The organism is Ramlibacter humi, assembly GCF_004681975.1.
Lineage (GTDB): Bacteria > Pseudomonadota > Gammaproteobacteria > Burkholderiales > Burkholderiaceae_C > Ramlibacter > Ramlibacter humi.
The window spans coordinates 1-204,542 of sequence record NZ_SMLK01000007.1 but is presented as its reverse complement, the minus strand read 5'-3'; the positions used below and the strand labels follow the sequence as shown (position 1 = coordinate 204,542).

Sequence of the window (204,542 nt, the reverse complement as noted above, 5' to 3'; positions counted from 1 at the left end):
TGGTCTTCTTCTCCGCATCCACACTCCTTCTGCTTACGCAGGGTAGCGTGTTGCATTGACCGGTTGAATCCGCCGCCGAAAGCGGTCATGTTAGCGGCTAGAACGAGCGGAGGCTGCTTGGTCGCCTGCCCGGAGTGGGAACGGCCGAAAGACAAACTTCGCCCACCGAAACAGCGGCGCCGCGCTACTCGCTCTTCAGGTGATAGCCCCGGCCCGCGTAGTCGAAGTCGAACAGCTCGTTGATCTTCACGCCCTTGTCCGCCGGCGCCGCGTAGTACGCGCGAATCTCGGCGATCTTCCCCGTGTCGGGATCGAAGCGGTACCACTCGTCGCCGCGCAGCGCGGTGCCGCTCTTGTTCTTCCAATGTGTCCACTCGATCACGGCTTCGGGGCTGTCGTGGCCGACCAGGATCTTCTCGATGGTCCACTGCGAGCCGAGTTCGCTCACGCACCAGATCCACTTCTTCGCGATGGTGTCGGCCGTGCGCCAGGGAATCTCCGGCAGGCCCGGCGGGAAGTAGTGCACCGCGTCCGGCGTGAAGCAGTCGACCAGCGCCTGGTAATCGGCGTCGTTGCAGGCCTTGAAGTAGCGGCGGATCAGGGCAGCGTGGTCGGCGGGGGTGAACTTCGGCATCTCGGTTGTCTCCTCGGGTTCCTTAGGCCGCGGGGCCTTGCGGCTCGATCTCCGGCTGGCCTGCGGCCAGCCAGGCCTGGTACTCGGCGCGCGTCTTCTCGCTGGGCGGGTACACGCCCCACAGGGGCTCGCCCGCCTTCACGCGCATGGCGAGGTAAGCCTCGATGCCGTCGCGCTTCTCGCACAGGTCGGCCATCTCCTGCGCCCACTGCGCCGGGATGATGGTGATGTTGTCGCCGTCGCCGTGCACCACGTCGCCTGGATACACCGCCACACCGGCGCAGCCAATCGGGACGTTGAGGTCGGCCACGTGGTGGTACGAGAGGCGCGTGGTGTTGGTGACGCCGGTGCACCAGACGGGGAAGTCCATGGCGGCCAGCTCCTGGCCGTCGCGGAAGCTGCCGTCGGTGACCACGCCGCGCGCGCCGCGCATCATCATGCGCGTGACCAGCATGTTGCCCATCGAGGCGGCACGGCCGTCGCGGTTGCTGTCGATCACCAGCACGTCGCCGGGCTGCAGCTGCTCCACGCCCACCCACTGCAGGTGGTCGTGATGCGGCTGCGTCACCAGGTTGCCGTACGCGTCGATGTCCTCGCGCGCCGGGATGAAGCGCATGGTGTAGGCACGGCCGGCGAAGGGTTTCGTCTTGCCCAGCGGCGTGATGCCATGCAGCACCGGCTGGCGGATGCCCTTGATGTACAGCTGCGTGGTCAGCGACCCGGCGGTGCAGCGCGCCAGGCGCTCCAGCACTTCGTCGGACACGCGCGGCTGCGGCGGCCGCTTCGGGATGTCGCCGGCAGGCAGCGGGGGCGGGTGGTTGAAGAACTGCGTCATCGCGGCAACCTCAGGGACGCTTGCCGAACTCGGTCTTCTCGGCGCGCCAGGCGATGGCCTGCTCCGACAGCGAGAAGCCCAGGCCCGGCCGGTCGGGCACGTGCATGCGGCCGTTCTTCAGCTGCAGTTGCTCGTTGAAGAGGGGGCCCAGCCACTCGAAGTGCTCCAGCCACGGCTCGATGCCGTAGGCCGCCGCCAGGTGCAGGTGGATCTCCATCGCGAAGTGCGGCGCCAGCTTGCGGCGCTGGTACTCGCCCAGCGCCATGATCTTCAGGAAAGGCGTGATGCCGCCCACGCGCGGCGCGTCGGGCTGGATGAAGTCGGTGCCCGCCATGATCAGCTGCGCGTGCTCGTCGAAGCTGGTGAGCATCTCGCCGGTGGCGATGGCGGTGTCGAAGCGCTCGGCCAGCTGGCCATGGCCTTCGAAGTCGTGCGCGTCCAGCGGCTCCTCGATCCACGTCAGGTCGAAAGCCTCGAACTGGCGGCAGGCGCGCGTGGCCTTCTGTCGGTCCCACTGCTGGTTGGCGTCCACCATCAGCGGGAAGTTGTCGCCCAGCAGTCTGCGCACCTCGCCCACGCGCTTGACGTCGATGCCGAGGTCGGGCTGGCCTACCTTGATCTTGATGCCGCCGATGCCGCTCTCACGCGAGGTCTCGACATTCTTCAGCACCTGCGGCAGCTCGGTGTGCAGATAGCCGCCCGAGGTGTTGTAGCACTGCACGGAATCGCGCTGCGCGCCCAGCAGCTTGGCCAGCGGCAGCTTCGCGCGCCTGGCCTTCATGTCCCACAGCGCGATGTCGAAAGGCGAGATGGCCTGCGTGGTCAGGCCGGCGCGGCCCATGGAGGCGCCGGCCCAGATCAGCTTGGTGAAGATCTTCTGGATGTCGTTCGGGTCTTCGCCGATCAGGTTGGGCGCCAGCTCCTTGGCGTGCGCGTACATGCCGGGGCCGCCCGCGCGCTTGGAGTAGCCGAAGCCGAGGCCCTCGTGGCCGTCGCGCGTGCGGATCTCCGCGAAGATGAAGGCGATCTCGGTCAGCGGCTTCTGCACGCCGGTGAGCACCTTGGCGTCGCTGACCGGCGTGGCCAGCGGCAGGTACACCAGCGACAGCTGCACCCAGTCGATGCGGTCCGCGCTGTCGGCCGCGGTGCGCGCGCCGGCGGCCACCTTGGCATAGGAAACGACGTTGGATTCGACGGCCATGTCCAGGCTCTCCTTGGGTTCGATCTTCATTCGGGTTTGATGCCGGCGGTCTGGATGACCTTGGCCCAGCGGTTGATCTCGTCCTGCACGAACCTGGTGTAGTCGGCCGACTTCGACGCGACGACGACGAAACCATTGGACTCCAGCTTCTGGCGCGCGGCCGGTTCGTTGAAGGCTTTCACCATGGCCGCTTCCAGCTTGTCCACGATGTCCTTGGGCGTGCCCTTGGGCGCCGACAGGCCGGTCCACGACACGGCGGTGAAGCCAGGGTAGCCCGATTCCGCGATGGTGGGCACGTCCGGGAACAGCGGGTTGCGCTGCGCGCTGGTGACCGCCAGCGCGCGCAGCTTGCCCGCCTTCACGTGCGGCAGCACGGCGTCCTGGTTGGTGAACATCAGCGGGATCTGCCCGGCCAGCACGTCGGTGAGCGCGGGCGCGCCGCCCTTGTACGCGATGCCCACCATGTTCAGCCCCGCCACCTGCTTCAGGTATTCGGTGGTCAGGTGGCCCGACGAAGCCGTGACCTGCCCGTAGTCCACCTTGCCGGGGTTGGCCTTCACGTAGGCGATGAATTCCTTGAACGTCTTCGCCGGGAAGGCGGGGCTCACCACCAGCACGTTCGGGCCCGCGGCCAGCTGCGAGATGTGCACGAAGTCGCGCATCGAGTCGTAGTTGGGCTTGGGCGCGCTGAAGCCGTGGATGACCGCGTTGCTGCCGATGCCCGACAGCAGCAGCGTGTAGCCGTCCGGCGCCGACTTGACCACCTGGTCGGTGCCTATGGCGCCGCCCGCCCCCGCCTTGTTGTCCACCACGAAAGGTTGCTTGAACTGCTTGCCCAACTCCTCGGCGATGGCGCGTCCCATGATGTCGCTGGTGCCGCCGGCAGGGAAGGGCACGATCAGTTTCACGGGCCGGCTCGGGTAGTCGGCCTGGGCGAACGCGGTCCAAGGCGCGCCGCAAGCGGCGGCGGCGACGGACGCGGACAGCAGGGTGCGTCTGCGCATGGTGTCTCCTGTGTGAAAGCGCTTTCATATTATCTTGAAAGCGCTTTCATCGGCAAGCCCCTTCTGCGACAATGGCCGGCCATGAAGCCCCGCTCATCCGTCCGTATGGCCGACGTCGCGCAAGCCGCGGGCGTCGCGCCGGCCACGGTGTCGCGCGCGATCAACGAGCCCGACAAGGTGGCCCCGGAGACGCGCGCGCAGGTGGAAGCGGCGGTGCGCAAGCTGGGCTACGTGCCCGACCGCACGGCCAGCAGCCTGGCTTCGTCGCGCTCGAAGATCGTGGGCGCCATCGTGCCCACGCTGGCCAACGTCTGGTTCGCGGAGACGATGGAAGGGCTGGCGGCCGAGTTGGGCAAGGCCGGCTATCAGTTGATGCTGTCCCAATCCAGCTATGTCGCGCGCACCGAGGCGGGCCTGATCGACGGCTTCCTCGGCCGCCGCGTCGATGCGCTGGTGCTGACGGGCGCGCTGCGCGACACGGCCACGCGCGCGAAGCTGCGGGCAGTGAAGCTGCCCGTGGTCGAAACCTGGGACCTGCCCGCGCGGCCGGTCGACATGGCGGTTGGGTTCTCCAATCAGGAGGTGGGCGCGGAAGTCGCGCGGCGGCTGCTGAAGGCGGGGCGGCGGCGCATCGCTTTTCTTGGCGCCGATGAACATCGCTCACTGATGCGGCGCACCGGGTTCGAGCGCGAACTGCAGGCCGCGGGCCGGCCGCTGATCGCGTCGGAGTTCACGCAGCCGCCTTCGACCATCGCCGCGGGGCGCGTGCTGATGGAGCAGCTGGTGGCTGCGCATCCCGATGTGGATGCCGTGTTTTGCGGGAACGATTTCCTCGCCATCGGCGCGCTGATGTGGGCGCGCGCGCATGGGTGGGATGTTCCCGGACGGGTCGCCGTGGTGGGCTTCTCCGATTTGCCGGTGGCCGAAGCCACCTGGCCGCCGTTGACCACGGTGAAGGTGCGGGGGGCGGAGATGGGGCGGCGCGCCGGCGAGATGGTGCTTGCGCGGCTGCGCGGTGAGGAGCCTGCGCGCAAGTCGGTGGATGTGGGGTTTGAGTTCGTCGAGCGTTCGACGCTCTGAGTTCGCGGGTCTTGACCGGTGCGGGCGCGGCGGGTGGCGCCTGTCGCGGCCTCATGCTCCAGCGGCCGTGCTTCGCTGCGCTCGCACAGGCTTCCCGCCGAATCGGCCGGGCCCGGGACGGCCGGCGCAACTCGTTGCGAGCTACGCTCGCCACTCAGACACTCACCGGAGCTAGAGGACAGTCGCATCACGCGCTGTCGCGCGCGATGCTGTCCCGGGCCCGGCCGATTCGGCGGCGCTTCCAAAATCGGCCGCGCCAGGCGCCACCCGCCGCGCTGGAACGAGCGTGCGGGTGCGATGAGGGCTCGTCACCGGCGGCGCGATCCAAGTGCGTCATCCCCGCGGAGGCGGGGATCCACGGCTCCCACTCCGCGCGCGCCGGGAAAGCGGAAGCCGTGGATTCCCGCCTTCGCGAGAATGACGCCGAAGGACGCACCCCCGGACCGCTGCCGATGACTTTTCCCGCCCGCGCGGCTAGCATGCCTCGCACATAAAGACGCGGCCCAAGCAGGCCGCGGAGGGGGGAACATGAATGTCGGCGGCATCGTCGTCGAGGAGGCGTGCGTCGTCTCCGACCTGCATCTCGGGGGCCAGGCCCCTTTCCAGATTTTCCAGCAAGGCGCCGCGCTCGCCGCGCTGATCGACGATCTGCGAAGCCGGGCCGCGCCGGGCGCGCGCAGGGCCTTCGTCATCAACGGCGACTTCGTCGACTTCCTGGCCGAGTCGCCTTCGCTGCATTTCGATCCCATCGGTGCCGGCACCAAGCTGCGCCGCATCGCGGCCGATCCCGCCTTCGCGATGGTGTTCCAGGCCTTGCAGCGGTTCGTGCGCCAGCCCGGCTGCCTGCTGGGCATCGTGCTGGGCAACCACGACATCGAGCTGGCGCTGCCCTGGGTGCGGCAGGAACTGCAGGATCTGCTGTGCGGTGCCGATGAAGCCGCCTCGGGCCGCATCGCCTGGGCGCTGGACGGGCAGGGCCTGCTGCTGCGCATCCACGGTCCCGACGGCCCCCGCGTGCTGTGCACGCACGGCAACGAGGTGGACGGCTGGAATGTGGTGGAGCACGAGGCGCTGCGCAAGATCGGGCGCGCCGGCCAGCGCGACCAAGCGCTGGACCTGGACTACAAGCCCAACCCGGGCTCGCGCATGGTGGTGGACGTGATGAACGCGGTGAAGCGCCGCTTCCCGTTCGTGGACCTGCTGAAGCCGGAGACGGAAGCGGTGATCCCCATCCTCGGGACGCTGGACCCGTCGCTGCTGAAGAAGTTGAGCGACATCGCGGAATTCAAGGTGCGCAAGGCGGCCAACGATGCGCGCATCGCGGCCGGGTTGCTGGGCGATGACGGCCGTGAAGCGCTGGCGCCGCAAGAGGGCGCGGCGTCGCTCCTGGTGCAGCCGGCCGCGTTGAAGGCGGCCACGGCCGGCGAGAAGCAGGCGGCGGGCCGGCAGTTGCTGGACGCCGCCGAGGAACGCCTGCAGGCCGGGCACGCGGCCATCGACCTGGTGGAAGCCGCCGAGCGCGGCGTGAGCCTGGGCCTGTGGAGCACCGCCGTGCGCTACGCCACCAGCGGCGGCGACAAGGTGGAAGCCTTGCGCGGCCGCCTGCGCGACCTGGCGAAGGACCGCTCGTTCGAGCTGCAGGACGAGGACGAAACCTACCGCGGCTTGTGCGAGAGGGTGTCGCCTTCCATCGACTACCTGGTGACGGGCCACACGCACCTGGCGCGTGCCATCACGCGCGATTTCCCGCGCTCGTACTACTTCAACACGGGCACGTGGGCGCGCGTGTTCCGGATGGATCCCGCGGTGCTGGAGGCACCCGACGCCTTCCGCGGCGTCTACACGGCGCTGGGCGCGGGCAACATCGCCGCGCTGGACCGCGCGCCCGGGCTGGTGCCGGTGCGGCCGCACTACGCGGCGTTCTGGTGCGACGCGGCCGGCGGCACGCACGGCGAGCTGCGGCAGGTGAAGGACACCGCGCCGTTCGCTTTCGAAGCGGTGCCGGGCACCTCGTTCTCGAGGAGCTGAAAGCCATGCGCACCATCACCCTCGAGCTGCTGCGCCACGGGCCTTCGCACAACCAGCTGCTGTCGCCGCTGACGCCCTACCTGGCGCTGTGCGACAACCACGCGCCGGTCACCGTCAACATCCCCTTCGAGCACAACCAGTTCCTGCACCGTCTCACGGCGCTGACCTACGAGTTCGGCGACAGCCGCATCGCCGACGAGCAGCGCAAGTTCCAGCTGCAGGACACCGGGCGCGAGCTGAGCCGCATCCTCTGCGCCATCCCCGGCCTGACGGCGGAACTGAACCGGCATGGCGAGGACTCGAACGAGGCCATCCACCTGCGGCTGGTGCTCTCCGCTTCGGAACTCGCGCTGCTGCCTTTCGAGCTGGTGCTCGCGGGCAACGGCTCGCCGGGATTCGGCCAGCCGCTGCTGTTGCAGAACGAGGCGCCGGTCTGTCTCACCCGCGAAACGCGCCGCGTGCGGGAACCGCAGCTGGCATGGGACGCCGACGCGAAGGTGCTGTTCGTGTGCGCTTCGCCGCCCGGCCTGGCGCCGGTGCCGGTCGATGCGCACCTGCTGGCGCTGCGCCGGGCCGTCGATCCCTGGGTGGGGTACTTCCGCAAGGGCGACGACGCGGCGCGCCGCGGCCGCGTGGAAGAGCGCCTGCGCGTGCTGACGAACGCCACCATCGACGACATCCAGGCCGCGTGCGCCGAAGGCGAGTACACGCACGTGCACATCCTGGCGCACGGCGTGACGCGGCCCGACGGGTTCGACCTGCGCTTCGGGCTGGCGCTGCACGCGCCCGGCAACGGCGGCGGCATCGACGTGGCCGGCGGCGACCGTCTCGCGTCGGCGCTGCGGCCGCTGCTCAAGCCGGGGCGCGACGGCTTCGCGCGCCCGCTGGTCGTCACGCTGGCCAGCTGCAACGCGGCCAACCAGGGCTCGGTGGTGGGCGCCGGCGCCAGCATCGCGCACGCGCTGCAAAGCGCGGGCATCCCGCTGGTGATCGCGGGCCAGTTCCCGCTCGGTTTCGCGGGTTCGGTGGAGCTGGTGGAGACGCTCTATGACGGCTTGCTGTGGGGCGCCGACCCGCGCGCGCTGCTGCTGGACCTGCGCCGGCGCATGCACGTGCTGTACCCGCAGCGGCACGACTGGGCGGCGCTGACCGCCTACGCCTCGCTCGCGCCCGACTTCGAGCAGCAGCTGCGGCGCCTGCAGGTGGAGCGCGCGCAACGCGCCCTCTACACGGCCATGGACCACGCCGACAGCGTGCTGACCGAGTTCCTGCCGGCCTTCGGCGGCAGGTCCGATCCGCCGCCGGACTGGACACCGGCGCAGAAGGACCAGGCTTTCCAGGCGGCGGTGCAGCGCATCGAGCAGCCCTGGCAGCGCATGCAGCGGTTCGCCGCGGAAGCGGGCAGCGAAGTGGAGATTCGCGGCCACCTCGCCAGCCTGGCCAAGCGCCGCGCGGAGCTGGTGCTGCTGGCGCTGCGCCTGATCGGGCTGGACGAAGAGGAGCAGGCACGCCGGCGCGAGGAGTGCCGCGGCTTCCTGGCGTTCAGCCGGCGCATGTACGCCGAATGCTTCGCCATCGACCGCGACGCGGCCTGGGCCGCGGTGCAACAGGCGTGCCTGTCGCTGCTGCTGGAACCGCAGGAGCAGGACGGCTCGCAGGCATCGCCCGTGGCGGCGGGGCTGCGCGAGAAGGAAGTCGCCGGCCTGTGGAAGGCCGCGTGGTTCCAGTCGCTGCTGGACGCGCAGGGGTCGGACGCGCGGGCCGGCTGGGCGCTGGGCAACCTGATCGAGCTGCCGCTGCTGGCCGTGCTGATGGAATTGCCGGCCGACGAGGTGCTGGGTGCCGGCACCGGTGCCGGCGTGCGCTCCGAAGCACGCTGGTTCGCCGAAGCCGAAAGCCGCGTCGACGAACTGGTGCGGCGCGCGGGCGAATTCGATTCGCAGGACTACAGCACGTACTGGCAGCTGCAGCGGTACGCGTTCTGGTTCGACGACATCAATTTCCGCTTCGGCCGGGTCGTGCAGCACGCGCGGGCCCTGCTGGCCCGCATGCCCACGCCGCGGCGCTCCCGGGAGTGAAGCCATGAACAGCGCCGACATCCTCTGGTTCAAGACGCAGTTCGCGCCTGCCATGCGGGCGGCGGTGGCGGGCACGCCGCTCACCGCCGACTTCCTCACCGCCATCGCCTGCCAGGAGACGGGCTCCATCTGGGCCCGGCTGCGGCGCGACGGCCTCGCGCCGGCGCTCATCGCGTCGCTGTGCGTCGGCGACACGCTGGACGACGACCGGGGCCGCAAGGCTTTCCCGCGCAACTACTTCCTGGACCGCGAGTGGGCGACGTTCGAAGGCTCGCTGCGGTGCTGCGTGGACGAGCTCCGGCGCGCGCTCGACCGCCTGGGCTTCGCCACCCGCGTGGCGCTCACCGACCTGGAACTGGCCGCCGTGGGCATCGCCTACAACACCGGCGGCTACAACCCCGCCAAGGGGCTGAAGCAAGGCTACTTCGACGGCCAGCGCCATTGCGGCGAAGCCGTCTTCGACTACCTGCGCGCCGCGCATTCGGCCGGCTGAAGTCAAAAAGGCCCGCACCGCCTGTGGGCGGATGCGGGCCTGGTCGCGGTGGGGCGCGTGCTTACAGGATGCCGCGCATCGTCGAACCCCAGGTGTTGCCGCCTTGCAGGTTCAGCTGGGCGTTCCAGCAGAACGCGCCGCGGATGTTCGGGTGCGCCGCCTTGATGGCGTTGTATTCGCGGATGCAATCCTGCAGCGACGGGCCGTTGCTGTAGTTGGCCGACAGGCCGATCACCACCTGCTCTTCGCCGATGTCGGCGATCCAGTCGTTGGTGCGCGTGGCGATGAAGCCGTCGGCGTTGAAGCCCGACCAGTCGTAGTACTGCGGGGCGGCCCAGGTCAGCACGCCGGCGTCGTGCATGGCCTTGAGCATCGCGCGGTCGTCGGGCGAGTTGGGCTGCGGCGGCGCGGTGATGGCGAAGTCGGCGCCGAACATGGCCTTCAGCTGCTGGGCGATCCAGATCATCTCGGTGGCCGACGAGCCGATGTTGGCTTCGAAGTTGTTGAAGTCGCAGCCGTCCACGCCGCCCAGGTTGTCGTGCATGACCTTGAACGAGTTGACGAAATTCTGGCTCTGGGTGCGGTTGGCGAAGTTGAAGCCCTGGCCGGCGCCGCCCACCGTCAGCAGCACCTTCTGGCCGCGCGCGCGGCAGGCCTGGATGTCGGCCACGGGCACGTCGGCGTAGTTCTCGAACCTGAACGAGCCGTCGCCGTTCGGCTTGGCTTGGAACAGGTAGATGACGTTGAAGTCCGTCGGCACGTCGGTGATGCGGTAGCCCTGCGTGTCGTACGCCGTGAAGTAGCAGCCGAGCACCTTGGCGGGGAAGGACGAGCCGCCCGCGCTGGCCACCGAGACGCCGGTGGCGGTGGCGTCCAGTGCAGCGCTGCCGGTGCCGCCGGAAGAGGCACCGTCGCCGCCACCGCCGCCACCACCGCAACCCACGAGGGCCAGGGCCGCAGCAGCAGAGCCGGAGATAAAGAGACGTCGTTTCATGTTCAGCTTTCCGTTGAAGGTGGTCATGGGGCCGGTGGGCCTTGCGAGGACCTGTTGGCAGATGAGCTGGTCACTTCGAAAACGGCGGGCCCTTGGGTCCCGGCGCGGCACAGCGGTTGAACCGTCTGCGCAGAAGCACTCAGCGCGAAGGACCGGACTATGTCGTCCGGCTCCTACATCCGTGTAGGAGAGGCACTACAGCCGTAACCGAACATGAGCTTGGGAAATCCGTGACGGGCGTCACGGCTGCGCGTGGCCGAGCCAGCGGCTTGTAGGAGCAGGCGTACGCGCTTGTAGGCGCCTGCCCCTCTGGCAGAGCACCGCTGCTCGGCCATTCCGATGCGGGCCGCTGCCTCAGCCGTGAGGTGTTGTTCAGGCGGGAATCGCTGGCTCAGCAGCGCGCAACGGTCCAGTCAATCGTTACGTTTTCGTTGAGCCAGGAGGCCGTTTCCGTGCTGGTGGCTCAACCATACGGTGCCGTGCACCCCGCGCGTGCGTGATGCACCAACGGCGGTGTGGCTCATCCATTCCAGTGCACGATCGCGGCGCGATCCCGCTGCGATCCAGGCCCGCGGCATTGGCACGGTGCTTGCGACACCGACGGCGTCTGACCTCGGAAGACTGCGGCACCCAGCGAAGAGCTTCGGTGCCACCCGCGCACAACGGCGTGCGCCCCCAGATGCACAGCGCCGTGCATCCAGGAGACCGGGTCGGCGGTGATCCCTCCGCGCTCGCGGCCGGGAGGCCGCCTGCAGCAGTTGGGGGAAATCCGCATGAAGATCGTCGTCGTGGGCCACGGCATGGTGGGCCACAAGTTCCTGGAAAGCCTGGAAGAGGCGGGTGTGCCCGTGCAGGTCACGGTGCTGTGCGAAGAGCCGCGGCCCGCGTACGACCGGGTGCACCTGTCGGAGTTTTTCGCCGGGCGCAGCGCGCAGGACCTTTCACTGGTGGAAGAAGGCTTCTTCCAGCGCACCGGACACGCACTGATGCTCAATGCGCGCGCCACGGCCATCGACCCGCACGCCCGCACGGTGGCCACCAGCACCGGCGACGTGCTGCCCTATGACAAGCTGGTGCTGGCCACCGGCTCCTATCCCTTCGTGCCGCCGGTGCCGGGCAAGGACCGGCCCGGCTGCTTCGTCTACCGCACGATCGAAGACCTGGAAGCGATGCGCGACTTCGCGGCGCACTGCGCCAGCGGTGTCGTCATCGGCGGCGGCCTGCTGGGACTGGAATGCGCCAAGGCGCTGCGCGACCTGGGCTTGCAGGCGCACGTGGTGGAGTTCTCGCCGCGCCTGATGGCGCTGCAGGTGGACGAGGCGGGCGGTCGCACGCTGCGCCGCAAGATCGAGGCGCTGGGCGTGGGCGTGCACACGTCGAAGAACACGTTGGCCATCGAGGACGGCGAGCACTCGCGCCACCGCCTGCGCTTCGCCGACGGCACGCAGCTGGAGACCGACATGCTGGTGTTCTCCGCCGGCATCCGCCCGCGCGACGAGCTGGCGCGGCAGGCCGGGCTGGCGCTGGGCCCGCGCGGCGGCGTGGCCATCGACAACGAGTGCCGCACCAGCGACCCGCACATCCACGCCATCGGCGAGTGCGCCGCTTGGAACGGCAACGTGTACGGCCTGGTGGCGCCGGGGTATGAGATGGCGCGTGTCGTGGCGCGCCAGCTGGCGGGGCAGGAGAGCGCCTTCGCCGGCGCCGGCATGAGCACCAGGCTGAAGCTGCTGGGCGTGGACGTGGCCAGCATCGGCGACGCGCAAGGCGCCACGCCCGGGTCGCGCAGCTGCCAGTACAGCGACGAGCGCCGCGAGACCTACAAGAAGATCGTCGTATCGGGATGCGGCAGGAAGCTGCTGGGCGCGGTGCTGGTGGGCGACGCCGCCGAGTACGGCACGCTGCTGCAGATGGCGCTGAACGGCATCGCGCTGCCGGCCGCGCCCGAGTTCCTGATCCTTCCGCAGGCGGATGGCGCCGCCCGCCCGGGCCTGGGCCCGGACCTGCTGCCCGATGCGGCCGTGCTGTGCTCGTGCAACAGCGTGACCAAAGGCCAGGTGTGCGGCGCGGTGCGCGAGGGCGTGGCGGGCATCGGCGAGATCAAGGCCTGCACCAAGGCCGGCACCACCTGCGGCGGTTGCGTGGCGCTGGTGACGCAGGTGATGAAGGCCGAGATGAAGAAGCAGGGCCTGGCCGTCGACAACCACGTCTGCGAGCACTTCGCGCATTCGCGTCAGGAGCTTTTCCACCTGATGAAGGTCGGGCGCATCCGCACCTTCGGCGAGCTGCTGGCACGGCATGGCCGCGGCCTGGGCTGCGACGTCTGCAAGCCGGTGGCGGCCAGCATCTTCGCTTCGTGCTGGAACGATTTCGTGCTGAGCCGCGAGCACGCCTCGCTGCAGGATTCCAACGACTACTTCCTCGGCAACATCCAGAAGGACGGCACCTACTCGGTGGTGCCGCGCATGCCCGGCGGCGAAGTGACGCCCGACGGCTTGATGGCCGTGGCGCAGGTGGCCAAGAAGTACGGCCTGTACACCAAGGTCACCGGCGGCCAGCGTGTGGACCTGTTCGGCGCGCGCGTCGACCAGCTGCCCGCCATCTGGGAAGAGCTGATCGCGGCCGGCTTCGAATCGGGCCACGCGTACGGCAAGGCGCTGCGCACGGTGAAGTCGTGCGTCGGTTCCACCTGGTGCCGCTACGGCGTGGGCGACAGCGCCGGCCTGGCCGTGGAACTGGAGAACCGCTACAAGGGCCTGCGCGCGCCGCACAAGATCAAGTTCGGCGTGTCCGGCTGCACGCGCGAATGCGCGGAGGCGCAAGGCAAGGACGTCGGCGTCATCGCCACCGACAAGGGCTGGAACCTGTACGTCTGCGGCAACGGCGGCATGAAGCCGCGCCATGCCGAGCTGCTGGCGCAGGACCTGACGAAGGCGCAGCTGGTCCGTCTCATCGACCGCTTCCTGATGCTCTACGTGCGCACGGCCGACCGCCTGCAGCGCACCAGCACCTGGCGCGAAAGCCTGGAAGGCGGCCTGGACTACCTGAAGGACGTCGTCGTGAACGACAGCCTGGGGCTGGCCGCCGAGCTGGAAGCCGACATGCAGCACGTGGTGGACACGTATGCGTGCGAGTGGAAGGCCGCCGTCACCAACCCGGAGACGCGCAAGCGCTTCCGTCAGTTCGTCAACACCGACCAGCCCGACCCGCACGTGGTCTTCGTCACCGAGCGCGGGCAGATCCGTCCCGCGCGGCCCGAGGAACGCGCCGCCCGCGCCGAACAGCAACCCGCCTGAAGGAGAAAGCGATGTCTCAAGCCATCCCCGAGAGCGTTCGCGCCGAGCGCCATCAAACCGTTCTCGCTGGACACCACCAAACCGTTCTCGCTGAGCTCGTCGAAGCGCCTGCCCAGGCTTCGACAAGCTCAGCCCGAACGGGACTTGGCGCCTGGCAGCGCGTCTGCGCCGTCGGCGACATCCTGCCCAACACCGGCATCTGCGCGCTGGTGGGCGGCCGCCACGTGGCCGTCTTCCACGTGGACGGCGGCGACCAACCCATCGAGCGCCTCTTCGCCATCGACAACGTCGACCCGCATGCCAATGCCAGCGTGCTGTCGCGCGGGCTTGTCGGCAGCCTGGGCAACCGCGTGGTCGTGGCGTCGCCGCTCTACAAGCACCACTTCGACCTGCGCAGCGGCGAATGCCTGGAGATGCCCGAGCGCTCCGTCGCCGCGTACCCGGTGCGCGTGGAGGACGACGCCGTCCTCGTCGCGGTCTGACCCTCTTCCCCGAACCAGGAGCTTCCCCATGGCCTACCTCGCGCCTTCCGAATTCGTCAGCAAGATGATCGACGCCGGCGAATCCAAGATCTTCATGTCCACCCGCGACACGCTGGTGCGCGCCTACATGGCCGGCGCCATCCTGGCGCTGGCCGCGTGGTTCGCGGTCACCATCAACGTCAACACCGGCCAGCCGCTGCTGGGCGCGGTGCTGTTCCCGGTGGGTTTCTGCATCCTGTACCTGTTCGGCTTCGACCTGCTCACCGGCGTGTTCGTGCTGGCGCCGCTGGCGCTGATCGACAAGCGTCCCGGCGTCACGCTCAAGGGCGTGCTGCGCAACTGGGGGCTGGTGTTCTGCGGCAACTTCATGGGCGCGTTCACCGTGGCCGTGATGATGGCCATCTACGTGACCTACGGCTTCTCCACCGAGCCCAACGCGGTGGGCAAGGCCATCGGCGTGGTCGGCGAGAACCGCACGCTGGGCTACCAGAAGTACGGCGCGTCCGGCATGCTGACGCTGTTCGTGCGCGGCATGCTTTGCAACTGGATGGTGTCGGCGGGCGTGGTGGGCGCGATGATCTCCACGCACGTCAGCGGCAAGGTGATCGCGATGTGGATGCCCATCATGCTGTTCTTCTACATGGTGTTCGAGCACTCCATCGTGAACATGTTCCTGTTCCCTTCGGGCCTGCTGCTGGGCGCGCACTTCACGATCATGGATTACCTGATCTGGAACGAGATCCCCACCGTGCTGGGCAACCTGGTCGGCGGCCTGGCGTTCACCGGCCTCACGCTGTACGCCACCCACGCGCGCACCGCGCCGAAGCGCGTGCCCGCCGCCGAAGCGCAAGGCGTGCTCAAGCGCGTCGCGTGAAGGAGGCGCTTCCTTGCTGAAGGTCCGCGTCGGCCAATACTCCGGCGCGGGCCGCCAGCCCGCCAACCAGGACTTCTGCGGCGCCACCGCTCCGGGTGGCGCGCCGCTTTCCACCAAGGGCGTGGCCGTCGCACTGGCCGACGGCATCGGCAGCAGCGAGTTCGGCCGCCTGGCCAGCCAGGCGGCGGTGAGCGGCTTCCTCGAGGACTACTACTGCACGTCGGATGCGTGGTCGGTGAAGCACTCCGCCGAGCGCGTGCTGGCCGCCACCAATTCCTGGCTGTTCGCGCAGACGCAGCAGGGCGCGGGCCGCTGGGACAAGGACCGCGGCTGGGTGTGCACCTTCAGCGCGCTGGTGGTTCGCTCGCGCACCGCGCATCTCTTCCACGTCGGCGACGCGCGCGTCTGGCAGGTGCAGGGCGCGACGCTGGAGCAGCTGACCAACGACCACCGCGTGCACGCCGGCGGCGGCCGCAGCTACCTGGGCCGCGCGCTGGGCGTGGCAGGGCAGGTGGAGATCGACTACCGCAGCCTGCCGCTGGCCGAGGGCGACACGTTCGTGCTCACCACCGACGGCGTGCACGAGCACGTGCGGGCGGAGGCCATCGCCGCCGCGATCGCGGAACACGCCGACGACCTCGATGCGGCCGCACGTGCGGTGGCGCAAGTGGCCGAGGCGGCGGGCAGCGAAGACAACCTCACCGTGCAGGTGGTGAGCATCGAGCAGTTGCCTGCGGCTGACCGCGGCGAACTGCATCGGCTGGCCAACGAGCTGCCGCTGCCGCCGCCTCTCGCGCCGCGCATGGACTTCGAAGGGCTGCGCATCGTGCGGCAGCTACATGCTTCCAGCCGCAGCCATGTGTGGCTCGCGGTGGACGAGCAGACCGGCGAACGCCTGGCGCTGAAGGCGCCCTCCACCGAAGCCGGCGCCGACGCGCGCTGGCGCGAGCGCTTCCTGCTGGAGGAGTGGGTGGCGCGGCGGGTGGACAGCCCGCACCTGCTGAAACCGCGCGGCACTGCCATGCCGCGCCACTCGCTGCACGTCGCCTTCGAGTACCTGGAAGGCGCGACGCTGGCGCAGTGGATGGTGGACCATCCGCGCCCGCCGCTGGACGCGGTGAGGGCAGTCGTCACGCAGCTTGCACGCGGCCTGCGCGCGCTGCACCGCCTGGAGATGTTCCACCAGGACCTGCGGCCCGAGAACGTGATGGTCGATGCCACCGGCACCGCGCGCATCATCGATTACGGCGCGGTGCGGGTGGCCGGCATAGCCGAGGAGAACGATCCCGTGCCGCCCGGCACGCTGCAGTACATGGCGCCGGAATGCCTGCGCGGCGCGCCGGGGTCGGCCCGCGCCGACCTGTACTCGCTGGCGGCCATCGCCTACCAGATGCTGTCGGGCCGGCTGCCTTACGGCGTGGAGATGGCGCGCGAACGCAGCGAAGCCGCGCAGCGCCGCATGCGTTACCGCCCGCTGGCGCTGCTGCGGCCTGACGTGCCCGCATGGGTGGATGAAGCGCTGGAGAAGGCGCTGCATCCCGACGCGTTCAAGCGATTCGACGACACGGCCGAATTCGTCCATGCGCTCGGGCAGCCCGCGCCGGGTTCGCGCGCGCGGCGGCGGCTGCCGCTGGCCGAGCGCAATCCGCTGCTGTTCTGGAAAGCGGTGTCGCTGCTGCTGGCAGTGGCCTGCGTCGCGCTGCTGGGGCTGCGCGCGTCAGGCCACTGAAGCGCGGGTCAGTTCCCGCCGCCCTGCGCAACGATGTTGCCGCCACCCTGGGCGACGATGTTCCCACCGCCTTGCGCGACGATGTTGCCGCCGCCTTGCGCCACGATCTTGCCGGTGGACGTGCTGATCACCGTGCCGGGTGCGGCGGACGTGGCGTTCTTCAGGAACTCGGCACGCACCTGCGGGTTGGCGATCTTCGCGGCCGCGGCCTGCGCGGTCTCGGTGTAGTGCGAACGCCATTGCTGGTTGACCGCGCCGGTGCAGTCCCAGGCCAGCACCGGCACGCCTGCGCCGCCGCGGTTGCCCTGCACGTCGGCGCACCAGCCGCCTTCGTTCTTCAGGCGGCCGCCGCTCAGCGACCACTTCTGCGGCTGGTCGCCCTTGCAGGCCTCCCACGTCAGCGGCGCGTGCGCGGCGCGGCCGGTGAGGCAGCGGCCGTTCACCTGGATCGTGCCGTAGCCCGAGAACCCCTGGATCGGCGCCTGTCCCTGCCAGTTGGCGGTCACCGCCGAATTGCCGCTCATGTGCAGCATGTAGCCGCTGGACGACGAGATGTAGTTGACCGGTCCGCCCGCGTGCGCGGTGGCGGCGGCAAAGGCAAGGAGTGCGATGGAAGAGGCGAGGGAACGCATGCTGCGGGTACTCCAGTGATTCCGCCCCGGCGCGGTGGCACCGTGCCGCCGCTCGCCGTTGACGCCAAACCAAAGTAGCACGCGAACGTTACCGAGTGTTTCAGGACCAACCCTTTGGTCGAGGGGGCAGCCTGAGGTCAGGGGTAAGTCTGGACCAGCATGGAAGGCTTTCGCATGGATGGGCTGCCGGGGCGCATGTCACGAGTTCACACGTTCGCGGCGCCGCGTGCCTACGATGCATTCATGCCGGCAACGTTGCACAGCTTCTTCCTGGCGATCCGTCCCTCCGGTCGCAAGGTGGCGATCGGCGCTTGCGCGGCCGCCGCCGCGGCGACCGGCGCCTTCCTCGCCGTCGAGAAGATGGCTGCCGAGCCGCCGACACTGGAGGCGCTGGTGACGGCACGACCCGCGCGTCAGCTGTCGCCGCAGGATCTCTGCGTCGAAGGCGCGCTCATGACGTACGACGTGCAGTGGGCGGCCGCTTGCAGCCGCCTGGCCGAGAGTGGCCAGTCCGACGGTTACGCCGAATGCGACCTGCCGCCGCAGGAGTCGGAGCGCATCAACCAGCAGCTGCAGCAGGCCGAGCGGCAATGCGCGGCGGACTGGGCGCGGGTGCGCTGAACGTTCATCGGCAGCGCTCGTCAGCAAAAGGCGCGGTCGAGGGCGCGGGTGCGGGCGCGGCGGGTGGCGCCTGGCGCGGCCTCATGCTCCAGCGGCCGTGCTTCGCTGGCGCTCGCACAGGCTTCCCGCCGAATCGGCCGGGCCCGGGACGGCCGGCGCAACTCGTTGCGAGCTGCGCTCGCCACTCAGACACTCACCGGAGCCAGAGGACAGTCGCATGCTGCGCTCACGCGCAGCACGCTGTCCCGGGCCCGGCCGATTCGGCGGCGCTTCCGAAATCGGCCGCGCCAGGCGCCACCCGCCGCGCTGGGACCAGCGTGCGGGTTCGAAGAAGGCATTCCACCTGCAGCGCGCGGCCCCTCAACGGCGTCATTCCCGCGAAGTGTTTGAGCGCGACAGCGCTCAAACATCGCCGGAGAATGAGCCCAGGCCGGGCACCGCCTGGCGCGAGGGCGCAGCCGCCACCTTCAACGAAAACAGGATGAACCAATGAACCGGCGTGATTTCCACCAGTTGCTCGCCACGCTGCCGGCACTGAGCGCGCTGCCCGCCTGGGCACAACAGAAAAACGGTGACCCCTGGGCCGCGATCGAGGCCAGCGCCAGGGGCCGTTTGGGCGTGGCCGTGATGCAGGCCGACGGCTCGGTGCACGGCCACCGCCTGGACGAACGCTTCCCGATGTGCAGCACCTTCAAGTGGCTGGCCGCCGCGCACGTGCTGCGGCGTGTGGACCGGGGCCAGGAGCGGCTGGACCGCCGCATCCGCTACGGACGCGAAGTGCTCAAGCCTCATTCGCCGATCACGCGGCAGCAAGTGGGTGAGGGCATGACGCTGGGCGAGCTTTGCCACGCGACCATCACCGTCAGCGACAACGCCGCGGCCAACCTGATCCTCGGCACGTTCGGCGGGCCGCAGGGGCTGACGCGTTTCGCGCGCGGACTGGGCGACAAGGCGACGCGGCTCGACCGCTGGGAGCCGGAACTGAATGAGGCCAGGCCCGGCGATCCTCGCGACACGACCTCGCCGCGGGCGATGGCAGGCCTGTTGCACGCGACGCTGGTGGGCGACGCGCTGTCACCACGCAGCCGCGAGCAACTGGCCGCGTGGCTGCAGGCCACCACGACCAACGGCCAGCGCCTGCGCGCGGACCTTCCCGCGGGCTGGCGCATGGGCAGCAAGACGGGCACCGGCGCGCGCGGCACGACGAACGACGCCGGCATCTTCTGGCCGCCCGGGCGGCCGCCGGTGATCGTGGCCGTGTACCTGACGCAAAGCGATGCGCCGGAAGCGGCGCGCAACGGGGCGGCGGCGCAGGTGGCCCGGTGGGTGACGGGCCGCTGAAGCGGGCGCGCGCTTGATCAGTTCGCGCGTAAGGGCGCTGTCCTACCCGCGTTTGGGAAACTTTCACATTCGCGGTATGCGGCGCCATTCATAACATGCGCCCATGCCAGCCGCCGCCAGCACCGAATCCCTCCAGCCGGGCCACGCCTACCTCGACGCGCACGGGCGCCATTGGGAGATCGAGGCGATCGGCAAACGGGAAGACGGCTCGATCGGGTTCGTGCGCGTGCTGCTGGCATTCCCCACCGCGCAGACGCCCAACGCCCACCTGGTGATGACGACGCAGGAGTTCGACCTGCTGCTGCAGCGCTCGGGCATGCGAAGGGCACGAAACCATGGATCCCACTAAGCTGGCCAGCTGGCTGTTGTTCCTGGCGCTGCTGGCGGTGGTCGCCACCTGACAACGGCGGCACCGTCATCGCGGCGCAGGCCTTGATCTGGCCGCAGGACGGCAACGCGTCCTGAAGTTCAGGTTCGGCCCGTCACCGGCAGCAGCGCGCCCGTGACGGCGCCCGCATCCGCCGACATCAGGAAAGCGATCACGCGCGCGATCTCCACCGGCTGTACCCAGCGGCTGAAGTCGGCCTGGGGCATGTCGGCGCGGTTCTGCGGCGTGTCGATGATGCTGGGCAGGACGGCGTTGACGGTGATGCCGTCCAGCTTCAGCTCGTCGGCCAGCGCTTCGGTCAGCCGCATCACGCCGGCTTTCGACGCGGCATAGGCGCCCATCCCGGACGCGCCCTTCACCGCGCCCATGGCGCCGACGTTGACGATGCGGCCCGCGCCCGACTTCTTCAGGTGCGGCAGCGCGGCCTTGCACGCGTTGGCGCAGGTGCGCAGGTTCAGCGCGTGCATCCTGTCGAATTCCGAAAGGTCCGCGCTCTGCGCCAGCGTCTGCCAGCGGAACCCGCCGGCGACGTTGGCCAGCGCGTCGATGCGGCCGAAATGTGCGGCAACCTCCTCGACCGCGCGCGTGGCGTCGGGCAGCGACGTCAGGTCGGCCTTGAAGGCGCGTCCGCCCGCGGGGAAGGCACTGTCGGCGTGGTGGTCGATGAGGGCGACGCGTGCGCCGCGCGCGGCGGCTTCGTCCACTACCGCACGGCCCAGCTGGCCGGCGGCGCCGGTGACGATGACGACCTGGTCCTTCAACTGCATGGCGGTGCTCCTGGATCGGCCGCCATCTTCGCAAACCCGCCGAATGCCCGCACGAATATGACGATCATCATATTCGCGGCTACAGTGGCGGCCATGGACACGGCGCCCACCCGCAAGCAGCTGACCCACGACCGCATCGTGCGCACCGCCGCGCATGCCATCCGCGGCGCGGGCTTCGCCGGCATCGGCGTGGCCGACGTGATGAAGCGCGCCGGCCTCACGCACGGCGGCTTCTACGCCCACTTTCCCTCGCGTGACGACCTGCTGGCCGAAGCGCTGGAGCAGGCCGGCCACGACAGCCGCGAAAGGCTGAAGGCCGGCATGGAAGCTTCCGTCGCCAAGGGCCACAGCCGTTTCCGCGCGCTGGTGGACAACTACCTGGCCGACCGCCACCTGCGCTCGCCCGACACCGGCTGCCCGGTGGCGGCGCTGGGCTCCGAGATGCCGCGGCAGACGGCGCAGGTGCGCGACGCCGCCGTGGTGCGCGTCGAGGCGCTGCTGTCCGGCGTGGCCGATGCGCTCGGCCCCAAGGCGCCGGCTGGAGCCGCCGGCGTGGTGGCCGGCCAGCTGGTCGGCACGCTGCAGCTGGCGCGCACGCTGGGCGACAACGCCCGCGGCCGCGCGCTGCTGGTCGCCACGCGGCGCTCGCTGCTCGAGCAATTCGATTCCCCTCCCGCCCGGAAACGCTGACGCGTCCCATCGACGCACCGCGCCCGATTCCTTCGACCTGAAATATGACGACCGTCATATCCCTGGAGACCGCCATGCAGCTGAAAGACAAGACCCTTCTCATCACCGGTGCCAACCGCGGCATCGGCCTGGCGTTCGCGCGCGAGGCGCTGGCCCGTGGCGCGAAACGCGTCTATGCCGCCGCGCGGGACCCTGGCACGGTGACGCTGCCCGGCGTCGTGCCCATCCGGCTGGACGTGAACGACGCGGAGCAGGTCGCGGCCGCCGCGCGCGAGTGCGGCGACGTGCAGATCCTGGTGAACAACGCCGGCATCGCCACGGCCGGCGGCTTCCTGGCCGAAGGCGCCATCGATTCGGCGCGGCGCCAGCTGGAGACCAACTTCTTCGGCACCCTCCGCATGGCGCAGGCCTTCGCGCCGGTGCTGGCGCGCAACGGCGGCGGCGGCGCCATCCTCAACGTGCTGTCGATCGCCAGCTGGATCAACCGGCCATTGCTCGGTGTGTACGGCGCCACCAAGTCGGCGGCGTGGGCGTTGACCAACGGCCTGCGGCACGAACTGCGCGGGCAAGGCACCAGGGTCGCGGGCATGCACATGGGCTTCGTGGACACGGACCTCACCAGGGGGCTGGACGCGCCCAAGTCCACGCCGCAGGACATCGTGCGCCGGGCGTTCGACGAATTCGAGGCGGGCGCCGAGGAGATCATCGCGGACGACCTGACGCGGCAGGTGAAGCGCAGCCTGTCGTCGGAGCAGCCCGCGTACCTGGCGGCCGCATGAACACGGCCACGATGGTCGCGGCCGCCACCACCGCCGCGCCCACGCAGCGCATGCTGCACGGCGCGGTGGTGCCCACGCTGATGCGGCTGTCCACGCCCAACGTGGTGGGCCTGTTCGCCAGCACGGTGGTGATCGGCTACGACGGTTTCATCCTCGGCCGCCTGGGGTCCGAGGCGCTGGCCGGTGTCGCGCTCGTGCTGCCGCTCGCGATGTTGATGCTGCAGATGTCCGCGGGCGGCATGGGCGCCGCCACCACCGGCGCGGTGGCGCGCGCGCTGGGTGCGGGCGACCGCGCGCTGGCCTCGCGCCTGGCGCAGCACGCGATGCTGATCGCCATCGCCGCTTCGCTGCTGTTCACCGTGCTGGGCACCAGCGGCGTGGTGTTCACGGCGATGGGCGGCCGCGGCTCCGTGCTGGAGACGGCCGGCCGCTATGCGGGCGTGCTGTTCGGCGGCGCGGCCGTCGTGTGGCTCACCAATGTGATGGCGGGCATCGTGCGCGGCACGGGCGAGATGCTGGCCGCGGCGCTGGCGCTGCTCACCACGACGGCGGTGCACCTGCTGCTGTGCCCCGCGCTCGTGTTCGGCGCCGGACCTTTGCCCGCGCTGGGGGTGGCCGGCGCGGCCACCAGCACGCTGGTCTCCAACGGCGTCGCGGGCATCGGGCTCGCCTTGTGGCTGTCGCGTCGCGCCGGCGCGGTGGACATCCTGCGCACGCGCTGGAACCTGGACCGCGAGCTGTTCCACCGCATCCTGCGCGTAGGGCTGCCCGCTTCCCTGAGCCCGGTGATCAGCAACACCTCCATCGCGCTGGCGACCGCGTGGATGGCGGCGTTCGGTCCCGCGGTCGTGGCGGGTTACGGCATCGCCGCCCGGCTGGAATACATCCTGGTGCCCATCGCCTTCGGCGTCGGCAGCGCGCTGACAGCGATGGTCGCCACCAATCTCGGCGCGGGACAGTCCGTGCGTGCGAAGCAGGTGACGTGGCTCGGCTCCGCGCTGGTGTTCGCCATCACGGGAGCGATCGGCGCGTGGGCGGCCCTCTTCCCGGCGGCGTGGATGAACCTGTTCACCAACGACGCGGCGATCCGCGGCGCGGGCACCGGCTACCTGCGCGTGGTGGGCGCCTGCTACGGCTTCTTCGGCCTGGGCCTCGCGCTGTTCTTCGCGTCCCAGGGCGCGGGGCGGTTGCTGTGGCCGCTGGTGGCGACGGCCACTCGCATGGCCGTGGTGGCCACGGGCGGCTGGCTGGCCGTGCGCGGGCTCGCCGCGCCTTCCATGCCGGCGCTGACCGCCGTCATCGCGGTGAGCTTCGCCGCGATGGGGTTGACGGTGGGCATCGCCACCGCGCGCAGCGACTGGAGCCGGTAGGCGGCTTGCGCCACACTACGGCGATGACGTTCGAATATTCCCCCTTCGGCTGGCCCGAACCCGGTGCCGCGTGGCTGGAGGCCACGGAGTTCCTCGACCACGAACATCCCGCGGTGCGGGCTTTCGCCCACGACGCCGTGGGTGACGCGCGCGGCACGCGTGAGAAGGCGGTGCGGCTCTTCGACGCGGTGCGCGACCGCATCCGCTACGACCCGTACCACATCCGGATGAAGCCCGAGTGGTTCCGTGCCAGCACGGTGCTGCAGGACGGGCGCGCGTTCTGCATTCCCAAGGCCGTGCTGCTGGCGGCGGCGGCGCGTGCCGTCGGCATCCCCAGCGCGGTGGGCCTGTCGGACGTGACCAACCACCTCAACTCACCCAAGCTGCGCGAGCGCATGGGCGGACGCGAGATCTTCCTGGACCACGGCTGGGCCGCGCTGTGCATCGACGGCAAGTGGCTCAAGGCTTCGCCCGCGTTCAACGCCGAACTGTGCGCCCGCATGAAAGTGCCGCCGACCGACTTCGACGGCGAACACGACGCGGTGCTGCAGGCCATGGATGCGCAGGGCCGCCAGCAGATGACCTACCTGCGCGACCACGGCGTCTGGTCGGACCTGCCGTACGAACGCATCCGCCTCGACTTCGAGGGCTACTACCCCGGCTCGCTGTGGCTGGCCGGCCCTTCGGCCACGGAGTTCGGCGCCGGGAACTGAAGCACCTATCATGGGCCGATGAGCTTCCCACTCTTCGACCTGACAGGGCGCACGGCGCTCATCACCGGCTCCAGCAAGGGCATCGGCTTCGCGCTCGCGCAGGCGCTGGCGCAAGCGGGCGCCCGCGTGGTGCTCAATGCGCGCGATGCGGTGAAGCTGGAGGAAGCGCGCGCGGCGCTCGCGGCCCAGGGCCACGACGTGCGCGCCGCCGCCTTCGACGTCACCGACGAAGCCGCGGTGGAGCAGGGCGTGGCGCGGATCGAAGCCCAAGGGCCGATCGACATCCTGGTGAACAACGCCGGCATGCAGCACCGCTCGCCGTTCGCGGAGTTCCCGGTGGACGCGTGGCGCCGGCTGTCGTCCACCAACATCGACAGCGTGTTCCTCGCCGGCCGCGCGGTGGCGCAGCGCATGATCCCGCGCGGCAGGGGCAAGATCATCAACATCTGCTCGGTGCAGAGCGAACTGGGCCGCCCCGGTATCGCGCCTTACGCCGCCACCAAGGGCGCGGTGAAGATGCTCACCAAGGGCATGGCCATCGACCTGGGCCGCTTCGGCATCCAGGTCAACGGGCTGGGGCCCGGCTACTTCAAGACCGAGCTGACGCAGGCGCTGGTGCAGGACGCCGCGTTCACCGACTGGCTGTCGAAGCGCACGCCCGCGGGCCGCTGGGGCGAGGTGCACGAGCTGGCCGGCGCGGCCATCTTCCTGGCCAGCGACGCTTCCAGCTTCGTCAGCGGCCACATCCTCTACGTCGACGGCGGCATCACCGCCAGCCTGTGAGGTCCGCGATGCAAGACGAAGGCAAGCCGCTGCAGCAGGCGAATCGGCTGACGTGCCCGTGCGTGGTGATCCACGCGCCGCACGACCTGCGCGTGGACGAACGCGAAGTGGAACCGCTGGGTCCCGGGCAGGTGCGCGTGCAGGTCGGCTACGGCGGCATCTGCGGGTCGGACCTGCACTACTACCATCAGGGCGGCTTCGGCACGGTGCGCATCAAGCGGCCGATGACGCTGGGGCACGAGGTGGCGGGCACGGTGATCGCGGTCGCCGGCGGCGTGACGCGCGTGCGCGTGGGGGATCGTGTGGCGGTGAATCCCAGCCGCCCCTGCGGCCGTTGCAGATACTGCCTGGAAGGCTTGCCCAACCAGTGCCTGGACATGCGCTTCTACGGCAGCGCGATGCGCGACCCGCACGTCGAAGGTGCTTTTCGCGCGGTGCTGACGTGCGACGCGGTGCAGTGCGAAGCCATCGCCAGGGGTGTGGCCCTGCAGCACGCGGCGCTGGCGGAACCGTTCTCCGTCGCGCTGCACGGCGTGTCGCGCGCCGGTCCGTTGCTGGGCAAGAAGGTGCTGGTGTCCGGTTGCGGCCCCATCGGCGCGTTGTCCGTCGCCGCCGCGCTGGTGCACGGCGCCGCCGAGATCACCGCCGTCGACCTCACGGACGAGACGCTGGCCATCGCGCGGGCGATGGGGGCGCACCACACCATCAACGCGGCCAGCGAACCGGATTGGCCGCAGCGCTTCAGCGCCGACAAAGGCACCTTCGACGTGATGCTGGAATGCAGCGGCAGCGAACGTGCGCTGCGGGCCGGGCTGGACGCGATGCGCCCCCGCGGCACGGTGGTGCAGCTGGGCCTGGGCGGCGACGTCAGCCTGCCGCAGAACCTGGTGGTGGCGAAGGAGCTGACCGTGTGCGGCAGCTTCCGCTTCCACGCGGAGTTCGCGCTGGCCGTGCGCCTGATCAACGAAGGCCGCGTCGACATGAAGCCGATGGTGACCGGCGCCTTCCCGATCGCGAAGGCCCGCGAGGCTTTCGAGCTGGCCAGCGACCGCAAGCGGGCGATGAAGGTGCTGCTCGCGTTCGACGAAGCGGCGGCTTAAGCGCGCGCGCCGCGCACCGCCGCGGCCAGCTCGCGCAGCACCGTCCCGGTCTCCTCCCAGCCGATGCAGCCGTCGGTGATGGACACGCCGTGCGCCAGCGGCACGCCGGGCTTCAGGTCCTGCCGCCCCGCCTGCAGGTGGCTTTCGATCATCACGCCCAGGATGCGTTTCTCGCCCGCCGCGATCTGCTTCGCGACGTCGCGCGCCGCTTCGCTTTGCCGGCGATAGTCCTTCTGTGAATTCGCGTGCGAGCAGTCGACCATCACGCGCTGCGTGACGCCGCTTTTTGCCAGGCGCGCGCAGGCCGCCTCGATGTCGGGGGCCGAGTAGTTGGGCCCGCCGGTGCCGCCGCGCAGGATGATGTGGCAGTCGTCGTTGCCCGCGGTTTCGAACACCGCGGCCACGCCCATCTTGGTCATGCCCATGAACGCGTGCGGCGCGCGGCAGGCCACCAGCGCGTCGGCCGCCATCTGCACGCCGCCGTCGGTGCCGTTCTTGAACCCGATGGGGCAGCTCAGGCCGGAAGCCAGCTGGCGGTGGCTGGGGCTTTCGGTGGTGCGCGCGCCGATGGCGCCCCAGCTCACCAGGTCGGCGATGTATTGCGGGCTCAGCAGGTCCAGGAACTCGGTGCCGGCGGGCACGCCCAGCTTCTGCAGGTCCAGCAGCAGCGACCGCGCGCGGCGCAGGCCTTCGTTGATGCGGAAGCTGCCGTCCAGGCGGGGGTCGTTGATGAAGCCCTTCCAGCCGACGGTCGTGCGCGGCTTCTCGAAATAGACGCGCATGACGACGAACAGGTCGTCCTTCAGCTCGGCCGCCAGGGCGCGCAGCTTGTGCGCGTACTCGATGGCCTGGGCCGCGTCGTGGATGGAGCAGGGGCCCACCATGGCCAGCAGGCGGTGGTCGCGGCCGTGCACGATGTCCGCGGCCTGCTTGCGGCTGCGCTCGACGAAGTCCTGCACGGCGGTATCGGCGGGCATGTCGTCCTGCAGCAGGGCGGGCGAGATGAGCGGGCGTACCTCGCGGATGCGCACGTCGTCCAGGCGTGTGGACTGCGGCATCTCCTCGGCACCCTCGGGGCGAAAGGCGTGTTCCATGGGGACGAAGTATCGCCTGCGGCCACGTGGGCCTTCGGCCGCTTCAGATCGTGGGCCGCTGCTCGAAGCCGTCCAGGTGGGGAACGGGCGGGGCGTCGAGCACTTCCAGCTGGTCCACTTGCGCGGAGGGCACCTCGTCGCGCATCCACGCGCACATCTGTTCGACATGCGAGGCGGGGCCTTGCAGCAGGGCTTCGACGGTGCCGTCGCCGCGGTTGCGCACCCAGCCGAGAAGGCCCAGCGCCCGGGCATGCTGCACGCAGGCCCAGCGGTAGCCCACGCCTTGCACGAGGCCGTGCACGCGGACGAGCCGGGTGGCGCTGGTTTCGGCGGCGGACATGGGCCGCCACTTTAATCCCGCAGCGCGGATGCGCGGATACATGAGCTTTGCAGGCGCGCGGGACAATCGCGCGCATGCAGCCCATCCACTGTCTTGATCGCCGGCGCGTGCTGGCGCAACTCGCGGCGCTGCCGCTTGGCGCGGCCGGCGCTGCTTTTGCGCAAGCCTGGCCGGCGCGCCCCATCCACCTGATCGTGCCGTTCACGCCGGGTGGCTCGGCCGACGTGCTGGGCCGCGCCATCGGCCAGGAATTGGGGCGCGCGCTGCGCCAGCCGGTGGTCATCGACAACGTGCCCGGCGCGGGTGGCTCCATCGCCGGCGAGCGCGCGGCCAAGTCGCCGGCCGACGGCTACACGCTGTTCATGGGCCACACCGGCACGCTGGCGGCCAATCCCTCCCTCTACCCGAAGCTGGGCTACGACCCGCTCAAGAGCTTCACGCCGGTGGCGTGGGTCGCGCGCGTGCCCAACGTGCTGGTGGTCAATGCGGCCGTGCCCGCGAAGACGCTGCGGGAACTGGTGGCGCTGGCGAAGGCGAAACCGGGCAGCCTGGCCTACGGCTCGGGCGGCAACGGCAGCGCCGCGCACATGACGATGGAGTACTTCAAGGTACAGACGGGCAGCTCGTTCCTGCACATCCCGTACCGCGGCACCGCGCCTTCGGTCACCGACCTGCTGGCCGGCCAGGTGCAGGTGCTGTTCACCGGCGCGCCCGCGCTGCTGCCGCACATCAAGTCGGGCCGCATGCGCGCGCTGGCCGTGTCCAGTCCGAAGCGCCTGCCGCTGCTGCCGGACGTGCCGGCCGTTGCCGAGAGCGGCGTGCCCGGCACCCAGGGCTTCGAGGCGGACCAGTGGTACGGCATCGTCGCGCCCGCGGGCACGCCGGCCGATGTCGTGGCCTTGCTGAACAAGCAGGTGAACGACGCGCTGGGCTCGGAGGAGGTGCGCAGCCGGCTGGCTTCCGAAGGCGCGGAGCCCACGCCGGCGACGCCGCAGGCTTTCGGCGAGCTGATCGCGCGCGAGATCCCGCGCTGGGGCCGCGTGGTGAAGGCGGCGAAGATCACGCTGGACTGAGCGCCGGTGGTGGGTGCCGGGTCAAGCCCGGCATGACAACACTCACCGCAGCGGCGTCCACTTCGTTTCGCTCTTCGCGGAAGCCAGCACGGCTTCGAGGAACTCGACACCGCGCACGCCGGCTTCGATGCCGGGGAAGTCGGCGTCGATGGGATCGGCCGGTTGCCCCGTCTCGCGCGCGCGCACCGCGGCGGCGATGCCCAGGTAGACGTTGGCGAAAGCCTCCAGAAAGCCTTCCGGATGCCCCGGCGGGATGCGGCTGGCGCGGCGCGCGGCTTCGCACAGCCAGGGCGCGTTGCGCGTCAGCACGCGCGGCGGGCCGTCGATGGGGCTGTGCAGCAGGCGGTTGGGTTCTTCCTGGTGCCATTCCAGCGTGCCCTGCGTGCCGGACACACGCAGGCGCAGGCCGTTCTCCACGCCCGCCATCACCTGCGACGCGGACAGGATGCCGCGCGCGCCGCCTTCGAAATGCATCAGCACCGCGGCGTCGTCGTCCACCGCGCGGCCCGGCACCAGCGTGCCCAGGTCGGCGCAGAGGCGCTCCAGCTTCAGGCCGGTGACGGTGGCCACCAGGTTCTCGGCATGCGAGCCGATGTCGCCGATGGCGCCACCCGGGCCGCCGCGCGAGGGGTCGGCGCGCCACTCGGCCTGCTTGTTGCCGCTGGTTTCCTCGGCGGTGGACAGCCAGCCCTGGTGGTATTCGACGTGCACCTTGCGCAACGTGCCGAGCGTGCCCGCGCGGATCATCTCGCGCGCCTGCCGCACCATGGGGTAGCCGGTGTAGTTGTAGGTGACGCCGAACACCACGCCGCTCTTCACGACGGCCTGCGCCAGTTCGCGCGCCTGCGCGCCGGTCTGCACCAGGGGCTTGTCGCAGGCCACGTTGAAGCCGGCTTGGACGAAGGCCATGGCCACCGGGTGATGCAGGAAGTTGGGCGTGACGATGCAGACCAGCTGCGCGCGTTCGGACACGTCGCGCTTCAACTCGTCCGCCAGCAGCGTGCGCCAGTCGGCGTGGTTGCGGTCGTCGCGCAAGCCCAGTTCACGGCCCGAGGCGCGCGACTTTTCCGGCGTCGACGAGAGCGCGCCGGCGACCATCTCGAACTGGCCGTCCAGCGCCATCGCCTTGCGGTGCACCGCGCCGATGAAAGCGCCCTGGCCGCCGCCGACCATCGCATAGCGGATTCGGGAGCTCACTGGTTCTCCCGCGCGAACACCGCGTCGAAGGCGCCGGCCGCGGCGGGGAAGTCCAGGCGCTTGCAGAACGCGGCGCTTTCGGTGGCGCCGTGCACGCGGTCCATGCGGCTGTCTTCCCATTCCACCGACAGCGGGCCGGCGTAGCCGGCGTCGTTGAGCGCGACGATGATGGCTTCGAAGTCCACCATGCCGCGGCCCACGCTGCGGAAGTCCCAGAAGCGGCGCGCGTCGCCGAAGCTGGTATGGCCGCCGAACACGCCGACCGTGCCGTCGCCCTTGCCCCACCAGACGTCCTTCATGTGGGCGTTGTAGATGCGGTCCGGGAAGGTGCGGATGAACTTCACGTAGTCCACGCCCTGGTAGGCCAGGTGGCTGGGGTCGAAGTTGAAGCCGAAGCGCTGGTGGCCCTTCACGGCTTCGATCGCGCGCTGGCTGCTGGCGATGTCGAACGCGATCTCCGTCGGGTGCACTTCCAGCGCGAAGTTGACGTCCGACTTCTCGAAGGTGTCGAGGATGGGCGTGAAGCGCCTGCCGAAGTCGGCGAAACCCTTGTCCCAGAAGTCCTGCGAGGTGGGCGGGAAGGCGTAGGTCGCGTGCCAGATCGAGGAGCCGGTGAAACCGGTGACGGTCTTCACGCCGAACTTCTTCGCCGCGCGAGCGGTGTCCGACAACTCTTTCGCCGCGCGCTGGCGCACGCCTTCAGGATCGCCGTCGCCCCACACGTGCTGGGGCAGGATGGACTGGTGGCGCTCGTCGATCAGGTCGCACACGGCCTGGCCGACCAGGTGGTTGCCGATGGCCAGGGAAGTGAGGCCATGCTCTTCCAGCAACGCCCACTTGTCGCGCACGTAGCTGTCGCTGGCGAGGGCTTCCTGCACGTTGAAGTGGTCGCCCCAGCAGGCCAGCTCCAGGCCGTCGTAGCCCATGCGCCTGGCGAGCGGCGCGAGTTCGGCGAGGGGGAGGTCGGCCCACTGGCCGGTGAAGAGGGTGACGGGTCTGGGCATGTCGTCTCCAGCGAAGATGGGTTGGGGTCAGGGCGCCATGCGTGCCCTCACCCCAACCCTCTCCCAGGGGGAGAGGGAGGAAGACAGGAACTCAGAAAGGAGAGTTCGGGAAGTAGAACTCCTTGGCGTTCTGCTTGGTGATCAGCACCGACGGGACGATGTTGGTCGCCGGCAGCTTCTGGCCCTTCAGCCGCGCCTCGCCGGTCATCTTGATGGCGTCGTACATGAACTTGGGCGAGTAGGACACGTTGGCCTGGATCAGCGGGTCGCTGCCGTCCATCAGGGTCTTGATCGCGCCCTTGGCGCCCGCGCCGCCGAACACCAGCTTGATGTCCTTGCGCTTGGCCTGGTCGATGGCCTTGAGCACGCCCACGGCCATGTCGTCGTCGGCGGCCCAGATCGCGTCGATGTGCTTGAAGCGCGTCAGGAAGTCCTGCGTCACCTTGAACGCGTCGTCGCGGTTCCAGTTGGCGTGCTTGGCGTCCAGCAGCTTGATGCCGGGATAGTTCTTCATCACGGCGTTGAAGGCGTCCATGCGCTCGTTGTCCAGCGTGGTCGGGATGCCGCGCAGCGCGACGATCTCGCCCTTGCCGCCCAGCGCCTTGGCGATGTACTCGGCGGGGATTTTGCCGAACGCGGTGTTGTCGCCGGACACGTAGGCGTCCTGCGCGCTGGTGTCGGTCAGGCCGCGGTCGACCACGGTGACGTACACGCCTTTGGCCTTCACCTGCGCCACCGGCTTGGTCAGCGCGGCCGACTCGAACGGGAACACCACCAGCGAGGTGATCTTGTTGACCGTCACCAGGTCCTGCAGCTGGTTGGCCTGCTCCGAAGCGTCCTTGGCCGTCTTCACGATCACCTGGATGTTCGGGTTGTTCTTCTCCAGGTCCTTCTTCGCCTCGTTGGCCCAGTACACGGCGCCGGCCATGAAGCTGTGCGTGGCGGCGGGCATGGAAACGCCCAGCACCTCCTTCTTGGCTTGCGCCATCGCGGGGATGGCGGCGGCGGCCAGCGCCAGGGTTGCGGCGGCCACGGCCAGCCGGCGGGTCACTCGTTGCATCTTTGTCTCCTTGGATGGGTGTGTCAGCGGGGGAAGGAACTGTTCATCGCCGGCCCCGCTGGAGGAAAGCCACGGCGATGATCACGAAACCCTGCACCGCCGCGTTGAGGTACACGCTGATGATGCTGGTGAGGTTCAGGATGTTGCTGATGACCGAGAGCAGGATCGCGCCCACCACGGTGCCGGTGATGCTGCCCGCGCCGCCCTTCAGCGCGGTGCCGCCCACGATGACGGCCGCGATCGCCTCCAGCTCCCACAGCAGGCCGGTGGTCGGCGAGGCCGATCCCAGGCGCGGGACATACAGGAGCGTCGCGATGCCCACGCAAAGGCCCAGCAGCACGTAGGTGAGGATCTTCACCTTGTCCACGTCGACGGCGGCGTAGCGCGCCACCTGCTCGTTGCTGCCGATGGCCTGCACGTAGCGGCCGTAGGCGGTGCGGTTGAGGATGAAGCCGCCGAGCACCGCCACCAGCCCGAAGAACCACACGGGGACCGGCAGGCCGAGCAGGCTGCCGTAGTACACCGGGGCGTAGACGTCGGCCAACGCGTTGTCCAGCGTGATGGCGCCGCCGTCGGCGAAGTAGGTGAGGTACGCGCGGAAGATGCCCAGCGTGCCCAGGGTCACGATGAAAGGCTCGATGCGCCCCTTGGTGATCAGCAGCCCGTGCGCCAGCCCGAACGCGGCGCCCAGGACGAGCGCCAGCGCCATGCCGAGCGCCACCACCAGCACGGGCGAGGATGCCATCGACTGCCCCAGCCAGTTCATCAGCAGGATCACGCAGCCCGCGATCAGCGCCGCCATCGACCCGACGGACAGGTCGATGCCGCCGGAGATGATCACGAAGCACATGCCCACCGCGATGATCCCGATGAAGGCGGTGCGCGTCAGCACGTTCAGCGCGTTGCCCCAGGTGGCGAAATCGCCGTTCAGCGCCGTGCCCGCGATGCACAGCAGCACCAGGCCCAGCACCGGCCCCATGCCGTGCAGGCGGCCCCACCAGGGCCGGCGGGCCTGGTGCCGCGGCGATGCCGTGGCGGCGTCAGCGTGTTCCGGTGGCATGGCCGATCAGCTCCTCTTCGTTCAGTTGGGCGCGGTCCAGCGTGGCGGTGATGCGGCCGGCGCGCATGACGGCCACGCGGTGGCACAGCCCGATCAGCTCCGGCAGTTCGGAGGAGATCACCACCACCGCGCGGCCCTGCGCGGCGAGCCTGTGCACCAGGAAGTAGATGTCGCGCTTGGCGCCCACGTCCACGCCGCGCGTGGGTTCGTCCAGCACCACCACGCGCGGGTCGGTGTGCAGCACCTTGGCCAGCGCCAGCTTCTGCTGGTTGCCGCCCGAGAGCTGCGACGCACGCGCGTCGAGGTCGCCGGTACGGATGCCGAATTCATCGACCGCCTGCTTCAGCGCCTGGCGCTCGGCCGCGGGCGAGAGGAAGGGCCGCAGGTAGCGGCGCAGGTTCATCAGCGTCAGGTTTTCGGCGAGACCGAAGTGCACGTGCAGGCCCTTGCCCTTGCGGTCTTCGCTCAGGTAGGTGAGGCCCGCGTCCGCTGCGTCGCGCGGATTGCCGGGACGCACGTTGCGCGAGACGATCTCGATGGCATCGGCCTGGCAGCGGCGCAGCCCGAGCAGGCCTTCGAACAGCTCGGTGCGGCCCGCGCCTACCAGGCCGGCGAAGCCGAAAATCTCGCCCGCGCGCACCTCGAAGCTGGCCTGCGAAGCCCAGCCTTCGACGCTGAGGTTGCGCACGCGCAGCAGCACGGGGGCGCCGGCCGGCACCGGGTCCAGCGGCGGGAACAGGTCGGCGAGCTCGCGGCCCACCATCAGGTTGGCCATCTCGCGGCGCGGTACTTCCCGCGTGGGGCGCCGTGTGACGAATCGGCCGTCGCGCATCACCACGATGTCGTCGGTGATGCGCTCCACCTCGTCCAGCTTGTGCGAGATGTAGACGATGGTGGTGCCCGCCGCCTTCAGCCGCGCCATCAGCGCGAACAGGCGCTCGGTCTCGCCGGGCGTCAGCGTCGCGGTGGGCTCGTCCATGATCAGCAGGCGCGCGTTGCGTGCCAGGGCGCGGGCGATCTCCACCAGCTGCTTCTCGGCGACGATCAGGTCCCGCACGCGCGTGGCGGGCGAAGCCTGCAAGCCGACTTCGGCGAGCACGCGCTGCGCTTCCCGCGCCATGGTTTCGTCGTCCAGCAGCCAGCCGCGCTTTTTTTCGTGGCCGAGGAAGATGTTCTGCGCGATGGTCAGGTCTTCCGCCAGGTTGAATTCCTGGTGGATCAGCACGATGCCGCGCTGCTCCGCTTCGCGCGACGTGGCCAGCTGGACCGCTTCGCCGCCGACGCGCAGCGTGCCGCTCGTGGGCTGTTCGTAGCCCGCCAGGATCTTCATCAGCGTGGACTTGCCCGCGCCGTTCTCGCCCAGCAGGCCGTAGATGCGCCCAGGCTCCAGCGCGAAGCTCACGCCGTGAAGAACCTCCACCGGGCCGAAAGCCTTGCGGATGTCCTCGAAGGCCACGGCCAGGCTCATGCGGGAGCTCCCGAGAGACGCAGTGCTTCCTGCATCGCCAGCACGCCGGTGCCGGTGACGCCCGCGTGCGTGCCCAGCGGCGTGTACTGGATCTCCAGATGCCGCGTGGAAAGCGCCAGCGAGCGGTGATACACGCTCTGTCGCACCGACGCGAGGAACAGCGGCCCCACCTGCGTGACGCCGCCGCCGATGAACACGTGCGATGGGTTGAAGAAGTTCACCACCGACGCGAGCATCTGGCCCACCAGGCTGCCCGCGCGCTGGATGATGGCGTTGGCCGCGGCGTCGCCGTTGCGGCTGGCCTGGCCGACGTCCGCCGCGGTGAGCCGGCCGGTGGCACGCAGCGCTTCGGCCAGCGAGCGGCTCTCGCCACGTTCCGCGGCCTGCTGCGCCATGGCCGCGATGGCGGGGCCGGCGGCCATGGCTTCCAGGCAGCCGACGTTGCCGCAGTGGCAGCGCGGCCCGGCCTGGTCGACGCAGATGTGGCCCACGTCGCCGGCCGAGCCGTTGGCGCCGCGGTAAACCTCGCCGTGGCACACGATGCCGCAGCCGATGCCGGTGCCCACCTTGATCACCAGGAAGTTCTGCAGGCTGCGTTGCAGCCGCCACAGTTCTCCCAGCGCCATGAGGTTGACGTCGTTGTCGACGAACACCGGCGCGTCGAAAGCCTCGCCCAGGTAGTCGCGGATGGAGAAGGCGTCCCACTCGGGCATGAGCGGCGGGTTCACCAGCTGGCCGCTGGCGAAGTCCACCGGGCCGGGCACGCCCAGGCCGATGGCGATCACCTGCCTGGGCGACAGCCCGTTCATGGCGAGCAGTTCGCGCATCAACTGCCGCACGCGCGCCAGCACCACGCCGGGACCCGCGCGCACGTCGGCTTCTTCCGAACGGCTGGCGATGATGCGCAGGTCGGGCCGCATCACGGCGACGTCGAGGCTGGTGGCGCCGAGGTCGGCGCCGATCACCACGCCCAGTTCGCCCGCGAGCTGCAGCGTCTCGGGCCGGCGGCCGCCGGACGAAGCCTGCAGCCCGGCCTCCTGCACCAGGCCCTGTTCGATCAGCCCCGCGATCAGGCTGTTGGCCTTGGTGCGCGAATAGGCGAGGCGGCTCGCCAGGCCCGTGCGCGAAGTGGCCGCCGACCAGAACACGGTCTGCAGCACTTCCATTTCCGCGGTGGACAGTCCGTCCCAGGCGGGCACCTGTCGTCTCCTTTTTGTCTTGCCTCAAGTGACAGCGCATGCATCGTAGGCAGGCTGACTTCGGCCCGACAAGCGCGAACTTCGAACGTCTTCAGTTCAAAGTCAGGCCGGAGACGGGAAAAAGAATTCTTAAGGCCTCGCTTTCGCCTGCGTTGCCGCGGCTCTGCGAGAAAACCCCTAGGCGTTCTCGGCTCAGCGCTTGCGGGCCAGGGTGATGCCGTCGCTGATGGGCAGAAGCGAGATGTCGACGCGTTCGTCGCGGTGAAGCTTGTCGTTCAGCGCCTGGATGGCGCGGACGTCGGCATGCGTGGACGGCCGCGCCACATCGCCGTTGCGCAGCATGTTGTCCAACAGGACAAGGCCGCCGGGCCGCAGCAGTTGCAGCACCGCTTCGTAGTACGCGTCGTAGCCGGTCTTGTCGGCGTCGATGAAGGCGAAGTCGTAGCGGCCCGCCTCGCCGGCCGAGAGGCAGGCGGCGAGGGTCTGCGAAGCGGGCGCGATGCGCAGGTCGATCTTGTGGGCGACGCCGGCGCTTTGCCAGTGCGGGCGGCCCTGGGCGACGTCCTCATCGGAGATGTCGCAAGCCAGGAGGCGGCCGTCTTCGGGCAGTGCCAGCGCGACGGCCAGCGCGCTGTAGCCGGTGAACACGCCGATCTCGATCGCGCGCCGTGCGCCCACCAGTTTCGCGAGCAGCGCCATGAACTGGCCTTGCTCGGGCGAGATCTGCATGCCGCGGTGCGGGTGGTGGCGCGTCGCTTCGCGGATGGCCGCCAGTTGCGGATGCTCGCGCAGCGAGTGGTCCAGCACGTAGCCGTACAGCGTGTCGTCGAGATTGAGCGTGCGGATGCTCATGCGCCTACTCCAGGTTTTCGTGGTGGCCCGCGGCGCCCAGCTTCCAGTACGCCGCGATGCGCGCGGCTTCGCGCGGGTGGCCCTTCTCGTTCAGCAAGACGTCGCGCAAGCGCTTCATCACCGCGCCTTCGCCGGCGCATCAGGCGTAGCCTTCGCCCTCGGGCAATTGCAGTGCCTGCACGGATCGCACCAGTGCTTCGGGCGTGTCGACCCACTCCAGGTCGAGCGAAGCGGCCGTGGGCAGCGCGCGGCCGGCGAAGGTGACGGCCGTAAAGCCGGGGCTGAGGTGTTCGACGCGCGCGACGGCCACGTCGCGGCGCTTGAGTTCGTGGCGCACGCGCTGGATGCGGCGGGCGGCTGTGGTTTCCAAAGCGCTTCCCGCATCCGCGCCAACCTCGAAGCGGAGCGCGGCGAAAGCTGACTGCCTCAGCCGGCGGAAATCTCTTCCAGCAGTTCCTGTAGTTGCTGCAGGTCGAGCGGCTTGGCGAAGTGCCGCACGAAGCCGGCTTCCTTGCCGCGCGCCACGGCCGCCGGGTCGGCGTAGCCGGACAGCGCCACCAGCACGGTCTGCGGCACCTCGTCGCGGATGGCTTCGGCGGCCAGGTAGCCGTTCAGTCGCGGCATGCCGATGTCCAGGATGGCCAGGTCGGGCCGGACGCGGCCGGCGGCTTCCACCGCTTCCTGGCCGTCGGCCACCTGGCACACCGAATGCCCATCCATCTCCAGCAGGACCCGCAGCGTGTCGGCGGCATCGCGGTTGTCGTCGGCGACCAGGATGTTCAGGGGGCGCAAAGCGGGCACGCCCCCATTCTAGGGAGGCGGCATCTTGGATGTGCCTTGGATGTGCCAGCGCCGCTTCGGCAACGCCATCGGTTGCATTTCGGATGCGCCACTGTTGAGTTGGTCATTACAATGACATTACCCTACGCCGCGCCGTACCCATGTCCACCAAGCCCGCCGCCCGCTTCACCTTCCTGCTCGATCCCGAGCTGAAGCAGCAGTTCGAGGAGCTCTGCGCCTCGCAGGACATCACGCCTTCCCAGCTGATGCGCCAGATGATCAAGGCGCAGCTGCAGCAACATGCCAGGCCCGCGCGCCCGGCGCTCGCGCGCAAGACTAAAGGCTGACATTCCCCGCGCGCTTGGGGCGCAGTCCTGATCCGATTAGAATCGGATTAACATTTGCGCTGCGCCCCGAATGGAACTCAAGACTGCCCGGATCACGGTCCTGCTCGACCCCACGCGAAAGCGTGAGTTCGAAAGGGTCTGCCGCGAGAACGACATGACGCCGTCGCAGGTCATGCGCCGCCTGATCCGCGAGTACATGGACCGCTTCGAGCCGGCGCCCCGCCTGCTGGCCAAGGTCCCCAAGGCGCCCAAGGCAGGCAGCACCGCCCGGCTCGTGAAGGCCGCCCGCGCGCGCAAGCAGGCCGCGGCGCCCGCGCCCAAGCCGGCCCGCCGCGCCGCGGGCCGCTGACCTTCGCGGCTTCAGGCCGCCTGCCCGATCTCCACCTGCGGCAACGCCAGCAGAAGGTCCTCGCCCGTGCGCGAGCGCGCCTCCAGGCGGGCTTCGGGCCGCCCGGCGACGCCCAGCCGCACGCGCGTGGGCCCATGGCGAAGGCTCATGATGTAGTGCCCCGCCTGGACGGCGGACAAGGCGTCCTGCATCGACAGCCGCCACGGGCGGCCGCCGCGGTAGACGCCGTGCAGGTGCGTGACGGAGCCGTCGCCGGACCGCTCGATCGCGGTCACCGTGAGCGGCACCCCGCTGTGGGTACTGCGTGTCTTCATGGAAGCTCAGGCTAAGGTGCGCGCGGTGGCTCGTGTGTAGGCGCGGGACGGAACAGCCACGCGGACCAGTCCGTCAGCGCGCACGCACTTGCGAGCGCCGGCAAGGTAAGGAAGGGCGCGCGCGTGCAGCATGCGCGCGGCGGGCTGGTGATGACTGTCGACGCCGTGGCCGGCGTGCAGGCGCACGGCACCTGGTACGAGGCGGAGCTGCAGCACGAGGGCGCCTTCGAACTGGCGGCGCTCAAGGTGGTCGATGACAGCCGCCGCACATGGGCGACTGCGCAGGACCCGCGCGGCGACGGCGCCGCCCATTGAAGGGCTCGCGCCCCATCCGTGCAGGCGCCAGGCGCGCGAGGCTGTAGGCGCAAACCCACAGCTGCGGTGGACAACTCTGTGGGAAAGGCCGGTCCTTCCGGGGCAAGGGGGCGTGGACATTCGCTTTCCACGGATTGCTGAAAAAAAAGGCAACCCGGGAACACGCCGTGCGCACGCCGCGAGGTCCACGCGACGGCGCAACGCCCCAATGCGGGACTCGCCGCCGTCCTACAGCCGAGCCATCCCGAGCGCGTGAGCATGCGTCGCATCGAGGGAAAGCTTCAGCCATGGAACACACACCCGAACCCCGCGTCGAAGAGCGCACGCGGCCCGGCCGCATCGCCGCTCTTTGGCATCGCCTGCGCGCGCAGCAGCCGCCGGAGCCGTTTCGCGACAGCGACTTCGAAAGTTCGGAATGGACCTGGTCGACGTTCGACCCGCAGCCCGGGCCGGCGGACTGAGCGGCTGGTCCCGCCGCTAATCCAGGAACATGGTCAGCAGCACGCCGGCGCCCGGCGCGAGCGCCAGCAGCACGATCAGCGCCCACAAGCCGAAGCCGCCGGGGTGGCGGTCGTCGTCGACGCCGGAATCGGCCCACCAGCTGTCGCTGAAATGCGCTTGAACGGGCGTGGTCATGCGCCGCATGCTCGCGAAAGGCGCCTCTCCCGCGTGTAGGAAATTTCAGGGCGGGCAGGTCAGCCGGTTGCCTGAGCCATATGCACCGCGTTGCGGTTGCAACGGCAGCTGATCAAAACCGGCCTGCGCCATCCCTCGCGGCGGAACTACAAGGCGCGCCGCCGGGCACCTAGGTTGCACGGCGTGAGCACCATCGCAGTCCCCTCCCGCGACCCGACTGACCGCGTCGCGCGAAGCACTCCCACAAGCCCTGAGACGGCCGCTTCCCACAATCGGCAGGCTGCGGGCGTCGTCCCGCAGTTGCAACCGTGACGAGGAGCAGCGATGGTCGAGACTCCCAAGCACCGCCCCGGCGGCACTGAACCGCAGCCCTGGCATGCGGCGGATGAGAAGAAGCCGGCGCGCGGCGGCCATGCGCCCGCAGGCACGCACAGCCTGACCGGCGGGGGCGCGCAGGTGGGCATGCCGGAAGCGCAGGCCGCCGAACGCGGCGAAGCCCGCGACGAACAGGGGCCGGCCGAGCCCGACCCGTTGCTGGAACCGCGCGCCAACATCGGCGAGATCCTGGGCCGCAAGCCGTGAAGCGGCTGGCCGCGGCGGTGCTGGGCGGTTGCGCCGCGTGCGGCGCCCTGGCCGTGCCGCCGTGGCTGCCGGTGCCCGGCGCGCCCGAACTGGCGATCGAAGCCTCCAGCATCGAAGTGCGCGGCCCCGTCGTCGCGGTGTCGGTGCGCGGTTCGCCTTCGCAGTTGCTCAAGCGCACCTCGTCCGATGCGGCCGCGACGGGCCCGCGTTGGCACAACGCCGTGTTGCGACTGCAGTTCGATTGCGCGCAGCGGCAGGTGCGCACCGCGGGCGTGCTCGGCTATGACGCCGCGGGCAAGGCCGTGCACTCCTCGGCTTTGCCGTCCACCGCGGTGCCGGTGCCGAACGACGGCGTGCTGGACGTGCTGTACGACGCCGGCTGCGAACTGGGCCGCGCGCTGCGCGTCAACTAAGCGGCCGCTACGGCGATCCGCATGCCCGCGGTGAGCGTCTCGCCGGGTGCCAGCTCGGTGATGCCCAGGTCATGCTGCGTCTGTGAAGCGATCGCCGGATCGCCGTAGATGTTGTTCGCGTGCGTGACCGGCTCGATGGCGATGATGTCGCGGCTGGGGTGCGTGAACACCACGATGTGCCGCAACGCCGAGCTCACCGTGATGCGCAGCAGGTGGTCGCCGAGTTCCGCCTCGCCGTCCCAGCCGTCGAAGCAGTGGTCCACGTCCAGCGCGTCGGTGACCGTGTCCAGGCCCGTGTGGGAAACGTGCTGCGTCGGCAGCTTGCCGGCCGACATCTCCCAGCGGCCTTTCGCGCGCACCCGCACGCGCGCGCCTGGGCGCTTGGCGAAGAACGGATGCCAGCCCAGTCCCGCGGGCATGGGCTCATGCGACCGGTTGGTGACGGAGAGCGTCATGTCCAGTCCGCTCTCACTCACGGCCAGCGCCTGCGATGCTTCGAAAGCGAACGGCCAACGCGCGTCCGCGCGATGCGCCAGCGAAAGCTCCACGCGATCCGCATGCTGCGCGACAACCTGCCATGCGTCCTGCCACCCGGTGCCATGGATCGCGTGCGGCTCCGGCGCGTTGTTGCGCTCGATCCGCACGGTGCGCCCGCGCCAGCGCAGCAAGCCTTCGCCGATGCGATTGGACCAAGGCACCAGCGGGTAGCTGGACGACTGGCGCGCCGTGGCCACGCTGCCGGGCGTCGGCCGCAGCACGTCGATGCCGTGCAAGCGCAGCGACTTCAGGCAGCCGCCCATCGCCGGCTCGATGTCGCAGGCCATGGCGCCGGCGGCGATGCGCAGCATGCTTACTGCGGGCCCAGTTGGGCGATCAGCGCGCGCAGCTGCTCCACCTCGCCGGCCTTCAGGTCGGTGAGCGGCGCGCGCACGGGGCCGGCGTCGTGGCCGGCGATCTTCGCGCCTGCCTTCACGATGCTCACCGCGTAGCCGGCACCCTTGTTGCGGATGTCGAGGTAAGGCATGAAGAACTGCTTCAGCAGGCGGTGCTGCGTGGCCTGGTCGTCGTCGCGCACGGCCTTGTAGAAGTCCATCGCGGTCTTCGGGATGAAGTTGAAGACGGCCGACGAATACACCGGCGTGCCCAGCGCCTTGTACGCGGCGGCATACACCTCCGCGGTGGGCAGGCCGCCCAGGTACGCGAAGCGGTCGCCCATCTTCTGGTAGATGGCGACCATCAGCTCGATGTCGCCGATGCCGTCCTTGAAGCCCACCAGGTTCGGGCAGCGGTCGGCCAGCTTCGCCAGCGTGGCGGGCTGCAGCTTGCAGACGCCGCGGTTGTAGACGATGACGCCGGACTTCACGCTCCTGCACACCGCCTCGACGTGCGCGGCCAGGCCTTCCTGCGAAGCCTCGGTCAGGTAGTGCGGCAGCAGCAGCACGCCTTGCGCGCCGGCCTGCTCGGCCGCTTGCGCGCAGGCGATGGCGAAGCGCGTGGGGCCGCCGGCGCCCGCGATGATGGGCACCTTGCCGCGGCAGGTGTCGACGGCCGTCTTGATCACGCGCGGGTACTCGTCGCCGGTCAGCGAGAAGAACTCGCCGGTGCCGCCGGCGGCGAAGAGGGCGGTGGCGCCATACGGCGCCAGCCATTCCAGGCGGGCCGTGTAGCCGCGTGGATCGAAATCGCCCTGGGCGTCGAAGTCGGTGAGGGGGAAAGACAGCAGGCCGGATGCGAGCGTGCTCTTGAGTTCTTGCGGAGTGGTCATGTCTTGCGGGAGGGGGGATTCGGTTCAATCGGGCTTGATGCCGGCCTGCGCCACCACCTGGGCCCAGCGCTTGCGCTCGGCTTCGAAGAAGCGGTCCTGCTCGGCCGGTTCCATGGCGACGACTTCGGCGCCCTGGCCGCAGAGGCGGGCGCGCACGTGGGGCCGCGAAGGCCATTGACCCTGCGCCAGGACGGTCGGTGCCGCCAACGCGGCGGGCAGGGTGGACAGCAGGCGGCGGCTCCAGGTCATTGGTTCTTGTTTCCGGAAGAAGTTAGTCATCGTACAACTAGGCTGACGACTGAGCAAACCTGCCGACGCGGCGGTGCTCAGTCCTTGTCTTCGGTGGCTTCCTGCGCGCGGCGCAGGCGTTCGCGGCTGTTCGTCAGGTGCAGCCGCATGGCGGCGCGCGCCGATTCAGCGTCGCGCCGCGCGATGGCTTCGTAGATTTCCTCGTGCTCGCGGTTCACGCGCCGCAGGTACTGCGGCAGGTCCTCCATCGCGATGCGGGGCGAGTTGATGCGCGCGCGCGGGATCAGCGTGGCGCCCAGGTAGGCCATGATGTCCGCGAAGTAGCGGTTGCCCGTGGCTTCGGCGATGGCGATGTGGAAGCGCAGGTCCGGGCCGATGGCGTCGCCCTGCGTGGAGGCGTTCTCCAGGTCGTCCAGCGCCGCGCGCAATCCCTGCAGCTGCCAGTCGGTTCTCCTCTGGGCGGCCAGGCCCGCGGACTCCGTTTCCAGGCTGATTCGCAGTTCCAGCACGGCCAGCACGTCGACCGCGGTGGCCAGTTCCGCAGGGTCGATGCGGAAGCCCTGGCCGGCGGCCGGCGCCAGCACGAAGGTGCCGATGCCGTGCCGCGTTTCCACCGCGCCGGCGGCCTGCAGGCGGGACAGGGCTTCGCGCACGACGGTGCGGCTGACGCCCCAGGTCTTCATGAATTCCGACTCGGTCGGCAGCTTGTCGCCGGGCCGCAAGCGGCCCGCGCGGATCTCGCCGGCCAGACTGTCCACCAGGTCATGGGCCAGGCTGCGGCCGCGCCGGCGCAGCGGCGTCGGCCGGTCGGCGGACTCGGGATTTTCCGGAGTCGGGGCGGTTGACACGGCTGTCATCGGCTCATGATAATCAATCCACATGTTGTATGACAACTGACCACATGGCGCAACAGGACAAATTCGGGCGGCTGCTGCTCACCGGTGCGGCCGGCGGGCTGGGCAAGGTGCTGCGCGACCGGCTCAAGCCGTTCGCGGACGTGCTGCGCCTGTCCGACATCGCGCAGATGTCCCCGGCCGGCCGGGGCGAGGAAGTGGTGCGTTGCGACCTCGCGGACAAGAAGGCGGTCGATGCGCTGGTGCAAGGCTGCGAAGCCATCGTCCACCTGGGCGGCATCTCGGTGGAGCGCCCGTTCGAAGAGATCGTCGAAGCCAACATCAAGGGCGTCTTCAACCTCTATGAGGCGGCGCGGCGCCACGGTGCGAGGCGCGTGGTGTTCGCCAGCTCCAACCACGTCATCGGCTTCCACCCGCAGGGCGAGATGCTGGACGCCGACTCGCCGCGCCGCCCCGACGGCTACTACGGCCTGTCGAAGTCGTTCGGCGAAGACCTCTCGCGCTTCTACTTCGACCGCTACGGCATCGAGACCGCCTGCCTGCGCATCGGCTCGTCGTTCCCCGAGCCGAAGGACCGCCGCATGATGGTCACCTGGCTCAGCTACGCCGACCTCACGGAACTGGTGCGCTGCTGCCTCTTCACGCCCAAGCTGGGCCACGCCATCGTCTACGGCATGTCGGCCAACCGCACCGTGTGGTGGGAGAACTCGAAAGCCGCGCATTTGGGCTTCACGCCGCGCGACAGCTCCGAGCAGTTCAGGGCGAAGGTGGAAGCGCAGCCCGCGCTCGATCCTTCGGACCCGGCCGCGCAGTACCAGGGGGGCGCCTTCGTGAAAGCCGGCCCCTTCGAGACCCTTTAGCCACCGATGCAAGCCGAACTCGTCCTGGATGCGCGCCACGGGGTCGGCGAAAGCCCGGTGTGGATCGCCGCCGAGCAGGCTTTGCATTGGGTGGACATCCCCGGCCGCGGCATCTTCCGCTGGCATGCGCCCACCGCGCGCGTGACCTCGTGGTCCACCGAGGAGATGCCCGCGTGCATCGCGCCGCACGTCGCCGGCGGCTGGGTCTGCGGCATGGAAAGCGGCGTGTTCCACCTGCAGCTGCCGCAAGGCGAGGGCAAGGCGCAGGCTCGCCGCATCGCCGCCGTGCAGCATGCCGAAGCGGGCATGCGCTTCAACGACGGCCGTTGCGACCGGCAGGGCCGCCTGCGCGCCGGCACGATGGTGATGGACATGTCGCTGGCCCGCGCTGCCGGCCAGGTGTACGCACTCGATGAAGGCCCTTCGCTGCGCGCGCTGGTGCCCGGCCTCATCACGCCCAACGGCATGGCGTTCAGCCCCGACGGTCGCACCATGTACCTGAGCGACTCGCACCCCGATTCGCAGCAGGTCTGGGCCTTCGACTACGACCTGGACGGCGGCACACCGACCAACCACCGCCTGTTCATCGACATGCGCCCGCTGCCCGGCCGCCCCGACGGCGCCGCGGTGGACGAGGACGGCTGCTACTGGGTGTGCGGCAACGACGCCGGGCTGGTGCACCGCTTCACGCCGCGCGGGCAGCTGGACCGCTCGCTGCCCGTGCCGGTGAAGAAGCCCGCGATGTGCGCCTTCGGCGGCGCGGGCCTCGACACGCTGTTCGTCACATCCATCCGCCCCGGTGGCGACCTTTCGGACCAGCCGCTGGCGGGCGGCGTGTTCGCGTTGCGCCCCGGCGTGCGCGGGCTGCCCGAGCCGGCGTGCCGCCTCCCCCTTTGACCGTGACCTTCCCAGGAGACAAAACGATGAAGAAGCTCAAGACCCTCGCCGTCGCCGCGGCCGCACTGTGCGCTTTCGCCGCGCAGGCGACCGAGTTCCGCTCCTCCGACATCCACCCGGACGGCTACCCCACGGTGGAAGCCGTCAAGTTCATGGGCGAGCGGCTGAAGGCGCTGACCAACGGCAAGCACAGCATCCGCGTGTTCAACAACAGCGCGCTGGGCAGCGAGAAGGACACCATCGAACAGACCAAGATCGGCGCCCTGGCGATGACGCGCGTGAACATCGCGCCGATGAACAACATCTGCCCCGAGACGCAGGTGCCCACCATGCCGTTCCTGTTCCACAGCAAGGAGCACATGCGCAAGGTGCTGGACGGCGCCATCGGCGAGCAGATCCTCGCTTCCTGCGCGCCGCAGGGGTTCATCGGCCTGGCGTACTACGACAGCGGCGCGCGCAGCCTTTACACCGCGAAGAAGCCCGTGCGCACGCTGGCCGACGCCAAGGGCCTGAAAGTGCGCGTGCAGCAGTCCGACCTGTGGGTGGCGCTGCTGGAGGCGATGGGCGCCAACGCCACGCCCATGCCTTACGGCGAGGTCTACACCGCGCTGAAGACCGGCCTGGTGGACGGCGCCGAGAACAACTGGCCTTCGTACGAAAGCTCGCGCCACTTCGAGGTGGCGAAGTACTACTCGGTGACCGAGCACTCGATGGCGCCGGAGATGCTGCTGTTCTCCAAGCGCGTGTGGGACACGCTGACGCCGGACGACCAGAAGGCCATCCGCCAGGCCGCGAAGGAATCGGTGCCCTACATGCGCAAGCTGTGGGACGAGCGCGAGGCCAAGTCCATGGCCATCGTCAAGCAGGGCGGCGCCGAGATCATCCAGGTCGACAAGGCCTCGTTCCAGGCCGCGATGAAGCCGGTGTACGACAAGTTCATCACCGACCCGAAGCTGAAGGCGATGATCAAGCAGGTGCAGGACACCAAGTGACGAGCGGCGCCGACGCCACGGCCGGCCGCGCGCCGGCCACCATGCCGCCCGACGCGGCGCAGGCCACGCAGGCCGCGGGCACGGAGGGCGTGCCCGCCGGCGCGCTGGCGGGCTGGTACACGCGCCTGTGCCGCCGCCTGGCGCGCGGCTGCATGTGGCTGGGCATCTTCGGCATCGTGGCGCTGATCTGCGCCGTGAGCTGGCAGGTGTTCGGCCGCTACGTCCTGAACAGCACGCCCACCTGGGCCGAGAGCCTGGCGCTGCTGCTGGTGCTGTACGTCACGATGCTGGGCACCGCCGTCGGCGTGCGCGACGCGGGCCACATCGGCCTGGAATCCTTCCTCGTGCTGGCGCCCGAGGGCGTGCGCCTGAAGATGGAATACCTGATCCACGCGCTGGTCCTCGCGTTCGGCGCGGCGATGGCGTGGAACTGCGTCTACCTCGCGCAGTCGGTGTGGTCCTACCGCCTGCCCACGCTGTGGATCAGCGAAGGCTGGAAGTACGTGCCGGCCGCAGTTTCCGGCGTGCTGATCGTCCTGTTCTCCATCGAGCACCTCGTCGCGCTGGCCCGCGGCACCGAGGTGGAACCTTCCTGGTCATGACCCTTGCGCTCCTCATCCTCTCGGGCAGCTTCTTCGGGCTGCTGGTGCTGGGCGTGCCCGTGGCCTTCGCCATCGGGCTGTCCGCGCTGTCGACGCTGCTGTACGAAGGGCTGCCGCTGGCCGTCGGTTTCCAGCAGATGACGTCGGGCATGAACGTGTTTTCGTTCCTGGCCATCCCGTTCTTCATCTTCGCGGGCGAGCTGATGCTGTATGGCGGCATCGCCGACCGCATCGTCAACTTCGCCAAGAGCCTGATCGGCCACGTGCGCGGCGGCCTGGGCATGTCCAACGTGGTGGCGTGCACGCTGTTCGGCGGCGTGTCCGGCTCGCCCGTCGCCGACGTCTCGGCCATGGGCGCCGTGATGATCCCGATGATGAAGAAGGAGGGCTACCACGCCGATTACGCGGTGAACGTCACCACGCACGCGGCGCTGGTCGGGGCGCTGATGCCCACCAGCCACAACATGATCATCTACACGCTGGCGGCGGGCGGCAAGGTGTCCATCGCGGCGCTGATCCTCGCGGGCCTGCTGCCGGCGCTGATCCTCACCGTCTGCAATCTCGCCGCGGCCTACCTGGTGGCGGTAAAGCGCGGCTACCCGGCAGGCACATTCCCGGGCTGGTCGATCGTGGGCCGCTCGTTCGCGGCGGCGCTGCCGGGCCTGTTCGTCGTCGCGCTGATCCTGGTGGGCATCCTCTCGGGCGTGTTCACCGCCACCGAGTCGGCCGCCATCGCGGTGCTGTACGCGCTGGCGCTGACGGTGTTTTTGTACCGCACGCTGGACTGGGCGCATTTCGTCAAGGCGGCGTCCAAGGCGGTCAAGACCACCGGCGTCATTCTGCTGCTGATCGGCATCTCTTCGACCTTCGGCTACCTGATCTCGCTGTACGGCGTGGCGGAACTCACCGGCCAGATGCTGTCCACCGTGACCACCGAGCCCTGGCTGATCTTCCTTCTGGTGAACGTCATCCTGTTCGTGCTGGGCACCTTCCTGGACATGGCCGCCACCATCCTGCTGTGCACGCCCATCTTCCTGCCGATCTGCCAGCAGTACGGCATGAGCTCGGTGCAGTTCGGCATGGTGATGCTGATCAACTGCGCGCTGGGGCTGAACACGCCGCCCGTGGGCACGACACAGTTCGTCGGCTGCGCCATCGGCGGCGTCTCGGTGGGCTACGTCATGCGCACCATCTGGCCGTTCTACGGCGCCTTGATCGCCGCACTGCTCATCGTCACCTACGTGCCGGCCTTTTCGCTGTGGCTGCCGTCTGTGGTGCTGGGGAAATAGGGGGCGAGCAGCGGATGAACAGGCCGAACATCAAGGCTTGATCCGCCGCGCGGCCGTGGCCGCGTCCAGCACGGCTTCCTGCCCGGCCTTGCGCCGGCGCGCGCCGTCCAGGTGCTGGCGCAGGTAGTGCGCCGCTTCCATGCGCTCGTCGCGCCGCACCAGGTCGATCAGCACCAGGTGTTCCTCGCACTGCTCGCGCATGCGGGTGCGGTCCAGCTTGGCACGGTATTCCACCAGGCGGCGCAGCTGGTTCACCTTGCGCAGCGAATCCAGCAGCAGCCGGTTGTGCGCGCCGGCCACGATGACTTCGTGCAACTGCACGCCCGGCGGGAACAGCTGCGATCGCGGCCACTTGTCCAGGCCGCCTTCCAGCAGCTCCATCTGCTCGCGGTAGCACTTCTCCAGTTCCGCCTTGTCCACCGCGTAGCCGGGTTCCAGCAGCGAAGCCGGCTCGATGATCATGCGGAAGCGATAGCTCTCGCGGTAAGCCTCGGGCGTGTTCAGCATGGGCTCGAACGCCCAGCCGCGGCCTGCCTTGCGTTCCACGATGCCTTCGCGCGCCATGCGGTTCAACACGCGCTGCACCTGCAGCCGCGTGGTGCCGTAGCGGTCCATCAGCTCGCTCTCGGTCACCTCGTCGCCCAGCTTCGCCGCCAGGCGTTCGTCGGCGACCAGCATGTAGATGGCTTCGTCGGAATCCGAAGGCTGCGGCAGCGAGAGGGAAGCCAGCGCCGACGCGGGCTTGGCGACCTGGAAGCCCTTGTTCGGTTCCGAGCGCACGACGCCGGTGGTGGCCAGGTACTGCAATGCCTTGCGCACCGGCGAGCGCGACACGCCGAGTTCGTCGCACAGCGCCTGCTCGGTCAGGCGATGGCCGATGGGGAAGCCTTCGCGCCGGATCATGCCGGCGATGCGGCCCGCCAGCGCGGGCGCCAGCCGGCTGACGTTGGACGGCGGTTCGGCCCGTTTCACCATGACGCGCCGAAAGCTTCGCGCAGCTGCGCGATGGCGTCCTCGTGAAGCGGCGCGGGGCGGCCGCCGGTGATGCGCCACAGCTTGGCGGTCTCTTCCAGTTCCTCCAGCACCGCCATCGCGTTCGCGGGCGCCGTGTGCCACACGTTGGGGCCCAGGCGGTCGAGCATCACCGCGCGGATGGGCGTGCCGCTCGCCTGGCGCCGCTGGATCTCCGCCGCGACGAGATCGCCCACGGCGGGATCGCCGGGACGGTGATAGGGGATGACGGGCACGTGCCCGACCTTCATCACGAAATACGGCGTCACCGGCGGCAGCAGCTCGGGGCCGGCGCCTTCCAGCGTCAGCGCCACGCAATGCGTGCTGTGGGTGTGGATGACGCAGCGCGCCGCGTCGCCGGCCGCCGCGTAGATGCGCCGGTGCAGCGTGAGCGTCTTGCTGGCGCGATCGCCGCTGATCTGCTGTCCGCTGCCGTCCACCTTGGCCAGCGCCGCGGGATCCAGGAAGCCCAGGCAGGCATCGGTGGGCGTGATGAGGAAGCCGTCGTCCAGCCGCACGCTGATGTTCCCGGCCGTCGCATGCACATAGCCGCGCTCGAACAGGCTGCGGCCGACGCGGCAGATCTCGTGGCGCGCTTGTTCCTCGTTCATGGCAGTCGCTGGAAGGCTTTGGTGAAGAAATCGTGCGTGCCGAAGTTACCCGATTTCAGCGCCAGGTGAACCTGCGCGCCGCACGCGGGCGCGTCGGCGAAGCACCACGGCACGCCGGGATCAATCTGCGGGCCGATGCGCATCTGCCGGATGCCCAGCGCTTGCACCACCGCGCCCGAAGTCTCGCCGCCGGCCACCACCAGCTGACGCACGCCACGTTCCACCAGCCCGCGAGCGATGGCCGCCAGCGCCTGCTCCACCATGTCGCCGGCCTTCGAAGCGCCGAGCGATTGCTGGATGTCGCGCACCACTTCCGGCGGCGCGCTGGAATACACGAGCACAGGCTGCTCGCCGAGCTTGCCATCGGCCCATGCGAGCGCCTCGGTGACGATGTCGTGGCCCGCCGCGATGCGCAGAGGATCGACCGCGAGCGCGGGGCGGCCGGCCGCGAGGAATTCCTTCACCTGCTGGTTGGTGGCGACCGAGCAGCTGCCCGACACCACGGCGCGCGTCCCTTGCGCACGCGGCAGTTCGGCCGCCTGGGCGGAAGGCTGCAGCCCATGGTTCTGTGGCAGTCCGATGGCAACGCCGGACCCCGCCACCACCAGCGGCGCGTCGCGCAGCGCGCGGCCCAGCGCGAGCAGGTCGCGGTTGTCGATGGCATCGACGATGGCGAAGCGCGCGCCCTCTGCCCGCAGCGCCGCGATGCGCGCGCAGATCGCCTGCTCGCCCGCCGCCACCTGCGCGTGCTCGATGAGCCCCACGCGGCCTTGCGACTGCGCCTGCATCACGCGCACCAGGCTGGCGTCGGTCATCGGCGTCAGCGGGTGGTGGCGTATGCCCGAATCGCTGAGCAGAACGTCGCCGACGAACAGGTGGCCCTTGTAGACGGTGCGGCCGTTCTCTGGGAAGGCCGGCGTCACGCAGCAGAAGTCCGCGCCCAGCGCCTGCAGCAGGGCTTCGGCCACCGGCCCGATGTTGCCCTTGGGCGTGGAGTCGAAGGTGGAGCAGACCTTGAAGTAGAACTGCCCGCAGCCCTGGCCCTGCAGCCAGCGCAGCGCGGCCAGCGATTGCGCCACCGCTTCGGCCGCGGGGATGGTGCGCGACTTCAGCGCGACCACCACCGCGTCGGCGCTCCGCACCGGCTCTTCGGGCACGCCGATGGCCTGCACGACGCGCATGCCGGCGCGCACCAGGTTGTTGGCCAGGTCGGTGGCCCCGGTGAAGTCGTCGGCGATGCAGCCGAGCAGGAGCGGGGTGGTGGGCATGCGGCGTGTCAGGCGGCTTCGACGGCGCGGGCGACGGCCTGGCCGAAGGCTTCGCAGCCGATGGTGCCACCGATGTCGCGGGTGCGGGTGGCCGGGTTCTCCAGCACGCGGTCCACCGCGGCGGTCATCGCGTCACCGGCCTTGCGCAGGCCATCATGGCCGCGCTTGTCGCCCACCCAGCGGACCATCATCGCCACCGACAGGATCATGGACACCGGGTTGGCGATGTCCTGGCCGGCGATGCCGGGCGCGGAGCCGTGCTGCGCCTGCGCGCAGCACAGGTCGTCGCTGGCCATCACGGAGCCGGCCAGTCCCAGGCTGCCGGACAGTTCGCTCGCCAGGTCCGACAGGATGTCGCCGTAGAAGTTGGTGGCCACCAGCACGTCGAAGCGCTCGGGCTCGCGCACCAGGTGCGCGGTGGAAGCGTCCACCAGCAGGTCGTCCAGTTTCACCTCGGGGAAGTCTTTCGCCACGTGGCGCACGGCTTCCAGGAACAGGCCGTCGGTCATGTGGAAGCTGTTGGCCTTGTGGATGGCCGTGACTTTCTTGCGGCGGGTCATCGCCAGTTCGAACGCGCGGCGCGCGATGCGTTCGCTGCAATGCCGCGTGATCTTGCGGGTGGACAGCGCCATGTCGGGGCTGGGCATCACCTCGCCCCAGCCGCGCGTCATGTTGCGGTCGGGGTAGAAGCCTTCGGTGGCCTCGCGCATGATCACCAGGTCCATGCTGCGGCCCGGCTTCATGTTCGATTCCAGGAAGGGGCGGGTGCGGGCGGGGCGCACGTTGGCGTACAGGTCCAGGCCGACGCGGAAGCCCGCCGACACGTTGCGGCCGCCCTTCTCCGGCACCGGGTAGTCGGCATGCGACTGCGTGCCCAGGATGATGCCGTCGCAAGTGCGGGCGCGCTGCAGCACCTCGTCGCGCAGCGTGGTGCCGAACTCGCGCAGGCTGTCGAAGCCCACCTTCTCGTAGTCGAGTTTCACGCCCAGGCCGAAGCGGCGGTCCGCCGCTTCCAGCACGCGCACGGACGCGCCAACGATTTCGGGGCCGATGCCGTCGCACGGCAGGACGATGAACTTCATGAGAATCTCCGGTTCAGGTGACATGTACCAAGGCAGCTCTGCGGCCCGGCGGATGGAGGAGGATCGTTCTAGGGGTCAGTCCCAAGATTGTATCGGATAAGCATTGGGTACATTTTACGGCATCGTTCCTGACCGGAGGCCGACATGCACCCACCCGCTTTCCTACGCCGCGCCGCGTGCGCCGTCCTGCTCGCCGCATCTTTCGGCGCGTGGGCGCAAACACCCGCCAGTTACCCCGGCAAGCCCATCACGCTGATCGTTCCCTATGCCGCCGGCGGCAGCTCCGACGTGCGGGCGCGCCAGGTGGGGCAGAAGATCGCGGCGTACCTGGGGCAATCGGTGGTGGTGGACAACAAGCCGGGCGGCAACGGCAACATCGGCACCGCCGCCATCGCCAAGGCGGCGCCTGACGGCTACACCATCGGCGTGGGCAACCTCGCGCCGCTGACGGTGAACCGCACGCTGCTGCCCCAGGCCACGCCGTTCGATCCGGCCATCGACCTGATGCCGGTGGCCTTGCTGGAGCGCGGCCCGCTGGTGCTGGTGGTGAACGCGGACAAGTCGCCGCACAAGACGTTGCCCGAACTGATGGCCGCCCTGAAGGCCAGGCCCGGCCAGATGAGCTACGCGTCCGCCGGTTCCGGCGGCGCCTTCCACCTGGCCGGCGAGATGTTCAAGTCGGTGACGGGCACTTCGTCCACCCATATCCCGTACCGCGGCGGCAGCCAGGCCGCCAACGACCTGCTGGCCGGGCAGGTGGACTACATGTTCGAGATGCTGCCTTCGGTGATGCCGTACCTGAAGTCGTCGCCCGCGAAGATGCGCGCGCTGGCGGTGGCGCACGAGAAGCGCCTGCCTTCGCTGCCCGACGTGCCCACCTTCGCCGAGCTGGGCATCCGCGACATGGAGATCTCCAACTGGTTCGGCATCGTCGCGCCCAAAGGCACGCCCAGGCCCGTCATCGACAAGCTGAACCAGGCGATCAACCGCGCGCTGCAGGACCCGGACATCTCGCAGCGCATCACCACGCCGGGCAACGTGGTGGGTGGCGGCACGCCGGAAGACTTCGCCGCGCTGGTGGGCAGCGAGACGAAGCGCTGGTCGGCCCTGATCAGGGACAAGGGCATCAAGCCCGAATAGTTCACTCCATGCGGATGTGGGCCGTCTTCACCACGTCGGCCCACTTGCGGTTCTCGGCCGCGATGAAGGCGGCGAACTCCTCGGGCGTGCCGCCGCCGATCTCGTTGCCGGGACCGGCGATCTTGGCCTTGATGTCCGGCATGGCCAGCACCTTGTTGAAGGCTTCGTTCAGCTTCTTCACGGTCGCGGGTGACATGCCCTTGGGCCCGACGAGGCCCAGCCAGTTGGACACCGTGGCCTTGGGGTAACCCAGCTCCGCCATCGTCGGCACGCCGGGCAGCGAAGGCAGCCGCTTCTCGCTGGTGACCGCCAGCGGGCGCGTCTTGCCGGCCTGGATGGAGGGCAGGGCGGCGTAGGTCTGCTCGAACATCATGTCGACCTCGCCGGACAGCAGCGCATTGGACGCGGGGCCGCCACCCTTGTACGGCACGGAGAGGGCGAAGACGCCGGCCTGCTGCTTGAACAGCTCGGCGCTCAGGTGGTGCGCGCCGCCGGTGCCGGCGTTGCCGATGCTCAGCGAACCCGGCTTGGCCTTCGCGGCGGCGATCACGTCGGCCAGGCTCTTGTACGGCTTGTCCACGCGCGTGACCAGCACCAGCGGCGCCTTCTCGATCAGCACGATGGGCGTGAAGTCCTTCTGCGGATCGAAGTTCATCTTCGGGTAGATCGACGGGTTCACCGCCAGCGGGCCCATGGCGCCGATGCCCAGCGTGTAGCCGTCGGCGGCGGCGCGTGCCACGAAGTCGTGCCCGATGTTGCCGCTGGCGCCCGGCTTGTTGTCCACGATGATGGACTGGCCGATCAGCTTCGAGACTTCCTGCCCCAGCTGGCGCGCGCGGATGTCGTTGTTGCCGCCGGCGGAGAACGACACGACCACGGTCACCGGCTTGGCCGGGTAGTCCTGCGCGAAGGCGGCGAGCGGGGTGAGCGCGGCGGCGCCGAGCTGGACGAAGGTTCTGCGTTGCATGCGGGTGGTCTCCTTGATCGTTGGCGGGAGTCTGGGTTTGAGAATTGCATATTAGCGCTTAAAAATGCAAAATGGCAAGCATGGATGAACACGGGGCCGAAAGGCCGGGCTGGTTGCGCGCGGGTGACCGCGAGCTGCGCATCGCCGATCTGCGAGCGGTGGAAGGGGACGTGGCGCACCTGCCGGTGGTGCTGCGCCTGCTGCTGGAGAACGTGCTGCGTCACCAGCAAGGCGCGGAGCGCGATGCATCGATGGCGGCCTTGCTTGCGTGGGCCGATCACGGCGCCAGCGAAGCGGAAGTCGCCTTCCAGCCGGGCCGCGTGCTGATGCACGACACCACCAGCACGCCGGCGCTGGTGGACATCGCCGCGATGCGCGACGCGGTGGCCGAGGCGGGCGGCGATCCCACTTCGCTGAACCCGGTGCTGCCGGTGGACGTGTCGGTCGACCACTCGCTGGCGGTGGAGGCGTACGCGCGGCCCGACGCGCCCGCGCTGAACATGGCGCACGAGATCCGCCGCAATGCGGAGCGCTACCGCTTCCTGCGCTGGGCCGCGGCCAGCCTGCGCGGCGTGCGCGTGCACGCGCCGGGCACCGGGATCATGCACACCATCAACCTCGAGCAGCTGGCGACGGTGGTCACCGTCGAAGAGCGCGAGGGCGAGGCCTGGGCCGTGCCCGACACGCTCATCGGCACCGACAGCCACACGCCCATGGTCAACGGCATCGGCGTGCTCGGCTGGGGCGTCGGCGGGCTGGAAGCGCAGACCGTGATGTTCGGCATGCCGACCATGCTGCGGATCCCGGACGTCGTGGGTGTGCGCCTGACCGGCGCTCTCGCGCCTGGTGTCACGGCGACCGACCTTGCGCTGACCGTCACGCAGCGGCTGCGCGCGCTGGACGTGACCGGCGCGTTCGTCGAATTCTTCGGGCCCGGCGTGTCGACGCTTCGCGCGGACGAGCGCAGCGTGGTCGCCAACATGGCGCCGGAGTACGGCGCGACGATCGGGTTCTTCCCTGTGGACGGCGAGACGCTGGCTTACCTGCGCCGCACTGGACGCAGCGACAGGGCCATCGCTCTCGTCGAAGCCTATTGCCGCCGCAACCTGCTGTGGTTCGAGCCGGATGCCGTGCCGCGCTGCACGCGCAGCATCGAGATCGACCTGTCTGCCATCGGCCTGCACATCGCGGGGCCGCGCCGGCCGCAGGACCTGCGCCATTTCAGCGAAGCGGCCGAAGTGCTGCGCGGCGAAGCGTTCGAGCCGGTGGTGCGAAGCGATCTGCCGGAGCATCCGGTTGCGATCGCGGCGATCACCAGCTGCACCAACACCTCCGATCCGGGCCTGCTCGTCGCCGCGGGCCTGGTCGCGCGGCGCGCGCGCGCGCTGGGACTGAAGCCTGCCGCGTGGGTGAAGACCTCGCTGTCCCCCGGCTCGCCCGCAGCCGCCGCGTACCTGGCGCGTGCGGGATTGCTCGAGGACCTGTCCGCCGTCGGCTTCGACATCGTGGGCCATGGCTGCGCGACGTGCATCGGCAACCCCGGGCCGTTGCCGCCGCAGGTGCGCGACGCGCAAGCGCGCGGCGAGTGCCAGGGCGTGGCGGTGCTCTCCGGCAACCGCAATTTTCCCGGCCGCGTGCACCCGGACCTGGAGCTCAGTTTCATCATGTCGCCGCCGCTGGTGATCGCGTTCGCGCTCGCCGGCGATGCGCAGGTTGACCTGCGCGCGCAGCCGGTGGCGCACACACCCGAAGGCCGTCCGGTGTTCCTGCCCGAACTGTGGCCCACGCGCGAGGAAGTGCAGGCCATCCTGCGCGACGCGGTGCAGCCTGCGGACTTCGCGGCACGCTTCGCCGTCGCCGCGGCCAACCCGCTGTGGCATCAACTCGACGCGCCCGCGTCACCGCTGTTTCCGTGGGACCCGAAGTCGACGGCACTGCGCCGTCCGCCGTTCGCCGCGGCAACCGAAGGCAGCCTGCTCGGCGAGTACACCGCGTGGCCGCTGCTGGTGCTGGGCGACGACGTGACCACCGACCACATCTCGCCCGCCAGCGCCATCCCGCCCGACAGCCTGGTGGCCGACCACCTGGTGGCGCGCGGCGAAAAGCGCGACGACCTGAACGTGTTCGCGTCGCGGCGCGGCAACTGGGAGGTGATGCTGCGCGCGGCCTTCCACAGCAAGACGCTGCGCAACCGGCTGGCGCCCGGCGCGCCGGTGGCGCACACGCTGCACGTGCCCAGCGGCGAAGTGATGCCGGTGTGGGAAGCGGCGCGCCGCTACCGCGACGCGGGCGAGTCCGTCGTGCTGGTCGCGGGCGAGCGTTACGGCATGGGGTCGTCGCGCGACTGGGCCGCGAAGGGCCAGCGGCTGCTGGGCATCCGCGCCGTGCTGGCGGCGGGTTTCGAGCGCATCCACCGCTCCAACCTGATCGGCATGGGCATCCTGCCGCTGCTGTTCCCACCGGGCCTGCATCCCGACACGCTGGGCCTGGAAGCCGGCGATCGCTGGCACGTCGACGCGCCGGCCGAAGCCATCGCGCCGCGGGCCGCGATCCGCGTGCGGCTGTTGCGAAAGGGCGGGGCGGAGACGGTGTTCGAAGCCACCGCGGCGGTGGAAACGCAGCTGGAGGCCGGGCTCCTGCGGTATGGTGGCGTCATTCCGTCCATCCTGCGCCGCCAGCTCGCCCCATGCTGAATGTCGACAAGCCCATCGCCGCCAAGATCGTCGAGCTGATCGGCACCGAAGGCCTGGCCGAGGGCGCGCACCTGCCCGCGCAATGGCTGGCCGACCGCCTGCGCGTTTCGCGCTCGCCGGTGAACGAGGCGCTGGGCCTGCTGCACGAGCAGGGCATCGTGCGGCGCGAGCCGAACCGCGGCTACTTCCTCGCGCAACCCGCGCGCGCCACTGCGCCGGAACTGGCCGGCGCGCTGGCGCAGGAAGACGCGCTGGCCGGCATCTACTTCCGCATCGCCGAAGACCGGCTGGCCGGCCACCTGCCCAACGAGTTCAACGAGTCGCAGCTGCGCCGCCTGTACGGCCTGACCGCCGCGCAGGCGCAGTCGTTGCTGACGCGCATGGCGCACGAAGGCTGGGTGGAGAAGAAGCCGGGCTACGGCTGGGCGTTCTCCCCCATGCTCACCACCGCCGAGAGCCTGCTGCAGTCGTACCGCCTGCGGCTGGCGCTGGAGCCCGCCGCGCTGCTGGAGCCGGGCTACCGCATCGACCCCCTGGTGCTGCAGCGCTGCCGCGCGGCCGAGATGCACCTGCTGAAAGGCGGCATCGAAACCGACACGGCCGACCAGCTGCACGAGCGCGGCGTGCGCTTCCACGAAGCCATCGTGGAAGGCTCGGGCAACCCGTTCTTCATCGACGCCATCCGGCGCGTCAACCGCGTGCGGCGCCTTCTGTCGTACCGCGCGATGAAGGACCGCAAGCGCTACAAGCAGCACTGCCGCCAGCACCTGGAAGTGCTGGACCTGCTGGAGCAGCAGCGCAACGAGGAGGCTTCCGCCATGCTGCGCGAGCACCTGCAAAGCACCCTGCGAAACTTCGCCCGCCTCACCGACATCCTTCGCGACAAGCCATGACCGTGACCCCCGACGTCGTCCGCGCCTTCACACCCACCGGCCCGCTGAGGGCTTCCATCAACACGGGCAACCCCATCCTCGCCGGCCGCGACAGGGCGACCGGCGATGTCAACGGTGTGTCCGTCGACCTGGCGCGCGCTTTCGCCGAGCGCCTGGGTGTGCCGCTGGACCTGGTGGTGTTCCAGACCGCCGCGGCGTCGGTGGACGCGGTGGCCAACGGCAAGGCCGACATCGGCTTCTTCGCCATCGACCCCAAGCGCGGCGAGCACATCGCCTTCACGCCACCGTACGTGCTGATCGAAGGCGCGTACCTGGTGCACGAACATTCGCCGCTGCAATCCAACATCGAAGTGGACCAGCCGGGGCACCGCGTGGTGGTGGGGCAGGGCAGCGCCTACGACCTGCACCTGTCGCGCGAGCTGAAACAGGCCACCATCGAACGCGCGGTGTCGTCGCCAGCCGTCGTCGACCACTTCATCGCCACCAGGGCCGACGTGGCCGCCGGCGTGAAGCAGCAGCTGGAAGCCGACGCCAGCCGCATCGGCGGCCTGCGCCTGCTGCCCGGCCGCTTCATGGTGATCCGCCAGGCGATGGGCTGCCCGCGCTCCCTCGGCGGCGCGGCCGTCGCGGCGCTGGAACTGTTCGTCGAACAGATGAAAGCCGACGGCTTCGTCGCCGAAGCCCTGAAGCGGCACCGCATCGAAGGCGCTAGCGTGGCGCCGGCTGGGAACTGAAGACACGGACTCCCTTACGCAGAGTTCGCAGAGGTTTCGCAGAGTTCACGGAGGGAATCAAAAGAATTTTCCTCTGCGTCCTCCGCGCGCTTGCTCTGCGAACTCTGCGTAAGGGAGTCCGCCTTCAGCGAGCCATGCGGGCCCGCTGCGTGAACAAAGGCGACGTACTGCTCGCCATCGCCAGCTCCGAAGCCGCCGACAGCAGCGCCGGGCCCAGGTCCTGCATGCGCTGGACGGTCAGGCGTTGGAGCGGGCCCGCGATGGTGATCACGCCGATGGCTTCCTGGCCGCGGCGCAGGACCGGCGCCGCCATCGCGGTCATGCCGGGCGAATACTGCTCGGCGATCATCGAGAAGCCGCGCCGGCGGTCTTCCTCCAGCAGCTTCGTCAGCGCCTTGAACGTGGTTGGCGCCTGCGGGCCGAATTCCCTGGGCGCGCCGAACCCCTGAAGCGCGACCAGCTCGGTCGCGCGCTCCTCCGACAACGTCATCAGCCACGCATGCCCGCCCGCGCTGCACGACAGCCGCACGTCGATGCCCATGTCCGGGTCGTAGCGCAGGCCGTAGCGCGCGCCCTGCGCTTTCGCCACGAACGTCAGGCGGTCGCCGTCGACGATGGCCAGGCGAACCAGCTCGCCGGACGTTTCCGCCAGCCGGTCGATGATCGGCTGCGCGATGTCCACGATGCCCGCGGAGCCGAGAAAGGCCAGCCCGATCGCGGGCAGCTTGGTGGTGAGCGCGTAGTCGCCCTGCGCGCGCAGCTGCCGCACGTAGCCGCAGCGCACCAGTTCGTTCAGCAGCCGGTGCGCGGCGCTGCGCGGCAGCGCCAGTTCGTCGGCGACGGCCACCAGCGGCAACCCCTCGGGCTGCGCGGCCAGCGTCTCCAGGATGCGCAGGGCGCGGTCGACGGTGCCCGTCGTGACGGCGGTCGAGTTTGTCATGTGAAACAGGTTTCCAGTCTGGAACGATGTTCTGGTGATGTGCCTATCCTGCCGCACTTTCCATCGAATCAGGAGACAAGCTTGAAACCGATCACCCGCCGCGGGCTTGCGGCCTTCGCTTTCCTGGTGGCCGCGACCGGCGCCGGCGCCCAGGACATCCAGGAGCGCACGATCAAGTTCGGGCACCTCAACAACCCGGACCACCCCACCAGCCTGGGCGTGCGGAAGTTCGCCGAGATCGTGGCCGCGAAAACCGGCGGCAAGATCAAGGTGCAGGAATTCCCGTCGTCCCAGCTGGGCAACGAACTGCAGCAGCAGTCGGCGCTGCAGGGCGGGGTGCAGGAGATGCTGGTCGCCTCCACGACGTCGCTGAACGGCATCGTGAAGGAATTCGGCCTGCTGGATTTCCCGTTCCTGTTCGCCAACGCCCGCCAGGCCGATGCGATGGTCGACGGTCCCCTGGGCAAGGCCCTCGCCGCCAGGCTGCCCGAGAAGGGCGTGGTCGTGCTGGGCTTCTTCGACCTGGGCTTCCGCAACGTGACCAACAGCAAGCGGCCGATCACCAAGGGCTCCGACCTCGAAGGCCTGAAGCTGCGCGTGATCCCGAACCCGGTGTTCCTGGAGACGTTCAAGACCTTCCACGCGAACCCGCTGCCGATGCCGTTCGCCGAGCTCTATGGCGCCCTCGAGAGCAAGGCGGTGGACGGCGAGGAGAACCCGTTCGCGGTCATCGCATCGAGCAAGTTCTACGAAGTGCAGAAGTACGTGAGCGGCACCAACCACGTCTACGCGACCAACCCGGTGCAGATCAGCAAGAAGTTCTGGGACCGGCTGTCGCCGGTGGAGCAGAAGATCCTGCAGGAAGCCGCGATCGAGGCGCAGAACTGGCAGCGCACGGTCAGCCGCGAGGTGTCCAGCAAGGCGCTGGGCGAGCTGCAGGCCAAGGGCATGGTCTACAACGAAGTGCCGCCCGCGGAACTGGCGAAGATGCGCGCCGCGGTGAAGCCGGTGTACGACAAGTTCTCGGCGGCCTACGACCCGGCCATCGTCAATCTCTTCAGGTCCGAGCTCGACCGCGTCTCCAAGCTCTGACGGCCGGCGATGCCATTGAAGATCCTCGTTCTCCACGGCCCGAACCTGAACCTGTTCGGGCGCCGCGAACCGCACATCTACGGCAGCACCACGCTGGCGCAGATCGACGCCATGCTCGCCGCCCTGGCGCGCGAGCTGGACGTCGAGCTGGCCACCGTGCAGTCCAACCACGAGGGCGCGCTGGTGGATTTCCTGCACCAGCACATCGACTCGGCGCAAGGCGCGCTGGTCAACCCCGCGGGGCTGACGCAGCACGGCGTGCCGCTGCACGACGCGATCAAGGCGATGCCTTTCCCGGTGCTGGAGGTGCACATGTCCAACCTCGCGACGCGCGAGGCGTGGCGCACCCACTCGATCATCTCGCCAGCGGTCCGCGGCACGATCCAGGGGCTGGGGCCGCAGTCGTACCTGCTCGGGCTGCGGGGGGTGGCCGCGCTCGCGCGCGCCTGAAAACGAGATACGACCGAGGAGGCAAAGCGTGCTTGATCGCTGGCTGGACCGGCTGGACCGGCTCTTTTCGTTCCTCATGGTGGCCTGCCTCGCCCTGATGGTGGTGATGGTGTTCGGCAACGTCGTCCTGCGCTACGGCTTCAACTCCGGCATCACGGCGTCGGAGGAGTTGTCGCGCTGGCTGTTCGTCTGGATGACGTTCCTGGGCGCGGTGGTGGCCATGCGGTCGCACGCGCACCTCGGCACCGACTCGCTGGTGTCGCGCCTGCCGCTGGCCGGCAAGAAGGCCTGCTTCGTGGCCTCCCACCTGCTGATGCTCGCCATCTGCGCGCTGATGGCGCGCGGCGCGTGGCAGCAGACCGTCATCAACGCCGGCAGCACCAGCGCCGTGATGGAGGTGTCCATGGCGTGGTTCTACGTGAGCGGGCTGATGTTCGCGGTCCTGGCCGGCCTTGTCGCGGTGCACGAACTGGTGAAGCTGTTCGCGGGCCGCCTCGACGAGGCGCGGCTGGTGGCGGTGAGCGAGTCGGACGACCCGCCGCACGCCGGCACGCAAGCGGCCGGCACCCTGAAAGCGCGCCCATGACGATCACCATCTTCCTGGGCGCGCTGCTCGGCGCCATGGCGCTGGGCGTGCCCATCGCGTTCTCGCTGCTGGTGTGCGGGGCGGCGCTGATGTGGCACATGGACATGTTCGACCCGCAGATCCTGGCGCAGAACACCATCGAAGGCGCGAACAGCTTCCCGCTGCTGGCCGTGCCCTTCTTCATGCTGGCCGGCGAGATCATGAACGCGGGCGGCCTGTCGCGCCGCATCGTCAACTTCGCGATGACGCTGGTGGGCCACGTGCGCGGCGGCCTGGGCTACGTGGCGATCATGGCCGCCATCATCATGGCCGCCCTGTCCGGTTCCGCCGTGGCGGACGCCGCGGCACTCGCCGCGCTGCTGCTGCCCATGATGAACCGCGCCGGCTACGACACGCCGCGCGCGGCGGGCCTGCTGTCGGCGGCCAGCATCATCGCGCCCATCATTCCCCCCAGCATCGGCTTCGTGGTGTTCGGCGTCGCGGCCAACGTCTCCATCTCTCGCCTGTTCATGGCCGGCATCGTGCCCGGCCTGATGCTGGGCGCCGCGCTGTGGGTCACCTGGTGGTGGCTGGTGCGCAAGGAAGACATCCGGGCGTCGCCGCGCGCCCCGGCGGCCGAAGTCCTGAAGTCGCTGCGCGAAGCCACGTTCGCGCTGGGCATGCCGGTCATCGTGGTGGTGGGGCTGAAGCTGGGCGTGTTCACGCCCACCGAAGCGGCCGTGGTCGCCGCGGTTTACGCGCTGTTCGTGTCGACGGCCATCTATCGCGAGCTGAAGCTGAACCAGCTGTACGGCCTGTTCCTGTCGGCGGCGCAGACCACGGCAGTCATCATGTTCCTGGTCGCGGCGGCAATGGTCTCGGCCTGGATGATCACCGTGGCCAGCCTGCCGGCGGAACTGGTGGCGATGCTCCATCCGCTGCTGGACCGGCCCGTCCTGCTGATGTTCATGATCATGGTCGTGACGATGCTGGTGGGCACGGCGATGGACATGACGCCCACCATCCTGATCCTCACGCCCGTGTTCATGCCGCTGGTGAAGGCGGCCGGCATCGACCCGGTCTACTTCGGCGTGCTGTTCATCATCAACAACGCCATCGGACTGATCACCCCGCCGGTGGGCACGGTGCTCAGCACGGTGGCCGGTGTCGGCAAGGTGAGCATGGACGCGGTCACCAAGGGCGTTTGGCCGTTCATGGTGGCGCAGTTCGCCGTGATGTTCCTGATGGTGTTCTTCCCGCAGCTGGTCACCGTGCCGGCGAGATGGTTCTACGGCTGATGCACATCGACGGTCTCACGCAGCTGATCGCCCACCTGGGGCACCCGACGCACTCGTTCAAGGCGCCGATGATCTACAACCCGTACTTCGAGTCGGTGGGGGTCAACGCGGTGGTGGTGCCGATGGATTGCCGGGCGGAAGATTTCCCGCAGGTGCTGCGCAGCGTGTTCGCGCTGGACAACGTTCGCGGCGCCCTCATCACCATGCCGCTCAAGGTCAGTGTCGTGCCGCTGCTGGACGAAGTGACGCCGACGGTGAAGGTCGCGGGCGCGTGCAATGCGGTCAGGCGCGGCGCGTCGGGCCGCCTGGCCGGCGACATGTTCGACGGCGAAGGTTTCGTGCGCGGGCTGCGCGGCAAGGACTTCCGCGTCGAAGGCGCGCAGGCGCTGGTCGTGGGTTGCGGCGGCGTGGGCAGCGCCATCGCGGCTTCGCTGGCCGCTGCGGGAGTGGGCTCCCTGGCACTGTTCGACGTCGATGCTGCCGCGATGGACCGATTGGCGGCTCGGCTGCGCGAGCACTACCCCGCGCTTCGCGTGACGACGGGCGACCGCGACCCCGCCGGCCGCGACCTCGCCGTCAACGCCAGCCCGCTCGGCATGGAACCCGGCGATCCGCTGCCGATGGACGCCTCGCGGCTGGAAGCGCGCACCTTCGTCGGCGAGGTCGTGATGAAGACGGAGACCACACCCCTCCTCGCGGCGGCGCAGGCGCGCGGCTGTCGCGTGCAGGTGGGCACCGACATGCTGTTCGAAATGATTCCGGCGTACCTGGAATTCTTCGGCTTCCCCACCACCGATGCGCAAACGCTGCGGTCCGTGGCGCGCGTGAGGTACTGACGATGGCGTTGCTGGGCACCGCGGCGCTGGCGATGTGGTGGGACATCGCGCCCGAATGGCGCGAAGAGTTCGAGCACTGGCACACGCACGAGCATTTCCCGGAGAGGCTGGGCATCCCCGGCTTCCTGCGCGCCTCGCGGTTCGCGCAAGCCGATGGCGGCGAAGGCTTCTTCATCCTGTACGAACTGGCCTCGCACGACGTGCTGGGCTCGCCCGCGTACGCGGCGCGGCTGAACGCGCCGACGCCGTGGTCGAAGAAGCTGATGCCGCACCACCGCAACATGGTGCGCACGCAGTGCCGCGTGCTGGGAAGCGCAGGCGGTATCGCGGCCCGGCACGTGCTGACCTTCCGTCTTGCGCAGGCGCAGGACGACGTGCTGGCGGCGCTGTCCGGGCAGCTGCGCGGCCTGGCGCAAAAGCCCGGCCTGGCCGGCGTGCACGTGCTCAAGCACCAGCCGCCGGCGCTGGCGCCCACCACCGAGCAGAAGATCCGCGGGCTGGCGGACGGCGCCGCCGCCGCGGCGGTCGTCATTGCGGGCCACGACCGCGACGCGCTGCAGACCGCCGAGACGGTATTGCTCAACGCGTTGCCCGCCGGCGTGCAGCGCGGGGCCTATTCGCTGTCACTGTCGATGGCGGCCGGCGATCCGGCATGATGCGCGGCCACCATGGCCGACATCACCATCTTCCACAACCCCGCGTGCGGCACGTCGCGCAACACGCTGGGCCTCATCCGCAACAGCGGCGCCGAGCCGCGTGTCGTCGAGTACCTGAAGACGCCGCCGTCGCGCGATGAACTCTCGGCGCTGATCGCCGATGCCGGGCTGACGGTGCGCGACGCCCTGCGCCGCAAGGGCACGCCCTACGACGAACTGGGCCTGGACGACCCGAAGTGGACCGACGGCCAACTGCTGGATTTCATGCTGGCGCATCCCATCCTGATCAACCGGCCGTTCGTGCGCACGCCGCTGGGCGTTCGCCTGTGCCGGCCTTCGTCGGAGGCGGTGCTGGACATCCTGCCGGACCCGCAGAAGGGCGAGTTCCGCAAGGAAGACGGTGAACTGGTGGTCGACGCGGCGGGCCGCCGCGTCAAGCCCGCGGGCTAAACCTGCGCCGGCGCGCCGTTCGGGTGCGCCTTCTCCCAGGCTTCCTCGTCGCGCAGGCAGAAGCGCGCTTCGGGCCGGGCCTGCAGGCGCTGGAAGCCGATCGGCTCGCCGCACTGCTCGCACCAGCCGTATTCGCCCTGGTGCATGCGGTCGCGCGCGCGGCGCACCTCCAGCAGTTCGTCCTCGCGCCGCCGCAGCTGCGCCAGGTCCAGGCTGGCCATCATGCGGGCGTCGCCGTCCTCCACCGGATCGCGCACGTCGGTACCGCCGTCCGAGGCAGGCTCGGTCACGGCGTCGCGCGAGGCGCGGATCGCTTCCTCCAGTTCCTGTTCGCGGCGGTCCAGGCGGGCCTTCAGGTCCTTCAGTTGCGCCGCATCGAGTGCCTTGGCTTGCATGCGGTCCATTCTGGGCGGTGCACCCCTTGCGCGGCGTCGGCGCCCAGGCCTGTTACGTGCGCTTGCTCACGGCCTGGCGGGCGGGAAACCCTGAGCCGATGCACACGAAGGATTTAACGCTGCCGGTGGTACGGCCCTGTCCGACCTGTTCTGGGCGGCTGCCGACGGACATGCGAGGCGCTGTCCTACACAGAGCCGGCTGAGCTTGCCCAAGGATGGGCATCTTCTCAACCAGGAGCCCACCAGATGACGACGCCCTCGGACACCACCCCCCGCAAGCGCGGTTTCGCCCTGCTCGACGCAGAGAAGATGAAACAGGTAGCGGCCCTCGGCGGCCGCACCGCTCACGCTGCCGGCCGTGCCCACCAGTTCTCCCGCGAGGAGGCCCGCGCGGCCGCCCGCCGCAGCGTGGAAGTGCGCACCCGCCGCGCCGCCGAGCAGCGTGCCGGCTCTTCCACCTCGGAAAGCCCCAGCGCCTGATGTCCCGCCCGGGCGCTGACCCGCCCGCCGCGAACGTGAGAGCCCCGCACTGCGGGGCTTTTGCTTTCAGACGGGGTAAACCGATTCCGGCTCCGCGTCCATCAGCGGCTCGCCCGCGCGCTGGCGCAGGCGTTCGGCCAGCGCGTGCACGGCTTCGCGGTGCTCGCTCCACAGCAGCATGAACTGGGCGTCGTGGTCCGATTCCAGCCAGGCTTCCGGGTCGCGCGTGCGCAGCAGCTGCTGGCGCCACAGGAAGTCCAGCAACCGCGCGTGCAGCGCCAGCAGGGCGGCCATCGCGGGCGCGAACTCGGGAAAGGCCGCCTGCTGGCAGCGCCGCACCTGCGCCAGCGGCGAGCGGTCGCCGCCGAACGCCGTGCCGCGGCGCTGCGCGGCCAGCCATTCGGAATAGCCTGCCAGCGCGTCCAAGGCCTCCTCGGCTTGCGCGCGGCGGAACTCGCGCAGCTTCAGCCAGCGCGTGATGAAGCCGCTGGCGATGGCGATCACCGCCAGCGCCGTGGCGATCCAGAGCGCGTGGTACAGCGGCAGCGTCATCTCAGGCGGCTTTGCGGGTGCGGCCTTTGGCCGCGGTCTTGCCGGGGGCGCTCTTGCGAGCGGTGCTTTTCGCGGCGGTCTTGTGCGCGGCGGCCTTCTTCGCCGCGGGCGCTTCCGCGGCATTGCCGCCGCCGCGCAGGCTGCGCTTGAGCAGCTCGGTCAGGTCGATCACATCGGCGCCGCCTTCGGGCGCCTTCTCCACCGCCTCGACGTGCTCGGTCTCGCCGGACTTCGCGCGCTCGTGCACCAGCTTCATGATCTCGTCCTTGAACGAGTCGCGGAAGTCGTCGGCGCTCCAGTGGGCCGACATGCCGTCGATCAGCTGCCTGGCCATCTTCATCTCGGCGTCCTTCACGCCGGCGGCCTTGGCCGTGGCCGGCGGCAGCTTCAGGTCTTCCCACGAGCGGATCTCGCCGCCCCAGCGCAGCAGGTTCAGCACCAGCGCCGGCCCGCAGGGGATGACCACGGCCAGGTGCTGCCTGGTCTGGATCACCACCTTGGCGATGCCCACCTTGCCGGTGTCCTTCAGCGCCTCGCGCAGCAGCGCGTAGACCTTGTCGCCCTTGTTCACCGGCGCGACGTAGTAGGGCCGCTCCAGGTAGACGAAGGGCACCTCGTCGGCGTCGACGAAGGCTTCGATCTCGATGGTCTGCGTGGTGCGCGGGTAGGCTTCCTGGATTTCCTCGGGTGACAGCACGACGTAGTCGCCGCCTTCCACCTTCACGCCCTTGACGATGTCGTCCTTGTCGACTTCCTTGCCGGTCTTCTTGTTGACGCGCTTGTAGCCCACCGGGTCCATGGTGCGCTTGTCCAGCCAGTCGAAGTCGACGCCGCCGGTGGCGGTGGCCGAGTACAGGCCGATGGGGATGTGCACCAGCCCGAAGGTGATCGCGCCTTTCCACAAGGCGCGGGTGGACGTGGGCGCCATGCCCTTCGAATCAGTCGGCTTGGGGGACGCAGCCATAGGTCGGCCGAGTGTGGCGGCGCGAGTGAGCAGCGTTTGTCGGCACGCGGCTTTGCGCGGCGTAGGCACGTGCGTACAGGCCCGGCCGTGGGCGGCGCACTCAGCGCAAGCCGAGCGTTCGCTGCACGCGCGCGAAAAACGTCCCGGGTCCGCGGCCTTGCAGGGAGTCGGCGCGCCGATGCCAGCGCGTGCCCAGCCGGGCGAACCGCTGCCGGCAGTCCTGCGAGAAGCATTCCTGCTCGCCCAGCGTGTCGAAGTTGCGCGCGATGCGGCGCGCCATCAGGCAGCGGTGCGCCGGCGCCTGCGTCTGCATGAAGGCGGCCATCAGCGACAGCGTGGCCAGCCACAGGGCGCGGCTGGCTTCGTGCAGCGAGGGCAGGGCGGCGGCGGGTGAGGTCTGCATGGCGGAAGCGGTGTCTTGCTTCCGGCATGCTCGCCACGCCCCGCGCGGCTTCCTGTCAGCGCGCGGTGCCGTCCGCGCGCCGCGCGCTCCTACGCGGGCAGGCGCCCGCCGACAGCTTCAGCGCGCCGCGCCGTTCGCGCTGCGCATCGCGTGCCGCTTCTTGCCGGCCGCGCGCGCTTCCTCGGTGGTGAATTCGTGCGCGTGGCCGCTCTGGTGGGCGGCGCGCCCGCCAAGGCTGGCGATCTCGCGCTGGCGTTGCGGGTCCATGGCGGCGAAGCCGCGCAGGCTGCGCTTGCTGCCGGCACCGGCGGTGCCGTCCTGGCGCTGGGGAGAGGTGTCCTGGGTTGCCATAAGTCCTTCCTTTCGGTGCTGAGTGGGATCAGGACTCATGCTTGGCAACGGGCGTGCCCGGCCGCATCGGGCGCGCGGGCATTGCACCCGCGCCGGCGCTCAGACGCCGTATTCCTTCAGGCGGTTGTAGAGCGTCTTGAGGCTGACGCCCAGCGCGGCGGCGGTGCGCTCCTTGTGGTGGCCGTAGTGGTTGAGCGTGGCCAGGATCACCTGCTTCTCGATGTCGGCCAGGGGCGACCCCAGGATGACCTGGATGACGGGCGCGCCGGGCTCCCCGGCCGCGGCCGGCGCAACGGCCGGCGTGCCCGGTGTGTCGGCGCACGCGGCAGCCGGCTCGCGCGGCAGCCACTGCTCGGTGATCTCGGGGCCGGTGGCCATCACGTAGGCGCGCTGCAGCACGTTGCGCAGCTCGCGCACGTTGCCGGGCCAGCGGTGCAAGGCCAGCCGGGCCATCGCCTCGGGCGTGGCGCGCTTGATGACGCCCTCGCGCTTGCCAATCTCCTGCAGAAAGTACCGCACCAGCAGCGGCAGGTCTTCCAGCCGCTCGCGCAGCGGCGGCAGGTCGAGCGGAAACACGTTCAGGCGGTAGAGCAGGTCCTCGCGCAGCTTGCCTTGCGCGGCCGCCTGCGCGGGATCGCGGTTGGATGCCGCGATGACGCGCACGTCCGTCTCCTGCGGCGTGGTGGAACCGACGCGCATGAAGGTGCCCGTTTCCAGGACGCGCAGCAGCTTGACCTGCAGCTCCATGGGCATCTCGGTGATCTCGTCCAGGAACAGCGTGCCGCCGTGCGCGCGCTCGAAGAAGCCCTGGTGCTGCCGCTCGGCGCCGGTGAAGCTGCCCTTCTCGTGGCCGAAGATCTCGCTTTCGATCAGGTTGGGCGAGATGGCGCCGCAGTTGACGGCCAGGAAAGGCTTGGCGCGCCGCCGGCTCAGGTCGTGCACGGTGCGCGCGACCAGTTCCTTGCCGGTGCCGCTCTCGCCCGTGACGAACACGGTGACCGAGGTGCCCGCCACGCGCGCGATCTGCTCGTACACCTGCGCCATGGGCGCGGAGGTGCCCACCAGGTGGCCGAAGCGGCCGTTGCGCTGCAGCTCCTCCTGCAGCGAGCGCACTTCGTCCTTCAGCACCGAAGGCTTCATCACCCGCGAGAGGATGCTGTGCAGCTGCCGCGCGCTGACCGGCTTGATGAGGTAGTCGGCGGCGCCGTAGCGAAGCGCCTGGATGGACGTCTCCAGGCTCGCGTGCCCGGTCATGAGCACCACTTCCGAATTGCCGATGAGGTCGGTCTCGTCCAGCAAGGCCATGCCGTTGCCATCGGGCAGGCGCAGGTCCAGCAGCACCACGTCGGGAGGCTGCATTGCCATCTGCTTGCGCGCTTCGCCCAAAGACTGCGCCGTGGCCGCCGAGAAGCCCTCGTTGGCCACCAGCTGCGCCATCATGCGCGCGGCGTCGGCGTCGTCCTCGACGATCAGTGCATGGCCCATCGAACTCCCTGTGGTCCTTGCGGCGGTTGCCCGTGAAATGCCCAGCTGATTATTCGCCAGCGCGGGTCAACCGTGGTGTAAAGATCGGCGCCATCCGCTACGGCCGCGCTCGCAGGCGCTCACGGTCGAGCTGCGGCAGCCACTCGTTCAGGCGGGCCGTGAGGATGCGCGCCTGCCGCGCGATGACTTCGCGCGCCTCGCCCGCCGCGGCGCTGCCGGGCGGCATGGCTTCCAGCACGTCGGCCGCGACGCTGAGGGTGCCCAGGCGATTGCGCAGGTCGTGGTCCAGGCGGGCGAGCAGCTCGTCGCGGTCGCGCAGCGCCAGTTCGAGCCGGCGGCAGCGGCCGTCCAGGTCGCCCTGTTCCACGCTCTCGAACGTGCTGGTCTCGTTCATCGCTTCCTTCCGGACAAGCTGACAGCCTAGCGCTACTTGCGCCTGCTCCGCGTTTTATTTGTCGCCGCGCGCAACCTGCGGCAAGACCGACAGGGCTGCCCATCAATTTACCGACTGCCGCGCAACATTTGCAGCAGGAGCGACAGGCCTTGCGTGTGCGGCCTAACCCAGCGCCGCGCAGGAGAAGGCCGCAGGTGTCCGCGGCATGCGGCCGTGGCGCTTTGCCACGGTTGGGTTGCGGCGGCACAGGCCTTGCGTCCGGCCCGCGGCAACACGTTCAAGGAAGTCCCATGCAAAGCCTGAGCCTGCAGCTTGGAACGGCGCTGCAGCCCACCCTCTCGCCGCGATTGCAGCGGGCGGTGCGGTTGTTGCAGATGTCGTCGCTCGATTTTTCGCAGACCGTGCGCGACGCGCTCGACACCAACCCGTTCCTCGAAACCGACGAAAGCACCCCGCCGGCGGACCTGCCGGTGGCCGAAGCCGACGGCGCGGCGGAAGCGCCGCTGGCCGAAGCGCAGGGCTGGGGGGCCGAGCCCCTGGCCCGCGCGCGCGTGGCCGACAGCGACGGGGTGTTCGACACGCTGACCGCGCAGCCCACGCTGGCCGAGCACCTGGTGGGCCAGCTGCAGCTGCTGCCGCTGACGCACCGCGACGCGGTGCTGGCCGCCACGGTGGCGGAATCGCTGGACGAGGACGGCTACCTGCGCACGCCGCTGCGCGAGCTGGTGCCGCTGCTCGCGCTGGACCCGCCCGCCGAGCCCGACGAATGGCTGATCGCGCTGCGCCACGTGCAGGCGCTGGAGCCGGCCGGGGTCGGCGCGCGCGACGTGGTGGAGTGCCTGCGGCTGCAGCTGTCCTCCATCCCTTGCGAGCACAAGCGCGCGCTGGCCGCGCGCATCCTGCGCGACTGCGTGCAGTGCCTGGCCAGCCATGACGGCCAGGCGGTGGCGCGCCGGCTGGGCATCACGCCCGAGGAGGCGGAAGCCGCCTGCGCCGCGATCCGCCGGCTGGACCCGCGGCCCGGCTGGCGCTTCGGCTCGCCTTCCATCCAGTACGTGACGCCCGACGTCATCGTGAAGAAAGTGCGCGGGCAGTGGACCGCGATGCTGAACGAGGCGGTGGTGCCCAGGGTGCGCCTGAACCGCAGCTACGCCGAGATGTTCCGCCGCCACCGCGGCGCCGAGCACGCGGAGCTGGGCGCCCACCTGCAGGAAGCGCGCTGGACCGTGCGCAACGTGGAGCAGCGCTTTTCCACCATCCTCTCGGTGGCGCAGGCCATCCTCAAGCGGCAGCACCGCTTCCTGGCCTACGGCGCGATGGCGATGAAGCCGCTGGCGCTGCGCGAGATCGCGCAGGAGGTGGGCGTGCACGAGTCCACCGTCTCGCGCGTCACCAACAACAAGTTCATGGCCACGCCGGTCGGCGTGTTCGAGCTGAAGTACTTCTTCTCGCGCGGGCTCGCGACGGCCAGCGGCGGCGAGTGTTCGCCGACGGCGATCCGCGGCCTGATCCAGGAAATGATCGCGGCCGAGGACAACGCGCGCCCCATGTCGGACGTGGACCTCGCCCGGCAGCTGTCGGTGCAGGGCCTGAAAGTGGCGCGGCGCACGGTCACCAAGTACCGGCAGCTGCTGAAGATCGAGCCGGCGGAGCGGCGCCGCCGCTAGGAGCGGGGTCCTCAGGGCGCGACAATGGCGCGGTGAAACCCGACACCACGCCGCCCAACGCCACGCCCGCCGAGTCGCAGTGGGTGGACGGCGAGCTGGTGCGCAGCCTGATGCGCACCCAGCGCACCACCCAGCCGCTCGGGCTGGCGCTGATCCCCATCTTCCTCGCGGTGCTGTGGAACGACGCGTCGCGCGCGGCGCTGCTGCTCTGGGCCGCGGCGACGGTGGCGGCCGCCGGGCTGCGGCTGTGGGTGGTGCGGCGCTACGAGCGGAATGTGATCCATGCCGGTCCGGAGAGCCAGCTCGCCTTCCTGCGCGAGTGGGGCCTGGCATGGCCCGCGTCCGCCGCGCTGTGGGGCCTGACCACGGCGCTCTTCTTCCTGCGCGCGCCGCTGGCCGACCAGTTCGTCTGCTGGCTGGTGCTGGCCGGACTGGCGATGTTCTCGATCAACACGCTGTCTAGCCACCTGCCGACGATGCGGCGGTACCTGGATGCCCTGGCCGTCACGTCGGTGGCCGTGATGCTGTGGCGCATCCTCGATCCATTGCCGCCCGTGGCTTACGAATGGTGGATGGTGCTGCTGCTGGTGGTGTTCTGGCAGGTGCTGCGGCAGGCCGGGCTGCGCCTGCACACCACGCACCGCCGCAACTTCGAGCTGCAGTACCGCAACAACCAGCTCATCGACTCGCTGACGCGCCAGACGCAGGCCGCGCTGGACGCGGTGGAGATCAAGAACCGCTTCCTCGCCAGCGCGGCGCACGACATCCGCCAGCCGGTGCATGCGCTGGGGCTTTACGCGGACTGGCTGGGCAGCGAACCGGAACTGGTGCACGACATCGCGCCCAAGATCGTGGAATCGACCAAGGCGGTGAACGCGCTGTTCGACTCGTTGTTCGACCTGGTGCGGCTGGACTCCGGCAAGATCAAGCTGAACATCGAGGAACTGCGGCTGGACAAGCTGCTGCACGACCTGGAACTGCAGTACCGGCCTTTGGCCGAAGCCAAGGGCCTGCAGCTGCGCGTGCACGCGGTGCCGGGCACCGTGGTGTCCGATCCCATCCTGCTGCAGCGCATCGTGGGCAACCTGATCTCCAACGCGGTGAAGTACACGCGCAAGGGCGGCGTGCTGGTGGCCGCGCGCATGACGCGGCGCGGGCCGCGCATCGAGATCTGGGACACCGGCGTGGGCATCGCGCCGGCGCACCAGCGCGAGATCTTCCGCGAGTTCTTCAAGGTGCCCGGCCACTCGGGCACGGAAGACGGCTTCGGCCTGGGCCTGTACATCGTGGCGCGCCTGTCGCACATCCTGGGCCACCCGCTGCACCTGTCGTCGCGGCCCGGGCGTGGGTCGGTGTTCCGCCTGCACGTGAATCCCACGGACGCGAACCTGGCCGCTTCACGCGCGGCGGCGGCGATCGACTTGCGGGCCAATCAGCCGGCGAGGGTGGATGCGGTGGCGGCGGAGCCGGTCGACCCCGCATCGCGTCATTCCCGCGAAGGCGGCAATCCATGGCGTCCGCTTTCGCGGCCCGCTTTGGAAAGCCATGGATCCCCGCCTGCGCGGGGATGACGCCAGAAAGATCGCGGGGCGGCCAGGGAACCCGTCATTCCCGCGAAGGCGGGAATCCACGCCTTCGCGCGGGTTCAGTTACTCAGCAACCCGTGAGTGCGGGCGTAGTGGATCGTCTGCGTCCGGCTCTTCACGCCCAGCCGGCGGAACAGGCGCCACAGGTGCACCTTCACCGTGTGCTCGCTGATGCCCAGCTCGTCGGCGATCTCGCGGTTGGACAGGCCGCGGTCCAGCATCACGATCAGCTGCTTCTGGCGCTTGGACAGCTTGTTGTCCGTGGGCGCGAGCTCCTCGAAGCTGCCGTCGGTGTTCAGCAGCGCGCGCAGCGCGTTGCCGATCTCCTGGGCGCCCGAGGACTTCTCGATGTAGATGTCGGCGCCGGCCTCGATGCACGCTTCCTCGGCGTCGGCCGCGGGCGATGCGGACAGCACGGCCAGCGGCGCTTCGGGGAAGCGGTTCTTCATCTCGTGCACGCCGGACGTGCCGGTGGTGTCCGGCAGCTTCAGGTCCAGGCAGACCAGGTCGGGAAAGCCGTGCTGCTTGACGGCGGACTCCATGCCGCCGATGCGGTCCAGCTCGATGACGTGGGCGCCGGGGCGCAGGCGCCGCAGCAGCATCACCACCGCTTCGCGCATGAGCGGGTGGTCGTCGATCACGTAAAGGGTCGCGGGGTTCGGATTGGGTTTCATCGGGAACTCGAGGATACCGGCATTGCCGGGCCCGCCTAGGCTGCCGTCAGCTTCGTGAGAGCCGCGGCGGCCTGCGATTCGGTAGCGCCGGACGCCAGCTCGGCCGTGCCGGCCGCGGCCGCCCAGCCTTCCTGCTTCAGCCGGGCAACCGCCTTGCCCGCGTCCTGCGGCGAGTCGAAGCCGCGGCTTTGCAGCAGCAGCGCGCCGTCGGCGTCGACGAACTTGAAGTAGTGCTTGCCGTCGGCTTCGCGGTACTGCTTGAACGAGGGCAGCGCGGCCTTCGCCTTCGCCTTGCCCGCGGCCTGCGGCTGGTCGGCGAGGTTGCGCAGCCCCACCGCGTGCCGCAGCTTCGCGATGAAGGGCGTGGCGATGCCGCGCGCCTTGTCGGCGCCGCGGCGCAGGATCTTCTCCAGCTCCTGCGGGTTGTTCACCAGCGACTCGTAGCGCTCGCGCATCGGGCCGATCTCGCGGTCGATGCGGTCGAACAGCACCTGCTTGGCGTCGGCCCACGAGATGCCTTCGGCGTACGCCTTGCGCAGCGCGGCGGTCTCGGCTTCGTCGGCGAAGGCCTGGTAGATCTGGAACAGCGCGGAGCCTTCGGTGTCCTTGGGCTCGCCGGGCGCGCGCGAGTCGGTGACGATGGAGAAGATCTGCTTGCGCACCTGCTCGCGCGGGCCGAACAGCGCGATGGTGTTGTCGTAGCTCTTGCTCATCTTGCGGCCGTCCAGGCCGGGCAGGGTGGCCACCGACTCGTCGACTTCGGCCTCGGGCAGCGTGAAGTGCTCGCCGTACAGGTGGTTGAAGCTGGACGCCATGTCGCGCGCCATCTCCAGGTGCTGCACCTGGTCGCGGCCCACCGGCACCTTGTGCGCGTTGAACAGCACGATGTCGGCGGCCATCAGCACCGGGTACATGAACAGGCCCGCGGTGACGTCGTTGTCCTGGTCCACGCCGGCGGCGGCGTTCTTGTCCACCTGCGCCTTGTACGCGTGGGCGCGATTGAGCAGGCCCTTGCCCGTCACGCACGTGAGCAGCCAGGTGAGCTCGGGGATCTCGGGGATGTCCGACTGCCGGTAGAAGAACACGTGCTCCGGGTCCAGGCCCGCGGCCAGCCAGCAGGCGGCGATCTCCAGCGTGCTGCGCTGCACGCGCGCGGGCTCGTCGATCTTGATCAGCGCGTGGTAGTCGGCCAGGAAGTAGAAGTTCCGCGTGCCGGGACGGCGGCTGGCCTGCACGGCGGGCCGGATGGCGCCGACGTAGTTGCCCAGGTGCGGCGTGCCGCTGGTGGTGATGCCGGTGAGGTAGCGGACGACGGGCGCGTTCATTGGCGGGAGGTTTGGTTCGATCAGGAAAGCAGCGCCGTGAGCGGCGTGAGCAGCAGGTCCAGCACCTGGTAGCCGAAGCCGATGAGCGGACGCAGCCACAGGTTGCCCACGATGCCGGCGATGACCAGGCCCATGACGATGAAGAAGCCGTAAGGCTCGATGCGGCTGAACGTCCAGGCCGCGCGCGGTGGCAGCAGGCCCGTGAGCACGCGCCCGCCGTCCAGCGGCGGCAGCGGGAACAGGTTGAAGGCCCACATCACCAGGTTGACCAGGATGCCGGCCTTGGCCATCTCGAGGAAGAAGCGCTCCTGCACGCCGCTGCCCACCAGCACGGTGAACGCCACGGCCCACAGGAAAGCCTGGATGAAGTTGGAAGCCGGTCCGGCCAGCGCCACCCACACCATGTCCCGCTTGGGTTTGCGCAGCCGGCCGAAGTTCACCGGCACGGGCTTGGCGTACCCGAAGAGGAAGGCGCCGTTGGTGGCGAAGTACAGCAGCAACGGCATGACGATGGTGCCGATCGGATCGATGTGCTTGATCGGGTTGAGCGTCACCCGGCCCAGCATGTAGGCCGTGTTGTCGCCCAGGTACCGCGCGACGTAGCCGTGGGCCGCTTCGTGGATGGTGATGGCGAAGAGGACCGGCAGCGCGTAGATGAGGACCGTCTGGATCAGGTTTTCCATGAGCTTCGGGATTGTCTCAGACCCGTGAATGCGGGGTCCGCAGCGCAGAGAACGCAGAGATGCGCCGAGGACGCAGAGAAATCAATGGTTGATGCAGTCCTTCTCCGCGATTTCTGCGGATCTCTGCGCTCTCTGCGTTGCGGACCCCGTATTCCTAGAGTCCCAGCTTGGCAGGCTCACCCCGTCCCAGCCGGACGATCTCCGCGTCGCCGCCGGTGCCCATCGGCGTGAGGTCGACCACCGTCGTGGGCTCGTGCGGGCAGGGGCCGGCGTCGATGACGCCCGCCAGCTGGTGCTGCCAGCGCTGGCGGATTTCCTGCGCGTCGTTGGTGGGCTCGGTCTCGTGCGGCGGGATCAGCGTGGTGGCCAGCAGCGGCTCGCCGTGCAGTTCCAGCAACTGCTGCAGCACGTGGTGGTCGGGCACGCGCAGGCCGATGGTCTTGCGCGAAGGGTGGCTGACGCGGCGCGGCACTTCGCGCGTGGCTTCCAGGATGAAGGTGTACGGCCCGGGCGTGGCGCCCTTGAGCAGGCGGTACTGGCGGTTGTCGACGCGCGCGTAGTTCGACAGCTCGCTCAGGTCGCGGCAAAGCAGGGTGAGGTGGTGCCGCTCGTCCACGCCGCGCACCTGGCGCAGGTGGTCCACCGCGGCCTTGTCGTCCAGGTGGCAGGCGAGGGCGTAGCTGGAGTCGGTGGGCACGGCCAGCAGCCCGCCTTGCTGCAGCAGGGCCACGGCCTGCTTCAGCAGGCGCAGCTGGGGGTTGTCGGGGTGGAGTTCGAAATACTGGGCCATGTCAGTTCACCTCGGCGGCACGGGGCACGGCGCGTGCCTCCTGCACGGTCAGCCACGCGCCGCCCGCGCCGCACATGGCGATCAGCACCATGCCCATCAGCGACCAGCCGTCGGGCACGTGCTCGAACACCAGCCAGCCGCCGATCATGGCGAAGGCGATCTGCGCGTAAAGGTAGGGCGTGAGCGTGGCGGCTGGCGCGTTGCGGTAGGCCAGGATCAGCAGGAAGTGGCCGACGGTGGCCGCGGCGCCCATCAGGCCCATCGCGGCCCACCACCATGGGCTGAAGTCCGGCGTCCAGACGAAAGGCACGGCCAGCGATGCGAGCGCGGTGCCCACCCAGCCCGTGTACAGGTGCATGGTCACCGGGTCTTCGGTGCGCGCCATGCGGCTGGTGAGCACCTGGAACCAGGCGTTGCTGGCCACCAGCCCCAGCGGCAGCAGCATGGCCCAGGTGAAAGTCTCGCCACCCGGGCGGATGATGACCATGGTGCCCGCGAAGCCGCCGGCCACCAGGGTCCAGCGCATGGGCGAGACGTGTTCCTTCAGCACCGTGGCCGCGAGCAGCGTCACGGCCAGCGGCGCCATCATCACGATGGCCGTGAACTCGCCGACGGGCATGTAGCGCAGGCTGAGGAAGGCCAGCAGGCTGGTGGTGAGCAGCAGCAGGCCGCGCAGCAGCTGGAAGGCGAGATGGCGGGTGCGCAGCACGGCCACGCCGCGCCAGGGCAGCACGATGGCCGTGGTGGCGACGGCCTGGAACGCGTAGCGGAACCACAGCGCCATCAGCAGCGGAACGGCCGCGCTGACGGCCTTGGTGGTGGTGTCCAGCGTGGAGAAGCAGGCGCCGGCGCCCAGCACCAGCGCGATGCCGGCGAGTTCGCGGCGGGCGTCGTGCGGCCGCGGCGGCGCGGCGGTCACCGGATGCGGTCCGCCAGCAGCTCCCACACGGGCGTCAGGCCCTCGGGCAGCGGCGGCAGCTTGCCGAGGTCGGTGTGGCTTTCGTCCGGGCTGTGGAAGTCGCTGCCGCGCGAGGCGGCCAGGCCGAATTCCTTCGCCGTCCCGGCGTAGCGCGTGGCTTCGGCCGCGGTGTGGCTGCCGGTGACCACTTCCACCCCGCGCCCGCCATGGGCCTTGAACTCGGAGAAGAGCGCGTACTCCTCGTTGGCGGTGAACTTGTAGCGCGCGGGGTGCGCGATGACGGCGATGCCGCCGCCCAGCGTGATCCACTGCACCGCGTCCTTCAGCGACGCCCAGCGGTGCGGCACGTAACCGGGCTTGCCTTCGGTGAGGTACTTGCGGAACACCTCGGGCGTGTCCTTGCACGCGCCCACTTCCACCAGGAAGCGCGCGAAGTGCGTGCGCGAGATCAGCTCGGGGTTGCCCACGTACTTCAGCGCGCCTTCGTAGGCACCCGGGATGCCGACCTGCGCCAGCTGCGCGGCCATTTCCCGCGCCCGCGCCTCACGCCCGCCGCGCGTGGCCGTCAGGCCTTCGAGCATGCGCGTGTCGCCGGCGTCGAAGCCCAGGCCGACGATGTGCACCGTCTCACCGGCGAAAGTGACCGAAATCTCGGTGCCGGTGAGGTATTTCATGCCGTTGGCGCGCGCCGCGGCGGCGGCACGGTGCTGGCCGCCGATCTCGTCGTGGTCGGTCAGCGCCCACAGCTCCACCCCGTTGCCCGCGGCGCGCTCGGCCAGTTCCTCCGGCGTGAGCGTGCCGTCGGAGACGACCGAGTGACAGTGGAGGTCGGCGTTCATCACAGCCGTGATTTTCGCTCAGGTGGGAAAACCGGGGCGCGAAAGCGGGCACCCTTACGCAGAGCGCGCAGAGGTTTCGCAGAGATCGCGGAGAAGAAAATGAAAATGACTTCAAGGTTCTCCTCTGCGATCTCTGCGAAACCTCCGCGACCTCTGCGCAAGGGTGTCCGCATTCAGCTGATGGCTCCCGCCTGCAGCTTGACGTCGCGATGCGTGCGCAATGCGCAGAGCAGCGCCACCTCCAGCCCGCGCGACACCTGTTCCAGTGTCATCGAGGGCTGCCCCTGCTGCGGCAGCCAGGGCACGTGCACCAGGCCGCCGCGGATGTGGCGGAAGCGGCCTTCGGTCGCCAGCAGGTGCATCAGCGCGTAGAACACATGGTTGCAAACGAAGGTGCCGGCGGTCTGCGAGACGTCCGCGCGGATGCCTTCGGCCAGCAGGGCGGCCAGCATGGCCTTGATGGGCAGGCCGGTGAAGTACGCGGCGGGACCGCCGGGCACCACGGGCGTGTCCACCGGCTGCGCGCCGGCGTTGTCGGGGATGCGGGCGTCGTTGACGTTGATGGCCACGCGCTCCAGCGAGATGGCGGCGCGCCCGCCCGCCTGGCCGGTGCACAGCACCAGGTCGGGCTCGTGGCGGCCCAGCAGCTGGGCGAGCACCTTGGCGGAATCGTCGAAGCGCGTGGGCAGCTGGGCCGCGACGACCACGTGGCCGTCGAGCTCGTGCCCCTGAAGAGCCTCCACGGCGAGCCAGCTGGGGTTGACCGGCTGGCCGCCGAACGGGTCGAAGCCGGTGAGCAGGATGCGGCGCGGACCGACAGCCACCGCGCTGGTTGGGCTTAGCATCCGGTCACTGTAATGCAGGGGTGAGTGCCATGCGCTGGGAAGGCGAACGCGAATCGGACAACGTGGAGGACTACCGCGGCGGCGGTGGCGGCGGAGGTGGTTTCGGCGGCTTCGGCGCCGGCGGGCTGTCCATCGGCGCCATCGTCGTCGCGCTGGTCGGCGGCGCCATCTTCGGCATCAACCCGCTCACCATCCTGTCGCTGCTGAGCGGCGGGCCCGCGCCGGTGCACCAGCAACAGCAGGCCCCGCACCAGCCGCCGGCGCAGGACCGCACCGCGAAGTTCGTCTCCACCGTGCTGGCGGACACCGAGGACGTGTGGAAGAACGTGTTCGCGCGAGGCGGCGCGACCTACCAGGACCCGAAGCTGGCCCTTTACACCGGCACCATCCGCACCGCCTGCGGCGCGGGCCAGTCGGCGATGGGCCCTTTCTACTGCCCGGCCGATTCCAAGGTGTACATCGACCTGGACTTCTACCGCACGCTGGCCGGCCAGCTGGGTTCGCCCGGCGAGTTCGCGCAGGCGTACGTGGTGGCGCACGAGGTGGGGCACCACGTGCAGCACCTGCTGGGCATCACCGATCGCGTCGACCAGCTGCGCGCGCGCAGCAGCCAGCAGCAGGCCAACGCCATGAGCGTGCGACTGGAGCTGCAGGCCGACTGCTTCGCCGGCGTGTGGGCGCATTGGTCGCAGCAGTCCAAGCAGTGGCTGGACCCGGGCGACATCGAGGCGGCGATGAACGCCGCTTCGCACATCGGCGACGACACCCTGCAGCGCAGCGCCGGCCGCGCCGTCGTCCCCGAAAGCTTCACGCACGGCAGCAGCGCCCAGCGCCAGCGCTGGTTCACCACCGGCTGGAAGACCGGCAGCGTGAAGTCCTGCGACACGTTCTCGGCGGCTTCGCTTTGATGGCGTAGAAAGCGGACTCCCTTGCGCGGAGTGCGCAGAGGATTCGCGGAGGACGCTGAGAAGACAAATTGGATGGAGTTCCTCTGCGGACTCTGCGAATCCTCAGTGTCCTCTGCGCAAGGGCGTCCGCGTTGGACTGCCTCCGTTCTGTCACGGACGAGGCGTAGGATGGGTTGGCCCCGCCTTCCGCCTCGAGATGTCCAGCACTTTCGGCAGCCTGCCTGCTTCGCCCGCCGCCGCGCGTGAAGCACGCGCCTCCGCCGCCCTCTCCGCCGCTTCCGTCACCGTGCCGCACGCCGTCGGCCTGGGGCTGCTGGCGTTCGCGCCGCTGGCGGGGCAGGTCAACGTGGCCGCGCTGGCGCTGTGGTCCGCCGCGGTGCCGGGGGCGCTGCTGGCGGTGTTCGCGGGACGGCCCGGCGTGGTGCACGCGCCGACCACCGTGGTCGCCTTGCTGTTCGCCACCGTGGTGGCCACGGCCACGCAGTTCGGCCGCGAACTCGGGCTGCAGGCGCCGCAGGTGCTGGCCGTGGCCGGCGCGACGGTCGCCCTGGCGTTCGCGGTGCAGTGGCTGTTCGGCGTGCTTCGCCTCGCGGTGCTGGCGCGCTTCCTGCCGATCTCGGTGACGCACGGCTTCGCGGCGGGCGTGGGCCTGTCGATGGTGGCCGGCCAGGTGGCGCACGGTTTCGGCGCGGGCGGCTGGCAGGCGGGCCTTCCCGCGCTGGCCTGGCATGCGGTGTTCGCCCTCGGCGTGGCGGTCGGCGCCGTGGCGGTGCAAAGGCGCTGGCCGCAGATGCCGGGACTGCTGCCGGCCGTGGCGCTGGCGGCCGTCGCCGCGGCCGTTTTCGCGGGCTCGGCGCCGCTGCAGTCCGCGGTGCCCGCCGGCAACTTCGGCTGGGTGCCGTGGCCGGACTGGGACGGCGTGCCGTGGGGCGCGGTGGTCAACGGCCTCGGGCTGAAGCTGGCTTCGCTGGCGATCCTGATGGCCATCGTCAACAGCCTGGACATCGTGGTGTTCAACCAGGAACTGGAGCTGGAACACGGCGTGCGCGGCGACCCCGACGCGGCGCTTCGGCGCGAAAGCCTGGTCGGCGTGCTGTGCGCGCTGGTGGGGCTGATCCCGGCTTCCACCAGCGCTTCCCGCTCGCGCATCGCGCTGGCGCAGGGCCGGCCTTCGCAGCAGGTGGGCCGCGTGCACGCCATCGTGATGCTGCTGGTGGCCGCCACCGGCCACCTGTGGCTGCATTGCGTGCCGATGGCGGCGCTGGCCGGCGCGCTGCTGCTCGCCGGCTTCAACCAGGTGCCGCGCGCGCTGTGGTCGCGCGGCTATGCGCGCGCCGCGCCGGCCATCTGGGCCCAGAGCTGGATGGTCGCGCTGGTGTTCGCCTCGTCCGGCGGCGTCGGCGCGCTCATTGCCGGGCTGGTGGTGGCCACCTTCGTGCTGCTGCATTCCTCGGCCAGTACCGCGCTGCGGCGCACCCACCTGGACGGCCAGCTGCGATCGCGGCGCTTGAGGCGCGGGGCGGCCGAGGCCTGGCTGGCGGGCCGCATGCCGACACTGGCCGTGTTCGAGCTGCAGGGCGTGATGTCGTTCGGCGTCGCGGCGCACCTGTCCGAACAGGTGCGCGCGACGCTGCAGCCGCGGCACACGCGCGTGATCCTGGACGCCAGCCGCGTCGCGGCCTGGGATGCCACGGCCCTGGCGCGGCTGTCGGCGCTGGCCCGCGACCTGGGCCAGCAGGGCATCGAGGCCGCCGCCTGCGGGCTGGACGAAGCCAGCGCGCAGTCGCTGGGCGAATCGATGCAGGTGTTCGCCGACCTCGACCGCGCGATGGAATGGGCCGAGGAAGCGATGCTGCAGGACTGGCCGCAGGCCGCCGCTGCCGCGCCGCTTTCCGATGTGCTGGGTGAGTTGGGCGAAGGGCTCAGCGAAGCTGGGCGGCACGCGCTGGAAGCGCGGCTGCAGCGCACCGAACTGCAGCCGCACAGCCAGGTGTTCGCCTCGGGCGACACCGGCAGCGAGCTGTCGGTGGTGCAGGGCGGCCGCATCACGATGAGCACCGCGTGGCCGCCGGCCCGCGGGATGCGGCTGGCGACCGTCGGCCGCGGCATGGCCTTCGGCGAGATGGCCTTCCTCAACGGCCAGCCGCGCACCGCCTGTGCCGGCACCGAAGACGCCCCGGCCCAGCTGGTGCGGCTGGGCCGCCGGGACTTCGAGCAGTGGGCGCGCGAGCACCCGGACGATGGGCTGCGGTTCATGAACAACCTGGCCCAGATCGGCGCGCGCCGGCTGGCGGCCACCACCCGGCAGCTTCGCGCCGTGCTGGAGTGAGCCCCAGCCGTTTGGGTGCTGAAAAAGGGCTGTCACGGGCCGGAAATGCGCATCCAGCCCCGCGATGCGACAATCCGCGGTTCGCATGAGTGATTCCTTTTCGAGCCTGGGGCTGGCCGAGCCCCTGAAGCGTGCCGTGGCCGAGATGGGCTACGAGCAGATGACGCCCATCCAGGCGCAGGCCATCCCCGTGGTGCTGACCGGCCGCGACGTCATGGGCGCCGCCCAGACGGGCACCGGCAAGACTGCCGCCTTCTCGCTGCCGCTGCTGCAGCGGCTGCTGAAGCACGAGAACTCGTCCACCTCGCCCGCGCGGCACCCGGTGCGCGCGCTGGTGCTGCTGCCCACGCGCGAGTTGGCCGACCAGGTGGCGCAGCAGGTCAAGCTGTACGCCAAGCACACCAACCTGCGCAGCACGGTGGTGTTCGGCGGCATGGACATGAAGCCGCAGACGGCCGAACTGAAGAAAGGCGTCGAGGTCCTCGTGGCCACGCCGGGCCGCCTGCTGGACCACATCGAGGCCAAGAACGCCGTCCTCAACCAGGTCGAGTACGTGGTGCTGGACGAAGCCGACCGCATGCTGGACATCGGCTTCCTGCCGGACCTGCAGCGCATCCTGTCGTACCTGCCCAAGCAGCGCACCACGCTGCTGTTCTCCGCCACGTTCTCGCCCGAGATCAAGCGGCTGGCCAACAGCTACCTGCACGACCCCACCACCATCGAGGTGTCGCGGCCCAACGCCACCGCGTCCACGGTGGAACAGCATTTCTTCAGCGTGGGCGACGACGACAAGCGCCGCGCGGTGCGGCAGCTGGTGCGCCAGCGCGGCATCTCGCAGGCCTTCGTGTTCGTCAACAGCAAGCTGGGCTGCGCCCGGCTGGCGCGCTCGCTGGAGCGCGACGGCCTGAAGGCCGTGGCCATGCACGGCGACAAGAGCCAGGACGAGCGCCTGAAGGCGCTGGCCGCGTTCAAGGCCGGCGAGGTCGACCTGCTGGTGGCCACCGACGTCGCCGCGCGCGGCCTGGACATCAAGGACGTGCCGGCGGTCTTCAACTTCGACGTGCCGTTCAACCCCGAGGACTACGTTCACCGCATCGGCCGCACCGGCCGGGCGGGTGCTTCGGGCCTGGCCATCACGCTGGTGTCGCCCGGCGACGGCCGGCTGGTGGCCGACCTCGAGAAGCTGCTGAAGAAGAAGCTGGAGATCGAGCCGATCGAGTTCGAGGAAGACCGCCCGCGCGGCCGCATCAACGACGGCCGCCGCACCTGGCGCGACCGCGGCGAACTCGGCGACGACCGCGACGTGATGGAACGCTCGCGCGAGCGGGAACGCAGTGAACGTCCTCCACGCCGCGAGGCTTATGCCGCCGCCCCGGCCGCGCCGAAGGACCCGTTCTTCGAGCAGCCTTACGAAGCGCCTGCCGAGGGCGCCGCTCCCGCCTGGGAGACCGCGAAGAAGGAACCCGTGAGCCGGGTGTCCTCGAACATCAAGACCAAGCGCAAGGTCGCGGCGCTGTTCAAGACCCCGCAGTGAGGCGCGGGTCAATCCCCGCCCGGCACCTGCGCCTGTTCGCACTTCACCTGGATCACCTCGCGCGTCTTCGCCGCCGGGTCCCAGCGCACCGCGCTGAGGCAGCCGCCCCACACGCAGCCTGAATCCAGCGACAGCACGTCGTCGCGCAGCATCAGCCCCAGCTGCGACCAGTGGCCGAAGGCGATCGCCGTGCCGGCGCTGCGGCGCCCGGGGACGTCGAACCACGCGCAAGTCCCCGCGGGCGCGTCCGCCAGCCCGCCGCCCGCCTTCAGCCGCATCTCGCCTTCCGCCGTGCAGAAGCGCAGCCGGGTCAGCGCATTCACGATCACGCGCAGCCGCGTGGCCCCCGTGAGCGACTCGTCCCAGCGCGCCGGTTCGTTGCCGTACATCTGCGAGAGGAAGTCGCGCAGGCCGGGCCCGCGCAGCACCGCTTCCACCTCGCCGGCCAGCCGCATCACGTCGGCCGCGTCCCACTGCGGCAGCACGCCGCCGTGCACCATCAGCAGCCCATGCGCCTGGATCGCCATGGCCTGCGCCCGCACCCACGCCAGCATCGCCTCGCGGTCGGGGGCTAGCAGGATGGAGTCCATGGTGTCGTTGCGGTGCGGCGCGCGCAGGCCTTCCGCCACCGCCAGCAGGCTCAGGTCGTGGTTGCCCAGCAGGCAGCTCACCGAACCCGCCATCCCCATCAGCCGCCGCAGCACCTGCGCCGACTCGGGACCGCGGTTCACCAGGTCCCCCAGCAGGTACGCGTGGTCGCGGCTGGGAGAGAAGTCCACCGCCTGCAGCAGGCGCCCCAGCGCGCTGTCGCAGCCCTGCACATCCCCGATCAAGTACAGTGACATTCGTGTTCTTTCCTGCCCGTGACCCATGGATTTTCTGCTGATCGCGCTGCTGACGCTTCTCAACGGCGTGTTCGCGATGTCCGAGATGGCCCTGGCCTCCAGCCGCAAGGCGCGGCTGCTGGCGCTGCAGGAAGAGGGCGACAACGGCGCGGGCACCGCGCTGCGCCTGCTGGAACACCCCACCGTCTTCCTGTCCACCGTGCAGGTGGGCATCACCTCCATCAGCATGCTCACCGGCATCGTGGGCGAGGCGGCTTTCAGCGCCCGCCTGGGGGCCTGGCTGCAAACCTACGGCGTCTCCGAGGGCGCGGCGTCCATCGCGGCCACCGTCGTGGTGGTGGTGACCATCACCTTCGTGAACATCATCTTCGGCGAGCTGGTGCCCAAGCGCATCGGCCAGCTGTACCCCGAGAACGTCGCGCGCGTGCTGTCGCGCCCCATGGCCTGGCTGGCGCGCGCCGCTTCGCCTTTCGTCAAGCTGCTGTCGGCCAGCACGCAGCTGGTGCTGAAGCTGCTGCGCATCGATTCCACGCAGGTGCGCGGCATGACCGAGGAAGAGATCGCGCACAGCCTGGAGGAAGGCGTGGACGCCGGCGTGATCGAGGAGCACGAGCACCGCATGGTGCGCAACGTGTTCCACCTGGACGACCGGCCGCTCACCTCGATGATGGTGCCGCGGTCCGACATCGAGTGGCTGGACTCGTCCCTGCCCGTGGCGCAGGCGCTGCGCGAGGCGGGGCAGGGCGGCGCGCATTCGTGGTACCCGGTGTGCCGCACCTCGCTGGACGACGTGGTGGGCGTGGTCAGCGTGGCCCGCCTGCTGTCGCTGGGCCCGGAACACCGCGGCACGGTGGAAGAACAGGTGGTGCCCGCCGCCTTCGTGCCCGAAACCCTTTCCGGCATGGAGCTGCTGGAACAGTTCCGCCGCCAGTCGCACCGGGTGGTGTTCGTGGTGGACGAATACGGCGTGGTGCAGGGGCTGCTGACGCCGCGCGACCTGCTGGAAGCCATCACCGGCGAACTGCGGCCGGAAGCCCAGGCCGAGGCCTGGGCCACGCCCCGGGACGACGGTTCCTGGCTGCTGGATGGCCTGATGCCGGTGGCGGAGCTGAAGTCGCGCCTGGACATCAAGGAATTGCCGGAAGAGGAGCGCGGACGCTACAACACCGTGGCGGGGTTGCTGCTGGCGGTGTCCGGCCACCTGCCCGGGGTGGGTGAGCGGATAGAGTGCGGTGACTGGACGTTCGAGGTGGTGGACCTGGACGGCAAGCGCATCGACAAGGTGCTGGCGGCCCGAAACGGAGCGAGAAAGGACTAGGACATGTCGGAGACCCTGTACTACGAGAAGCCCGTTCTCCTGAACCGGGACAAGCACCGCGCGCGCCGCATCAGGCCGGCGCCGGGTTTCGGCTTCGCGCGCAACGCCAACTCGCTGTACCTGGCCGGCGTGGAATTCACCGAGGCGTGCAAGGAATACGCGATCGTCTTCACCCGCCAGGCGGGCGGCAGGGTCGCCCCGGTGGTGGTGCTGGGCCTTCGCAACAAGGAAAACCTGTTCGTCGACGGCGGCGAGCGCTGGACGGCCGCCTACATCCCGGCGTTCGTGCGCCGCTACCCGTTCGTGCTGGCGGAACTGCCCGGCGAGCAGATGGGCGTGTGCATCGACGAAGCCTTCCCCGGCCTGAACGACGCGCAAGGCGAAGCGCTGTTCGACGACAAGGGCGGCAACACGCCCTTCCTGCAGAACGCGCTGGACTTCCTGCAGCGCTACCAGGTGGAGTACCTGCGCACCGAGAACTTCTGCCGCAAGCTGGAAGAGGCGGGCCTGCTCACCGAGATGAGCGCGCGCGCCGACCTGCTGGACGGCCGCACCTTCACCGTGGCCGGCCTGATGATCGTGGACGAGAAGAAGCTGGCGGAACTGCCGGACGACAAGGCGCTGGCGCTCTTCCGCACCGGCGAGCTGCACCTCATCTCCATGCACCTGCTGTCGCTGTCCAACCTGTCGAAGCTGGTGGATCGCATGGCGCAGCGTGCCGCGTCGGAGTCCGGTGCAGGCACGCCAGCCGCATCGGCTCCCGCGCCTTCGCCGGCCCCCACCGCGCCGGCGCCCGCACCGGCGGCCAAGTCGTCCGGCGGCGGCGCGGCCAAGGCTTCGAAGAAATCGGGCTGACCTTCTTCAGCCCGCCGGCCGCGCGGCAGGCGTGTCCTCCTCCTTGCCGCCATTGCCGATAATCGCCGCCGTGCCGTTCGTGCTGCTCATCGATGACGATCCCCACCAGCGGGCGCTGGCCGCCCTCGTGCTGTCCAGCGAGGGCCACGAGATCCGCGAGGCGTCCGACGGGACCGAGGGCCTGAAGCTCGCGCGCGGCAAGCGCCCCGACCTGATCGTCTGCGACGTCGTCATGCCGGGCATGAACGGCTACCAGTTCGTCACCGCGCTGCGCGCCGAGCCTTCGGCGCTGTGCACCACGCCCGTGATCTTGCTGACCTCGCTGTCCGAGCGCGCGCAGGTGCGCGTGGGCATGAATTCCGGCGCCGACGACTACCTGCCCAAGCCCTTCCGCCCGGAAGAGCTGACCGAAGCCGTGTCCTCGCTGCTCAGGCGCCGGCAGGCGCAGTACGAGGTGATCGCGGGCAAGGTGAAGCGGGACGTGGACACCGCGCTCGCCCGCCAGCGCGAGCTGCTGGCTTCGCGCTACGAAGACCGGCTGCTGCAGGAACTCAATTCCAAGTGGAACCTGGACATGCAGGCCGGCCAGGAAGCCGCGTTCCCGGACGCGGTGGTGCTGGCGGCCGACCTGTTCGAAGCCGTCGGCCGCGCGGCGCCCGCGCATGCCGACCCCGCGGCGCTGCTCAGGCGCGCGCACGAAGCCGCACGCGACGCGTTGTACCTGTTCGGCGCCGCGCACCTGCTGCACCAGGGGCCGGACCTGGTAGCGCTGTTCCCGTTTGCCGCCGGAGAGGCGCCCACGCTGGGCAACCCCTTGCGCGCGGCGTTCGCGATGCAGGCGGCGATGGCGCACGTGCTGGGCGGCGACACCCCGGGCGCGCAGCCCGTGGCGATGGCGCTGGACCTCGGTGGGTTCTCGATGGTGCGGCTGCAGGATCCGCTGCATGGCGACGGCGGCTTCGCGGCGGTGCCGGGGCCCACCCTGCACCGGGTGCAGTCGCTGCGTGCCCTGGCGCGCGAGCAGGGCTGGGCGCTGGCGGTCTCGCCCGATGCGCTGGCCGTGATGCCCGAAAGCCTGGCCGTCGCCGGCCGTGAAGCGACCGTGGATGCGCTGCGCGCGGTGGAACTGCTGCGGCCCGCCGTCGCCGGCCGCTGAACCCGTCCTTCAGTCGTCGCGCGGCTGGGCCAGCCAGGACATGGCCATGTCCTCGTCGGCGAACACGCGGAAATCGGGGCCCAGCTGGCGCCGCCGCGCCGCGCCCGTGTGGTGTTCCGCCGGGGCCAGCAGCGCGCAGCGCAGGCCCGACAGGCGGGCCGCCGCGTGGCGCGCCAGCCGCGCGTACTCGGCCGCGCACAGCTCGCCGCTGGACACCAGCTTCACCACGATGAGGACGCGGTGGAACGATTGCCGGTGCGCTTCCCCGGCCACCTGGTCGACCAGCGCGATCGCATCGTCCAGCCGCGCTCCGCCGGCCACGATGGCCTTGAGCACCGCGCCGTCCGGCACGAAAGTCATGAGCAGACGCGTGCGCACCATCGGTCCACTCTAAATCGCGCACGCTCGCGCAGGGGCCGGGTCAACGGCGCCGCCCGCCACAAATTTCACGCAACCCGGCGTTCGTTCCGCCGCTGAGCCGAGGTTTCAGTGCGCGCCCGAGTCCTGGCTGCGGCTGGCTTCGAACAGGAACCAGGTGCGGCGCTCGGTCTCGTCGATCCAGTTCTCGATGAGGCTGGCGCTGGCCACGTCGCGGTGCTCGTCGCACAGGTCGTGCGCCTCGCGCAGCTGCGCCGCCATCGCCCGGTTGTCCTCGCGCAGCTCGGCCAGCATGTCCTGGGGCTCGACGTAGTCCGCGTCGTTGTCCAGCACCCGCTGCAGGCGCGCGATGTTGCCGATGGAGTGCAGCGTCATGCCCCCGATCTTGCGCACCCGCTCCGCGAGCGGATCGGTCATCGCGAACACCTGCGAGGCCTGCTCGTCCAGCAGCAGGTGGTAGTCGCGGAAGTGCGGGCCGCTCATGTGCCAGTGGAAGTTCTTCGTTTTCAGGTACAGCGCGAAAGCGTCGGCGAGCAGGGCATTCAGCGCCGGGCCGATGGCGGCCACCGCGCCGGGATGCAGGTCCGTGCGGGTGGCCAGCGGGGCCCGCTGGCGCGCCTTGGCCGAGGGATTCGCGCTGGAAGTCTTGTCCATGGTGGGTGCCTTTCGTCTTCTGGGGTCGAACGGCGGACCATAGGTAGCTCACGCGCGCGATGCAACACGCGCGCCGCGCCGGGCGCGTATCAGGCGCAACGATCGGAACGGTCGCGCAGCCGCAGCCGCGCCCTAGGCTTTCACGTCGATGTGGTACAGGCCCCAGGGACACTGGGCGAAGCGCTGGTCCACGGGCTTGGCCGCCATGTCGGCGAACCTGTCCGCGTCATACACCGCCCACAACGGCCCCAGGCCGCCCAGCGGGATGGGCTGGCCATCCAGGTGCGTGGCGACGATGAAGCGGTACTTCTGCGCATCGGCCACGCCGATCTCCGGCGCATAGCCGTCGACGGCCCGCATCGCGAGCTTGCTGCCGGTGGCCCCCGCGGCCTTCAGCACGTCGGCAAGCAGCGGGCCGCGCAGCTCGTGCTGCTTCTTGTCGTATTCGAGCGTGGGCCTGATGGTCACCGCGGGCAGGGCGGCCAGCGCGGCGAAGTCGAACGCGTGCGCCTTGTCGAACGCCAGCTTCTGCTTGGCCATCATCTGGTCCAGCACCGGGTCCAGCGGCCCCCGGTTGGTCTTGGTGACCGCACCGGTCACCGTCAGCAGGACCGGGCCCTTGAGGCCCTTGGCTTGCTGCGCGCCGGCGCCCAGCGGCAGTGCCGCCGCACCTGCGCCCATCGAAACCAGGAAGTGTCGCTTTTGCATGCGTGACCTCGGCGGGTGTGGATGAGCTGCGGATGATAGGCGGGTGGGGGAAAACAGAGCGCGCGGCGCGTGCCGGGCGGGTTTGTTGAGAGCCGCGTCGCCACCCGAGGCTGAGGAGCGCGCTGAACGGTGCAGCAATGAACCCGCTTAGGGCTTCAATTGAAACGTGGACGCGGCGTGCTTGGACAGCAGGTCGTACACGTAGATGGTCTTCACTTTGAATTCGTCTGCCGCATTCGGCAGCGGAATCCTGTTCTTCTTTTCAGGATTGGGCAGTTCTTGCGAGACGATGGTGTAAGAATGCGCCTTGGCGACGGCTACGAGGAAGGCGTCAGCCTCGTCAGCGCCTGCAAACTCCTTCTTCGCGGCAGGGAGGTAGTGCTTAGATCCCTCAGCCCACTTGATGACGTCTTTGTAAGCCTGCATGACTCGGGCGTCTGCCATGTCCGGCACGAAGAAGCCGGTAGGTAGCCCCTTCGCCCAGGCTTTGCATTCGTCCTTGTCCTCGCCCTTGTTCAACTCGGCCTGTACCTTCTTGCAAGAGAAGAACAATCCTGCTCCGTGCCCGGCTTTAACCCAGTCCCAGAAGCCGCCGCAGAACCCGAACCGGTAGTGAATGTTCTTGGCTTGAATGAACACGCTGGAATCGAACAGGTATTTGTCCTGCGGCTTAGGCATCGAGCGCGCCCTCCTCAGGGTTCTGCTCACTATGGCGGCGGTGAAGCTCAACGACAGTGTTCGGTGTCGAGTTAAGGAGGCGTGCAGCCTCTCTAAGCAGCGTTTCTCCAGCGATGGCGCTATTCACCACGGCGGAAGTGAATCGGCGACTGCTGCGAATCGGGATGGTTGCGTAAGGGTTTCCGCCCGAGGACTTTCGGGTCACAGTCGAAGCCGCAGCAACCGCGTCGTACGTATCCTGCTCAATGAGGGCGAAATCCAAGGCGCGGCGGGCTACAACCAAGCGGCTCACTCCAAAGTGGCGCGCTAGAAAAACGATGGAGTCCTCGGGGGAATGCTGCTTCCAAAGCGCGCGGAACTCGCGTTCAGGTGTCAGCACCTCGGCTGCTACTTGGTTGCAGAACGCCTCTGTGCCCTTGTAGCGGTTCCGCGTGGATGCGGACACATCAGAGATGCCGCTCTGTCCAATCCAAATGTGCGCAGCTTCGTGGATTAGGGTGAAAACCCACGCTGCCGGGCTGTCTCTTCCGTTGATAAAAACAACCGGAACTTCTTCGTCCGCGACCGCAAAGCCTCTGAACTCCGTCAGTGGAAGTGGCCTATGCGGGTTCCCTTTTGCAACACCGCTCCTGAATACCAGCACTCCAACACTTTCCAGGCGTGCAGCGAGGAAGTTGAACAGCTCTTCAGATGTCTGGCCGCCTTGCCTGTGTTCTGCGCTGTCAAGTCGAAGGGTCTTCGTAATGTCCTTCGCCACGGCCTCGGGGGTGCTGTTAGCTACGTTGAAGGAACCGACGAAGGTCGGAGGGTCGATGTCGTGAACACGCAGGTACTGACGAAACCACGCCACCTTGGAATCAAGGTCGTCGAGCACATCGAAGAAGGTGCTGCCTAACGGTTCCGCGCTCGGAAGTTGCCGCAAGTCTGGTATGTCCGACCGGCGCTCCTCCGCCGGTGGCTTGTCCAAAAACAGGTAGCCGAACGGGATTCCAACTTTCGACGCAAGTTTCGTTGCCTGCGTTGCGGTGAGTTCCCCCCGAACGAACTTGTCTGTTCTCGAAGGTGCCGCGTAGTCGGTTGCGAGCCCCTGAATGCTCGTCCCCAGCTTCTCCGCTGCCCAGCGAAGCATCTCAACAGAAACGCTGAGGGAACTCATTGCGGCAGCCATCTTATCGGGCGAGGGTATTCGTGTGGCCCGCGCAGCGCAGAGGTGCTGCTATGGGCGCCGCATCGTAGCAAGCAAAGCTCATCGTTGAAAGGAGCTCGCGTACAACAACCTAGGGGGTGGTACGAGCGCGTACGCCAGGTGGTTGGTTACCGGCTAGACGCCTCCAAAAGCAAAAAAGGCCTGCTGCACTTTTCATAGCGGCAAACCCTTTGCTCGGATGGTGCCGGAGAGAGGAATCGAACCCCCGACCTTCTCATTACGAATGAGCTGCTCTACCGACTGAGCTACTCCGGCGACCGAAGCCCAAGATTATAGCGTCGGGCTGGGGGCCGGTTCCGGCTCTAGTGCCGCGGGGATCCTTTCGGGTGGCGAGCTGTGGGTTCCGTGCGGTGGCGGCAGGCGGGAAGCCAGGTGCCGCAGCAGCTCCGACAGCACGTATTCCTGGTTCCCCGGCCGCGAGAAGGTGTGGTCCGCCTCCGGCACGTAGGCCATGCGGAAGTTGTTTGCGCGCACCCGCCGGCCTTCGGGGCCGAAGTGGAACTCCACGTAGTCGCGGCCGTCGTCGGCGTCCGAAACCAGCATCAGCACGTCGGTGCCTCGGCGGCACAGCTTCTTCATCTTGCGCTGCAGGCTCTCCTCGTGCTCGCTGTCCAGCGACAGCAGCCGCTGCGCGCGCGCCGCGCCCAGCGAGAGGAAGCGGCCCGCGATCAGGCGCACGTTCACCTCGCCGGCCAGCAGCCGCTTCCAGGTCTCGGGACGGAACAGCGCCTGCCGGTACCACGCGGTGGACTTGGCGTACTGCTGCATGGAGTTCTGCCAGGTGTCGCCGGGCTGGCCGGGCGTCCATTCCAGCAGGCGCGAGTTCATCAGCACCAGGCCGTCCACGCGCGTGTCCACCAGCGCGGCCTGGAAGGCGAGGTACGAGCCCGAGCAGATGCCCATCAGCACGAACTCGCGGCAGCCGCGCGCGGCCAGCGCGTCCATCGCGGCGCGCACGTCGGCGGCCGATTCGCGCTGGTACAGGTTGGCCCAGGGCTGGCCGTCCACCGGCGGGCTGTCGCCGATGCCCGCGACGTCGAGGCGAAGCACGCGATAGCCCGCGGCGGCCATCGCGCGCGCCGCCGAGACGTAGAACCGGTGCGGCCCGATGCGGTAGTTGCCGCCCACGTTGAGCAGCAGCACGCCGGTGCGTCCGCGCCGGTGCGGGGCGGCGCCGTCCGCGGGTTCGGCCAGCACACCGCACAGCGCGCCGGCGGGGCCCATCATCAACACGGTTTCCTGCACTTCGCCGGTGACGCGCGCCGAGTTCTGCGCGGCCGCGGGCGCCGGCGTTTCGGCCTGCGTGCCGGCCGCGCGCGAGTGCAGCAGCCACTGCGTCAGCAGCGCCAGCGTCTGCGGCGACAGCACGCCTTCGCGCGGCTCGCCCACCATGGCCTGGTAGCCGGGCCAGGTGTCGTGGTGCGTGTCCACGCCCGCCTTGCGCAGCGCCACGGGCAGCGGACTTTCCACGCGCAGGTCGTCGCGGCCGATGACGAGGGCGCGCTTCGCCGGCCGGATTTGCGGCCGCGTCGCGTCCAGCGCCTGCAGGTCCTTCACGGTCTGCGTCGAATACGGGTAGCCGAAAGCCAGCAGGTGGCCTTCTTCCTCCGTGGCGCCGCCCGCACGCAGCTCGCGCAGGAACGACTTGCCGGTGGGACAGGGCGCCCACAGCAGCAGGCTGTCCACGCCGCCGATGCGCGCGGCCACGTCGATGGCCAGCGTGCCGCCCACGCGCAGGCCGAACAGCGCGATCTGCGACGCACCGCTGTGCTCGCGAACCTGCTCCACCGCCGCCACGGTGCTCTGGCGCCAGGCTTCGACGCGCGAAGGCTCGTGGTCGTCGCCGGCCGAGTCGGCCGTGCCGTGGTAGTCGAACCGCAGCACCGGGAAACCTTGCGCGGCGAAGGCGCGCGCCAGCTGGTGGTACGTGGGATAGCTGCAGATGGCTTCGTAGCCGATGGGCGGGCACATCACCACGGCCAGGCCGCGCGCGGCGCCCGCCGGTGGGTGGTACCAGCCGCGGCACCAGGCGCCGGCCGCGTCGAAGACGATGGGATGGGCCGCCGGCGCGACCGGCGCTGGCGTTGCGCTCTCTGCGCTCATTCGAATGCCTCCACTGGAACCGCCGTGGATTGGTTGAGGGCCGACACGCTGCCGGCCAGCCCTGAAGTGCGCTGGTCCACGCGGCGCAGGCGAATCTCGCGCCGCGCGCCGGGGACCAGGTGGAAATGTTCGTCGTCGGCGCACCAGCCGGGAAAGTCGAAGTGCACGCCGATCGCCAGTTGGCGCGTGGACAGGCGCAGCAGTGCCTCGCCTTCGTTCGCCAGTGATGCGGTGGCTTCCATGTCGAGGCTTGCGCGCGGCATGCGGCACAGGCCGGCCATGCCCAGCGGCAGGTGCACGCTCTCCGCCAGCATGCCACTTCCGGTATCGACGAGGCGCGCGGCGACCGCGTCGCACAGGGCCGGGCCGAAGCGGTAGGCGTGGTTCAGGTCCAGGAACTGGCCCAGCACTTCGGCCGCGGGGAACGTCCGCGACTCTCGCGCTGCCAGTTGCACGGGCACGGCGCCTTGCGCGACGGCGGTGCCGTCGGCACGCCAGCAGGTGAGTTCCAGCTTCGCGTCCAGCAGGCGCGCCGTCTCGTTCACCGCATGCACGGCCAGGCCGTTGCCGCCTTCATCGGTCACGAACACCGCGACCGGCGCCAGCGCGCGGCGCAGCGCGTGCCAGCCCGACTTCGGCAGACCCTGGTCGTCGAGCACGCCCCAGCCCGCGCCGGCCCACAGGTCGCGCAGGAACAGCAGCAGCGCGCCGCCGCACGCCGATCCGGGCCGCCGCCATTCGGCGAAAGCGGCACGCATCACTTCCGCCACCGCGGTGCGGCCGAGCGCGAGATAGCGGTCGTGGTCCGCGTGCCGCAGCCGCATGGGGTCAACGTCGAAAAGGCGCTGCACGTAGTGGTCGCGCACGTCGTCGAAATCCCAGCCGGCGCCCAGGTCGCGCGGCGAGCGCGCCTTCCACGCCGGGTGATGCACGCGCGTGTTCAGCCCGCCCGGCAGGCGAGACAACGTGGCGGGCGCCGGCACGTTGGCGAAGGCCAGGCATTCGGTCGCGAACTTCAGCCCGCTGCGCCGCGCGTCATCCGGCGGCCGCTCATACGCGCCCACGCCGTAGTAGGAGGTCGTGCCTTGGTCGGCCACGTGCGGGAAAGCGCCGCCGTGCGCGCTCGACGGCCAGTACGGCACGCCCGGCGCGTGCTCGCCGCACAGCCCCGCCAGCGTCTCGTGGAAGAAGCGCGGCTGCCACTGCTCGCGCGGCGCGCCCCACATCGCGGCCTGCTGCTCCACTTCGCTGTTGCCGCACAGCACGGCCAGGCAGGCGTGCGGCGACAGCCGTGCCAGCTGCTGCCTGGCTTCCAGCGAGCACGACTCGGCGAACGCCGCGTCATCGAACGGGTAGTCCATGCTCGCGAACATGAAGTCCTGCCAGACCAGCAGGCCCAGCTCGTCGCAAGCGTCGTAGAAGTGGTCTTCCTCGTAGGCCATGGTGCCGGCCAGGCGCAGCATGTTCATGCCCGCGTCGCGCGCCTGCAGCAGGGCGGTTTTGCACGCCGCAGGATCGGATCGCAGCCCTGCCGCATCCAGCGGTGTCCAGCCGGCGCCGCGGCAGAACACGGGTTCGCCGTTCACGCGCAGACGGAAACCACCGCCTTCCGTGTCGATGACGATGCGGCGGAAGCCGGCGCGGCCCAGGTCTTGCTCTTCCCAGCTGCCGTCGCGGCGCATGACACGCAGCGCGGCGGCATGGAGGTGCGGTTCACCGTGCGTGTGCGGCCACCACAGCGCCGGCGCATCCACCTCGACGGTGGCGTGGAAGCGGCCCGCGCCTTCGCCACCCAACAGCGACTGCCGCCATTCGCGGCCCGCATGGCGCAAGACGACTTCGGCGGCCTCGACCTGGCTGGCCCACCCGGCCGGCGCCTGCAGCGCAACCTCGACCCGCCCTTTGCCTTCGTCCAGCATCACCTTCACGCGAGCGGAGAGCGCTTCCGCGGCCGAACACCAGGTGATGCCGCGCCACGGCCCCACCGGCGCGGCCGGCGGCGACCAACCCGGCGTGCGTCCCAGCAGCGTCGTGCGCAGCCACCGAAGCTGCTGGTGCGCCACCATCGGCGTGCGCCATCGCGGGCGCGGCCTGCGCTGCGCCAGCTCCGGGGCCAGCGACGAGCAGCGGATGAGCAATTCGTTGCCTTGCTCTCGCAGCAGGTACTCATCCACGGGCACCTGGTGCCGCAGGAACATGTTCCGGCTGGCCAGCAGCGGCCGGCCGTTGATGGAGACTTCGGCCAGCGTGGCCAGGCCATCGAAGCCCAGGATGCCGGCACGCTTGCCCTCGGGCAGGTCGAACGACGCGTGGAACCACCAGTCCTGCGCGTCGAAGTCCAGTGGTGGCACATCCAGCGACCACTCGCCGCGCGCGCGCAACGCGGCGGCGGCGGTCAGCGGCCCGTCGCACTCGCGCCAGCCTTCGGTGGGCGGCTGCTCCGAGCCGGGCGGTGCGGCGCAGATGCGCCATCGCGCGGCGAGCGGCGCGCGCGCGATCGGGCGAAATCCGGCCTCGCCCATGGCGCCGCTCTCAGGCCGCGATCAGCTCTTGCAGCGCACGTTCGATCGAGCGGATGCTGCGGAACACGTTGCGCTTGAGCATGTGGTCCGGAAACTCGACGTCGAACTCGCCTTCGAGCGCCAGCATGACGTTCACGCTGGCGTGCGACGTCATGCCCGATTGGTAAAGGTCCGCGTCGGGCGACAGGGACTCGGCGTCCACGCCGAGCCGGCCATGCTCGCGCAGCACGCGGCGGATCGCGGTATCGGTTTGTAGCAGTGTGGTCATGCGGCGGATTTTTCTCGCCGCCACGCAGGCTCAGGTGTCGGACATTGCCGCGACCATGGCCGCAGCGTACTCCCCGTCATGGCTCAAACAGACTAGTACGCGATGGATGCGCAACGCATCGGCCGCTTCGCGGGCCTTTCCCTGCAACGCAAGTTCGCATGAGCCGTCGTCGCGCCGCACCACTTCGATGTCTTTCCAGTCCACGCCCGCTTCGCTCAGCGACAGTGCCTTGATCGCGGCTTCCTTCGCCGCGAATCGCGCGGCGAACCGCTCGTTGCGGTGCGCGGGCGATTCGTTCGCGTACGCAACTTCGGCATCGGTGAACAGCTTGCTCTGGAAGCGCTCGCCGAACTCGCGCAGCGATTCCTGGATGCGCGGAACGTGGACGAGATCGATGCCGATGCGCGAAGCGCGCGGACCTGTTTCGGATAGTCCGAACGAGAGTCCATGGATGAGTTTTTCGGCGTGCAATTTCACCTCGGAGCGCCACACGGCCCAGTAACGCGGTGCTATTGTCACCTCGCCTTTCCCAACCATGGGAACGAAAGAGAAGTCGATGGATCTTTCTTCACCCCCGGGCTTTGTCCAGCTGTTCGAAGCCACCAGGAAGGTCGCTTCGGAAGTCGCGGCGGCGCATGCCGCCGACGTGGACGCCAAGGCCCGCTTTCCGATCGAGACGCTCGCCGCGCTGCGCGAATATGGCGTGCTCTCCGCGGCCGTGCCGCGCGAACTGGGCGGCGCCGGCTGCAACATGCAGGAGCTATCGCAGCTGTGCGCCACGCTGGCGCAGCACTGCGCGTCCAGCGCCATGGTGCTGGCGATGCACTACATCCAGCTGGCCTGCCTGGCGCGCCACGGCATGGAGAGCGAGTTCTTCCGTGGCTACCTGTCGGAGCTGGTGCGCCGCCAGTACCTGCTGGCTTCGATGACCTCGGAAGTCGGCACGTTCGGCGACACGCGTTCCAGCATCTGCGCGGTGCGCTGCGGCGACGGCTGCTTCCAGCTCGACAAGGACGCGACCACGGGCTCGTACTGCGCGCACGCCGACGCCATCCTGGTCACCTGCCGCCGCGACGAGGAAGCGGCCAACAGCGACCAGGTGCTGGTGCTGGTGCGGCGCGAGGACTGCACGCTGACGCAGACCACCAGCTGGGACACCATGGGCATGCGCGGCACGTGCAGCCCCGGGTTCAAGCTGGTGTCCGCCGGCGACGAAGCCCAGGTGCTGCCCGGCTCGTTCGCCGACAGCTCGGCGCAGACGATGGTGCCGTATTCGCACATCCTGTGGGCCTCGCTGTGGTGGGGCATCGCGGCGGGCGCAGTGGCCAAGGCCGCCAACTTCGTGCGCAGCCAGGCCCGGCAGAAGCCCGGCAGCGTGCCGCCCACCGCTTCGCGCCTGGCCGAAGTGTCGGTCGAACTGCAGGCCTTCAAGCAGAACTGGATGTCCGCGGCGCGCGACTTCGACGCGCTGGGCGACGGTCCGCAGGGCCGCGAGGAACTGCTCAGCCTGGGCTGGGCGCTGCGCCTGAACAACCTGAAGATCGCTTCCTCGGAAGCGGCGCCGGAGATCGTGCATCGCGCGCTGAAGATCGTCGGCATCCTGGGCTACAAGAACGACAGCCCGTACAGCCTGGGCCGCCACCTGCGCGACTCGCTGTCGGGCGCGCTGATGATTTCCAACGATCGCATCGCGGCCAAGAACGCCTCGATGCTGCTGGTGCACAAGGAGGCCGCCTGAATGGACGCGCGCACGTACGACATCGAGGGTTTCACGGAAGGGTTGATCGAGAATGGCCTGATGGTGCCCACGGGCATCCGCGGCGCCTGGGGCCGCGGCCCGGTGTTCGAGGACATCCTGCGCGGCTTCGACGACCTGGTGACCCGCACCGCCGCGCCCGACAACGCGCAGGTGCTGATGTTCCCGCCGATCCTGGCGCGCGCCATGATCGAGAAGGTCGGCTACATGGACAACTTCCCGCAGCTGGCGGGGTCGGTGCACAGCTTCATGGGCAGCGACAAGCAGGCGCGCGAGCTGTCGGCCAAGGTGCATGCCGGCGAGCGCTGGGAAGACATGCTGTCGCCCACCGACGTCATGCTCACGCCGGCGGCCTGCTATCCGGTGTACCCCACGTTCACGGGCCTGCTGCCCGAAGGCGGCAAGCTGGTGACGGTGGTGAACTGGGTGTTCCGCCACGAGCCGTCCGACGAGCCGACGCGGCTGCAGCACTTCCGCATGCGCGAGTACATCCGCGTGGGCCGGCCCGACGACGTGGTGCAGTGGCGCGACGCGTGGCTGGAGCGCGGCCTGGCGCTGCTCAAGGGCCTGGGCCTGCCGGTGGAAAGCGACGTGGCTTCGGATCCGTTCTTCGGCCGCGCCGGCAAGATGATGGCCGCGGGCCAGCTCGACCAGCGGCTGAAGTTCGAGATCCTGTGCCCGGTCATCTCGCGCGAGAAGCCCACGGCCATCTGCTCGTTCAACTGGCACCAGGACCACTTCAGCTCGAAGTTCGGCATCCGCAACGCCGACAAGTCCGTGGCGCACACCGCCTGCCTGGGCTTCGGCCTGGAACGCGTAACCCTGGCGCTGGTCAAGGCGCACGGATTCGACCCGGCCGACTGGCCGCAGGCGGTGCGCTCGCAGCTCTGGCCGTGAAGGAGGGGAAGGCGACGACATGACCATCGCCGTCCTGCCCGGGCTCATGCCCGAGAGCTACCGCCGCCATGCGCTGCATGGCGACACGGCGGCCTGGCCCGAGAAGAACTGCTACGCCGACCTGTGGATCGGCTTCCTGCACACGCTGGGGCTGGAACCGCTGGCGCTGATGCCTTTCACCGTCGCCGTCGACTTCGAAGGCGACCAGTGGACCTTCTTCAAGCCGTCTTCGGACGAGCTGCGCAGCCTGTACGGCATCGACGTGCAGGAACTCACCGTGTGGCGCCCGCTGCTGGAACACGCGAAGGAACACCTCGCGGCCGGCAAGCTCATCGCCACCGAGTCCGACGCGTTCTGGCTGCCCGACACCGCGGGCACCGACTACCGCCGCAGCCACACCAAGACGACCATCCTGATGGCGGAACTGGACGTGCAGGCCGAGCGGCTGGGCTACTTCCACAACGCCGGCTACTTCGAACTGCAGGGCGAGGACTTCCGCCAGCTGTTCCGCCTGGACGCGCCGCCCGATCCGGCGTTCATGCCGTTCTTCGCCGAGGTGGTGCGCATCGACCGGCTGGTGCGGCACAACGCATCGGAGCTGTCGGACCTGTCGTTCGAGCTGCTGCGGCGGCATTTCCCGTGGCGGCCGCGCAGCAACCCGTTCTCGCGCTTCGCCGCGCGCATCGCGCAGGACCTGCCGGGGATGCGTGAACAAGGCCTGGCGCACTACCACCAGTGGGCTTTCGCTTCCGTCCGGCAGGCGGGCGCGGCTTTCGAACTGCTCGGCGCCAACCTGCGCTGGCTGGCGACCCAGGGCTACCCCGAACTGTCCGAGCCCGCCGAATGCTTCGATGCCATCGGCCAGGCGAACAAGACGCTGATCCTCAAGGGCGCGCGCTCGGTGAACAGCGGCAAGCCGCTGAACGCCGACGAGATGCTGCAGGCGATGGGGGCGGATTGGGAAAAGGGGATGGGACTGCTGGCGCCACTGGTGGCTTAGCGGCGTCATCCCCGCGGAGGCGGGGATCCATGGCTTCCAGCAGCGTCCGCGAAAGCGGACGCCATGGATTTCCGCCTGCGCGGGAATGACGCCTAGCGGGCCTCGAGGTGGTACTGCGTCACCCGCTCCACCTCGTTCTTCGACCCCAGCACCACGCTCACCCTCTCATGCAGCGCCTTGGGCTGGAGGTCCAGGATGCGCTCGCGGCCGTTGGTGGCGGCGCCGCCGGCCTGTTCCACCAGCCAGCTCATGGGATTGGCTTCGTACATCAGGCGCAGCTTGCCCGGCTTGCCCGGTTCGCGCTTGTCCCAGGGGTACATGAAGATGCCGCCGCGCGTCAGGATGCGGTGCACGTCCGCCACCATCGACGCGATCCAGCGCATGTTGAAGTCCTTGCCGCGCGGGCCTTCCTTGCCGGCCAGGCATTCGTCGACGTAGCGCTTCACCGGCGCGTCCCAGTGGCGCATGTTCGACATGTTGATGGCGAACTCCTTCGTGTCCTCGGGGATGCGCACGTTCTCCTGCGTCAGCACGAAGGAGCCCTGCTCGCGGTCGAGCGTGAACATCGCCACGCCGTCGCCCACGGTCAGCACCAGCGTGGTCTGCGGGCCGTAGATGCAGTAGCCAGCCGCCACCTGCTTCGCGCCGGCCTGCAGGAAATCTTCCTCCGTCACGCCGGGGTGGCCTTCGGGCTTGCGCAGCACGCTGAAGATGGTGCCGATGCTGACGTTGACGTCGATGTTGGACGAGCCGTCCAGCGGGTCGAACAGCAGCAGGTACTCGCCCTGCGGATAGCGGTTGGGCACCACGTAGATGCTGTCCATCTCCTCGCTGCCCATGGCGGCCAGGTGGCCGCCCCATTCGTTGGCCTCGATCAGCACCTCGTTGGCGATGATGTCCAGCTTCTTCTGCACCTCGCCCTGCACGTTCTCGCTTTCCGCGCTGCCCAGCACGCCGCCGAGCGCGCCCTTGTTCACGGCGTGGCTGATGCTCTTGCAGGCGCGCGCCACCACTTCGATGAGCAGGCGCAGCTGGGCGGGGATGCGGTCGTCGACGCGCTGTTCCTCGACGAGGTAGCGGGTGAGCGAGATCTTCTTGGCGGTCATCGGGTCTCTCGGGAAAGGAATCAGCGCAGCTCGAACGGGGGCAGCTTGCGCGGGACGGGAACGTTCTTCAGCGTGGCGTACACCGGCAGGCCGTTACGGAAGGCCGGTGCGTCCTCGCCCTTGATCAGCGGCGACAGGTAGCGCCGGCAGGCCGGCGTGATGCCGAAGCCGTCGGCGGTGATGAGGTGGCGCGGCATGGGCTTTTCCACGTTGGCCACCTTGGCCAGCGGCGCGACGCCGATGCGCCAGCGGTAGGGCGAGTCGCTGGTGCGCTCGATGGTGGGCATGACCGCGTTGTGGCCCTTCAGCGCGAGCTTCACGGCCGCCGCGCCGACGTCGTAGGCCTGCTTGACGTCGGTGGCGGAAGCGATGTGCCGCGCGGCGCGCTGCAGGTAGTCGGCCACGGCCCAATGGAACTTGTACCCCAGCGCCTGCTTCACCATGTTGGCCACCACCGGTGCCGCGCCGCCCAGTTGCTGGTGGCCGAAGGCGTCCTGGCTGCCCTGGTCGGCCAGGAACTTGCCGTCGGCGCCCTTGCAGCCTTCGGACACGATGACGGTGCAGAAGCCGTGCTTCTTCACCAGCGTGTCGACGCGCGCGGTGAACTTTTTCTCGTCGAACTCGACCTCGGGGAAGAGGATGACGACGGGGATGCCGTGGTCCTCGACCAGCCCGCCCGCGGCCGCGATCCAGCCGGCGTGGCGGCCCATCACCTCCATGACGAACACCTTGGTGGACGTGCGGGCCATGGAGCACACGTCGAAGGAAGCTTCCAGCGCCGACACGGCCACGTACTTGGCGACCGAGCCGAAGCCCGGGCAGCAGTCGGTGATGGGCAGGTCGTTGTCCACGGTCTTGGGCACGTGGATGGCCTGGATGGGGTAGCCCATCGCCTCGGACAGCTGGCTCACCTTGTAGCAGGTATCGGCCGAGTCGCCGCCGCCGTTGTAGAAGAAGTAGCCGATGTCGTGCGCGCGGAACACCTCGATCAGCCGCTCGTACTCGCGCCGGTGCGTGTCCAGCGACTTGAGCTTGTAGCGGCACGAGCCGAAGGCGCCCGAAGGCGTGGAGCGCAGCAGCGCGATGGCCGCGGCGCTTTCCTTGCCGGTGTCGATCAGGTCTTCGGTCAGCGCGCCGATGATGCCGTCGCGGCCGGCGTAGACCTTGCCGATGCGGTCGCGGTGGGCGCGCGCCGTCTCGATGACGCCGCACGCGCTGGCATTGATCACCGCCGTGACGCCGCCGGACTGGGCGTAGAAGGCATTTTTCTTCAGCGGCATTTTCGACCTCCTATGACAAATGACTTCGCCTGCGGCGGTGATGACAAATGACAAAGATGCGTGCGGTCATTCGTCATTGCGCCGGCGCAGCCGCGCGTCATTCGTCATTCGTCATTCAGCCAACGCGCGTGTGACCACCTCACGCACGTCGTTGGACAGGTCCGGCTTGGCGGCCACGCGCGCGATGGCTTCGCGCGCGGCGCCGCGCATCGGCTCGGCCAGCTTGCGCCAGCGGTCCAGCGCGCGGGCCAGGCGGGCGGCCACCTGCGGGTTGATGGCGTCCAGCTCCATCACGCGGTCGCTCCAGAACACGTAGCCGGCGGCGTCCGCGCGATGGAACGCGCCCGGGTTGGCGCTGCAGTAGCTGAAGATCAGGCTGCGCGCGCGGTTGGGGTTGCGGACGTTGAAGTCCGGGTGCTGCATCAGCTGCTTCACCGCGGGCAGCACGTTGCCGCCGCGGTCGGGCGCGCCGGCCTGCAGCGCGAACCATTTGTCCAGCACCAGCGCCTCGTCCTTGAACATGGCGTGGAACTTCTGCAGCGCGGGGCGTGCGAGGTCGGAGCCGCCGACCACCAGCGCCGAGAGGGCGTTGAAGCGGTCGGTCATGTTGGAAGCGTCCTTGAAGCGCTGGTACGCCTTGCCCGGCCACACGGTGTCAGAGGAGAGGCGCGCCGCGATGCACAGGTGCGTGAGCGCCAGGCCCGCCAGCGCGCGGCGGCCCGAAGACACCGGGTCGGGCGAGTACGCGCCGCTGTCCTTGTTCGCCTCGTAGGCCGCTTCCCAATCGGGCTGCAGCGCGGTGGCCAGCTGCTGGCGCATGCTTTCGCGCACGGCGTGCACGTGCTGCGGGTCCACCACGTCCAGCTGCTCGGCGATGTAGGTTTCGGCGGGCAGGGTGAGCACCAGTTCCTTGAACGCGGAATCCAGCGTGGGATGGCGCAGGATGTGGCGCATGGCTTCGACGAAGTGCGCGTCCAGCGTCACTTCCCCGCCATGGTGGATGGCCGCGAGCGCGCTCCTCACCGCCAGCCGCTGCGCCGCTTCCCAGCGGTTGAACGGGTCGGTGTCGTGCTCCAGCAGGGCGAGCAGCTGCCCGTCGCTGTAGTCGAAGTCCAGGATCACCGGCGCGGAGAAACCGCGCAGCAGCGAAGGCACCGGTTCGGACGCTAGGTTTTCGACCACCAGCGTGTCGTGCGCCTCGGTCAGCACGTGCATGCCCGAAGCCAGCTCGCGGCCGTCCTGGCCGATCAGTCCCCAGGCGATGGGAATGACCTGCGGCTGCTTGTCGGCCTGCCCCGGCGTGGGCGGGTTGCTTTGCGACAGCTGCAGGCGCCAGGTGCCCGTGCCCGCTTCCCACTGCGGCACCGCGCGCACGCGCGGCGTGCCGGCCTGGCTGTACCAGCGCTTGAACTGGCCCAGCTTCTCGTACAGCGGCGACTGCGTGTTGGCGTCGGCGATGGCCTGCGCGAAGTCGTCGCAGGTGACGGCGTGGCCGTCGTGCCGCTGGAAGTACAGCGTCATGCCGCGCTCGAAGCCTTCCCGGCCCACCAGCGTCTGCATCATGCGCACGACTTCGGCGCCCTTCTCATACACCGTGACGGTGTAGAAGTTGTTGATCTCCAGGTACTGGTCGGGGCGCACCGGGTGCGCCATGGGGCCGGCGTCCTCGGGGAACTGCGCGGTGCGCAGCACGCGCACGTCCTCGATGCGCTTGACCGCGCGGGCCGAGGCTTCGCCCGCCAGGTCCTGGCTGAATTCCTGGTCGCGGAAGACCGTCAGGCCTTCCTTCAGCGACAGCTGGAACCAGTCGCGGCAGGTGACGCGGTTGCCGGTCCAGTTGTGGAAGTACTCGTGGCCCACCACCGACTCGATGTTGCCGAAGTCGGTGTCGGTGGCGGTGGCCTGGTTCGCCAACACGTACTTGGTGTTGAAGATGTTCAGGCCCTTGTTCTCCATGGCGCCCATGTTGAAGTCGCTGGTGGCGACGATCATGAAGCGTTCCAGGTCCAGCGGCAGGCCGAAGCGCGCCTCGTCCCAGGCCACCGAAGCCATGAGCGAATTCATCGCGTGCTCGGTCTTGTCCAGGTCGCCGGGCCGCACGAACACCTGCAGCAGGTGCTCCTTGCCGTTGCGCGCGACGATCTTCTGCTCGCGCGCCACCAGCTGGCCGGCCACCAGCGCGAACAGGTAGCAGGGCTTGCGGAAGGGGTCCACCCACTTGGCGAAGTGGCGGCCGTCCTCCAGGTCGCCGTGGTCCACCAGGTTGCCGTTGGACAGCAGCACGGGGTACTTGCGCTTGTCCGCGCGCAGCAGCACCGTGTAGCTGGCCATCACGTCGGGACGGTCCAGGAAGTAGGTGATGCGGCGGAAGCCCTCGGCTTCGCACTGCGTGAAGAACGAGTCGTTGCTGACGTACAGGCCCATCAGCTTGCTGTTCTTGGCCGGGCAGCAGGTGGTGAAGATTTCCAGCTCGAAGGGCTCGCTGCCTTCCGGCAGGTTTTCCAGCACCAGGCGCCCGCCTTCCATCTTGAACGAGGTGCCCTGGCCGTTGACCAGCACGCGCGCCAGGTTCAGCTCGTCGCCGTCCAGTTTCAGCGGCTGCGGCGGCACGTCGGGGTTGCGGCGGATGCGCATGCGGTTGAGCACGCGGGTCTTGGCCGGGTCGAGGTCGAAGCAGAGTTCGACGGTGTCGATCCAGTACGCCGGGGCCTGGTAGTCGGCGCGGTGGATCACCGCGGTTTGTCCTTCACGCATGGAGGCTCTCCAGAAAGTTCTTCTTCGTCAGTTCTTCGAAATCCGCGGCCTGCGCGATCACGTGGGCGCCCGCGAGCTCGCGGGCGGAATGGGTGGTGCAGATGGCGACCGCGCGCATGCCGGCGCGGGCGGCGGCTTCGATGCCGAAAGGAGCGTCCTCGAACACGATGCACTCGGCCGGCGCAACGCCCAGGCGCCGCGCCGCTTCCAGGAAGATCGCCGGATCGGGCTTGCCGGGCAGGCCCATGTCGCCGCGCACTTCCGCGCCCACTTCCAGCCGCAGGCGCTGCAGCACGAAATGCAGGTTATCGCGGTCGCCACCGGTCGCCACGGCCAGTTTCAGCCCACGCTCGCGCGCCTGGCGCGCGAACGCGGTGAAGCCGGCGACTTCGCGGAACTCGCGGCCGAAGATCTCGCGGTAATCCGCCTCCTTCTGCGCCATCAGCTCCCAGGCGCGCTGCTCCGGCACCTGCGGCCCCAGCACCTCGCGCGCGCATTCCAGGCCGTTGCGTCCCGTGGTGCGGCGCAGGATCTCCTCGGTGGACATCGCCACGCCGTGCCGCCGGCGGAACAGGTCCCACGACTTGGCGTGCGCGGGCATGGAGTCGACCATGGTGCCGTCCATGTCCAGGATGAAGGCGTGGGCCACGTTCGTCATACGCCCTGCTTGAGCGAAGCCTCGATGAACGGGTCGAGGTCGCCGTCCAGCACCTTCTGGGTGTTGGAGATCTCGACGCTGGTGCGCAGGTCCTTGATGCGGCTCTGGTCCAGCACGTAGCTGCGGATCTGGTGGCCCCAGCCGACGTCGGTCTTGGTGTCTTCCAGCTTCTGCTGCTCTTCCATGCGCTTGCGCATCTCGTGGTCGTACAGGCGCGAGCGCAGGCGCTGCCAGGCGACGTCGCGGTTGCTGTGCTGGCTGCGGCTGTCCTGGCACTGCACCACGATGCCGGTGGGCACGTGCGTCAGGCGCACCGCCGAGTCGGTCTTGTTGATGTGCTGGCCGCCCGCGCCGGAAGCGCGGAAGGTGTCGACGCGCACGTCGGCGGGGTTGATGTTGATCTCCACCGAGTCGTCGATCTCGGGGTAGACGAACACGCTGGCGAAGCTGGTGTGGCGGCCGCCCGCGCTGTCGAACGGCGACTTGCGCACCAGGCGGTGCACGCCGGTTTCGGTGCGCAGCAGGCCGTAGGCGTAGTCGCCTTCCACCTTGATGGTGGCGCTCTTGATGCCCGCCACGTCACCGGCCGTCTCGTCCTCGACGTTGGCCTTGAAGCCCTTGCGCTCGGCGTACTTCAGGTACTGGCGCAGCAGCATGCTGGCCCAGTCGCAGGCTTCCGTGCCGCCGGCGCCGGCCTGGATGTCCAGGAAGGCGTTCATCGGGTCGGCCGGCTTGTCGAACATGCGCCGGAACTCCAGGTCCTCGACGACCTTGGTGAGCTTGGCGGTCTCGCCTTCGATGGTGAGCAGCCCGGCTTCGTCGCCGTCGGCCTTGCTCATCTCCCACAGCTCCAGGTTGTCGGCCAGCTCGCGGTCCAGGTCCTGGATGACGAGCACGATGCCGTCCAGCTGCTTCTTTTCCTTGCCCAGCTCCTGGGCCTTCTTCGGGTCGTTCCAGACCGCGGGGTCTTCCAGCGAGGCGTTGACGGTCCTCAGGCGCTCCGATTTGGCATCGAAGTCAAAGATACCTCCGGAGATCCGCGCACCGCGACTGCAGGTCGGTGAGGGTGCTGCCGATGAGGTTGGTGCGTTCTGCGTCCATGGTGCTTGTCTTCTTCCGGGGCCAAAGGGCGGGATTTTCTCATGCCCCCGCGGCCGGCAGCGGCAGCCGGAGCGTGAATTCGGCCCCGTCGCCAGGGTCGCTGCGCAGCTCCAGCCGGCCGCCGTGGGCTTCCACGATCTGCCGGCTGATGAACAGGCCCAGCCCCAGGCCGGCCACCTGCCCGCCGGTGGAGCCGCGCTCGAACTGCTGGAAGATGCGTTCCTGCTCCGCGGCGGGCACGCCGGGGCCCTGGTCGCGCACCGACAGCAGCGCCTCGCGCCCTTCGGTGCGAAGCCGCACCGCCACTGGTTGGCCGCGCCCGTAGCGCAGCGCGTTGGTCAGCAGGTTCAGCACCACCTGTTCCAGCCGGAACTCGTCGCCGACGAAGCCCATGGCCGCGGGCGCCTCCACGGAGATCTGCACGCCCGCGGTGCGGGCCTGGTCGTGCACCGCTTCCACGGCGCGCCGCGCCGCCAGCGCCAGGTCCATCTCGCTGGGCGACATCGCCAGCCGCCCGGTGCGTGCGCGCGAGATGTCCAGCAGGTCGTCCAGCAGCCGGATCATGCTGCGGATCTGGTGCTCGTCGCGCGACACCATCTTCTGGAAAGCCGCCAGGTCTGGCGGCTGGCCCTTGGCCGCCATGCGCTGGCGCAGCTGCGCCTGCAGGTACAGCGCGTTCAGCGGATTGCGCAGCTCGTGCGACACCATCGACAGGAAGTCGTCGCGCATCTTCACCGCGCGTTCCAGCTGCTCCTGCATGCGCAGCAGCTCCTGGCGCTGGCGGTACAGGTCGACGAAGACGTCCACCTTGCTGCGCACCGCCACGGGGTCCAGCGGCTTGTAGAGGAAATCGACGGCGCCGGTCTCGTAGCCGCGGAAGGCGTAGTTCAGCTCGCGGCCCGCCGCGGTGACGAAGACGATGGGGATGTGGCGCGTGCGCTCGGTGCCGCGCATCAGCTCGGCCAGTTCGAAGCCGTCCATCGAAGGCATCTGCACGTCGACGATGGCCAGCGCGAACGGGTGTTCCAGCATCAGCGACAGCGCCTCTTCGCCGCCGCGCGCGCTGAACACGCGCCGGCCGCTGCCGCGCACCAGCGCTTCCAGGGCGACCAGGTTCTCCCGCAGGTCGTCGACCAGCAGCAGGTTGGTTTCGGGCATCGGCGTGCTCATGGCCTCAGCAGTTTCTCCAGCAGCGGCCGCAGTTCGGCCAGGGGCAGCACCGCATGCGGGTTCGCTCGCGCGATGGCCGCTTGCGGCATGGCGGGCTGCGCGGCCTCGTCCGGGTCTTGCGCCAGCGCCAGGCCGCCGGCCGCGCGGATCGCGGCCAGGCCTTCGGCGCCGTCCTCGTTGGCGCCGGTCAGCACCAGGCCCGCCAGCGATTCGCCGTACGCATCGGCGCAGCTTTCCATCAAAACGTCGATGGACGGCCGCGAGAACTGCACGGGCGCCTCGCAGCTGAGCGAGAAAGTGCGGCCGGCCTCCACCAGCAGATGGTAGCCGGGGGGTGCGACGTAGAAATGACCCGGCTCGGCCGGCGCGCCGGGCGCTGCCTCGACGGCGTGAATGCCGAGGCGCCGCGCGAACATCCCGGCCAGCTGGCTGTCGTGGTCTTCCGGGAGGTGCAGCACCACGATCACCGGTGCGCGCCAGGGCGGCTCCAGCCCCGAGAACAGGGTGATCAGCGCATCGATGCCGCCGGCCGAGGCCCCGATGGCCAGCGCCTCGATGGGCGGCGGCAGGTGCTGCAGGGCGCGCCTCACAGGCCTTTCCTCCGGTACAGCCGTTCGGGGCGGCTCACCGCCTCGAAGCTCTGGGCGTAGGCGGTGAAGTCCAGCGTCTCCTTCGTGCCCAGGCCCAGGAAGCCGCGGTGCGACAGCGAGTCGTGGAAGAGGCCGAGCGCGCGGTCCTGCAGCTTCTTGTTGAAGTAGATCAGCACGTTGCGGCAAGAGACGAACTGCGTCTCGGCGAACACCGAGTCGGTGGCCAGGCTGTGGTCGGCGAAGGTGATGGCGTCGCGCAGGCGCTTGTCGAACAGAGCGCCGCCATAGGCCGCCGTGTAGTAGTCGCTGAAGCTGGCCGTGCCGCCCGCGCGCTGGTAGTTGCGCGTGAAGGCCTGCATGTGGTTTAGCGCGAACACGCCCCGGCGCGCGCGGTCCAGCGACGCGTGGTTGATGTCGGTGGCGTAGAAGATGGTGCGCTCCAGCAGGCCTTCTTCCAGCAGCAGGATGGCCATCGAGTAGGGCTCCTCGCCGGTGCTGCACCCGGCCACCCAGACCTTGATGGAAGGGTAGGTGCGCAGCACGGGCACCACGTGCTTGCGGATGGCGAGGAAGTACTCGGGGTCGCGGAACATGCCGCTGACCGGCACCGTCAGGTACTGCAGCAGCACGTCGAACTCGCCCGGCTGGTGCAGCACGCGGTCCTGCAGGGCCGAGATGGAAGCCGCGCCCATGCGCTGCTGCGCCTGCAGCACGCGGCGCTTGAGCGAAGCCGGCGCGTAGTCGCGGAAGTCGTGCCCCCAGCGCAGGTACACCGCTTCCACCAGCAGGCGGATCTCGATGTCCGCCAGCGAAGCCATCAGAGCCGCTCCATCTTGGGCATCCACACCCGCATCAGCGAGAAGAGGCGCTCCAGCTCGATCGGCTTGGCCAGGTAGTCGTTGGCGCCCGCGTCCAGGCAGCGCTGCTGGTCTTCCTTCATCGCCTTGGCGGTGACGGCGATGATGGGCAGCTTCTGCCAGCGCGGGTCCTTGCGGATCTCGCGCGTGGCGGCGTAGCCGTCCATCTCCGGCATCATGATGTCCATCAGCACCAGGTCGATGGCGTCGGGCTGCGCGCGCATCTTCTCCAGCGCCTCGACGCCGTTGCGCGCGGTTTCCACCGCCGCGCCCTTGTGCTCCAGCGCGCTGGTCAGCGCGAAGATGTTGCGCATGTCGTCGTCCACCACCAGGATGCGGCGGCCCTCGAAGGCGCGGTCGCGGCTGCGCGCGGTGCGCAGCATCTTCTGCTGCTCGGCCGAGAGGGTGTTCTCCACCTGGTGCAGGAACAGCGTCACCTCGTCCAGCAGCCGCTCGGGCGAGCGCGCGCCCTTGATGATGATGGACCGCGAGTAGCGGCGCAGCTCGGCTTCCTCGTCGCGCGTGAGGTTGCGGCCGGTGTACACGATCACCGGCGGGAACGAGCGCGTCTCGCCCGAGGACATGCGGCGCAGCAGTTCCTGCCCGGTCATGTCGGGCAGCTTCAGGTCGATGATCATCACGTCGAACATCGAGCCGGCCAGCGCTTCCAGCGCATCGGCGCCGCGGGACACCGGCACGATCTGCACGTCGCCTTCGCCGATCAGCCGCGCGATGCTTTCCTGCTGGCGCTGGTCGTCCTCGACCAGCAGCACGCGCTTGACCTTCTGGCTCAGCTTGGATTCGACGCGGCTGAACACTTCCTGCAGCTGCTCGCGCGTGGCCGGCTTGCGCGCGTAGCCGATCGCGCCCAGGTGCAGTGCGGTCTCGGTGCGGTCGTCGACGGAGATGACGTGCACCGGCACGTGGCGCGTGCGCGGGTCTTCCTTCAGCCGCTGCAGGACGGACAGGCCCGAGTCGCCGGGCAGCTGCATGTCCAGCAGCACCGCGTCGGGCTTGTGCTCGCGCGCCAGCGAGACGCCTTCGTCGGCGTGGTACGCCACCAGGCAGCGGTAGCCCAGCTCGTGCGCCAGGTCGAACAGGATGTGCGCGAACGACTCGTCGTCTTCCACCACCAGCACCGTGCGGCGCCCGTTGGCCGCGGCCTGCCGGTCATCGGCGAAAGGCGGTGCGCCGGTGGGCGCGGGCGCCGGCGGGGGAGCAGTGACGCGCGTCTCGGGCCGCGGGGTGGGCGTCGGCGCGGGCACCGGCTCGGCGCCGGCTTCGTATTCCAGCGGCAGGACCACGGTGAAGGTGCTGCCCACGCCGGGCGTGCTGTGCAGCGCGATGTCGCCGCCCAGCAGCTTGGCCAGGTCGCGCGAGATGGTGAGGCCCAGGCCCGTGCCGCCGAAGCGGCGGCTGACGGTGCCGTCGGCCTGGCGGAACGCTTCGAAGATCAGTTCCTGCTGCGAGGGTTCGATGCCGATGCCGCTGTCGCGCACCTCGAACGACAGCGCGCCGTTGCCGCTGCGCGCGACGTGCACGGCGACGGTGCCGCGCTCGGTGAACTTCAGCGCGTTGGACAGCAGGTTGCGCAGGATCTGCTCCAGCCGCTGGCGGTCGGTGTACAGCGTGTCGGGCAGGTCCTGCGCCAGGTGCCATTCCAGCTGCACGCCCTTGCGCGCGGCCAGCGGCTCGAACATGCTGCGCAGCCCCTGCGCCACCGAGGCGATGGGCGTCACCTCGGGCCGCATCTCCAGCTTGCCCGCTTCGACCTTGGCGATGTCCAGGATGTCGTTGATCAGGTTCAGCAGGTCGTTGCCGGCCGAGTAGATGGACTGCGCGAACTTGACCTGCTCGTCGCTCAGGTTGCCGGCCGGGTTGTCCGACAGCAGCTTGGCCAGGATCAGCGAGCTGTTCAGCGGCGTGCGCAGCTCGTGCGACATGTTGGCCAGGAACTCGCTCTTGTAGCGGCTGGCGCGCTGCAGTTCGGCCGCGCGCTCTTCCAGCTCCTGCTGCGCCACGCGCAATTCGTCGCGCTGGTCCTCCAGCCGCCGCGCCTGTTCTGACAGCTGCACGTTGGTCTGCTCCAGCTCCACCTGCTGGCTTTCCAGGTGGGCCTGCGAATCCTTCAGCGCGCGCGACTGCTCCTCGAGTTCCTCGTTGGCGGTGCGCAGTTCCTCCTGCTGCACCTGCAGTTCCTCGTTCAGCTGCTGCGTTTCCTCCAGCGCGTCCTGCAGGCGGCGGCGGTTGCGCGCGCTGTCGATGGCCGCGCCGACGATGGTGCCGGCGGCGCCGGCCATGTCGCGCTCGCGGCGGCCGGGCGCGTGCAGGAAGCCCGCTTCCAGCACGCCCACCAGGCGGCCCTCGTCCTGCAGCGGCTGCAGCAGGATGGCGCGCGGCGCGGCGGCGCCCAGCGCGGAGTTCACGCGCAGGTAGCCGTCGGGGACTTCGTCCAGGACCATCGCCGTGCGCTGCGCGCCGCACTCGGCGACCAGCGAGCGGCCGGCCGGCAGGTGCTCACCGGTGCCGCCGGCTTCGGGCGACCAGCCCCAGGTGGCGATGCGGGTGAAGTCGCCGCTTTCGTTGGCCAGGTACACCGCGCCGACCGTCAGCCCGATGGACTGCGACAGCAGTTCCAGCGCCCCGTGGCCCACGCCTTCGAGCTGCTGCTCGCGCACCAGCCGGTCGGACAGGCGGTTGCGGCCTTCGCGCAGCCAGCCCTGCTCCAGCAGCTCGTCGCTCTGGCGCTTCTGTTCCTGGAGCGCGGATTCGAAGGACCCGGAAAGTCCCAGCAGGTCCGCGCGGCCGCGCCAGGCGAGCAGGGCGCCCAGCGCCAGCATCAGCGCCACCGACAGGGCGACCGCTCCGGTGACGTTGCGGTTGACGGCGTTGGTGCGCTCGGCGCGCAGGCGCAGCTCGTTGTTGACGAATTCGTCGTAGCGGTCGCGGACCGCGTCCTTGATCTGCTTGCCGCGGCCCACGCCCGCGGACTGGTAGTTCGGCTCGGTGCGCTTGCGGGCGAAGGCCGTCTTCGCCGACTCGTACCACTCCTTCTGCAGGCTCTGGATGACGGCGATGCGCTCTGCCTGCTGCGGGTTGTCGGACACCTGCTCCTTCAGCAGCTGCATCTCCGACGACAGCAGCGCCTGCGTGCCCTCGTAGTCCTCCAGGTAGCGTTCGTCGCCGCTCAGCAGGAAGCCGCGCGCGGCGCTCTCGAGCGACAGGTCCAGCTTCTGGTTGGCGTAAGCGCGTGCGAGCACGCGGTCGGTGTGCTCCACCAGCCGGAACGCGTCCAGCAGGTACACGATGACGACGCAGAAAACGATCGCGGCGAGAAATCCCAGGCCGAGTGGGAGCGCGACGTTGCGGGTGAGGATTCGGCGGAAGGCGCTGCTGTCTTGGGGCACGGGCTTGGATGGAAGCCCGGGTCCTGTCGGGCAAGCGGGCAAGTATGCCCACTCGACAGCTCATCCATGGTGCCTGATCAGCGCGAATCGCGCCTCGAGGGCGCGATCAGAACTCATCCGCGGCGCCGCGCGGGCGCCGGAAGTCAGCGGCCGGGACCGGCCAGGTAGGACTGCGCGCGGCGGTTGCCCGCGCTGGCGGCGCGCTCGAACCAGGACAGCGCCTGCTTCTGGTCGCTCTTGACGGTGGCGCCTTCGAAATAGGCGACGCCGAGGAAGTAGCTCATCTCCGAGCGGCCGTGGCGGATGCCGTCTTCGGTGGACTTGCCCGAGCGCTTGACGATGGCCGGGATGTCGCCCTTGCCGGCCGCGTAGGCCTGCATCTGGTCGATGGTCTGCGAGTAGAAGCGGTCGCGCGCCTGCCCCGCGGCCACCTTGTCGGGCATGGTGGCCACCAGCTCGTCGGCCAGGATGGGCAGCGCCTCGAAAGGTGTCATGCCGCCCTTCATGCGGGGCGAATACCAGGAGCGCAGCATCACGCGGTCCAGCGGCAGCAGGCCGTCGACCTTGACCGGGAAGTAGCTCAGCACGGTCTTGCCGGCCGGGTGACCGCGCACGCCCATGAGGTGCATGGACTCGTGGTACGCGCAGCGGTACACGTCCTTGGTGCGCATCTGGATGTTGGCCTGGTCGATCTTGGCTTCGGTGCGGAAGTCCAGGTAGGTCACGCACGGCTGGTTGTCTTCCAGCGCCGTGTCGGGCGTGATCTCGACCGTGAGGTTGGCCTGCTCGTTCGGCTGGTCGGTGACGTCGACGAGCTTGACGCGCGCCTCGTCGGTCACGGTGCGCAGCGCGCCCATGACGTAGTCCTTGTGCTTGTTGAGGTCGACGCCGGTGAAGCGGACGCGGATGTCGTTTTCCCAGCGCACGATGCGCGTGGGCGTGCCGCTCTGGTGCCAGAGCGATTCCCACAGCGTGCCAAGACCCTGTTCCATGTCATCCGCGGCCATCGCGGCGCACGGCGCCAGCAGAGCTGCAAACAGCAACGACCAGAACTTCCTGCTCATTCCGAGTCACCTCTCATTACTTCTGGCGACAGTATGAGGGTAGGCGTGTTCCTACGCCAGCTTCGAGGCCATGTCTTACAGACAGCCTCCCGAAATGAGGATTTTTCCCAGCGGATGAGGCCGGGACGCATCAGCTGGTGTGCTTGGGTGGCTCAGCTGTGGGGGAAGGGATGCGGGGTCCGCAGCGCAGAGGGCGCAGAGAAGCGCAGAGGACGCAGAGATGAAGAAAGAGAACGGAAAAAATACTTGAGGGATTTCATTTCTCTGCGTTTTCTGCGTCCCTCTGCGGCCTCTGCGCTGCGGACCCCGTATTCGAAAGCTCAGCTGTCGAGGAAATCCTCGAGCAGCCGCGCCAGCAATTCGGGCTGGTCGTGGTGGAGCATGTGGCCGGCGTCCTGCACCGTGGCTTTGCGCAGCTGGGGCACGGCCGCCAGCCGCTCGTGGAACTCGGGCAGCGTGAAGCGGCCCTGCCACCACTGGCTGAGGCTGTCGTCGCTGGCTTCCACCCACAGCACCGGCGCCATGATGCGCCGGTACAGCTCCAGCACTTCGTCGACGCGGAACAGGTTGGCGTTGACGATCTTGTGGGCCGCGTCGCCCAGGATGCGCCAGCGGCCGTTGTCCTCGCGCGCCCAGTGGCGCGCCAGCCAGTCCGCCTTGTCCTGCGACAGCCGGCGGTTGGTCTTCATCAGGCGCCGCGCCACGCCGCCGGCCGAGTCGTAGTCTTTCAGGCTCATCTCGCCGCGGTGCAGGGACTTCAGTTCGTCCATCCACTTGGCGTAGCGGCCCGGCGCCTGCGAAGGGCGCGTGGCGGGCATGCCGAAGCCTTCGAGGTTGACGAGGCGGCGGATGCGCTCCGGCCGCGCGCCGGTGTACAGCATGGCGACGTTGCCGCCCATGCTGTGGCCCACCAGATCAACCGGCTGCCCGCCGCCGTAGTGGTCCAGCAGGAAGTCCAGGTCGGCCAGGTAATCGGGGAACCAGTAGTTGTCGGCCGGAGGAGACTCCGTGAGGCCGTAGCCGCGCCAGTCGGGCGCGATGACGTAGCGGTCCTGCGAGAAGGCGTCGACCACGAACTGGTACGACGCGGCCACGTCCATCCAGCCGTGCACCATCACCAGCGGCGGCTGCCCCGGTGTCGGTTCGCCCCATGCGCGGACGTGGTAGCGCAGGCGGCGGATGGGGACAAACTCGCTGCGCGACGCTCGGCGGGGTTGGTACATTGCCGCCGATCATAGGAGACAGAGACGATGGCCCAGAGTCAAGGCAGCGACAAGCAGGCGGACCACCACGCGGCGATGCACGCTTCGTTCCGCTGGGCGGTGCCGGAGCATTTCAACATCGCGCAGGCGTGCTGCGGCCGCTGGGCGGCCGACGGCGAAGGCGCCGCGCGCGTGGCGGTGCGCGAGCACGTGCCGGACGGCGAGGGCCGCACGCTCACGTTCGCCACGCTGCAGCTGCAGGCCAACCGCCTGGGCAACGTGCTGCGATCGCTCGGCGTGCAGCGCGGCGACCGCGTGGCGCTGGTGATGCCGCAGCGGTTCGAAACCGCCATCGCGTACATGGCCGTCCTGCAGCTGGGCGCGGTGGCCATGCCGCTGTCCATGCTGTTCGGCCCTGAGGCGCTGGCTTACCGCCTGCAGGACAGCGAAGCGGCGGTGGCGCTCTGCGACGAGAGCTCCATCGCCAACCTGCTGGCCGTGCGCGCCGAGTGCCCGGCGCTGAAGACGCTGGTGGGCGTGGGCGCGGCGGCGCTGCAGGCCGACCTGGACTGGGGCGTGGAACTGGCGAAGCAGCCTGCGACGTTCACGGCGGCGAAGACGAAAGCGGATGAAGGCGCGGTGTTGATCTACACCAGCGGCACGACGGGGCCGCCGAAGGGCGCGCTGATCCCGCACCGGGCGTTGATCGGGAACCTGCCGGGGTTTGTGTGCAGCCAGAACTGGTTCGGGTTCCCGGAGTCCGTTCGCCCTGAGACAAGTTCAGCCCGAACGGACAGTGAAGCCGTGTTCTGGTCACCGGCCGACTGGGCGTGGACCGGGGGCCTGATGGACGCGCTGCTCCCCAGCCTGTACTTCGGCCGCCCCATCGTGGCCTACAACGGCCGCTTCTCGCCCGACACGGCGTTCGCGCTGATGCAGGAGCACGGCGTCACGCACAGCTTCCTGTTCCCCACTGCGCTGAAGGCGATGATGAAAGCCTTCCCGCAACCGCGCCGGCAGTTCAGGCTGAAGCTGCAGGCCATCATGAGCGCGGGCGAGGCGGTGGGCGACGCGGTCTTCGCGTACTGCCGCGACCAGCTGGGCGTGGTGGTCAACGAGATGTTCGGCCAGACCGAGATCAACTACGTGGTGGGCAACTGCAGCATGAACGGCCGCACGCCAGGCGGTGTGGGTTGGCCCGCGCGGCCCGGCAGCATGGGCCGGCCGTACCCCGGCCACCGCGTGGCGGTGATCGACGACGACGGCAACGAATGCGCCGCGGGCGTGCCGGGCGACGTCGCCGTGAATCGCTACGACGCGCACGGCCAACCCGACCCGATCTTCTTCATCGGCTACTGGCGCAATGACGGGGCAACGCAGCGCAAGTACACGGGCGACTGGTGCCGCACCGGCGACCTGGCCACGCGCGATGAAGACGGCTACCTCTGGTACCAGGGCCGCGCCGACGACGTGTTCAAGGCCGCGGGCTACCGCATCGGCCCGAGCGAGATCGAGAACTGCCTGGTGAAGCACCCCGCGGTGGCGAACGCGGCGGTCGTGCCGAAGCCGGATGCGGAGCGCGGCGCGCTGGTGAAGGCTTTCGTGGTGCTGGCGCCGGGACACAAGCCCGGCGAGCGACTGATCGCCGAGCTGCAGCAGCACGTGCGCGGCAAGCTGGCGCCCTACGAATACCCGAAGGAGATCGAGTTCATCGACGCGCTGCCCATGACCACCACGGGCAAGGTGCAGCGGCGGGTGCTGCGGCTGCAGGAAGAGGAGAAGGCGCGATGACGCCCGGCGCGGCCTCGCCCTTCGACATCCTGCGGGCGCGCCAGGCGAGGACGGCGTCCTGCCGTCAGATGCCTTTCGACGAAGGGTTGGCGAAGCCTTCCTTCGTCTCGGCATTCAGCGGGTAGTTGATGTTGGCGCCCTTGGGCGGGATCGGGGACATGAACCACCTGTTGTAGAGCCTCTCCATCTCGCCCGATTTCATCATCCCGGTGACCACCCGGTCGACAACCGCCTTCAGTTGCGGGTCGTCCTTGCGGTACATGAGAGCCTGGTTCTCCGTGCGGAGGGCTTCACCCGTGATGGCGAAGTCCTTCGGATTCTTCGCGTTGGCGATCAGGCCGGCCAGCAGGATGTCGTCCAGGACGAATGCCGACGCGCGCCCCGTTTCGAGAAGCAGGAAGGATTCCGCGTGGTCCTTGCCGCCGAGCTGGCTGACGTCGAGGTCCTTGCCCTTGTTCGCTTCGCGCAGAAGGCGATAGGAAGTCGTCCCCGTCGTCGTCACGACGGTTTTTCCCTGAAGGTCCGAGATCGACTTGATGCCCGAATTGGCCTTGACCGCCATGCGGACGTTGTAGCGGAAGATGTCGGGCGAGAAAGCCACGTCCTTCTGCCGTTCCACCAGGTTCGTCGTGGAGCCGCACTCGAGATCCACCGTGCCGTTCACCACCAGCGGTATGCGGTTCTGCGAGGTCACGGTGAGGTACTTCACGTCGACCTTCGGCATCTTGAGCTCGCTCTTGATCGCATCCACGATCTTCATGCAGATGTCGATGCTGTAGCCGATGGGCGTGCCGCCGCCGTCGTTGTAGGAGAACCCGAACGAGGATTCCCGGTTGCCGATGGTGATGGCTCCGGTCTCCTTGATCTTCTTGAGGGTTCCCGTGTCCTGCGCGCTCGCGCCGGTCGCCAGGAGAAGGGTGATCGCGGACAGCGCAGCGCAGACCGCAAGTTGGATGCGAAAGCTCATGGTACGTCCTTGGTGGGGTTGAAGAAACCGGTTGGAAGGGAAGCGATCAGCGCGCCGCCGCACGGGTGACGGCGTCGACGGACGCGGCCAGCAGGCGCACGGCTTCGCGCAGTTCGTCCTGTGTCGCGACAAAAGGAGGGGCAAGCAGCACGTGGTCGCCATGCAGCCCGTCCACGGTGCCGCCGAAGGGATAGCAAAGCAGGCCGCGCTGCATCGCATCGCCCTTGAGCCGGGCGTTGACCGCCAGCGCGGGGTCGAAGGGACGCTTGGATGCGCGGTCGGCGACCAGCTCGATGCCCCAGAAAAAACCACGGCCGCGAATGTCGCCTACGTGCGGATGCTCGCCCAAGGCCTCCCGGAGCCATTCCCCGAACCGGTGGCCGTCGTCGCGAACCTTCCCGAGCAGGCCGTCGCGATGGATGACTCGCTGCACGGCCAGTGCGGCGGCGCAAGCGACCGGGTGGCCGAGGTACGTATGGCCATGCTGGAAGAATCCGCTGCCGCGCGACATCGCTTCGACGATGTGCTTGCCGGCCAGGACCGCTCCCACGGGCTGGTAGCCGCCGCCGAGGCCTTTGGCGACGGTGACGAGGTCGGGCGAGATCCCTTCCTGCTCGCAGGCGTACAGGCTGCCGGTGCGCCCCATCCCGCACATCACCTCGTCCAGGATGAGCAGCACGCCATGGCGGTCGCAGACGCTGCGCACCGCCTTGAAGTAGCCGGGCACGGGGGTGAGAACACCGGCTGTCGCGCCGCCCACGGTCTCGGCGATGAATGCGATGACCCGCCCGGGTCCCTGGGCGACGATCGCGGCTTCCAGCTCGCTCGCGAGGCGCTGCCCGTATTGCTCCGGGGATTCGTCCGGCCGCTGCTCGCGATAGGGATAGCACGGCGCGACATGGGTCGCCGGCATCAGCAGGGGGGCGAACGGCTCGCGGCGCCAGGCATTGCCGCCGACCGCCAGCGCCCCCAGCGTGTTGCCGTGGTAGCTCTGGCGGCGGGCGATGAAGTGGGTGCGTTCGGGCTGGCCCAGCTCCACGAAGTACTGGCGCGCCATCTTGAGCGCCGCCTCGATCGCCTCGGAGCCCCCGCTCACGAGGTAGGCGTGGCTCATGCCCTGCGGCGCGGTCCGTATGAGCTCGTCGGCCAGCCGCTCGGCGACGTCCGTGGTGAAGAAGCTCGTGTGCGCATAGGCCAGCTGCCCCATCTGCGCTTGCATGGCGGCGAGCACGTCGGGGTGTCCGTGGCCCAGCGAAGAGACGGCCGCGCCGCCGGAGGCATCGAGGTAGCGGCGGCCGTCGGCGTCTTCGATGTACACGCCATTCGCGCTGACGGCGCGCGGCGGGGTGCGGCGCAGATGGCGATGGAACACATGGGTCACGGCGAAATCCTTGTGGAATGAATGTCCCACTTAATTCTTAATCGGAACAAATGTTCCGTCAAGGGCCGCCGATCGAACGGGCACTATCCTTGGGCGGCGTCCAATCCCGGCCAAGTCCCGCCATGTCCGTCAAGAACGAATTGCGTCAGCGCTTTCCTGGGCTGCCGCCCACCCTCCAGCAGGTGGCCCGCTATGCGCTCGACCATCCGAACGAGGTGGTCACGAAGTCGATGCGCACCGTGGGCGTGCAGGCGGGCGTGCCGCCCTCGACGCTCGTGAGGTTCGCGCAGCAGCTGGGCTTCGAGGGATGGCCGCAGTTCAAGGAAGCCGTGGCGCAGGACATGGGCCTGGGGTCGGCCGCCTACGGGGACAAGGCGCGCACCCTCCAGGGACGTGCCCAGGACGCCACCCTGGTGGGAGAAATCTTCCAGTCCCACCGGGCCAATCTCGAGACGACGGAACGCCTCAGCGGCGGGGAACTGGTGAAAGCCGCGGCTTTGCTGGAGAAGGCGAACGCGGTGCACGTGGCCGGATTCCGGGCCTGCTTCCCGATCGCTTTCTCACTTGTGTACGTCTACCGCCTCTTCCGGGATGCCGTGCACCTCGTCGATGGACAGGGCGGTTCGCTCGAAATGCAGCAGCGGGCGATGCGCCGCGGCGACGCGCTGGTGGTGGTGAGCTTCGCGCCCTATTCGCGCGAAGCCATCCAGGTCGCCGAGGCGGGCAGGGCCGCGGGATGCAAGCTGCTTGCGCTCACCGACAGCGACGCGTCGCCGCTGTCCCTCATCGCCGACGCCACCCTGCTTTTCACGACGCAGAGTCCGTCCTTTTTCCCATCGGTGACATCGGGCATCGCGCTGGCGGAGTCGCTGCTGGAGATGCTGGCGAGCCGCGCAGGGAAGTCGGGCGTGCGGCGTATCGAGGACGCCGAAGCCGAGTTGTTCTCCACCGGCGCGTACCACAGCACCGGAAGATCCCGCGGCGCTTCCTAGCCGGTGCGCCGCGCCGCTGGCGCGGTCCTCAGAGCTTGAGCTGCGCCAGCGCCGCCTGCAGGCCGGCGACGCCGCCCACGCGCTGGTCGTTGACGAACACCTGCGGCATCTGGCGCACCGAAGGGCCGCACTTCTCGTAGAAGGCCAGGCGCTCGGCCTCGTCGTCGATGCGGATTTCCTCGAAAGGCAGGCCGCGCGACTTCAGGAGCATCTTGGCCGACTCGCATTGCGGGCAGGCGGACTTGGAGTAGACGACGAACTTGGGCTGCATGGCCGGCAGTGTAGCCAGCCTTCTCAGCCGTAGCGGGCCTGGCAGTTTTCGCACCAGAAGCTGCGGCGGTCCGTCACGCCCAGGTGCCCCTTGCGCAGCGGGATGTGGCAGCGCGGGCAGGTGCGCCTGGTGTGCGCCAGCCAGTGCTTCTTCAGCACGAAAGCCTTCTTCCACTCGAGGAAGTCGAAGCTGTACTGCCGCGCCTCGCGAATGAGTTCGCGCAGCTTGGCCGGCGGCAGATCGCCCACGCGCGACAGCGGATGCACGCGGATGCGGAACAGCACTTCGTTCTTGATGATGTTGCCCACCCCCGAGAAGATCGACTGGTCCAGCAGCGCGTCGCAGGCCAGCGTGCCGGGGTGCAGCAGCAGGCGCTTTCGCGCCAGCTCCGGGTCCCACTGGCCGGACAGCACGTCGGCGGCCCAGTCGTACACCAGGTCCAGCGGTTCATCCACCAGCCGGGCCGCGCAGCTGTAGAAGTTCAGCTCGCGCCCGCCGGCAAAGCCCAGCCCGATGCGCAGCGGCTTGTCCTTGCGCTCGTCGATGCAGTACGAGCCGAACATCAGCAGGTGGATGCGCAGCGAGACCTTGGGCGTCTCGACGAGGAAGTGCTTGCCCCAGGTGCGGATGGCCGTGATGGTGCGGCCCTTCAGGCGGCCCTGGTCGATCTTCGAATTGCCTTCCACCCGCAGGATGCGGCGGCCCTCGAACACCTGGGCCTTCTCGCGCAGGATCACCAGGGAGGGGCCTTCGGGCATCGCGGCGTCGTGGGTGGGCTGGACCGGGGAGTTGGTTTATTCTGCGCAGCTTCCCCCGGCAGCCTTGTCCGCCTGCATGCCCAGCCCTTGTCATCCATGAACCTCGTTTCCCTCGGCCAAAGCGACCTGCGGGTCACCCCCATCTGCCTCGGCACCATGGTTTTCGGCGAGCAGGTCGCGCAAGCCGATGCCCACGCCATCATGGACCGCGCCGTGGCGCGCGGCATCAACTTCCTGGACACGGCCGAGATGTACGCCGTGCCCGCGCGCAAGGAAACCTGCGGCGCCACCGAAACCATCATCGGCCACTGGCTGCGCAAGAACCCCGGCCTGCGCCAGAAGCTGGTGATCGCCACCAAGGTGGCCGGTCCCTCGCGCGGCATGCCCTGGGTGCGCGAAGGCGCCGGCATGACGGCGGCGGACATCGTCACGTCCTGCGAAAACTCGCTGCGCCGGCTGGGCATCGAGACGATCGACCTGTACCAGATCCACTGGCCGGAGCGCAACACGCCGATGTTCGGCGCGATGTACTACGACCCCACCAAGGAGCGCACCAAGACTTCGATCCACGAGCAGCTGGAAGCCTTCGGCAAGCTGGTGAAGGACGGCAAGGTGCGCTACATGGGCCTGTCGAACGAGACGCCTTACGGCCTGCACGAGTTCGTGCGCCTGGCCGAACAGCATGGCCTGCCGCGGCCGGCGACGGTGCAGAACGCGTACTGCCTGCTGAACCGCAGCGTGGAAAACGGGCTGGACGAATCGCTCCACCGGCTGGACGTGTCGCTGCTGCCGTACTCGCCGTTGGGCTTCGGCTTGCTGTCGGGCAAGTACGACGAGTCGGGCCTCACCGGCCCGGGTGCGCCGGCCGCCGCGCGCATCGCGAAGTTCGAGTCGGTGCGGGCCGGCCGCTGGGGCCGCGAGGACGCGTTGAAGGCCGCGCGGCGCTACAGCGCGCTGGCGCGCAAGTACGGCCTGTCGCCCGCCACCATGGCACTGGCCTGGTGCTACCAGAAGTGGATCGCGCGCAGCACCATCATCGGCGTGACCTCGCTGGCCCAGCTGGAAGAGGACCTGGACGCGTGGAACGTCAAGCTGCCCGCCGAGCTGCTGGCGGAGATCGACCAGGTGCGCTGGGAGATGCGCGACCCGGCCATCTGACAATCTGGGTTGGCGCCGTGGCGAAGAAAGAGCACGTCAGCGAGACACCGGCCACGGCGATGCTCAAGGCTCATCGCGTGGTCTTCACCGAGCATCCCTACGAGTACCTGGAACACGGCGGCGCGGAGCACAGCGCGGCCGTGCTCGGCTTCGATCCGTTCACCGTGGTGAAGACGCTGGTGATGGAGGACGAAAAGGCGCGGCCGCTGATCGTGCTGATGCACGGCAACCGCAAGGTGTCGACCAAGAACCTGGCGCGGCAGATCGGGGCCAAGTCGGTGGAGCCGTGCAAGCCCGAGGTGGCCAACCGCCACAGCGGCTATCTGGTCGGCGGCACCTCGCCTTTCGGCACGCGCAGGGAGATGCCGGTGTACGTGGAGGAGACCATCCTCGCCCTGCCGCGCATCTGCATCAACGGCGGGCGGCGCGGGTACCTGGTGGGCATCGAACCCCAGGTGGTGGTGCACTTGCTCGGCGCCAAGCCCGTTCACTGCGCGCTGGAAGACTAGCCCATCGGTGGCTGGCAAAATCGCCGGCCATGGACGCCTTGTATCCCGTGCTGGCCGCGATCGCGGCCTACCTGGTCGGCTCGCTGGCCTTCGCCGTCATTGTCAGCCGCGCGATGGGGCTGTCGGACCCGCGCACTTTCGGCAGCAAGAACCCCGGCGCGACCAACGTGCTGCGTTCGGGCAGCAAGGCGGCCGCGCTCGTCACGCTGTTGCTCGATGCGTGCAAGGGGTTGGTGCCGGTGCTGCTGGTGCGTCTCTATGGCAAGCGTTTCGGGCTGGAGGATGGGACGGTGGCGATGGTGGCTTTGGGGGCGTTCCTCGGGCACCTCTATCCGGTCTTCTTCCGGTTCCGGGGCGGGAAGGGCGTCGCGACGTTCATCGGGGCGGTGTTCGGCATCCATTGGCTGCTGGGCATCGCGACCGGGCTGACGTGGCTGATCATCGCGTTCTTCTTCCGGTATTCGTCTCTTGCCTCGCTGGTGTCTGCGGTGTTCGCGCCTGTGTATTTCCTGCTGGGTTCCGGGATCCAGTGGTATGCGGAGGCGGAGGTGGTGATGGCGCTGTTCGCGATGGCCGCGCTGCTGGTGTGGCGGCATCGGGAGAACATCAAGCGGCTGCTGGCGGGGACGGAGTCTCGGCTCGGGAAGAAGAAGCGGGTTTAGCCGCCGCGCTGGGACCAGTGTGCGGGTTCGAAGAAGCATTCCACCTACAGCGCGCGACCCCTCAACGGCGTCATTCCCGCGAAGGCGGGAATCCATGGCTTCCACTACAGCCGTTGAATGCGGACGCCATGGATTCCCGCCTTCGCGGGAATGACGCCATTGGGGAACCCCGCACACCGTTCCACGCGCCAAGCCGGGCACCGCCTGGCGCGCCGCACGGCCTTCGATACGAAAGAGACGGACCGGACTTACTCGTACGCCGACATCGGCACGCAAGAACAGAACAGATTCCGATCCCCGTACACGTTGTCCACGCGCCCGACAGGGGGCCAGTACTTCGCATGCCGGCGTTCATCCAGCACCGCCGCCCCAGCTTCGCGCGGATACGCGTGCGTCCACTCTCCCTTCAGCAACGCACCTGCGGTATGCGGCGCGTTCCTCAGAGGGTTGTCGTCCTGCGGCCACTCGCCACGCTCCACGCGCCTGATCTCCTCGCGGATGGAAATCATGGCGTCGATGAACCGGTCGATCTCCTCCAGCGTCTCGCTCTCGGTCGGCTCCACCATCAGCGTGCCGGCCACCGGGAACGACAGCGTCGGCGCGTGGAAGCCGTAATCGATAAGCCGCTTGGCCACATCTTCGGCGGAGACGCCGCTGCTGTCCTTCAGCGGACGCAGGTCCAGGATGCACTCGTGCGCGACGTGGCCGTTGGGGCTGGCGTACAGCGTCGGGTAGTGGTCCTTCAGCCGCGTGCTGATGTAGTTGGCCGAGAGGATGGCGACTTCGGTGGCCTGGCGCAGGCCCTCGGCGCCCATCATGCGGCAGTACATCCAGCTGATGGGCAACACAGCGGCGTTGCCCAGCGGCGCGGCCGACACGGCGCCCACCGGATGGCCGGTGATGCCGCCCGCTTCGTGGCCGGGCAGGAAAGGCACGAGGTCTTCGACGACGCACACCGGGCCCACGCCGGGTCCGCCGCCGCCGTGCGGGATGCAGAACGTCTTGTGCAGGTTCAGGTGGCTGACGTCGCCGCCGAATTCACCGGGCGCGGCCACGCCCACCAGCGCGTTCATGTTGGCGCCGTCCACGTACACGCGGCCGCCGTAGGCGTGCACCATCTCGCACAGCTCCTTCACCTGCGTCTCGAACACGCCGTGCGTGCTGGGGTAGGTGATCATGATGCAGGCAAGGTTGTCCTTGTGCTGCTCGCACTTGGCCTTCAGGTCGCCGAGGTCCACGTTGCCGTTCGTGTCGCACGCCGTCACCACCACCTGCATGCCGACCATCTGCGCGCTGGCGGGGTTGGTGCCGTGCGCGGACGAGGGGATCAGGCAAACGTTGCGGTGGCTCTGGCCTTTGCTCTCATGCCACGCCTTGATGGCCAGCAGGCCGGCGTATTCACCTTGCGATCCGGCGTTGGGCTGCAGGCTGATGCCGGCGTAGCCGGTGGCTTGGCACAGCCAGTCGCGAAGCTGCTTGTCCAGCTCGGCGTAGCCGGCCAGCTGGTCGCGCGGCGCGAACGGGTGCACGTGCGCGAATTCCGGCCAGGTGATGGGGATCATCTCGCTGGTGGCGTTCAGCTTCATCGTGCAGCTGCCCAGCGGGATCATGCTGCGGTCCAGCGCCAGGTCCTTGTCGGACAGCGCGCGGATGTAGCGCAGCATGCCGGTTTCGCTGTGGTGCGTGTTGAACACCGGGTGCGCGAGGAATTCGCTGGTGCGGCGCAGTTCTCGCGGGATCAGCGGCTCGATGCCCTTCTCGTAGTCGGCGAACGTGGGCAGCGCCTGGCCATCCTTCGCGAAGATCTTCCACAGCAGTTCGATCTCGGCGCGCGTGGTGGTCTCGTCCAGCGAGATGCAGGTGTACTCGTCCCAGGCCTGCCGCAGGTTGGCGCCCATGGAGATGGCGCGCTGTGCCAGCCGCTGCGTGTCGCCCTTGGTGTGGAACGACAGCGTATCGAAAGCGGTCTGGTGGTGCATCTGCGCGCGCGACCAGCCCAGCTTCTCCAGCCCCGCGGCCAGCACGGCGGTGTACGCCGCCACGCGTTGCGCGATGCGCTTCAGCCCCTGCGGGCCGTGGTAGACGGCGTACATGCTGGCGATGACCGCCGGCAGCACCTGCGCCGTGCAGATGTTCGACGTGGCCTTCTCGCGGCGGATGTGCTGTTCGCGCGTCTGCAGCGCCAGGCGGTACGCCGGGTTGCCGTGGCTGTCGACGCTGACGCCCACCAGGCGGCCCGGCATGGACCGCTTGTAGTCGTCGCGGCACGCCAGGTACGCGGCGTGCGGGCCGCCCGCGCCCATCGGCATGCCGAACCGCTGCGTGTTGCCCACCACGATGTCGGCGCCCATCTCACCCGGCGGCACGATCACCGCCAGCGCCAGCAAGTCGGCCGCGAAGATGGCCGCAGCCTGCTTGGCGTGGATCTTGTCGACCTCGGGCTTCCAGTCGTGCACCCAGCCGCTGCTGGCGGGGTATTGGATCAGCGCGCCGAAGAAGTCGCCCTGCATGGCCTGGTCCCACTCCTGCGCGGAGTTGGCGACCACCACGTGGATGCCCAGCGGCTGCGCGCGCGTCTTCACCACTTCGATGGTCTGCGGGTGGCAGTCGCCGCCGATGACGAAGGTGTCGCTCTTGCTCTTCACGCTGCGCTTGGCCAGCGTCATGGCTTCGGCCGCGGCGGTGGCTTCGTCCAGCATCGACGCGTTGGCGATGGGCATGGCGGTGAGGTCGCACACCATGGTCTGGAAGTTGACCAGCGCCTCCATGCGGCCCTGCGAGATCTCGGCCTGGTAGGGCGTGTACGCGGTGTACCAGGCGGGGTTCTCCAGGATGTTGCGCAGGATGACGCCCGGCGTCAGCGTGCCGTAGTAGCCCTGGCCGATGAAGCTCTTGTGGACCTTGTTCTTGTTGGCGATGCCGCGCAGTTCCAGGAGCGCCTGCGCCTCGGTCAGCGGCGCGGGCAGCTTCATGGCCGTGGCGCGCGCGATGGAACGCGGCACGATGCTTTCGATCAGCGCGCGGCGCGAAGCCTCGCCGATGACCGACAGCATGTGCTTCTCGCCCGCTTCGTCGATGCCGATGTGGCGCGGGATGAATTCGGTGGGGTTCTCGAGCTCGCCGAGGGGGCGGGCGGATTGCATCAGCATGGGGACTCCTCGAAGGTTGTCATTGCGGGCTCGACCCGCAATCCATCTCCGGCTGCTCGCGCCCGCACGGATGCAAGCGTCCGGAGATGGATGCCGGGTCAAGCCCGGCATGACAGTTGAATCAGGCGTTCTTCGCGAACTCGCCGTAAGCCGTCTCGTCCATCAGCCCTTCGAGCTGCGACGCGTCGGCCACCTTCACCCTGAAGAACCAGCCCTGGCCCAGCGGGTCGCTGTTGGCCAGCGAGGGGTCGGCGCGCAGCGCCTCGTTCACCTCGGTCACTTCGCCGTCCAGTGGCATGTACACGTCGGCCGCGGCCTTCACCGATTCGACGACGCCGGCGACTTCGCCCTTGGCGTAGGTCTTGCCGACTTCCGGCAGGTCGACATAGACCACGTCGCCCAGCGCGTCCTGCGCGTGGACGGTGATGCCCACGGTGGCGGCGGCACCCTCGGTGCGGATCCATTCGTGTTCCTGGGTGTACTTGACGGTCATGGCGCTTCTCCTGTTGTCCTCGGTTGATTATTGGGGCTTCAGCCGCGGTAGTACCGCTGCGGCACGAAGGGCATGGGCGCGACTTCCATGGGCACGGCCTTGCCGCGAACCATGGCATTCAGCCGCGTGCCGGCGGCGGCATGCGCCGCGTCGACGTAAGCCATGGCGACGGGCTTGTCGATGGTGGGGCCCAGCAGGCCGCTGGTGACTTCACCGACTTTCCGGCCGGCCGCGTCCTGCAGTTCGGTGTGCTCTCGCACGGGCACGCGTTCCAGCCCGACCAGGCCCACGCGCTTGCGGGCCACCGGCACCTTGCCGTCGATCTGGCCCAGCACCTTGTCCGCGCCGGGGAAACCGCCCGCGCGCTCGCCGCCCGTGCGGCGCACCTTCTGGATGGACCAGTTCAGCGCCGCTTCGGTGGGCGTGGTGGTCGTGTCGATGTCGTTGCCGTACAGGCACAGGCCCGCTTCCAGCCGCAGCGAATTGCGAGCGCCCAGGCCGATGGGCTTCACCTCGGGTTGCGCCAGCAGCGCGCGGGCCAGCGCTTCGGCTTGCGAGCCGTCGACGGAGATTTCGTAGCCGTCTTCACCGGTGTAGCCGCTGCGCGTGACGTGCAGTTCGCCGCCTTCCCAGGCGAAGCTTTCGCCGGTCATGAACACCAGCTTCTCCACGCCAGGCACCAGGCGCTTGAATGCATCGACCGCCTTCGGGCCCTGCAGCGCCAGCAGCGCGCGCTCGGGCATGTTGATCACCTTGCAGCGCGAGCCGATGCTCTTTTCGATCAGCGCCAGGTCGACCGCCTTGCAGGCACCGTTGACGATGACGAACAGGTCGTCGCCGCGGTTGACGATCATGAGGTCATCGACGATGGTGCCTTCTTCGGTCATCAGCAGGCCGTAGCGCTGCTTGCCGCGGCCCAGGCCGACGATGTCGGCGGGCACCAGCGTCTCGAAAGCCGTGGCGGCATCGGCGCCTTCCAGCCGCAGCTGGCCCATGTGCGAGATGTCGAACAGGCCGGCGGCTTCGCGCGTGTGCTTGTGCTCGGCGATCAGGCCGGCAGGGTACTGCACCGGCAGCGAATAGCCCGCGAAGGGCACCATGCGGCCGCCGAGCTCGAGATGGAGCGCGTGCAGCGGCGTGAGTAGAAGCTCGGGCGTGGCGGTGGCGGACAAGCGGCTCTCCAGGGGCGTTCTCGAACCATGGCATTCACCATGGGCGCCCCGGCTGTCCGCTTTACCTGAGAGATTCACCGCCGTCGCCGGGGTTTGCTCCTTCGGTGGGCGCCGTGCGGCGCCTCTCTCCAGCCAGGCATCACCCGGCGAACCGGGTGGCCGTCAGTCCTTTTGCCTGAGCGTTCGGCTGTGCGCCTGCGCCTTCGGCGGCTCCTCGGGAGAGCTCTCTCCTGACAACCCGCGCATTGTATGCGCGGGCCGCCTCACTTCGCGTACACCAGGTCCCGCAAGCCCAGCGACAGCCCCGGCACGTACGTGATCACCATCAGGCACGCCAGCACCACCAGCACGAACGGCACCAGCTGGGTGACGATGCGGTCCAGCGAGATGCGCGCCACGGTGCAGGCGGCGAACAGGTTCACGCCGAAGGGCGGCGTGATCATGCCCAGCGCCAGGTTCACCACCATGATCAGCCCGAAGTGCACCGGGTCGATGCCGAAGTGCTGGGCCACCGGCGCCAGGATGGGCGCCAGCACGATGATGGAAGCGCTGGTCTCGATGAACATGCCGATGACGAACAGCGCGGCGTTGACGCCCAGCAGGAACATCGCCGGGCTCTGCAGCACCGATTCCAGCCAGCGGCCGATGGCGTCGGGCACGCCGGCGCGCGTGATCAGGAAGGCGAACAGGCCGGCGTTGGCGATGATGAACATGATCACCGCCGACGAGATGACCGACTTGCGCAGGATGGCGTACAGGTCCTGCACGCCGATCTCGCGGTAGATCAGCATGCCGACCACCAGCGCGTAGAACACCGCCACGGCGGAAGCTTCCGTCGGCGTGAAGATGCCGCCGTAGATGCCGCCCAGGATGATCACCGGCATCATCAGTGCCCAGCCCGCCTGCAGCAGCGCGCGGCCGAAGGGCAGGCGGCCTTCGCCGTCATGCTTGCCCCAGCCCTTCCACTTGCAGTAGACCCAGACGAACAGCATCAGCGCGCCGCCGATCAGCAGGCCCGGGCCGAAGCCCGCGATGAACAGCTCGCCGATGGACACTTCGGCGCTGACGCCGTAAAGGATCATCGGGATGGACGGCGGGATGATCACGCCCAGTTCCGCGCTGGTGGCCTGCAGCGCCGCCGCGTAGTTGGTGGGATAGCCGTGCTTGATCAGCGCCGGGATCAGGATGGCGCCGATGGCGAAGGTGGTGGCCACCGACGAGCCCGACACCGCCGCGAAGATCATGCAGGTCAGCACGCAGGTCATGGGCAGGCCGCCCTGCACGCCGCCGACGATGCTCTTGGCGAATTCCACCAGGCGACGCGAGATGCCGCCCGTCTCCATCAGGTTGCCCGCCAGGATGAAGAACGGGATGGCCGCCAGCGGGAATTTGTTGATCGACGCGAACATCTCCTTGGCGGAGATGAGCATGTTGGCGTTGGCCGCCTGGATGCCCAGGACCGAAGCCAGGCCGATGGAGACGGCGACCGAGACGCTGAGCGCGAAGCACAGCACCATCGTGGTGAGCATGGCGGCGGTCATTGCGCGGTCTCCAGTTCCAGGCGCTGCGGGTCCAGGTAGTTGCCGGCGATGCCGAAGATCGAGAAGAGCGCCCCCACGGGCATGGCCACGTAGCCCCAGAACATCGAGATCGATTCCAGGCCCGCCATCGACTGCACCTTGCCGCGCACCGAGTAGTCCCAGCCCCACCACAGGATGACCAGCACCAGCGCCAGCGCGGCCAGGCTGACCACGGCGTCGAGCACGCGCCGGAATTTCGGCGGCGACCAGCGATAGAGCACGTCCACGCTGACCATCGCGCCCTGGCGGAACGCGGTGGGAATGCCCAGGAACACCATCCAGATCAGCGACAGGCGGATCAGGATCTCGGTCCATTCGGCCGGCGTTTCGAGGATGAAGCGCGTGACGATCTGGTACATGCCCAGCACACTGGCCGCCACCAGCATCAGGCAGGCACCGGCCATGGCGAAGCCGGTGGTTGCGCGTTCAAGGCGCAGGAACTGGTCTTTCAAGGGAGGCCCTCGCTCGGTCGGGAGAGGCCCGCTCTGGCGGCGGGCTTCGGGAGAAGGAAGGGCCGGGCTTGCGCCCGGCCCGCCGCGTCACTTGACGGCGCGGATCTTGTCCAGCGTGGCCTTGCCGAACTGCTTCTCGAACTCGGCGTTGACCGGGGCCAGCGCCTGCACGAACTTCGCCTTGTCCACGTTGTCGATCACGGTCATGCCCTTGGCGCGCAGGTCGGCCACGCCCTTGGCGTCGTCCTCGTCCACGCGCGCGCGGTTGGCCTTGGTGCCTTCCTTGGCCGCTTCGATGAAAGCCTGCTTGTCGGCCGCGCTGAGCTTGTCGAACGCCGCCTTGTTCATCAGGAAGATGCAGGGCGAGTACACGTGGCCGGTCAGCGTCAGGTGCTTCTGCACCTGGTCGAACTTGGCGGAGATGATGACCGACAGCGGGTTCTCCTGGCCGTCCACCGTGCCCTGCTGCAGGGCGGTGAACACTTCCGGGAAGGCCATCGGCGTGGTGATGATGCCGAAGCCCTTGTAGGCGGCGATGTGCACGGGGTTTTCCATCGTGCGCATCTTCAGGCCCTTGAGGTCCTCGGGCGCCTTCACGTCGCGCTTGCTGTTGGTCATGTGGCGGAAGCCGTTTTCCGCCCACGCCAGCGCCTTGAAGCCCTTGGCGTCGAACTTGGTCAGCATGTCCTGGCCGATGGGGCCGTCCAGCACCGCGCGGGCGTGCGCCTTGTCGCGGAACAGGAAGGGCACGTCCAGCACCTTGGTCTCGGGCACGAAATTGGGGATCGGGCCGGTGGAGGAGAAGGTCAGTTCCTGCGTGCCCAGCTGCACGGCCTCGATGGACTCACGCTCGCCGCCCAGTGCACCGTTGTAGAAGGTCTGTACCTTGTAGCGGCCGCCGGTGCGCTTCTCGACTTCCTTCGCGAAGGTGTCGATGGCGACGCCCTGGTGCGAGTTCTGCGCCGTGGAAATGCTGATGCGCATGGTGGTCTGCGCCAGCGCCGCGCCGCTCACGGCCAGTCCCATGGCCAGAGCTGCAAACAATCGATTTAGTTTCACGCCGTGTCTCCTTGCGATGCCTTTTTGCGGAAGGCGCAAGGATGGGGCGCGGTGCGGGTTTTCGCTACGGGGGTAACACGTACCCCCGCGCTTCCTACATGTTCGTGTAGTTCGGCCCGCCGCCGCCTTCCGGCACCACCCACACGATGTTCTGCGTGGGGTCCTTGATGTCGCAGGTCTTGCAGTGCACGCAGTTCTGCGCGTTGATCTGAAGGCGCTCGTTGCCGGTGCCTTCGTCCTTCACGAACTCGTACACGCCCGCCGGGCAATAGCGCGCTTCCGGCCCCGCGTACTTGTGCAGGTTGATGTTCACCGGCACCGTGGGATCCTTCAGCGTCAGGTGCGCCGGCTGGTTCTCTTCGTGGTTGGTGTTGGAGATGAACACCGACGACAGCCGGTCGAACGTGAGCTTGCCATCCGGCTTCGGGTACACGATGGGCTTGAACTGCGCGGCCGGCTTCAGGCACGCGTAGTCGGGCTTGTCGCGGTGCAGGGTCCACGGCACGTGGCCGCCCAGCAGCTTGTGCTCGATGCCGTTGGCGATGGTGGCCGTCCACAGGCCCTTCTTGAACCAGGCCTTGAAGTTGCGCGTGCGGTTGAGCTCTTCGTGCAGCCAGCTTTTCTCGAAGGCTTCCGGGTACGCCTTCAGTTCGTCATGCGAGCGGCCTTCGCCCAGCGCGGCGAAAGCGGCTTCGGCGGCCAGCATGCCGGTCTTGATGGCGGCGTGGCTGCCCTTGATGCGCGCGGCGTTCAGGTAGCCCGCGTCGTCGCCCACCAGCGCGCCGCCCGGGAACACCTGCCTGGGCAGCGACAGCAGCCCGCCCGCGGTGATGGCGCGCGCGCCGTAGCCCAGGCGCTTGGCGCCTTCCAAGTACCAGCGGATGCGCGGGTGCGTCTTCCAGCGCTGCAGCTCCTCGAACGGGCTGAGGTAGGGGTTGGCGTAGTCCAGGCCCACCACGTAGCCCAGCGCCACCTGGTTGTTTTCCATGTGGTACAGGAACGCGCCGCCGTACGTGTCGTTCGGCAGCGGCCAGCCCGCGGTGTGCACCACCAGGCCCGGCTGGTGGCGCGAGGGCTCGACTTCCCACAGCTCCTTGATGCCGATGCCGTAAGCCTGCGGATCGCGTCCCTCGTCGAGCTTGAAGCGCGCGATGAGCTGCTTGCCCAGGTGGCCGCGGCAGCCTTCGGCGAAGATCGTGTACCTGGCATGCAGCTCCATGCCCAGCTGGAAGTTTTCGGTGGGCTGGCCGTCCTTGCCGACGCCCATGTTGGCCGTGGCCACGCCCTTGACCGAACCGTCGTCGTTGTAGAGCACCTCGGCGGCCGGGAAGCCCGGGAAGATCTCCACGCCCAGCGCTTCGGCCTGCTGTGCCAGCCAGCGCGTGACGTTGGCCAGGCTGACGATGTAGTTGCCGTGGTTCCGGAAGATCCAGGGCAGCGCGAAGTTGGGCACGCGCACGCCGCCGTGTTCCGACAGGAAGATCATCGCGTCTTCGGTCACCGGCTGGTTGAGCGGCGCGCCCTTGGCCTTCCAGTCGGGGATGAGTTCGCCCAGCGCGCGCGGGTCCATCACGGCGCCCGAGAGGATGTGCGCGCCCGGCTCGCTGCCTTTCTCGAGCACGACCACGGACACTTCGTTGCCTTTTTCCGCCGCCAGCTGCTTCAGCCGGATGGCGGTGGAAAGGCCTGCGGGCCCGCCGCCGACGACGACCACGTCGTACTCCATGGCTTCGCGGGGACCGTACTGGGCGAGGATCTCTTCTGGCGTCATGGGCTGGATAAACTGCCGCTTCCGGCGCCGCCACCGCGGCGGCGTCCAGGGGCGCAAGGATTCTAGTGGCCGCGTTGCGCGGCAGATGGCCTTCCGGCGACTCACGCAGCTTTTAGGCAGGAGACTCAGGTGAGCTACAGCATCGACCTTTCGGGCCGCGTCGCTTTCGTGACCGGCGCATCCAGCGGCCTCGGCGCCCAGTTCGCGCGCACGCTGTCGCGCGCCGGCGCCGCCGTCGTGCTGGCCGCGCGCCGCATCGAGAAGCTGAAGGACCTGCGGGCCCAGATCGAAGGCGAGGGCGGCGACGCGCACGTGGTGGGCATGGACGTCACCGACGTGGGCAGCATCAAGGCGGCCGTGGCGCACGCGGAGACCGAAGTGGGCTCCATCGACATCCTGGTGAACAACTCGGGCGTCAGCACCACCCAGCGCATCCAGGACGTGACCGAGGAAGACTACGACTACGTCTTCGACACCAACACCCGCGGCGCCTTCTTCGTCGCGCAGGAAGTGGGCAAGCGCATGCTGGCGCGCGCCCGCGGCTCGGCGCCGGGCACCTTCACCGGCGGGCGCATCATCAACGTGGCTTCGATGGCTGGCATTCGCGCGCTGCCGCAGATCGGCGTGTACGCCATGAGCAAGGCGGCGGTCATCCACATGACGCGCGCCATGGCGCTGGAGTGGGGCCGCTTCGAGATCAACGTCAACGCCATCTGCCCCGGCTACATCGACACCGAGATCAACCACCACCACTGGTCCACCGAGCAGGGCCAGAAGCTCATCCAGATGCTGCCGCGCAAGCGCGTGGGCAAGCCCGAGGACCTGGACGCGCTGATCGTGCTGCTGGCCAGCAGCGAAAGCCACTTCGTCAACGGCTCCATCATCGGCGCCGACGACGGCTTCGGCATTTGACGCGCGGGGGCATGGCCGGCGGCGTGGCCGCCGGGTTGGTGGCCGGCGCGCTGTGGGGCCTGGTGTTCGTGGCGCCGCGCATGGTCACGGGCTTCTCGTCCGTCGACCTCACCGCGGGCCGCTTCCTCTCTTACGGCGCGGTGTCGGTGCTGATGCTGCTGTGGGCCGCGCGCGGTCCGCGCCGCGTGCCAACGGGTTCGCAGGCGCTGGCCGCCATCGGCATGAGCGTGCTCGGCTTCACCGGCTACTACCTGCTGCTGGTGCTGGCCATCCGCGATGCGGGCACCGAAGTGCCCACGCTCATCATCGGGACGATCCCCATCTGGGTGATGCTGCTGGGCAAGCCCGAGCACCTGCTGTGGCGATCGCTGGTGCCAGGCCTGTTGCTCACCGCGGCGGGGCTCGGCCTGATGATGGCTTCGCCGCACGCGGGCACCACCGCCGCCGGATCGCCGAACTACTGGCGCGGCATCGTGCTGGTGTTGCTGGCGCTGGCATGCTGGACCGCCTTCGCCATCCTCAATGCCGCGTGGATGAAGAAGCACCGCGACGTGAACGCCACCGAGTGGGCCAACTGGCTGGGCGTGGCCACGGGGTTGGGCGCGCTGGTGCTGTGGCTGGTGGCGGGCTCGCCCGCGCGTGAACTGGCCGCGCAGCCTCAACTGCCCTTGTTCGCTACGTTGGCCGTCGCCACCGGCTTCGGCAGCGCGTGGCTGGCCACCATCCTGTGGAACGTCGCCAGCCGGCGCCTGTCGGCCAGCCTGTGCGGCCAGCTGATCGTCAGCGAGACGCTGTTCGCGCTGGTCTATTCTTTCGCCTGGGACGGGCAATGGCCCACCCCAGCCCAATGGGCCGCCTGCGTGCTGTTCACGCTGGGCATCCTGGCCTCCATCCGAGCGCACCGATGAAACTCGAACTGCCTGAAAACAAGAAGCTCGTCCACGAAATGACCACCGGCATCCGCTGGGGCGACATGGACGCCATGGGCCACGTGAACAACACGCTGTACTTCCGCTACCTGGAGATGGCGCGCATCGACTGGCTCACCGCCATCGGCTGCGCGCCCAACCCGCTGGGGCAGGGACCGCTGATCATCAACGCCTTCTGCACCTTCCACAAACAGCTGGAATTCCCCGGCGACATCCGCGTGAAGATGTACGCCAGCGACCCGGGCCGCACCTCGTTCGAAAGCTGGGCGACCATCGAGCGCCTGGACGACCCCGGCGTCATCTACGCCAGCGGCGGCGCGACCACGGTGTGGGTGGACTTCCCCGCCCAAAAGTCCGTCCCCATGCCCGACTGGTTCCGCCAGCACGTCACCTGACTTGCCTTTCCTCCCTCTCCCCCTGGGGAGAGGGCCGGGGTGAGGGCTATCCCCGCGCGATTTACCCCTCGTAGTTCTCCACCGTCCCCGGATCCCTGACCTGCGCGGCGTCCGGATCCTCCCCAAACTCCGCCTTCGCCCTGCGCTGCCGCAGCAGATCCCAGCACTGGTCCAGCTGCTCCTGCACGTGCCGAAGCCGCTTCTGCGAGTCCTCGCTGTTCGTGCCTTGCGCCCGCAGGCGCTTCTCTTCTTCGACCAGGCTGGAGATGTTGTCGAGAACGTCCGTGTCTTGCATGGTGCGCGCTCCTTTGTGGTGCCCGCCCAGTGTGGACCATTCCGGCGCCGCAGTGGCTCGTCCTTGCCGATCAGCACGGATGAGCGGCCAGACTACTTCACCGCCTCCGGCAGCGGCATGCCCTTCTTCTGCATCACGTTGCGCACGCGGTCCGGGTAGTCCGAGATGATCCCGTCGACGCCCCATTCGATGAGGCGGGCCACGTCGGCTTCCTCGTTCACGGTCCACGGAATCACCTGCAGCCCCATCGCCTGGCCCTGCTTCACGGTGTCGGCCGTCAGCGCCTGGAAGTTGGGCGACCAGATGGTGCCGCCCGCCGCCTTCACCATGCCCGGCACGCTGCCATGCTGGGCCCGGGTGAACCCGGCGCTGAACACGGGCGAGTCGAAGCTGTTGGTGCCGCGCTGTGACTGCCACGTGAGATAGACCGTGCGCATCTTCGGTGCCAGCGTCTTCAGCACCTGCAGCGTGCGCCAGTCGAAGCTCTGGATCATCACGCGGTCTTCCATCCCCGCATCGCGAATCACCTTCAGCAGCGCCTGCACGAAAGGCTCGGGTTCCAGCGTGTTGGCCGGGTTGTCCAGGTCGATCTTGGTTTCGATGTCGAACTGCACCTTGTCCGCGCCCAGGCGCTTGACCAGGTCGAACACCTCGGTGAGCTTGGGCATGCGCGTGCCGTCGATGGATTGCTGCGTGGCGGCGAAGGGCTTGCCGTACTTGCTCTCCGGCTTGAGGCGCCCGACGTCGTACTGCTGCGACTGCTCGTAGGTCAGTTGCCTGATGACGACCGGCTTGGTGAGCCACTGCCCATCCGGCCCGCGCGCCAGTTCGGGATTTAGCACCGGGTCGTGCGAAATGATCACCACCCCATCCGACGTGATCGCCGCGTCCATCTCCAGCGTGGTCACCCCGATGCGCAGCGCGCGCTCGAAGGCGGGGAGGGTGTTCTCGGGCATGTTGCCGCGGGTGCCCCGATGGCCTTGGAGGTCGAAGGCGTGGGAGGAGAGGGTGAGGGCGGCGAGGGCGAGGGTGGTGAGAAGCTTCTTGGGCATGGCTTGTGATCGGCGGGAGGCCGTCAGTGTGCCTGCGAACTTAAGCCGCGCGCATCCGGCAGGATTTGCTGGTGCCGGAATCCATGCTCCGTATAGTCGCACCTGGATGCCGGAGGGGGAGGCATGGACGCCTTCACGTGAGTTGCACAAGACGCCATGGACTGGTTCGCGCTGCTTGAAAACCCAAAAGCCCTGCAGGCCTACTACCCTGCTGCGCCCGACTTGAGCGGCGTCGTCTTGCATTCGATCGGATTCCGGCGTGACGGACCGATGGCCGAGCTGGTGATTGACCTGCCCGCCTTTCCCGCGAAGCCCTCTCCCCGGTGGCCTGTGGAAGCCAACACGTGCCAAGTCCGGCTCCAGTCGATCGATCTTCAATCTGTCGAACTGTCGCGCTGGGGAACGGGCGTTGTGGGAGACCTGAAGGTGTCGAAGACCGCGCACGGCGTCGGCCTCGAGTTCTCCGGCGAGGCGATGTTCCGCCTGGATGGCAGGTGGCTCCGCGTGGAGAGCGTCACTGGGTACGTTCGAGGCGCGTTCTGACAGCGCCCGCGAAGCGGCACCCGCTCACGGATCAACTTCGACATCGTGCGTCATGAAGCCGATCGATCAGAAAGCGTTCTCGAAGCTTCGGCTCCCCCATCTCCTGCCGGGAAAGCCGGTTTACCGCGTGTGGAACTTCGAATACCTGGGCAGTCATTGGCTTGGCCATGTGCACGGCTTCAGCCACGTCCTTCGTCCGTATTCAAGCCCGTTCCGGACCGTGTCGATCGCCATCGACATGCGGGACGCCTCGGATGAAGATCTGCGGCGGGCATCCGCGCGACTCGGAATGCACATGGACCGATCGCTTACTGCGCAGGAATGCCTTGACAGGTACGGTGCACCGCTCGCGACCCAGGAGTTCGCGAGCGATCGCAAGACGTTCTGCTTCAGGACATCCCCCGGATACGAGGTGGGTCTCACGATCCTGAATGCCGGCGGGCTCGTCTATTTCACGATGGATAGCGAGCGAGCCACGCGAACGTCATGACAGTGAGTCGCAGACACAAACGTCCCGCCGCCGGTTTCGAGCAGTCGCGGGCTGTGGCGGCATTCACCGCCGATTCCGCTGTCCCGCGATCGGCAACGAACTGTCCGTCACGCCATCCGGCATTGCAACTCTGGTGGCATGGGCACCGGAACCATCGCAGGACGTCGACGAAGTGGACTACAGGGGTGCCACTATCGCTTCCCAGTGGCGCTGAGTCCCCTTTTCCACATCTGCTTTCTTCGGGCGAGCGCTTAAGGCCGGATGGCGGGGCGCGTCGGTATTCCCTTGCGCCCGCACCCCCGTTTCAATGGCGAGCAATGAAGCTCGGCACTGTCAATCCATCTTCGCCCCCGACTTCTTCACCGCCTCCGCCCACCGCGGCATCTCCGCATTCAGGTACCTCGCGAAATCATCCGCGCCGAGAAACGCCGGATCCGCCCCCTGCGACACCATCCGTGACCGCACCTCCGGATTCGACAGCACCTGCTTGAACGCATCACTCAACTTGTTCTTCACGTCGGCCGGCAACCCCGCAGGTGCCAGGAAGCCGTAGAAGCCGACAACCTCGAAGTCCTTCACCCCACTCTCGATCACCGTCGGCACCTCCGGCAGCGCCGGATTCCTCTCGCGGCTGGTGACCGCCAGCGCCTTCACCTTCCCCTGCTTGTGATACGCCGCCGCCTGCGGAATCGACTCGGCCATGAACTGCACCTGGCCGCCCATCAGGTCGGTGAACGCGGGCGCGCTGCCGCGGTAGGGGATGTGCACCATGAACAGGCCCGTGGCGCTCTTGAACATCTCCGGCGCCAGGTGGCTGATGCCGCCGTTGCCGGCGCTGCCGTAGTTCACCTGGCCGGGACGGGCCTTCGTGTACGCGACGAAATCCTTCAGCGAGTTCACCGGCAGCTTGGGGTTCACCAGCAGCGCCAGCGGCTGCATGGCGGTGCGGGCGATGGGCGTGAAGTCGCGCGTGGTCTGGTAGGGCAGCTTCGAGTACAGGGCCGGGTTGATCACCATCACGCCGGTGTTGGCCAGCATCAGCGTGTAGCCGTCGGCCGGTGACTTCATCACTTCCTGCGCGCCCACGGTGCCGCCGGCGCCGCTCTTGTAATCGATGATGATCGGCTGGCCCAGCACGGCCTGCAGCCGGTCCGCCAGCAACCGCGCGTGCTGGTCCAGCGGCCCGCCGGCCGGGAAGCCGATGACCACGCGAATGGGTTTCTCGGGGAAGGCCGCATGGGCGTGGAAGGCGGCGACCGCGGCCAGCAGCAGGATCGAACGGCGGAACAGGCGTCTCATGGTGGTTTCTTCGGTGAGGGAACGATCGGCGGTCGATCATAGGTGCCGGCATGGGGTGCTCACCCAGGCAGGCGCTCGGTGCTTCCCCTGTGGCTGAGCTCATGCGGCTTTCGCTAGGCTTGCCCTGGCGCCGTCGCAACGCCTTCCCTTTGTCTCTTGCGAATCCCCGGAGTCCAATTTGAAAGTCTCTCGCCACCTCCCCGCCCTTTCCCTGCTCGCCCTGGCCTTCGCCGCCCCGGCCATCGCGCAAGACGTCAAGGCCGCCCTGCTGGCGCCGGAAGGCTTCAAGGTGGATTGGATCTGCATCGACAACACGCGCCGGTTCACCGGGCGCTCGGAAGTCGCGTTCAAAGAGGAGGGCGGCAAGATCGTCGCCAACGTGAACAACTTTTCGCGCGGCACGTGCAAATCGGACGTGACCATGGGCGAAGCGGGTCCCAGCTGGCCCGGTTGCCGCGGCACGGTCCTGCAGATGAAGTTCAACACCAACGACAAGTCGGTGCCATTCACGGGCGCTGGCGGCGATTGCACCTACGAATTCAGGCCGCGGTGACGCGCGGGTTGCTTGCGGGAGGCCCTGCCCGTCACTCGCGCGACCCGCTCCGTGCTTCCCCGATGCTCCGATGAGCCGGCGTTGGCATAGGCTTCGCCTCATGCCGTTCACGCAAGTTCCCGTTCCCGACCGCCCGCAGCACCGGGTCTGGCCCAGGCGCCTGCCGCACTGGATGACGCCGCCGCAGACGTCGTTGTTCGACAACCTCGCCATTTCCGCGCGCCGCTGGCCGGGCAAGCCCGCGCTGGTGTTCTTCGACCGCACGCTCACCTACCCGCAGGTGGTGGCCATGGCCGAGCGGCTGGCCGCGCGGTTGCACGCCATGGGCGTGCGCAAGGGCGACCGGGTGATGCTGGACATGCAGAACTGCCCGCAGCTCATCATTGCCCACTTCGCCATCCTGCGCGCCAACGCGGTGGTGGTGCCGGTCAACCCGATGAACCGGGCCGAAGAGCTCAAGCACTACATCACCGACCCCGACGCCAAGGTCGCCATCTGCACCGGCGACGTGGCGGCCGAGATCGCCAAGGCCGACGCGCAACTGCCCGCGGAGCAGCGCCTGGCGCAGCTCATCGTCACGCAGTACGCCGACGCTTTCGATCCCGCCGCGCAGGGCCCCACGGCGCCGCCGCCCGCGTGGCACGACTGGCTGTTCACGCGCCACCCGTTGCCCGCACTGGAAAGCGGGCAGGTGATGGCGTGGACCGAGGCGCTGGACAACTCGCTGCCGGTGCCGCCTTCCGAAGTGGGCCCCGAAGACCTGGCCGTGCTGCCCTACACCAGCGGCACCACCGGCCTGCCCAAGGGCTGCATGCACCCGCACCGCAGCCTGATGCACAACGCGGTGGCCAGCATGGCCTGGGGCAACGGCACGTCCGAAAGCGTGGTGCTGCTGGTGGTGCCCATGTTCCACATCACCGGCATGGTGAGCGTGATGCACTCGTCCGTCTACATGGGCGCCACCATCGTGCTGATGCCGCGCTGGGACCGCGAACTGGCGGGCCGGCTGATCTCCCGCTGGAAGGTCACCACCTGGACCAACATCCCGACCATGGTCATCGACCTGATGGCCAGCCCCAACTTCGAGCAGTACGACCTGTCCAGCCTGGTGCACATCGGCGGCGGCGGCGCGGCCATGCCGCAAGCGGTGGCGCAGCGCCTGTTCGAGCAGTTCAACCTGCGCTACGTGGAAGGCTACGGCCTCACGGAGACGGCGGCGCCTTCGCACAGCAACCCCACCGACGCGCCCAAGCAGCAGTGCCTGGGTGTGCCGTTCATGAGCTGCGACGCGCGCATCGTCGATCCGGAAACGCTGAAGGAAGTGGCCACCGGCGAGCAGGGCGAGATCATCGTGAACGGGCCCATGGTGTTCAACGGCTACTGGAAGCGGCCCGAGGCGACGCAAGCCGCCTTCATCGAATTCGAAGGCAAGCCTTTCTTCCGCACCGGCGACCTGGGCCGCACCGACGAGGAAGGCTACTTCTTCATCACCGACCGGCTCAAGCGCATGATCAACGCCAGCGGCTTCAAGGTGTGGCCGGCGGAGGTGGAAGCCCTGATGTTCCGCCACCCCGCCATCGCCGAAGCTTGCGTCATCTCGGCCAAGGACGCGTACCGCGGCGAGACGGTGAAGGCGGTCGTGGTGCTGCGCGCCTCGCACAAGGGCCAGGTGACGGAGCAGCAGATCATCGATTGGTGCAGGGACAACATGGCGGTCTACAAGGTGCCGCGCATCGTGCAGTTCGCCGATGCGCTGCCCAAGAGCGGCAGCGGCAAGGTGATGTGGCGCACGCTGCAGGAGGCCGAAGCGCGCGGCTGACCCCGCGCGCAGGAAGGAGGGCGACATGCCCAGCATGCCCGGGCCCAGCACGCGCTGGGCCGAGAAAGTGGAACCCGACGAGGAGCAGCGCTTCGCGCGCTACGGCGAGCTGTTCCGGCAGATCCAGGAAGGCCGCGCCAAACGCTGGGGCGCAGGCCGCACGCTGCACCGCAAGCAGCTGGTCGTCGCCCATGGTTCGCTGGAAGTGCTGGATGGCCTGGCGCCCTATGCCAAGTACGGCCTCTTCGCGGAGCCGCGCGACTACGAAGTGGTGGTGCGCTTGTCCAACGGCGGCCTGGACAACGCGCCCGACCGCGTGCCCGACATCCGCGGCTTCGCCATCCGCGTGATGGGCGTGCAGGGGCTTTCCGCGCTGGGAGGCGAAGCGACGACCCAGGACTTCACCCTGATCAACCAGGAAGCCTTCGCTTTCCCGCGCGCGGAAGAGTTCGTCGAGTTCGTCAACGCGGCTTCGCAGGGCAACGGCGCGCTGTTCAGGCACGTGCTGCGCCGTTATGGCGTGCTGGGCGCGCCCAAGCGGCTGGCCGGCATGCTGAAGACGGTGGCGCGGCCCTTCAGCGGCTTCGCCACCGAGAAGCTGTACAGCACGCTGCCGATGGCCAACGGGCCGTACGCCGTGCGCGTGCGGCTGGTACCGGCGGACACCAATGGGCCGTCGCACCTGGGCGCGCGGTCGGATTGGGGCGGTGATTTCTGCGAACGGCTGAGGAAGCACCCATTGCACTGGGACATGCAGCTGCAGTACTTCGCCAACGAGAAGCTCACGCCCATCGAGGACGCTTCGGTGAATTGGCCCACGCCGTACACGACGGTGGCGCGGTTGATGTTGCCGCGGCAGGACCCCCATTGCGAATCGGGCGTGGCGCTGGCGCGCGAAGTGGAAGGCGGCGTCATCGACCCGTGGCGCGGCCTGGCGGAGCACCGCCCGCTGGGCGAGGTGCAGCGCGCGCGCAAGGCCATCTACTACATCAGCCAGCAGGGGCGCGGCGCCACCTGAGCGCGGCACGCGGTTTGCCGCTGTCGGGGTGAACGGAGACCACCCATGAAGCCTGAGCCCAGCGACCGACACCGCAAATTCGTCCGCAACGCGGCGCCCGAGCGCAACGAGCAGGCGCCGCTGGGGCCGCATCCCAGTTATGACGAAGTGCTGGACGTGGGGGTCGAGTACACGTTTCCTGCGAGCGATCCCGTGGCCGTGCAGAGTTCGGCGAAGGATGCGGCGGAGCGGGAAGAGCGGCGAGGTCAGCGTCACCGCGACCGCCCCCGATGAGGCGTCGTCCCTGCGGATGCGGGAATGACGAAGAGGAGCGTGGGAAATCCATCTCCTGCCGCCACGGCTTTGCCGGCGCTGCGTGCAAGGTGGTTCATGCGAACCAGTCCAGGTACACGCACCCCCGCGCGTGGCCCGGCATTGCAAGCCGTTACCGCCTCGCTTTGCCGGATGATCGGCATGCCATGCGCATCCTCCTCACCGGTTCCACCGGATTCATCGGCGGCGCCATCGCCCGCGCCTTGCTGGCGCAAGGGCACGAACTCGTCTGCCCGGTGCGCGATCCCTCGCGCATGCCGCCGGCCGCGCGCTGCATCGCCGTGCGCACGGACTTTTCGCAGGTGCCTTCGGCGGACTGGTGGCTGCCGCACCTGTCCGAAGTGGACGCGGTGGTCAACGCCGTGGGCATCCTGCGCGAAGGCCCGGGCCAGACGTTCGAGTCGCTGCATCACCTGGCGCCGGCCGAGCTGTTCCTCGCTTGCGCGCAGGCGGGCGTGCGCTGCGTGATCCAGATCTCTGCTCTTGGCGCGGATGCGCAGGCGCAGAGCCGCTACCACCGGAGCAAGCGCGCCGCCGACGAAGTGCTGCGCGGCCTGCCGTTGCGGGGCGCCGTCGTGCAGCCTTCGCTGGTGTTCGCGCCGCAAGGCGCCAGCAGTGCGCTCTTCATGGGTCTGGCCACGGCGCCGGTGCTGCTGCTCCCCGGCGGCGGCCGCATGCCGGTGCAGCCGGTGCACCTGGATGACGTGGTGGCCGGCGTGCTCGGGCTGCTGGCCGACCCGCCGCCGACTGTCGAGACCATCGCTTTCGTGGGACCGCGCCCCGTCGCGCTGCGCGAGTACCTGGATGAGTTGCGTGTGCAGCTGGGCTTGGGTGCGCCCGCCTTCCAGGGCCCGATGCCTTCGGGATTGTTCCTGGCCGCAGCGCGAGTCGCGGGACGCATTCCCGGCAGCTCGCTGGACGAAGAGACGGCCGGCATGCTGCTGCGCGGCAACGCCGCATCGCCGGAACGCTTCACGCTGTTGCTCGGCCGCTCGCCGCGTGCGTCCGAGCGCTTCCTCGATCGCGGCGAAGGCGAAGCCATGCGCGCCCACGCGGTGCTCGACTGGGCGGCGCCTGCGTTGCGCCTCGCGCTGGCTTTCCTCTGGCTGTGGACGGCCGCGGTGTCGTTCGGCCTCTACCCGGTGCACGACAGCTACGCGCTGCTGGCGCGCGTGGGGCTGCACGGCGCCACGGCGAAGGTCGCGCTCTACGGCGCCGCGCTGCTCGACCTGGTGCTGGGCTTGCTCACGCTCACGGCACCCGTCCGGTGGCGCTGGTGGATATGGCCCGCACAGCTGGCACTCGTCGCCGGCTACACCTTGCTGATCACCGTTTTCCTGCCCGAACAGTGGCTGCACCCCTACGGACCGATCAGCAAGAACCTGCCGATCATGGCGGCGATCGCGCTGCTGTGGGGCCTGGAGCCGCGGCGGCGCTGACATGGACTGCCTCACGACCCGGTGGCTGCACTTCCTGTCCTCGACGGTCCTGTTCGGCGCGGGCATCGGCTCGGCGTTCGGCGGAGATGACGGTGCGCAGGCATGCGCACCCACCCGCGGCGCCGCGCACGTGCGCCGGATGCGGCGCCGCGGGCCACGGGCCCGAGGCGAACTACTGCCAGCAGTGCGGGCAGGCGTTGCCGCCCGCGCGCTGGCGTCGCGCGCTCAGCCGACCAGCCGGTTCCACCACGCGCCGTAGTCCTTGTCGATCGCCAGCACCCAGAGGGTGAGGACGAGGGCGGCGAGGCCGGTGCACAGCGCCACCTGCACCGCCAGCTGCACGCCCGCGAAGCCCAGGATCCAGGGCGATGCCATCAGCAGGATGCCGACGGCCGCGCCGAACCACTCTTCCCAGGCGGCCGGCAGCACCAGTTCGCCCACCGACGCGGCTATGAGCAGCACGCCGGCGACCACCAGCGTGGCCATCGCCATTCGCGGCTGCGTCAGGCCGAGCGCCCAGGGGGCGATGATCAGCCAGACCCCCAGCAACCCCATCACCGGGTCCTGCCAGTGCTTCCATGTTTTCATGGCTCATCTCCTTGCCGCGCATTCCCAGCGCGCGGCACATCGTTGGACTGGCGCGCGCGCCGCGGGTTCAGCCCGGCCGCAGCGCGTTGCTGCGGACCGACAGCACTGTCGCGCAGGCGCCCTCGCGGGATAGCATGCCAGCCATGCAAGAAGTCCCGCCCTGGTACCGCTCGGTCGCCGTCAAGAGCTGCCTCATCGCTTTCGTGGCCACGCACATCCCCTTGCTCGGCCTGATCGCCGTCATCGTGCTGCGGCCCGAGTGGCTGTCGCCCTGGGGCGTGTTCCTGGCCGCGCTGGTGTTCACGCTGGTGGCCACCGGCATTGTCATCGGCGTGCTGTGGCGGATGTTCCGCCCGCTGCGCGACGCGGCCGACGGCCTGCATGTCTTCATGAGCGAAGGCCGCCTGTTCGCGCCCACCGGTGGCGGCCGCGACGAGGTCGGCCGGCTGGTGCAGACGCTGGTGAAGTCGCTGGCTCACGTCGAGCGCGGGCGCGCCGCGCTGCTGGATGCCGGCGCCTTCGCGCTCGCCAGCCACGGCGAAGCGGGCGGCACCGCCATGCCGTCGCGCGGCTGGCTGGCGCTGGTGGAAGTCGACCAGTGGGAAGAGCTGGACCGCGAAGGCCGCCCGCGCGACCTGATGGCCGTGCAGAGGGCGATGACCGCCACGCTGCAGGAAGTGCTGACCGACGACGAACTGCTCATGCCCTGGGGCCGCGGCCGCTGCCTGGCCATGCTGCTGGGCTCCGGCACCGAAGTGGTGGAGCGGCTGGAAGCCGCCTGCCGGCGCGTGCCCGTCGGCGAAGCCGAGGTCCACCTCACCGCCAGCGCCGTCGTCGAACCGAGCGAAGCCGGCCCGCGCTCCTGGGCCGCGGGGCTGCAGCGGCTGGAGAACAAGCTCTTCGCGCTGCGCATGCGCGGGGCTCAAGCTCAGGTGGCCTAGGGGCCGAGAACTCCCTTACGCAGAGTGCGCAGAGGACGCGCAGAGGACGCGGAGAAGAATTACTCAAAGGTTTTCCTCTCTGCGACCTCTGCGCTTCCTCTGCGTCCTCTGCGTAAGGGTGTCCGCATTCCTGCATTTCTCTATCCACCCGCGTACAGTCGCGGCTCCTTCTCCAAAGGAGTCCGCATGAAATCCCGCGCCGCCGTCGCCTTCGGGCCGGGCCAGCCGCTCGAAGTCGTCGAGATCGACGTCGAACCGCCGAGGAAGGGCGAGGTGCTCGTGCGCATCTCGCACACCGGCGTGTGTCACACGGATGCGTTCACGCTGTCGGGCGAAGACCCGGAAGGCCTGTTTCCCGTCGTGCTGGGCCATGAAGGTGCCGGCATCGTGGTCGAGGTGGGCGAAGGCGTCACCAGCGTCAAGCCGGGTGACCACGTCATCCCGCTGTACACGGCCGAGTGCGGCCAGTGCCTGTTCTGCCAGTCGGGCAAGACCAACCTGTGCGTCGCCGTGCGCGCGACGCAGGGCAAGGGCGTGATGCCGGACGGCACCTCGCGCTTCTCGTACCAGGGCAAGCCGCTGTACCACTACATGGGCTGTTCGACGTTCAGCGAGTACACCGTGGTGGCCGAGGTGTCGCTGGCCAAGATCAGCCCCGATGCCAACCCCGAGCAGGTGTGCCTGCTCGGCTGCGGGGTGACCACCGGCCTGGGCGCGGTGAAGAACACCGCGAAGGTGCAGCCGGGCGACAGCGTGGCGGTGTTCGGCCTGGGCGGCATCGGGCTGGCGGTGATCCAGGGCGCGAAGCTGGCCGGCGCGGGCCGCATCATCGGCATCGACACCAACCCTTCCAAGTTCGAACTCGCGAAAACTTTCGGCGCGACGGACCTGGTGAACCCGAAAGACCACGAGAAGCCGATCCAGCAGGTGATCGTGGAGATGACCGGCTGGGGCGTAGACCACTCGTTCGAATGCATCGGCAACGTGCAGGTGATGCGCGCGGCGCTGGAATGCGCGCATCGCGGCTGGGGCCAGTCGGTGATCATCGGCGTGGCCGGTTCCGGGCAGGAGATTTCCACCCGGCCGTTCCAGCTGGTGACGGGCCGCCGCTGGCTGGGCACCGCGTTCGGCGGCGTGAAAGGCCGCAGCCAGCTGCCCGGCATGGTGGACGACGCGATGGCGGGCCGCATCCAGCTGGCGCCTTTCGTGACCCACACCATGCCGCTGGCGGGCATCAACGAAGCCTTCGACCTGATGCACGAAGGCAAGTCGATCCGCTCCGTCGTGCACCACGTGGCGGCGTGATGGAAAAAGTCGAACAGCACGCCAGCTTCGGCGGCCGCCAGGAAGTCTGGGCGCATGCCTCGGACGCGCTGGGCTGCCGCATGAAGTTCGGCATCTACCTGCCGCCGGCGGCGCTGCTGGGCGAGAAGCGGCCGGTGCTGTACTGGCTGTCGGGCCTGACGTGCACCGAGCAGAACTTCATCACCAAGGGCATGGTGCAGGAGCACGCCGCGCGGCACGAGCTGATCGTCGTCGCGCCGGATACCAGCCCGCGCGGAGAAGGCGTGGCGGACGATCCCGCGTACGACCTGGGGCAGGGCGCCGGTTTCTACGTCGATGCCACGCAGGCGCCTTGGTCAACGCACTTCCGCATGCAGGACTACGTCAGCCGCGAACTGCCGGCGCTGGTCGAAAGGCATTTCCCGGCGACGAGCGTGCGCGGCATCTCCGGCCACTCCATGGGCGGCCACGGCGCTCTCGTCACGGCGATGCGTCATCCGGGCCGCTACCGCAGCGTGTCGGCGTTCTCGCCGATCGTGGCGCCGGCGTCCGTCCCCTGGGGCCAGAAGGCACTCATTACTTATGTGGGGCCGGACCGCGAATCGTGGAAGGCGTGGGACGCCTGCGAGTTGGTGAAGGCGGGCAAGGCCGGCGGGCTCGAACTGCTGGTGGACCAGGGCACCGCCGACGAATTCCTGGAAGGCCAGTTGCAGCCGCAGCGGCTGAAGGAAGCCTGTGATGCGGCCGGTGTCTCATGCACATTGCGGCTGCAACCCGGCTACGACCACAGCTACTACTTCATCGCCAGCTTCATCGGCGATCACGTCGATCACCACGCCGTGGCGTTGAACCGCGTCTAGTTGTCCATGGGCGCGGGCTCGATGTCCGTGCCCCATGTCTCGCGCGCGACTAGGGTACGCCATGAGTCCGCGCCGGATGGCGTGCCTCCATACTCCTCGCGCGCCGCAGCACCGAATGCGGCGACATCAAGGAGACAAGACGATGAAGGTAAGGGAAGCAGGGCTTCTGGCCCTGGGCAGCGTCGTGGCCGCCGTTCTGGTGGCTTGCGGTGGCGGAGGAGGAGGAGATGCGGGCGCGGGTGGTGTTTCCATCAATGGACTGGCCGCCACGGGCGCGGCGCTGGGCAGCGCCTCGGTAGCGGTCAAGTGCGTCGGCGGCACCGCCACCGGCACCACCAACACCGACGGCACGTTCACCATCCAGGTCGCGGCGCCTGCCGCCGTGCCTTGCCTGGTGCAGGTTTCCAAGGGCGGCACCGTGCTGCACAGCATCGCGCTGGCGTCCGGCCGCATCAACGTCACCCCCGTCACGGACCTGGCCGTGGCGCGCGCGGTGGGCGGCGAGCCCGCGGCCGCTTACGAAGGCTTCGACGCGGCCAAGGCTGCAGCCATCACCGCCAGGCTGGCGGATGCGCGCACCTATGCCAACGAGCAGGTCGGCAGGCTGTCCGGCGGGCTGCTGGCCGGCGATCCGATGACCAAGCCATTCGCCGTCGGCGACGCGGACGACAAGCTGCTGGACAACCTCGCCGCCGCGCTGGCCGCGGCGGGCAAGGGCCTGAGCGAGCTGCATGCCGCCGCGGGGGCGGGCACCGACGTGCGCGCCGCGCTGCCGCCCGAGGAAAGCCGGCCGCACGACACCTTCGCCTATGCGTTGAACGGGACGGACGCGGCGGCGACGACGTTCGCGGCGATGGCGGCGATGGGCGGCGACACGGTGGACATGTCCACGACTTCGCGCTGGGCGGGCGTGCTGGACGGCGCGGGCTACCGCATCGAGGTGCCGGCCGCCTGGAACGGCGAACTGGTGATGTACGCGCACGGCTATGCCGGCGAAGGCCTGGCGCTAGCGTCGGTGAACAGCAGCATCCGCCGCTACCTGATCCAGCACGGCTACGCGTGGGCGGCCTCCAGCTACAGCAAGAACTCGTACGACGTGCGGGCCGGCATTGAAGACACCAACAAGCTGGCGCTGAAGTTCATCAGCATCGCCGCAGCGCGCGGCCGCACGCTGGCGGCGCCGACGCGCAACTGGATCATCGGCCAATCGATGGGCGGCCACGTGGCCGCCGCCGCAGTGGAAGCCGAGACGCTGGCGACGGTGAACAACAAGGTGCGGTACGACGGCTCGATGCCGATGTGCGGCGTGGTGGGCGACACCAAGCTTTTCGACACCTTCGTGGGCCTGCAGGCCGCGGCGCACTTCCTGGGCGGCAGCCCCACGGTGCCTCTGAACCAGTGGAGCGTGATCAAGACGCAGGTGACCAGCACGCTGTTCAACAATTTCCCGGGCACCAACGTGCAGCCCAACGGCAGCGCGGGCGCCGCGTACTTCTCGGTGCTGCGGAATCTGACCGGCGGAAACCGGCCGCTGGTGGACATCGGCTTCTCGGCGGGCGGCAGCTTCGCCGGCGGCCCCTACAGCCTCTTCGGCACGACCACGGTCAACACCGGGCTCACCACCCAGCCGACGGGCGACACGTCGCAGATCGTCTACAAGGTGGATGGCAACGACACACTGTCGGCGCAGTTGAACAGCACCGCGCCCAAGGCCACCGAGCCCGCCGACGCCAACCGCCTGCGCCGTGACGGCCTGCGCTGGATTCCGAAGGTGAACGGGCAGCCCCAGGTGCCGGTGCTCACCCTGCACACGCTGGGCGACCTCTTCGTGCCGTTCAGCATGGAACAGGTGTACCGGCAGCGGCTGGAGGCGAACGGCAACGGCGGCAAGGTGGTGCAGCGCGCCATCCGCGGCGCCACGCACTGCGACTTCACCAACGCGGAGATGGAAAAGGGCTTCGCCGACCTGGTGGCCTGGGTGAAGCAAGGCACCAAGCCGGCCGGGGACGACGTGGTGACGCCGTCCACCGTGGCGGATGCGCACTACGGCTGCACCTTCACCAACAACACGACGACGGCCGACGATTCGACGTCGACGGCGAACCTGCGGATGGCCATCCTGGGGGCCGGCCGCACGTGCCCGTGACGGTGTCCGCACGATGACGATGGAAACCGCGCCCCGGCGCGGTTTCTTTTTTATGGGCGTGTTCGCGAGGGCTCGATGTGGCTGACCACGCGCGCGTAGCGTTGCTTGCTCCAGTACGCCGAAGCCCAGTCGATCAGCACCACGAGGCGGTTGCGAAAGCCGATGAGGAAGTACACGTGGGCGAACAGCCAGAACAGCCACGCGGGGTAGCCGCTGAACTTCAGGTGGCCCAGGGGCGTGGTGAGGTCCACCACCGCGGCGTTGCGGCCGATGGTGGCCAGGTTGCCGTAGTCGCGGTAGCGGAAGGCTCTCGTGGGGCGGCCCGCGATGCGCGCGAGCAGGTTGGCGGCGGCCGTGCGGCCCATCTGCTTGGCCGCGGGTGACACGCCCGGCACGGGCTGCGGCTCGCGGCCGGGCACGTGGCTTTTCGCGGCGGCCAGGTCGCCCACCACGCTGATCTCGGGGTGGGCGGGCAGGCTGAGGTCGGGTTCGACGATCACGCGTCCCGCACGGTCCAACTGCGCGCCGGTGGATTGCGCGACGGCCTTGCCCAAAGGCGATGCCACCACGCCCGCGGCCCACACGATGCAGCGGCTTTCGATGCGGTAAGGCTCGCCTTCGGTGGGCTGCACCTGCAGGCCGTGCGCGTCGATGGTCGTCACGCGCGCGTCGGTGCGCACGTCCACGCCCAGCCGGGTCAGCTGCTCCCGCGCGTTCATGCTCAGGTCGTCCGGCATGGACTGCAGCACGTGCGGGCTGCCTTCCACCAGCAGCACGCGCGCGCTGGCGGGGTCGATGCGGCGGAACTCGCCGGGCAGCGTCTGGCGCGCGATCTCCGCCAGCGTGCCCGCCATCTCCACGCCGGTGGGGCCGCCGCCGATCACGACGAACGTCATCCACGCTTCCCGGCGCGCCGGGTTGGCTTCCTTCTCCGCGGTCTCGAACGCCAGCAGGATGCGGCGGCGGATCTCGAATGCGTCGTCGAGTGTCTTCAGGCCCGGCGCGAGCGGCGCCCAGTCGTCGCGGCCGAAGTAGCTGTGCGTGGCGCCAGCCGCGACGATGAGGTGGTCGTAGGGCAGGTCGCCGTGGTCTTTCAGGCGCACCACGCGCGCCGCCGCGTCCACGTGCGTAACCTCGCCCAGCAGCGTGGTGACGTTGGCCTGCTTGCGGAACAGGTGGCGCACCGGGGCCGCGATGGCCGGCGCGGACAGGCCCGCGGTGGCCACCTGGTACAGAAGCGGCTGGAACAGGTGGTGGTTGGTGCGGTCCACCAGCGTGATGTCCACCGCCGCGCCGTCCATGGCCTTCACTGCTTCCAGCCCGCCGAACCCGCAGCCGACGACGACGACACGGGGGCGGGCGGAGGTGGTCGGATCAGCCATGCAGGAATTATCGCGGCGCACCGCCCGGTGGCCATGCTTGTGCGGAGCTGCCGGGCGATGAGTGCACCGCCGGCCCTTTCCGTGCTCGACCAGTCGGTGGCCCGCGCCGCCCGCCCGCAGGACGAATCGATCCGCCACACCGTGGCGCTCGCCGAGCTGCGCTGACGCCGCTACTTGCGCGCGGCCAGGACTTTCTCCAGCTCGAACTTCAGTTCGCGCGCGGTGGTCTTGGCGTTGCGGTTGCCGCCCAGGACTTCGCCGGTGGGCGTGAGGTACAGCCACGAAGGCGTGGGGTAGGCCTTGAAGCGCTTCACGAATTCGGCATTGGTCACCTGGCCTCCCTCGGGGAGGCTGACCATGGCGCCGTTGGGGCGCGCCCGCGTGTCGAAGTAGGCCAGCACCACGCTGCGCTGGAACATCTCGCGCATCTCGTCGTCGCGCATGGACGTGCGGTACATGTACTCGCACCACGGGCAGTTCTGGAAACCGAACAGCAGGAACACGGGCTTGTTCTGTTCCTTGGCCTGCGCCATGGCGGCATCGAGTTCGACGAAGCCCCACTTCTCCGGCGGGTTGGCTTGGGCCGACGTGGCGAGCAGGACGAGGACGGCGAGAAGCCAGCGTCTGGACATGGAAGAACCCCCGGTATTGGACGGCGGCAACGGTAAGGGAATCCGCGGCCGGATGCAACCGGCTGCGCCCCCGGGCGCCGTGGGATGATCCACGCGCCAACATTGAGCAACCCTCAGGAGACCGCATGTTCCCCACCGCCATCGCAGGCAGCCTGCCCAAGCCTTCGTGGCTGGCCGAGACCCACAAGCTGTGGCCGCAATGGAAGGCCGAAGGCGACGCGCTGCTCGAAGCCAAGGCCGACGCCACGCTGATGTGGATCAAGGCGCAGGAAGACGCGGGGCTGGACATCGTGGGCGACGGCGAGCAGTCGCGCCAGCACTTCGTGCACGGCTTCCTGGAGCGCGTCGAGGGCATCGACTTCGAGCACAAGGTGAAGATGGGCATCCGCAACAACCGCTACGACGCGATGGTGCCGCAGGTGGTGGCGCCGCTGCGCCTGAAAGGGCGCGTGCATGCGTTCGAGGCACAGCTGGCCCGAGCGCACACGAAGCGCAAGCTGAAGTTCACGTTGCCAGGCCCGATGACCATCGTGGACACGGTGGCCGACCGCTTCTACGGCGACCGCGTGAAGATGGCGATGGCTTTCGCCGAGCTGCTGAACCAGGAAGCGCTGGCGCTGCAGGCCGACGGCGTGGACGTGATCCAGTTCGACGAGCCCGCATTCAACGTGTACATGAAGGAAGCGGCCGACTGGGGCGTGAAGGCGCTGGAGCGCGCGGCGCAAGGACTGGCGTGCACGACCGCCGTGCACATCTGCTACGGCTATGGCATCCAAGCCAACATCGACTGGAAGAACACGCTGGGCGAGCAGTGGCGGCAGTACGAAGAGGTGTTCCCCGCGCTGGCGCGCAGCAGCATCCAGCAGGTGAGCCTGGAGTGCTTTCACTCGCACGTGCCGCCGGAGCTGATGAAGCTGCTGGCCGGCAAGGACGTGATGGTGGGCGTGATCGACGTGGCCAGCGACGAGGTGGAAACGCCCGAGCAGGTGGCCGACACCATCGGCAAGGCGCTGCAGTTCGTGGCCCGCGAGCGGCTCATCCCCTGCACCAACTGCGGCCTGGCGCCGATGGACCGGGAAGTCGCGCTGAAGAAATTGCAGGCGCTGGCAGCGGGCGCGGCGCTCGCGCGTTCGCGCTACGCGTGAGGGCGGACTCCCTTACGCAGAGGACGCGGAGGTTTCGCGGAGTTCGCAGAGGATTCAGAGGTTGTTCACCACGCGACGGATGCCGCGGGTGAGCGGGGCGTCGTGAAAGTTGATCAGCAAGCCGAGCTTGAAGTCGGCCAAGCGAAGGTATGAAAGCAGTTGAGCTCTGTGTGTGGGTAACAGCACTTCGACTGCCTTGAGTTCCAGGACGATGGAGTCCTCAACGATGAAATCTGCTCGATAGCCCACCCCAACCGAAATCCCTTTGTAGGTGGCTGCTATCGGCACCTCACGCGCGAACCGCAGACCTCTCAGTTCGAGTTCGTGTGCCAGCGCTGCTGCATACGCGCTCTCCAACAGCCCGACCCCGAACGCCCGGTGCACGTCCATCGCAGCCCCAATCACTTCACGCGTAATCTCATCGACTTCCATTCAGAAACTCTGCGTCCTCTGCGAAACCTCCGCGTCCTCTGCGTAAGGGAGTCCGCTTTTTCCGCCGTCCCCAAAGTGGTAGCCTGTACTTTCATATGGCCCACGATCACCACAATCACGACCACTCGCACGACCACGGCGAAGACGACGCGCGCTGGAAGCACGACGGCGTGCGGGTGATCCCCGGCAACCAGCTCGACGGCAACGTGCCCTCCACCCCGGGCATGGACCGCAAGGCCGCGATCAACTTCGCGAGAGTCGGCGCGCAGAAGCTGTGGGCGGGCACTGTGACGATCCACGCCAACGCGAAGACCGGCGCCCACCACCACGGCCACCTGGAAAGCGTGATCTACGTCGTCAAGGGCCGCGCGCGCATGCGCTGGGGCGAGCACCTGGAATTCACGGCCGAGGCCGGGCCCGGCGACTTCATCTACGTGCCGCCATATGTGCCGCACCAGGAGATCAACGCCAGCCCCACCGAGGTGCTGGAGTGCGTGCTGTGCCGCAGCGACGGGCAGGCCGTGGCGGTCAACTTGGACATCGAGCCGGTAGAAAAGCCGGAAACGGTGCTGTGGGTCGACCCCACGCATCCGCACGGCGGCGTGTAGCGCCTATACCGCCGAGGGATAGGTTTCCGGCACCTCGACCGGCTCGTCGACCGGTACGTCGTGCTCCGGCAGCGATTGCAGCGCGGTCGTCGTGTCGACGTGGATCACCGCATCGAACTGCGCACCCAGCCGCGCCGTGAAGTAGTGGCTGCGGCGTTCGGTCTCCGGCAGGTAGATCACGCCGATGGCGCGCTCCAGCAGCGGCGTGTCCATGCGCTCGCGCAGCTCCTCATCGGGCAGCAACGCGAACCGCGGCAACCCGGTTTGATGGAACATCAGTTCCCAGCTGCCCGGCAGCGCGGGGCGCACCCGCTTGACCTGCGCCGGCTCGTCCCATTCCGACGCCGCGCGCACCGTGCCCTCGTGCGTGGTGAAACCGAGCAGGAACACCTCGCCCGGCCAGCGCTTGCGCGCGAGTTCGCCCACGTTCCATTCGCCTTGCTCGGTCATGCCGGTGGTGCTGGCATCGCCCAGGTGCGAGTTGTGCGCCCACACGGCGATGCGGGGCCTCTCGCCGGTGCGATCGCGCAGGTGCTTGTCCAGGGCTTCCAGCGTGTCGGCCATGTGCAGGTCGCGCAGGTTCCATGACGACGCGCGGCCGCGGAACATCGCGCGGTAGTACTGCTCGGCATTGCGCACCAGGCGCGCGTTCTGCCGCGCGTGGAACAGGTCGTCCGGGTCGCCGTCGTCCGCGGGAAGCTGGTGGCGCAGCAGGTCGGTCAGTTGCGCCACCACCGCGTCCTCGCAGCTGAAGCCGGTGCCGAACCCCGCGGCGTAGCCGTAGGCCTGCAGGTTCTGCTGGAAGTGGTCGAAGCAGGCATACCGCCGCCGTGCGCGCCGGGCGGCATCGGGGTCCGCCTTGTCGAGATAGGCCAGCACCTCGCGCACTGAAGCGAACAGGCTGTACAAGTCCATGCCGTACACGCCGGTCTGTTCCCACGGCGGCTTGCCGCGGTTGTGCTCGCGCAGCCATTGCGCGAAACCGCGCACCACGGTGTTTCGCCACATCCAGGTCGGAAAACGCTCGAAACCCGCCAGTGCTTCGTCGATGCTGCCGTCATCGAGCCCGCGCGCCCAGCGGTTGATGCGCCAGGCATCGGGCCAGTCGCCTTCGATCACCACGGCGCGGCAGCCATGGTGTTCGACCAGTTCGCGTGTGATGCGGGCACGAAGCTCGTAGAACTCGTGCGTGCCGTGGCTGGCTTCGCCCAGCAGGGCAAGGCGGCGTTGGGAGATGGCCTGAAGCAATCTGGCCGGCAGTTCGTCCCCGAAGGGAACGGCCTGGCGGCGGATGGTCTCGGCGAGGGCGTCGTGCTGGCGCTCCATGCCGCCGATATGGCAAGCCGCGTGCCACGGTCGCGCATGTGCGCGCTGTCCTACGCGGTCACGCGATGATGTGCCGCGCACGTTTCCGGACGGCCTACACGCTCAGCGGCAAGCCATGGCTACAAAACGCCACTCACCGCACAGCCATGTCCGAAGACCTCATCCACGCCACCCGCCTGCCGCCGCGTTTCGCCCGTTGGCTGCAGGCCGGCATCGTTGCCGCCGTCTGCATCGCCACGCTGGGCGCGGCTTTCGCCACATTGGGAGGCGCTGCTTGAGCCGCGCGGCCGTGGCGCTGGCATTGGCGGCGCTCGCGTCGCAGGCGATGGCGCAGGACGGACGCTGGGTGAACGCGACCACGGGCAAGCCCTTGCAGCCTGGCATCTACGGCCGCCTCGAAATGCGCGGCGATGCCGATCCGCCGCCGGTGGTGCATGCGCAGCCGGTGACGGTGCGGCGCCCCGACGGCGCCACCGGCGAACCCCTGTACCTCTACGTGTCGCCGGGACAGCTGCGCCGCTGGCCGCAGTTCTGCGACAAGTGGAAGGCCTGCGAGCGGCCGGTGTACTTCGTCCGCGTGGACGGCAGCCCCAGCCGGCTGGGCGAGTGGAAGAAGACGCAGCGGCCGCAGGCCGGGCTGCCGCCCGTGCTCATGGCCCTGGACCGCATCGCGGCCAACTGAAGAAGGCTCAGTCGGCCACTTGCAGGACCAGCTTGCCGAAGTTCGCGCCGGTGAACAGGCCGTTCAGCGCCTGCGGGAAATTCTCCAGGCCGCGCACCACGTCTTCCCGGCTCTTCATGCGCCCATCCTTCAGGTACCCGGCCAGTTCGGCCACGGCTTGCGGGTAGCGCTCGGCGTAGTCGAACACCACCATGCCTTGCATGCGCGCGCGATGCACCAGCAGCGACAGGTAGTTCTTCGGGCCCTGGATGGGCGTCGTGTTGTTGTACTGGCTGATCGCGCCGCAGATGACGATGCGCGCGTGCATGGCCAGCTTCGCCAGCACTTCGTCCAGGATGTCGCCGCCCACGTTGTCGAAGTAGACGTCCACGCCCTTGGGGCAGTGTTCCTTCAGCCCGGCGCGCACGTTGCCGCCCTTGTAGTCGATGCAGGCGTCGAAGCCCAGCTCGCCCACCACCCAGTCGCATTTGGCGCGGCCGCCGGCGATGCCCACCACGCGGCAGCCCTTGATGCGCGCGAGCTGCCCCACGGTCTGGCCGACGGCGCCCGCCGCGCCGGACACCACCACCGTGTCGCCCGGCCGCGGCTGGCCGACGTCGAGCAGGCCGAAGTAGGCCGTCATGCCCGGCATGCCCAGCACGTTGAGCCACTGCGTGACGCTGCCCATGCGCGTGTCCACCGGAAACAATCCTGTCTTCGCGGCCTGCTCGGCGGTGAGCGTGGCGTACGACTGCACGCCGAACACGCCGGACACCAGCATGCCTTCGGGAAATTTGGCGTGGCTGGACGCCACCACGCGGCCGATGCCGCCCGCGCGCATGACTTCGCCGATGCCCACCGGGGCGATGTAGCTCTTGCCTTCGTTCATCCAGCCTCGCATGGCCGGGTCCAGCGACAGCGCCAGCGTCTGCACCACGAGCCCGCCCTGCGGCGGCGGTTGCACGGCTTCGGTGGTTTCCTGCCAGTCTTCCTTCACCGGCGTGCCCACGGGGCGGCGGGCGAGGCGGAACTGGTGGTTCTTGAGAGTGGCGAGGTCGGTCATGGTGGTCTCCTGCGGTCCGGCATCGTAGTGCGCGCTTGCGAGCGCGACGGTACCGCAAGTGACATGCCCCCGCGTCACCACCCGTTCAGGCGCAGCGTGCTGTAATGGCCGCCGCAGTTTCCACGGCACATCCGGGAAGGAGCTCTTCGATGCCCAGCGTGTCCACTGCACCGCGAAGCGAGACGGTCGCGGTTCCGCCCAGCCGCCAGGCGTTGGCGCGGCGGCTTTCGAAGGTGCGCAGCCACACGCTCGAGCTGGCCGCGTCCTTGTCCGCCGAAGACCAGTGCATCCAGTCGATGCCCGATGCCAGCCCCACCAAGTGGCACCTGGCGCACACCACCTGGTTCTTCGAAGCGGTGGTGCTCGGGCCGCTGGATGCTTCGTACCGCGTGTTCGATCCGGCGTATGCGCTGCTCTTCAACTCGTACTACGAATCGCTCGGCCCGCGGCACCCGCGGCCGCAGCGCGGCCTGCTGACGCGGCCTTCGCTCAATGCGGTGCGTGCCTACCGCGCGCACGTGGATGCGGCCCTGCAGTCGTTCATCGCACTGGCGAACTCGGCCACCTGGGAAGAAGCCGCGCCGCTGCTGGAGCTGGGCCTGAACCACGAGCAGCAGCACCAGGAGCTGCTGGCCACCGACATCGTGCACGCGTTCTCGTGCAGCCCCCTGCTGCCGGCCTGGCAGCCTGCCGAACCGGGCCTGCGCCTGGCCGGGCATGCGCCACCGATGGAATGGCTGGCCCATGCGGGCGGCGTCGTCGACGTGGGGCATGCCGGCGACCGGTTCGCTTTCGACAACGAAACGCCGCGGCATCCCGTGCTGCTGCAGCCTTTCGAGCTGGCCAGCCGCCTGGTGACCTGCGGCGAGTACCTGGACTTCATCGAGGACGGCGGCTATTCCAAAGCCTCGCTGTGGCTGTCCGATGGCTGGGCCGCGGTGCAGGCGCAAGGCTGGCAGGCGCCGGCCTACTGGCTGGCGCCGGGCGACCCGCGCGCGCCGTCGGTGCATTGGCAAGTGTTCGGGCCCACCGGCGTGCAGCGGCTGGACCTCGCGGCACCGGTCAGCCAACTGAGCTTCTATGAAGCCTGCGCCTGCGCCGAGTGGGCCGGCGCGCGGCTGCCCACCGAGTTCGAATGGGAGGCGATGTACGGCAAACCCGGCATCACGCAGATGACCGGCCACGTGTGGCAGTGGACGCGCTCCTCGTACGACCCGTATCCGGGCTTCCGGCCGCTGGCCGGCGCCGTGGGCGAATACAACGGCAAGTTCATGGTCGGCCAGCTGGTGCTGCGCGGCAGCAGCGCCTGGACGCCCGCCGGCCACGAGCGCCCGACGTACCGCAACTTCTTCCCGCCGGCCGCGCGCTGGCAGTTTTCCGGCCTGCGACTGGCCAGGAGCCCCGCATGATGAGTCCCCGCCTCGCCACCGCGCCCCTGCGCGCCGTCCCGGTCGAAGTACCCGTGCCCGAGGAGGGCTTCGCCGCCGACCTGCGCCGGGCGCTGGCCGGACCGGTGCACTCCATCTCGCCCAAGTACTTCTACGACGCCGAAGGCTCGCGCCTGTTCGACCTGATCTGCGGCCTGCCCGAGTACTACCCGACGCGCACCGAGCGCGGCATCCTTTCCGCGTACGCGAGCGAGATGGCCGAGGAGATCGGCCGCGGCTGCGACCTGGTGGAGTTCGGCGCCGGTTCGTGCAGCAAGGTGCGGCTGTTGCTGGATCACCTGCGGCCGCGCCGCTACCTGCCGATCGACATCTCGGGGGAGCACCTGGAGCAGGCCGCCGCGCAGCTGGAGCGCGAACACCCCGGCTTGCTGGTGCTGCCGGTCACCGGCGACTACACGGCGCAGGTGCACCTGCCGCCGCCGCTGGAAGGCGCGCCGCGCGTGGGCTTCTTCCCCGGCTCGACCATCGGCAACTTCACGCCGGCCGAGGCGCTGCAGTTCCTGCGCATGGCGGCGAAGATGCTGCAAGGCGGCGGGCTGCTGCTCGGCGCCGACCTGGTGAAGGATCCCGCCTTGCTGCACGCCGCGTACAACGACGCGCAGGACGTGACGGCTGCCTTCAACCTGAACCTGCTGGCGCGCGCGAACCGCGAGCTGGGCTGCCGGTTCGACCTCCGTGCCTTCTGGCATTCGTCGTTCTACAACGCGGCCGAGCGGCGCATCGAGATGCACCTGGTCAGCCGCAAGCGGCAGCAGGTGGAAGTGGGCGGCGCGGAATTCGAGCTGGAGGAAGGGTTCTCGCTGCACACCGAGAATTCGTGCAAGTTCACCGTCGACAGCCTGCGGCGGCTGGCCCTGCAGGCCGGCTTCCGGCCCGGCGCCGTGTGGACCGACGAGCGCAGGCTGTTCAGCGTGCACTGGCTGCGCGCACCCGACTGAAGGAGAGAGCGAAGCATGAAGGCCACTGGAACGGCGCGGTGATCGCGCAGAGCGACGACACCGTGCTGGTGGAAGGCAACCACCACTTCCCCGAGAGCGCGCTCGACCGAAAGTACGTCAGCTTCTCCAACCACAAGACCACCTGCGCGTGGAAAGGCCAGGCCAGCTGCTACTCGCTGCGGGTCAACGGCGAGATGAACCCGGACGCGGTCTGGTACTACCCGGACCCGGAGCCCGAGGCCGAGATGGTGCGCGGGCGGGTGGCGCCCGCCATGACCACCCGAGGCGTCATTCCCGCGTAGGCGGGAATCCATGGCTTCCTTGTCTGTATCGGAACAGTTCCGCCAGCGCATCGCGGCGCATTGCTAAGCTCGCCGCATGCTCCTGGCTCCTCCCAGCACCCCGCCCGAACAAGCGTCCGACCTCCTTCGCCAGCGCGGCTACGCCGTGCTCGACGCGCGCGGCACCGCTTCCCTCGCGGGCTGCAGCCTCGCCGACCTGCTGGCGCTGAACGCGTCGTGGGACGACCTCGCGCCCGACCAGTACCTGAAGGACGGCGGGCGCTATCGCCGCCGCCGTCACTCGTCCTATGTCGTGGACGGCGTGCATCTCGAGCAAGCCCCGCACCGCGCGCATTGGCAACCGGTCGAATACAACGCGCTGCACGGCGGCATGCAGCGCTGGTTCGAACCGGTACAGCCGCAGGTCTCGTCGTCGAAAGGCTGGCAGGCGCTGCTGCTGTCGCTGGCGCGCGTCGCGTCCGAAGTGAAGGGCGCCAGGCCCTGGTACGTGGAAGCGCACCAGTTCCGCATCGATACCGCCGACGGCATCGGCCGCCCGACGCCGGAAGGCGCGCACCGTGACGGCGTCGACCTGGTGGCGGTGTTCCTGGTCGCGCGCGAAGGCATCAAGGGCGGCGAGACGCGCGTGTTCGAAGCCGAAGGGCCGAATGGCTTGCGGTTCACGTTGGCCGAACCCTGGTCGCTGCTGCTGCTGGACGACGAGCGCGTGATCCACGAGTCCACGCCGATCCAGCCGACGGCGGAAGGCGGGCATCGGGATACGCTGGTGTTGACGTATCGCGCGGGCGGGTTCCAGGGCGGTTGATGGGTTTTTCCCTCCCCCTCTGGGGGAGGGTAGGGTGGGGGCGCTTCGGCGCCTGATCCGGACGCCGTGCTTGATCAAAGGCCTCGCGTGCCCTCACCCCAGCCCTCTCCCAGAGGGAGAAGGAGGAAGACCTCAGGGACGGAGAGCGGCGCGGATCTGGCGCCACATCCTCCAGCCGCCCCACACCCGCCAGCCCAGCGACAGCACGCGCCGCGGACGCAACAGCGCGGCGCCTGCGGCCGCGATGCCGAACACATAGGGCCGCTCGCGGCACCAGTGCACCGCATCGCGCACGCGATCGGCGGCAGCGAACGGCGCCTGCAATGCCTTCGCATCCGAAGCGAAGCCTGCGCGCAGGTACGAGCTGCGCACCAGCAACTGCGCGCGCCTCTCGGCAATGGCTTCGAAGCCGCGGGCCATCAAGGCTCCTCGCCGGGAAAGAGCCCCGCGCGGTCGCGCGCCAGTTCCTGCAGGCTGGCCTGGAACATCTCGCCCGCGCTGCGCACGCGGCGGCTGCCTTGCACGACCAGCGCGGCACCCACGGCGCCGAACAGCGCCGTGAGCACGCCCAGCGCGACGAGCCGGTGGTCCCAGAACAGCACGACCACGAAGCCGCACAGCATCACGGACGCGAGCGCGAGAAACACCACGCCGATGCCCGAGAGCAGCAGCCCCTGCGTGAGGCGCAGCTTCTGTTCTTCCAGCTCGTTGCCCAGCAGCGCCAGGCGCACCTGCGCCAGCTGCAGGGCGGAGTCGAGCAGGCGGCGCAGCGAGGCGAAAAGGCCCGGCCGCGGATCGTCCATCACGTTCAGCGGCGGCCGCCGATGAGCAGGCCCAGCAGCAGGCCCACGCCGGCGCCGATGCCCACGGCCGTCCACGGGTTCTCGTGGACGTACTGGTCGGCCGCGCGGCCCGCTTCCTTGGCCTGCGACAGCGCCTGCTCCTGCACGCGCGACAGGTCGGCTCGCGCGCTGTCCAGGCGCTGCTGGATGCGCTGGCGCACGTCGGCCGCCTTGTCGCCCGCCTGGCCGGCGGTCATCTTCAGCAGTTCCTCCGCGTCGGCGATGACGACCTTCAGGTCGGCCATCAGCCTGTCGCGGGGGGAGGAGATCGGCGCGCTGCCGTTCGGCGTGGTGTCGTTCATGGGAAAAGCTCCTGGTTGGCCCGCGCAATGGTAGAGCCTGCGCGGCCTTCCGTGGGGCTCAGTCGCGCACGTCGCCGACCGAGTTGGCGCCGAAATCGGGCCGGGCCAGGTAGGCGATGACGCGCGCCGCCGCGTCGTGGGGCGAGGTGAGCTGGCCCTTGTCCTTCAGCGCCTGGAAGCCGCCGATGTCGGGGAAGCGGCTGGCGTCGGCGCCGCGCAATTGCACCTGCATGCCGGTGTCGATGACGCCCGGCGCCAGCGAGCACACCTTGGCGCCGTCCGTCCGCTCCGCTTCCTCCAGCGCCACGCAGCGCGTGAAGTGGTCGATGCCCGCCTTGGCCGCGCAGTAGCTGGCCTGCGACCCCATCGCGCGGCGGCCCAGGCCCGAGGAGATGTTCAGCACCTTGCGCGCGCAGGGCCAGCCGGCCGTGGCGCGCAGGAAGGCGCCGGTCAGCAGCATCGGCGCTTCCAGGCCGACGCGCAGCGCCTGCTCGATGGTGGCGGGGGCCACGTCGGCGAGCGGCGCGATCTCCGCCAGCACGCCGGCGTTGTTGATGAGCGTGACGCCGGCCAGTCCCCTCGGGCCGCGCGCGGCCAGCCAGCTTTCCAGCTTGGCGGCCGCGGTGTCGCCCTGCGACAGGTCGTGCGGCCATTGCTCCAGCTGGTTGCCCGGCTTGGCGAGCGCGGCGAGATCGTCGTTGGTCTTGCGCGAGATGCACAGCAGGTCGTGGCCCGCCTGCAGCAGTTGCTGCGCGATCGCGAGGCCCATGCCGCGCGAGGCGCCGGTGAGGATGGTGAGGTGCTTGAGGTCCATCGCCGCATCGTAGCGGCGATGCCCGTCAGGCCGCCGGTCCGGCGTCGGCGCGGCGCGCCCGCATGGCCAGGAAGGCGAGGGCAGCGCATCCCAGCATCGCGTGCACCGCCATCGCCAGCCATGCCTGCCCCGGCGATGCCGCCAGCATCATCGGCGGGAACACGGCGTGGGCCAGCCCGGGCAGGCCCACCGCCATGGCGAGCGTGGGCACCAGCAGGTCGGCCAACGCGATGTAGAACACGGCGCGTCCCACGGCCGAGCGTGCCGGCGACGCCAGCGCGAAGCAGCTGACCACGGCCGCGTCGCGGAGGGCCATCAGCGCGGCGACCAGGGCCAGCGCCGGCAGCGGTTCATTGCTTCGGCCGGTCAGGAGGGCGATGGCGCCGGCCAGCACGGCCAGCGCACCGTGGATCGCCCAGGGCGGCACGCGATGCGGCCAGCGCGGCGCCCGCGGCCGCCAAGCCCGCGCCATGCGCGCCAGGCTGACGCGGGTGAGCGGGTCCAGCAGGCAGGCCACGTAGGCGCCCACCGTCAATACCAGCGAGGCGACGGCGGCGGCGGACGCGAATCCGATGCGCTCCATCGCCGGCGTGGCGATGCCGCCGGCCCAGGCCGCGGCGAAGAGCGCGAATGCCGGCCAGGGCCAGGGGCGCGCGGGCTCCTGCAGTTCGCGCAGCATCGCGCGCCAGGCGGCCAGCACCGCCCACACCGCGAACAGCGCGGCGGAGGCCGCCGCGAAGGTGGTCACCGGCCAGGGCCGGCCCCACCAGCGAACGAAGGCCTGCCGATCGCCGCTGAGATCGACGAGGAACGCCAGCGGCAGCATCTGCAGCACGGTCAGCACCAGCAGCAGGCCGCCGATGCGGCGGCTGCGCTCGCCGATGCGCGTGCGCGCGCCGGCGGCGGACACGGCGACGCCCAAGCCGTGCAGCATCACGGCGCAGGCCACCAGGCCCAGCAGCATGCTGCCCATGCGCGGCCAGCCGGCGCGCGTGCCGGCGATGGCCAGCACCGCCAGGCACCATGCGCCCGCGTACCACTGGAACAGCGGCGCGCCGAACACCTTGCCCAGCGCCAGTTCGGCCGGCGTCACCGCCGCCATGCGCTGGAAGTCCCAGGTGCGGTCGCGCACCTCTTCGGCCACGCTGGCCAGCGCGCGCATCGCGCCCCAGCCAGCCGTCATCAGCAGGAACAGGCCCAGCGCGCCCCACGCCAGCGTGGTGGCGGGGTTGGGTGCCGAGTAGAGGACGGCGGCCGAGACCAGCCCCAGCAGCAGCGGCACGACCGCCACGCGGTGCCAGCCGAGTTCCAGCCAGGCGTAGCGGCGGAGTTCGGCGTTCATGCGGTCACCTCCTGCGCGGCGGCGCGCGTGGCCCGCAGGTAGCTTTCCTGCAGGCTTTCATGGTGCACGGCGAATTCGGCGACCGGCGCGCCGGCTTCCACCAGCGCGCGCAGCAGGCGCGCCGCGCCTTCGTCGCGGCCCGGCATGTCCACCCGGATCACCAGCGGCTGGCCCGGCTCGCCGGCCCGCAGGCCCGCGCCCTGGCCGCGCCAGAAGCCGGGCGGCGGCTGCCATGGGTGCGCCAGCCGGATGCGCAGGCGCTGCACGCCGGCGGTGGGCGCGGCGCCCAGTTCGGTGAACTGCACCACGCGGCCATCGCGCAGCGCGAGCATGTGGGTGGAGTACTCCTCCAGCTCCGCCAGGATGTGCGAGGACACGACCAGCGTGCGGCCTTCGGCCTGCAGCGCGCGGAACAACGCCGACAGGCTGGCGCGCGCTTCCGGGTCCAGGCCCGCGGCGGGCTCGTCCAGCAGCACGACCTGCGGTTCGTGCACCAGCGCCTGCGCGATGGCCAGCCGCTGGCGCAGGCCGCGCGACAGGCTGCCGGCCGGCGTGTCCATGCGGTCGGCCAGGCCCACCCGCCGGGCGGCGCGTTCCACCGCGGTGTGCAGTGCGGCACCTGCCACGGCGCGCACGCTGGCCGCGTGCAGCAGGCAGCGGCGCACGCTCAGTTCGTCGTACAGGCCGAAGAAGTCGCCCAGGTAACCCAGGTGCCGCTGCGCGCGGCGCGGCTCGTCCAGCACGCTGACGCCGGCCACGCGCACCCGGCCTTCCAGCGGCTCGTCCAGGCCGGCGATGGCGCGCATCAGCGTGCTCTTGCCGGCGCCGTTGGGTCCCACGAGCGCGAGCACGGCGCCACGCGGCACGCGGATGCTCACGCCGTACAGCGCACGCTTGCCGGGGTAGTCGAAGACCAGGCCTTCGACCTCGATGACGGCGTCGTCGGTATGCGCGGAGCTCATCCGCGCGATCTTAAGCGTCGATCGCGATGGGGAAGCTGGCTTGCAGCCCGTCGGCGCCCGGCCGGAAAGGCACGGTGACCGCGCGGCGGTCGGCTTCGGCGAGGTTTCGCCAGAGGAAGTCGCGCTCGTTGTGCGGGTCGCCTTCCACATACATCTGCGTCGTCAGGAGCTCGCGGCCACCTTGCTTCACCTTCAGGTGGATGTGCGGCGTGCGGCCGGTGTACGGCACGGGGCGGATGGTGTGGAAGCGGTAGCGGCCATCGGCGCCGACCGTGACGCGGCCGAAGCCCTGGAACGCGGGGTCGGCCCGGCCGCCGTCGCCGGGATGGTTGTAGTGGCCGGCCTGGTCGCACTGCCAGATCTCCACCACCGAGCCGGCGAGCGGCCGGCCCTGCAGGTCGGTGACGACGCCATCGACCCACGCGGGCTGGCCTTTGGCGTAGTGCAGCGCGCCGTTCTGCAGCAGGTCGCTGTCGGTGTCGGCGGGCAGCTTCACCGGGTAGAACGGGCCTTCGGTCTGGGCCGGCGTGGGGCGGCGCGTTTGCGCGAGCAGCAGCGAAGGTGCGAAGACGAGCGCGGCGGTGGCCGCGCGGCGCGAGAGCAGGGCAGGGTGGTGCATGGCGGCTCTCCTTTCGGGAGAAGCCAGCTTAGTGCAGGTGGCCTTCGTTCAGAAGGGCGCAGGGGCATGCCAGCGCATGGGCTCGCCGCTGAGCGGATGGGCCAGCTCCAGCGTCTGCGCGTGCAGCAGCAGGCGCGGGGCCGCGGCTGCGATGCCGGCCGGCGCATAGAGCGTGTCGCCCAGGATGGGATGCCCGATGGCCAGCAGGTGCACGCGCAGCTGGTGCGAGCGGCCGGTGACCGGCTCCAGTTCGACGCGGGTCGAGCCCGGCATCGGGCCAGGCCCCAGCACGCGCCAGCGGGTGCGGCTGGGCTTGCCGTGCTCCTGGTCGATCTTCTGCCGTGGACGATTCGGCCAGTCGGCCAGCAGCGGCAGGTCGATCTCGCCGGCGTCCTGCGCCGGCCGCCCCGCGACCACCGCGACGTAGGTCTTGCCCACTTGCCGCTCGGCGAACGCGCGGCTCAGCCGCCGCTGCACCTCACCGCCGCGTGCGAAGAGGCACAGGCCCGAGGTCGCCATGTCCAGACGATGCACCACCAGCGCATCGGCGAACAGCGACTGCACGCGCGCGGCCAGGCAGTCCTGCTTGTCCTCGCCGCGGCCCGGCACGCACAGCAGCCCGGCGGGCTTGTCCGCGACGACGCAGGCTGCGTCCTCGTGCACAAGACGCACGCCGCCATTCGATAACTTGACGATGTCCTGGTCCGCCATTCCCGCTTCGGTGCAGACGATCCTTCTGCTGGCCTGCTCCAACCTGTTCATGACTTTCGCGTGGTACGGCCACCTGAAGAGGCTGGCCGGCAGCCCGTGGTACATCGCCGCGCTCATCAGCTGGGGGATCGCCCTGTTCGAGTACCTGCTGCAGGTGCCCGCCAACCGCATCGGCTTCGAGCACGGCGGCTACACGGTCGGCCAGCTGAAGATCATGCAGGAAATGATCACGCTGTCGGTCTTCGTGCCGTTCGCGGCGCTGTGCATGATGGGCGGGGTGTACTTCATGTTCCGCGGGGCCTAGGAGCCCGATGGGCGGGCAGTACACTCGCCTGTCACAAAAAAGTCACGACAACGCGATGCTCTTCGGCAAGCTGCTGCCCCGCGAGGGCGACTTCTACGAGATGTTCGACCAGCACGCCACGCGCATCGTGGAGGCGGCGCACGCCTTCTCCAGGCTGGTGGCGAACTACGACAACGTGGAACTGCGCGAGCAGTACACGCGCGAGGTGGACAACGCCGAGCGCGCCGCCGACCGCGTGACGCACGACGTCAACCGGCTGATCCACAAGACCTTCATCACGCCGATCGACCGCGACCAGATCCACAAGCTGATCAACACCATGGACGACGTGGCCGACCTGCTGCAGGACTCGGCCGAGACGCTGTCGCTGTACGACGTGCGCAAGGTCAACGAGGAGATCACGCGGCTGACCGACCTGTCGGTGAAGTGCGTGGAGCGCATGAAGGCCGCCGTCGGCATGATCCGCGGCCTGGCCGACGCGGCCACGGCGGAAGCGGCGCTGAAGACCTGCGAGGAGATCGACCGGCTGGAGTCCGACGCCGACCGCGTCATGCGCTCGGCCATGAGCCGGCTGTTCCGCGAGGAGCCGGACGTGCGCGAAGTGATCAAGCTGCGCGCGATCTACGAGCTGCTGGAAACCATCACCGACAAGTGCGAGGACGTGGCCAACGTGATCGAAGGCATCGTTCTCGAGAACTCCTAGCTCCCCGACCATGGAAGCCTCGCAAGCCGCCCTGTGGGTGGTGATCCTGCTGGTGGCCGTGGCCCTGGCGTTCGACTTCATGAACGGGTTCCACGACGCGGCGAATTCCATCGCCACCGTCGTGTCCACCGGCGTTCTGCGCCCGACGCAGGCGGTGGTGTTCGCGGCGTTCTTCAACGTCGTCGCCATCCTGATCTTCCACCTGAGCGTGGCGGCCACCATCGGCAAGGGCATCGTCGAGCCGGGCATCGTGGACACGCACATCGTGTTCGGCGCGCTCGCGGGCGCCATCGCGTGGAACCTGATCACCTGGTACTACGGCATCCCCAGCAGCTCGTCGCATGCGCTGATCGGCGGCATCGTGGGCGCGGTCATCGCCAAGGCCGGCGCGGGCTCGCTCATCGCGGGCGGCATCTGGAAGACGGTGATCTTCATCTTCGTCTCGCCGCTGCTGGGCTTCCTTTTCGGCTCTTTGATGATGGTGGCGGTGGCGCACATCTTCCGCCGCGCCACGCCGTCGAGGATCGATCGCTGGTTCCGCCGCCTGCAGCTGGTGTCGGCCGGCGCGTACAGCCTGGGCCACGGCGGCAACGACGCGCAGAAGACCATCGGCATCATCTGGCTGTTGCTGGTGGCCACCGGGCACGTGGCCGCCGGCGACAAGTCGCCGCCCGGCTGGGTGATCGGCGCCTGTTACCTGGCCATCGGCCTGGGCACCATGTTCGGCGGCTGGCGCATCGTGAAGACGATGGGGCAGAAGATCACGAAGCTGAAGCCCGTGGGTGGCTTCTGCGCCGAGACCGGCGGCGCGATCACGCTGTTCCTGGCCACCGCGCTGGGCATCCCGGTGTCGACCACGCACACCATCACGGGCGCCATCGTCGGCGTGGGTTCCACGCAGCGCGCGAGCGCCGTGCGCTGGGGCGTCGCCGGCAACATCGTGTGGGCCTGGATCTTCACCATCCCCGCCAGCGCTTTCATGGCGGCGGTGGGGTATTGGGTGAGCTTGCAGCTGTTCTGAGCCGGGCGCGGTTACGGCCGGTGCGGGCGCGGCGGTTGCGGGCGCGGCGGGTGGCGCCTGTCGCGGCCTCATGCTCCAGCGGCCGTGCTTCGCCTTCGGCTCACACAGGCTTCCCGCCGAATCGGCCGGGCCCGGGACGGCCGGCGCAACTCGTTGCGAGCTGCGCTCGCCACTCAAACACTCACCGGAGCTAGAGGACAGTCGCATGCCGCGCTGACGCGCAGCACGCTGTCCCGGGCCCGGCCGATTCGGCGGCGCTTCCGAAATCGGCCGCGCCAGGCGCCACCCGCCGCGCTGGGACCAGCGCGCGGGTTCGAAGAAGGCATTCCACCTGCACCGCGCGGCCCCTTAACGGCGTCATTCCCGCGGAGGCGGGAATCCATCGCTTCCACTACGGCCGTTGAATGCGGACGTCATGGATTCCCGCCTCAGGGGGTGACGGTTATTGCGAAATCTCCCGCCCTTCTTCCACCTGCTTCTCGAAGTAGCCCTGGAAGCTGATGGCGATGCTGGTCATCAGCACCGCCGCGCCAACCATCAGCGCCAGCACCACGGCCCAGATGGTCGTCCAGCTGGTGCGGCCGGCGGGGGCATCGGGGGCGGCGCCCGGGTTGAAGCGGCGGTTCCAGTCTTCCGGCTTCATCAGCCCGTAGACGATGGCCGTGAGGCAGCAACCCGCGAAGGTGAAGCCCAGGATGGGCGTCAGCACCCAGCTGATGGCGTCGTCCTGTCCCAGCGACCACATGCGCAGCACGCCGTACGCACCCGCCAGCGTGGGCACCGGCAGCAGCCAGCCCAGCCAGTCGCCCCAGCCGCGCAGGTAGAAGCGGTGCGCGCCGAATGGGCCGGCCACGAAGGCCAGCCAGGCCGCGAGGGTCTTGCTTTTCATGCCGTCGGCGCCGTGCCGCTGCCCGCGCCGATCACGCGTTCCATCAGCACGATGTCCAGCCAGCGATCGAACTTCCAGCCGCAGTTGGCGATGACGCCCACTTGCGTGAAGCCCAGCGAGCGGTGCACGCCGACGGAGCCGGCGTTGTTCGAGTCGCCGATCACCGCGATGAGCTTGCGCAGGCCCAAGGCTTCGGCCTGCTTCACCAGTTCGGTGAGCAGTTGCTTGCCCAGGCCCTTGCCGGCGGCGTCGGGGTGCAGGTAGATCGAGTCTTCGGCCGAGAACCGGTAGGCCGGCCGCGGCTTGAACCACTGGCAATAGGCGTAGCCCAGCACGCGGCCGCCTTCTTCGGCCACCAGCCAGGGCAGGCCCTTGGCCAGCACGTCGGCGCGGCGGCCGGCCATGTCCTGCTCAGTGGGCGGGGTGGTTTCGAAGGTGCCGGTGCCGTTCAGGACATGGTGGCCATAGATGGCCGTGATGGCGGGCAGGTCGGCTTCGGTGCTGGGGCGGATCAGGCTCATCGGGGATGGGGGGCTATAATCATGGGCTTTCCAGCGTGTCGCCGGCCGGGTGGCCGTGTCGCGTGTCTCAAACGCCGGAAGAACCTGTGGCGGCAAGTGGTGCCGCCCGGATTTCCACCCGAAGGATAAATCATGGTCGTCATTCGACTCTCCCGCGGCGGCGCCAAGGCCCGTCCGTTCTTCAACATCGTCGTTGCCGACAAGCGCACCCGCCGCGACGGCCGCTTCATCGAGCGCCTGGGTTTCTACAACCCGATCGCCAAGGACAACGAGGAAAGCATCCGCGTCGCCCAGAACCGCCTGACCTACTGGCGCGGCGTCGGCGCCGTCGCTTCCCCGACGGTCGAGCGCCTGCTCAAGCAAGCCGCCAAGAAGGCCCCGGCCGCCGCTCCCGCGGCCTGAGGCCTTCGCTCGCGTGATGCTCCCGCAGCTGGAGCCGGCTGAATTGCCGGCCGACGCGATCGAAGTGGGGCGCATCCACGATGCCTGGGGCATCAAGGGCTGGTTCAAGGTCCTGCCCCACAGCGCTTCCCCGGAAGCGCTTTTTTCTTCCAAGCGCTGGTTCCTGCAGCCGTCCGAGAAGGCGGCCAAGCCGCCTTTCTCGGGCACGGTGCTGCTGCGCGTGCGCGAAGCCAAGGAGCACTCCGACAGCATCGTCGCCACCGCGCAGGACATCGACGACCGCAACGCGGCCGAGCTGCTCAAGGGTTCGCGCATCTTCGTGCCGCGTTCCAGCTTCCCCACCGCGGGCGACGACGAGTACTACTGGGTCGACCTGATCGGCCTGCAGGTGGTCAACCGCGAAGGCGTGGCCTTGGGCGAAGTGCGTGACCTGATGGCCACCGGCCCCCAGACCGTGCTGGTGGTGGGCTACGAGCACGAAGGCAAGCCGGCCGAACGCATGATCCCCTTCGTGTCCGCGTACGTGGATGACGTCGACCTGCCCGGCAAGCGCATCACCGTCGACTGGCAGCCGGACTACTGAAGGCCGCGCGATGCGTTTCGACGTCCTGACGCTGTTCCCCGAGCTGTTCGGGGCCTTCCTCGAAAGCGGCGTCACGCGGCGCGCGTACGAATCGAAGCAGGTGGACGTGCGCCTGTGGAACCCGCGCGACCAGGCCGAAGGCAACTACCGCCGGGTGGACGACCGCCCGTTCGGCGGCGGGCCCGGCATGGTGATGCTGGCCGAGCCGTTGGCGCGCACCGTGGCGGCCGTCAAGGCGGACCGGGGCGGATCGGCCCCCGTGGTGCTGTTCTCGCCGACCGGCCGCCGGCTGGACCACGCGGAAGTCGAAAGCTGGTCGGCCGGCGAGGGCGCCATCCTGCTGTGCGGCCGCTACGAAGGTATCGACCAGCGGTTCATCGACAGCCACGTGGACGTGCAGCTCAGCCTGGGCGACTTCGTGCTGTCCGGGGGGGAGATCGCGGCCATGGCGCTGCTGGATGCCGTGGCGCGCCTGCAGCCGGGCGTGCTGAACGAAGCCGGCAGCCACGAAGCCGACAGCTTCAACCCCGCCATCGACGGCTTGCTGGATTGCCCGCACTACACCCGGCCGGAGGAATGGCAGGGCCGCCAGGTGCCGGCGGAACTGCTGTCCGGGCATCACGCCAACATCGAGAAGTGGCGGCGGGAGAGGCGGCTGGAAGCGACCGCGAAGCTGCGGCCCGACCTCATCGAAGCCGCCCGTAAAGCCGGCCGGCTGACCCGCGAGGACGAGCGTTTCCTCGCCGGGCTATAATCCTGGGTTCGCCGATCCTCTACCCGGCCGTCCACTGATCCTTCGCGATCGACGGACCTTTAGCGCAGCGCGGGCAAGATCAACGAGGAAACCATGAACCTGATCCAGACCCTCGAGCAAGAGGAAATCGCCCGCCTGGGCAAGAAGATCCCCGAATTCGCCCCCGGCGACACGGTGATCGTCAGCGTCAACGTCGTCGAAGGCAACCGCAAGCGCGTGCAGGCCTACGAAGGCGTCGTCATCGCCAAGCGCAACCGCGGCCTGAACAGCGGCTTCACGGTGCGCAAGATTTCCAGCGGCGAAGGCGTGGAGCGCACGTTCCAGACCTACAGCCCGCTGATCGCCGGCATCGAAGTCAAGCGCCGCGGCGACGTGCGCCGCGCCAAGCTGTACTACCTGCGCCAGCGCAGCGGCAAGTCGGCCCGCATCAAGGAAAAGCTGGCCCACGGCAAGACCACCGCAGCGGCCGCCGAGTAACCCCTCGCGTCCGCGCGCAAGCCGCCGCCGGCCTTCCAGGCTCGCGGCGGTTTTTCATTTCAAACGCATGCCAATCGATCCCGCCCCGTCCGCCCCCAAGGATTTCATCCCGCTGTCCAAGCTGCCCAGCTTCGACCCGCGGGCCGTGCCCGTGGCCGGCATCGATACGCACCTGCCCGCGGTGCCGGACGCGTCGCTGGCGCCCGACGCCCTTCGCGCCCGATTCCGCCACCCGCCCGCGTGGGAACCGGAAATCTGGGCCGAGAAGCGCTTCACCGACCGCCAGCCCGCGCACGCTTCGGTGCTGGTGCCCATCGTCATGCGCGAGCATCCGGCCATCCTGCTGACCGAGCGCACCACGCACCTGTCCACGCATTCGGGCCAGGTGGCTTTCCCCGGCGGCAAGCGCGATGAGACCGACCGCGACGCGGCGCACACGGCGCTGCGCGAAGCGGAGGAAGAGATCGGACTCGACGCGAAGTTCGTCGAGGTGCTGGGCCAGATGCCCACGTACACCACCGGCACGCTGTTCATCGTCACGCCGGTGGTGGCGCTGGTGGACCCGGCCGCGCCGCTGACACTGAACGAGCACGAAGTGGCCGACGCCTTCGAGGTACCGCTGAAGTTCCTGATGAACCCCGCGCACCACCACCGCCACGTGTTCGACGTGATGGGGCAGAAGCGCGAGTGGTTCTCCATGCCGTACATGGACGGCACGACCGAGCGCTTCGTGTGGGGCGCCACGGCGGCGATGCTGCGGAACTTCTACCGCTTCCTGGTCGCCTGATCCGTGGGGCTGGTCGCCCCGTATGATTCCCGCATGTCCTTCTTCGCCATCCTGTTCGCGCTGCTGATCGAACAGGTGCGGCCATTGGGCCGGCACAACACCATCCACGCCGCCTTGCGCGGCTGGGCGCGCTGGGCCAGCCGCAATTTCGACGCGGGCAGGGCGCAGCACGGCTGGATCGCCTGGGGCGTGGCCACGGTGTTCCCCGCGCTGATGGCGCTGGGCATCCACTGGGCGCTGATGCTGCTGGTGGGCTGGCCCGCCGCCATCGTGTGGAACGTGGCGGTGCTGTACGTCACGCTCGGCTTCCGCCAGTTCAGCCACCACTTCACCGCCATCCGCGACGCGCTGGATGCCGGCGACGAGGACCGCGCGCGCGAGCTGCTGGCGCAATGGCAGCAGGTCGACGCGGCCGAGCTGCCGCGGCGCGAGATCGTGCGCCACGTCATCGAGTATTCGGTGCTGGCCGCGCACCGCCACGTGTTCGGCGTGCTGGCCTGGTTCTCCGTGCTGGCCGCTTTCGGCTTCGGGCCGGCAGGCGCGGTGCTGTACCGCATGAGCGAGTTCGTGCAGCGCTACTGGCGCTACCGCAGCGTGTCGCAGGCGCAGCAGCCGGCCAGCGAAGCGCTGCAGTCGGTGTCGCAGCGCGCCTGGGCGGCCATCGACTGGGTGCCCGCGCGCATCACCGCGCTGTCGTTCGCGGTGGTGGGCAGTTTCGAGGAAGCCATCGACTGCTGGCGCAACCACTCGCAACGCTTCCCGGACGACAACGACGGCGTGGTGCTGGCCGCCACCTCGGGCGCGGTGAACGTGCGCCTGGGCGGCGAGGCGCTGCGCTCGGCTTACGCGCCCGAAGCCTCGCAAGGCTTCAGCGCCGCGTCCATCGGCCCTTCGTCCACCGCGGGCAGCGAAAGCACGCCCGGCCGCGATGCCGAGCCCGCCCACCTGCGCAGCGTCGTGGGCCTGGTGTGGCGCACGGTGGTGCTGTGGATGGTGCTGCTGGCGCTGCTGACGCTGGCGCGCCTGCTCGGCTGAAGATCACCCGTCCCCGGATCCGTCATTCCGCGAAGGCGGGAATCCAGCGCGTCACCACCTTGGCGGCTCGCTCAGCTCGTCGAACAGGTCGCAGTAGATCTTGTACCGGTTGGTGGTGATCCGGTGTTCGCCCTGCTTCTCTGCGTGCGCCACCGCCCCGATGACCGCGCAGCCCGGCTCGTGGCGGTGCGTGCAGTTGTAGAAGCGGCATTGCCCGATGTGCGGCTTCAGGTCGCGCATCAGCGGCGCCAGCTGCGTGGGTTCCAGGTGGTGCAGGCCGAATTCCTGGAAGCCGGGTGAATCGATGAGGCCCGTGGTGCGCGCCTCGTCCACCCAGTACCAGGTGGTGCTGGTCGTCGTGTGCTTGCCCGAGTTCAGCGCGCGTGATATCTCGCCGGTCTGGGCCGCGGCGCCGGGCGCCAGCAGGTTGATCAGCGTGCTCTTGCCCGCGCCCGAAGGCCCCAGCACCAGGGTCGTCTTGCCTTGCAGGTGCGACAGCAGGTGCGCGCGGTCCACGTCTTTCGACAGCCGCAGCGACAGCGGCAGCACGCCGTAGCCCATCTGCTGGTACGGGTGCAGGCGGCCCCAGGCGCGCTCGAAAGGCTCCACCAGGTCGCTCTTGTTCAGCGCGATCAGTGCCGGGATGCGCTCGGCTTCGGCCGCGATCAGCGCGCGCGCCAGCTGGTGCTCGGAGAACTCGGGCTCGGCCGCGATGAACACCAGCACCTGGTCGAGGTTGGCCGCGAACATCTTGGTGCGGATCTCGTCCTGGCGGTAGAACAGGTTGCGCCGCGGCTCCACCTTCTCGATCGTGCCTTCGTCGTGCGACGGGCGCCACGCGACGCGGTCGCCCACCACGGCTTGCGACTTCTTGCCGCGCGGGTGGCAGATGCGCCGCTGGCCGTCGGGCGATTCCACCAGCAGGTGGCGGCCGAAGCTGGCCACCACCAGGCCGGGCGCCAGCGCCTCGTCAGCCAAGGTCACCGCCCGTCACGCCAGCAGCGCGTCGACCTGGGCCGCGCATTCGAAATCGGTGGTGGACAGGCCCTGCACGTCGTGCGTGCGGTACCGCACCACGCAGCGGTTGTAGTGGACCGACAGGTCGGGGTGGTGGTCACGCCGGTGCGCGACGAAGGCCACCGCGTTCACGAACGCGATGGTCTCGTGGTAGTTGGCGAAGCGGAAGGTCTTCTCGATGGCCACGTCGGCGCCGTCGCCCGACAGCTGCCATCCAGCCAGGGTGGAAAGACGCGCGACGACCTCGGTCGGGGTCAGCGCGCGGCGCTTCTCCTTCGACCAATCCTGCACCTTCAGCATCGACGTCACGCGGCGCCTCCCGCCGCGGCCATCCTCGCCAGCCGCTCGGAAGCGGGCGGGTGCGAGTAGTAGAACTTCACGTACACCGGGTCCGGCGTCAGCGTGGACGCGTTGTCCTCGTACAGCTTCAGCAGCGCGGTGCGCAGGTCTTCGCGGCCGGTCTGCGCGACGGCGAAGGCGTCGGCCTGGAACTCGTGGCGGCGCGACATCTGCGCCATCAGCGGCGAGACGAAGTAGCTGAACACCGGCACCGCCAGCATGAACAGCAGCAGCGCCAGCGCGTCGTTCGGCCCCACCATGTTGGGCGCCACGCCCAGCCCGGAGTAGAACCAGGGCTCGCGCGACAGCGCGCCCAGCAGCGCGAAGCCCGCCAGGCTGAAGGCGAACAGGCCCACGATGCGCTTGACGATGTGCCTGTGGCGGAAGTGGCCGAGCTCGTGCGCCAGCACCGCGTCCACCTCGCCCGGGGACAGCTTGGCGAGCAGCGTGTCGAAGAACACCACGCGCTTGGCGGCCCCGAAGCCGGTGAAGTACGCGTTGGCGTGCGCGCTGCGGCGGCTGCCGTCCATGACGAACAGCCCCTTGGCCGCGAAGCCGCAGCGGCGCATCAGCTCGGTGACGCGCGCCTTCAGCGCCTCGTCTTCCAGCGGGCGGAACTTGTTGAACAGCGGCGCGATGACCGTGGGGTACAGCACCAGCAGCAGCAGGTTGAACACCATCCACGCGCCCCACGCCCATAGCCACCACAGCGGACCGGCCGCGCCCATCAGCCACAGGATGAGCCAGGCGATGGGCAGGCCGATGGCCGCGCCCAGCACCGTGCCCTTGGCCAGGTCGGCCAGCCACAGGCCGGGCGTCATCTTGTTGAAGCCGAAGCGCTCTTCGACGACGAAGGTGTTGTAGAGGCTGAACGGCAGGTCGATCAGGCCGCCGATGACGGCGAAGGACGCCAGCAGCGCCAGCTGCTGGACCATGCCGGGGCCCAGCCAGCCCAGCAGCAACTGGTTGAGCGCGTTCAGGCCGCCCAGCAGCGTCCAGCCCAGCAGCACGGCCGTCCCCCAGGCGGTTTCCAGCAGGCCGACGCGCGACTTGGCCACCGTGTAGTCGGCCGCCTTCTGGTGCGCGGACAGCGTGACGGTGGAAGCGAAATCGGCGGGCACCTGCTCGCGGTGGCGGGCGACGTGCCGCACCTGGCGCGTCGCGAGCCAGAACTTGACGGCCAGGCCGGCCAGCAACGCGACGGCGAAGGCCAGGGTCCAGGTGAGGGCTGCGGGCATCCAACGAGTTTAGGCCATGGGGGAGAATCGCCGGATGACCGAAACCCCCGCTGCCGGCACGACGCCCGTGCTGGAGAAGAACGACCTCAACCTGGTCTGGCTCGACTGCGAGATGACGGGCCTGAACCCCGAGGTGGACCGCATCATCGAGATCGCCGTCATCGTCACCGGCCCCGACCTGCAGCCGCGCGTGGAAGGCCCCGTGTTCGCCATCCACCAGACCGACGGGCAGCTCGACAAGATGGACTCGTGGAACAAGGGAACGCATGGCAAGAGCGGCCTCACCGACCGCGTGCGCGCGTCCGACGTGGACGAAGCCCAGGCGGAAGAGGCGCTGATCGCCTTCCTGTCGAAGTACGTGGGCAAGGGCCTGTCGCCCCTTTGCGGCAACACCATCGGCCAGGACCGGCGCTTCCTGGTGAAGTACATGCCGAAGCTGGAAGCCTTCTTCCACTACCGCAACCTGGACGTCAGCACGCTCAAGGAACTGGCGCGGCGCTGGAAGCCCGCGGCGTATTCCGCCTTCAAGAAGCAGCAGGCCCACACGGCGCTGGCCGACGTGCACGAGTCCATCGACGAACTGGCGCACTACCGCGAAAACTTCCTGCGCCTGGGGGATTAGGGCCGCCTGCCCACCGGGAAAACCCGGACTGTGGGACAATACGTGTTCGCGCGGCGGACACCGTCTCCCGCGACCTCGCATCCGACCCTCATGCACCGGCCCCGCGAAAGGGGCCACCGGCACCCCGCCGGAAAGTCGTTGAAGGTTGCATGTTCTTCCAACCTTTGACGACGGCGCGTCCCTCCGTGGCGCGCCGCATGAGAGCTTCATGTCCGACCTGTTCGACGTTGACGGCGCGCCTGCGCCCCAGATTCCCGCCACCCCCGACACCACGCTGGCCCTGCCGCCCAACGGCTTCACGCGCCTGAACCTGGCGCCCGAGCTGATCGCGGCGGTGGAAGACCTCGGCTTCTCCCAGCCCACCGCGGTGCAGGAGCAGGCCATCCCGGCGGCGCTGCCCACCGGCGAAGACGGCACGGCCGCCTTCATCGACCTGATGGTCTCCAGCCAGACCGGCAGCGGCAAGACCGCGGCCTTCCTGCTGCCCGTGTTGCACACGCTGATCGGCCTGCAGCGCGAAGCCGAAGAGCGCGAGCGTGCCGAGCGCCAGCGCGAAGTGGAAGCCGCCGCCGCGCGCGGTGAGGCTGCGCCCAAGCGCAAGGCCCGCCGCAACCCCACCGACCCGCGCAACTTCAAGCCCGCCGTGCCCGGCGCGCTGATTCTCAGCCCGACGCGCGAGCTGGCCCAGCAGGTGGCACACGACGCCATCGACCTGGTCAAGCATGCCCGCGGCCTGCGCATCGCGAACGTGATCGGCGGCATGCCCTACCAGATGCAGATCGCGCGCCTGCAGAACGCCAACCTCGTCGTTGCCACGCCGGGCCGCCTGCTGGACCTGCAGCGCTCGGGCCAGATCAAGCTGGAAGAAGTTCGCTTCCTGGTCGTCGACGAAGCCGACCGCATGCTGGACCTGGGCTTCGCCGACGACCTGGCCGAGATCAACCGCCTGACGTCGCAGCGCCACCAGACCATGATGTTCAGCGCCACCTTCGCGCCGCGCATCCAGCAACTGGCCGCGCGCGTGATGCGCGAGCCGAAGAGGATCCAGGTCGACACGCCGCAGGAGAAGCACGCCAACATCAAGCAGGTGCTGTTCTGGGCCGACCACCCGCAGCACAAGCGCGCGCTGCTGGACCACTGGCTGCGCGAGCCGTCGATCAACCAGGCCATCGTGTTCGCGTCCACGCAGATCGAATGCGACGCGCTGGCCGAAGACCTGCAGCAGGCCGGCTTCGCGGCCGTGGCGCTGCACGGCGCGCTGAGCCAGGGCCTGCGCAACCGGCGCCTGATGGCGCTGCGCAACGGCCAGGTGCAGATCCTGGTGGCCACCGACGTGGCCGCGCGCGGCATCGACGTGCCGACGATCACGCACGTCTTCAACTTCGGCCTGCCGATGAAGAGCGAGGACTACACGCACCGCATCGGCCGCACCGGCCGCGCGGGCCGCGACGGCCTGGCCGTCACCTTCGCCGAGTACCGCGATCGCTTCAAGATCTTCGACATCGAGGCGTTCACCAAGCAGCCCTTCACCGCGGAAGTGGTGCCGGGCCTGGAGCCGCAGCAGCGCACGCCGCAGCGGCCGTCGTTCGGCGGCCCGCGTGGCGCGGGCGGTCCTTCGCGTGGCCGTCCGGGCAATGGTCCGCGTCGCAGCCACGGCGGCAACGGTGGCGGCAATTTCGGTGGCGGCGGTTATGGCCGCAAGGCGGGCTTCGGCGACTTCGGCGGCGATCGCCGCGACGGCTTCGGCGGTGGTGATCGCGGCCGTGAAGCTTCGCCTTGGCAGAAGCCGGCACAAGGCTTCACCCGCCCGGCCAAGCCGGGCAACGGCGGCAAGGTGTTCGTGCCGCGCGACGCGAAGAAGAAGCCGTAGAAGCCGGCGAACTGAACGGGATCGAAGGCCGTGCGGCGCGCCAGGCGGTGCCCGCCTGGCGCGTGGAACAGTGTGCGGGTTCCAATGGCGTCATTCCCGCGAAGGCGGGAATCCATGGCATCCGCATTCAACGGCGTAGTGGAAGCGATGGATTGCCTTCGCGGGAATGACGCCGTTGAGGGGCCGCGCCAGGCGCCACCCGCCGCGCCCGCACCGCTGCTCGCACCGCGCTCACGGAAATCACCCGTGATGCACCACGTGCCGCCCGATCTCCGGCCACCGCTTGTGCACATACAGCCAGGCCACCAGCCCCACGCACATCATCACCAGCGACGCTTCGGCCAGCGCCTCGGTCGAGTGCATCACCAGCGGCGCCACCGCGCCGGCCACCACGCCGTTCGCGGTCGATCCGATCACCGCCTGCAGCGATGACGCCAGTCCGCGCCGGTCGGGGTTGAGGTCCAGCACCAGCAGCGTCACCACCGGCACCATCAGCGACCAGCCGAAGCCGAAGATCGCGATCGGCAGCAGCGCCCACCACGGGCTGGGCGCGAACAGCAGGTTGGCCGCCACGTTCGCCAGCGACACCAGCAGCATGATGGTGAAGCCCCAGCGGATCTGCTGCTTGGGCGGGATCTTCCCCGCCAGCCGGCCGCTGGCCCACGCGCCGCCCATGATCCCCGCGATGGTCAGCAGGAAGAACCAGAAGAACTCCTGCGGCGCCAGGCGCAGGTGCGTGCCCAGGAATTCCGGCGCCGACAGCACGTAGAGGAACATCCCGTTGAATGGCACGCCGCTGGCCAGCGCCAGCAGCAGGAAGCGCGCGCTCGAGCCCAGCTGCCAGTAGCCGCGCAGCAAGTTGCTCACGTTGAACGGCTGGCGATGCGTGACGTGCAGCGTCTCGGGCAGCAGCTTCCAGTTCGACACCCACAGCACCACGCCCACGCCGGTCAGGAACCAGAAGATCGCGTGCCAGCCCGCGTGCACGAACAGCCAGCCGCCGATGATGGGCGCCACCGCCGGCGCCACGCCGAAGTAGATGGTGACCTGGCTCATCACCTTCTGCGCCTGCGCGGGCGGGAACATGTCGCGGATCACCGCGCGCGACACCACGATGCCCGCGCCCGTCGACAGGCCCTGCAGCCCGCGGAAGAACACCAGCTGCCCGATCGTCTGCGACAGCGCGCAGCCGGCCGAAGCCAGCGTGAACACCGCAATGCCCGCCAGCACCACCGGTCGGCGGCCGAAGCTGTCCGACAGCGCGCCGTGGAACAGGTTCATGAAGGCGAAGCCGAACAGGTAGGCCGACAGCGTCTGCTGCATGGCGGCCGGCGATGCGCCCACGGCGGCGGCGATGCCGGAGAACGCCGGGATGTAGGTGTCGATGGAGAACGGCCCCAGCATGCCCAGCACCGCCAGCAACACGGACAGCGCCCACGGCGGGGCGCGCCACAACTTCGCGGCGTCGGGATTCAAGCGGTTGTCTCCGGGGAAAACGGGGATGAAGGCGTCACGGCACAAGAAACGGGCGCCTCGTGCGGGCGCCCTGGCAGCCGTGGATCGTACCGGGCGCGCGGCTCGCGCGGTCAGCCGTGGATGGCGGCGGTGGCCAGCGGGGTGCGGCGCTCCAGGCGGGGGCCGGCCGGCGCGGGCACTGCGGGGTCGAAGAACGACCGCTCCAGGTGGCGCGAGAAGCTGGCGAACCAGCTGTTGCGCGGATAGAAAGCCGTCCCACGTGGGCCGGTCACGCGCACCAGCCCATCGGGCTGCACGGTGGCGTTGAAGCTGTGGGGCTCGCGGCCGCTCGTCAGGAGCAGGTGGGCGAGGGCGAGTCGTTCGTTCTGGCTGATGTCTCGGATCACGGGGCGGATGATGGGCCGGGGAAAACGGTCGCGCCAGCGCCCGGAAGAGGCAAGCGGTGTAGGACGCCGCCGCGTCAGCGCGGCGTTGGCTGAAGCGCACTCGCGGCGGCAATGCTGTCCTACGAACCTGGCCCGTGCGTGGGCCAACCATGGCGGCAGGAAGTGAAGCAATCCGCCCCACGCACCATGACACCGGAAGAGTTCGGCCTCGTCGGCACCCCGTATTTCTGGGGCGGCTTGGCGGGCCTGTTCGCGGTCTGGCTGGTGGTGATGCTGGCGCTCTGGGCCTGAAGTCTCATGGCCGGAAGCAGCGGGTCAATCGCCACCCGGCGACGTGCGGCTAAGGACTGCCGAAATCACTCCGCGATTGGCGCGGGCCATCCTTCTCAGCGCTAAGAGACGCGAACAACGTTGATCGCCTTGGGACCTTTCGGCGTGCTCTCAAGGTTGAAGCGCACCGTACTTCCTTCAATTAAGGATTCTTCCTTTTCTGCCGACGTTCTATAGAAAAAGACGTCGCGACCAGCAGTTCGGCTTATGAATCCATATCCCTTCACAGGATAGTAGACCTTGATCACCCCAGTCTGATCTTTTTCACCCATAAAGAAGCTCCTCTCTTGATGTCGACGGTGCGCACTTCATAACCAACGCGCGTTGCTTCGAGGCCAACCTTCTATGAGTTCGACTCAGGATTCCCAGTCGGTAAAGTACGTGGTGGTACTTGTCGATATAGGCCAAGTTGTCACGCTGATGCGCAGGAGTAGCACACAAGAGTCTCACGAGCTTCAAAGTTCGCGCTACTTCCGTCCCATCGTAGGTTGGCAAAATCTTCTGTAGGCGACTTCGATAGTTCTCTGCTTCGAAGTGGCCGAGATAAGTGATCTTTGCAACTCGGCCAGAGATGCGATTGTGCTCTGCGTGGTAGTCGAGGTCATGACTGCTCAGTTCGTGCATTCGCTCAAGCTTGAACATCCGGGCGCGAATGTCGTGCCTTTCCGCTCGAAAAGCTCTCGGCGCTCCTCGATTCAGCCAAAGCCCGGTCACCTCCATCAACACTTCGGGGTTGCTGTTCGAGCTGACTCTCGTCTTCGAGGTTTTAAGCCGGAGGTGCTTTTCCGCCAGCAGCAGTTTGACTTTGTGGATGATCTTGCTCGTGCGTTCCTGGCTAAGTTGTTTTGCGGAAGATACAGTGATGTCGTCCAGCAGTCGGGAATACCGAAGTCCTTGCTGGAAAAATTCTCTGACGACTCGATGCTCAGTAGCGAAGAACACCAGATTAGCGATATGCGAGCTGGTACACGCACCTTGAGGCACGCGACCTCCGCGGGTGGTTAGCTGTGTGAGAACTCTTGCTACGTCTTCAGGAAACTTGCAAAAGAACTTGAAAATCTTAAGAACATCGGGAGCTTGGATGTTGTCATAGAAGTTTTGTACATCCAACGCGATGAGTGACTTTGAATGTGCATGAATGCGAGCATTCCGAACGTAGTCCCTATCTGCAATACCACCTTGCAAGTATTCGGGATAGACCACATGCTCGAAGACGGCGCGATTGATGCGCTTCTGTGCAACCTTCAACTCGTGGTGTGGTTCGCACACAGTCCGAACCTTATCGCTGTTCTTCTTCGGGATCTCGAAAGCGGAGTATCGGATAGAGGCTGAAGCCGCCAATGCAAGCAAGGCGGATTCAGACATCCCAAGCGCCAGCGCCAGCGCCGCAGTACTTCCAATCGGTTGTGCGCTATAGATTGGACGCATAGAAAACAGGCACCTACTCTATTCGAGGAACTCGATCAGAGATTTCAGAATGATCCCAAGCCTTGTGAGGGCGAAGAACCACTCGGACGCATAGTTGGCTCCACTCCACGAAGCACGCGATCCACATCGCGAGCAACGTTTCCTTTTAGCTGTGAAAACACAGCGGCGTTGCAAATTGGATTTCGGCCTTGCAGCCATAAATTCCTCCTTAAGGTTAATCCCGGCAACTACCGAGACCCCGGCTTTCACCGGCGTTCAACACCTCAAGGAAACGAGCGACAAACAACCAACTAGCGGTCCAGGTGCCTGATTCAACGTTCAACAACTGAAGCCTTAGATGAGCTCTTCCGCGGGCCGCGGCCTGATCGGCTGGGATCGCGGGGAGCACGGCTAACGCCCCGGTCTAGCCCTGACTATGTCAGGACGTCTCTTACGAGACCTTGACTCGCTCGTTCAATTTGCAAGCTTTCAAAGAACGCGGATCGGGCGCTACACCCGATGACGCACTGATGTGCGCGTTACGAATGTTACTGGGCGCAACGGAAGAGTCAAGTACCTCGTTCCGGCGTCGTCGTCGGGGGGTAAGTACGAGCGGGCCCAACCGCATAATTGATAGGCAGCGGTCGAGCTGCCGCCGATGCTGCATCTCCACTTCTCCAACCGCCTCGAACGCCTCACGGACCAGCTGCTGCAAGCCCTGGCGGGCGAGCGCACGGACGTGTTCGAGCCCGAGACGGTGGTGGTGCCGCACACGGCCGCCAAGCGCCACCTGCAGCTCGCACTCGCGCAGCGCGACGGCATCTGCGCCAACGTGGCGTTCGTCTACCTCGCGCAGTGGCTGTGGGCGCAGGTGGCGCGCGTGCAGCCCGGCATTTCCGCCGAATCGCCCCTGCAGTCAGGGCCACTCGCATGGCGGCTGTTCGCGCTGTTCCAGGACCCGGCGTTCACCGCCGCGCATCCCGTGCTCGACGCCTACCTCGCCGCAGGCGAGGACGACCCGGTGTTCGCCTGGGAACTGGCCGCGCGCGCGGCGCCAGTGCTGGAGCAGTACGCGACGTACCGGCCGGCGTGGCTGGAAGCGTGGCAGCGCGGCGAGCGAGTGACCGCAGCACTGCATGAAAGCTGGCAGGCCGACGCGTGGCGCCGCATCGCGGTGGGCCTGGGCTTGCGGGAAGAACACCCGATGCGTGCCATCGCACGCGAGCTGGAAAGTGCGGACCTGCTCGTCGCTTCCGAGCTGGCACTGCCCCGCACGGTGCACCTGTTCGCGCTGCCTTCCATCCCGCCGCTGTACCTGGGCGCGCTGCAGGCCCTGTCGCGGCACGTGGACATCCACATCTATTCGCCCAGTCCTTCCGCCGAGTACTGGTTCGACCTGGTCGATCCGCGGCGGCTGGACAAGCTGCGTGCGGCCGGCCGGGCGGAAGGCTTCGAAGTCGGCCACCGCCTGCTCACCTCGTGGGGCCAGCAGTCGCAGTCGTCGCTGGACCAGTTGGCGCGGCTGGATGAATCCGACCGCACGCGCTGGGTGAGCGACTACCAGGCATCCGGCAAGGACACGTTGCTGGGCCGGCTGCAGGATTCGATGCTGGAGCTGCAGGACCTGGAGCCCGGCACGGTGGCGATCGACGAAGGCGACCGCAGCCTCGAGGTGCACGTGTGCCACTCGCTCACGCGCGAACTGGAGGTGCTGCACGACCAGCTGCTGGCGCGCTTCGCCGCCGACCCCACGTTGAAGCCCAGCGACATCGCGGTGGTCACGCCCGACCTGGAAGCGGCCGCGCCGCTGGTGGACGCCGTGTTCGGCACCGCGCCGCCCGCGCGCCACATCCCTTACGCGCTGACCGGCCGGGCGCGCAGCGGCGTGAATGCGGCGGCCAAGGCTTTCCTCGAACTGCTGGCACTGGCCGCTTCGCGCTGCACCGCCACCGAGGTGTTCTCGCTGCTGCAGCAGCCGGTGGTGCGGCGCCGCTTCGGCCTGGACGACGAAGGCGTGCAGCAGGTGCACGAGTGGATGCTGGCTTCCGGCATCCACTGGGGCCTGGACGCGCAGCACGTCGCCGCGCAGCAACTGCCGCCCGGTACGGCGCACACGCTGGCCGATGGCCTGGCGCGCCTGTTCCTCGGCCACGCCTTGCCCGAAGGCGCCGCGCAGCCGCTGGCCGGCACGCTGCCGATGGCGTCCATCGAAGGCTCCGGCGCCGCGGCGCTGGGCGCTTTCTGGCAGTACGTGCGGCGGCTGCGGCAACTGGCGCGCGAGCTGGAGCGGCCACGTCCGGCGGAGCGCTGGGCCGCGTTGCTGCGGCAAGCCGCCGCCGACTTCATGGTGGTGGGCCGCGAAGAGGCGGACGAGCTGGTGGAACTGCTCGCGGCCATCGATGCCGTGGCCGCCGACGCCGCGCTCGCGGCGCACGAGGGCGAAGTGCACGCCTCCGTCATGCGCGCCGCGCTGGAAGCGCAACTCGGCGACGCCTCCCACGGCGGCACGCCCACCGGCCGCGTCACCTTCACCGGCATGAGCGGCCTGCGCCACCTGCCTTTCCGGGTGGTGTGCGTCGTCGGCCTGAACGACGGCGCGTTCCCCGCGACGGACGGGCCACCCGAATTCGACCTGCTGCCGCTGGCGCCGAGGCCGGGCGACCGCCAGCGCCGCACCGACCAGCGCAACCTGCTGCTGGACCTGCTGCTGTCGGCGCGCGACGCATTCCACGTCAGCTACACCGGCCGCAGCATCCGCGACAACTCGGTGCTGCCGCCTTCGGTGCTGCTGTCGGAGCTGCTCGACGTGCTGGTGCCGGCAACCGCTGCCGATCCTTCCTCGGCGGATTCGCTGCGGCAAGCGGAGAAGCGCCTGGTGGTCGAGCATCCGCTGCAGCCTTTCTCGGCGGAAGCGTTCGATCCCGAAGGCGATCCGCGCCGCCGCAGCTTCGACGCGGAGCTGGCGGCTGCGCTGCGTGCGGCGACGACCCATGCGCCGGCGGACATCGCGCCTGCGGCTCCCGCGTTCGACGATGAGGACGAAGACGCCGTGGCCGAACCGGCGCGGCGCTTCTTCCCGCAGGCGCTGGCGGCGCCCGGCCCGGAATGGCGCGAAGTGCCGCTCGCGCGGCTGGCCGAGTTCTTCCGCCACCCCGCGCGCTACCTGCTGCGCCGGCGCCTCGGCGTGGAATTGCTGCGCGACGAGCCCGAGCTGCAGGACGACGAGCCCTTCCTGCCCGACTACGACGGCCGCTCGCGCCTGGCGCAGCGGTTGCTGCCGCACCTGCTGTCCGGCGCCAGCGAGGAAGACGCTGCGCGGCTGGCAGCCGCGGGCGTCGAACTGCCGGCGGGCGCCTTGGGCGAGAGCGAGCGGCAAGTGGAACTGGCTTCGCTTTCGCGCTTCGCCGCCGCGGTGCGCAAGCTGGCGCCAGGGGCGCCGCTGCCTTCGCAATCGCTGTCCGCCGAAGTGGAAGTGGACGGCGAGACCTGGCGCATCGAAGGCGCCTTCGCCGACCTCCGGCCTTCGGGCCGCGTGGCCTGGCGCTATGACGACGAGCGCGCCGGCGACGTTCTCACGGCGTGGATCCCGCACCTGCTGCTGTGCGCGGCCGAGCCCGCGGGCGTGGAACCGCGCACCGCGTGGGTCGCGCGCGGCGCGTGCACGGTGTACGACCGCGTGGAAGCCTGGCAGGCGCGCGAGCGGCTGCGCGAACTGGTCGCGCTGTACGCGCGCGGGCTGAGCGAGCCGCTGCCGTTCTTCGCCAAGTCGTCGTGGGAGCTGGTGCGCACCGGCAAGCCGCAGGACGCGCGGCGCAAGTGGCAGGGCAGCGAAGCGTTTCCCGGCGAAGGCGCGCATCCGGCCAATGCGCTGGTGTGGCGCGGCGTGGTGGATCCGCTGGACGACGAGTTCGTGCGCGTGGCGCAGGCCGTGCTGGGCGAGCTGCCCGCGCGGCAGGTTCCGCTGTCGGACCTGGAGCAGCTCGCATGAGCCTGCAGCCGCTCGACGTCTTCCGCGTCCCCTTGACCGGCGTGCGCCTGGTCGAAGCTTCCGCGGGCACCGGCAAGACCTGGAACATCTGCGGCCTGTACCTGCGCCTGCTGCTGGAAGAAGGCCTGGACGTCGATAACGTGCTGGTGGTCACGTTCACCAACGCGGCGACGGCGGAACTGAAAGAGCGCATCCGCGGACGGCTGGCTGAAGTGCTGCAGGTGATGCAAGGCCGTGGCCCGCAGAGCGGCGACCCCTTCGCGCACGACCTGCTGCGCGCGCTGGACCAGCGAGGCATAGAGCGCGCAGCCAGCGCGCAGCGCATCGAAAGCGCGATCCGCCAGTTCGACGAAGCTTCCATCTTCACCATCCACGGCTTTGCCAAACGTGCGCTGGACGACGCACCGCTGGCGGCGGCTGTGCCACTGCGCCAGGACCTGCTGGAAGACGACAGCGAACTGCGGCAGGAAGCGGCCAACGATTTCTGGCGGCGCGACATCGCGTCCGGCAACACGCCCGCGGCGGTGGTGCGGTGGATGGCGTTGCAGGGCGACAGCCCCGCTCGCCTGGCCGAGCTGCTGCGGCGGCATTCGGGCAAGCCGACCGCGCACGTGCTGTGGCCCGAAAGCCTGGACGGCGCGCCGGTCCCTGATGCCTCCGTGTATGCCGCGGCATTCGGCCGTGCCCGCGATCTTTGGCTGGCCGAGCGCGGAGAAGTGATCCGCTGCGTGGCAGGCTCGATGGAAAGCCTCAGCGCCGTGAGCTACAGCGAAGCGTCGCTGGAGCAGGCGGTGCTGCAATGGGACACGGTCTTCGCATCGGCCGACCCGCTGGGCCGGCCCGCGTCCGGCGGCAAGGGATTGGAGAAGCTCAAGCTGCTGACCGCCGGCTCGTACCGCGCGAAAGCCAAGGCGAAGAAGTCTTGCCTGCAGCACGCGTTCTTCGATGCGGCGCAGGAAGTGCTCGACGAGTGGCAGGCACTGCAGCCCGCGCTGGCGCTGGGGCGCCTGCAGGTGCTGCGGCGCTTCGTCGAAACCGTGCCCGCCGAACTGCGCGAGCGCAAGCGCCGCCGCCGACTCGTCGCCTTCGACGACATGCTGGCCAACCTGGACCAGCGGCTGCGCGATCCGCAGGGCGGCGATGCGCTCGCGCAAGCGCTGCACGAACGCTTTCCGGCGGCGCTGATCGACGAATTCCAGGACACCGACCCGCTGCAGTTCTCCGTGTTCGACCGCGTGTACGGCGGGCGCGGCCGGCTGTTCCTGGTGGGCGACCCCAAGCAGGCGATCTACAGCTTCCGCAACGCCGACCTGCACACCTACCTGGCCGCTGCGCGCGGCACCGACGAGCAGTATTCGCTGGCGGAGAACCAGCGTTCCACCGGGCCGCTGATCGACGCGATGAACGCGCTGTTCGGCGCCAACCCGCGCGCTTTCATGCTCGATGGCCTGGGCTACGAGCCGGTGCGCCTGGGCGCCAAGCCGCGGCCGGTGTTCGAAGACCGCACCGGCGAGCAACGCGCGGCGCTGCACCTGTGGCAGCTGCCGGCTGCCGAACCGAAGACGAAAGGCGAGGCGCAGCGGCTGGCGACGCAGGCCAGCGCCGCCGAGATCGCGCGCCTGCTGGCCGCGGGGCAGGCGGGCGAGGCCACGCTGCAGGGCCGGCCGATCGAGGCACGCGACATCGCGGTGCTGGTGCGCAGCCACCGCGAAGGCAGCGAGATGCGCGCGGCACTCGCGGCTCTCGGCGTGGGCAGCGTGGAACTGGCGCAGGCCAGCGTGTTCGGCACGCCCGATGCGGAAGAGATCGAGCGCCTGCTGGCCGCCGTGCTGGAGCCCGCGCGCGAAGGCCTGCTGCGCGCCGCGCTGGCCACCGAGCTGCTCGGCCTGGACGCATCGGACCTCGAAGCCGTCACCGCCGACGAAGTGCGTGTGAGCGAGTTTGCGCAGCTGTTCCGCGGCTGGCGGCGGCTGTGGGTGGAGCAGGGCGTGGGTCCGATGCTGCGCGAAGTGGCGGCTTCGCAATCGCTGGCCGGACGCATGCTGGCGCGCGGCGACGGCGAGCGCAGGCTCACCAACTTCCGCCATCTGTCCGAAGCGCTGCACGAGGCGGCGGGCGCGCATCCCGGTCCCGAGGCGCTGCTGCGCTGGCTGCGCCGCCAGAGAAGCGAAGGCCGCGGCGAATCGGCGCAGGTGCGGCTGGAGTCCGACCGCAACCTGGTGCAGATCGTCACCATCCACAAGTCCAAAGGGCTGGAGTACCCGGTGGTGTTCTGCCCGTACCTGTGGAACGGGCGATTGCTGGGCGGGCCCGCGCGCCAGCCGCTGGGCCGCGAGTACCACGACGACGGCGGGCGCTTCGTCATCGACTACCGCGAACTGGAAGACCCGGAACTCGCGCAGGTGAAATCGCGCATGGACCTGGAAGCCGCGGCCGAGCGCCTTCGGCTGCTGTACGTCGCGCTCACGCGCGCGGTGCACCGCTGCTACATGGTGGTGGGGCCGTACCTGATGAACAAGTCGGCGTCGGAGAGCCATTGCAATCCGCTGAACTGGCTGGCCGCGGGCGCTGGCCTGGCGCCGCTGGAATGGCGGCAGCGCAAGCACGAACCGCAAGCCATCGTGCACGCATGGTCCGCTCTCGCCGCGAACCATCCGCCGGCGATCCGCCTGGAGCCGTTGCCCGAAACCGCGGGCACGCCTGTGGCGCTGCCTCGCCTGGCGCCCGAATCCATCGAGGCGCTGGCACCGCCGGCGCGCATCCCCTGGGGCTGGCAGCTGGCCAGCTACAGCAGCCTGGCGCAAGGCGCGCGCGTGACTGACGAGGCACCGGCTGCGGACCACGATGCGCGCGCGGACGACACGACACCCATGCGGGCCACCGCACGCGACGTGGAGCCCGGCGACATCCTGCATTTCGAGCGCGGCGCGCGCGCGGGCGAGACCATGCACGCGGTGTTCGAGCGCATCGAGTTCGGCGACACATCCACCTGGCCGAAGCGCATCGAAGAGGCCGTGCGCGCGCGGCCTCCTGCTGCAATGGACGCTGGTGTTGCGGCCACCATGCTCAGCCGCATGGCGCGTGACGTCATGGCCACGCCGCTGCCGGGCGGCATCGTGCTGTCCGGCGTGCGGCGGCGGTTGGTCGAACTGGAATTCGCGCTGACGGCGTCGTCGCTCTCGGCCTCGAAGCTGCAGGCCGTGCTGCGCGAGCACGGCTATCCGGCCATCGCCATCGGCCAGCCGGTGCTGCGCGGCTACCTGCGCGGCTTCATCGACCTGGTGTTCGAGCACCAAGGCCGCATGCACGTGCTGGACTGGAAGTCTTCGCACCTGGGCTGGGCGCCCGCCGACTACGGTCCCGAGCCGCTGGCGCGACACATGCGCGAAGCGGGCTACCACCTGCAGTACCTGCTGTACACGGTGGCGGTGCACCGCTGGTTGCGCGCGCGCAAGGCGGGCTACGACTACGAGCGGCATTTCGGCGGCGTGCTGTACCTGTTCGTGCGCGGTGTGCGGCCCGGCTGGGTGCTGGAAGACGGCACGCCCGCGGGCGTGTTCCACGACCGCCCGCCGAAGGCGCTGGTGGACGCGCTGGACGCGGTGCTCGATGGCAAGGAGGCCGCGTGACAACAGGCGACTGGACACCGCAGGGCGCGCTGGCCGAGGGCCTGGCGGAGCACGTGCGGGCTTGGGCGCTGGAACTTGGCGCGGACGAGGCGGACGCGCGCGCCGCGGGTGAAGCGGCCGCGGCGGCGAGCCGCGCGACGGCCGCGGGACACGTGTGCGTCGAGCTGGGTTCGCTGGCGCCCGACGCCGCGCCGCTGCGTCAGTCCCTGCTCGCATCGCGCGTCGTCGGCCAGCCGGGCCGCACAGGCTCTCTGCCGCTGGTACTCGACGCCGACGATCGCCTGTACCTGCAGCGCTACTACGACTACGAGCGGCGATTGGCGGTGCGCGTCGTGCGCGCCGCGCGGGAGGGGCGGCTGGCCATCGTCAGCGGCGGTCCCGGCACCGGCAAGACGACGCGCATAGTGTCCGAGCTGGCCGCGCTGCTGGAGCAATCGCCGGATTTGCGCATCGCGCTGGCCGCGCCCACGGGCAAGGCGGCCGCGCGCATGACCGAAGCGCTGCGCGGCCGCGCAGGCGATCTGCCGGCGGGCATTCGCGACCGGCTGCCGTCCGAATCTTTCACGCTGCATCGCCTGCTGCGCCACAACCCTTCGCGCGGCTTCGAACACGGCGCGGACAACCCCTTGCCCATCGACGTGCTCGTCGTGGACGAAGCGTCGATGCTCGACCTGGCGCTGGCCACCCGCGTGCTGGAAGCCGTGCCGCCGGGCGCGCGCATCCTGCTGCTGGGCGACCAGGACCAACTGGCCGCGGTGGAGTCCGGGGCGGTCTTCGCGGAACTCTCCGCCGAGCGAGAGCGCTTGCCGGTCACGCTGCTGACGAAGAACTGGCGCTTCCCAGAGGATTCGGGCATCGGGCGCCTGGCCACGGAGCTGCGGCGCGGCGATGCGGAATCCGCGTTGGTATGGCTGCGCGCGAACGCCGATCCCGCCGTGCGCTGGGAGCCGCAGGCAGCGCCGCTCGCCTTGGCGCTGCAAGGCTTCGCCGCCTACCTGGACGAAGTGCGGCGCGATGCCACTGACGTCGCCGCGATGTCCGCGGCGTTCGCGCGCTTCCGCGTGCTGTGCGCGGTGCGCGAAGGCCCGCAGGGCGTGGAGGCGCTCAACCGCGAACTCAGCGCGCATGCGCGCGCGACGCTGGGCTCCGAAGGCCCCGGTGACTGGTACGTGGGCCGGCCGGTGATGGTGCAGGTCAACGACTACGCGCTGCGCCTGTTCAACGGCGACGTCGGCCTGGCGTTGCCGGACGCGCGAGGTGAGCTGATGGTGTGGTTCCCCGAAGGCCAGGGCTGGCGCCCCGTCGCTCCCGCGCGCGTGCCGCGGCACGAAACCGCGTGGGCCATGACCGTGCACAAGGCCCAAGGCTCGGAGTTCGACCAGGTCATGCTGGTGCTGCCCCGCGCCGCGGCGCGCGTGGCCACGCGGGAGCTGGTCTACACCGGCATCACGCGGGCCCGGCAGGCTGTCGTGCTGGCGGCGGGCGAGGCCGCGCTGGCCGCGGCCGTCCGGGAGCGCGCGGTGCGCCACGGTGGCCTGCGGTCGCGCATCCGCGAGGCGTTCGAAGCCGGCTGAAGCGGCGCGCCGCCCAAAGGGGTCCTGCGCGTGAAGGATGCAACACGCGTGGCCGCGGCCTTGCGCTACGCTCCCCGCGCAACAACAAGGAGGAGTGGCCGTGGTTCTTCGCGAGTTCGCCCGTCGTTCGCTGTTGGCCGCCTTCGGGCTGGCCGCTTTCCAGGCCCAGGCCCTGCAGGTCACCGCCGTCTCGCCGCAAGGCGAGGTCGCGCGGGTGCGGCAGGTGGTGGTCAAGCTCGATGCCGCCGGTGTCAACTTCGGCGACCCCAAGGCCGCCGCGCCGGTGCAGCTGTCCTGCAGCGATGCGCAGGCCACGGCCGGCACCGGGCGCTGGACCAATGACCGCGAATGGATCTTCGACTTCCGCGATGACTTGCCGCCCGGCGTGAACTGCACGCTGCAGGCGAAGGCCGGCTTCAAGTCGCCGCAAGGCGCGGACCTGGCGGCCGGCAGCTGGCGCTTCACCACCGGCGGACCCTTCGTGCAGTCGGCGCGGCCGGGCGACGGCCGCATCGACGAAGAACAGTTCTTCCTTTTGCAGCTGAATGGCGCGGCCACGCTGGAAAGCCTGCAGGCCAACGTCAGCTGCAGCGTGGAAGGCGTCGGCGAGCGCGTGCCGGTGCGGCTGCTGTCGCAGAAGGAACGCGACGAGCTGCTCAAAGGGATGCGCATGGACAAGCCGGCGGCCAAGGAGCCGCTGCGGTACGCCACGCTGGCCTGCAACCGCCGCCTGCCGCCCAATGCGCGGGTGCAACTGGTGTACGGCAAGGGCGTGGCCACGCCCAGCGGCGTGCCCAACAGCGTCGAGAAGCGTTTTTCGTACCAGGTGCGCGAGCCGTTCGCCGCCAGCTTCACCTGCGAGCGCGAGAACGCGCAGGCCGCCTGCCTGCCCATCCGGCCGATGTCGCTGGCGTTCAACGCGCCCGTGCCGCGGCAAATCGCCGAGAAGATCCGGCTCAAGGGCGAGAAGCAGGAGTACAAGCCCGAGTTCGAGCAGGAAGGCGATGCGGACGCCGTCGTCAACGGCGTGCAGTTCAAGGCGCTGTTCCCCGAGCGCGCCCAGTTCACGCTGGAACTGCCGCGCGATTTCCAGGACGCTTCGGGCCGCGCGCTGCGCAACGCCGACAACTTCCCGCTGAAGGTGGCGACGGGCGCCATGCCGCCGCTGGCCAAGTTCGCCGCCTCGCCGTTCGGCATCGTGGAGCGCTACGCCGAGCCGGAGGGCGGCCCGGTGCTGCCGGTGACGCTTCGCAACGTCGAGGCTTCGCTCAAGATCCAGGGCCTCGCGGCTTCCAAGGTGGGCGACCTCACGCCGCGCAGCGACGCCGACATCCTGGCCTGGCTGCGCAAGGTCGGCCGCTACGACACCTGGTACGTCGAACGCGCCGACGCCGCGCGCGAGGTGAAGCACGCGCTGCCGCCCGTACTGCCTTCGCAGGAGAACAAGTCGCAGGTGCAGGCGCGCATGCTGTCGCTGCTGGCGGGGCAGCCCGGCGTGCGGTCGCTGGAGATCCCCAAGGCCGCATCGAACGACCCGCGCCCGTTCGAAGTCGTCGGCATTCCCATGACGCCGGGCTTCCACGTGGTGGAGATCGCATCACCGCTGCTGGGGCAGTCGCTGCTGGACCAAGGCTTCGGCGCGCAGCGCACGATGTACGTGCGGACCACCGCACTGGTCACCAACCTGGCGGTGCATTTCAAGCTGGGGCGCGAGAACGCGCTGGCGTGGGTGACCACGCTGGACAAGGGCAAGGCCGTGGCCGGCGCGCGGGTGCGCGTGTCCACCTGCGACGGCAAGGAGCTGGCCACCGGCACCACCGATGCGCAGGGCATCGTGTACCTCAAGGACCTGAGTTCCCGCGCGCCGCGCTGCTTCGGCGACAGTGAAGGCAGCTGGCGCTACGCCTACTTCGTCAGCGCGCGCGCGAAGGACGCGCAAGGCGGCGAAGACCTGGCCTTCACCTTCAGCGACTGGAACCGCGGCATCGAGTCCTGGCGCTTCGACGTGCCCACCAGCAGCGAACCCGTGCCTGATCGCCGCTACCACACGGTGTTCGACCGGACTCTGCTGCGCGCCGGCGAGACGGTGTCGATGAAGCACCTGGCGCGCGTCGAGACGCGCACCGGGCTCGGCGTGCCGCCCGACCTGCCGACGCAGCTGATCGTCACCCACGTCGGCAGCGGGACGCAATTCACGCAGCCGCTGGCTTGGCGGCGCACCGCCACCGGCGGGCAGAGCGGGGAAAGCGAGTTCAAGATCCCGCCCGCGGCCAAGCTGGGGGCGTACGAGGTGTCGCTGCGCGGCAGGAGCGGGGAAAGCGCGTCGGGCAGCTTCCGCGTCGAGGAGTTCCGCCTGCCGGTGCTGGAAGGCCGCATCGCGCCTTCCGACAAACAGGCGCTGGTCGGCGTCACCAGCCTGCCCACCGACGTGCAGGTGAACTACGTCTCGGGCGGCGGCGCCGCCAACCTGCCGGTGCGCGTGTCCGCCATGGTCCGCCGCAAGGTTCCTTCGTACGCGGACTACGAAGGCTTCAGCTTCCAGCCGCCGCGCGGCAAGCGCGCGGACTCGGGCCGCGGCGATGAGGAGGACACCTCGTCGGACGACGCGCGCGTCATTGCCGACAAGCTGCCGTTGACGCTGGACCGCCAGGGCGCGGGCCGCGTCACCTTGCCCAAGGTCCCGGCATCGAAGATGCCGCAGGACCTGGTGCTGGAAGCCAGCTATGCCGACCCGAACGGCGAGGTGCAGACGCTTCGCAACGTCGCCACCGTGTGGCCGGCCGCCGTGGTCGCCGGCATCAAGACCGAGAGCTGGGTGTCCAACAGCCAGGCCATGCGCTTCCAGGCGCTGGCGCTGGACTTGAACGGCAAGCCCGCGGCGGGCGTGCCGCTGCAGGTGCAGGCCCAGGCGCGCATCACCACCACCAGCCGCAAGCGCATGGTGGGCGGCTTCTACACCTACGACAGCAAGACCGAGCTGAAGGACCTGGGCACGGTGTGCAGCGGCAAGAGCGATTCGCGCGGGTTGCTGCTGTGCGAGTCGCGGCTGAAGGAAGCGGGCGAGGTCGAACTGGTGGCGACCGCCACCGATGCGCAAGGCCGCACGCAGCAGGCGGCGGGCTCGGTGTGGGTGACCAAGCAGGGCGAGCTCTGGTTCGGCGGCGACAACAGCGACCGCATCGACGTGCTGCCGGAGAAGAAGGCCTACCAGCCGGGTGAGACCGCGCGGCTGCAGGTGCGCATGCCGTTCCGCTTCGCCACCGCGCTGGTGACGGTGGAGCGCGAAGGCATCGTGCAGACCCGCGTGGTGGACCTGCGCGGCGACGACCCCACCATCGAGATGAAGGTGGAGGAGGGCTGGGCGCCCAACGTGTATGTCAGCGTGCTGGCGCTGCGGGGCCGCCTGCGCGAGGTGCCCTGGTACAGCTTCTTCACCTGGGGCTACAAGGCGCCGCGCGAGTGGTGGCACGCTTACCGCGACGAGGGGCGTGACTGGGTGGCGCCCACGGCGCTGGTGGACCTGTCCAAGCCGGCTTTCCGGCTCGGGCTCGCGGAATTCCGCGTCGGCACCAAGGCGCACGAGCTGGCCGTGTCGGTCAAGCCCGATCGCGAGGCGTACACGGTGCGCGGCCAGTCGCGCGTGACCGTCAAGGTCACCAAGCCCGACGGCTCGCCCGCGGCAAATGGCGAAGTGGCTTTGGCAGCGGTGGACCAGGCGCTGCTGGAACTGATGCCCAACGACAGCTGGAAGCTGCTGGAAGCCATGCTGCGGCGGCGGTCATGGGGCGTGGAGACCTCCACGGCGGCGATGGAGATCATCGGCCGCCGCCACTACGGCCGCAAGGCGGCGCCCGCGGGCGGCGGGGGCGGCAAGAGCCCGCAGCGCGAACTGCTGGACACGCTGCTGCTGTGGAACCCGCGCGTGGTGCTCGACGCGAAGGGCGAGGCGGTGGTCACCGTGCCGCTGAACGACTCGATCACCAGCTTCCGCATCGTCGCGGTGGCCGACCACGGCACGCAGCTGTTCGGCACCGGGCAGGCGACCATCCGCGCCACGCAGGACCTGCAGATCATCAGCGGCCTGCCGCCGCTGGTGCGCGACGACGACCAGTTCCGCGCGCAGCTGACGGTGCGCAACACCACGGCCAAGGCGATGAAGGTGGAAGTCGCGCCGCGCGCGACTGGCCTCACGCTGCAGCCGCAGACGGTGGACGTGCCCGCCGGCGAAGCGCGCGAAGTGGCCTGGATGGTCACGGCACCCGCGGCGCTGGCCCAGACGCGTGCCGGCGCCATCCTGTGGGAGATCGATGCGCGCGACACGCTGGGCAACGCGCGCGACGCGCTCAAGGCCAGCCAGCGCATCGTGCCCACGGTGCCGCTGACGGTGCAGCAGGCCACGCTGGTTCAGCTGGATGGGCCGTTCTCGCTGGACGTCGCGCCGCCCGCCGACGCGCTGCCTGCCGGCGGCGACAAGCGCGGCGGCGTGAAGATCGCGCTGCAGCCGAAGCTGGCCGAAGGCCTGCCGGGCGTGCGCGACTGGTTCGCCGCCTATCCGTTCATCTGCCTGGAGCAGAAGGCCAGCAAGTCGGTCGGCCTGCGCGACGAGAAGCTGTGGCAGGCCGTGGTGGCGCAGATTCCCACCTACCTGGACGCCGACGGCCTGGCCAACTACTTCCCGCCGCGCGACGGTGAGTCCAACCGCGGCAGCGACATCCTCACCTCGTACATCCTGGCGGCCACGCACGAAGCCGCGGGGCTGAACCCCGGCTTCGCGCTCTCCGATGAAGTGCGCGCGCCGATGGAACGCGGCCTCACCGCCTTCATCGAAGGCAAGATCCAGCGCGACTTCTGGAGCCCGCGCAAGGACCTGGACGTGCGAAAGCTGGCGGCGCTGGAAGCGCTGTCGCGCTACGGCAAGGCGCCCGCGCGCCTGCTGGGCAGCATCACCATCGCGCCCAACCAGTGGCCCACCAGCGCGGTGATCGACTGGCTGAACATCCTCAAGCGCGTGCCCGACGTGCCGCAGCGCGACCAGCGCATCGCGGAAGCTTCGCAGATGCTGCGCGCGCGGCTGTCGTACCAGGGCACCAAGCTGGTCTTCAGCACCGAGCGCGACGACTACTGGTGGTGGCTGATGGCCAACGGCGACGTCAACACGGCGCGCCTGATCCTGGCGGTGATGGACGACCCGGCGTGGAAGGACGACATGGGCCGGCTGGCCAACGGCTTCATCGCGCGGCAGCAGCGCGGCGCCTGGCTGACGACCACGGCCAACCTGTGGGGCGGGCTGGCGCTGGAGAAGTTCGCGCGCAAGTTCGAATCGGTGCCGGTGGCCGGCGTCACGCGCGCGGCGCTGGGTTCGCAATCGGGCGCGGTGGACTGGGCGAAGGTGGAGCGCGTGAAAGCCGCCGACGCCACGGGCGCGATGCACGAGCGCTCCCTCTATGGCGCGCCGGCCACGCCGGGCACGCTGCGCAACAACGCGGTCATGCTGCCCTGGGGCGCGGGCAAGGACACGCTCACCGTCACGCACCAGGGTGCGGGCAAGCCGTGGCTCACGCTGCAATCGCTGGCCGCCATCGACCTGAAGGCGCCGTTCTCCGCCGGCTACCAGCTGAAGAAGACCATCACGCCGGTGGAGCAGGCCGTGGCCGGGAAGTGGAGCCGCGGCGACGTGGCGCGCATCACGCTGGAAGTGACCGCCTCCGCCGACATGACCTGGGTCGTGGTGTCCGACCCGGTGCCCGGCGGCGCCACCATCCTGGGCAGCGGCCTGGGCCGCGACTCGCAGATCGCCACGCAAGGCGAGAAGCGCGCGGGCGCCGCCTGGGCTGCCTTCGAGGAGCGCAGCTTCGAAGCCTTCCGCAGCTACTACGAGTACCTGCCCAAGGGCACGGTGAAGGTGGAATACACGGTGCGCCTGAACAACGTGGGCGACTTCGCGCTGCCGCCGTCGCGGGTGGAAGCGATGTACGCGCCGGAGATGTTCGGCGAGCTGCCCAACGCGCGCTTGAAGGTGGAGGCGGGCCGGTGAAGCGCCTCGTCGCGCTGGTCTTGTGCGCCGCGGCGCTGGCCCCCGCGTGGGGCCTGCCCGCGTTCGACGAGGTGAAGCGCGACTTCCGGCCTTCGGACACGGTCGTCCTCGACCGCAACGGCGAGCTGCTGCATCGGCTGCGCCGCGACGACCAGGTGCGGCGCGGCGACTGGGTGGCGCTGGAAGACGTGTCGCCCGCGCTGCGGCTGGCAATGGTGATGTCGGAGGACCGCCGCTTCTGGGAACACAGCGGCATCGACTGGCGCGCGGTCTCGTCCGCCGCCTGGGGCCGCCTGTGGCACCAGCGCACGCGCGGCGCGTCCACCATCACCATGCAGCTGGCGGGCCTGCTGGACGACGACTGGAAGATCGGCGCCGGCGGCCGCAGCGTGACGCAGAAACTGGGGCAGGCCGCGGCCGCGCAGGTGCTGGACCGGCGCTGGCGCAAGGACCAGGTGCTGGAGGCTTACCTCAACCTGGTGCCGTTCCGCGGGGAGATGGTCGGCATCGACGCGCTGTCGCGCACGCTGTTCGGCAAGGCGGCGCACGGGCTGGACGCGCGCGAAGCGGCCATCGCCGCCGCGCTGGTGCGCGCGCCCAATGCGAATGCGGCGGCCGTGGCCCGCCGTGCGTGCGGCGTGCTGAAGGACATGGGCGAAGCGGCGGACTGCATGGGGCTGGACCTGCTCACCACGGGCGCGCTGCAGCGCCGCGCGTTCGCTTCCAGTGAAGGCATCGCGCCGCACCTGGCGCGCCGTGTGCTCGCTTCGTCGCCGCAGGCCACCCGCATCGCCACCACGCTGCGGGCCGACATCCAGCGCTTCGCGCTGCAGACGCTGCAGCAGCAATTGCGCGAACTGCGCCACCGCAACGTGGAAGACGGCGCGGTGCTGGTGCTGGACAACGCCACGGGCGACGTGCTGGCCTGGGTGGGTTCTTCCGGCGAGCTGAGCCAGGCGGCGGAAGTGGACGGCGTCACCGCGCTGCGCCAGGCGGGCTCCACGCTCAAGCCTTTCCTCTACGCGCAAGCCATCGCCGAGAAGCGGCTGACCGCGGCTTCGCTGCTGGACGATTCGCCCACGCACATCCCCACGGCCGCGGGCCTGTACATCCCGCAGAACTACGACCACCACTTCAAGGGCCTGGTGTCGGTGCGCACCGCGCTGGGCGCGTCGCTCAACGTGCCTGCGGTGCGCACGCTGGTGATGGTGTCGCCGCATGCCTTTCATCGCCAGTTGCGCGACGCCGGCCTGCCGCTGAAGGAAAGCGGCGACTGGTACGGCTACAGCCTGGCGCTGGGCAGCGCCGACGTGCCGCTGATGCAGCTGGCGAACGCGTACCGCACGCTGGCCAACGGCGGCAAGGTGTCGGAAGTGCGCTGGCTGGCGTCGCAGCCGCGATCGGCGTTGCGCCCGGCGATCGATCCCGCGGCGGCTTTCATCGTCGGCGACATCCTGTCGGACCCGAACGCGCGCGCAAGGACCTTCGGCACCGACAGCCTGCTCGCGACGCGCTTCTGGACCGCGGTGAAGACCGGCACCAGCAAGGACATGCGCGACAACTGGGCCATGGGCTGGTCGCAGCGCTACACGGTCGGCGTGTGGGTGGGCAACGCCGGCGGCGCGGCCATGCACGACGTCAGCGGCACCAGCGGCGCGGCGCCGGCATGGGCGGCCGTGATGCGCTACCTGCACGCGCGCGAGCCTTCGCGCGCGCCGGCGCCGCCGCCAGGGGTGCTGCCCTCGCCGGTGAAGTACGAGGGCGCGCTGGAGGCTTCCCGCACCGAGTGGTTCCTGCCCGGTACGCAGCAGACGCTGATCGCGGCTGATGGCGCGGCGCCGGCAGGCGAGGGCGCGCCGCACATCGTGTCGCCGGTGGACGGCACCATCGTCGCGCTGGATCCCGACATCCCGCCGCAGCGGCAGCGCGTCGCGCTGCGTGCGTCCGCGTCACGCGGCGTGCGCTGGCAGGTGGACGGCAAGGAGTTCGTGCGCGGCGCGGAAGCCGGCTGGATGCCCTGGCCGGGGCGGCACAAGCTGCGGCTGGTGGATGCGGGCGGGCGCGTGCTGGACGAAGTGCGGGTGGAGGTGCGCGGGGCGGGGCTGCGCGAGACGCGAGCCACCGCACAACGCTGAGGAACGGTCAGGTGCAGGCGTCGACCTGCGGGAAACGGGTCTATCTTGACGCCGCCACATACGCGGCGGTGTCGAGCGTCCCGATCCAGCGGCTGACCTTGCCTTCGCGGAAGGCGAAGACATGCACCCACTCGCTCTCGAACAGGGTTCCGTTGGGTTTCGGGCGCGTCTGCTCCCACCCCAGGACGGTGACATGGTTCGGGCCTTCGAGGAATTCGCGGGGCTCGAACTTCTGGATGTCGTCTGTTTCGGCAAGCCGTCCGAACCACTGCCGCACGTCCTGCTTGCCCTGGAATCGCCCTCCGGCGGGCACACCGTCGCCGGCAAGGAAGCGCCACTCCACATCGTCGGTGACAAAGTCCAGGATGGCTTCGAGATCTCCACGTCCGAAGGCGGCATAGGCTTCCTGGACGATCTGGGTCAGTGTGCTCATGCTCGTACTCCGCACGAAATGGGAGAACAAGTCTAGAAGCGCTTCGCCGTTTTTCAAGCGCGCACGTTTGCAGCCGTCTCGACCATTCCGGGTGCGTGTTTCGTCGAACCCGGATCGTCGAGCTCTGCCGCGCGAGATGCCCGTTCCGGCCAGGAGCGGGACGCCGTCATGCGCGCGGTACATTGCGATGCCGCATCACCCGAAGTTCGATGTTCGATGTCCCATCTTCGCGCTCTTTCCCCGCTCGAGGTCCGCGTTCTCGGCGTGCTGTCCGAGAAACAACGCACGGTGCCCGACAGCTATCCGCTCACGCTCAACTCGCTCGTCTCGGGATGCAACCAGAAGACGAGCCGCAACCCGATCATGGAGGCGTCCGAGGCCGGCGCGCAGGGCGCGCTGGACAGCCTCCGGGCGTTGAGCCTGGTCACGGAGTCGAGCGGCGGGCGTGCCTACCGATACGCGCACAACCTCGACGGGGTGCTGAAGATTCCTTCGCAATCGATCGTCCTGCTCACCGTGCTGATGCTCCGCGGACCGCAGACCGCGGGTGAACTGAGGATCGCGTCGGAGCGCATGCACGATTTCGCGGACATCTCTTCCGTGGAAGCTTTCCTGGAGGAGTTGGCTGCGCGCGCTGCCGGCGCCCTCGTCCGCAAACTTCCCCGGCTTCCCGGCGCGAGGGAGAGCCGATGGACTCACCTGCTGGCGGGTGAACCCACGGACCTTGAACTGGTGCCGCGTTCCGAAGTAGGCGCCGGAGACGTCTCCCTCGGCGAGCTCACGGCGTTGAAGGGCCAGGTGGCGCGACTGGAGGCCGACCTGGCGGACGTGAAGGCGCTCCTGGGCCGTGTCTGTTCCGAAGTGGGGATCAGCGAAAGTTCCTGAGGCGAGCCGTGCGGCGGCGCCGGCACTCGGCCACGATGCGCGCTTGCCGGACTCCTTGCCAGATGAGCGCGCAGCCGCGGCTCGATGGTCCGTGGCAGCATCACCAAGTGCCTATTGGCCGGTATGCCACCACAGGTAGAGCGCCGTGACCACAAGCGTCGTGAGGGTGACTGGGATGCCGATCGCGGCGTGCCGACGCCAGTCGATGACGACGCCGCACCGTCGCGCCGCGTCGACGACGATGATGTTGGCGATGCTGCCGACGATAAAGAGGTTGCCGGCGAAGGTGCTGGATAGCGCGAGCAGCGGGCCCGCTAGCGGATGTTGCGCGAACGGGATCAACAGCATCACGGCCGGCACATTCGAGACGATGTTGGACAGCACGAACGCCGCGCCGAACAGCGGCGCCGGATGATCCAGCTGCAGACCCATCGTCGCGGCGAAGGTCACAAGCTGCCCTGGCACACCCGTGCGTTGCAGTGCATCGTTGACGATGAACAGTCCCATGAACAACACGAGCAGTTCCCAGTCGACCAAGCCGAGCATCCGGCTGGAATGAAAGCGCCGGCTCAGCAAAAGCAGGCCCGCGCCGGCGAGCGCCGTGACATCGCGCGGCCACGGTGTGAACAAGAAAGCCGCCAGGATCGCAAAAGCCACGGCCAGCCCTTTGGCAGTCTGCCAGCGGTCCAGCGCCGGTGGCGCCGACTCGACGTGAGCGCCAGCCGGTACGTCGCTTGCCTCCCACCGACCGCGCACGCGCATCACGATGAGTGCCCAAGTCAACGCCAGGCCCGCGGCGACCGGGACGAGCGCCAAGGCCGCATAGCCTGTGAACGACAAGTGCAACGTCTGCCCGATCAGCATGTTCTGGGGGTTGCCGATCAACGTGGCCGCGGAACCGATGTTCGCCGCGCATGCCAGCCCCAGCAGGAAGGGGACCGGGTCGAGGCGCCGGCGCAGACAGGCCTCGACGAGCACCGGTGCAACGGCAAGGCAGACCACGTCGTTGCTGAACACGGCCGACAGCAGCGCTGCGACCAGGATCAGTGCACCCAGCAGCGCCGACGGCGAGACCGGAAGTGCGGCCAGACGCACCGTCACCCAATCGTAGAACCCGCCAAGCCGCATCTGCGCCGAGACGACCATGAACGAGAACAGCAGCAGCACGGTTGGCAGGTGGATGGCTCGCGCGGCGTCCTCGACCGAGACCGCCTCGCTGGCGATCATCGCGATGGCGCCGAGCAGTGCGATCCCGGTGCGGTCGAGCTGCAGGAAGGGCAGCCCGCCCAGGATCATCCCGAGGTAGACCAGGCCGAAAATCACGAGAACCGTTGTCGTCATGGCGGCGATTGTCGCGAACGCGGGCATGAGCGCTTCTGATTGCGAGCCAATATCCAATTGGGAAGTGGCATGACTTCTTCCCGGCCCCGACGATTGCGGAGGCTGTGCTCGACCCATCGTGCATCGGTCGCATCAGATCCAGCTTAAATGTCCGCAGCCGAAAGCGGTCATCTCAGTTGGGCGCCCGGTGACAGTCCGGTACGATGCCTGCCTTCGGCCAGAAGCGGCCACGTCAGGGCCCTCACTTATCTCGCTGTCGTGCGCATTTGCGCAGGAGGGTCACATGATGGAAGCACGACTCCTATCGGGCGACATCGGCAAGCCACGCGTCGAGGCCTTGAGCGACGGGCTGTACGCCATCGCACTGACACTGCTCGTGCTGGAGCTGAAGCTGCCGTCGCTGGGCGAAGCGGCGACCAATGCAGACTTGCTCCATGCATTGCGGCAGCTGATGCCGAAGGTGCTCATCTGGCTCCTGAGCTTCGTGGTGATGGGCGTGTTGTGGCTGTCCCAGGTACGTGTGTACGGCCTGGTGCATTCGCTGTCCCGGACGATGGTCCGACTGGAGCTGGCCCAGCTCGCGTTCGTCAGCCTGATGCCGTTCTCGACGGCGCTGGTCGGCGAACACGGCAACCTCTCTGTTGCGGCGATCGTCTACGCGAGCAACATCCTGGCCATCACGCTCACAGGCGCCTGGCGCACGCGCGAGCTTCTGCACCAGCCGCGCGTCCACATCCAGGCGCTGACCGCGCCGGTGCTCCGCACGCTGAAAATGCGAGCCTATGCGCTTCCGGCTTGTGCCGCCGCAGCCGTTGTTCTGGGCTTCACCTTCCCGGGTTGGAACATGCTGGCGATGGTGCCAATGCTCTTCATTCCGATGCGAACGCATGCGTGAGCATCGCGCTTACATGCGTTGATAAGCCACCGGGGTCGTGCTGCCGGATGAAGGTTGAATTTGGCGAATGCGCAGGACATTGCCTTCGACCTTCGCTTCATAGATTCGGCTTTGCCCCGCAAGGGCCTTCGACGTGCTCGTAACTGCCCACCCCGCCTTTGCCGATGGTGCCGATGCGCTGCCCGCCAGGAAGCCCAAAAGGACTGCTGACGAGTTCCGTGCCGTATTCAAGCTCCGTTTTCGTGGCGTTGACCTGCCAACGCCCGATCACATCCGCAACACTGGCAAGAGGCTTGCCGGCCGTATCCGCCGCGGCTCTCATGATCTATCCCTCTATTCGACATGGGTCCGCCGGCACGGAGCTCGCCCTCATCGGTGGTGTCAACAGCAGTGAGTACTGCTGCAATGCTCGGCAGAGTACCGGCGCTCGCAATGCGGCCTGTTTCATTCGGCATCTTGGGCAACAGAAGCCTGCGGAAATCACAAGGGCGCTGCCGCTGAGTTCACGCCTCGACTGCTGCTGACTTGCCGCGACGCATGAGGTCGCTGCGTGACGTGAGTCGCGACAGAGAAGTGCCAGCCGCAACACTTGCTGACAGCTGAGCTGCTGAGGCAGCTTAGTCTGCGCGCCTTCCAAACACGAAGGGGCCATCCATCATCGCGCGATGGCCAAAACCGCTGGATGCTGTCAAAGACTGTTGCTCGACGACGTGCTCGCTACGAGCTCTTGTTTTCGGTGCTGATTGCACTCTCCGCCTGCGGCGGCGGAGGTGGAGGTGGAGATGGAGGGGGTGCCGCGACAACGAACACGTCGGGTCCTGGCGGCTTGCCTGTCGCAGCGACAGCCTCGGCGGAGCAGGATGTGTTCGGCGTGACGATGATCTATCCGTCGAAGGCAGGGGGCGAAGCATGGTTTCTGACGGGGGACCCTCGCAATGACAAACGCTTTGACCCCCAGGACACGGTCGAATCGAATGCGGACGGCTCCTGGAAGATCAGAAGCAACCAGGTGCGCATGGAGGTCTTCACCTCGACCGGCTACGACGGGAACGCAATCTCCACGTATGACCCCGACGAGCTGGCCAGCCGCGGGTACATGCAGGTCCCCAACGACTGGAAAAACGTGGAGATGACGGGCTTCGTGAAGGTGAATGCAGCCAGCGATCCAACGGACAACTTCTCCTGGTATGCCCGTGGTGGCCGGCACACCGACTCCGCCCCTTGCGAAGGCACCTCGTACAAAGGTG

General features: G+C 69.1%; 203 protein-coding genes, 1 tRNA gene, 2 pseudogenes and 2 riboswitches. Of the genes and pseudogenes, 99 read left to right on the top strand and 107 right to left on the bottom strand.

Annotation, left to right across the window (positions count from 1 at the left end; genetic code table 11):
* Positions 1-184: 184 nt before the first annotated feature.
* Genes EZ216_RS18695 through EZ216_RS18680 form a run of 4 tightly spaced genes read right to left on the bottom strand, consistent with a single transcriptional unit; the run spans position 185 to position 3,674 of the window.
* Positions 185-634, bottom strand: coding sequence for a nuclear transport factor 2 family protein (locus tag EZ216_RS18695; RefSeq protein WP_135251299.1), 450 nt, complete (start codon positions 632-634; stop codon positions 185-187).
* A 22-nt stretch (positions 635-656) separates the two neighbouring features.
* Positions 657-1,469, bottom strand: a complete 813-nt coding sequence (locus tag EZ216_RS18690) for an RraA family protein (RefSeq protein WP_135251298.1) — start codon at positions 1,467-1,469, stop codon at positions 657-659.
* A 10-nt stretch (positions 1,470-1,479) separates the two neighbouring features.
* Positions 1,480-2,700, bottom strand: a complete 1,221-nt coding sequence (locus EZ216_RS18685) for an L-talarate/galactarate dehydratase (protein WP_439126746.1) — start codon at positions 2,698-2,700, stop codon at positions 1,480-1,482.
* Positions 2,697-3,674 (bottom strand): Bug family tripartite tricarboxylate transporter substrate binding protein, encoded by a 978-nt coding sequence (locus EZ216_RS18680; RefSeq protein ID WP_135251297.1) that lies wholly within the window; start codon positions 3,672-3,674, stop codon positions 2,697-2,699. Before EZ216_RS18680 ends, EZ216_RS18685 begins: the two co-directional genes overlap by 4 nt.
* Positions 3,675-3,755: 81 nt before the next feature.
* Between EZ216_RS18680 and EZ216_RS18675 the strand changes: the two genes are divergently transcribed.
* The 4 genes from EZ216_RS18675 to EZ216_RS18660 all read left to right on the top strand — a co-directional run bounded on the left by EZ216_RS18675 (position 3,756) and on the right by EZ216_RS18660 (position 9,353).
* Positions 3,756-4,754: a LacI family DNA-binding transcriptional regulator gene (locus tag EZ216_RS18675; protein WP_135251296.1), complete on the top strand. Its 999-nt coding sequence runs from the start codon at positions 3,756-3,758 to the stop codon at positions 4,752-4,754.
* Positions 4,755-5,282: 528 nt separating this feature from the next.
* On the top strand, positions 5,283-6,782 hold the full coding sequence (locus EZ216_RS18670; RefSeq protein ID WP_135251295.1) for a metallophosphoesterase: 1,500 nt from the start codon (positions 5,283-5,285) through the stop codon (positions 6,780-6,782).
* 5 nt (positions 6,783-6,787) lie between these two features.
* Positions 6,788-8,860, top strand: a complete 2,073-nt coding sequence (locus EZ216_RS18665) for a CHAT domain-containing protein (protein ID WP_135251294.1) — start codon at positions 6,788-6,790, stop codon at positions 8,858-8,860.
* Between the two features lie 4 nt (positions 8,861-8,864).
* Positions 8,865-9,353, top strand: a complete 489-nt coding sequence (locus tag EZ216_RS18660; protein ID WP_135251293.1) for a hypothetical protein — start codon at positions 8,865-8,867, stop codon at positions 9,351-9,353.
* A 61-nt stretch (positions 9,354-9,414) separates the two neighbouring features.
* On the opposite strand, the gene EZ216_RS18655 is transcribed toward EZ216_RS18660, so the two are convergent.
* Complete coding sequence (locus tag EZ216_RS18655) at positions 9,415-10,347, bottom strand: glycosyl hydrolase family 18 protein (RefSeq protein ID WP_167772959.1); 933 nt, start codon at positions 10,345-10,347, stop codon at positions 9,415-9,417.
* A 773-nt stretch (positions 10,348-11,120) separates the two neighbouring features.
* Here EZ216_RS18655 and nirB point away from each other — a divergent pair.
* From nirB to EZ216_RS18635, 4 genes and pseudogenes are all read left to right on the top strand, one after another.
* Positions 11,121-13,643 carry a nitrite reductase large subunit NirB gene (nirB, locus tag EZ216_RS18650; protein ID WP_135251291.1) on the top strand — a complete coding sequence of 841 codons (2,523 nt, stop codon included), beginning with the start codon at positions 11,121-11,123 and terminating at the stop codon, positions 13,641-13,643.
* A gap of 149 nt (positions 13,644-13,792) precedes the next feature.
* Positions 13,793-14,125 (top strand): annotated as a pseudogene (gene nirD, locus EZ216_RS21870) (nitrite reductase small subunit NirD); the annotation flags it as partial.
* A 28-nt stretch (positions 14,126-14,153) separates the two neighbouring features.
* Positions 14,154-14,999: a formate/nitrite transporter family protein gene (locus EZ216_RS18640; protein ID WP_135251289.1), complete on the top strand. Its 846-nt coding sequence runs from the start codon at positions 14,154-14,156 to the stop codon at positions 14,997-14,999.
* A gap of 13 nt (positions 15,000-15,012) precedes the next feature.
* A complete protein-coding gene (locus EZ216_RS18635) occupies positions 15,013-16,728 on the top strand; it encodes a bifunctional protein-serine/threonine kinase/phosphatase (protein WP_135251288.1) in 1,716 nt (571 codons plus the stop codon).
* Positions 16,729-16,736: 8 nt separating this feature from the next.
* Here EZ216_RS18635 and EZ216_RS18630 read toward each other — a convergent pair whose 3' ends face one another.
* A complete protein-coding gene (locus EZ216_RS18630; protein WP_135251287.1) occupies positions 16,737-17,360 on the bottom strand; it encodes a ricin-type beta-trefoil lectin domain protein in 624 nt (207 codons plus the stop codon).
* A 159-nt stretch (positions 17,361-17,519) separates the two neighbouring features.
* On the opposite strand from EZ216_RS18630, the gene EZ216_RS18625 reads away from it, so the two are divergent.
* The 3 genes from EZ216_RS18625 to EZ216_RS18615 all read left to right on the top strand — a co-directional run bounded on the left by EZ216_RS18625 (position 17,520) and on the right by EZ216_RS18615 (position 19,671).
* Positions 17,520-17,981 carry a hypothetical protein gene (locus tag EZ216_RS18625; protein WP_135251286.1) on the top strand — a complete coding sequence of 154 codons (462 nt, stop codon included), beginning with the start codon at positions 17,520-17,522 and terminating at the stop codon, positions 17,979-17,981.
* 489 nt (positions 17,982-18,470) lie between these two features.
* Entirely contained in the window at positions 18,471-19,322 is an 852-nt protein-coding gene (bla, locus tag EZ216_RS18620) for a class A beta-lactamase (protein ID WP_135251285.1), read from the top strand.
* Positions 19,323-19,425: 103 nt separating this feature from the next.
* Positions 19,426-19,671 carry a hypothetical protein gene (locus EZ216_RS18615; protein ID WP_135251284.1) on the top strand — a complete coding sequence of 82 codons (246 nt, stop codon included), beginning with the start codon at positions 19,426-19,428 and terminating at the stop codon, positions 19,669-19,671.
* Positions 19,672-19,790: 119 nt separating this feature from the next.
* On the opposite strand, the gene EZ216_RS18610 is transcribed toward EZ216_RS18615, so the two are convergent.
* Complete coding sequence (locus tag EZ216_RS18610; protein ID WP_205959706.1) at positions 19,791-20,477, bottom strand: SDR family NAD(P)-dependent oxidoreductase; 687 nt, start codon at positions 20,475-20,477, stop codon at positions 19,791-19,793.
* 93 nt (positions 20,478-20,570) lie between these two features.
* Here EZ216_RS18610 and EZ216_RS18605 point away from each other — a divergent pair, with 93 nt between their 5' ends.
* The 6 genes from EZ216_RS18605 to EZ216_RS18580 all read left to right on the top strand — a co-directional run bounded on the left by EZ216_RS18605 (position 20,571) and on the right by EZ216_RS18580 (position 25,912).
* On the top strand, positions 20,571-21,167 hold the full coding sequence (locus EZ216_RS18605) for a TetR/AcrR family transcriptional regulator (RefSeq protein ID WP_135251283.1): 597 nt from the start codon (positions 20,571-20,573) through the stop codon (positions 21,165-21,167).
* Positions 21,168-21,241: 74 nt separating this feature from the next.
* The gene (locus EZ216_RS18600) at positions 21,242-21,946 is read left to right on the top strand and encodes an SDR family oxidoreductase (RefSeq protein WP_135251282.1); all 705 of its coding nucleotides are present in this window, start codon (positions 21,242-21,244) and stop codon (positions 21,944-21,946) included.
* Positions 21,943-23,316 (top strand): MATE family efflux transporter, encoded by a 1,374-nt coding sequence (locus EZ216_RS18595; protein WP_135251281.1) that lies wholly within the window; start codon positions 21,943-21,945, stop codon positions 23,314-23,316. The genes EZ216_RS18600 and EZ216_RS18595 overlap by 4 nt, the downstream gene beginning before the upstream one ends.
* A gap of 23 nt (positions 23,317-23,339) precedes the next feature.
* Positions 23,340-24,029 (top strand): transglutaminase-like domain-containing protein, encoded by a 690-nt coding sequence (locus EZ216_RS18590; protein ID WP_135251280.1) that lies wholly within the window; start codon positions 23,340-23,342, stop codon positions 24,027-24,029.
* An 18-nt stretch (positions 24,030-24,047) separates the two neighbouring features.
* Positions 24,048-24,812: a glucose 1-dehydrogenase gene (locus EZ216_RS18585; RefSeq protein WP_135251279.1), complete on the top strand. Its 765-nt coding sequence runs from the start codon at positions 24,048-24,050 to the stop codon at positions 24,810-24,812.
* Positions 24,813-24,820: 8 nt separating this feature from the next.
* Complete coding sequence (locus tag EZ216_RS18580) at positions 24,821-25,912, top strand: L-idonate 5-dehydrogenase (protein WP_135251278.1); 1,092 nt, start codon at positions 24,821-24,823, stop codon at positions 25,910-25,912.
* On the opposite strand, the gene EZ216_RS18575 is transcribed toward EZ216_RS18580, so the two are convergent.
* Both EZ216_RS18575 and EZ216_RS18570 read right to left on the bottom strand, forming a co-directional pair.
* Positions 25,909-27,006: a 3-deoxy-7-phosphoheptulonate synthase gene (locus EZ216_RS18575; RefSeq protein WP_275405162.1), complete on the bottom strand. Its 1,098-nt coding sequence runs from the start codon at positions 27,004-27,006 to the stop codon at positions 25,909-25,911. The two genes, EZ216_RS18580 and EZ216_RS18575, sit on opposite strands and share 4 nt — an antisense overlap.
* Positions 27,007-27,049: 43 nt before the next feature.
* A complete protein-coding gene (locus tag EZ216_RS18570; RefSeq protein ID WP_135251277.1) occupies positions 27,050-27,346 on the bottom strand; it encodes an acylphosphatase in 297 nt (98 codons plus the stop codon).
* Positions 27,347-27,420: 74 nt separating this feature from the next.
* Here EZ216_RS18570 and EZ216_RS18565 point away from each other — a divergent pair, with 74 nt between their 5' ends.
* On the top strand, positions 27,421-28,419 hold the full coding sequence (locus EZ216_RS18565) for a Bug family tripartite tricarboxylate transporter substrate binding protein (protein WP_135251276.1): 999 nt from the start codon (positions 27,421-27,423) through the stop codon (positions 28,417-28,419).
* Positions 28,420-28,461: 42 nt separating this feature from the next.
* Here the strand turns inward: EZ216_RS18565 and EZ216_RS18560 are convergent, their stop codons facing one another.
* The 10 genes and pseudogenes from EZ216_RS18560 to EZ216_RS18520 all read right to left on the bottom strand — a co-directional run bounded on the left by EZ216_RS18560 (position 28,462) and on the right by EZ216_RS18520 (position 37,060).
* The gene (locus EZ216_RS18560) at positions 28,462-29,592 is read right to left on the bottom strand and encodes a Gfo/Idh/MocA family protein (protein ID WP_135251310.1); all 1,131 of its coding nucleotides are present in this window, start codon (positions 29,590-29,592) and stop codon (positions 28,462-28,464) included.
* A gap of 20 nt (positions 29,593-29,612) precedes the next feature.
* Positions 29,613-30,620, bottom strand: a complete 1,008-nt coding sequence (locus EZ216_RS18555) for a sugar phosphate isomerase/epimerase family protein (RefSeq protein WP_135251275.1) — start codon at positions 30,618-30,620, stop codon at positions 29,613-29,615.
* Between the two features lie 91 nt (positions 30,621-30,711).
* The gene (locus EZ216_RS18550) at positions 30,712-31,680 is read right to left on the bottom strand and encodes a substrate-binding domain-containing protein (protein WP_135251274.1); all 969 of its coding nucleotides are present in this window, start codon (positions 31,678-31,680) and stop codon (positions 30,712-30,714) included.
* A gap of 43 nt (positions 31,681-31,723) precedes the next feature.
* Entirely contained in the window at positions 31,724-32,740 is a 1,017-nt protein-coding gene (locus tag EZ216_RS18545; protein WP_135251273.1) for an ABC transporter permease, read from the bottom strand.
* Complete coding sequence (locus EZ216_RS18540) at positions 32,721-34,208, bottom strand: sugar ABC transporter ATP-binding protein (protein ID WP_135251272.1); 1,488 nt, start codon at positions 34,206-34,208, stop codon at positions 32,721-32,723. The genes EZ216_RS18545 and EZ216_RS18540 overlap by 20 nt, the downstream gene beginning before the upstream one ends.
* On the bottom strand, positions 34,205-35,374 hold the full coding sequence (locus tag EZ216_RS18535) for an ROK family protein (protein WP_135251309.1): 1,170 nt from the start codon (positions 35,372-35,374) through the stop codon (positions 34,205-34,207). Before EZ216_RS18535 ends, EZ216_RS18540 begins: the two co-directional genes overlap by 4 nt.
* A gap of 225 nt (positions 35,375-35,599) precedes the next feature.
* Entirely contained in the window at positions 35,600-36,259 is a 660-nt protein-coding gene (locus tag EZ216_RS18530) for a class I SAM-dependent methyltransferase (RefSeq protein ID WP_135251271.1), read from the bottom strand.
* 4 nt (positions 36,260-36,263) lie between these two features.
* Positions 36,264-36,383, bottom strand: a pseudogene (locus EZ216_RS21865) (siderophore-interacting protein); the annotation flags it as partial.
* Between the two features lie 15 nt (positions 36,384-36,398).
* Positions 36,399-36,629, bottom strand: a complete 231-nt coding sequence (locus tag EZ216_RS21860) for a hypothetical protein (RefSeq protein WP_239024434.1) — start codon at positions 36,627-36,629, stop codon at positions 36,399-36,401.
* A gap of 56 nt (positions 36,630-36,685) precedes the next feature.
* On the bottom strand, positions 36,686-37,060 hold the full coding sequence (locus EZ216_RS18520) for a response regulator (protein ID WP_135251270.1): 375 nt from the start codon (positions 37,058-37,060) through the stop codon (positions 36,686-36,688).
* 140 nt (positions 37,061-37,200) lie between these two features.
* Between EZ216_RS18520 and EZ216_RS18515 the strand changes: the two genes are divergently transcribed.
* Entirely contained in the window at positions 37,201-37,386 is a 186-nt protein-coding gene (locus EZ216_RS18515; RefSeq protein ID WP_135251269.1) for a ribbon-helix-helix protein, read from the top strand.
* A gap of 70 nt (positions 37,387-37,456) precedes the next feature.
* Entirely contained in the window at positions 37,457-37,735 is a 279-nt protein-coding gene (locus tag EZ216_RS22110) for a ribbon-helix-helix protein (protein WP_439126745.1), read from the top strand.
* An 11-nt stretch (positions 37,736-37,746) separates the two neighbouring features.
* On the opposite strand, the gene EZ216_RS18505 is transcribed toward EZ216_RS22110, so the two are convergent.
* Entirely contained in the window at positions 37,747-38,049 is a 303-nt protein-coding gene (locus EZ216_RS18505) for a hypothetical protein (RefSeq protein WP_135251268.1), read from the bottom strand.
* A 123-nt stretch (positions 38,050-38,172) separates the two neighbouring features.
* Between EZ216_RS18505 and EZ216_RS18500 the strand changes: the two genes are divergently transcribed.
* Together EZ216_RS18500 and EZ216_RS21505 are read left to right on the top strand one after the other, a co-directional pair.
* Positions 38,173-38,364 (top strand): hypothetical protein, encoded by a 192-nt coding sequence (locus EZ216_RS18500; RefSeq protein WP_135251267.1) that lies wholly within the window; start codon positions 38,173-38,175, stop codon positions 38,362-38,364.
* A gap of 287 nt (positions 38,365-38,651) precedes the next feature.
* A complete protein-coding gene (locus EZ216_RS21505) occupies positions 38,652-38,825 on the top strand; it encodes a hypothetical protein (RefSeq protein WP_167772958.1) in 174 nt (57 codons plus the stop codon).
* A gap of 16 nt (positions 38,826-38,841) precedes the next feature.
* Here EZ216_RS21505 and EZ216_RS21500 read toward each other — a convergent pair whose 3' ends face one another.
* Positions 38,842-39,000, bottom strand: coding sequence for a hypothetical protein (locus EZ216_RS21500; protein ID WP_167772957.1), 159 nt, complete (start codon positions 38,998-39,000; stop codon positions 38,842-38,844).
* 324 nt (positions 39,001-39,324) lie between these two features.
* Here EZ216_RS21500 and EZ216_RS18495 point away from each other — a divergent pair, with 324 nt between their 5' ends.
* Both EZ216_RS18495 and EZ216_RS18490 read left to right on the top strand, forming a co-directional pair.
* Complete coding sequence (locus EZ216_RS18495; protein ID WP_135251266.1) at positions 39,325-39,582, top strand: hypothetical protein; 258 nt, start codon at positions 39,325-39,327, stop codon at positions 39,580-39,582.
* The gene (locus EZ216_RS18490) at positions 39,579-39,995 is read left to right on the top strand and encodes a hypothetical protein (RefSeq protein WP_135251265.1); all 417 of its coding nucleotides are present in this window, start codon (positions 39,579-39,581) and stop codon (positions 39,993-39,995) included. The genes EZ216_RS18495 and EZ216_RS18490 overlap by 4 nt, the downstream gene beginning before the upstream one ends.
* Here EZ216_RS18490 and EZ216_RS18485 read toward each other — a convergent pair.
* The 4 genes from EZ216_RS18485 to EZ216_RS18470 form a co-directional block, all read right to left on the bottom strand.
* Positions 39,992-40,843 carry an aldose 1-epimerase gene (locus EZ216_RS18485; protein WP_135251264.1) on the bottom strand — a complete coding sequence of 284 codons (852 nt, stop codon included), beginning with the start codon at positions 40,841-40,843 and terminating at the stop codon, positions 39,992-39,994. The two genes, EZ216_RS18490 and EZ216_RS18485, sit on opposite strands and share 4 nt — an antisense overlap.
* 2 nt (positions 40,844-40,845) lie before the next feature.
* Positions 40,846-41,760, bottom strand: a complete 915-nt coding sequence (gene kdgD, locus EZ216_RS18480) for a 5-dehydro-4-deoxyglucarate dehydratase (RefSeq protein ID WP_135251263.1) — start codon at positions 41,758-41,760, stop codon at positions 40,846-40,848.
* A gap of 24 nt (positions 41,761-41,784) precedes the next feature.
* Positions 41,785-42,009 (bottom strand): type 2 periplasmic-binding domain-containing protein, encoded by a 225-nt coding sequence (locus EZ216_RS22105; RefSeq protein WP_205959705.1) that lies wholly within the window; start codon positions 42,007-42,009, stop codon positions 41,785-41,787.
* 77 nt (positions 42,010-42,086) lie between these two features.
* Positions 42,087-42,866, bottom strand: a complete 780-nt coding sequence (locus EZ216_RS18470; RefSeq protein ID WP_135251262.1) for a FadR/GntR family transcriptional regulator — start codon at positions 42,864-42,866, stop codon at positions 42,087-42,089.
* Positions 42,867-42,910: 44 nt separating this feature from the next.
* Here EZ216_RS18470 and EZ216_RS18465 point away from each other — a divergent pair, with 44 nt between their 5' ends.
* The 5 genes from EZ216_RS18465 to EZ216_RS18445 all read left to right on the top strand — a co-directional run bounded on the left by EZ216_RS18465 (position 42,911) and on the right by EZ216_RS18445 (position 47,503).
* On the top strand, positions 42,911-43,723 hold the full coding sequence (locus EZ216_RS18465) for an NAD-dependent epimerase/dehydratase family protein (RefSeq protein WP_135251261.1): 813 nt from the start codon (positions 42,911-42,913) through the stop codon (positions 43,721-43,723).
* Between the two features lie 6 nt (positions 43,724-43,729).
* Positions 43,730-44,620, top strand: coding sequence for an SMP-30/gluconolactonase/LRE family protein (locus EZ216_RS18460; protein ID WP_135251260.1), 891 nt, complete (start codon positions 43,730-43,732; stop codon positions 44,618-44,620).
* A 26-nt stretch (positions 44,621-44,646) separates the two neighbouring features.
* Positions 44,647-45,612 (top strand): TRAP transporter substrate-binding protein, encoded by a 966-nt coding sequence (locus tag EZ216_RS18455; RefSeq protein WP_135251259.1) that lies wholly within the window; start codon positions 44,647-44,649, stop codon positions 45,610-45,612.
* 152 nt (positions 45,613-45,764) lie between these two features.
* A complete protein-coding gene (locus tag EZ216_RS18450) occupies positions 45,765-46,214 on the top strand; it encodes a TRAP transporter small permease (RefSeq protein ID WP_205959708.1) in 450 nt (149 codons plus the stop codon).
* Positions 46,211-47,503, top strand: coding sequence for a TRAP transporter large permease (locus EZ216_RS18445; protein WP_135251258.1), 1,293 nt, complete (start codon positions 46,211-46,213; stop codon positions 47,501-47,503). The genes EZ216_RS18450 and EZ216_RS18445 overlap by 4 nt, the downstream gene beginning before the upstream one ends.
* 30 nt (positions 47,504-47,533) lie before the next feature.
* On the opposite strand, the gene EZ216_RS18440 is transcribed toward EZ216_RS18445, so the two are convergent.
* Genes EZ216_RS18440 through EZ216_RS18425 form a run of 4 tightly spaced genes read right to left on the bottom strand, consistent with a single transcriptional unit; the run spans position 47,534 to position 51,475 of the window.
* On the bottom strand, positions 47,534-48,478 hold the full coding sequence (locus EZ216_RS18440) for a GntR family transcriptional regulator (protein ID WP_135251257.1): 945 nt from the start codon (positions 48,476-48,478) through the stop codon (positions 47,534-47,536).
* Complete coding sequence (locus EZ216_RS18435) at positions 48,472-49,125, bottom strand: class II aldolase/adducin family protein (protein WP_135251256.1); 654 nt, start codon at positions 49,123-49,125, stop codon at positions 48,472-48,474. Before EZ216_RS18435 ends, EZ216_RS18440 begins: the two co-directional genes overlap by 7 nt.
* Positions 49,122-50,393 carry a 3-oxo-tetronate kinase gene (gene otnK, locus EZ216_RS18430; RefSeq protein ID WP_135251255.1) on the bottom strand — a complete coding sequence of 424 codons (1,272 nt, stop codon included), beginning with the start codon at positions 50,391-50,393 and terminating at the stop codon, positions 49,122-49,124. Before otnK ends, EZ216_RS18435 begins: the two co-directional genes overlap by 4 nt.
* Positions 50,394-50,401: 8 nt before the next feature.
* The gene (locus EZ216_RS18425; RefSeq protein WP_135251254.1) at positions 50,402-51,475 is read right to left on the bottom strand and encodes an isocitrate/isopropylmalate dehydrogenase family protein; all 1,074 of its coding nucleotides are present in this window, start codon (positions 51,473-51,475) and stop codon (positions 50,402-50,404) included.
* Positions 51,476-51,619: 144 nt separating this feature from the next.
* Here EZ216_RS18425 and EZ216_RS18420 point away from each other — a divergent pair, with 144 nt between their 5' ends.
* On the top strand, positions 51,620-52,615 hold the full coding sequence (locus EZ216_RS18420; RefSeq protein WP_135251253.1) for a Bug family tripartite tricarboxylate transporter substrate binding protein: 996 nt from the start codon (positions 51,620-51,622) through the stop codon (positions 52,613-52,615).
* A 1-nt stretch (position 52,616) separates the two neighbouring features.
* Here EZ216_RS18420 and EZ216_RS18415 read toward each other — a convergent pair whose 3' ends face one another.
* Entirely contained in the window at positions 52,617-53,582 is a 966-nt protein-coding gene (locus tag EZ216_RS18415; RefSeq protein ID WP_135251252.1) for a Bug family tripartite tricarboxylate transporter substrate binding protein, read from the bottom strand.
* Positions 53,583-53,662: 80 nt separating this feature from the next.
* Between EZ216_RS18415 and acnA the strand changes: the two genes are divergently transcribed.
* Genes acnA through EZ216_RS18400 form a run of 3 tightly spaced genes read left to right on the top strand, consistent with a single transcriptional unit; the run spans position 53,663 to position 57,902 of the window.
* Entirely contained in the window at positions 53,663-56,275 is a 2,613-nt protein-coding gene (gene acnA / locus EZ216_RS18410) for an aconitate hydratase AcnA (protein ID WP_135251251.1), read from the top strand.
* A complete protein-coding gene (locus tag EZ216_RS18405; protein WP_135251250.1) occupies positions 56,269-57,168 on the top strand; it encodes a GntR family transcriptional regulator in 900 nt (299 codons plus the stop codon). The genes acnA and EZ216_RS18405 overlap by 7 nt, the downstream gene beginning before the upstream one ends.
* Positions 57,165-57,902 carry an ABC transporter substrate-binding protein gene (locus EZ216_RS18400; RefSeq protein ID WP_135251249.1) on the top strand — a complete coding sequence of 246 codons (738 nt, stop codon included), beginning with the start codon at positions 57,165-57,167 and terminating at the stop codon, positions 57,900-57,902. Before EZ216_RS18405 ends, EZ216_RS18400 begins: the two co-directional genes overlap by 4 nt.
* Positions 57,903-58,026: 124 nt before the next feature.
* Here the strand turns inward: EZ216_RS18400 and EZ216_RS18395 are convergent, their stop codons facing one another.
* On the bottom strand, positions 58,027-58,842 hold the full coding sequence (locus EZ216_RS18395) for an IclR family transcriptional regulator (protein ID WP_135251248.1): 816 nt from the start codon (positions 58,840-58,842) through the stop codon (positions 58,027-58,029).
* 81 nt (positions 58,843-58,923) lie between these two features.
* Here EZ216_RS18395 and EZ216_RS18390 point away from each other — a divergent pair, with 81 nt between their 5' ends.
* From EZ216_RS18390 to arsC, 7 genes are read left to right on the top strand one after another with little or no spacing between them, the layout of a single operon-like run.
* Positions 58,924-59,934: a TRAP transporter substrate-binding protein gene (locus EZ216_RS18390; RefSeq protein ID WP_439126744.1), complete on the top strand. Its 1,011-nt coding sequence runs from the start codon at positions 58,924-58,926 to the stop codon at positions 59,932-59,934.
* Positions 59,935-59,949: 15 nt separating this feature from the next.
* A complete protein-coding gene (locus EZ216_RS18385) occupies positions 59,950-60,384 on the top strand; it encodes a type II 3-dehydroquinate dehydratase (protein ID WP_135251247.1) in 435 nt (144 codons plus the stop codon).
* Between the two features lie 28 nt (positions 60,385-60,412).
* Positions 60,413-60,970 carry a TRAP transporter small permease gene (locus EZ216_RS18380; protein WP_135251246.1) on the top strand — a complete coding sequence of 186 codons (558 nt, stop codon included), beginning with the start codon at positions 60,413-60,415 and terminating at the stop codon, positions 60,968-60,970.
* Positions 60,967-62,247, top strand: coding sequence for a TRAP transporter large permease subunit (locus EZ216_RS18375; RefSeq protein WP_135251245.1), 1,281 nt, complete (start codon positions 60,967-60,969; stop codon positions 62,245-62,247). Before EZ216_RS18380 ends, EZ216_RS18375 begins: the two co-directional genes overlap by 4 nt.
* Positions 62,247-63,083 carry a shikimate dehydrogenase family protein gene (locus tag EZ216_RS18370; protein WP_135251244.1) on the top strand — a complete coding sequence of 279 codons (837 nt, stop codon included), beginning with the start codon at positions 62,247-62,249 and terminating at the stop codon, positions 63,081-63,083. Before EZ216_RS18375 ends, EZ216_RS18370 begins: the two co-directional genes overlap by 1 nt.
* A 2-nt stretch (positions 63,084-63,085) precedes the next feature.
* Complete coding sequence (locus EZ216_RS18365) at positions 63,086-63,739, top strand: DUF4286 family protein (protein ID WP_135251243.1); 654 nt, start codon at positions 63,086-63,088, stop codon at positions 63,737-63,739.
* Between the two features lie 12 nt (positions 63,740-63,751).
* On the top strand, positions 63,752-64,189 hold the full coding sequence (gene arsC, locus EZ216_RS18360) for an arsenate reductase (glutaredoxin) (RefSeq protein ID WP_135251242.1): 438 nt from the start codon (positions 63,752-63,754) through the stop codon (positions 64,187-64,189).
* Here the strand turns inward: arsC and EZ216_RS18355 are convergent.
* A complete protein-coding gene (locus tag EZ216_RS18355; protein WP_167772956.1) occupies positions 64,186-64,584 on the bottom strand; it encodes a TraR/DksA family transcriptional regulator in 399 nt (132 codons plus the stop codon). The genes arsC and EZ216_RS18355 overlap by 4 nt on opposite strands.
* 246 nt (positions 64,585-64,830) lie before the next feature.
* On the opposite strand from EZ216_RS18355, the gene EZ216_RS18350 reads away from it, so the two are divergent.
* The gene (locus EZ216_RS18350; protein ID WP_135251240.1) at positions 64,831-65,064 is read left to right on the top strand and encodes a stress-induced protein; all 234 of its coding nucleotides are present in this window, start codon (positions 64,831-64,833) and stop codon (positions 65,062-65,064) included.
* A 66-nt stretch (positions 65,065-65,130) separates the two neighbouring features.
* Here EZ216_RS18350 and EZ216_RS18345 read toward each other — a convergent pair whose 3' ends face one another.
* From EZ216_RS18345 to EZ216_RS18320, 6 genes are all read right to left on the bottom strand, one after another.
* Positions 65,131-65,616 (bottom strand): hypothetical protein, encoded by a 486-nt coding sequence (locus EZ216_RS18345; RefSeq protein WP_135251239.1) that lies wholly within the window; start codon positions 65,614-65,616, stop codon positions 65,131-65,133.
* A gap of 1 nt (position 65,617) precedes the next feature.
* A complete protein-coding gene (gene ku / locus EZ216_RS18340) occupies positions 65,618-66,580 on the bottom strand; it encodes a non-homologous end joining protein Ku (protein WP_135251238.1) in 963 nt (320 codons plus the stop codon).
* A 100-nt stretch (positions 66,581-66,680) separates the two neighbouring features.
* Complete coding sequence (locus tag EZ216_RS18335; protein WP_135251237.1) at positions 66,681-66,983, bottom strand: hypothetical protein; 303 nt, start codon at positions 66,981-66,983, stop codon at positions 66,681-66,683.
* Between the two features lie 117 nt (positions 66,984-67,100).
* Complete coding sequence (locus EZ216_RS18330; protein ID WP_135251236.1) at positions 67,101-67,334, bottom strand: KGG domain-containing protein; 234 nt, start codon at positions 67,332-67,334, stop codon at positions 67,101-67,103.
* Between the two features lie 99 nt (positions 67,335-67,433).
* A complete protein-coding gene (locus tag EZ216_RS18325; RefSeq protein ID WP_135251235.1) occupies positions 67,434-68,819 on the bottom strand; it encodes a sigma-54-dependent transcriptional regulator in 1,386 nt (461 codons plus the stop codon).
* 97 nt (positions 68,820-68,916) lie between these two features.
* A complete protein-coding gene (locus EZ216_RS18320) occupies positions 68,917-69,213 on the bottom strand; it encodes a hypothetical protein (protein ID WP_135251234.1) in 297 nt (98 codons plus the stop codon).
* Between the two features lie 290 nt (positions 69,214-69,503).
* Between EZ216_RS18320 and rpoN the strand changes: the two genes are divergently transcribed.
* Together rpoN and EZ216_RS18310 are read left to right on the top strand one after the other, a co-directional pair.
* Positions 69,504-70,880: an RNA polymerase factor sigma-54 gene (gene rpoN / locus EZ216_RS18315; RefSeq protein ID WP_135251233.1), complete on the top strand. Its 1,377-nt coding sequence runs from the start codon at positions 69,504-69,506 to the stop codon at positions 70,878-70,880.
* Positions 70,881-70,912: 32 nt separating this feature from the next.
* Complete coding sequence (locus EZ216_RS18310; protein WP_135251232.1) at positions 70,913-72,451, top strand: sensor histidine kinase; 1,539 nt, start codon at positions 70,913-70,915, stop codon at positions 72,449-72,451.
* A 74-nt stretch (positions 72,452-72,525) separates the two neighbouring features.
* On the opposite strand, the gene EZ216_RS18305 is transcribed toward EZ216_RS18310, so the two are convergent.
* The 7 genes from EZ216_RS18305 to pcp all read right to left on the bottom strand — a co-directional run bounded on the left by EZ216_RS18305 (position 72,526) and on the right by pcp (position 78,541).
* Positions 72,526-73,140 (bottom strand): response regulator transcription factor, encoded by a 615-nt coding sequence (locus EZ216_RS18305; protein WP_135251231.1) that lies wholly within the window; start codon positions 73,138-73,140, stop codon positions 72,526-72,528.
* 35 nt (positions 73,141-73,175) lie between these two features.
* Positions 73,176-74,465 carry a tryptophan--tRNA ligase gene (locus tag EZ216_RS18300; protein WP_135251230.1) on the bottom strand — a complete coding sequence of 430 codons (1,290 nt, stop codon included), beginning with the start codon at positions 74,463-74,465 and terminating at the stop codon, positions 73,176-73,178.
* 20 nt (positions 74,466-74,485) lie between these two features.
* Positions 74,486-75,148, bottom strand: coding sequence for a site-2 protease family protein (locus tag EZ216_RS18295; protein WP_135251229.1), 663 nt, complete (start codon positions 75,146-75,148; stop codon positions 74,486-74,488).
* Between the two features lie 154 nt (positions 75,149-75,302).
* Complete coding sequence (locus EZ216_RS18290) at positions 75,303-75,938, bottom strand: L-threonylcarbamoyladenylate synthase (protein WP_135251228.1); 636 nt, start codon at positions 75,936-75,938, stop codon at positions 75,303-75,305.
* Position 75,939: 1 nt separating this feature from the next.
* The gene (locus EZ216_RS18285; protein WP_135251227.1) at positions 75,940-76,857 is read right to left on the bottom strand and encodes a DMT family transporter; all 918 of its coding nucleotides are present in this window, start codon (positions 76,855-76,857) and stop codon (positions 75,940-75,942) included.
* Positions 76,854-77,696, bottom strand: coding sequence for a 3',5'-nucleoside bisphosphate phosphatase (locus tag EZ216_RS18280; RefSeq protein ID WP_439126743.1), 843 nt, complete (start codon positions 77,694-77,696; stop codon positions 76,854-76,856). Before EZ216_RS18280 ends, EZ216_RS18285 begins: the two co-directional genes overlap by 4 nt.
* A gap of 173 nt (positions 77,697-77,869) precedes the next feature.
* Positions 77,870-78,541, bottom strand: a complete 672-nt coding sequence (gene pcp / locus EZ216_RS18275; RefSeq protein WP_135251225.1) for a pyroglutamyl-peptidase I — start codon at positions 78,539-78,541, stop codon at positions 77,870-77,872.
* 29 nt (positions 78,542-78,570) lie between these two features.
* Here pcp and ypfJ point away from each other — a divergent pair, with 29 nt between their 5' ends.
* The 3 genes from ypfJ to EZ216_RS18260 all read left to right on the top strand — a co-directional run bounded on the left by ypfJ (position 78,571) and on the right by EZ216_RS18260 (position 83,312).
* The gene (gene ypfJ / locus EZ216_RS18270) at positions 78,571-79,449 is read left to right on the top strand and encodes a KPN_02809 family neutral zinc metallopeptidase (RefSeq protein WP_135251306.1); all 879 of its coding nucleotides are present in this window, start codon (positions 78,571-78,573) and stop codon (positions 79,447-79,449) included.
* Positions 79,450-79,645: 196 nt separating this feature from the next.
* Entirely contained in the window at positions 79,646-81,778 is a 2,133-nt protein-coding gene (locus EZ216_RS18265; protein WP_135251224.1) for an SLC26A/SulP transporter family protein, read from the top strand.
* Positions 81,779-81,863: 85 nt separating this feature from the next.
* Complete coding sequence (locus EZ216_RS18260; protein ID WP_135251223.1) at positions 81,864-83,312, top strand: DEAD/DEAH box helicase; 1,449 nt, start codon at positions 81,864-81,866, stop codon at positions 83,310-83,312.
* A gap of 8 nt (positions 83,313-83,320) precedes the next feature.
* On the opposite strand, the gene EZ216_RS18255 is transcribed toward EZ216_RS18260, so the two are convergent.
* Entirely contained in the window at positions 83,321-84,157 is an 837-nt protein-coding gene (locus EZ216_RS18255) for a symmetrical bis(5'-nucleosyl)-tetraphosphatase (RefSeq protein WP_135251222.1), read from the bottom strand.
* A 25-nt stretch (positions 84,158-84,182) separates the two neighbouring features.
* Between EZ216_RS18255 and EZ216_RS18250 the strand changes: the two genes are divergently transcribed.
* The 3 genes from EZ216_RS18250 to EZ216_RS18240 all read left to right on the top strand — a co-directional run bounded on the left by EZ216_RS18250 (position 84,183) and on the right by EZ216_RS18240 (position 87,486).
* Positions 84,183-85,475, top strand: coding sequence for a hemolysin family protein (locus tag EZ216_RS18250; RefSeq protein ID WP_135251221.1), 1,293 nt, complete (start codon positions 84,183-84,185; stop codon positions 85,473-85,475).
* A gap of 3 nt (positions 85,476-85,478) precedes the next feature.
* Positions 85,479-86,330: a SapC family protein gene (locus EZ216_RS18245; RefSeq protein ID WP_135251220.1), complete on the top strand. Its 852-nt coding sequence runs from the start codon at positions 85,479-85,481 to the stop codon at positions 86,328-86,330.
* 70 nt (positions 86,331-86,400) lie between these two features.
* Positions 86,401-87,486: a response regulator transcription factor gene (locus tag EZ216_RS18240; protein WP_167772955.1), complete on the top strand. Its 1,086-nt coding sequence runs from the start codon at positions 86,401-86,403 to the stop codon at positions 87,484-87,486.
* A 9-nt stretch (positions 87,487-87,495) separates the two neighbouring features.
* Here EZ216_RS18240 and EZ216_RS18235 read toward each other — a convergent pair whose 3' ends face one another.
* From EZ216_RS18235 to acpS, 10 genes are all read right to left on the bottom strand, one after another.
* The gene (locus EZ216_RS18235; RefSeq protein ID WP_135251218.1) at positions 87,496-87,867 is read right to left on the bottom strand and encodes a hypothetical protein; all 372 of its coding nucleotides are present in this window, start codon (positions 87,865-87,867) and stop codon (positions 87,496-87,498) included.
* A gap of 105 nt (positions 87,868-87,972) precedes the next feature.
* A complete protein-coding gene (locus EZ216_RS18230; RefSeq protein WP_135251217.1) occupies positions 87,973-88,518 on the bottom strand; it encodes a Dps family protein in 546 nt (181 codons plus the stop codon).
* Between the two features lie 132 nt (positions 88,519-88,650).
* Positions 88,651-89,226: a putative pterin-binding protein gene (locus EZ216_RS18225; protein ID WP_135251216.1), complete on the bottom strand. Its 576-nt coding sequence runs from the start codon at positions 89,224-89,226 to the stop codon at positions 88,651-88,653.
* Positions 89,227-89,373: 147 nt separating this feature from the next.
* Positions 89,374-89,904, bottom strand: coding sequence for a DUF4411 family protein (locus tag EZ216_RS18220; protein WP_135251215.1), 531 nt, complete (start codon positions 89,902-89,904; stop codon positions 89,374-89,376).
* On the bottom strand, positions 89,897-91,060 hold the full coding sequence (locus EZ216_RS18215; RefSeq protein ID WP_167772954.1) for an ImmA/IrrE family metallo-endopeptidase: 1,164 nt from the start codon (positions 91,058-91,060) through the stop codon (positions 89,897-89,899). The genes EZ216_RS18220 and EZ216_RS18215 overlap by 8 nt, the downstream gene beginning before the upstream one ends.
* Positions 91,061-91,290: 230 nt before the next feature.
* Positions 91,291-91,366 (bottom strand) — tRNA-Thr (locus EZ216_RS18210).
* A 15-nt stretch (positions 91,367-91,381) separates the two neighbouring features.
* Positions 91,382-93,214, bottom strand: coding sequence for an alpha/beta fold hydrolase (locus EZ216_RS18205; RefSeq protein ID WP_135251213.1), 1,833 nt, complete (start codon positions 93,212-93,214; stop codon positions 91,382-91,384).
* Positions 93,211-95,736, bottom strand: a complete 2,526-nt coding sequence (locus tag EZ216_RS18200) for a glycosyl hydrolase 2 galactose-binding domain-containing protein (protein ID WP_135251212.1) — start codon at positions 95,734-95,736, stop codon at positions 93,211-93,213. Before EZ216_RS18200 ends, EZ216_RS18205 begins: the two co-directional genes overlap by 4 nt.
* A gap of 10 nt (positions 95,737-95,746) precedes the next feature.
* The gene (locus EZ216_RS18195) at positions 95,747-96,004 is read right to left on the bottom strand and encodes an acyl carrier protein (protein WP_135251211.1); all 258 of its coding nucleotides are present in this window, start codon (positions 96,002-96,004) and stop codon (positions 95,747-95,749) included.
* 30 nt (positions 96,005-96,034) lie between these two features.
* The gene (gene acpS, locus EZ216_RS18190; RefSeq protein ID WP_167772953.1) at positions 96,035-96,496 is read right to left on the bottom strand and encodes a holo-ACP synthase; all 462 of its coding nucleotides are present in this window, start codon (positions 96,494-96,496) and stop codon (positions 96,035-96,037) included.
* 64 nt (positions 96,497-96,560) lie between these two features.
* Here acpS and EZ216_RS18185 point away from each other — a divergent pair, with 64 nt between their 5' ends.
* Genes EZ216_RS18185 through EZ216_RS18175 form a run of 3 tightly spaced genes read left to right on the top strand, consistent with a single transcriptional unit; the run spans position 96,561 to position 99,657 of the window.
* The gene (locus tag EZ216_RS18185) at positions 96,561-97,742 is read left to right on the top strand and encodes an acyl-CoA dehydrogenase family protein (RefSeq protein WP_167772952.1); all 1,182 of its coding nucleotides are present in this window, start codon (positions 96,561-96,563) and stop codon (positions 97,740-97,742) included.
* A complete protein-coding gene (locus tag EZ216_RS18180; RefSeq protein ID WP_135251208.1) occupies positions 97,743-98,657 on the top strand; it encodes an amino acid--[acyl-carrier-protein] ligase in 915 nt (304 codons plus the stop codon).
* 19 nt (positions 98,658-98,676) lie between these two features.
* Entirely contained in the window at positions 98,677-99,657 is a 981-nt protein-coding gene (locus EZ216_RS18175) for a DUF1839 family protein (protein WP_135251207.1), read from the top strand.
* A 92-nt stretch (positions 99,658-99,749) separates the two neighbouring features.
* Here EZ216_RS18175 and EZ216_RS18170 read toward each other — a convergent pair whose 3' ends face one another.
* The 11 genes from EZ216_RS18170 to EZ216_RS18120 all read right to left on the bottom strand — a co-directional run bounded on the left by EZ216_RS18170 (position 99,750) and on the right by EZ216_RS18120 (position 114,867).
* On the bottom strand, positions 99,750-100,763 hold the full coding sequence (locus tag EZ216_RS18170) for a class 1 fructose-bisphosphatase (protein ID WP_135251206.1): 1,014 nt from the start codon (positions 100,761-100,763) through the stop codon (positions 99,750-99,752).
* Positions 100,764-100,783: 20 nt separating this feature from the next.
* Positions 100,784-102,043 carry a 6-phosphofructokinase gene (locus EZ216_RS18165; protein WP_135251205.1) on the bottom strand — a complete coding sequence of 420 codons (1,260 nt, stop codon included), beginning with the start codon at positions 102,041-102,043 and terminating at the stop codon, positions 100,784-100,786.
* Positions 102,044-102,154: 111 nt separating this feature from the next.
* Positions 102,155-104,797 carry an aminopeptidase N gene (gene pepN / locus EZ216_RS18160; protein WP_135251204.1) on the bottom strand — a complete coding sequence of 881 codons (2,643 nt, stop codon included), beginning with the start codon at positions 104,795-104,797 and terminating at the stop codon, positions 102,155-102,157.
* On the bottom strand, positions 104,790-105,455 hold the full coding sequence (locus EZ216_RS18155; RefSeq protein ID WP_135251203.1) for an HAD family hydrolase: 666 nt from the start codon (positions 105,453-105,455) through the stop codon (positions 104,790-104,792). The genes pepN and EZ216_RS18155 overlap by 8 nt, the downstream gene beginning before the upstream one ends.
* Positions 105,452-106,556 (bottom strand): peptide chain release factor 2 gene (gene prfB / locus EZ216_RS18150; protein ID WP_135251202.1). Its coding sequence is split into 2 segments (ribosomal slippage): positions 105,452-106,474 and positions 106,476-106,556, totalling 1,104 coding nucleotides; the frame shifts between segments, so codons are not numbered across the junction. Before prfB ends, EZ216_RS18155 begins: the two co-directional genes overlap by 4 nt.
* Positions 106,557-106,595: 39 nt before the next feature.
* Positions 106,596-107,726: a hybrid sensor histidine kinase/response regulator gene (locus EZ216_RS18145; RefSeq protein ID WP_239024433.1), complete on the bottom strand. Its 1,131-nt coding sequence runs from the start codon at positions 107,724-107,726 to the stop codon at positions 106,596-106,598.
* A complete protein-coding gene (locus EZ216_RS18140; protein ID WP_135251201.1) occupies positions 107,723-108,316 on the bottom strand; it encodes a chemotaxis protein CheB in 594 nt (197 codons plus the stop codon). Before EZ216_RS18140 ends, EZ216_RS18145 begins: the two co-directional genes overlap by 4 nt.
* A complete protein-coding gene (locus EZ216_RS18135; protein ID WP_135251200.1) occupies positions 108,313-109,134 on the bottom strand; it encodes a CheR family methyltransferase in 822 nt (273 codons plus the stop codon). The genes EZ216_RS18140 and EZ216_RS18135 overlap by 4 nt, the downstream gene beginning before the upstream one ends.
* Positions 109,134-112,580 carry a response regulator gene (locus EZ216_RS18130; RefSeq protein ID WP_135251199.1) on the bottom strand — a complete coding sequence of 1,149 codons (3,447 nt, stop codon included), beginning with the start codon at positions 112,578-112,580 and terminating at the stop codon, positions 109,134-109,136. The genes EZ216_RS18135 and EZ216_RS18130 overlap by 1 nt, the downstream gene beginning before the upstream one ends.
* Before the next feature lie 143 nt (positions 112,581-112,723).
* Positions 112,724-113,644, bottom strand: coding sequence for an SEL1-like repeat protein (locus tag EZ216_RS18125; protein ID WP_135251198.1), 921 nt, complete (start codon positions 113,642-113,644; stop codon positions 112,724-112,726).
* 320 nt (positions 113,645-113,964) lie between these two features.
* Positions 113,965-114,867 (bottom strand): alpha/beta fold hydrolase, encoded by a 903-nt coding sequence (locus EZ216_RS18120; RefSeq protein ID WP_135251197.1) that lies wholly within the window; start codon positions 114,865-114,867, stop codon positions 113,965-113,967.
* Between the two features lie 27 nt (positions 114,868-114,894).
* Here EZ216_RS18120 and EZ216_RS18115 point away from each other — a divergent pair, with 27 nt between their 5' ends.
* Positions 114,895-116,637 (top strand): acetate--CoA ligase, encoded by a 1,743-nt coding sequence (locus tag EZ216_RS18115; protein ID WP_239024432.1) that lies wholly within the window; start codon positions 114,895-114,897, stop codon positions 116,635-116,637.
* Between the two features lie 64 nt (positions 116,638-116,701).
* Here the strand turns inward: EZ216_RS18115 and EZ216_RS18110 are convergent, their stop codons facing one another.
* Positions 116,702-117,604, bottom strand: coding sequence for an amino acid ABC transporter substrate-binding protein (locus EZ216_RS18110; protein WP_135251196.1), 903 nt, complete (start codon positions 117,602-117,604; stop codon positions 116,702-116,704).
* Positions 117,605-117,650: 46 nt separating this feature from the next.
* Positions 117,651-118,985 (bottom strand): aspartate aminotransferase family protein, encoded by a 1,335-nt coding sequence (locus EZ216_RS18105; RefSeq protein WP_135251195.1) that lies wholly within the window; start codon positions 118,983-118,985, stop codon positions 117,651-117,653.
* Between the two features lie 122 nt (positions 118,986-119,107).
* Between EZ216_RS18105 and EZ216_RS18100 the strand changes: the two genes are divergently transcribed.
* Entirely contained in the window at positions 119,108-119,977 is an 870-nt protein-coding gene (locus tag EZ216_RS18100; RefSeq protein ID WP_135251194.1) for a MurR/RpiR family transcriptional regulator, read from the top strand.
* A 28-nt stretch (positions 119,978-120,005) separates the two neighbouring features.
* On the opposite strand, the gene EZ216_RS18095 is transcribed toward EZ216_RS18100, so the two are convergent.
* Positions 120,006-120,248: a glutaredoxin family protein gene (locus EZ216_RS18095; RefSeq protein WP_135251193.1), complete on the bottom strand. Its 243-nt coding sequence runs from the start codon at positions 120,246-120,248 to the stop codon at positions 120,006-120,008.
* A 23-nt stretch (positions 120,249-120,271) separates the two neighbouring features.
* A complete protein-coding gene (locus EZ216_RS18090; protein WP_135251192.1) occupies positions 120,272-121,006 on the bottom strand; it encodes a DNA-formamidopyrimidine glycosylase family protein in 735 nt (244 codons plus the stop codon).
* A 96-nt stretch (positions 121,007-121,102) separates the two neighbouring features.
* Between EZ216_RS18090 and EZ216_RS18085 the strand changes: the two genes are divergently transcribed.
* The 3 genes from EZ216_RS18085 to plsY are packed head-to-tail and all read left to right on the top strand — an operon-like array spanning position 121,103 to position 123,335.
* Positions 121,103-122,164: an aldo/keto reductase gene (locus EZ216_RS18085; protein WP_135251191.1), complete on the top strand. Its 1,062-nt coding sequence runs from the start codon at positions 121,103-121,105 to the stop codon at positions 122,162-122,164.
* Between the two features lie 17 nt (positions 122,165-122,181).
* Positions 122,182-122,673: an aminoacyl-tRNA deacylase gene (locus tag EZ216_RS18080; protein WP_135251190.1), complete on the top strand. Its 492-nt coding sequence runs from the start codon at positions 122,182-122,184 to the stop codon at positions 122,671-122,673.
* A 29-nt stretch (positions 122,674-122,702) separates the two neighbouring features.
* On the top strand, positions 122,703-123,335 hold the full coding sequence (gene plsY / locus EZ216_RS18075) for a glycerol-3-phosphate 1-O-acyltransferase PlsY (protein ID WP_135251189.1): 633 nt from the start codon (positions 122,703-122,705) through the stop codon (positions 123,333-123,335).
* Between the two features lie 248 nt (positions 123,336-123,583).
* On the opposite strand, the gene gcvP is transcribed toward plsY, so the two are convergent.
* From gcvP to EZ216_RS18040, 7 genes are all read right to left on the bottom strand, one after another.
* A complete protein-coding gene (gene gcvP / locus EZ216_RS18070) occupies positions 123,584-126,484 on the bottom strand; it encodes an aminomethyl-transferring glycine dehydrogenase (RefSeq protein WP_135251188.1) in 2,901 nt (966 codons plus the stop codon).
* A 121-nt stretch (positions 126,485-126,605) separates the two neighbouring features.
* Positions 126,606-126,977, bottom strand: coding sequence for a glycine cleavage system protein GcvH (gcvH, locus tag EZ216_RS18065; protein WP_135251187.1), 372 nt, complete (start codon positions 126,975-126,977; stop codon positions 126,606-126,608).
* A 38-nt stretch (positions 126,978-127,015) separates the two neighbouring features.
* A complete protein-coding gene (gene gcvT, locus EZ216_RS18060; protein WP_135251186.1) occupies positions 127,016-128,149 on the bottom strand; it encodes a glycine cleavage system aminomethyltransferase GcvT in 1,134 nt (377 codons plus the stop codon).
* A 42-nt stretch (positions 128,150-128,191) separates the two neighbouring features.
* Positions 128,192-128,291: riboswitch (glycine riboswitch) on the bottom strand.
* Between the two features lie 11 nt (positions 128,292-128,302).
* Positions 128,303-128,392, bottom strand: a riboswitch (glycine riboswitch).
* 20 nt (positions 128,393-128,412) lie between these two features.
* Positions 128,413-129,690, bottom strand: a complete 1,278-nt coding sequence (locus tag EZ216_RS18055) for a TRAP transporter large permease (protein WP_135251185.1) — start codon at positions 129,688-129,690, stop codon at positions 128,413-128,415.
* Positions 129,687-130,181 carry a TRAP transporter small permease gene (locus EZ216_RS18050; protein ID WP_135251184.1) on the bottom strand — a complete coding sequence of 165 codons (495 nt, stop codon included), beginning with the start codon at positions 130,179-130,181 and terminating at the stop codon, positions 129,687-129,689. Before EZ216_RS18050 ends, EZ216_RS18055 begins: the two co-directional genes overlap by 4 nt.
* An 87-nt stretch (positions 130,182-130,268) precedes the next feature.
* Entirely contained in the window at positions 130,269-131,207 is a 939-nt protein-coding gene (locus EZ216_RS18045; protein ID WP_439126747.1) for a TRAP transporter substrate-binding protein, read from the bottom strand.
* Between the two features lie 127 nt (positions 131,208-131,334).
* Positions 131,335-133,011: an electron transfer flavoprotein-ubiquinone oxidoreductase gene (locus EZ216_RS18040; RefSeq protein ID WP_135251182.1), complete on the bottom strand. Its 1,677-nt coding sequence runs from the start codon at positions 133,009-133,011 to the stop codon at positions 131,335-131,337.
* Positions 133,012-133,140: 129 nt separating this feature from the next.
* Here EZ216_RS18040 and EZ216_RS18035 point away from each other — a divergent pair, with 129 nt between their 5' ends.
* Genes EZ216_RS18035 through EZ216_RS18025 form a run of 3 tightly spaced genes read left to right on the top strand, consistent with a single transcriptional unit; the run spans position 133,141 to position 135,247 of the window.
* On the top strand, positions 133,141-133,923 hold the full coding sequence (locus EZ216_RS18035; protein WP_135251181.1) for an SDR family oxidoreductase: 783 nt from the start codon (positions 133,141-133,143) through the stop codon (positions 133,921-133,923).
* A gap of 11 nt (positions 133,924-133,934) precedes the next feature.
* Entirely contained in the window at positions 133,935-134,831 is an 897-nt protein-coding gene (locus EZ216_RS18030; protein WP_135251180.1) for a DMT family transporter, read from the top strand.
* Positions 134,828-135,247 (top strand): acyl-CoA thioesterase, encoded by a 420-nt coding sequence (locus EZ216_RS18025; RefSeq protein ID WP_135251179.1) that lies wholly within the window; start codon positions 134,828-134,830, stop codon positions 135,245-135,247. The genes EZ216_RS18030 and EZ216_RS18025 overlap by 4 nt, the downstream gene beginning before the upstream one ends.
* Before the next feature lie 61 nt (positions 135,248-135,308).
* Here EZ216_RS18025 and EZ216_RS18020 read toward each other — a convergent pair whose 3' ends face one another.
* Together EZ216_RS18020 and EZ216_RS18015 are read right to left on the bottom strand one after the other, a co-directional pair.
* Positions 135,309-135,542, bottom strand: coding sequence for a DUF2630 family protein (locus EZ216_RS18020; protein ID WP_135251178.1), 234 nt, complete (start codon positions 135,540-135,542; stop codon positions 135,309-135,311).
* A gap of 92 nt (positions 135,543-135,634) precedes the next feature.
* Positions 135,635-136,594, bottom strand: a complete 960-nt coding sequence (locus EZ216_RS18015; protein WP_135251177.1) for a glycerophosphodiester phosphodiesterase — start codon at positions 136,592-136,594, stop codon at positions 135,635-135,637.
* Positions 136,595-136,750: 156 nt separating this feature from the next.
* Here EZ216_RS18015 and EZ216_RS18010 point away from each other — a divergent pair, with 156 nt between their 5' ends.
* On the top strand, positions 136,751-137,137 hold the full coding sequence (locus EZ216_RS18010) for an Imm50 family immunity protein (protein ID WP_135251176.1): 387 nt from the start codon (positions 136,751-136,753) through the stop codon (positions 137,135-137,137).
* Positions 137,138-137,189: 52 nt separating this feature from the next.
* Complete coding sequence (locus EZ216_RS18005; RefSeq protein ID WP_135251175.1) at positions 137,190-137,627, top strand: hypothetical protein; 438 nt, start codon at positions 137,190-137,192, stop codon at positions 137,625-137,627.
* A 333-nt stretch (positions 137,628-137,960) separates the two neighbouring features.
* Here the strand turns inward: EZ216_RS18005 and EZ216_RS18000 are convergent, their stop codons facing one another.
* On the bottom strand, positions 137,961-138,926 hold the full coding sequence (locus EZ216_RS18000; RefSeq protein ID WP_135251174.1) for a Bug family tripartite tricarboxylate transporter substrate binding protein: 966 nt from the start codon (positions 138,924-138,926) through the stop codon (positions 137,961-137,963).
* A 178-nt stretch (positions 138,927-139,104) separates the two neighbouring features.
* Between EZ216_RS18000 and EZ216_RS17995 the strand changes: the two genes are divergently transcribed.
* The 5 genes from EZ216_RS17995 (at position 139,105) to EZ216_RS17975 (ending at position 144,067) form a co-directional block, all read left to right on the top strand.
* A complete protein-coding gene (locus EZ216_RS17995) occupies positions 139,105-139,479 on the top strand; it encodes a hypothetical protein (protein ID WP_135251173.1) in 375 nt (124 codons plus the stop codon).
* A 100-nt stretch (positions 139,480-139,579) separates the two neighbouring features.
* On the top strand, positions 139,580-141,298 hold the full coding sequence (locus tag EZ216_RS17990; protein ID WP_135251172.1) for a long-chain fatty acid--CoA ligase: 1,719 nt from the start codon (positions 139,580-139,582) through the stop codon (positions 141,296-141,298).
* Positions 141,299-141,323: 25 nt separating this feature from the next.
* Positions 141,324-142,316: a catalase family protein gene (locus tag EZ216_RS17985; RefSeq protein ID WP_135251171.1), complete on the top strand. Its 993-nt coding sequence runs from the start codon at positions 141,324-141,326 to the stop codon at positions 142,314-142,316.
* Positions 142,317-142,361: 45 nt separating this feature from the next.
* Positions 142,362-142,589, top strand: a complete 228-nt coding sequence (locus EZ216_RS17980; RefSeq protein WP_135251170.1) for a hypothetical protein — start codon at positions 142,362-142,364, stop codon at positions 142,587-142,589.
* A 185-nt stretch (positions 142,590-142,774) separates the two neighbouring features.
* Positions 142,775-144,067: an SDR family oxidoreductase gene (locus tag EZ216_RS17975; protein WP_135251169.1), complete on the top strand. Its 1,293-nt coding sequence runs from the start codon at positions 142,775-142,777 to the stop codon at positions 144,065-144,067.
* Between the two features lie 225 nt (positions 144,068-144,292).
* On the opposite strand, the gene EZ216_RS17965 is transcribed toward EZ216_RS17975, so the two are convergent.
* The gene (locus tag EZ216_RS17965; RefSeq protein ID WP_135251168.1) at positions 144,293-144,655 is read right to left on the bottom strand and encodes an SPW repeat domain-containing protein; all 363 of its coding nucleotides are present in this window, start codon (positions 144,653-144,655) and stop codon (positions 144,293-144,295) included.
* A 143-nt stretch (positions 144,656-144,798) separates the two neighbouring features.
* Between EZ216_RS17965 and EZ216_RS17960 the strand changes: the two genes are divergently transcribed.
* The 4 genes from EZ216_RS17960 to EZ216_RS17945 all read left to right on the top strand — a co-directional run bounded on the left by EZ216_RS17960 (position 144,799) and on the right by EZ216_RS17945 (position 149,886).
* Complete coding sequence (locus tag EZ216_RS17960; RefSeq protein WP_135251167.1) at positions 144,799-145,596, top strand: hypothetical protein; 798 nt, start codon at positions 144,799-144,801, stop codon at positions 145,594-145,596.
* Positions 145,597-145,782: 186 nt separating this feature from the next.
* Positions 145,783-146,901 carry an S-(hydroxymethyl)glutathione dehydrogenase/class III alcohol dehydrogenase gene (locus tag EZ216_RS17955; RefSeq protein WP_135251166.1) on the top strand — a complete coding sequence of 373 codons (1,119 nt, stop codon included), beginning with the start codon at positions 145,783-145,785 and terminating at the stop codon, positions 146,899-146,901.
* Positions 146,901-147,740 carry an S-formylglutathione hydrolase gene (gene fghA, locus EZ216_RS17950; protein ID WP_135251165.1) on the top strand — a complete coding sequence of 280 codons (840 nt, stop codon included), beginning with the start codon at positions 146,901-146,903 and terminating at the stop codon, positions 147,738-147,740. Before EZ216_RS17955 ends, fghA begins: the two co-directional genes overlap by 1 nt.
* A gap of 142 nt (positions 147,741-147,882) precedes the next feature.
* Entirely contained in the window at positions 147,883-149,886 is a 2,004-nt protein-coding gene (locus EZ216_RS17945; RefSeq protein WP_135251164.1) for a hypothetical protein, read from the top strand.
* 50 nt (positions 149,887-149,936) lie between these two features.
* Here the strand turns inward: EZ216_RS17945 and EZ216_RS17940 are convergent, their stop codons facing one another.
* Together EZ216_RS17940 and EZ216_RS17935 are read right to left on the bottom strand one after the other, a co-directional pair.
* On the bottom strand, positions 149,937-151,268 hold the full coding sequence (locus tag EZ216_RS17940; RefSeq protein WP_135251163.1) for an NAD(P)/FAD-dependent oxidoreductase: 1,332 nt from the start codon (positions 151,266-151,268) through the stop codon (positions 149,937-149,939).
* Between the two features lie 170 nt (positions 151,269-151,438).
* On the bottom strand, positions 151,439-151,900 hold the full coding sequence (locus EZ216_RS17935; protein WP_135251162.1) for a thioredoxin family protein: 462 nt from the start codon (positions 151,898-151,900) through the stop codon (positions 151,439-151,441).
* A gap of 125 nt (positions 151,901-152,025) precedes the next feature.
* Here EZ216_RS17935 and EZ216_RS17930 point away from each other — a divergent pair, with 125 nt between their 5' ends.
* The gene (locus EZ216_RS17930) at positions 152,026-153,045 is read left to right on the top strand and encodes a methionine synthase (protein WP_135251161.1); all 1,020 of its coding nucleotides are present in this window, start codon (positions 152,026-152,028) and stop codon (positions 153,043-153,045) included.
* A gap of 54 nt (positions 153,046-153,099) precedes the next feature.
* Here EZ216_RS17930 and EZ216_RS17925 read toward each other — a convergent pair whose 3' ends face one another.
* Positions 153,100-153,477, bottom strand: coding sequence for a GxxExxY protein (locus tag EZ216_RS17925; protein ID WP_135251160.1), 378 nt, complete (start codon positions 153,475-153,477; stop codon positions 153,100-153,102).
* A gap of 95 nt (positions 153,478-153,572) precedes the next feature.
* Between EZ216_RS17925 and EZ216_RS17920 the strand changes: the two genes are divergently transcribed.
* Positions 153,573-154,085, top strand: a complete 513-nt coding sequence (locus EZ216_RS17920) for a cupin domain-containing protein (RefSeq protein ID WP_135251159.1) — start codon at positions 153,573-153,575, stop codon at positions 154,083-154,085.
* Positions 154,086-154,088: 3 nt separating this feature from the next.
* Here the strand turns inward: EZ216_RS17920 and EZ216_RS17915 are convergent, their stop codons facing one another.
* A complete protein-coding gene (locus EZ216_RS17915) occupies positions 154,089-155,411 on the bottom strand; it encodes an erythromycin esterase family protein (RefSeq protein ID WP_135251158.1) in 1,323 nt (440 codons plus the stop codon).
* Positions 155,412-155,557: 146 nt separating this feature from the next.
* On the opposite strand from EZ216_RS17915, the gene EZ216_RS22015 reads away from it, so the two are divergent.
* Together EZ216_RS22015 and EZ216_RS17910 are read left to right on the top strand one after the other, a co-directional pair.
* Positions 155,558-155,689, top strand: coding sequence for a hypothetical protein (locus tag EZ216_RS22015; protein WP_275405159.1), 132 nt, complete (start codon positions 155,558-155,560; stop codon positions 155,687-155,689).
* Positions 155,686-156,093 carry a hypothetical protein gene (locus EZ216_RS17910; RefSeq protein WP_135251157.1) on the top strand — a complete coding sequence of 136 codons (408 nt, stop codon included), beginning with the start codon at positions 155,686-155,688 and terminating at the stop codon, positions 156,091-156,093. The genes EZ216_RS22015 and EZ216_RS17910 overlap by 4 nt, the downstream gene beginning before the upstream one ends.
* A 7-nt stretch (positions 156,094-156,100) precedes the next feature.
* On the opposite strand, the gene EZ216_RS17905 is transcribed toward EZ216_RS17910, so the two are convergent.
* Entirely contained in the window at positions 156,101-157,135 is a 1,035-nt protein-coding gene (locus tag EZ216_RS17905; protein WP_135251156.1) for an NADP-dependent oxidoreductase, read from the bottom strand.
* A 149-nt stretch (positions 157,136-157,284) separates the two neighbouring features.
* Here EZ216_RS17905 and egtB point away from each other — a divergent pair, with 149 nt between their 5' ends.
* The 4 genes from egtB (at position 157,285) to EZ216_RS17885 (ending at position 160,628) form a co-directional block, all read left to right on the top strand.
* On the top strand, positions 157,285-158,544 hold the full coding sequence (gene egtB / locus EZ216_RS17900) for an ergothioneine biosynthesis protein EgtB (protein ID WP_135251155.1): 1,260 nt from the start codon (positions 157,285-157,287) through the stop codon (positions 158,542-158,544).
* A complete protein-coding gene (egtD, locus tag EZ216_RS17895) occupies positions 158,541-159,521 on the top strand; it encodes an L-histidine N(alpha)-methyltransferase (RefSeq protein WP_135251154.1) in 981 nt (326 codons plus the stop codon). Before egtB ends, egtD begins: the two co-directional genes overlap by 4 nt.
* A complete protein-coding gene (locus tag EZ216_RS17890; RefSeq protein WP_135251303.1) occupies positions 159,518-159,823 on the top strand; it encodes a DUF427 domain-containing protein in 306 nt (101 codons plus the stop codon). Before egtD ends, EZ216_RS17890 begins: the two co-directional genes overlap by 4 nt.
* Positions 159,824-159,899: 76 nt before the next feature.
* A complete protein-coding gene (locus EZ216_RS17885) occupies positions 159,900-160,628 on the top strand; it encodes a 2OG-Fe dioxygenase family protein (RefSeq protein WP_135251153.1) in 729 nt (242 codons plus the stop codon).
* Between the two features lie 132 nt (positions 160,629-160,760).
* Here the strand turns inward: EZ216_RS17885 and EZ216_RS17880 are convergent, their stop codons facing one another.
* The 8 genes from EZ216_RS17880 to EZ216_RS17845 are packed head-to-tail and all read right to left on the bottom strand — an operon-like array spanning position 160,761 to position 166,220.
* A complete protein-coding gene (locus tag EZ216_RS17880; RefSeq protein WP_135251152.1) occupies positions 160,761-161,048 on the bottom strand; it encodes a YqjK family protein in 288 nt (95 codons plus the stop codon).
* Complete coding sequence (locus EZ216_RS17875; protein WP_135251151.1) at positions 161,048-161,431, bottom strand: phage holin family protein; 384 nt, start codon at positions 161,429-161,431, stop codon at positions 161,048-161,050. Before EZ216_RS17875 ends, EZ216_RS17880 begins: the two co-directional genes overlap by 1 nt.
* A gap of 5 nt (positions 161,432-161,436) precedes the next feature.
* Positions 161,437-161,772, bottom strand: coding sequence for an ElaB/YgaM/YqjD family protein (locus tag EZ216_RS17870; protein ID WP_135251150.1), 336 nt, complete (start codon positions 161,770-161,772; stop codon positions 161,437-161,439).
* A 58-nt stretch (positions 161,773-161,830) separates the two neighbouring features.
* Complete coding sequence (locus EZ216_RS17865) at positions 161,831-162,586, bottom strand: SDR family NAD(P)-dependent oxidoreductase (RefSeq protein ID WP_135251149.1); 756 nt, start codon at positions 162,584-162,586, stop codon at positions 161,831-161,833.
* Positions 162,587-162,611: 25 nt separating this feature from the next.
* Positions 162,612-163,928, bottom strand: coding sequence for a hypothetical protein (locus tag EZ216_RS17860; protein WP_135251148.1), 1,317 nt, complete (start codon positions 163,926-163,928; stop codon positions 162,612-162,614).
* Entirely contained in the window at positions 163,925-164,890 is a 966-nt protein-coding gene (locus EZ216_RS17855) for an ABC transporter ATP-binding protein (RefSeq protein ID WP_135251147.1), read from the bottom strand. Before EZ216_RS17855 ends, EZ216_RS17860 begins: the two co-directional genes overlap by 4 nt.
* Positions 164,891-164,900: 10 nt before the next feature.
* A complete protein-coding gene (locus EZ216_RS17850) occupies positions 164,901-165,509 on the bottom strand; it encodes a dioxygenase family protein (RefSeq protein ID WP_135251146.1) in 609 nt (202 codons plus the stop codon).
* A gap of 48 nt (positions 165,510-165,557) precedes the next feature.
* On the bottom strand, positions 165,558-166,220 hold the full coding sequence (locus EZ216_RS17845; RefSeq protein WP_135251145.1) for an RluA family pseudouridine synthase: 663 nt from the start codon (positions 166,218-166,220) through the stop codon (positions 165,558-165,560).
* On the opposite strand from EZ216_RS17845, the gene EZ216_RS17840 reads away from it, so the two are divergent.
* From EZ216_RS17840 to EZ216_RS17830, 3 genes are read left to right on the top strand one after another with little or no spacing between them, the layout of a single operon-like run.
* Positions 166,204-166,524, top strand: a complete 321-nt coding sequence (locus EZ216_RS17840) for a DMT family protein (RefSeq protein ID WP_135251144.1) — start codon at positions 166,204-166,206, stop codon at positions 166,522-166,524. The genes EZ216_RS17845 and EZ216_RS17840 overlap by 17 nt on opposite strands.
* A 55-nt stretch (positions 166,525-166,579) precedes the next feature.
* A complete protein-coding gene (locus EZ216_RS17835) occupies positions 166,580-167,227 on the top strand; it encodes a DUF47 domain-containing protein (RefSeq protein WP_135251143.1) in 648 nt (215 codons plus the stop codon).
* A gap of 10 nt (positions 167,228-167,237) precedes the next feature.
* The gene (locus EZ216_RS17830; RefSeq protein WP_135251142.1) at positions 167,238-168,248 is read left to right on the top strand and encodes an inorganic phosphate transporter; all 1,011 of its coding nucleotides are present in this window, start codon (positions 167,238-167,240) and stop codon (positions 168,246-168,248) included.
* 442 nt (positions 168,249-168,690) lie between these two features.
* Here EZ216_RS17830 and EZ216_RS17825 read toward each other — a convergent pair whose 3' ends face one another.
* Positions 168,691-169,137, bottom strand: coding sequence for an NINE protein (locus tag EZ216_RS17825; protein WP_135251141.1), 447 nt, complete (start codon positions 169,135-169,137; stop codon positions 168,691-168,693).
* Positions 169,134-169,658 (bottom strand): GNAT family N-acetyltransferase, encoded by a 525-nt coding sequence (locus EZ216_RS17820; protein ID WP_135251140.1) that lies wholly within the window; start codon positions 169,656-169,658, stop codon positions 169,134-169,136. The genes EZ216_RS17825 and EZ216_RS17820 overlap by 4 nt, the downstream gene beginning before the upstream one ends.
* A 132-nt stretch (positions 169,659-169,790) precedes the next feature.
* Between EZ216_RS17820 and rpsP the strand changes: the two genes are divergently transcribed.
* The 6 genes from rpsP (at position 169,791) to EZ216_RS17790 (ending at position 173,696) form a co-directional block, all read left to right on the top strand.
* Positions 169,791-170,060, top strand: a complete 270-nt coding sequence (gene rpsP, locus EZ216_RS17815) for a 30S ribosomal protein S16 (RefSeq protein WP_135251139.1) — start codon at positions 169,791-169,793, stop codon at positions 170,058-170,060.
* Positions 170,061-170,076: 16 nt separating this feature from the next.
* On the top strand, positions 170,077-170,643 hold the full coding sequence (rimM, locus tag EZ216_RS17810) for a ribosome maturation factor RimM (protein WP_135251138.1): 567 nt from the start codon (positions 170,077-170,079) through the stop codon (positions 170,641-170,643).
* Positions 170,644-170,653: 10 nt separating this feature from the next.
* Positions 170,654-171,397, top strand: coding sequence for a tRNA (guanosine(37)-N1)-methyltransferase TrmD (trmD, locus tag EZ216_RS17805; RefSeq protein ID WP_135251137.1), 744 nt, complete (start codon positions 170,654-170,656; stop codon positions 171,395-171,397).
* Positions 171,398-171,490: 93 nt separating this feature from the next.
* Positions 171,491-171,874, top strand: coding sequence for a 50S ribosomal protein L19 (gene rplS, locus EZ216_RS17800; RefSeq protein ID WP_135251136.1), 384 nt, complete (start codon positions 171,491-171,493; stop codon positions 171,872-171,874).
* 67 nt (positions 171,875-171,941) lie between these two features.
* Complete coding sequence (locus EZ216_RS17795; RefSeq protein WP_135251135.1) at positions 171,942-172,661, top strand: CoA pyrophosphatase; 720 nt, start codon at positions 171,942-171,944, stop codon at positions 172,659-172,661.
* 33 nt (positions 172,662-172,694) lie between these two features.
* Positions 172,695-173,696: a CobD/CbiB family protein gene (locus EZ216_RS17790; RefSeq protein ID WP_135251134.1), complete on the top strand. Its 1,002-nt coding sequence runs from the start codon at positions 172,695-172,697 to the stop codon at positions 173,694-173,696.
* Positions 173,697-173,747: 51 nt separating this feature from the next.
* Here EZ216_RS17790 and rsgA read toward each other — a convergent pair whose 3' ends face one another.
* The 3 genes from rsgA to EZ216_RS17775 are packed head-to-tail and all read right to left on the bottom strand — an operon-like array spanning position 173,748 to position 176,290.
* On the bottom strand, positions 173,748-174,680 hold the full coding sequence (gene rsgA / locus EZ216_RS17785) for a ribosome small subunit-dependent GTPase A (protein ID WP_439126742.1): 933 nt from the start codon (positions 174,678-174,680) through the stop codon (positions 173,748-173,750).
* Between the two features lie 6 nt (positions 174,681-174,686).
* Positions 174,687-175,013: a 4a-hydroxytetrahydrobiopterin dehydratase gene (locus EZ216_RS17780; RefSeq protein WP_135251301.1), complete on the bottom strand. Its 327-nt coding sequence runs from the start codon at positions 175,011-175,013 to the stop codon at positions 174,687-174,689.
* A gap of 5 nt (positions 175,014-175,018) precedes the next feature.
* On the bottom strand, positions 175,019-176,290 hold the full coding sequence (locus EZ216_RS17775) for a M48 family metallopeptidase (protein WP_135251133.1): 1,272 nt from the start codon (positions 176,288-176,290) through the stop codon (positions 175,019-175,021).
* A 34-nt stretch (positions 176,291-176,324) separates the two neighbouring features.
* Between EZ216_RS17775 and orn the strand changes: the two genes are divergently transcribed.
* Both orn and EZ216_RS17765 read left to right on the top strand, forming a co-directional pair.
* A complete protein-coding gene (gene orn, locus EZ216_RS17770; RefSeq protein ID WP_135251132.1) occupies positions 176,325-176,912 on the top strand; it encodes an oligoribonuclease in 588 nt (195 codons plus the stop codon).
* 208 nt (positions 176,913-177,120) lie between these two features.
* Positions 177,121-178,782 carry a DEAD/DEAH box helicase gene (locus tag EZ216_RS17765; RefSeq protein ID WP_135251131.1) on the top strand — a complete coding sequence of 554 codons (1,662 nt, stop codon included), beginning with the start codon at positions 177,121-177,123 and terminating at the stop codon, positions 178,780-178,782.
* Positions 178,783-179,022: 240 nt separating this feature from the next.
* Here EZ216_RS17765 and EZ216_RS17760 read toward each other — a convergent pair whose 3' ends face one another.
* Both EZ216_RS17760 and EZ216_RS17755 read right to left on the bottom strand, forming a co-directional pair.
* Positions 179,023-180,258 carry a multidrug effflux MFS transporter gene (locus EZ216_RS17760; protein ID WP_135251130.1) on the bottom strand — a complete coding sequence of 412 codons (1,236 nt, stop codon included), beginning with the start codon at positions 180,256-180,258 and terminating at the stop codon, positions 179,023-179,025.
* Positions 180,259-180,368: 110 nt separating this feature from the next.
* Entirely contained in the window at positions 180,369-180,644 is a 276-nt protein-coding gene (locus EZ216_RS17755) for a hypothetical protein (RefSeq protein WP_135251129.1), read from the bottom strand.
* Between the two features lie 162 nt (positions 180,645-180,806).
* On the opposite strand from EZ216_RS17755, the gene EZ216_RS22010 reads away from it, so the two are divergent.
* A complete protein-coding gene (locus tag EZ216_RS22010) occupies positions 180,807-180,935 on the top strand; it encodes a hypothetical protein (protein ID WP_275405158.1) in 129 nt (42 codons plus the stop codon).
* A gap of 101 nt (positions 180,936-181,036) precedes the next feature.
* Here EZ216_RS22010 and EZ216_RS17750 read toward each other — a convergent pair whose 3' ends face one another.
* Positions 181,037-181,246, bottom strand: a complete 210-nt coding sequence (locus tag EZ216_RS17750; RefSeq protein WP_135251128.1) for a retron Se72 family effector protein — start codon at positions 181,244-181,246, stop codon at positions 181,037-181,039.
* Positions 181,239-182,339: a reverse transcriptase family protein gene (locus EZ216_RS17745; RefSeq protein ID WP_167772951.1), complete on the bottom strand. Its 1,101-nt coding sequence runs from the start codon at positions 182,337-182,339 to the stop codon at positions 181,239-181,241. The genes EZ216_RS17750 and EZ216_RS17745 overlap by 8 nt, the downstream gene beginning before the upstream one ends.
* Positions 182,340-183,039: 700 nt before the next feature.
* Here EZ216_RS17745 and recC point away from each other — a divergent pair.
* Genes recC through pbpC form a run of 5 tightly spaced genes read left to right on the top strand, consistent with a single transcriptional unit; the run spans position 183,040 to position 199,741 of the window.
* The gene (gene recC, locus EZ216_RS17740) at positions 183,040-186,369 is read left to right on the top strand and encodes an exodeoxyribonuclease V subunit gamma (protein ID WP_135251126.1); all 3,330 of its coding nucleotides are present in this window, start codon (positions 183,040-183,042) and stop codon (positions 186,367-186,369) included.
* Positions 186,366-189,998: an exodeoxyribonuclease V subunit beta gene (recB, locus tag EZ216_RS17735; protein ID WP_135251125.1), complete on the top strand. Its 3,633-nt coding sequence runs from the start codon at positions 186,366-186,368 to the stop codon at positions 189,996-189,998. Before recC ends, recB begins: the two co-directional genes overlap by 4 nt.
* Positions 189,995-191,572 carry an exodeoxyribonuclease V subunit alpha gene (gene recD, locus EZ216_RS17730; RefSeq protein WP_239024430.1) on the top strand — a complete coding sequence of 526 codons (1,578 nt, stop codon included), beginning with the start codon at positions 189,995-189,997 and terminating at the stop codon, positions 191,570-191,572. Before recB ends, recD begins: the two co-directional genes overlap by 4 nt.
* A 37-nt stretch (positions 191,573-191,609) precedes the next feature.
* Entirely contained in the window at positions 191,610-197,606 is a 5,997-nt protein-coding gene (locus EZ216_RS17725; protein WP_135251123.1) for an alpha-2-macroglobulin family protein, read from the top strand.
* Positions 197,603-199,741 (top strand): penicillin-binding protein 1C, encoded by a 2,139-nt coding sequence (gene pbpC / locus EZ216_RS17720; RefSeq protein ID WP_135251122.1) that lies wholly within the window; start codon positions 197,603-197,605, stop codon positions 199,739-199,741. The genes EZ216_RS17725 and pbpC overlap by 4 nt, the downstream gene beginning before the upstream one ends.
* Before the next feature lie 40 nt (positions 199,742-199,781).
* On the opposite strand, the gene EZ216_RS17715 is transcribed toward pbpC, so the two are convergent.
* The gene (locus EZ216_RS17715; protein WP_135251121.1) at positions 199,782-200,174 is read right to left on the bottom strand and encodes a nuclear transport factor 2 family protein; all 393 of its coding nucleotides are present in this window, start codon (positions 200,172-200,174) and stop codon (positions 199,782-199,784) included.
* 216 nt (positions 200,175-200,390) lie between these two features.
* On the opposite strand from EZ216_RS17715, the gene EZ216_RS17710 reads away from it, so the two are divergent.
* Complete coding sequence (locus EZ216_RS17710) at positions 200,391-201,059, top strand: YceH family protein (protein ID WP_135251120.1); 669 nt, start codon at positions 200,391-200,393, stop codon at positions 201,057-201,059.
* Positions 201,060-201,170: 111 nt separating this feature from the next.
* On the opposite strand, the gene EZ216_RS17705 is transcribed toward EZ216_RS17710, so the two are convergent.
* Complete coding sequence (locus EZ216_RS17705; RefSeq protein WP_205959704.1) at positions 201,171-202,427, bottom strand: anion transporter; 1,257 nt, start codon at positions 202,425-202,427, stop codon at positions 201,171-201,173.
* A gap of 259 nt (positions 202,428-202,686) precedes the next feature.
* Between EZ216_RS17705 and EZ216_RS17695 the strand changes: the two genes are divergently transcribed.
* The gene (locus EZ216_RS17695; RefSeq protein ID WP_167772950.1) at positions 202,687-203,295 is read left to right on the top strand and encodes a TMEM175 family protein; all 609 of its coding nucleotides are present in this window, start codon (positions 202,687-202,689) and stop codon (positions 203,293-203,295) included.
* A 97-nt stretch (positions 203,296-203,392) separates the two neighbouring features.
* Here the strand turns inward: EZ216_RS17695 and EZ216_RS17690 are convergent, their stop codons facing one another.
* A complete protein-coding gene (locus tag EZ216_RS17690) occupies positions 203,393-203,617 on the bottom strand; it encodes a hypothetical protein (protein ID WP_135251118.1) in 225 nt (74 codons plus the stop codon).
* Positions 203,618-204,166: 549 nt separating this feature from the next.
* On the opposite strand from EZ216_RS17690, the gene EZ216_RS17685 reads away from it, so the two are divergent.
* Positions 204,167-204,542: hypothetical protein (locus tag EZ216_RS17685; RefSeq protein ID WP_205959703.1), on the top strand; the 376-nt coding region annotated here is incomplete at its 3' end.

Bases quoted from the DNA above. Each gene is read 5' to 3' on its own strand.
- EZ216_RS18695 (WP_135251299.1), bottom strand. From the start codon at position 634: ATGCCGAAGTTCACCCCCGCCGACCACGCTGCCCTGATCCGCCGCTAC.
- EZ216_RS18690 (WP_135251298.1), bottom strand. From the start codon at position 1,469: ATGACGCAGTTCTTCAACCACCCGCCCCCGCTGCCTGCCGGCGACATC.
- EZ216_RS18685 (WP_439126746.1), bottom strand. From the start codon at position 2,700: ATGAAGATCGAACCCAAGGAGAGCCTGGACATGGCCGTCGAATCCAAC.
- EZ216_RS18680 (WP_135251297.1), bottom strand. From the start codon at position 3,674: ATGCGCAGACGCACCCTGCTGTCCGCGTCCGTCGCCGCCGCCGCTTGC.
- EZ216_RS18675 (WP_135251296.1), top strand. From the start codon at position 3,756: ATGAAGCCCCGCTCATCCGTCCGTATGGCCGACGTCGCGCAAGCCGCG.
- EZ216_RS18670 (WP_135251295.1), top strand. From the start codon at position 5,283: ATGAATGTCGGCGGCATCGTCGTCGAGGAGGCGTGCGTCGTCTCCGAC.
- EZ216_RS18665 (WP_135251294.1), top strand. From the start codon at position 6,788: ATGCGCACCATCACCCTCGAGCTGCTGCGCCACGGGCCTTCGCACAAC.
- EZ216_RS18660 (WP_135251293.1), top strand. From the start codon at position 8,865: ATGAACAGCGCCGACATCCTCTGGTTCAAGACGCAGTTCGCGCCTGCC.
- EZ216_RS18655 (WP_167772959.1), bottom strand. From the start codon at position 10,347: ATGAAACGACGTCTCTTTATCTCCGGCTCTGCTGCTGCGGCCCTGGCC.
- nirB (WP_135251291.1), top strand. From the start codon at position 11,121: ATGAAGATCGTCGTCGTGGGCCACGGCATGGTGGGCCACAAGTTCCTG.
- EZ216_RS18640 (WP_135251289.1), top strand. From the start codon at position 14,154: ATGGCCTACCTCGCGCCTTCCGAATTCGTCAGCAAGATGATCGACGCC.
- EZ216_RS18630 (WP_135251287.1), bottom strand. From the start codon at position 17,360: ATGCGTTCCCTCGCCTCTTCCATCGCACTCCTTGCCTTTGCCGCCGCC.
- EZ216_RS18625 (WP_135251286.1), top strand. From the start codon at position 17,520: ATGGAAGGCTTTCGCATGGATGGGCTGCCGGGGCGCATGTCACGAGTT.
- bla (WP_135251285.1), top strand. From the start codon at position 18,471: ATGAACCGGCGTGATTTCCACCAGTTGCTCGCCACGCTGCCGGCACTG.
- EZ216_RS18615 (WP_135251284.1), top strand. From the start codon at position 19,426: ATGCCAGCCGCCGCCAGCACCGAATCCCTCCAGCCGGGCCACGCCTAC.
- EZ216_RS18610 (WP_205959706.1), bottom strand. From the start codon at position 20,477: ATGCAGTTGAAGGACCAGGTCGTCATCGTCACCGGCGCCGCCGGCCAG.
- EZ216_RS18605 (WP_135251283.1), top strand. From the start codon at position 20,571: ATGGACACGGCGCCCACCCGCAAGCAGCTGACCCACGACCGCATCGTG.
- EZ216_RS18600 (WP_135251282.1), top strand. From the start codon at position 21,242: ATGCAGCTGAAAGACAAGACCCTTCTCATCACCGGTGCCAACCGCGGC.
- EZ216_RS18595 (WP_135251281.1), top strand. From the start codon at position 21,943: ATGAACACGGCCACGATGGTCGCGGCCGCCACCACCGCCGCGCCCACG.
- EZ216_RS18590 (WP_135251280.1), top strand. From the start codon at position 23,340: ATGACGTTCGAATATTCCCCCTTCGGCTGGCCCGAACCCGGTGCCGCG.
- EZ216_RS18585 (WP_135251279.1), top strand. From the start codon at position 24,048: ATGAGCTTCCCACTCTTCGACCTGACAGGGCGCACGGCGCTCATCACC.
- EZ216_RS18580 (WP_135251278.1), top strand. From the start codon at position 24,821: ATGCAAGACGAAGGCAAGCCGCTGCAGCAGGCGAATCGGCTGACGTGC.
- EZ216_RS18575 (WP_275405162.1), bottom strand. From the start codon at position 27,006: ATGGAACACGCCTTTCGCCCCGAGGGTGCCGAGGAGATGCCGCAGTCC.
- EZ216_RS18570 (WP_135251277.1), bottom strand. From the start codon at position 27,346: ATGTCCGCCGCCGAAACCAGCGCCACCCGGCTCGTCCGCGTGCACGGC.
- EZ216_RS18565 (WP_135251276.1), top strand. From the start codon at position 27,421: ATGCAGCCCATCCACTGTCTTGATCGCCGGCGCGTGCTGGCGCAACTC.
- EZ216_RS18560 (WP_135251310.1), bottom strand. From the start codon at position 29,592: ATGGTCGGCGGCGGCCAGGGCGCTTTCATCGGCGCGGTGCACCGCAAG.
- EZ216_RS18555 (WP_135251275.1), bottom strand. From the start codon at position 30,620: ATGCCCAGACCCGTCACCCTCTTCACCGGCCAGTGGGCCGACCTCCCC.
- EZ216_RS18550 (WP_135251274.1), bottom strand. From the start codon at position 31,680: ATGCAACGAGTGACCCGCCGGCTGGCCGTGGCCGCCGCAACCCTGGCG.
- EZ216_RS18545 (WP_135251273.1), bottom strand. From the start codon at position 32,740: ATGCCACCGGAACACGCTGACGCCGCCACGGCATCGCCGCGGCACCAG.
- EZ216_RS18540 (WP_135251272.1), bottom strand. From the start codon at position 34,208: ATGAGCCTGGCCGTGGCCTTCGAGGACATCCGCAAGGCTTTCGGCCCG.
- EZ216_RS18535 (WP_135251309.1), bottom strand. From the start codon at position 35,374: ATGGAAGTGCTGCAGACCGTGTTCTGGTCGGCGGCCACTTCGCGCACG.
- EZ216_RS18530 (WP_135251271.1), bottom strand. From the start codon at position 36,259: ATGAGCATCCGCACGCTCAATCTCGACGACACGCTGTACGGCTACGTG.
- EZ216_RS18515 (WP_135251269.1), top strand. From the start codon at position 37,201: ATGTCCACCAAGCCCGCCGCCCGCTTCACCTTCCTGCTCGATCCCGAG.
- EZ216_RS22110 (WP_439126745.1), top strand. From the start codon at position 37,457: ATGGAACTCAAGACTGCCCGGATCACGGTCCTGCTCGACCCCACGCGA.
- EZ216_RS18505 (WP_135251268.1), bottom strand. From the start codon at position 38,049: ATGAAGACACGCAGTACCCACAGCGGGGTGCCGCTCACGGTGACCGCG.
- EZ216_RS21505 (WP_167772958.1), top strand. From the start codon at position 38,652: ATGGAACACACACCCGAACCCCGCGTCGAAGAGCGCACGCGGCCCGGC.
- EZ216_RS21500 (WP_167772957.1), bottom strand. From the start codon at position 39,000: ATGACCACGCCCGTTCAAGCGCATTTCAGCGACAGCTGGTGGGCCGAT.
- EZ216_RS18495 (WP_135251266.1), top strand. From the start codon at position 39,325: ATGGTCGAGACTCCCAAGCACCGCCCCGGCGGCACTGAACCGCAGCCC.
- EZ216_RS18485 (WP_135251264.1), bottom strand. From the start codon at position 40,843: ATGCTGCGCATCGCCGCCGGCGCCATGGCCTGCGACATCGAGCCGGCG.
- kdgD (WP_135251263.1), bottom strand. From the start codon at position 41,760: ATGACCACTCCGCAAGAACTCAAGAGCACGCTCGCATCCGGCCTGCTG.
- EZ216_RS22105 (WP_205959705.1), bottom strand. From the start codon at position 42,009: ATGACCTGGAGCCGCCGCCTGCTGTCCACCCTGCCCGCCGCGTTGGCG.
- EZ216_RS18470 (WP_135251262.1), bottom strand. From the start codon at position 42,866: ATGACAGCCGTGTCAACCGCCCCGACTCCGGAAAATCCCGAGTCCGCC.
- EZ216_RS18465 (WP_135251261.1), top strand. From the start codon at position 42,911: ATGGCGCAACAGGACAAATTCGGGCGGCTGCTGCTCACCGGTGCGGCC.
- EZ216_RS18460 (WP_135251260.1), top strand. From the start codon at position 43,730: ATGCAAGCCGAACTCGTCCTGGATGCGCGCCACGGGGTCGGCGAAAGC.
- EZ216_RS18455 (WP_135251259.1), top strand. From the start codon at position 44,647: ATGAAGAAGCTCAAGACCCTCGCCGTCGCCGCGGCCGCACTGTGCGCT.
- EZ216_RS18450 (WP_205959708.1), top strand. From the start codon at position 45,765: ATGTGGCTGGGCATCTTCGGCATCGTGGCGCTGATCTGCGCCGTGAGC.
- EZ216_RS18445 (WP_135251258.1), top strand. From the start codon at position 46,211: ATGACCCTTGCGCTCCTCATCCTCTCGGGCAGCTTCTTCGGGCTGCTG.
- EZ216_RS18440 (WP_135251257.1), bottom strand. From the start codon at position 48,478: ATGGTGAAACGGGCCGAACCGCCGTCCAACGTCAGCCGGCTGGCGCCC.
- EZ216_RS18435 (WP_135251256.1), bottom strand. From the start codon at position 49,125: ATGAACGAGGAACAAGCGCGCCACGAGATCTGCCGCGTCGGCCGCAGC.
- otnK (WP_135251255.1), bottom strand. From the start codon at position 50,393: ATGCCCACCACCCCGCTCCTGCTCGGCTGCATCGCCGACGACTTCACC.
- EZ216_RS18425 (WP_135251254.1), bottom strand. From the start codon at position 51,475: ATGAAGTTCATCGTCCTGCCGTGCGACGGCATCGGCCCCGAAATCGTT.
- EZ216_RS18420 (WP_135251253.1), top strand. From the start codon at position 51,620: ATGCACCCACCCGCTTTCCTACGCCGCGCCGCGTGCGCCGTCCTGCTC.
- EZ216_RS18415 (WP_135251252.1), bottom strand. From the start codon at position 53,582: ATGCAACGCAGAACCTTCGTCCAGCTCGGCGCCGCCGCGCTCACCCCG.
- acnA (WP_135251251.1), top strand. From the start codon at position 53,663: ATGGATGAACACGGGGCCGAAAGGCCGGGCTGGTTGCGCGCGGGTGAC.
- EZ216_RS18405 (WP_135251250.1), top strand. From the start codon at position 56,269: ATGCTGAATGTCGACAAGCCCATCGCCGCCAAGATCGTCGAGCTGATC.
- EZ216_RS18400 (WP_135251249.1), top strand. From the start codon at position 57,165: ATGACCGTGACCCCCGACGTCGTCCGCGCCTTCACACCCACCGGCCCG.
- EZ216_RS18395 (WP_135251248.1), bottom strand. From the start codon at position 58,842: ATGACAAACTCGACCGCCGTCACGACGGGCACCGTCGACCGCGCCCTG.
- EZ216_RS18375 (WP_135251245.1), top strand. From the start codon at position 60,967: ATGACGATCACCATCTTCCTGGGCGCGCTGCTCGGCGCCATGGCGCTG.
- EZ216_RS18370 (WP_135251244.1), top strand. From the start codon at position 62,247: ATGCACATCGACGGTCTCACGCAGCTGATCGCCCACCTGGGGCACCCG.
- EZ216_RS18365 (WP_135251243.1), top strand. From the start codon at position 63,086: ATGGCGTTGCTGGGCACCGCGGCGCTGGCGATGTGGTGGGACATCGCG.
- arsC (WP_135251242.1), top strand. From the start codon at position 63,752: ATGGCCGACATCACCATCTTCCACAACCCCGCGTGCGGCACGTCGCGC.
- EZ216_RS18355 (WP_167772956.1), bottom strand. From the start codon at position 64,584: ATGCAAGCCAAGGCACTCGATGCGGCGCAACTGAAGGACCTGAAGGCC.
- EZ216_RS18350 (WP_135251240.1), top strand. From the start codon at position 64,831: ATGACGACGCCCTCGGACACCACCCCCCGCAAGCGCGGTTTCGCCCTG.
- EZ216_RS18345 (WP_135251239.1), bottom strand. From the start codon at position 65,616: ATGACGCTGCCGCTGTACCACGCGCTCTGGATCGCCACGGCGCTGGCG.
- ku (WP_135251238.1), bottom strand. From the start codon at position 66,580: ATGGCTGCGTCCCCCAAGCCGACTGATTCGAAGGGCATGGCGCCCACG.
- EZ216_RS18335 (WP_135251237.1), bottom strand. From the start codon at position 66,983: ATGCAGACCTCACCCGCCGCCGCCCTGCCCTCGCTGCACGAAGCCAGC.
- EZ216_RS18330 (WP_135251236.1), bottom strand. From the start codon at position 67,334: ATGGCAACCCAGGACACCTCTCCCCAGCGCCAGGACGGCACCGCCGGT.
- EZ216_RS18325 (WP_135251235.1), bottom strand. From the start codon at position 68,819: ATGGGCCATGCACTGATCGTCGAGGACGACGCCGACGCCGCGCGCATG.
- EZ216_RS18320 (WP_135251234.1), bottom strand. From the start codon at position 69,213: ATGAACGAGACCAGCACGTTCGAGAGCGTGGAACAGGGCGACCTGGAC.
- rpoN (WP_135251233.1), top strand. From the start codon at position 69,504: ATGCAAAGCCTGAGCCTGCAGCTTGGAACGGCGCTGCAGCCCACCCTC.
- EZ216_RS18305 (WP_135251231.1), bottom strand. From the start codon at position 73,140: ATGAAACCCAATCCGAACCCCGCGACCCTTTACGTGATCGACGACCAC.
- EZ216_RS18300 (WP_135251230.1), bottom strand. From the start codon at position 74,465: ATGAACGCGCCCGTCGTCCGCTACCTCACCGGCATCACCACCAGCGGC.
- EZ216_RS18295 (WP_135251229.1), bottom strand. From the start codon at position 75,148: ATGGAAAACCTGATCCAGACGGTCCTCATCTACGCGCTGCCGGTCCTC.
- EZ216_RS18290 (WP_135251228.1), bottom strand. From the start codon at position 75,938: ATGGCCCAGTATTTCGAACTCCACCCCGACAACCCCCAGCTGCGCCTG.
- EZ216_RS18280 (WP_439126743.1), bottom strand. From the start codon at position 77,696: ATGAACGCCGACCTCCACTGTCACTCGGTCGTCTCCGACGGCACGCTC.
- pcp (WP_135251225.1), bottom strand. From the start codon at position 78,541: ATGCTAAGCCCAACCAGCGCGGTGGCTGTCGGTCCGCGCCGCATCCTG.
- ypfJ (WP_135251306.1), top strand. From the start codon at position 78,571: ATGCGCTGGGAAGGCGAACGCGAATCGGACAACGTGGAGGACTACCGC.
- EZ216_RS18265 (WP_135251224.1), top strand. From the start codon at position 79,646: ATGTCCAGCACTTTCGGCAGCCTGCCTGCTTCGCCCGCCGCCGCGCGT.
- EZ216_RS18260 (WP_135251223.1), top strand. From the start codon at position 81,864: ATGAGTGATTCCTTTTCGAGCCTGGGGCTGGCCGAGCCCCTGAAGCGT.
- EZ216_RS18255 (WP_135251222.1), bottom strand. From the start codon at position 84,157: ATGTCACTGTACTTGATCGGGGATGTGCAGGGCTGCGACAGCGCGCTG.
- EZ216_RS18250 (WP_135251221.1), top strand. From the start codon at position 84,183: ATGGATTTTCTGCTGATCGCGCTGCTGACGCTTCTCAACGGCGTGTTC.
- EZ216_RS18245 (WP_135251220.1), top strand. From the start codon at position 85,479: ATGTCGGAGACCCTGTACTACGAGAAGCCCGTTCTCCTGAACCGGGAC.
- EZ216_RS18235 (WP_135251218.1), bottom strand. From the start codon at position 87,867: ATGGTGCGCACGCGTCTGCTCATGACTTTCGTGCCGGACGGCGCGGTG.
- EZ216_RS18230 (WP_135251217.1), bottom strand. From the start codon at position 88,518: ATGGACAAGACTTCCAGCGCGAATCCCTCGGCCAAGGCGCGCCAGCGG.
- EZ216_RS18225 (WP_135251216.1), bottom strand. From the start codon at position 89,226: ATGCAAAAGCGACACTTCCTGGTTTCGATGGGCGCAGGTGCGGCGGCA.
- EZ216_RS18220 (WP_135251215.1), bottom strand. From the start codon at position 89,904: ATGCCTAAGCCGCAGGACAAATACCTGTTCGATTCCAGCGTGTTCATT.
- EZ216_RS18215 (WP_167772954.1), bottom strand. From the start codon at position 91,060: ATGAGTTCCCTCAGCGTTTCTGTTGAGATGCTTCGCTGGGCAGCGGAG.
- EZ216_RS18205 (WP_135251213.1), bottom strand. From the start codon at position 93,214: ATGAGCGCAGAGAGCGCAACGCCAGCGCCGGTCGCGCCGGCGGCCCAT.
- EZ216_RS18200 (WP_135251212.1), bottom strand. From the start codon at position 95,736: ATGGGCGAGGCCGGATTTCGCCCGATCGCGCGCGCGCCGCTCGCCGCG.
- EZ216_RS18195 (WP_135251211.1), bottom strand. From the start codon at position 96,004: ATGACCACACTGCTACAAACCGATACCGCGATCCGCCGCGTGCTGCGC.
- EZ216_RS18185 (WP_167772952.1), top strand. From the start codon at position 96,561: ATGGATCTTTCTTCACCCCCGGGCTTTGTCCAGCTGTTCGAAGCCACC.
- EZ216_RS18180 (WP_135251208.1), top strand. From the start codon at position 97,743: ATGGACGCGCGCACGTACGACATCGAGGGTTTCACGGAAGGGTTGATC.
- EZ216_RS18175 (WP_135251207.1), top strand. From the start codon at position 98,677: ATGACCATCGCCGTCCTGCCCGGGCTCATGCCCGAGAGCTACCGCCGC.
- EZ216_RS18170 (WP_135251206.1), bottom strand. From the start codon at position 100,763: ATGACCGCCAAGAAGATCTCGCTCACCCGCTACCTCGTCGAGGAACAG.
- EZ216_RS18165 (WP_135251205.1), bottom strand. From the start codon at position 102,043: ATGCCGCTGAAGAAAAATGCCTTCTACGCCCAGTCCGGCGGCGTCACG.
- pepN (WP_135251204.1), bottom strand. From the start codon at position 104,797: ATGCGTGAAGGACAAACCGCGGTGATCCACCGCGCCGACTACCAGGCC.
- EZ216_RS18155 (WP_135251203.1), bottom strand. From the start codon at position 105,455: ATGACGAACGTGGCCCACGCCTTCATCCTGGACATGGACGGCACCATG.
- EZ216_RS18145 (WP_239024433.1), bottom strand. From the start codon at position 107,726: ATGAGCACGCCGATGCCCGAAACCAACCTGCTGCTGGTCGACGACCTG.
- EZ216_RS18135 (WP_135251200.1), bottom strand. From the start codon at position 109,134: ATGGCTTCGCTGGCGGACATCGAGATCCGCCTGCTGGTGGAAGCGGTG.
- EZ216_RS18125 (WP_135251198.1), bottom strand. From the start codon at position 113,644: ATGAGCAGGAAGTTCTGGTCGTTGCTGTTTGCAGCTCTGCTGGCGCCG.
- EZ216_RS18120 (WP_135251197.1), bottom strand. From the start codon at position 114,867: ATGTACCAACCCCGCCGAGCGTCGCGCAGCGAGTTTGTCCCCATCCGC.
- EZ216_RS18115 (WP_239024432.1), top strand. From the start codon at position 114,895: ATGGCCCAGAGTCAAGGCAGCGACAAGCAGGCGGACCACCACGCGGCG.
- EZ216_RS18110 (WP_135251196.1), bottom strand. From the start codon at position 117,604: ATGAGCTTTCGCATCCAACTTGCGGTCTGCGCTGCGCTGTCCGCGATC.
- EZ216_RS18100 (WP_135251194.1), top strand. From the start codon at position 119,108: ATGTCCGTCAAGAACGAATTGCGTCAGCGCTTTCCTGGGCTGCCGCCC.
- EZ216_RS18095 (WP_135251193.1), bottom strand. From the start codon at position 120,248: ATGCAGCCCAAGTTCGTCGTCTACTCCAAGTCCGCCTGCCCGCAATGC.
- EZ216_RS18090 (WP_135251192.1), bottom strand. From the start codon at position 121,006: ATGCCCGAAGGCCCCTCCCTGGTGATCCTGCGCGAGAAGGCCCAGGTG.
- EZ216_RS18085 (WP_135251191.1), top strand. From the start codon at position 121,103: ATGAACCTCGTTTCCCTCGGCCAAAGCGACCTGCGGGTCACCCCCATC.
- plsY (WP_135251189.1), top strand. From the start codon at position 122,703: ATGGACGCCTTGTATCCCGTGCTGGCCGCGATCGCGGCCTACCTGGTC.
- gcvP (WP_135251188.1), bottom strand. From the start codon at position 126,484: ATGCTGATGCAATCCGCCCGCCCCCTCGGCGAGCTCGAGAACCCCACC.
- gcvH (WP_135251187.1), bottom strand. From the start codon at position 126,977: ATGACCGTCAAGTACACCCAGGAACACGAATGGATCCGCACCGAGGGT.
- EZ216_RS18055 (WP_135251185.1), bottom strand. From the start codon at position 129,690: ATGACCGCCGCCATGCTCACCACGATGGTGCTGTGCTTCGCGCTCAGC.
- EZ216_RS18045 (WP_439126747.1), bottom strand. From the start codon at position 131,207: ATGGGACTGGCCGTGAGCGGCGCGGCGCTGGCGCAGACCACCATGCGC.
- EZ216_RS18040 (WP_135251182.1), bottom strand. From the start codon at position 133,011: ATGACGCCAGAAGAGATCCTCGCCCAGTACGGTCCCCGCGAAGCCATG.
- EZ216_RS18030 (WP_135251180.1), top strand. From the start codon at position 133,935: ATGGCCGGCGGCGTGGCCGCCGGGTTGGTGGCCGGCGCGCTGTGGGGC.
- EZ216_RS18025 (WP_135251179.1), top strand. From the start codon at position 134,828: ATGAAACTCGAACTGCCTGAAAACAAGAAGCTCGTCCACGAAATGACC.
- EZ216_RS18020 (WP_135251178.1), bottom strand. From the start codon at position 135,542: ATGCAAGACACGGACGTTCTCGACAACATCTCCAGCCTGGTCGAAGAA.
- EZ216_RS18015 (WP_135251177.1), bottom strand. From the start codon at position 136,594: ATGCCCAAGAAGCTTCTCACCACCCTCGCCCTCGCCGCCCTCACCCTC.
- EZ216_RS18010 (WP_135251176.1), top strand. From the start codon at position 136,751: ATGGACTGGTTCGCGCTGCTTGAAAACCCAAAAGCCCTGCAGGCCTAC.
- EZ216_RS18005 (WP_135251175.1), top strand. From the start codon at position 137,190: ATGAAGCCGATCGATCAGAAAGCGTTCTCGAAGCTTCGGCTCCCCCAT.
- EZ216_RS18000 (WP_135251174.1), bottom strand. From the start codon at position 138,926: ATGAGACGCCTGTTCCGCCGTTCGATCCTGCTGCTGGCCGCGGTCGCC.
- EZ216_RS17990 (WP_135251172.1), top strand. From the start codon at position 139,580: ATGCCGTTCACGCAAGTTCCCGTTCCCGACCGCCCGCAGCACCGGGTC.
- EZ216_RS17985 (WP_135251171.1), top strand. From the start codon at position 141,324: ATGCCCAGCATGCCCGGGCCCAGCACGCGCTGGGCCGAGAAAGTGGAA.
- EZ216_RS17980 (WP_135251170.1), top strand. From the start codon at position 142,362: ATGAAGCCTGAGCCCAGCGACCGACACCGCAAATTCGTCCGCAACGCG.
- EZ216_RS17975 (WP_135251169.1), top strand. From the start codon at position 142,775: ATGCGCATCCTCCTCACCGGTTCCACCGGATTCATCGGCGGCGCCATC.
- EZ216_RS17965 (WP_135251168.1), bottom strand. From the start codon at position 144,655: ATGAAAACATGGAAGCACTGGCAGGACCCGGTGATGGGGTTGCTGGGG.
- EZ216_RS17960 (WP_135251167.1), top strand. From the start codon at position 144,799: ATGCAAGAAGTCCCGCCCTGGTACCGCTCGGTCGCCGTCAAGAGCTGC.
- EZ216_RS17955 (WP_135251166.1), top strand. From the start codon at position 145,783: ATGAAATCCCGCGCCGCCGTCGCCTTCGGGCCGGGCCAGCCGCTCGAA.
- fghA (WP_135251165.1), top strand. From the start codon at position 146,901: ATGGAAAAAGTCGAACAGCACGCCAGCTTCGGCGGCCGCCAGGAAGTC.
- EZ216_RS17945 (WP_135251164.1), top strand. From the start codon at position 147,883: ATGAAGGTAAGGGAAGCAGGGCTTCTGGCCCTGGGCAGCGTCGTGGCC.
- EZ216_RS17940 (WP_135251163.1), bottom strand. From the start codon at position 151,268: ATGGCTGATCCGACCACCTCCGCCCGCCCCCGTGTCGTCGTCGTCGGC.
- EZ216_RS17935 (WP_135251162.1), bottom strand. From the start codon at position 151,900: ATGTCCAGACGCTGGCTTCTCGCCGTCCTCGTCCTGCTCGCCACGTCG.
- EZ216_RS17930 (WP_135251161.1), top strand. From the start codon at position 152,026: ATGTTCCCCACCGCCATCGCAGGCAGCCTGCCCAAGCCTTCGTGGCTG.
- EZ216_RS17925 (WP_135251160.1), bottom strand. From the start codon at position 153,477: ATGGAAGTCGATGAGATTACGCGTGAAGTGATTGGGGCTGCGATGGAC.
- EZ216_RS17920 (WP_135251159.1), top strand. From the start codon at position 153,573: ATGGCCCACGATCACCACAATCACGACCACTCGCACGACCACGGCGAA.
- EZ216_RS17915 (WP_135251158.1), bottom strand. From the start codon at position 155,411: ATGGAGCGCCAGCACGACGCCCTCGCCGAGACCATCCGCCGCCAGGCC.
- EZ216_RS22015 (WP_275405159.1), top strand. From the start codon at position 155,558: ATGTCCGAAGACCTCATCCACGCCACCCGCCTGCCGCCGCGTTTCGCC.
- EZ216_RS17905 (WP_135251156.1), bottom strand. From the start codon at position 157,135: ATGACCGACCTCGCCACTCTCAAGAACCACCAGTTCCGCCTCGCCCGC.
- egtB (WP_135251155.1), top strand. From the start codon at position 157,285: ATGCCCAGCGTGTCCACTGCACCGCGAAGCGAGACGGTCGCGGTTCCG.
- egtD (WP_135251154.1), top strand. From the start codon at position 158,541: ATGATGAGTCCCCGCCTCGCCACCGCGCCCCTGCGCGCCGTCCCGGTC.
- EZ216_RS17885 (WP_135251153.1), top strand. From the start codon at position 159,900: ATGCTCCTGGCTCCTCCCAGCACCCCGCCCGAACAAGCGTCCGACCTC.
- EZ216_RS17880 (WP_135251152.1), bottom strand. From the start codon at position 161,048: ATGGCCCGCGGCTTCGAAGCCATTGCCGAGAGGCGCGCGCAGTTGCTG.
- EZ216_RS17875 (WP_135251151.1), bottom strand. From the start codon at position 161,431: ATGGACGATCCGCGGCCGGGCCTTTTCGCCTCGCTGCGCCGCCTGCTC.
- EZ216_RS17870 (WP_135251150.1), bottom strand. From the start codon at position 161,772: ATGAACGACACCACGCCGAACGGCAGCGCGCCGATCTCCTCCCCCCGC.
- EZ216_RS17865 (WP_135251149.1), bottom strand. From the start codon at position 162,586: ATGGACCTCAAGCACCTCACCATCCTCACCGGCGCCTCGCGCGGCATG.
- EZ216_RS17860 (WP_135251148.1), bottom strand. From the start codon at position 163,928: ATGAACGCCGAACTCCGCCGCTACGCCTGGCTGGAACTCGGCTGGCAC.
- EZ216_RS17855 (WP_135251147.1), bottom strand. From the start codon at position 164,890: ATGAGCTCCGCGCATACCGACGACGCCGTCATCGAGGTCGAAGGCCTG.
- EZ216_RS17850 (WP_135251146.1), bottom strand. From the start codon at position 165,509: ATGCACCACCCTGCCCTGCTCTCGCGCCGCGCGGCCACCGCCGCGCTC.
- EZ216_RS17840 (WP_135251144.1), top strand. From the start codon at position 166,204: ATGTCCTGGTCCGCCATTCCCGCTTCGGTGCAGACGATCCTTCTGCTG.
- EZ216_RS17845 (WP_135251145.1), bottom strand. From the start codon at position 166,220: ATGGCGGACCAGGACATCGTCAAGTTATCGAATGGCGGCGTGCGTCTT.
- EZ216_RS17835 (WP_135251143.1), top strand. From the start codon at position 166,580: ATGCTCTTCGGCAAGCTGCTGCCCCGCGAGGGCGACTTCTACGAGATG.
- EZ216_RS17830 (WP_135251142.1), top strand. From the start codon at position 167,238: ATGGAAGCCTCGCAAGCCGCCCTGTGGGTGGTGATCCTGCTGGTGGCC.
- EZ216_RS17825 (WP_135251141.1), bottom strand. From the start codon at position 169,137: ATGAAAAGCAAGACCCTCGCGGCCTGGCTGGCCTTCGTGGCCGGCCCA.
- EZ216_RS17820 (WP_135251140.1), bottom strand. From the start codon at position 169,658: ATGAGCCTGATCCGCCCCAGCACCGAAGCCGACCTGCCCGCCATCACG.
- rpsP (WP_135251139.1), top strand. From the start codon at position 169,791: ATGGTCGTCATTCGACTCTCCCGCGGCGGCGCCAAGGCCCGTCCGTTC.
- rimM (WP_135251138.1), top strand. From the start codon at position 170,077: ATGCTCCCGCAGCTGGAGCCGGCTGAATTGCCGGCCGACGCGATCGAA.
- trmD (WP_135251137.1), top strand. From the start codon at position 170,654: ATGCGTTTCGACGTCCTGACGCTGTTCCCCGAGCTGTTCGGGGCCTTC.
- rplS (WP_135251136.1), top strand. From the start codon at position 171,491: ATGAACCTGATCCAGACCCTCGAGCAAGAGGAAATCGCCCGCCTGGGC.
- EZ216_RS17795 (WP_135251135.1), top strand. From the start codon at position 171,942: ATGCCAATCGATCCCGCCCCGTCCGCCCCCAAGGATTTCATCCCGCTG.
- EZ216_RS17790 (WP_135251134.1), top strand. From the start codon at position 172,695: ATGTCCTTCTTCGCCATCCTGTTCGCGCTGCTGATCGAACAGGTGCGG.
- EZ216_RS17780 (WP_135251301.1), bottom strand. From the start codon at position 175,013: ATGCTGAAGGTGCAGGATTGGTCGAAGGAGAAGCGCCGCGCGCTGACC.
- EZ216_RS17775 (WP_135251133.1), bottom strand. From the start codon at position 176,290: ATGCCCGCAGCCCTCACCTGGACCCTGGCCTTCGCCGTCGCGTTGCTG.
- orn (WP_135251132.1), top strand. From the start codon at position 176,325: ATGACCGAAACCCCCGCTGCCGGCACGACGCCCGTGCTGGAGAAGAAC.
- EZ216_RS17765 (WP_135251131.1), top strand. From the start codon at position 177,121: ATGTCCGACCTGTTCGACGTTGACGGCGCGCCTGCGCCCCAGATTCCC.
- EZ216_RS17750 (WP_135251128.1), bottom strand. From the start codon at position 181,246: ATGGGTGAAAAAGATCAGACTGGGGTGATCAAGGTCTACTATCCTGTG.
- EZ216_RS17745 (WP_167772951.1), bottom strand. From the start codon at position 182,339: ATGTCTGAATCCGCCTTGCTTGCATTGGCGGCTTCAGCCTCTATCCGA.
- recC (WP_135251126.1), top strand. From the start codon at position 183,040: ATGCTGCATCTCCACTTCTCCAACCGCCTCGAACGCCTCACGGACCAG.
- recB (WP_135251125.1), top strand. From the start codon at position 186,366: ATGAGCCTGCAGCCGCTCGACGTCTTCCGCGTCCCCTTGACCGGCGTG.
- EZ216_RS17725 (WP_135251123.1), top strand. From the start codon at position 191,610: ATGCAACACGCGTGGCCGCGGCCTTGCGCTACGCTCCCCGCGCAACAA.
- EZ216_RS17715 (WP_135251121.1), bottom strand. From the start codon at position 200,174: ATGAGCACACTGACCCAGATCGTCCAGGAAGCCTATGCCGCCTTCGGA.
- EZ216_RS17710 (WP_135251120.1), top strand. From the start codon at position 200,391: ATGTCCCATCTTCGCGCTCTTTCCCCGCTCGAGGTCCGCGTTCTCGGC.
- EZ216_RS17705 (WP_205959704.1), bottom strand. From the start codon at position 202,427: ATGCCCGCGTTCGCGACAATCGCCGCCATGACGACAACGGTTCTCGTG.
- EZ216_RS17695 (WP_167772950.1), top strand. From the start codon at position 202,687: ATGGAAGCACGACTCCTATCGGGCGACATCGGCAAGCCACGCGTCGAG.
- EZ216_RS17690 (WP_135251118.1), bottom strand. From the start codon at position 203,617: ATGAGAGCCGCGGCGGATACGGCCGGCAAGCCTCTTGCCAGTGTTGCG.